Below are 229,087 nucleotides of genomic sequence, written 5' to 3'. Positions count from 1 at the left end.
CGGTCGGCCTACGGATTCTCCGGCCAGAAGTGCAGTGCCACCCGGCGTGTGGTGGTCGACCGCCCGGTGCACGACGAGCTGGTCGCCCGACTGTCGGCGCGGATCGACGAGCTCGTCGTCGGTGACCCCGCCTCCGCCGCCGTATTCGTGGGACCGCTGATCGACGAACACGCCGCGGCCAGGGTCGACGCGGCGCTCTCCACCGCACGCGCCGACGGCGGTACCGTCATCAGTACGCCGAAGCCAGAGGGGCCCGGTCACTTCGTGTCGCCGACCGTCATCACGGGTCTGCCGCGCGGTCATCGCTTGACCCGGGAGGAACTGTTCGCTCCGGTGGTCACAGTGACCGCGGTCGACGGCTTCGACGACGCCATGGCCGAGGCCAATGGCGTCGACTACGGCCTGTCGGCGGGAATCTTCAGCGCCGAACAAATCGAGACCGAACGCTTCCTCGACGAGATACAAGCCGGGGTGGTCTACGTCAATCGGCGCGAAGGCGCGACCACCGGCGCATGGCCCGGGCTGCAGTCGTTCTGCGGATGGAAGGCCAGTGGCTCGTCGGGCAAGGGAGGCCTGGGTCCCTGGTATCTACCGGGTTTCATGCGCGAGCAGAGCCGCACCATCAGCACCCGCTGATGGCTGCGGCCGATGAGATCTTCGACCGCGCGGTCGAGGTCCTGCCCGGTGGGAACACCCGATCCACCTTGTTCGTCGCGCCCCATCCGCCCTATGCCGTCGCGGGGGAGGGCCCGATGGTGGTCGACTCTGCCGGACATCGGACGATCGACTGCAACAACAACTACACCTCACTGATCCATGGGCACGCTGATCCACAGACGCTGGCTGCGGCGGCCGAAGCGGCCGCCAAGGGGACGGCGTTCGGGCTACCGACTGCTTACGAGGTCGACATGGCCGAACTGCTCCGGAGCCGGACCGGGTTGGCGCAGTGGAGGTTCTGCAACTCGGGAACCGAAGCCGTCATGATGCTGATTCGCGGCGCCCGGGCGCATACCGGTCGCAATCTGGTGGTGCGGTTCGAAGGCAGCTATCACGGGACCTATGACGGCGTGGTGGCCACCGATGCACCCGGGGTGCCCGACAGTGCCGCCGCGGCGTCGATCGTGCTGCCGCAGAACGACGTCAGTGCCCTGCAAGCAGCCATGCGCCGGCATGGCGACCAGGTCGCCGTCGTGCTGCTCGATCTGATGCCCAACCGCGCCGGCCTACGGCCCGTCTCGGGCGAGTTCGCCGCGGCCGCGCGCGAGCTGGCCACCGCGTACGGTGCCTTGCTCGCCATCGACGAGGTGATCACGTTCCGCCTCGGCCCCGGCGGATTGCACCAGGCGTATCACCTCGCGCCCGACCTCGTTTCGCTGGGCAAGATCATCGGCGGCGGGTTCCCGGTCGGCGCCGTCGGTGGCCGAGCCGACGTGCTGGCCGCCTTCAGTCCGTTGGGCGCCGGACCGGTGGCCTGGGGAGGCACCTTCAGCGCGAATCCGGTCACGATGGCCGCCGGCATCAGCACGATGCGCCGGTTCGAGGCGAATGACATCGCCGCTCTCAACGCCCAGGGCGATGGCCTACGTGAGCGGCTCGTGGAGTCCGGGGTCGAGGTCAACGGCCGCGGTTCTCTGCTGCGGTTGATCGTCGACGAGCCTGTCAGCACGTGGTGGCGGCTCTACGAGGCCGGAGTGTTGGCCGGAACGAACGGTTTGCTGGCGTTGTCGACGGCCATGACCGACGAGCACGTCGACCTGATCGCCCGCCGCGTCATCGGCGCGCTCTGCACGGGCTGACAGCAGGATGTGGCGAGACTGCGGGCGGCGGCCTGGGCAGGTTGCCCAGGTCACCAACCGCAGTCTCGGCGCCCGCCCGCTCAGACGATCCGAATGAGCTTCTTGTTGACGAACTCGTCGATGCCGAAGCGGCCCAGTTCCCGACCGAAGCCGGACCGCTTCACACCGCCGAACGGCAACTCCGCACCCTCGGCGCCGACGGCGTTGACGAACACCATGCCGGCCTCGATCCGGTCGGCGACCCGCTTGGCCTGCTCGCTGTCGGTGGTGTACACGTAGGAACCCAGACCGAACGGCGTGTCGTTGGCCACCTCGACGGCCTGCTGCTCGTCGGCGACCTTGTACACCGTGGCGACGGGGCCGAACAGTTCCTCGCGGTAGGCCGGCGAATCGGGAGTGACATCGGTCAGCACACCCGGCGGGAAGAAGGCGCCTTTGCGCTCTCCGCGGGAGGCCAGATGCGCGCCGGCGCCGACCGCGCGCTGGACCTGCTCGTCGAGCCGTTCGGCGGCGGCCACCGACGACAGCGGCGCCAGGCCGTCGGCCTTCTCGAGCACCTTCTCGGTGAATTTGTCGAGGAACTCGTCGTAGATGTCCTCCGCGACGATGATGCGCTTGGCCGCGTTGCAGGCCTGACCGGTGTTCTCGAAGCGTCCGTCGATGGCCGCCTCGACCGTGGCGTCCAGATCGTCGGTCGACAGCACGACGAACGGATCGGACCCGCCCAGTTCCAGCACCACCTTCTTGAGGTTGCGCCCGGCGATCTCGGCGACCGCCGCACCGGCCCGCTCGGATCCGGTCAGCGAGACACCCTGCACGCGGGGATCGGCGATCGCGTCGGCGATCTGCTCGTTGGTGGCATAGACGTTGACGTAGGCGCCCTCGGGATAGCCGGCGTCGCGGAAGATCTGCTCCAGCGCGGCCGCCGACTCCGGACACTGGGGGGCGTGCTTGAGCACGATCGTGTTGCCCAGCACCAGATTCGGGCCGGCGAAGCGGGCCACCTGGTAGTACGGGTAGTTCCACGGCATGATGCCCAGCAGCACACCGACCGAGCTGCGCCGGATGAGTGCGCTGCCTTCCCCTTCGAGCAGCTCGATCGGCTCGTCGGCGAGGAACCGTTCGGCGTTGTCGGCATAGTAGGTGTAGATCGCGGCGCTGAATTCGACCTCGCCGACCGACTGGTCGAGGGGTTTGCCCATCTCGCGCTGGATGATCCGGGCCAGGTCGTCCTTGCGCTCTTCATGCAGCTCGGCGACGCGGCGGATCAGCGCAGCACGGTCGGCGACCGTGGTGGAGCGGGACCACTCACGGTGGGCCTTGTCCGCCGCGGCGATGGCCTGTTCGATCTGCTCGTCGGTGGCCGTCGGATACTCCTTGACCAGCTCACCGGTCGACGGATCCACCACTGCGTACAGGGACGCACTCATCTCAGTCACTCCTTGTCGTTCCCGTCGGACGAATCCCGTCCGGCACTGTCCTGTCTACCTGTCAATCCATCCGCGGGACCACGATCACCGGCACGTCCACCCCGGCGAGGATGCGTGCGGCCGTGGATCCCAGGAAGATCCGCCGTGGCGCGGCGAACCGGCTCGAGCCCACGACCAGCAGGGCCCCGTCATCCCACTTCAGCTTCTTGAGCGCCGACTCGAGCGTCATCCCGTCGGCGACCAGCGATTCGATGCCGGGCACGTCCGGCAGAGCCCGGGCGGCGACCGCGAGGTTCTCCTCGGCCGCGACGACCTGCAGCTGTCGTACCTCCCGTGCGCTGCCCGCCTCGGCGAGGTTCTCCGCCGAGACCAGCGACAGCATGCGGATGCCCACATTCGCGGCGCTGGCCAGAGTGAGCGCGAACGGCAGCGGATTGTCGTCGCCGGGACGGGTGGGCACCGCGGCGGTCACGGTGGTCACCACGTCGTCGGGGTCCTCGGCGTAGCCGCGGGGGGCGAGTGCCACCGGGATGGGCGAGGAGTGCAGCAGCGCGCCGGTCACCGGTCCGATGGTGTGGCCGCCGAAGAATCCGTCGCGCGCTCCACCCACCACGATCAGGTCCGAGGATTTCTCCTCCGCGAAACCGACCAGCGACTCGGCGAAGGACTCGCCGACCGTGACGGTCGAATGGGCCGCCACGCCCGCGTCCGCCAGGGCCGTCACCGCCTGCTCCGCCCACCGCCGACCGCGCTCCACCAGCAATCGCTGGTACTCCGCGCGCCCCGGATGCCCGTCGGGCAGTTCCTCGCGCACGACGAGGACGACGTCGACCTGCGCGTCGAAGGTGCGGGCCAGGACGGCGGCCAGTGCGACGCCGTCGTCGCCGGTGGGGGTGGCCAGATAGCCCACAGTCAAGTGCATGGTGTGCCTTCGCTGTTAGTCGATGTCGGGAACCTTGACCTCGGTGGTGGCCGTGAGCGTCTCGCCGCGGAAGAAGCGCTTGGTGCCGAACGCGAAGCACAGCAGCATCAGCGGGATACCGAGCACCAGCATGCCCACACCGAGGACGAAGACGCCGCCGATCGGACCGTAGGCCGTGTAACCGTAATCGGGCTGGATCATGTCGACGGCGCTCTGCACGAAAGCCCACGTCATCGCCAGCGCGCCGAGTAGCGGGAACACGCCACGCATGAACAGGTTCCGCGCCGAGGTGAACAGCGTGCGCCGGAAGTACCAGACGCACGAGTAGGCGGTGATGCCGTAGTAGAAGGCGACCGCGAGCCCGAGCGAGGACACCGAATCCGCCAGTGCGTTCTCGGACAGGAAGCTGAGCACCAGATAGAAGAACAGTGCGGCCAGACCCATGACGATGGTGCCGAACGCCGGCGTCATGTAGCGCGGGTGGACGCTGGCGAAGCGCTTGGGGATGGCCTCGTACACCGCCATCGACAGGGTGCCGCGGGCGGTGGGCAGGATCGTGGTCTGCGTCGAGGACAACCCGGAGATGGAGACCGTCAACAGCAGAAGTGACGCCGCTATCGACCCCGCCACCGGCTCACCGAGGATGGTCAGCACGTCGTCGGCGTTCTCCTCGTTGGTCAGCCCGATCCCGGTGTCGCCGAAACCGGCGAACGACTGCACGGCGTAGGCGACCAGCACGTAGGTGCAGACCAGGATCAGGGTCGTGATGACCGCTGCGATGCCCGGTGTCCGCCCCGGATTCTTGGTCTCCTCGCCGACGGCCAGGCAGGCGTCCCAGCCCCAGTAGATGAAGATGCACAGGATGATCGCGGCCGCGATCGAGGAGGCGTCCAGCCCCGAGGGCCACAGCCACGACAGCGACGGATCGACCGCCTGCTCGCCGGCGGTGCCGGCGAACACGCGGACCAGCGCGATGACGCTGACGACGATCAGCACGCCGAACTGGATGGCGATCAACACGTTCTGCACGCGTTCGGACACCACGATGCCGCGCGCGCTGAGCAGGGTCATCGCCATGATGAAGAACGAGCCCAGCAGCACCTTGGCCGTGAGATTGTCGGCCAGCGCGTCCTGACCGAGGAACCGGAACAGGTAGATCGCCGCCACCTCGGCGACGTTGGCCAACACGATGATCGCCGACACGGCCAGGCCCCAGCCGCCGATCCAGCCGATCCACGGACCGAAAGCCTTTGCGCCCCAAGTGAAAGTCGTGCCGCAGTCCGGGGTGTCCTGCGACAGTTCCTTGTAGGCGAAGGCGACCAGCAGCATCGGGATGAAGGCGAGCACGAACATCGACGGCGCCTTCTCGCCGACGGCGAGCACGACGAAGCCCAGCGTCGCGGCCAGGCTGTAGGCCGGCGCGACGGCCGCGAGCCCGATGACCACGTTGCCGACGAGACCGAGGGCCCCTGCCTGCAGGCCTTTGCCGGTGGTCGCGGCGGCCGGCGGCGGTTCGGTTATTGCCATGGGCGGGAATATACGGCGGCGGGGTGGGCTGCGCGCAGGCTACGAACGATATTCGCCCGGTCCTACACTCGCGGTCATGAACGCGCAGGCGTCCGTCGGCGAGTTCGAGGCGTTGCGGCCGCATCTGATGGCCGTGGCGTACCGGTTGACGGGCACGGTGGCCGACGCCGAGGACGTGGTGCAGGATGCGTGGCTGCGGTGGCGGTCGGCGGGCGTCGTCCGTGACGAAATCGCCGATCTGCGAGCGTGGTTGACGACAGTGGTCAGCCGGTTGAGCCTGGATCTGCTCCGCTCGGCGGCGCACCGGCGGGAGACCTATGTCGGACAGTGGTTACCCGAACCGGTGGTGACGGATCTGCCCGGCGCCGATCCGCTGACCGCGGTGGTCGCGGCCGACGGTGCGCGCTTCGTCGCGATGGTGGTGCTCGAGCGGCTGACACCGGATCAGCGGGTGGCGTTCGTCCTGCACGACGGATTCGCCGTGCCCTTCTCCGAAATCGCCGAAGCGCTCGGGGTGACCGATGCGGCCGCCCGCCAACTCGCCTCACGCGCTCGACGCACCGTCTCGGCCGAACCCCCGCCCGCCCGCGATTCCGCCCACGCAGAGGTGGTCGGCAGGCTGATGGCGGCCATGGCCGCCGGCGACATGACCGCTGTCGTCGCGCTGCTGCATCCGGATGTCAGCTACACCGCGGACGCGAACCGCCGGGCGCCGACAGCCGCCCGCGTCATCCGGGGCGCGGACCAGGTGGGCCGGTTCCTCTTCGGACTGGCCCGCCGCTACGGTCCGCGGTTCGTCGAGTCGGTGCGCCCGGCTCTGGTCAACGGTGAACTCGGCCTGTACACCGCCGGGCTGGCCGCCGACGGTGACTGGCCGCAGATGGCGCCGCACATCCAGGCGATCACGGTCCGCGACGGGCAGGTGGTCGCGTTCTGGGATGTCGCCAACCCGGACAAGTTCACCGGGTCGCCGCTCCGTCAGCCCACGGCACCCGACAGCCATCCCCCGAGCTGAAGCCCTGTTCGGAGATGCCCAGTGCGGCGTTGATCCGGGCCCGCATGTTCTCCACGCCGACCTGGTAGGTCAGCTCGACGACGCCCTTGTCGCCGAATCTGCGGCGCAGGTCGTCCACCTGCTCATCGGTGACGGAGTGCGGATCGATCGTCATCGCCGCCGCGTAGGCGATCGCCGCGCGCTCGTCCTCGTCGAACAGCGGTGAGGTCGGGTACTCGTCGATCTGCTCGAGGCGCGCCAGATCCAGCCCCGCCAGGCGCATCAGCATGGCGCCGAAGTCGACGCACCACGAACATCCGATCTGGCGGGCCACCCAGTACACCGCCAGTTCCCGCACGCTGGCAGGCAGTGTCGTCGAGAAGCGCTCGAGCATGCCCTCGTGCAGGGCGGCCGCTGTCATCAGGCCACGGTGGTGGGCGTACACCGCGAACGGTTCGGGCACGACGCCGAAGCGGCGTGTGGCGTAGCGCCACATGAGCCGGGTGAACAGCGAGGCGCGGCGCGGGGGTAGGGGTTCGACGCGAGGTGTGGTCATGACAGTCAGACGAGACGGCCGAGCCGAATGTGACGGGGAATGGCACTTCGAACCGGGCCCGGGCGGGTATTGAGGAGGCGTGGACGACGAGACGCAGGCCTTACCCCAGCGCGGGACGGTGTTCGGTGCCCATCTGCGATCGACGGCGGTGGTGGCCGTGCAGTTCGTCGCGGTCGCCGCAGCGCTGTGGGTGCTGGCCTGGGTGGTCGGCAAAACGTGGACGATCATCCTGCCGGTGGTGCTCGCGCTGATCGTGTGCACCGTGCTGTGGCCGCCGGTGCGCTGGCTGCGGAACAAAGGGGTACCCCCGGCGGCGGCGGTCCTGCTGGTGCTCCTCGTCGCCGTCGCGGTGATCGCCGGCGTGGTCGCCGCGGTCGCGCCGGCAATCGTGCAGCAGTCCACCGAACTGGCCCAGCAGGCGAGTGCCGGTGTCGAGAAGGTTCGCGACTGGCTCGGCGGCCCGCCGCTCGACATCAGCGAGAACCAACTGGATTCGGCGGTGTCGGCGATCACCGACCGGCTCAACTCGAGCAGCGCGCAGATCGCATCCGGGGTGTTCACCGGCGTGGGCGCCGCGACGTCGGCGTTGGTCACCGCCTTCACCGCGATCGTCGTGACGTTCTTCTTCCTCAAGGACGGGCCGCGGTTCATTCCGTGGTTGCGCCGCAGTGTCGGCAGGCCGGCGGCACCACACATGGCGGAGATCCTCGAGCGCGTCTGGGCCGCGCTGGGCGGCTTCATCCGCACCCAGGCGCTGGTCAGCCTCGTCGACGCGGTGTTGATCGGCGCCGGGCTGGTGATCCTGGGCATCCCGCTGGCGTATGCGCTCGCCATCATCACGTTCATCGGCGGCTTCATCCCGATCGTCGGCGCGTTCGTCGCCGGCGGGCTGTCCGTGCTGGTGGCCCTGGTCTCCAACGGCCCGGTCGACGCGCTGATCGTGCTCGGCATCATCCTGGCCGTGCAGCAGCTCGAAGGCAACGTGTTGCAGCCGTGGTTGCAGTCGAAGTCGATGAAGCTGCACGCGGTGATCGTGCTGCTGGCCGTGACCCTCGGCGCGTCCACGTTCGGCGTCGTCGGGGCATTCCTCGCCGTGCCCGTCGCCGCCGCGCTCGCGGTGATCCTGCGGTACTACGACGAGCAGGTGGCCAAGCGCGCGGAGGGGGCCCCGTCGGCGGAGGAGGAGACGGAGCCGGAGGAGCCGTCCGCGACAACAGCACCCGACGGCGGGTAGGCGGCGGGTCAGCCGGCGATCGACACCGCGCCGAGCAGGGCCACGCACGCGACGATGAGGACGGTGACCGAACCGTAGATCAGCGTGGCGGCCCGACCCATCCGGTAGGAGCCCATCAGATCGCCGTCCCGGCCGATCCCGATCATCGCGAGCAGGAGTGGGATCAAGAGCACGGCGTTGAGCACCTGGGTGGCGACGAGGATCGTCACCAGCGGCGCGCCGGGGATCATCACGGCCCCGGCCCCGAGCACGGTCACCACCCCGAATGTGATGTAGAACGTCTTGGCGTCGGTCCACGAATCGTCCAGCGCGGCTTCCGAACCGGTGTAGTCGCACACCGAGTAGGCCGTCGACAGGGGGAGGACGGAGGCCGCGAGCAGGGCGGCGCCGATCAGCCCGACGGCGAACAGCGTTGCGGCCGCGTGCCCGGCGAGCGGTTGCAGGGCCACGGCCGCATCGGAGGCGTCGGTGATGGTGCGGCCGTCACGGTGCAGGGTGGCCGCGCAGGCCACGACGACGAAGAACCCGATGACACCGGTGAGGATCGCGCCGGTGAGCACGTCGACGCCCTCCAGCTTCAGATCCTCGGTGCGCAGCTTCTTGTCGACCGCATAGGACTGGATGAACGACAGACCCCAAGGTGCCAGGGTGGTGCCGAGGGTGGCGGTGACGATGGCGATGGCCTCGCGGTCGGGCGGCATCGTGGGGATCAGCAGCCCGTGCGCGGCCGCGCCCCAGTCCGGGTGGGCCAGCAGGCCAGAAGCGATGTAGGCCACGAACACCGTCGACAGCACCAGCAGGATGCGCTCGATGCGGTGGAAACTCCCGCGCAGCACGAGCAGCGACACCAGCAGCGCGGCGGCCGGAACGCTGATGGTGCGATCGACCCCGAAGAGCTCGAATCCCGCGGCGACCCCGGCGAATTCGGCGCACGTGGTCCCGACGTTGGCGACGAGCAGTGCGGCGAGAACCGCGGCACTGAGGCGAACTCCGTAGCGCTGGCGGACCAGGCCGATCAGTCCCTGACCGGTGACCACACCCATGCGCGCTGCCAGCCAGTGGAACATCACCAGCGCGACGGTCGACAACAGCAGTACCCAGAGCAGCTGATATCCGTGATCGGCGCCGAGCACCGAGTACGTCGTGATGCCGGCCGGGTCATCGTCGGACAGCCCGGCCAGCAGTCCCGGACCGAGGACCGCGAGCAGGGCGCCGAGCGTCCTCCCGCGCAGCTTCACCGGGCCCGTCCCGGATGGCGCCGACGAGGCCACACACGGAAGCGCAACAGATGCCGACCGCGCAGATAACCGGGGGTGGCCAGGGTGCGGCGCCAGTGCGCCGCCCGGGCGACGGGCATGACCGAGACGACGTCGGCGGCCCGGTCCTGCGGCAGGGCCCGCAACATCCGCTCTCCGACGGCTGGATGGCTGGCGTCGATGACGTCGGCCGCCACGGCGGGGCCGCTGGCGGTGAGCAGGTCGGCGGCCGACTCGGTGTCGAGACGGGCGACCAGGACCGCCAGATCACGCGCATCCAGCCGGCGGGCCGCCGACCGGGCAGTGGCCAATTGGGCGGTGTGCCCGCGGTCGCTGGTCAGATACAGATCCGACCAGGCGACGGCGTCATGGCGGAGCCGGGCGGCCGCTGACCGCCATCCGAGCCGCCGCAGCACCGCGCCGAAACCCACTTCGGCGGCGACGATCTCGACCCGGCCGTCGCGTCGGCGGGCGAGGATGACGTCGGCGACGCGGGCGAGGCGCTCGCCACCGATGTCCACGATCTGCGTGTCGAGGACGTCCCGCTTGAGCAGCAGCTCGTCGGCGGCGAGTGCGCTGGCGATCGAGGGGGCGGCATAGGCCGACGAGGAGTCGGATACGGCCACACCGTGTCGCCGCAGGGCCACGACCGCAGCCCAGGGCAGCAGCAGGTCCGGCTCGCGCCGTCGATGCACCAGGACGCGTTCGATCAGCGCAAGGCCGTGCGGCGCGCCTAGACGAAGGGTCAGATCAGCCAGGGAACCGATCGTCCGGCCGTCCGGGCCGCGGACGTCGCAGCCGAGGACCTCGCTCAGCAGGATCATGTCAGCAGCATGCCAACCTGATCTGCGGAACGGTCAGCGGGCGAACATGAGCGCGCGCTTGACCTCTTGGATCGCCTGGGTCACCTGGATGCCGCGCGGGCAGGACTCGGTGCAGTTGAACGTCGTACGGCACCGCCACACACCGTCCACCTCGTTGAGGATGTCGAGCCGCTCGGCCGCACCCTCGTCTCGCGAATCGAAGATGAACCGGTGCGCGTTGACGATCGCCGCCGGACCGAAGTAGGAGCCCTCGGTCCAGTACACCGGACAGCTGGTCGTGCAGCACGCACAGAGGATGCACTTGGTGGTGTCGTCGTAGCGGGCGCGGTCGACCTGGCTCTGGATCCGCTCCTTGGTCGGCGGGTTACCGCTGGTGATGAGATACGGCTTCACCGCCCGGTACGCGTCGAAGAAGGGCTCCATGTCGACCACGAGGTCCTTCTCCACGGGCAGTCCGCGGATCGGCTCGATGGTGATGGTGAGCTGCTTGCCGGCCTTCTTGGGCAGCATGTCGCGCATCAGCACCTTGCACGCCAACCGGTTGACGCCGTTGATCCGCATGGCATCGGATCCGCACACCCCGTGCGCGCACGACCGGCGGAACGTCAGCGTGCCGTCCAGATACCACTTCACGTAGTGCAGCAGGTTGAGCAGCCGATCGGTCGGCAGGCACGGCACGCGGAAGCTCTGGAAGCCCCCGGAGTCGGCGTGGGCGTCCGGATTCTCGGGGTTGAACCGGGCGATCTTGAGCGTCACCATCACGGCGCCCTCGGGCACCGGCGGCAGTTCGGGATCCTTGGTCTGGGGTTCGACAACAGCAGTCATGCTCGGACCTCGCTCTTCGCGCAAGCGCTCATCGTCAGTACTTCCGTTCCATCGGCTCGTAACGGGTCTGCACCACCGGCTTGTAGTCCAGTCGGATGTCGGAGAGCAGGTCGGAGACGGTGTTGGTCCCCCCGGTCGCTTCGCTCCCGCTCTTCGGGACCTTGTAGGCCATGGTGTGGCGCATGTAGTTGGTGTCGTCGCGGTTCGGATAGTCCTCGCGGGCGTGGCCGCCACGCGACTCCTTGCGGTTCAGCGCGCCGACGACGGTCACCTCGGCCAGTTCGAGCAGGAAGCCCAACTCGATCGCCTCGAGCAGATCGCTGTTGTAGCGCTGTCCCTTGTCGTGCACCGAGATCCGCGAATAACGCTCCTTGAGCGCGTGGATGTCGGTGAGCGCCTGCTTGAGCGTCTCCTCGGTCCGGAACACCGCGGCGTTGTTGTCCATCGACTGCTGCAGCGCGCCGCGGATGTCGGCGACCCGCTCGTTGCCGTGCTCGGAGAGGATGTCACCCACCCAGTTGACGACCATGTCGGCGGGCTGCTCGGGCAGGTCGACGAAATCGTGGCCCATGGCGTAGTTCGCGGCGGCGATGCCGGCGCGGCGGCCGAACACGTTGATGTCCAGCAGCGAGTTGGTGCCCAGCCGGTTGGAGCCGTGCACCGAGACGCACGCGCATTCGCCGGCGGCGTAGAGCCCGGGCACGATGGTGGTGTTGTCGCGCAGCACCTGGCCGTGCACGGTGGTCGGGATGCCACCCATCACGTAGTGACAGGTCGGATAGACCGGTACCAGTTCCTTGACCGGGTCGACGCCGAGGTAGGTGCGGGCGAACTCGGTGATGTCGGGCAGTTTCTGCTCCAGCACGTCCTCGCCGAGGTGGCGCACGTCGATGTAGACGTAGTCCTTGTTCGGTCCGGCGCCGCGACCCTCGAGCACCTCCAGCACCATCGAGCGCGCGACGATGTCGCGCGGGGCCAGGTCGACGATGGTGGGGGCGTAGCGCTCCATGAACCGCTCGCCCTCGCCGTTGAGCAACCGGCCGCCCTCACCGCGCACGGCTTCGGAGATCAGGATGCCCAAGCCGGCCAGACCCGTCGGATGGAACTGGTGGAACTCCATGTCCTCCAGCGGCAGACCCTTGCGGAACACGATGCCCAGCCCGTCGCCGGTGAGCGTGTGCGCATTGGAGGTGGTCTTGTACATCCGGCCCGAGCCGCCGGTGGCGAAGACGATCGCTTTGGCGTGGAAGATGTGGATGTCGCCGGTCGCCAGCTCGTAGGCGATGACCCCGGTCGCGACCGGGCCGCCCGGCGTCTCGGTCAGCGTGATGTCGAGTGCGTAGAACTCGTTGAAGAACTCGACGTCGTGCTTGACGCAGTTTTGGTACAGCGTCTGCAGGATCATGTGGCCGGTGCGGTCGGCGGCGTAGCAGGCCCGGCGGACCGGGGCCTTGCCGTGGTCGCGGGTGTGTCCGCCGAACCGGCGCTGGTCGATGCGCCCCTCCGGGGTGCGGTTGAACGGCATCCCCATCTTCTCGAGGTCGAGCACCGCGTCGATGGCCTCTTTGCACATGATCTCGACGGCATCCTGGTCGGCGAGGTAGTCGCCGCCCTTGACGGTGTCGAATGTGTGCCACTCCCAGTTGTCCTCTTCGACGTTGGCCAGCGCGGCGCACATGCCGCCCTGTGCCGCGCCGGTGTGGGAGCGGGTGGGGTAGAGCTTGGTCAGGACCGCGGTGCGCACCCGGGGGCCGGCCTCCACGGCGGCGCGCATCCCGGCGCCGCCGGCGCCGACGATGACCACGTCGTAGCGATGTTCAATCAACATGAGCTCTCCTTACGAGATGTTCGCGTCGAACGTCACCAGCACGTAGGTGCCGAGCACGAGGATGAAGATCATCGACAACGCGAGCAGGGAGTTCAGCCAGAACCGCGTCGAGTCCTTGCGGGCATAGTCGGCGATGATCGTGCGCAGACCGTTGCCGCCGTGCAGCTGGGCCAGCCACAACAGCAGCAGATCCCAGGTCTGCCAGAAGGGGGAGCTCCACCGCTGGGCGACGTAGTTGAAGTCGATGCGGTACACGCCGTTGTCCCACATCAACATCACGAACAGGTGGCCGAGCGCGAGAAATACCAGGACGAGGCCGGAGAACCGCATGAACAGCCAGGCGTATTTCTCGAAGTTCGGCATACCGCCGGCCCGTTTGGGGGCGCGCGGGTTGTCCAGGCTCGGCGGGCGGTCGTAGCTGCGCTGCATCACCGGCGCGGGGCCGCCGCGCTCGCTGAGGTGGTCGTACGGATTCTCGGCCATCACTTCAGCCCTTCTCCGGTCGCTTGGCTTCTGCTCACTTAAAGAAACCTCTCCGCCATGTGCATGCCGATGACCCCCACAGAGGCGATCAGCACCGCGATGAACACGCCGGCGACCACCCAGAGCATCCGCTTCTGGTGGCGCGGGCCGTCCTTCCAGAAGTCGATCAGGATCACCCGGATGCCGTTGAGCGCGTGGTAGAGCACGGCGGCGACGAGACCGATTTCCATCAGCCCCACGATCGGCGTCTTGTAGGTCTCGATCACGGAGTTGTAGGCCTCCGGGCTGACCCGCACCAGCGCGGTGTCCACGACGTGGACGAACAGGAAGAAGAAGATGGCCGCGCCGGAGATGCGGTGCAGCACCCACGACCACATGCCGGGATCTCCCCGGTAGAGGGTGCGTCGCTTCCTGCCGCGCGGCGACGGAACGTCGATATCCGGCTTGTTCCCAGTACCAACCGGGGTCGTAGTACTCACTGGGCCTCCAACGCCTTCGGTGGACGTCCGGGGCGACATGATCGAGAACCTCTGCTGGCCTTGACCAGTGCCCCAAAACCTCGGGGCGACTCTAATCCCCTTTGTACTGCCGAACGAACTAGCGTGTAGCCGTATGCCCCGCTCAACGGTCCCTTCTTAGGGTGTCCTATCTGCGGCGACGGGGGTGGCGACGGTCGCTTCGGAATGCATTCAGAGTCGCTGGCGAGGAGCTGAGATTTCGGTGGATATCGACTGGAAATTGTTGCGCCGCAAGGCAATAGATGCATCATCGCGGGCCTACGCGCCGTATTCGGGGTATCGCGTGGGGGCGGCCGCGCTGGTCGACGATGACCGTTTGGTGACCGGCTGCAATGTGGAGAATGTCTCATATGGCCTAGGTCTCTGTGCCGAGTGCGCTGTGGTCTGTGCCCTGTTCTCGACCGGCGGTGGACGGCTGATCGCCCTGGCCTGCGTGGGCCCCGACGGGGCGGTCCTGATGCCGTGCGGCCGGTGCCGGCAGGTGCTCTACGAACACGGCGGGCCCGACCTGCTGATCGACCATCGCAACGGTCCGCGGCCGCTGCGCGAACTGCTGCCCGACGCCTTCGGGCCCGACGATCTGCAGCGGGCCCGATGAGCGGCCAGTCGCATCTCGATGCTCCGGGCCCCCGGTCGCATCTCGATGCTCCGGGCCCCCGGTCGCATCTCGATGCTCCGGGCCCCCGCTCGCATCTCGATGCTCCGACGGTCATCCGCACCAAACGCGACGGCGGCACCCTGTCCGACGCGGCGATCGACTGGGTGATCGACGGATACACCCGAGGTGCGGTGCACGACGCTCAGATGTCGGCGCTGCTGATGGCGATCTTCCTGCGGGGGATGTCCGGGTCGGAGATCGCCCGCTGGACGGCCGCCATGATCGACTCCGGCGAGCGATTCGACTTCGGCGACCTGCGCCGGGACGGACGGCCGCTGGCGCTGGTGGACAAACACTCCACCGGCGGGGTCGGCGACAAGATCACCATCCCGCTGGTGCCGGTGGTGATGGCGTGCGGTGGCGCGGTGCCCCAGGCGGCGGGACGCGGACTCGGCCACACCGGCGGGACGCTGGACAAACTCGAAGCCATCCCCGGCTTCACCGCCGAACTGTCCAAAGCCCGAATCCGGCAACAGCTTTCCGAGATCGGCGCGGCGGTATTCGCCGCCGGCGAGCTGGCGCCCGCCGACCGGAAGATCTACGCCCTGCGCGACGTCACCGCCACCACCGAGTCGCTGCCGTTGATCGCCAGTTCGGTGATGAGCAAGAAGATCGCCGAGGGCACCAGAGCGCTGGTCCTGGACACCAAGGTGGGTTCCGGAGCGTTTCTGCCCAGCGAGGCCGAGGCCCGGGAGCTGGCCCGCACGATGGTCGACCTGGGCACCGCCCACGGGGTGACCACCCGCGCCGTGCTGACCGACATGTCCGTGCCGCTCGGGCGGGCCGTCGGCAACGCCGTCGAGGTGGCCGAATCGCTCGAGGTGCTCGCCGGCGGCGGTCCCGACGACGTCGTCGAGCTCACCCTGGCGCTGGCCGCCGAGATGCTCGACGCGGCCGGTATGGACGGCCGCGACCCGGCCGACACCCTGCGCGACGGGTCGGCCATGGACCGGTTCCGCGCCCTGGTCGCGGCGCAGGGCGGTGACCTGTCGCAACCGTTGCCGATCGGTGCGCACACCGAGACCGTCAGCGCCCCGCGCGGTGGCACGATGGGTGACATCGACGCGATGGCGGTGGGTCTGGCGGTGTGGCGGCTCGGAGCGGGCCGCTCGGCGCCCGGTGAGCAGGTGCAGTCCGGCGCCGGGATGCTCATCCACCGTCGTCCAGGCGACGCCGTCACCGCCGGTGAACCGCTGTTCACCCTGTACACCGACACCCCACAGCGCATCGGGCCGGCGGTCGCCGAGCTCGACGGCGGGTGGACGGTCGACGACACTCCTGACCGCCCAGGGCCCCACCGCCCGCTGATCATCGATCGGATCACCGCATGACACCGTTGACCCTCGACTCGATCCGGCACGCCCCCAAGGCGCTGCTACACGACCACCTCGACGGCGGCCTGCGCCCCTCGACGGTGCTGGAACTCGCCGAAGAGTTCGGCTACCAGGACCTGCCCGCCCATGATGTCGACGGTCTGGCGACCTTTTTCCGCACCGCCGCCCACAGCGGGTCGCTGGTCCGCTATCTCGAACCGTTCGCCCACACCGTCGGGGTCATGCAGACACCCGAGGCGCTGCACCGGGTGGCACGCGAGTGCGTCGAGGACCTCGCCGACGACAACGTCGTGTACGCCGAGATCCGTTTCGCTCCGGAACTGCACATCACCGGGGGGCTGTCACTGGACGACGTCGTCGATGCGGTGCTGGCCGGTTTCACCGACGGTGAGAAGTCCGCCGCCGCCGACGGGCGCGCGATCACGGTGCGCTGTCTGGTCACCGCCATGCGCCACGCCGCACGATCGCGCGAGATCGCCGAACTGGCCATCCGTTTCCGTGATCGCGGGGTGGTCGGCTTCGACATCGCCGGCGCCGAGGCAGGTTATCCGCCCACCCGTCACCTCGACGCCTTCGAGTACATGCGGGGCAACAACGCACGGTTCACCATCCACGCCGGGGAGGCGTTCGGCCTGCCGTCGATCCACGAGGCGATCGCGTTCTGCGGCGCCGACCGGCTCGGTCACGGGGTGCGCATCGTCGACGACATCGTCACCGGACCCGACGGCGCGCTTCAGTTGGGGCGGCTGGCAAGTCTGTTGCGCGACAAGCGGATTCCATTGGAGCTGTGTCCGAGTTCCAACGTGCAGACCGGGGCGGTGGCCAGTATCGCCGAGCATCCGTTCGATCTGCTGGCCCGCTCGCGCTTCCGCGTCACGGTCAACACCGACAACCGGTTGATGAGTGACACCACGATGAGCCAGGAGATGCTGCGCCTGGTCGAGGCGTTCGGCTACGGGTGGAGCGATCTCGAGCGGTTCACCATCAACGCCATGAAGTCGTCGTTCATCCCGTTCGACGAGCGGCTGGCGCTCATCGACGACGTCATCAAACCGCGCTACGCCGTGCTCGTCGGCTGATCCGCTACTCCTGGCGCAACCGCGAGTCGACGAACGCCTCGAGGGCCTCCCACTGCTCGACCGTTTCGGCGAACGGTGCCTCGGGCCGGTCGGCGTCCGGGGCCGGTTCCAGCACGTAGGCGACGAAGCCACCCAGCGCGGTACCCGGATCCAGCGTGCGTTCGACGGTGGTGTCCTCGGCGTACTGGCCGACATCGCGCAACAGCTCGACCGCCAGCGAGAGCTGATCGCGGTCGACGGCATCGGGGCCGTCGGCGATGTCGTCGGCCAGACCGCTGAGCACGTAGATGTTCTCCTCGGTGACGTCGACCTCGAGTGAGCCGTCGGTGGCTGCCGTGCGGATGTCGTCATAGGTGGCCAGATCCGACAGATCGTGATCGTGCTCGTCGGCCAGATAGCGTGCCAGCGCGCGTTCGGAGCCGAAGACGCTGATCCGGCCGTTGCGGCCGAGAAACACCGGTTCGTCGTCGAGGTAGCAGCGCAACGTGAAGAACGTGCCCGAACGGGTCATCATCTGCACCGGGTCGATACCGACCTTGACCCAGAAATCCTCGTCGCCACCCAGCACGGCACCCTCGGCGGCCGCCGCGGCGACATCGACGGGTTCGGATTCGGCATCGGCCACGGCGTCCTCGGGCTGCTCGACGCTGACGGCCGCCTCGTCGTCCTCGTCGGGTTCGGGCGCCGGTTCCTCGAGTTCAGCGGCCGCCTTCTCGGCTGCCGAGGCATCGACGTCGGGGACGGTGACGATCTCGTCGAGCGCATCGAGCACGCTGTCCCAGCTGCGTCCGATGACGGCCTCGATCTCGGCCCAGCGCTTGCGACCGCTGCGGCCGGAGAACGCGTCGATCCCGCCGCCCAGGGTGCCGAGCACGGGATTGCCGTTGAAGAATTTGGCCACCGAGGTCAGATCGCACACCGAACCGATGGACGAGACCAGGGCCAGCGTGCGGTGAAGTGCGGCGACGGAGTCGGCGGTGGGCTTCTCGGCCACCACCTCGGGGACGCCGATGATGTCGTGCCGGCGGTCCTCGGCGGGAACCAGGCGGTGGGCGTTGGTCTCGGTCAACTTCTGCCACGCCGGATGGTCGGTGAGGTCGTTGTCGGTGTTCGTCCGCACGAATGCGGCCAGGTCCGCGACCGACTCGAAGGCGTAGACGTCCTCGTCCTTGCCCAGCAGGGCCTCCCACTCGTCGCCGGCGTCGCGCCAGCGGGGTGCCCACAGTGTGTACAGGTCGCCCTTGGTCAGGGAGATCTGGACCGGCACGATGTCTGCAGCCATGCGGCACAGCCTAACGATCGAGATCTGTGAGGATGTCGCCCAGCACCGCCTCCCGCCGCGTCAGCGCCACGCGCCGGGCCACCTGTGTGGTCTCGACGACCAGCGCGCCGATCGTCGCAGCGGACAACCGGGTGACGGAGTCCGACAATGTCAGCGACACCAGTGCGCCGGTTGCGTCGACCACCGCGGTGACCGCGCCGTCTGAGGACGCCGCGCTGCCGCGGACCGCCGCGAGGGCCTCGACCGCGCCCGCGCACACCGACGCGGCGGCGTGAGCCCGCGCGACGGTGCGATCGAAGCGGTCGCGGTCAGCCGGTGGGCCGGAAGAAGCCATGGAATCCCTGTCCGGCGTTGGTGGTGCGCACCGGCGAGAGCTGGACCGGATCGCCGGCCTCGATCATCACGCCGTCGCCGACGATCATCGCGACGTGACCGCTCCACACTGCGAGGTCGCCGGGTCGTAGGTCGCCCGGCGCCACCGCGGCGCCGACGTCCTGCTCCTGGGCCAGCCGCGGGATGTCCAGCCCGGCTTCGCGGTATGCCCACTGGGTCAGACCGCTGCAGTCCAGTCCGATCCCCGGTGTGGTGCCGCCCCACTGGTAGGGCACACCGAGCTGCGTCAGCGCATGCCGAACCGCCTCGGCGGCAACCGGGTTCGGCGCAGTAGCCGTGCCCCCGCCGGGTAGGGACACCTCGGTGCCGTCACCGAACGCGGCGGCCTCCGGACGGGGTGAGCGCGATGAGGTCAGTTCGGCTGCGGTCAGATCGCCGAGCCCGCCGATGCCCCCGACGCCAGCGTGGCCGGCCGGCCCAGCCGTCGGTGCCGGTGCGCCACCGGTTCCGCCGAACCCGGACGGCATGGTCGGTGCCGGTGCAGACCCGCCACCGCCCGCGGTGACGGCGCTCGCCTGCCCGTCGAGGTCGGCGCGCAACTCCTCGACCACGGCCAGCGCCTCGCGCAAAGCTCGCTGCGCCTCGGCGAGCAGATCCTCGGCCACCCCCGGGGTGTCGAGGTGCGGTTCGAGCGCGGCGGCTCGGGACTCGAACCGGCCGACGATGTCGCGCAGCCGCCCACGCGCCTCGGCCACTGCGGCGTGCGCGGCCCGGGTGCCGGCGCCCAGCTCGCCCGCGTGTTCGGCCAGCCGGGCTATCGCCGCGGACGTGGCCGCACTGAACTCGCCCGCCGGATGGGCGGCGGCGCCGGTCCACCCGTCACCGACGTCGCGCCAGGCGGCCGCCACTTCGGCCGACACCCCGGCCAGCCGATCCTCCAGACTGCTCAGCGCGGCGCCCGGATCCGCGCTGGACCAGCCGGGTCCCACCAGTGCCTGCAGCTCGCGCAGCGGCGCGGACAGTGCGGCCGCCAACCCACCCGGCATGTCAGCCGGAGATCAGCGCAGCAGTGCGCACCTGCACGTCGTCGTAGCTCCGCGCCGAACGGGTCGTGATGGCGGCGGCGTTCGCGCCGGCGTCGGCCAGCGCTGCGGCCTGCGCGCCCGCCGCGGTGACGGCGGCGGACAGGGCGGCGACGAAGCGGTCGCCCACGGGGCCCAATCCGTGGCCAACCGACCCGACGGGGAACGCGGCCAACTCGGCCGCGGTGGCGGACAGGTCGGCGGCGTGCGCGCTGTGGGCGCGCGCGAGGCTGCGAACGGTAGCGCTGTCGACACGGACATCAGCGGTCATGCAGATTAGGACGGCCGGCGCCGCGGTTCGGTTCCGCGGCTTTGCTCGGACTGGTGCGGGGACTGGTATGCGGACGTCACCAGCGCCTGGCGGTCTCGGCCACCTCGTCGCGCAGGCGTGCGGCCTCCGCGCGCGCCGCCGCGAGATCCGGGCCTGCGGTCCGGCGTATCTCGATGTACGACTTGAGCTTGGGCTCGGTCCCGGAGGGCCGGACCACGACGCGGACCGAGGTGCTGTCGTCACCACCGGTGAAGATCAGCGCGTCGCTGCGCAGAGCGGTGTCGGCGGTGCGAAGGTCGGTCACCGACACCGGGAAACCGCACAGCCGGTCCGGCGGGGTGTCGCGCAGGCGGGCCATCGCCGCGGCGGCCTCGTCGACGTCGGTCACCCACCGGGTCACACCGACGGTGGTGTGCACCCCGTGGCGGCGGGCCAGATCGTCGAGAATGTCGAGCACCGTGCGGTTCTGGGCCCGCAGCGCCGCGACCAGATCGCACACCAGCACCGCGGCACTGATGCCGTCCTTGTCCCGCACCGCCGCCGGATCCACGCAGTGTCCGATGGCCTCTTCGTAGGCGTAGATCAGGGTGTGGCCCGGCGGGTCGATGTCGGCGCGGGCGAGCCATTTGAAGCCGGTCAGCGTCTCGATGTGGCGGGCGCCGTGGCTCGCGGCGATGGCCGCGAGCATGCGTGACGAGACCACGGTGCTGGCGACCGCACACCCCGCCATCACGTCGCCCGGCTCGATCTGGGACAGCAGATAGTCGCCCAGCAGCCACCCGGTCTCGTCGCCGGAGAGCAGGCGCCACCCGTCCGGCGTCGGCACCGCGACCGCGCACCGGTCGGCATCCGGGTCCAGGGCGATCGCGACGTCGGCTTCGACGTCGGCGGCCAATTCGAGCAGGGCGTCGGTGGCGCCGGGTTCCTCGGGATTGGGCAGTTTCACCGTGGGGAAGTCGGGGTCGGGTGCGAACTGACTCTCGACGACGTGGATGTCGGAGATCCCCGCGCGTACCAGGGCGTCGAGAAGGTACTCGCCGCCCACGCCGTGCAGTGGTGTGACCGCGACGCGCACCGGGTCGGAGGTTCGCCGCACGAGCGCCGCGCGATGGATGTAGGCCTGGATCTCCTCCATGCCGGCGGTGTCGACCGGGACACGGGCGATCTCGTCGGCCGGCGGCGCCTCGGCGATCGCGGCCTCGATCTCACGATCGGTCGGGCTGACGATCGGCAACCCCTCGTCGAAGTACACCTTGTACCCGTTGTCGGTCGGGGGGTTGTGCGACGCCGTGATCTGGATTCCCGCGGCGGCGGTCATATGCCGCACCGCGAACGCCACGACCGGCGTGGGTACCGCCGCAAGGATGAGGATCGGCCGAAAGCCCCGTCCGGCAAGCACTTCGGCGGCGGCGCGGGCGAACTCGTCGGAACGGTGTCTGGCATCGCGCCCGACCACCACCTGGGAGCCGCTGCGACCGCGGTCTTCGAGCACCTGGGCCACCGCCCAGGTGGCACGGATGACGACGGCGAGGTTCATGCCGTTGGGGCCGGCCCGCAGCGGCGCTCGCAGCCCCGCGGTGCCGAACGTCAGCGGGCGGGCGAACCGCTCGTCGAGTTCCTCCTGGCTGAGCTGGGCGATTTCCTGCGCCGAGTGCGGATCGGGATCGTGGGCGATCCACTCCTGGACGGTCGTCGCGGCTGCCGAGGACGTCATGGGCCCAGGGTGCCCGGTTTCTGATCGGTTAATGCCAGCTTGCGCAGGACGGGGGCGACGAGCATCAGCAGATCGAATTCCAGATCGGTCAGCGTGTCGGCCATGGCGCGGTGCAGCCAGGCATCACGCTCGGCCCGGTCGGCCTCGAGCAGGACCCGACCGTCGGCGGTCATCTCGACGAGCTGTCGGCGGCGGTCGCGGTCGTCGGGACGGCGGGCCAGCAGCCCCCGACCGACGAGTTCGTTGAGGCTGTCGGTCAGCGACTGTGCCCGCACATGCAGGCGCGCGCCCAATTCGGCCGGGCTGGTGACGCCGGTGCGGCTCACCTCGCCGAGCAGCTCCAGCTGGCTCAGCGTCAGGCCGTGGTCCGGTCGATGTCGGCGCAGCTGCCGGGCCACGGCCATGATGGCGTCCCGCAGTTCGGTGGCAGATGCGTCTTCGCGGGGGACCATGTGAAAAGTTATACCTTCATGTATGTGCGGAGTGAAGCTCATTGCATCGCGAATATATGAAGGACATACTTGGTAGTGAGGTCGGGAGGTTGTGGTGTTGCGGCGAATGCTGAGGTGGGGGCTGCTGGCGGCGGCGTCCGTCGGACTCAGCGTTGCGCTGACGCTGTCGGGCGTCCCCTCGGCCGCACTGTTCGCTGCGCTGAGCGTGGGCATCGTGTTCGCGCTGACCTCGCTGGCCCCGGGTGGTCTGCCGCGGCCGCTGGGCCTGGCCGCCCAGGGCGTGCTCGGGGTCTACATCGGCACGATGGTCCAGCAGGACGCCGTGGCCGCGCTCGGTGGGGACTGGCCGATCGTCCTGGGCGTCGCCGCCGCGACCCTGGTCCTCAGCGTGGTCGCTGGCGCACTTCTGGGTATGCACCGCGAGATCACGCCGCTGACGGGTTCGCTCGCGCTGACCGCGGGCGGGGCCTCCGGGCTGGTCGCCATCGCTCGTGAGCTGGGCGGGGATGACCGCGTCGTCTCGGTGGTGCAATACCTGAGGGTGGCCCTGGTGACGGCCTCCATGCCGGTGGTGGTGGCGCTGTTCTACCACCCCGATCGCGGACATCCGTCGCAAGATCTGGTTCCCGACGCGGCGCTGCCCTGGTATGCCGGCGTCGGGCTCCTGGTGGTCCTCGCGGTGTCCGGCACGGTCGCGGGGCGGCTGTTGCGGTTGCCCGGCGCCGCGCTGCTGGGGCCCATGGCGCTGACCGTCGGTCTCGAACTCACCGGAGTCTCAACCGGTTTGACGGTTCCCGTCGTGCTGGTGCAGCTCGCGTATCTGCTGATCGGCTGGCAGGCCGGGCTGGCGTTCACCACGGCGTCTCTGCGCGCCATCGCCCGCGTGCTGCCCGCGGCGCTGACGCTGATCGTCCTGCTGGGGGTGGCGACCGCGGGGTTGGGGGTCGTCCTCGCGCACTACACGGGGCTGACACCGCTGGAGGGCTATCTGGCGACCAGCCCCGGCGGCGTCTACGCCGTGTTGGCGACCGCGGTCGAAACCGGGTCCAACGTCACCTTCGTCGTCGCGGCGCAAGTGGTCCGGATTCTGCTGATGCTGTTCGCCTCACCGTTCATTGCCCGCGCGGTGGTGTGGGCGAGCCGCCGGTTGCGCCCTCAGAGTGTCGAGATGACCGACGCCAGCAGGGAGCCCATCCGCGCGGCGGACCGGCGACCGGCCTCCAGCACTTCCTCGTGCGACAGCGGCTGACCCGTCATTCCGGCCGCGAGGTTGGTGACCAGCGACAGGGCGAGGACCTCCGCGCCGGCGGCCCTGGCGGCGATCGTCTCGTGCACGGTCGACATCCCTACCAGGTCTGCTCCCAGCGTGCGCAGCATGCGGATCTCGGCCGGTGTCTCGTAGTGCGGACCCGGCAGCCCGGCATACACGCCGTCGGCCAGATCGGGGTCGACGGCGCGCGCCAGCTCCCGCAGCCGGGGGGAGTAGGCGTCGACCAGATCGACGAACTGTGCGCCGACCAGCGGTGACCGTGCGGTCAGGTTCAGATGATCGCTGATCAGTACCGGCTGACCGACGGTGAAGTCCGTCCGCAGACCGCCGGCGGCATTGGTCAGCACCACGGTGACGGCGCCGGCCGCGCAGGCGGCCCGGATCGGGTGGACGACGTGGCGCAGGTCATGGCCTTCGTAGGCATGGATGCGCCCGATCAGCACCAGAACCCGATGTCCGCCGACCACGACCGAACGCAGCCGCCCGCCGTGCCCCTCGGCCGTGGGCGGGGTGAATCCGGGCAGCTCACCCATCGGAATCTCGGCGGACGGGATGCCCAATGCGTCGGCGGCCGGTGCCCACCCGGACCCGAGCACCACGGCGACGTCGTGGGTATCGACGCCGGTGCGCTCGCCGATCGCGGCGGCGGCATCTCGCGCCTTCTCTTCCGGGCTGGCTTCCGGGCTGATCACGGTAGGCGAGCTTAGCTGTCGCAAAGCGGCTCCGGCTGTGGTGAGATACTGCGTCAATGCCTTCCGCCACCGCGTCGACAAGCGTCCAGGACGCCGTCGACCGACGCCGTGGCGACCTGGTCGAGCTGTCCCACGACATCCACGCCGAGCCGGAACTCGCATTCGCCGAACACCGCAGCAGCGCGAAGACCCAGGCGCTGGTCGCGGAGTACGGCTTCGAGATGACCCGTGCTGCCGGCGGCCTCGACACCGCGTTCCGCGCGTCATACGGCAGCGGTCCGCTGGTGGTCGGTATGTGCGCGGAATACGACGCGCTGCCCGGCATCGGCCACGCCTGCGGGCACAACATCATCGCCGCATCCGCGGTGGGCACCGCACTGGCGCTGGCCGGGGTGGCCGATGAGCTCGGGCTGACCGTCGTGTTGATCGGCACCCCCGCCGAGGAGACCGGCGGGGGCAAGGCGCTGCTGCTCGACGCGGGCGTCTTCGACGACATCGCCGTCGCGGTGATGCTGCATCCCGGTCCGGTGGACATCGCCGCAGCGCGTTCGCTGGCTCTCTCGGAGGTCGATGTCGTCTACACCGGACGGGAGTCTCACGCGGCGGTCGCGCCCCACCTGGGGCTCAACGCCGCCGACGCGGTCACCGTCACCCAGGTCGCGATCGGGCTGCTACGCCAGCAGCTCGCCCCGGGGCAGATGGTGCACGGCATCGTCACCGAAGGCGGTCAGGCCACCAACGTCATCCCGGGCCGCGCCACGCTGCGGTACACGATGCGCGCCGGCGACTCCGCATCGCTGCGCGAACTCGAGGCACGCATGGCAGGGTGCTTCACCGCAGGTGCGGTCGCCAGCGGTTGCCGACACGAGGTGACCGAGACGGCGCCGCCGTACGCCGAACTGCGCCCCGACCAGTGGCTGGCGTCGGTGTTCCGGGACGAGATGCGGCGGGTCGGCCGTGCGCCGCTGCCTGCGGATCTGGAAGCGGCGCTGCCGTTGGGCAGCACCGACATGGGCAACGTGACCCACGCGCTGCCCGGTATCCACCCGGTGGTCGGTATCGATGCCGGTGGTGCGTCGATCCACCAGCCCGAGTTCGCCGCGGCGGCAGCGGGTCCGAGCGCCGACGACGCGGTCGTCGAGGGCGCGACCATGCTGGCGCGCACGGTCGTGCGGCTGGCCGAGACGCCCGGCGAGCGCGACCGGGTACTCGAACGGCAGGAAAGGCGGGCGTCGTGAGCCTGTCCGCAGCGGCCGATACCTGGCTGGCCGCCCACTACAGCGAGCTCGTCTCGTGGCGGCGTCACATCCACGCCCACCCGGAGTTGGGGCGTCAGGAGTTCGCGACCACGCAGTTCGTCGCGGCCCGCCTCGCCGACGCCGGGCTCAACCCCAAGGTGCTGCCCGGCGGCACGGGTCTGACCTGTGACTTCGGGCCCGACCACGGCCCCCGGATCGCGCTGCGCGCCGATATGGACGCACTGCCGATGGCCGAGCGGACCGGGCTGCCGTTCACCTCGGTGGTGCCCAACGTCGCGCACGCGTGCGGTCACGACGCCCACACCTCGGTGCTGCTGGGCGCCGGGCTGGCGTTGGCGTCGGCTCCGTCGCTGCCGGTCGGGGTGCGGCTGGTGTTCCAGGCCGCCGAGGAGCTGATGCCCGGCGGTGCCATCGACGCGATCGCGGCGGGCGCCCTGTCGGGGGTGTCGCGGATCTTCGCGCTGCACTGCGATCCTCGTCTGCCGGTCGGCAAGGTGGCGGTGCGGGCCGGGCCGATCACCTCGGCTGCCGACCAGGTCGAGGTCACGCTGCAGTCGCCCGGCGGGCACACGTCGCGTCCGCACCTGACCAGCGACCTGGTCTACGGACTGGGCACGCTGATCACCGGCGTGCCCGGGGTGCTCTCGCGGCGCATCGATCCGCGCAACAGCACCGTGATGGTGTGGGGTGCGGTCAACGCGGGCGTGGCCGCCAATGCGATCCCGCAGTCCGGCACGCTCGCGGGCACCATCCGCACCGCGTCGCGCGAGACCTGGCTGACCCTCGAATCGCTGGTGCGCGAGACGGTTTCGTCGCTGCTGGCACCCCTGGGCATCGAGTACAGCGTGCAGTACCGCCAGGGGGTGCCGCCGGTGGTCAACGAGGAGCTCTCGACGCGCATCATGACCCACGCGATCGAGGCCATCGCACCCGAGGCGCTTGCCGACACCCGACAGTCCGGCGGCGGTGAGGACTTCTCCTGGTATCTCGAGGAGGTGCCGGGTGCGATGGCGCGGCTGGGGGTGTGGAGCGGTCGGGGCCCGCAGCTGGACCTGCACCAGCCGAACTTCGACCTCGACGAGCAGGCCCTCGATGTGGGGGTACGGGTGCTGGTCAATCTCGTCGAGCAGTCGGCGCTGTTGGCCTGATCCGCGAGCGTGCGGGTCTGCACACGACACGCCGTGCAATGGCGGCATTTCCGTCGCGCTCACGCTGCGCGAGTGCGACGAAGCTGCTTGTCGATGCGGGCCACGAGTTCCCAGGGGCGGTGACGGACGTCGTCGAACACGATCGGAACGACGGTCCAGCCGACGTCCATCAACGCCGCCGTCCGCCGCCGGTCGCGCCGCATGGCCTCGGTGCTGTCATGCCAATCCACGCCGTCGTACTCGGCCGCGAGCCGGTATGCGGGCCAGGCGAAGTCGAGGCGCCGTCGCTCGCGATTCCCGTCGATCAACTCATACTGCAACTCGGGCAGCGGCAGGCCACCGTCGAGCATCACCAGCCGTGCTTCGCTCTCCATCGGTGATTCGGCGCGTCTGTCGGCGACGTTGATGAGGTTGCGGACGGCGACGATGCCGCGCCGGCCGGCCTGTTCGGTCGCCGCCCGCCACAGGTCGGGTCGTCGACAGCAGCCGCTGCGCAGGGCCGCGTCCAGTGTCGCGAGCGCGCGGGGCCGCCGCAGACCACGCGCGACCTCGACGGCGGTCCAGGGACCGGCCGTCGCGAGTCGCCCGCCGACCGTGACCAGCGGCGCACCGTCGCGACGGTGCACCACCAGGCCGTCCGCCGAACGGAGTTGCCCGCCGGGCGGGTTGAGCACGTGCAGATCGGCGGGGGTCTCGGTGTCGAAGCCGTACAGGGCGGCCGCGGTGCCGAGGCAGACGGCAACGGTGCGACCGCAGGACAGGTCCAGTCCCCGCAGTCGCAGGTGATCGGTGGCAGGGCCGCGACAGTAGATGCCCTGCCAGACACGCTCGAGCTCACCGGCGGCGAGCAGGGCCTCGAATCGGCGGCGGCGCACCCGCTGCAGGATCTGGCCGCTGGCCGCCACCCCGTCCTGTGCGTCGAACAGCATGTGCAGTTCTGCTTCCATGGCCGAGATCGTGGCCACGCCGCCGGGGCGTACGGAAGAGACTCATCCGCGCCTGTGGATAACTCGGCCACGAGCGTGCGCATACTGCCCACCGCTGCCGGCGTGTCGCCGGGCAGACACGCGCGCTCGCGGAGAAGGGCGGGGAGGTGACAGGCTGGACCGATGGCTGTGCCGGAACTCCGTCTGCGCACGCCGACGGCCGATCTGCTGGCGCTGCCGTGGGACCGTCCCCTCGCCCAGTGGACGGCGCCGGAGGTGCCGCTGCGCGATGTCGCGGTCGGGCCCAGCCGTCATCTGGTTCGGTTCGTGTTCTGCGACGGCGCGTTGTGGGCGGTCAAGGAATTGCCGCCGCGCATCGCGAACAAGGAGTACGGCGTGCTCGGCGCCCTCGAAGAGCTCGGGTTGCCGTCGGTGCGCCGCGCCGGCCTGGTGTATCAGCCCGATTTCGAGACCTCGCTGCTGCTCACCCGCTTCCTCGACGGCTCCTGGCAATACCGTCGGCTGTTCCGCCGGCTGCCGCCCGACGAGCCCAAACATCGGGCCCGGCTGTTCGACGCGATGGCGTCACTGCTGGTCGAACTGCACCGCCACGGCGTCTTCTGGGGCGACTGCTCGCTGGCCAACACACTGTTCTCCCGCGACGGTCAAGTCCTGCAGGCCTGGCTGGTCGATGCCGAGACCAGCGAGGTGCACCCGCGGCTGTCCGACGGTCAGCGCGGCCACGACCTCGACATCCTGGTGGAGAACGTGGCCGCCGATCTGATGGACCTCGCGGCGTGGCTCGGCGCGTCCGAGGAGCTGGAGGACACGCTGATCGCCGAGGCGCAGGACATCCCGAACCGCTATCAGCGATTGTGGGACATCCTGCATGCCGAGCCGGTCTTCGACTTCACCGACCGTTACCGGGTCGAGGGCACGATCCGCCGGCTCAACGACCTCGGCTTCGCGGTCGAGGAGGTGACGTTGCAGCCCGTCGGCGACGCGACTCCCGACCGGCTGCGCCTCAACGTCGCCGTCGGCGACCGCCGCTACCACGCCGAGCGGCTGCGCGAGCTGACCGGACTCGACGTCGGCGAGGGCCAGGCCCGCATCCTGCTCGGCGATCTGCGCACCTTCCAGGCCCGGCTGAGTCAGGAATCCGGTCAGGACGTCGACGACGCGACGGCCGCCCAGCTGTGGGTGATGGAGGTCGCGACGCCGACGATGCACCGCGCCCACGAGGCGATCGGCGGTACCGGCACTGCCATCCAGGCGTTCTGCGACCTCCTCGAGATCCGATGGCTGCTCTCCGAACGCGCGGGCGGCGACATCGGCACCGAACGGGCACTGCTGGCATTGGCGCGCGACGTCATCCCCACGGACTCGGTGGCGAAGATGGCGGTCGCCGAGTTCCCCACCCAGCCGATGCCCGTGATCGACCTCGAGGACTAGCGCGATGCGCGCGCTCGTCGGCGGGTGAGCGTGCGCGCAATGTCACCGGAGTGCGGCGTGTCGGGTGCAGACACGCACGCTCGCGGGATCAGCCCGGGGTGCCCGGACCGATGTTGCGGGCCGGGCGGATTCGCAGATCGTGCACGTATTCGGCGGGTGCGCCGGCGATCTCGGCCGCATCGGCCATCACCCCGAGATACCGCGCCGACGGCAGGCCGCCCTCCCAGGCGTCGACCACGTAGAGCCAGGCCAGCACGGGTTCGGTGTCGGTGTCGGTGGTCAGCGGATGGACCCGGCAGCGGATCTTCTTGTGGATCCCGAGCTCTGAACCCTCCCAGCGGTCGAGGGTCTCCTCGTCCTCCTTGGTCACGTCGTAGAGCACGACGAAGACCTTGCTCAGCGGATCCTCGACGACCGTGGCGAGCGCACCCTCCCAGCCGATGTCCTCACCGCCGAAGGTCAGTCGCCAGCCGTGCAGCCAGCCGGTTCCGGCCATCGGCGAATGCGGTGCGCGCTCCATCATCTGCTCGGGATGCATGTTGGACCCGTACGCGGCGTAGAGCGGCACGGTAGGAGAGCTTAACCGGCGACCGCCCCGCCGCAGCACCGCCGGACATCATGATCGGACCGCAGCCGACTAGATTGAGGACCGTGACAACCCGGATCGTCATCATCGGCGGCGGACCCGCCGGCTACGAGGCGGCCCTGGTGGCTGCGGGTAGAGGCACCGACGGCTCCAACACTCACGTCACCGTGATCGACTCCGACGGGGTCGGCGGGGCCTGTGTCCTCTACGACTGCGTGCCCTCCAAGACATTCATCGCCTCGACCGGTGTGCGCACCGAACTGCGTCGGGCCTCGGGCCTGGGCTTCGACATCAGCATCGAGGACGCCAAGATCTCGCTGCCGCAGATCCACAACCGGGTCAAGACGCTGGCCCGCTCACAGTCCGCCGACATCGGCAGCCAATTGCTGCGCGAGGGGGTGACGGTGATCGGCGGGCGCGGCGAGCTGGTCGACGACGTACCCGGGATGGCGCATCACCGCGTCAAGGTGACCACCAACGACGGCAAGACCGGGGTCCTCAAGGCCGACGTCGTGCTCATCGCCACCGGCGCCAGCCCACGTGTGCTGTCCGGCGCCGAACCCGACGGCGAACGCATCCTGACCTGGCGACAGCTCTACGACCTGACCGAACTGCCCGAGCATCTGGTGATCGTGGGCTCCGGGGTCACCGGCGCCGAATTCTGCAACGCCTACACCGAGCTCGGCGTGACGGTCACCGTCGTCGCCAGCCGCGATCAGATCCTGCCGCACGAGGACAGCGATGCCGCCGCGGCGCTGGAGGAGGTCTTCGCCGAACGCGGGGTCACGCTGGTCAAGAACGCCCGCGCACAATCGGTCACCCGCACCGAGACCGGGGTCAAGGTGCAGATGGCCGACGGCCGGTACGTGGAGGGCAGTCACGCACTGATGACCGTCGGCTCGGTGCCCAACACCGAGAACCTCGGCCTGGACCGGGTGGGCATCGAACTCGGTCGCGGCGGCTACATCCCGGTCGACCGGGTCTCGCGCACCCCGGCGCCGGGCATCTACGCCGCCGGCGACTGCACCGGGTTGTTGCCGCTGGCCTCGGTGGCCGCCATGCAGGGCCGCATCGCGATGTACCACGCCCTCGGCGAGGGTGTCGCGCCGATCCGGCTGCGCACCGTCGCCTCGGCGACGTTCACCCGTCCCGAGATCGCCGCGGTCGGCATCCCGCAGAAAGCGATCGACGACGGCAGCGTCCCGGCCCGAACCCTGATGTTGCCGCTGAACACCAATGCCCGAGCGAAAATGTCGCTGTTGCGGCACGGCTTCGTCAAGATCTTCTGCCGTCCGGCGACCGGCGTGGTGATCGGCGGCGTGGTGGTCGCGCCGATCGCCTCGGAACTGATCCTGCCGATCGCCCTGGCGGTGCAGAACCGCATCTCGGTGACCGACCTGGCGCAGACGCTCTCGGTGTATCCGTCGCTGTCGGGTTCGATCGTGGAGGCCGCGCGCCGGTTGATGGCGCACGACGATCTGGATTGATCCGACGTAGCCTGGGGTGGAACCGTACCGACCAGTAACAGGAGTCAGTCGTGCGCGACCCCGGCGCCCTCAACCTCGAGGGGCAGACCCTGCTCGGACCCGACCAGCGTGCCGAGGCCTGGCGCCGGCTGGGCAGCGAACAGTTCGACGTCGTCGTCATCGGCGGCGGTGTCGTGGGTGCCGGCGCGGCGCTGGACGCGGCGACCCGCGGGCTGAAGGTCGCGCTGGTCGAGGCCCGCGACTTCGCATCGGGCACCTCGAGCCGCAGTTCGAAGATGTTCCACGGTGGTCTGCGGTATCTGGAACAACTCGAATTCGGTCTGGTGCGTGAGGCGCTGCATGAACGCGAGCTGTCACTGACCACCCTGGCCCCCCATCTGGTCAAACCGCTGCCGTTCCTGTTCCCGCTCACCAACCGGGTGTGGGAACGGCCCTACATCGCGGCCGGCATTTTCCTCTATGACCAGCTCGGCGGCGCGAAAAGCGTTCCGCCGCAGAAACATCTGACGAAGTCCGGCGCCCTGCGACTGGCTCCCGGGCTCAAGCGCGGCTCGCTGATCGGCGGCATCCGCTACTACGACACCGTGGTCGACGATGCGCGCCACACCATGACCGTGGCCCGCACCGCCGCGCACTACGGTGCGGTGGTGCGCACCTCGACGCAGGTGGTGAACCTGCTGCGCGAAGGTGACCGGGTGATCGGTGTGGCGGTGCGGGACAGCGAGGACGGCGCGGTCACCGAGGTCCGCGGACACGTCGTGGTCAACGCGACCGGAGTCTGGACCGACGAAATCCAGGCCCTGTCGCGTCAGCGCGGCCGCTTCCGGGTGCGGGCCTCCAAAGGGGTGCACGTCGTCGTCCCACGGGACCGGATCGTCAGCGAGGTGGCGATCATCCTGCGGACCGAGAAGTCGGTGCTGTTCGTCATCCCCTGGGGCACGCACTGGATCATCGGCACCACCGACACGGATTGGAATCTGGACCTCGCCCATCCGGCCGCCACCAAGGCCGACATCGACTACATCCTCGGCACCGTCAACTCCGTGCTGGCCACGCCGCTCACCCACGACGACATCGACGGCGTCTACGCCGGGTTGCGTCCGCTGTTGGCGGGGGAGAGTGAAGAGACCTCGAAGCTGTCCCGCGAACACGCCGTGGCCGTGCCGGCGCCCGGCCTGGTCGCCATCGCCGGCGGCAAGTACACCACCTACCGGGTGATGGCCGAGGATGCGATCGACGCGGCGGCCGAGTTCGTGCCCGCCCGGGTGGCGCCGTCCATCACCGAGAAGGTGCCGCTGATGGGGGCCGACGGCTATTTCGCGCTGGTCAACCAGACTCAGCAGGTCGGCACGCAGTACGGGCTGCACCCCTACCGGGTGCGGCATCTGCTCGACCGCTACGGCTCGCTGATCGGCGAGGTGCTGGCCCTGGCCGAGGATTCCCCCGAATTGCTCACCCCGATCACCGAGGCGCCGGTCTACCTCAAGGTCGAGGCCGCCTACGCGGTGGTCGCCGAGGGCGCGCTGCATCTGGAGGACATCCTGTCCCGGCGGATGCGGATCTCGATCGAATACCCGCACCGCGGGGTCGACTGTGCGCGGGAGGTCGCCGAGGTCGTCGCACCACTGCTGGGATGGAGCGCCGAGGACATCGACCGTGAGGTCGACACCTATTGCGCCCGGGTGGACGCCGAGGTGCGCAGTCAGCAGCAGCCCGACGACGAATCCGCCGACGCGCTGCGCGCGGCCGCCCCGGAGGCGCGCGCGGAGATCCTCGAACCGGTTCCCCTGACGTGAGGCGCGCGCCGGCCGCGCCCCTGCCGGACCGCGACGGCGTAGGCCCGACGCGCGTGCGATTACGCGGTGGGGCGGTGCTCGTCGAATTGGCTGACCGGTTCGGTGAGAGCGCAGCGCAGAAGGTGTTGCGCGGCGAGGTGGTCACCGCCGACGGCACCCCCGTCACCGCCGGCACGGTGTTGCAGCCCAACGCGGATGTCTGGCTGTACCGCGATCTGCCCGACGAGGTCGAGGTGCCCTTCGAGATCCCGGTCCTGCACCACGACGACGACCTCGTGGTGGTGGACAAACCGCACTTCCTGGCGACGATGCCGCGTGGGCGGCACGTCGCGCAGACCGCGCTGGTGCGGCTGCGCCGAGAGCTCGGTCTGCCCGAGCTCAGCCCCGCGCACCGGCTCGACCGGTTGACCGCGGGGGTGCTGGTGTTCACCACGCACCGCCGGCTGCGCGGCCGCTACCAGACGCTGTTCGCCCGCGGATTGGTCCGCAAGACCTATCTGGGACGGTCCGACCATCCGGCGGACATCGACTTTCCCGTGCTGCTGCGCAGCCGAATCATCAAGCGCCGCGGCAACTTACAGGCCGTCGAGGAGGCCGGCGAGCCGAATGCCGAGACGCTGGTGGAGCACCTCGGCGAGGGTGTGTACCGGCTGACGCCGCGCACCGGACGCACCCATCAGTTGCGGGTGCACATGGCGCGAATCGGGTTGCCGCTGCGTAACGACCCGCTCTACCCCGACGTCGTCGAGGTGGCCCCGGACGATTTCAGCGCTCCGCTGCAACTGCTGGCGCAGCGCATCGAATTCGACGATCCGGTGACCGGTGCGCCGCGGTGCTTCGTCAGCCGGCGCACGTTGTGACCATTCTTTCGAATCCGGCGAACTCCTCGCGTGCGCCGCGCGGATGACGCACCATGATCAGGTGCGAAGAATGTGGTCGTATTCCGGAGCCGGCGCGGTGGCGCTGGTATTCGCCGCGGGCCTGACCCCCGTCGTGGTCCCGACGGCACAGGCCTCGCTGTGCGCGTCGGTCGGTGGCAGATTCGTCGATGTCAGCGGCTGCTCGGATCCGCTCGGGTATCTCAACGACGTGCTACCCCCGCCGCCCCCACCGCCTCCGCCGCCGCCTCCGCCGGGGGCGCCGCCGCCACCCCCGCCGCCCGGGGTGCCGCCGCCCCCGCCGCCGCCGCCCCCACCGCCGCCACCGCCACCGGTCTACATTCCGCCCGCTCCGAACGTCGACGTCTGCGCCAGCGTCGGTCGGCGGGTCAGCGTCAGCGGCTGCATCTAGGACCGCACACCGCACGTGGTTCACTGACCGGATGGACCGCGCATCGTTCGACCGGCTCTTCGACATGTCCGGCCGCACCGTCGTAGTGACGGGCGGCACCCGGGGGATCGGACTGGCGCTCGCCGAGGGCTATGTGCTGGCGGGGGCCCGGGTCGTGGTCGCCAGCCGCAAACCCGACGCCTGCGAGCGCGCGGCCGAACATCTTCGCGCACTGGGTGGTTCGGCGATCGGTGTGCCGACCCACCTCGGCGACATCGACTCGCTCGCCGCGCTGGTGGCTCGGACGGTCGAGGAGTTCGGCGGTATCGACGTGCTGGTGAACAACGCCGCCAACGCGCTCACCCAGCCGCTCGGCGAGATGACTCCCGAAGCGTGGACGAAGTCCTACGACGTCAATCTGCGCGGGCCGGTGTTCCTGGTGCAGCACGCTCTGCCCCATCTGAAGGACAGCGCGCACGCCGCGGTCCTGAACACGGTCTCGGTCGGTGCCTTCAATTTCGCTCCGGGGGTCTCGATGTACGCAGCGGGCAAGGCCGCGCTGATGTCGTTCACCCGCTCGATGGCCGCCGCGTACGCCCCGTACGGCATCCGGGTCAACGCGCTGGCCCCCGGCCCCGTCGACACCGACATGATGCGCAACAACCCGCCGGAGGCGATCGACGCGATGGCCGGCGCCACCCTGCAGAAGCGGTTGGCGTCGCCGGACGAAATGGTCGGCGCCGCACTGTTGCTGACCTCCGATGCCGGCAGTTACCTCACCGGTCAGGCGATCATCGTGGACGGCGGCGGAACGCCTCGGTAGCCTCGCGGATCTCGCCACCTGCCGACGCCAGAATCTGGCTGCGGTTCTCCAGGTGCAGTGCCTGCTCGAGACTGCCCGCCTCCAGGTTGGCCCACAGCACCTGCTTGGTCGACTCGAGACCGAATTTGCCGTACCCGCAGAGCGTTTCGGCGACGGCGAGCGCGTCGTCGACCACATTCGCGCAGATGCGTGAGACCAGGCCCAGGCGCAGTGCCTCCTCGGCGTCGACGGCGCGTGCGGTCAGGATGAGGTCGAAGGCGTGTCCGGCGCCGATGATCCGGGGCAGCGTGTAGCTCACGCCGATGTCGGCACCGCCGATGCCCAGCTTGATGAACTGGGTACAGAACCGCGCGCTGGGCGAGGCCAGCCGGATGTCGCTCGCCGCGGCGATGGCGAATCCGCCGCCGTAGGCCGGGCCGTTGACCGCGGCGATCACCGGCTGGCGCAACCGGTGCAGGCGCACAGTGAGTTCGGCGATCCGTTCCTGCCAACGCATACCCGAGCGCGGAAACTCGGTGCCACCCCCGGCTTGCGGCGGATTCGGATCGCTCAGGTCCAGGCCCGAGCAGAAGCCACGGCCCGCGCCGGTGATCACGACGACCCGGCACTCGTTGTTCGCGGCGATGTCGCCGATCGCGGCGTGCAGCGCCTCGACCAATTCGTAGGACAGCGCGTTGAGCGTGTCGGGACGGTTGAGTGTGATCAGCGCGATGTCGGGCCGCGCGAACGTGAGGTCGAGCGTCATGGCAGACACCGTAACCGGGCACGCAGGCCAGTGGAGGTAGGTCTTGACCGGTGTCGACGGCCGTGGTCTGGTGTGGCGCATGCGTACCGTCCCCGTTCTGCTCGCCGTGCCTGCCGCCCTGCTCATCGCCGCTCCGGTGGCCGCCGCGCAACCGCCCGCCCCGTCGGCGGATCAGCTGACCGGACAGCTGCAGCGTGCGCTGGACACCTCGCTGAGCGACCAGACGCGTGCCGCCGAACTGGAGGGCGGGCTGGCTGCGGTGCCCACCGCGAACAACATCGCCGGTGTCATGGACCGTTACAGCTCGATGATGTCGTGGCGGGTGCAGAACCCGGTACTCGACGGCGACCGCGTGAATGCGCAACTCGCGGTGAGCATCCCGGTGCTGGGCACCCGGACCCATGACATCTACTGGATCGACCAGGGCGGGTCCTGGAAGCTCAGCAACGCCTCCGGCTGTGTGATCGCCCGCGACGCCGCCGGCACGGAGTGCACCGTCTAGCAGTGTTTTTCACGGCGTACTGCGCCAGCCGGTGACCCCGACGACGATCATGCGTAGCTGCTTGACCGCGGTGTGCTTGATGTCCTCCAGCGCGGCGGCATCGTTGATGTCCACGGTGTCGACGGCCTCGGCGATCGAGATCATCGCGTTGACGATGAGGCTGGCCAGAATGTTGAGATCCTCACCGCTCCAGGTGTTCAGCCCGGGGAAGCGGGCGAGGTCGATGGCCAGCTCCGAGGTGATCAGCCGGATCTCGGTGCGGATCGCATAGCGCAGCACCGTCACCCCGCTGGAGCGTTCCCGGCCGATGAACCGCCAGTGTTCGCGGCGTTGGTTGACGCCCTCGATGAGCATGTCGACCGACGACTCGATCACCCGGCTCGGGTCCAGCTTGCCGGCCCGGGCGCTGCGCAGCAGGTCGCGCAATGCCCGGAACGACTCGTCGATCAGGACCAGCCCGAGGGCTTCCATGGACTCGAAGTGCCGGTAGAAGGCCGCCGGGGCGATACCCGCTTCGCGCGTCACCTCACGCAGGCTCAGCGCGGCGAAGCTGCGTTCCTCCAGCAGTGACAGCGCGGCCGCGACGATCGCCCGGCGGGTGACCTCCTTGCGCTCCTCACGCGACGGACTGTCGCGTGAGCGGGACCGCCCCGACCTGCCCGTACGTGAACTCGGCGTACGACTGTTCACGATGTGAAAGCTACCACAATCTGCTCGGATTCCCTTGACGGGTGCGGCTGTCAGCCCGCACGGTATACACATGTTCACTCAAATGCGTACCCCGTCCCTGCGGGAGCGGGTCCTGCGCTCGCCGCTGGTGGACCTGTTGACCGGACCGCACGGCGTCGACCGGTACACCGAGCTCGTGGAGCCGACCTGGACGCTCGGCGAGGCGCGCGCCACCGTGACGGCGGTGCGCCGGACCACCCCGCGCAGCGTCACGCTCACGCTCAAACCGAATCGGGTGTTCACCGGACTGCGGGCCGGTCAGCACATCAACCTCTCGGTCGAGATCGACGGCCGACGCCGCTCCAGGAGCTACTCGCCGGCCAATGCCGAGGGAGACCGGCTCATCGAGCTGACCATCGGCCGCCATGAAGGCGGCCTGGTGTCGACCTACCTGTGCGAGCACGCCCGGCCCGGCATGGTCGTGGGTCTGGACTCGGTGGGCGGGGACTTCGTCCTGCCCGACGAGCGGCCCCGCCAGATCCTGTTCGTCTCCGGCGGCAGCGGCATCACGCCGGTGCTGTCGATGCTGCGCACGCTGCACGCCGAGGGATATTCCGGCGAGGTCGCGTTCGTGCACTATGCGCGCAGCGCCGCAGAGGCCTGCTACCGCCAGGAGTTGGCGGGTCTGTCCGGGGTGCGGGTGCTGCACGGCTACACCCGTGAGACGGCGGGAACGGATCTGAGCGGCCGCTTCGACGCCGCGCACCTGGCTGCGGCCGTGCCCGCGGTCCGACCGGATCTGGCGGTGTTCGTCTGCGGGCCGCCGGACCTGGTGGACGCCGTTCGGGCGCTGCGCCCCGACGCCCGGGCGGAGAGTTTCGTGCCGCCCACCTTCGATCTGCCGGCTGAGGCGTCGGGTGGCCGGGTGAGCTTCGCCGACAGCGGCGTGGAGATCCCCGACGACGGACGCCCGCTGCTCGAACAGGCGGAGCAGGCGGGCCTGAATCCCGAAAGCGGATGCCGCATGGGCATCTGTCACAGCTGCACGCGCCGTAAGACCCGCGGCGCGGTGAAGAACCTGATCACCGGCGCGGTGTCGAGCGCCGAAGAGGAGGACGTGCAGATCTGCGTGTCCGTTCCCGTCGGCGACGTCGACATCGCCCTATAGAGAGAGGAATCCCATGACCAGCACCTTGACCGACCCCACCCGCAGGACCCTCGAGAAGACCGTCGGCGGCCGCACCGTCCGGCTCACCCCGGAACAGACCGAGGCATTCGGTCGCGAACTGGATGCGTTGCGCGAGCGGGTGATCGCCGACCTCGGCGAACGCGACACCACCTACATCCGCAACGTCATCAAGGCCCAGCGGGCCCTCGAGGTCGGCGGCCGAGCCCTGCTGTTCGGTGGAATCGTCCCGCCGCTCTGGCTCGCCGGCACCGCCATGCTCGGGTTCGCGAAGATCATCGACAACATGGAGATCGGCCACAACGTCATGCACGGCCAGTACGACTGGACGGGTGATCCGGCGTTGTCGTCCAAGAAGTTCGAGTGGGACACCGCCTGCCCGGCCGATCAGTGGCGTCACTCGCACAACTACATGCACCACACCTACACCAACATCGTGGGGATGGACCGCGACATCGGTTACGGCATCCTGCGGATGAGCGAAGACCAGCGCTGGCGGCCCTATTTCCTGGGCAACCCGGTGTACGCCTTCCTGCTGATGGTGCTGTTCCAGTACGGGGTGGCGCTACACGAGCTGGAGACCGAACGCATCCGCGCCGGGGAGATCACCATCGCCGACAAGCGGGAGATCCTGGAAGGAATCTGGCGCAAGACCAAGCGGCAGACCCTCAAGGACTACGTGGCTTTCCCGCTGCTGGCCGGTCCGTTCGCGCCGTGGGTGTTCGCCGGGAACCTGACGGCGAATCTGATGCGCAATGTGTGGTCGTACATGATCATCTTCTGCGGGCACTTCCCGGAGGATGTGCAGGAGTTCTCGGTCGAGGAGACCAAGGCCGAGACCCGGGGGCAGTGGTATTTCCGCCAGATCCTCGGTTCGGCGAATCTCACCGGTGGAAAGCTCTTCCACCTCCTCAGCGGCAACCTGTCGTTCCAGATCGAGCACCACCTGTTTCCCGACATCCCCGCTCATCGGCATGCCGAGATCTCGGCCGAGGTGCGCGACATCTGCCGCCGCTACGGTCTGCCCTACAACACGGGTCCGCTGCCCAGGCAGTTCGCCACCGTGGTGCGCAAGATCGTGCGGCTCGCGCTGCCCGGTCAGCGCTGACAGTTCGGACACCAGAAGCTGATCCGGTCGCCGCTGTCGTCACGCCTGATCGGGGTGGCGCAGCGGCGACACGGCTTGCCCGCCCGGCCGTACACCCAGACGTCCCGGCCGGGTCGGGTATCGCCGGTGGTGGTGCGATTCCACCGGGAACGGTTCAGCCACAACATGTCCCGAGCCCGCTGCGCGACCCGAAGCGGATCGGCGATCGCGCTGACCGGTGCGGTGGGAAGGTGGCCGAATACGAAGCACAGCTCGTTGGCGTACACGTTGCCGATGCCGGCCATGATCCGCTGGTCCAGCAGCGCCTCGGAGATCGGCCGGTCCGGATCGGCCACCAGATTGGCGGCGGCGATCCGGGGTTCCCAGTCCTCGCCGAGCAGATCCGGACCGAGGTGTGCGACGGCGTCCATGTCCGCGGCGCGTTCGAGGATCTCCAGGATGCCAAGGTCTATCCCGGCGGCTTGCACCGCGTCGGCCCCCGTACCGGCCTCGAGGATGATGCGGATGCGGTGGCCCGCGCGACTGGGTCGTGACAGCGGATTCACCTTCCAGCTGCCGTCCATCTTCAGATGGGAGTGGATGCTGGCCTCGCCGGCCCGGATGAACAGGTGCTTGCCGCGGGTGAGCACCTCGTCGACGACCTCACCGGTCAGGTCCACGGCGGCGAAGCGCGGCACTCGGACGTCGCAGCGGGTCAGCGTCTTGCCGAGCAGGCCCGCACGCAGGGCGGTGGCGGTGCGGTAGACGGTGTCGCCTTCGGGCATCGCCCCATTGTCCCAGCGCCCGAGATCGACGGCCCAAGGGCCGCGCCGCTGGGGACTTTCGGTTCTGGTTCGAAGAGCGAGCCGCCAGCCACCGTGGACGGTATGCGACTCGAGGAGTGCGTCGACGAACCTCATGCGATCCTGCTGGTGGCCGGATACCGCGACCTGGAGCAAGCCCGGTCGGACTTCACGGATCTCGACGCGCGGATCAAACATCGGGGAGTGGAAGTGCGAGCCGCCGCGTTGGTCGCCCGGGACGCGGACGGGCAGCCGGTGGTTACCCATGCGGTGAATCGACACCGCCGCGCGGCCGCGGGCATGGGCGCCGGAGTCGGTGTGCTTTTCGGTGCGCTGATCCCGCCGCTGCTGCCCGCGGTGGTCGTCGGCGCGGCGTCGGCCGCGTTGATCGCCTCGTTCGCCGAACACGAACTGAAGGTCGAATTGGAACGCGAGGTCGGGCGGGCCCTTCGGACGGGAAGCGGCGTGGTCATGGTGATCGCCTCACCGGCCAATCAGTTTCACGTATCGCAGACGCTGCGTCATGCGCTCGAGGTCACGGTGCTCCCGATGGACCGGGCCACTGTTCATCAGCTCGAGCAGGCCGCGGCGGCCGTGCTGGCCGGTGCGCCCGGCGAACAGACAGGGCCGGACTCAGCGCAGCCGTAGCCCACGCGGTGTGCGGGTGAACCCCGCGGCCGTCAGCGCCTCCTGCGCGAGAGCCCGCACGCCGCCCGCACCCGGCTCGAGCACCGAGACACCGTTGATCTTCTCGACCAGCAGAGCTTGCACCCGCCCCGCGGACACCAGGTCGGCCAGCGCCGCACCCGCCGCCGAATTCGCCTCGGCATCAGAGGTGAAGCTGAGCAGTGAGCGGCCACCGCGTTCGAGGAACCACGCCAGCTCGCCGTCGACCAACGCCACCAACGCCCCGGCCTTTCGCCCCGGCCGGTGGGCGACCTCGTCATCATCGGCGGCACGCGCCGGCCAGGGCAGTGCCGCGCCGTACGGGTTGGCCGGGTCGGCGGCGGCCAGAACGACGGCGCGGTACTCGCGGCGTTCCGGGTCGACCTCGTCGAGGTAGGTCCGCAGCCGGTCCACCGTCGACGCCACCGCGAACTGTGCGCCGCCCAGGGATTCGACGAAGTACCCGCGCTGGCATCGGCCGGTGTCCTCGAAGGCGGTCAGCACCTTGTAGAGCATTGCGAAGCCGCCGGGCACCCCCTCGGCGGCGACCGCGCCCTTGGTGAGCACGCCGTAGCGGCTCAGCAGCAGTTCGGCGGTGAAGTGCGCGCGCACCGTCGAATCCGGTTCGGCGACCGGCAGCGCCGACCAGCGGCCCGCCACCGTGGGATCGGTGGTGCGGGTCTGCGCGTGGGCGACGCTGTAGCTGCTCAGCCGTGGGGCGCGTGACCGCTGCCGGTGCGCGGGTGCGCCTCGTCGCCCGGTGGACCGTCTGCTGCCCGACAGCATGGCCCGCACCGGCGCGAATGTGTCACCGGTAACCCAGCCGGCCCAGATCAATTCCCACAGTGCGCTTTTGAACTGTTCGGTGTCTCCGGTCGCGAGTTGCCGGAAGAAATACGCGCCGCCTCCCGCGAGCGCTTCGGTGATGGCGCGGTGCGTGTCGCTGAAGTCGAGTTCGGTGGGGGCGCCCAGGGTGAGCGCTGCGGAGTCGGCGTGGTGGAAGACGATCCAGCCGTCCCCGCCGCCGATCGGTCCGGCCCCCGACCAGATGATCTCGCCGCTGGCCAGCAGCTCGTCGAGCATGGCCGGTTGGTAATCGCGCACCCGCTGGGAGAGCACCAGCGGTTCGACAGCCGATGCGGGAATCGGCACCCCGGCGAGCTGGTCGATCACCGAGGCGAGTCCGTCCACGCCGGCGCTGTGCGCCGAACCGACCTGCTGCCAGGACGGCAGGAACCGGGCGTAGGCCGCCGGACTGACCGGCTCCACCTGCGCCCGCAATGCCGCCAGGGAGCGGCGGCGCAGGATCTTGAGCACGTCGGCGTCACACCACTGTTCGCCGCCGGCCGAATCGGCGGGAAGATCGGTGAACTCGCCCCGGACCACCCGGCCGTCGACCGCCAGCCGCCCGAGCACGTCGGCGGTGACCCGCAGCCCCAGCCCGAAACGCGTCGCGGCGTCGCCGGTGGTGAACGGTCCGTGGGTGCGCGCGTAGCGGCCGATCAGCTCGCCGAGCGGGTCGGCCACCGACTCGAGGAATGACAGCGGAACGCCCACCGGCACCGCGATGCCCACACCGTCGCGCAGGAGCCCGACGTCCTCGATGGGAACCCACCAGTTGCGGCCGGCATAGGACACCGTCAGTACGCGCTTGGCGGCGAGCAGACCCTCCAGCCAGCCGCCGACCTCGCGCGTGGTGCAGCGGTCGGCGACCTCCTCGACGGTCAGCGGCCCGAGCAGGCGCAACAGATCGGCAACGCCTTCGGCGTCACGGGCCTGCCGGTCCTCGCTGAGATGCTGCAGCTGACGCGAGGTGGACGCGATGACATCGGGATCGAGCAGTTCGCGCAGCTCGACGCGGCCCAGGAGCTCGGCCAGCAGCACGGTGTCCAGCGACAGTGCGGCGGCGCGCCGTTCGGCCAGCGGGCTGTCGCCCTCGTACATGAACGCCCCGACATAACCGAACAGCAGGGACGCCGCGAAGGGGGACGGGGTGGTGGTCTCCACCTCGACGAGCCGCAGCCGCCGCTGCGCCACCCGGCCCATCAGTTCCACCAGCGCGGGCACGTCGTACACGTCCTGGAGACACTCCCGCACGGCTTCGAGCACGATCGGGAAGTCGGGATATTTGCGGGCGACGTCGAGCAGCTGGGCGGCGCGCTGGCGCTGATGCCACAGCGGCGAACGCTTTCCCGGGTTACGCCGCGGCAGCAGCAGCGCCCTGGCCGCACATTCGCGGAACCGCGACGCGAACAGCGCCGACCCGCCGACCTCCGCGGTGACGATCGGCTCGATCTCATCGGCGTCGAAGACGAACAGTTCGGCACCCGGTGCCGCATCCTCGGTGTCGGGCAGCCGCACGATGATGCCGTCGTCGGAGGCGGTGGGCTTCTCGTCGATGCCGTAGCGCTCACGCAGCCGGCGTGCGACGGCCAGCGCCAGCGGACCGTGCACCCGTAGGCCGTAGGGGGAGTGCAGGATCACCCGCCAGTCACCGAGTTCGTCGCGGAACCGCTCGACGACGAATGTGCTGTCGGTGGGGACCGTGCCGGTGGCCTCGCGCTGATCGTCGAGCAGCCGCCGCAGGTTCTCGGTGGCGTAGTCGTTGAAACCCATTGTGGCGCAACGCTCGGCGAAGGTGTCGGCATTCAATCCGGCGAGTTCGCCGGTGAATCTGCCCACCGCCGCGCCGAGTTCGGCGGGCCGCCCCACGCCGTCGCCGCGCCAGAACGGCAGTCGGGCGGGTTGTCCGGGTGCGGGGATGACCAGGACCCGGTCATGGGTGATCTCGGTGATTCGCCAACTGGTGGCGCCCAGGGATATGACGTCGCCGGGCCGGGATTCGTAGACCATCTCCTCGTCGAGTTCGCCGACCCGCGAGGGGGTGTCGTTGTCGGTGGCCAGGTACACCGTGAACAGCCCACGGTCCGGGATCGCGCCGCCCGAGGTGACGGCCAGGCGCTGAGCGCCCGGGCGCCCGGCCAGGGTCCCGTTGTCGCGGTCGTAGACCAGCCGAGGCCGGAGCTCGGCGAACTCGGTGGAGGGGTACTTACCCGACAGCAGGTCGAGCGTCGCCTCGAACGCGCTGCGCGGCAGCGTGGCGAACGGAGCGCAGCGGCGGACGGCCTCGAACCAGTGGTCGGCGTCCAGGGGTTCGAGTGCGGCGGCGGCGACGGTGTGCTGGGCCAGCACGTCGAGCGGATTGGCCGGCACCGTCATGGTCTCGATCTGCCCGGCCAGCATGCGCTGCACCGTGACGGCACAGCCGATCAGGTCGGTGCGATGTTTGGGGAAAAGCACCCCCTGGGAGACCTCACCGACCTGGTGGCCGGCGCGGCCGACTCGCTGCAGGCCGCTGGCCACCGATGGCGGCGCCTCGACCTGGATCACCAGGTCGACCGCGCCCATGTCGATGCCCAGTTCCAGGCTCGACGTCGCCACCACCGCCTTGAGCCGCCCGCTCTTCAGGTCGTCCTCGACGATGGCGCGCTGTTCTTTACTGACCGAACCGTGGTGCGCCTTGGCCAGGAGCGGGGCGGCGCCGAAGGATTGTCCGCTGGCCATCAGCTGCGCCGGCGCGCCACCACCGACCTGCCCGTTGCGCCCGTCCAGTTCTACCCCAGCGCGTTCGGCGTGGATCTCGTTGAGCCGCGACGTCAGACGCTCGGCCAGCCGCCGGGAGTTCGCGAAGACGATCGAGCTGTTGTGGGCCTCGATCAGATCGACGATCTGTTCTTCGACATCGGGCCAGATCGTGTTGTTCTCCAGATCGGCCATATCGGGCACGGGAACTTGCACCGCGAGGTCGAACGTCTTGGCGGCGGGTGGCGCGACGATGGTGGTGGGGGCATGCCCGGACAGGAAACGCGCCACCTCCTCGGCGGGCCGCACGGTCGCCGACAGCCCGATGCGCTGCGCGGGCCGGTCCAACAACTGGTCGAGGCGCTCCAGCGACAGCGCGAGGTGGGCGCCGCGTTTGGTGGCCGCGACGGCGTGTACCTCGTCCACGATCACGGTCTGCACTTCGGTCAGGGTGTCGCGGGCCGCCGAGGTCAGCATCAGGAACAACGACTCCGGTGTGGTGATCAGGACATCGGGGGGACGGGTGAGCATCTCGCGGCGCTGCGCCGGTGTGGTGTCCCCGGACCGGACGCCGACGCTGATGGCCGGAGCCGTCGCGCCGTGTCGCTCGGCCACCCGGGCGATACCGGTCAGCGGGGTACGCAGATTGCGTTCGACGTCGACGGCCAGTGCCTTGAGCGGCGACACGTAGAGCACCCGGGTGCCGGCCTTGGGTGGGCGGGGTTCCGAGGACGCCAGCCGGTCGATCGCCCACAGGAATGCCGCGAGCGTCTTACCCGAACCGGTGGGGGCGATCACCAGGGTGTTGTCACCGTCGGCGATCGCCGACCAGGCCTGGGCCTGGGCGGGTGTGGGCTCGACGAACGTGCCCGTGAACCATTCACGGGTCAGCGGACTGAACCGGGACATGGAGTCAGTGGACGTCGGCGTACGGGCCATCACTCCATGATGCCCAGCGCCACCGACAAGTCCGGACGCGTCAGGCCGCGACGTCGGCCGGCAGCGGCTTCTTGGCCGAGATGAGTGGTTCGGCCCGGTCGTAGTCGTCGTCGGCGTTGTGCGTCAACACTCCCACCACCGCTCCGTCCGCCACGTACCAGACCGTGAAACCGTCGTCGTGGTTGCGCAGCAGTGCCCGGTCGTAGCCGTCGCCCCACGAGTGGTACTTGAGCGTCTCCTCGCCGATCGTGGTCCAGAAGCCGGGCACGGCCGACCAGCGCTGCGTCTGCCCGGCGGCGTTCGCCCCCGCGACGACACCCTGATCATCGGCGTCCTGCCAGTGCTCGACCGCCACCCGCCGGCCGGCCGCATCGTTGTGGGCCCACGCCACGTCACCCGCGGCGAAAACGTTCTCGGCGGAGGTACGCATCGCGCTGTCCACCAGCACCCGACCGTAGCCGGTCTCGATACCCGCCGCCTCGGCCAGTGCCGCCTGCGGGGTGACGCCGGTCGCCGCGAGCACGAGGTCACACTCGATCGTCTCGCCGGTGTCCAATCGCACCGCGCCGTCGAGGATCTCCGCGACGCCCGAGCCGCCGAGGTAGCGGGCGCCCGCGTCCCCGATCATCGCGGCGATCCGCTCTCCGGCCTCCGAACCGAGCCGCTTGGCCTGCGGGACATCGTGGTGGGCGACCAGCGTGGTGGTGATTCCGCGCATCGCCAAGGACGCCGCCGCCTCACAGCCGATGAACCCGGATCCGATCACCACCGCCGACTTCGCCTCCTGCGCGGCGTCACGCAATCGCTGGGCCTGGGCCAGGGAGCGCAACAGCAGGGCCCGCTCGGCGCCCGGCATGGCGGGTGGTGTCGGGCGTGCACCCGCGGCGATGACCAGCCACCGGTAGGGGTGGACCTCATCGCCGGCGCTCACCTGGCGGGCGTGGGTGTCGATCGCGGTGACCTCGCCGATCACGATGTCGATACCGCGGTCGGTGAACCAGGCGGCCTCCTGCAGACGGGCGTCGCCGGCCTCTGCGTCACCGCGCAGGAACTCCTTGCTCAGCGGCGGCCGCTGATAGGGCAGTGCGGGATCGTCGGTCAGGATGGTGATGGGTGCGTCGCTGTTGTGCTCGCGAAACGTCGCCGCGGCGCTCAACCCGGCCGGTCCGCTTCCGATGACGATCAGTCCAGGGGTGCTCATCCGGTCGGGCTACCCCGTGAACGCCTGCGCTACGCCGCCGCCCCGGTACGCCGCGTCCCAGGGGATGCCGCTAACCCCGCAACATCTGCTGGTACCGGCGCATGCCGGCGATCCAGCGGTCGTGATCGGTCAGCTTGCTCACGGCCATCTCCCGCACCTCGGGGTGGGGCAGCACCAGGAAGCGGCCGTCGGCGACGGCGGCCACCGTGAGATCAGCCACCTCGCGGGCAGTCAGCACCGCACCCGCGCTCACCACGGAATTGGCCGCGACCCGCGCTGTGGCGTCCGGAGACTCGCGGATCGAGGTGAGTAGCGGCGTGTCGACACCCATGGGGCACACGCAGGTCACACCGATGCCGTCGTCGCCGTAGGTCACGGCGAGCCACTCGGCGAAGCCCACGGCCGCATGCTTGGTGACCGCGTACCCCGCCGCCCCGATCTGGGTCAGCAGACCGGCCGCCGAGGCGACGCCGACGAAGTGGCCGTGGCCGCGCTGCTGCCACTGGGGCAACAAAAGCGTCGCCGCGCGGATGTGGGCGCGCAGGTTGACGTCGAGGATGCGGTCCCACTCGGCCTCGGTGCCCAGCCCGGCCCCGCCGACGATGCCGGCGTTGGCGACGAACACGTCCACCGGCCCGAAATCGCGGTCGGCGGCGGCGATCATGGCCGCCAGATCGGCCGTCGCCGCGGCGTCGACCCGCAGCGCGCGCACCTCCCCGCCGCCGGCGGCTATGCGGTCCGCAGTCTCGGTCAGGCCGGCGGAGTCGAGATCTCCGAGGACCACTTTGGCGCCCGCGGCGACGAACGCCTCGGCGAGCGACCGCCCGATACCCGAGGCCGCGCCGGTGATCGCCACGACGCTGTTGTCGATCTGCATTCCACCGATACTGCCCTAACCGAAATGAACGCCCTGGGCCAGCGGCAGCTCGGTCGAATAGTTGACGGTGTTGGTCGCCCGTCGCATGTAGGCCTGCCACGCGTCGGACCCGGATTCACGGCCCCCGCCGGTCTCCTTCTCCCCGCCGAATGCACCACCGATCTCGGCGCCCGAGGTGCCGATGTTGACGTTGGCGATGCCGCAGTCGGATCCGTCGGCGGCCAGGAAGCGCTCCGCCTCCCGGATGTCGAGGGTGAAAATAGCTGACGAAAGACCCTGCGGCACAGCATTGTTCAGCGCAATGGCGTCGTCCAGGGCGTCGTAGGTCAGGACGTAGAGGATCGGCGCGAAGGTCTCGGCGTGCACCACCGCGGTCTGCGCCGGCATCCGCACCACCGCCGGGCTGACGTAGTAGGACGTGTCGCCGCTGTCCCCGTCGTAGAGATGACGCTCGCCGCCGAAGACCTCACCACCGTCGGCGCGCGCCGCGTCGAGGGCAGCGACCATGTCGCGGTAGGCGGCCTCGTGGATAAGCGGGCCGACCAGGGTGCCGTCGGCGGCCGGGTCTCCGACGGGCAGCTGGCGGTAGGCGCCGCGGATCCGCTCGACCAGATCGTCGGCGATCGAATCGTGCACGATCAGTCGGCGCAAGGTCGTACACCGCTGACCGGCGGTGCCGGCCGCCGAGAACACGATGGCGCGGACCGCCAGATCCAGGTCGGCCGAGGGCGTGACGATGGCCGCGTTGTTGCCGCCCAGTTCCAGCAGCGCCTTCCCGAATCGCTGCGCGACCCGGGGCCCGACCTGCCGGCCCATCCGCACTGAACCCGTCGCCGACAGCAGGGCGATCCGGGGATCGTCGACCAGCGCCTCACCGACCTCACGGCCGCCCTGCACCAGTCGGCTCACGCCGCGGGGTGCGCCCACGTCGTCGGCGGCCCGTTCGATCAGCGCCTGGCAGGCCAACGCGGTGAGCGGCGTGAGTTCTGACGGCTTCCACACCACGGTGTCTCCGCACACCAGAGCGATCGCGGTGTTCCAGGACCACACCGCGACGGGGAAGTTGAAGGCGGTGATGACGCCGACGACGCCGAGTGGATGCCAGGTCTCCATCAGTCGGTGTCCGGGGCGTTCGGAGGCGATCGTCTTGCCATACAGCTGGCGTGACAGTCCGACCGCGAATTCGCAGATGTCGATCATCTCCTGCACTTCGCCGAGGGCCTCCGCGGTGATCTTGCCCGCCTCGAGGGTCACCAGGGTGGCGAGGTCGGCCTTGTGCGCGACGAGCAGCTCACCGAGCCGGGCGACCAGTGCGCCGCGTACCGGTGCCGGGGTGGTCCGCCAGACCGTGAATGCCTGGGCCGCTTCGGCGATCGCCGCGTCGGTCTGGGTGCCGTCGTTGCCGGGGACGGTGAACAGCACCTCGCCGGTGATCGGGGTGCTGGCCTGCAGTCCCGGCTCACCCGGCCGGCCGAGTTCAGTAGGGGCGCCGATCGCCTCGAGCGCCGCGCGGGCGCGGTGGCGCAGCGTATCGACGGTCGGGAGCGCGGACGTCTGGGTGGCAGGGTCGGTGGTCATGTCGGTGGTCATGTCGTTGCCTCCTCGTGAAGCGGGTGGGGATACAGTGCGGCAATGGGTGAACCCGACGAGCACCCGCACGCGCCTGCGCAGCTCGATGCCATCGACCGGATCCTGGCGCGCGAACTGGTGACCGACGGCCGTGCGACGCTGGCGCACCTGGCGGCCAGCGCGGGGCTGTCGGTGTCGGCGGTGCAGTCCCGGGTGCGCCGACTCGAGGCCCGGGGGGTGATCACCGGGTACCAGGCCCGGCTCGCCCCGGAAGCCGTGGGCCACCAGCTGTCGGCGTTCGTGGCCATCACCCCTCTCGATCCGTCGCAACCCGATGATGCTCCGGCGCGGTTGCAGCACATAGCGGCCATCGAGTCCTGCCATTCGGTGGCCGGTGACGAGAGCTACGTGCTGCTCGTGCGCGTCGGGTCGGCGAGGGCGCTGGAGGATCTGTTGCAGGAGATCCGCACCGCGGCCAACGTCCGCACGCGAAGCACCATCATCCTACAGACTTTTTACGAGTCAAGGCAGCATGTGCCGTAATATTTCCGGCTTGATCCGGGGTGGATGGGAATCAGCACCGGCGTAACGGTCATTCGCTGATGAGACTCCGGCCACGTGTCTTTCACCTCCCGTTCGCCCGCCGCGCCTAGCGTCGAGGACCATGGCGAAGCTACTTGTCGGCCTTGGTCAGGACGCGTTGCTCGGCGAAGCCGTGCGAATCCTCACCCCGCCGATCCGGGAGATCTACGCCGTTCTCGTCCGCGCCGGCGTCGTCGTCATCGTGGAGGACTGACCCCAGCCCGGTGAGCCGCGCCAGAACCGCGGGCGCAACCGCCGAGGCGGCGGTCGCTCCCGCGGCGGCGAGGAAGGCCTGCCCCCACGCCACCGGCCCGACCGGAGTGCACCCGAACAGCTGGCTGACGCCCGGGGTGCTGACGATGCCGATCATCGTCGCGAAGGTGCCGATGTTGGTGGCGACCACCAGCGGTCCGTGCGAATCGATCAGCGTCTGCAGCATCTGCGTCGACACCAGTCCGATCAGCGCCGCGGTGGCGGCCCGGCGCGGCGTTCCCGTCACGCTCGCCATGGCCCAGGCCGCCGTTGCGCCGGTGGTGGTGGCCGCACCGCGGATCGCGATCGACCGCCACATGGCCGACTCGTCGCGGTCGGCCGCACCGTTGTCGGTCTGCGGGCTGACCGCGAGCGCGGCGGCCGGCAGCGCGTCGGTGAGCATGTTGACCAGCAGCATCTGCCGCGCGTTGAGCACCGAGCGGCCGGTCAGCAGGCTGGTGATGAGAGCGAAGCACACTTCACCGGCGTTTCCGCCCAACAGCACCGACACCGCGGACTGCACCCGCCGCCACAGCTGATTGCCCTCGTCGATGGCGTCCAGCAGCGCTTCGATGTGGCCATCGAGCAGCATCACATCGGCGGCCGTGCGCGCCGGATCGCTCGCCCCGGCAGCGACGCCGATTCCGACGCTGGCCGCCCGGATCGCCGCGGCGTCGTTCGCCCCGTCACCCACCATGGCGGTGACCACACCGTTGGACTCGAGCGCCTGCACCACGTCGATCTTGTGCTCGGGAGTCATCCGGGCGAACACCAGGCATTCCGACACCGCATGTGCCCGCGCGTCGGCGGACATGTTCTCCCATTCGTCACCGGTCACCACCCGCTCCGAGGTCACCTCGAGGCCCAGATCCGCCGCGACCACCGATGCGGTCACCGGATGGTCGCCGGTGATGAGTCGCACCCCGATTCCCTTGTCGCCCAGGGCTGCCAGCAGGTCAGCCGCCGCGGGGCGCAGCGTGTCGGCGAGTCCGACAGCTCCGACCGGGCGCAGGTCGCTGCGGCACAGTCGTTCGAGCACCTGCGGGTCGCGGGCCGCCACCCGCGCCGTCGCGGCGTCGACGTCGCGTTCGGCCACCGCGAGCACCCGCAGACCACCGGCGGTCATTTCGTCGAACAGGCCCGAGAGCGCCTCGGCTCCGTCGGCCAGCGCCGCGGAGATCCGTTCCGGTGCGCCCTTGATGGTCAGCCTGGTACCGGTCAGCGCAGCGGCGAAGGGTCGGCCGGACTGGAACGGAAGCACCGCGTCGGGGGCCGCGATGTCCGTGCGCTCAGCGGCGCGCAGAATGGCGTCGTCGGTGGCGTGGTCGGTGCGCTGACCGTCCTTGACCACGATGGTGCTGAGGGCGGCCGCCAGCACCTCGGACTCGGCCCTGCCCTCGACCGGGCGTAACGCCTTGACCTGTAACCGGTTTTCGCTCAGCGTCCCGGTCTTGTCGAAACAAACCACCTGGACGCGGGCCAGCGCCTCGACAGAGTGGGGGTTGCGGATGAGTACCGATTCGCCGGACAGGCGGCGCGCAGCCGCCAGCTGCGCGAGCGTAGCCACGAGCGGCAGCCCCTCGGGCACGGCCGCGACGATGACTCCGACGGCACTGGACACCGACTCACGCAGCGGTGTAAGGCGCATCAGGCTGAGGGCGCCGACCAGGGCGCCGCCACCGACGCTCCACGGCAGCGCGCGTCCGGTGATGCGGCGCAGCTGTGCCTGCAGCCCGATCTCGCGGGATCGCGAAGGCGCCATGGCCATCGCCCGCTTCATCTCCGACCCCGATCCCACCGCGGTGACGATCCCCACGGCAGAACCCGCCACGACCGTCGACCCGGCGTAGAGCATGCAGGTGCGTTCAGCCGGCGGCGCGCCCGGACTGGGTTCGGTGTCCTTGGCGACGGGCAGCGATTCACCGGTCAGCGAGGATTCGTCGACCTCGAGGTTGGAGGTCTCGATGAGGCGCGCATCGGCCGGAACGACCTCCCCCGAGCGCACCTCGATCAGATCGCCGAGCCGCAGCCGGTTGGCGCGCAGCTCCTCGTCACCGCCACCGTCCGCACGCAACCGGCGGGCCAATGGATCCTGGACCGCCAGCAGGCGACGCAAAATGCTTTCGGCGTGCAGTTGCTGCTCGGCCGACAGCGCCGCATTGCCGATCAGCACACTGCCCACCAGGGCGGCGTCGAACGGCGATCCGAGCAGAGCGCTGGCCATGGCGCCGGTGAGCAGGATCGGGGTGAGCGGATCGGAGAGATTGGCCCGCATCTCCCCGACGAAATCCCGCGCATAGGACCAGCTGCCGAGGACCGCTCGACTCAGTGCGGGCGGTATCGGAGTGCGGTGCACCGCAACCGCTTCCACGTCGGTGCGGCGAGGGAGCAGGTGGGCCACCTCGTCGGCCGGCAAGGCATGCCAATCGTGTCCGGGTTCGGCCTCGGGGAGCGGATCGCGAAGCACCCGTCGACCCGCGGCGGCGCCGGAGACCAGACCCGCGATGGCGCTGGCCGCGACCGACACCGAACCGTTGCCGGGCACACCGGGGATGAGCATCAGCGCGCCGAGGGTCGCCCCGGACAGCGACAGCTCCATACCCTTGTCGCTCGCGGCGCGTGCCGCGGGCAAGGCGTGCAGCACCCGCCACACCCCGCTCAGATCGCTGAGCAGCAGGTCGGCGCTCCAGGGCGGCCGCTTACCGGGGCGCAGCAGCCCGACGGTGACGTCGGCGGCGTGCGGCGTCGTCATGTCGGCGGTGGTGATCAGGGCGACTGTGGCGCCGTCTGCCTTGGCGGTAGCCACCGCCTCGGCGAGCGCATCGTCGGTGGACTCACCGACGAGCTGGAGGTGGTCGAAACCCTGGGCAAGTGAACGCAACCCGTCATCGGCCACCGACACCATGCGCGGTCGGGCGCGCCGGGCCTCCGCGACCACTGCGGTGGCGAAGGGATCGCGCACGTGGCTGACGAGCACCTCACCTTGATTCGAGCCCGGCTCCGATCCGGCGGCCCCGGGGATGTCGGCGATCGGATGCCAGCCGGCCGTCAGCCGTCCCTCGGCCAGCGCCGTACGGGCGGCCTGCCAGGCGCGGCTGCGATGGGAGTTCGTCAGTCCGCGGACCCGGCTCACCATCAGCTCATCGGTGTGCAGCACCCGGGGATCGATGACCACGGTGTCGACCCGGTCCAGGGTGCGCAGGGCACGGGGGTGCAGCACCAGCGCATCGTGACGGGAGGTGAGGCCTCGGCTCATCGCGTAGGCGAAGGCCTCGCGGGTCGTGCGGACGGCCTTCGGTGCGGCGAGAGACGCTGCGGCACCGGCGGTCTCGACGTCGCCCGACAGTAGACCGAGGGCGGCACCCACCCCGACGCCGATCGCGGCGGAGCGGTTCGCCCAGTGTTCGGCGCGACCCTCGCCAGGCGCGACCCGCTGGGCGGGCGGGCGGTCGTCGTCGGCCTGTCGAGAGAGAGCAGGTTCTTTCCTGCGCCAGGCCATTCGATCGTTCCACGCCTCGGCGGCCAACATCGTGCGCTGGGCGGCCTCCGCCGCGGCGGACACCGGCGACAGGGTCAGAGCGGCGTTGGTGGCGTGCGCGACGGCGAAGACGAGATCGGTGCCGTCGGGGCCGAGCCGGTCGGCGACCAGTCGGCGCAGCGCCGGAGTGTGGTCGACCACCGTGGCCGGCGCCGACACGACACCGGGCAGGCCGCGCAGTCGTAGCGCGCTGCCGGCCAGCGACACGCCCAGACCGGCCACCGCGACCACGGCGCCCGCAGTCCGCGCGACCAGCACCGCATCATCGCCGGGCAGATTGATCGGCGCAGCGCGGCGGGCGCGCGCGTCCACCCGGCGTTCGGCAGAGTCCACCGCGCGCAGCAGGTCGGGCAGGGATGGGCCGTCGGCGTCCACGGTGATCACGATGCGCGCGACCGTGGTGTTCAACGCGACCGACCGCACCCCGTCGAGCTCTTTGACGGTGCGCACCACCTCGGCGGTGATCGCGTCGGCGCGTTCGCCCGTCAGACCGCGGACCTCCACCCAGCAGCGGTTGCCCACGGCCTGGCAGCGGCGGGCGGGCGGGCCACCCAGTGCCTCCAGCGCGACGGCGGCCGCGGTTCGGGTGACGCTTTCGGCGACGCGCAGCGGTGCAGTCATCACGGCGAGGCCGGGCACTCGGAGCATCCCTCCTGTCTACCCTGCGAAGGTTACAGCCACGCGGCGCCGATGTTAGGAACTTATCCGGCTTCAGAGGTGCTGAGCAATAAAAATTACGTTAATATCGGGACATGACCGAACTGCTCGCCCGCCCCGCCGACCGTCTGATCGAGGCGCACGATGTCCACCCGGTGTTGTCGCGCAGCATCCTCGCCGACGGGCTGGATCTGGTGCTGGATCTGGATCGGTCGTCGGGCTCGTATCTCGTCGACGCGCGCACCGGCGAGCGGTACCTCGACATGTTCACCTTCTTCGCCTCCTCGGCATTGGGCATGAACCATCCCGCACTGGCTGGCGATGCAGCGCTGCGCGACGAATTGGCGGGCGTCGCGGTTAACAAGCCGAGCAACTCCGACGTCTACTCGGTGCCGATGGCACGCTTCGTGGACACGTTCGCGCGCGTCCTCGGTGACCCCGCGTTGCCGCATCTGTTCTTCGTCGACGGGGGTGCGCTGGCCGTCGAGAATGCGCTCAAGGTGGCATTCGACTGGAAGAGTCGGCGCCACGAGGCGGCCGGTCGCAGCCCCGATCTCGGCACCCGGGTGATGCACCTGCGCGGCGCGTTCCACGGACGTAGCGGCTACACGCTGTCGCTGACCAACACCGACCCCAACAAGGTGGCCCGCTTCCCCCGGTTCGACTGGCCACGAATCGACGCACCATATCTGCGGCACGGCGCCGATATGGCCGCACTCGAGGCGGAGTCGCTGCGGCAGGCCAGGGCGGCGTTCGAGGCGTATCGGGACGACATCGCCTGTTTCATCGCCGAGCCGATCCAGGGCGAAGGTGGCGACCGGCACTTCCGGCCGGAGTTCTTCGCCGCCATGCGGAAGCTGTGCGATGAGTTCGACGCGCTGCTGATCTTCGACGAGGTGCAGACCGGGTGCGGGATGACCGGAACGCCCTGGGCGTACCAGCAACTCGGTGTCTCGCCCGATATCGTGGCGTTCGGGAAGAAGACCCAGGTGTGCGGTGTGATGGCCGGACGTCGTGTCGACGAGATCGCCGACAACGTCTTCACCGTGAGTTCGCGGATCAATTCCACGTGGGGCGGCAATCTCACCGATATGGTGCGGGCCCGCCGGATCCTCGAGGTGATCGAAGCCGACCAGCTGATGACCCGCGCGCAGGAGATGGGCGCATATCTGCTCGACCGTCTGGACGAATTGGCCGCCGAATTCCCGGCGACGGTGCTCGATGTGCGGGGGCGGGGATTGATGTGCGCCTTCAGCCTGCCCTCGGCGGCCGAGCGGGACACCGTGATTCGCCGGCTGTGGGAGCGCCACGTCATCATGCTCGCCAGCGGCGCCGAGTCGGTGCGCTTTCGTCCGGCGCTGACGGTGTCGCGCGACGAGATCGACGCGGCGGTGGCCGCGGTGCGCGATGTGCTCACGGCGATGCGCTGACCGTCAGCCGCCTGATGGTCGACCGGAGGCGGGGTAGTTCGTCGCGGCCGATCAGTTCACAGCCGTGATGCTCGGCGAGCCGGCGTGCGGCAGGGGTGAAGTCGTTGTCGGTCACCACCATGGTCTTGGCGCAGTCCTGCATCGGCGCGCCGGCCACCACCTCCTGGACGGCGCCGGCGCCGACCGGACGCGCCTGTCGCTTGCACTGCACCGCAAGACGATTGGGGCGGGTGCCGACGATGATGTCCACACCCCAGTCCCCGGTCAACGGGGTCATGATCACCGGCACACCGCAGGAGCGGGCGATGCCGGCGATGTAGTCCTCGAATTCGGTACCCGACATGTCGGCCGTGGGTGCCCTCGGCGTGGTCGCCCCGGCGATCACGCCGCGGACGAAGCGGGGAGTGGCTGCGGTCAACAGCGGTGCGGCGACGGCCGCGGCGATGCAGGTCGGTGCGGAAGCGCCCGTGAGATAGGCGGTCAGGGCGGCGGCCACGCCGACCACCAGCAGCAGTTTGATGCGCAAGCTGCTCCACGGCATGGCCGGATCGTAGGTGAGGTGTCCGACATGTTCGGTGAACCGAGGGTTGCTGCGCGCCTGACGGCGATTCGGGCGGCGAGCAGCGCGGCCGCAGCGGATCCGTTGACCGCGTCGCGGGCTCTGGACGGTTCGGTCGCCGTCCGAAACAAGTGTCAGGCACCTCTCGGCGACCGGGCCGAATCACCGTCGTGGCGCTGCAGCGCGCGCCACACTCGCGCGGGCGTCATCGGTAGCTCACCGAGTCGCGCGCCGCAGGCCCGGGCGATGGCGTTGGCCAGCGCGGGCGCCACCGGGTTGTAGGGCGCTTCGCTCATCGACTTGGCTCCGCGTGGTCCGAGCTCGTCATAGGTGTCGGCGAAGTACACCTCGGTGACGGGGACGTCGGCCAGCTGTGGGATGTGATAGTTGCGGAAGTCGTGGGTGCGGACCGCCCCGTCGTCCGCGATCAGGATCTGCTCGTAGAGCGCCGAGCCGATGCCCTGGGCCACACCGCCTTCCACCTGGCCGCGGCACTGTTCGGGATTGATCAGCACACCGGCGTCGGCGGCGTGCACCGACTGCAGGATCAGTACTCGGCCGGTCTCGGTGTCCACCGCCACCCGGAACCCCTGCACGTTGAACGCCACCGACCGCGGTGCGCCGTCATGGTGGCCGTGGCCGACCAGGCCGGTGGGCAACACCGCGAAGTCAACGAACCGATCGCCGCACTGGACGCCCTGCGGACCCAGCGAGCACGCCACCACGGGTGTGCCGGTCAGCTCCGCTGCCGCCCTCAGGATCTGCCCGCGCAGCGAGCGGCAGGCCGCCGCCACCGCCCGGCCGGCCACCACGGTGCCCGCCGACCCGTATGCGCCGGTGTCGTGACCGGCTGCGTCGGTGTCGGATTGGCGCAGGGTCACGCGCTCAGCGGTGGTGTTGAATTCGGTGGCGGCCAGTTGGATGTGCACCGTCGAGGTGCCGTTGCCGAACTCCGCGGTGCCCACGCTGATCGTGTACACCCCCGCGGCGGACACCGTCACCGATGCGTCGGCGAAATGACCGCGCGGGGGGAGCGTCGCGATCATCGACAGGGCCATGCCCTCGCCGACCCGCCACTGCGGACCTTCGGGAGCCGCCCGGCCGCCGCCCGATCGCAAGGCGTTCTGCACCAGGTCCAGGCATTGGTCGAGGCCGTAGCTGCCGAACATCAGATCGTCGTGATCGGCGTGAAAATCGATGAACGGGTCGCCGGGAGTCACCACGTTGCGCCGCCGCAGCTCGAACGGATCCAGGTCGAGGCGCAGCGCCAGTTCGTCGAGCGCCGACTCGATCGCGAACCCGACCTGTCCCAACCCGTAGCCGCGGAACGCTCCCGAGGGAATGTTGTTGGTGTACACCGCCTGCGCGTCGACTCGCTTGTTCGGCACGCGGTACACCGACACGGACTCGCTACAGCCGTGGAACATCACCCCGGCGCTGTGGTTGCCGTATGCACCCGCATCGGCGAGGACGTCGATCCCCAGGGCGGTCAACACACCGTCGGGACCCGCAGCGACGGTCACGTCCACCTCGAACGGGTGTCGGCACGGTGCCGACGTGAACTGGTCGGAGCGGCTGAACTCGTAGCGCACCGGCACGCCGAGACGAAGCACCGCCAGCGCCACCACATCCTCGGTCAGCATCTCCTGTTTGGCGCCGAAACCGCCGCCCACCCGGGCGGTCAGCACCCGCACCCGAGCCGGGTCGAGCCCGAAGATGTGGCACAGCTCGTCGCGCACCAGAAACGGCACCTGAGAACTCGTCCGGATCACCAGCCGGCCGTCGGCGTCGTGCCACCCCGTGCATCCATGGGTCTCCAGATGGGCGTGCTGCACCCGCTGGGTGCGGTACCGACGGCGCACCACCGTCCCGCCGGCAGTTGTCGCGGCCGCCACCCCGGCGTCGAGATCACCCGCGCCGCCGTGCACCTCGGCGACGAGGTTGCGCGCCGGATCGGCGATCCGGGCCTCGTCGGCGTCCTTGTCCCCGTGTAGCGCCACCGCACCCGGCGCACGCGCTGCTCGCGGATCGAGCACCGCGGGCAGCTGCTCGTACTCCACGGCGATCGCCCGGCACGCGGCTTCGGCGATCGCCACGGTGTCGGCGACCACGGCGGCCACCCGCTGTCCGACGAATCGCACCGTGCGGTCGAAGACCACGGTGTCGTCCGGATCGTCGAGCCGACTCTCGTGCCGGGCGGTGGAGTACCGCACCGACGGACTGTCGCGGTAGGTCAGGATCAGGCGCACCCCCTCGATGATCTCCGCGGCACCGGTGTCGATCGAACGGATTCGGCCATGGGGTACAGAGCTTTTCAGGACAGCCAGCTGCAGCAGGCCCGGCGGTGCTTCGTCCATGGTGTACGCCTCGGTGCCGGTCACCACCCGTACCGCGGCCGGTGCGCCGACCGAGCGGCCGATACCCGACGGTCCCGTCGGCTTGTCCACGTTCACGGTGCCCTCGAGCGCGTCGGTGATCGCGCGATATCCGGTGCAGCGGCACAGGTTGCCCTTGAGGTGCTGTGGCAGGTCGGCGAGTTGCTCGTCGGTCAGTGCCGCCGCCGTGGTGATCATTCCGGCGGTGCAGAAGCCACACTGGAACCCGGCGGCGTCGAGGAATCGGCGCTGCACGGGATGCAGATCCTCCGGGGTACCGAGGCCGGCGACGGTGGTCACGGCGCGGCCGTCGGCACGCATCGCCGGATAGACGCAGGAATGCACCGCCACCCCGTCGACCAGGACCGCGCACGCGCCGCAATCACCCGCGTCACAACCCTTTTTGACCTCGACGTGGCCGTGGTCGCGCAGATAGGTCCGCAGGCACTGTCCCGGGCGGGGCGGCCCGGGCAGCGGCGTGCCGTTGACGGTGCAACTCATGAGAGCTCCCGGCACACCTGTCCGGCGAGCAGCAGCGTCATGGCCCGCCGCCAGTCCGGGTCGCCATGGGCGTCGTCGGTCCACGCGTTGTCGGGAATCGTGTCGTGAGCGGCCCGGACGTCGTCGGCGCTCGGCGGAGCCGGGAAGCGGAACACGTAGGGCCGCACCGTGGACGCCGTCACCGATAGCACGAACCCGCCACCGTCGGCCGGCTGGTCGCGGCGCCCGATCACCACCGCCGCCGACCGGCCCAGCGCCGACGGGGCCAGCTTGCGCATCGCCACCTGCCCCCGCAGCGCGGCCGCCGGAAGCAGGAGTTCCCGAACGATGTCGGTCGGCCCCAGGGCGTTGGTGCGGTCTCCCGTGACGAAACGCTCGACCGGCGTCACGGCGTCGCGACCGTCAGCTCGCCAGATACCGAGCCGGCCGTCCAGCGCGGTCGCCATCGAGATCATCGCCCCCGCCGGCAGTGACAGGCAGATGTTCCCGCCGACGGTCGCGGTGTGCCAGATCTTCGGCGAGGCCAGCAGCGCCGCACAGCACCGATGCAGCAGCGGCGCGGCCACCCAAGCCGGACGCTCGGCGCGCAACCGCGCCGACAGCGCCGAGACCTCGGTGAGAGTGCAGGTCGCGGCGAGCCGGATGCCGTCATCGTCGATCGCCACAGCGGGCCAGTGCAATCCAGTCAGGTCGATCAGCCGCCGCAGGTGGGGCTGGGGCTCGGAGAACAACCAGGTGCCGCCGGCCAAGACCGCATCGCCGGCCCGCATCGGCCACAACTCGTCCCGGTGCGAGGGCGCCCACACGTGACCGACGGTGTGCAGATCCATCTGACGACGGTAGTCACCGGGGTGACGGCACGCATCTCGATGTCACCGCGGAGTTCGATCCCCGCGCGCCGAGGTTTATCACGGCCGGGTAACGGGAACTTCCCGCTGGTCAGAGCGGGATCTTCCGGTAGGGGCGCACCATGTATCAGCATCCGCATGATGTTCGGCCCGAGAATGTGCGGCGCGATGTCGTGCGCTCCACGCTCGCCGTCGCCGTCGCCGGCGCAGGGTTTCTCCTGTTGGCCGCCGTGTGGGTGAGCACCTGTGGCGGGTCGGTGGCCGATCCACTGGCCTGCGGCGTCCCCCAGCGCACGCTCCTGTCGCTGGGCGCCCCGGCCATCTTCCTGACCGGTGCCGCTCGGGCCTTTCTGCGCACGCTGCAGCACCGCCGTCGCAGCGACGCCTGGGTGGCCTGGCAGTCCGCGGGCTGGTTCCTGATGGCTCTGACGGTGCTGGTCGTGACCACCAGCACGCCGGCGCTCGTGGGATCTGTGGTCCTTCCCTGACGTCGCGCTGACATCGGGGCCGGCACCGTTTTGTGCCGCGGGGCGCCGGGTAGGCATAGGTGTGCCCACCAAGGAGTGCTCATGAAAAGCCCCAAAGACCCCGTCGATCACGTCCGGACCACCAGGCCGCATGCCGGCGAGACGATGAAGGACACGACGAATCTCCCGGCGCTCATCCTGCTGGGCCTGGCGCTGGCATCGTTCGTCTCCGCACTCGCCGGACACGCCACGTCACACCACACCGTCGGTATCGCGTTCGGCTGCGTGTCCGCCGTCCTGCTCCTGGCCGCCGGTGGGTGGTTCTGGGCCTCCCATCGCCGAGTGCGTGACATCGAAGAGCGGTGGCACCAGGAACATCCCGACGCCCCGCGCCAGGAACCGTCCAGCTGAGCCACCGGCGTTACGCATAGCCGCAAGGCGCGGTACGCCAAAGAGGCCCAACCGAACGGAATCGGTTGGGCCTCTTGTGAACGTGAGCTACTGCTCGTTCTTCTGGCGTTCCTCGGCTGCCTTGGCGCCCGCGCGAGCCGACTCTGCCTCGGCTTCCTTCTTCGCGGCATCCTGCTGGGCATCGGCCTTGTCCTGCTGGGCTTTACCCTCGCGGACCATGTCGTCGCGGCCGGTGACCGTGCCGACAGTCTCCTTGGCCTTGCCCTTCACATCCTCGACGACGCCCTTGATGCCTTCTTCGGGACCACTGTTCTTCTCGGTCATATCCACCTCTCGTCAGCGTGATCGTGCTGGCAACGATCCTCAACGGCGGGGTGCCCGAACGCCGGAAAAGCTAAACGATCATCCCGGAAGCGTCTCGCCACCGATGGGCGCGAGGACTTCACCGCTGTAGTACGACGACATCGGCGACGCGGCGAAGAACACGTACGACGGGGCGATCTCGTCGGGTTGGGCGGCGCGGCCCATCGGCACCTGCTCGCCGAACCCTTCGGTCTTCTCCTGCTCCATCGTCGCGGGAATCAGCGGCGTCCACACCGGCCCGGGCGCGACACAGTTGACCCGGATGTTGCGCTCGGCCAGCGACTGCGCGAGGGAGTACGTCAGCGCCAGCACCGCCCCCTTGGTGGCCGAGTAGTCGATCAGCGACTTGTTGCCGCGTAACCCGTTGATCGACGCGGTGTTGATGATGGCCCCGCCGTCGGGCAGATGTGCCAGCGCCGCCTTGGTGACGTGGAAGAAGCTGTCGATGTTGACGGCGAAGGTGCGCCGCCACTGGGCGTCGCTGATGTCGCTGAGCGACTGCTGAGGATTCTGATAGGCGACGTTGTTGACGACGATGTCGATGCCGCCCAATTCGCCGACGGTCCGCTCGACCACCGTGCGGCACTGGTCGGCTTCGGCCAGGTCACCGGGCAGCCGGATGCAGGTCCGCCCGGCCGTTTCGACCAGCCGAGCGGTGTGCTCAGCGTCGTCGTCCTCGTCGAGGTAGGCGATCGCCACGTCGGCGCCCTCCTTGGCGAACGCCACCGCCACCGCGCGGCCGATGCCCGAGTCGCCGCCGGTGATCAGGGCCCGTTTACCGAGTAGCAGGTCGCGGCCGACGTACGCACGCATCTCGTCGCGCGGCCGGTCCGCCATGTCGGCAGTGTGACCGGGGTAGGGAATGACGGCGTCCGGCGTGGGTGCGGTCTCGGAGGTGGAGTCAGCCATGACCGCCCGGGTATCCGGGCCGCGGCGACGCAAACCGCCACCTGGGAGCGGCGTTCGGTCCACTTCGCGAAGCGCAGGTCATCCCGTTCAGGAAATCTCGAACGTTCGACGTTTATCGCCCAAGAGCGGGGATACGTCCCGCGCATGGCTGTGGGTGCGCGCTCGGTACTCGTGTGGCACGTCCACGGGTCCTGGCTGCAGTCCCTGGTCGCCGGTCCGCACCGCTACCTCGTCCCGGTCAACGAGGCCAAGGACGCGGCCGGCCGCGGCCTGCTGGGACGCGACTGGCCGCGCGCCGAGGAGACGCCGCTCGAGCGGCTGCGCGACGCGGACATCGATCTGGTGGTGCTGCAGCGCCCCGAAGAGATCGAGCTGGTCGAAGAATGGACCGGCCGCCGCCCGGGTGTCGACGTGCCGGCCGTCTTCGTCGAACACAATGCACCGCGGCCGTTCGCCGTCGACAGCGTGCACCCGCTGGCCGGCCGAAGCGACATCCCCATTGTTCACGTCACCGACGTCAACCGGCTGATGTGGGACAGCGGCGCAGCACCCACGCTCGTGATCGATCACGGGATCGCCGATCCGGGGCTGCAGTTCACCGGTGAGGTGCCGGCGGCCGCGACCATGATCAACGAGCCGCTGCGTCGCTGGCGCACGGTCGGCGCCGACCTGCTACCGGAATTGGCAGCGCATGCGCCGATCGACGTCTGGGGAATGCGCACAACGGAACTCGCCGAACGTGGTTGGCCGGGCGTGCAGGGGCGGGGCGACGTGACCGGACCCGAACTGCACCGGGAGGTCGCGCGCCGCAGGGTGTATCTGCACACCGCGCGCTGGACTTCTCTGGGGCTGTCCCTGCTGGAGGCGATGTTCCTCGGTATGCCGGTGGTGGCCGTCGCGGCCACCATGGCCCCATTGGTGGTACCCGCCGAGGCGGGTGTGGTGAGCGCAGATGTCAAGACCCTGGCATCCGCGACCGAAGAGTTCGTGTCGGATCTCCCCGCGGCCCTCGCCGCGGGAAAGGCGGCGCGCGATTTCGCGATGGCACATTTCTCGCTCGACCGGTTCCTCGGTGATTGGGACCGGTTGATCGACGAAATCTGTGATTGAGCCTCGCGGGAGAGGATTGCGGTGGTGAAGATCGCCATGGTTTCCGAACACGCCAGTCCACTGGCGGCCCTGGGGGGTGTCGACGCCGGCGGGCAGAACGTCCACGTCGCCGAGCTGTCCGCGGCGCTGGCGCGGCGTGGTCACGAGGTCGATGTCTACACCCGGCGCGACGATGCTGCGCTGCCCGAACGGGTCACGACGCCACAGGGATACACCGTGGTGCACGTCCCCGCGGGGCCGCCGGAGGTGTTGCCCAAGGACGACCTCCTGACCCACATGGGTCCGTTCGCTCGCCACCTCGACGAGCGCTGGCGCGACGACCGGCCGGACGTGGCGCATGCGCACTTCTGGATGTCGGGCATCGCCACCCAGTTGGCGGCGCGCCACCTGGATCTGCCCGCGGTGCAGACGTTCCATGCGCTCGGGGTGGTCAAACGCCGCCACCAGGGTGCCGACGACACCAGCCCGCAGGAGCGCCTTCGGCTGGAAGCGATGGTGGCGCGTCAGGCCTCGTGGGTCGCTGCCACCTGCACCGACGAGGTGTTCGAGCTGATGCGGTTGGGCCGCTCGCGCAATCGCACCTCGGTGGTGCCATGCGGTGTCGACCTCGACCTGTTCACTCCCGACGGCCCCAGAGCCGAGCGCACCGACCGGCATCGCATCGTCAGTGTCGGACGGTTCGTGCCGCGCAAGGGTTTCGACGTGGTGCTGCGGGCATTACCCGCGATCCCGGACGCCGAGCTGGTGCTCGTCGGCGGTCCCGACCGGGCCGATGTGGAGTCCGATCCGCAGGCCCGCCGGCTGCGTGCGCTGGCCGAACAGCTCGGTGTCGCCGATCGTTTGGTGCTGCACGGCGCGGTGGCGCGGGCGGACATGCCCGCCCTGCTGCGCTCGGCCGACGTGGTGGCCTGCACACCGTGGTACGAGCCGTTCGGCATCGTGCCCCTCGAGGCGATGGCCTGCGGTGTCCCGGTGGTGGCGGCCGCCGTCGGCGGGATGCTGGACACGGTGGTCCACGATGTGACGGGACGACTGGTCACACCCAGGCGGCACACCGAGGTGGCCGACGCCATCAATCATCTGCTGCACGACGAGTTCCTCCGTCAGAGTCTCGGCGCCGCTGGACGAGACCGGGCCAAAGCCCGCTACTCCTGGGACCGGGTCGCGGCGGACACCGAACGCATCTACGACCGCTTGGCCGCCGAGCAGTACGAACGCCCGACGGTGTCCACAGCCGCGGCGACGACCGCCTCATCGAGATGACGGTCTCACCCGGATTCCAGCACCGCGAGCGCGTTCTCGACGCGGTCGGGAAGCCGGCGGCGCCGGCCGAGCACCTGTGGCAGTCGGATGACGGCTTCACCGGCGGCCCGGGCATGTTCGGCATCACGCGCGGTGGAACCCAGCAGGGTGGCCGCGGCGCGCAGACAGTGCCCGGCCGGCCGGCGCAGCCAGGTGGTCAGCACATCGTTGCGCAGCACCCGGGCGTCCTGGGCGGCGGTCGTGGCCCGGACCTGCGAGGGCTGATGCACGGCGACCAAGCTCGGCAGATAACACAGCTGCCAGCCGAGTGCAGCCATGTCGACGGCCAACAGCATCTCCTCGCCGCGGAAGTGCAGGAGGTCCGAGAATCCCCCCGCCGCCTGGAACGCCGCCTTGCGCACGATCGCCGCACAGGACATGAAGCCCAGGATCGATGGGCCGGGAAGGTGCGGGTGTCGACCGAGCGGACTGCCGGCCAACATCGTGGAGAACTCGTCTTCTTCGTTGCGCGGCAACACGATGGTTCGCGCGGCCAGCAGACCGACCGACGGATAGGCGTCGAAGGTGTGCTCGGCGATCCGAGGTGCATCGGGTTGCCACCACGAATCGTCGTCGCAGAAAGCGACGTACGGGGTACGGGCGGCGGCCACACCGACGTTGCGGCCGGCGGCGCCCCGGTTGGTGGTCAGCTCGATCAGCTGCACCCGATCCGCCGCGGAGTCGGCGATGCGTCGGACGGCCACGGCCGAATCGTCACGCGAGTCGTTGTCGACCACCACGACGGGACAGCCGGTGGTGTCGAGCAGCCGCTCGACCACCGAGGTCAACTCGTCGGCGCGGTTGCGACTGGCGATGACGAACGTCGTTCTCGGCGCGTCTTTCCGGCGCGTCATCCGTTGTCCCATGGTCGTCGTCCGTACCCGCGACCCCGCACCGCAAACGGCGTTTGCAAGATCAACCCGGGGGTATGTCGGCGAGGTGTGTGAGATCGACCGGGATTTCGCGAGTAACGCGGGATGCCCACTGCGACAGGAATATCCGACGACCTAGGGGAACCGATGCGCATACTCGGGATCAATGCGGTGTTCCACGATCCGGCGGCCGCCCTGGTGGTCGACGGTCAGATCGTGGCCGCCGCCGAAGAGGAACGCTTCTCCCGCCGTAAGCACGGCAAACAAGCCGTGCCGTTCTCGACCTGGGAGCTGCCGGTGCAGGCGGCGCGCTGGTGTCTGGAGCAGGCCGGGCTGACCGCGGCCGACCTGGACGCCGTCGGCTACTCCTACGACCCGCGGCTGATGGACGAAACCACCGAGGGCATGGCCGGTCTGGACCGGGACTGGGAGTACCTGCGCACGCTGTACGCCGAGCGGGCACCCCGCTTCCTGCAGTCGGCGTTGCCCGGGCTGGACCCGGACATCGTGCGGCACGTCCGCCACCACGTCGCGCACGCGGCATCCAGCGCGTTGGCCTCACCACACCCCGACTGCGCCGTACTGGTGGTGGACGGCCGCGGGGAACGCGCCTCGATGCTGGCGGGCGCCTACCACGACACCAAGCTCGATGTGCTTGCCACCCAGTCGCTTCCGCACTCGCTGGGACTGTTCTACGAGGAACTCACCGAACACCTGGGATTCGCCCGCTCCAGCGACGAGTACAAGGTGATGGCCATGGCGTCCTACGGAACCCCGCGCTTCGCCGACCGGTTCCGCGAACTGGTGTACGCGACCGGCGACGGCGAATTCCGCACCGAGGGTGTGGACTGGGAGTCGTTCACCCCCAAGCGCGACGCCGGCGCGGGCAAGGGCCACGCCCTGGACCGGCCCGATCCCGAACACGCCGATCTGGCCTGCAGCGTGCAACAGGTGGTCGAAGAGGTGCTGCTCGACCTGGTCGGCTGGTTGCGTGCCCAGACCGACGCCGACAGCCTGTGCTTGGCCGGCGGGGTGGCGCTGAACTGCGTGGCCAACTCGAAGATCTTCACCAGGGGCGGTTTCGAGCGGGTGTGGGTGCAGCCCGCCGCCGGGGATTCCGGAACCGCGCTCGGCGCCGCGCTCTCGCTGGCCGGTGAGGCCGGGGAACCGATCACCCCGATGCCGTCGGCAGCCCTCGGACGCGGCTGGTCGGACCGGGAGATCGAGGCGGTGCTGCGTGAGGCGGCCGTGCCGTTCGAGCGCCCGGACGACTTCGCGGCCGCCGTCGGTGACGCACTGGCCGACGACAAGCTGATCGGCTGGTTCCAGGGTCGTTCGGAGTTCGGCCCCCGCGCGCTGGGCAACCGGTCGCTGCTGGCCGACCCGCGCCGCATCGAGAACCTCGAACGGCTCAACACCGTCAAGGGGCGCGAGCAGTTCCGGCCGGTGGCGCCGATGGTGCTGGCCGAACGCGCGGCCGAGATCTTCTCGGGTGGGCCGATTCCGAGCCCGTACATGCTGTTCGTACACGAGGTCGCCGACGCGTGGCGCTCGCGGATCCCGGCCGTCACCCATGTCGACGGCACGGCGCGCATCCAGACCGTGCACACCGACCAGCCGCTTCTGCACGCCACGATCACGAGATTCGCCGAACGCACCGGTGTCCCGGTGGTCGTCAACACCAGCTTCAACACCGCCGGGCGGCCCATGGTGGACAGCCCCCGCGATGCGCTCGAATGCTTCGGCAGCAGCCCGATCGACATCCTGGCAATCGGTCCGTTTCTGGTGCGGAGGTCCGGGTGAGCGACGCCGCCGTGATCGAGTACACGATCGTCATCCCGACGACCGGACGTCCCTCGGTGCGCCGGTTGGTGGCCGAGATCGCCGGTCAGGCAGGTCCCAACCCGGTTGCGGTCCTGATCGTCGACGATCGAGCAGAACCCACCCCGCCGCTGCAGTTCGACGTCCCGCTGCCGGTCACCGTGTTGCGCAGTGGTGGACGCGGACCCGCCGCCGCTCGCAACGTCGGTTGGCGCGCCGCCGCCACCGAGTGGATCGCCTTCGTGGACGACGATGTTGTGCCGCAGTCGGATTGGCGCCGGCGACTACCGGCTGACCTGGCGGCGGCCGAGGCCGAGGGCGCCGCCGGATCCGAGGCGGTGATCGAGGTGCCCGCCACGCCCGGCCGGCGCGCCAGCGACGACGAGCGGCGCACCCAGCGACTCGCCGACGCTCAGTGGATCACCGCCGATATGGCCTACCGGCGTTCGGCACTGGTCGAGGTGGGCGGCTTCGACGAGCGGTTCCCACGGGCATACCGTGAGGATTCCGACATTGCGCTGCGAATCACGTCTCAGGGCAACACGATCGCGCAGGGCTCGCGGCGCTCGACGCACCCGGTCGCCGCGGCGTCGCTACTGAGCAGTGTGCGCGCCCAGATCGGCAATCGGGACAATGCCTTGCTGCGCCGCAAGTTTGGTCGCCGTTGGCGTGCGGCCATCGGGGAAGGGCCCGGCCGGCTGCCCGCCCACACGGCGACCACGACCGCTGCGGTCGTCGCGGTGTTCGCGGCAGTCGCGGGCAGACCGCGCACGGCCGGGGTGGCTGCCGGCGTGTGGGCGGCGATGACCGGCGAATTCGCGGCGCGCCGGTTCCTGTCCGGTCCCCGCACGCTGGCCGAGGCCGGGCGAATGACGCTCACCAGCGCGCTGATTCCGCCGGTCGCGCTGTATCACCGGATGCGCGGCGAATGGGCCTACCGCGGGGCGCGTCGTGATCCGCCGCTGGCGGTGCTGCTGGACCGCGACGACACGATCATCGTGGATTCGCCCTACCTCAACGATCCGGCCGGGGTGAAGCCGATGCCCGGCGCGGTCGAGGCACTGACCCGGTTGCGGGACCGGGGACTGCTGCTGGCGATCGTCAGCAACCAGTCCGGCGTGGCCAAGGGATTGATCACCGGCGACCAGCTCGCCGCCGTCAATGCGCGGGTGGATGCCGAACTCGGCCCCTTCGACTCCTGGCAGATCTGCGTCCACGATGCCGGTGACGGCTGCGGCTGTCGCAAGCCGGCGCCGGGCATGGTCCAGGCCGCGGCCGCCGAGCTCGGTGTCGCACCCCAGCGCTGCGTGATGATCGGCGACACCGGTGGTGACGTCAACGCGGCGCTGTCCGCGCGGGCGGACGCCGTCCTGGTGCCGACCGATCGCACACTCTCCCAGGAGGTCTGGGAGGCGCGTGAGCGGGCCAGGGTGGCCGCGACGCTGACGGATGCGGTGGAACTCGTGCTGCGGGATTGCCGATGAGCGCTTGCAGGAAGAAGGCCTTGGTCGCCCGGCTCGACAGTGCGGGGGACGTATTGATCACCGGGCCGGCGGTGCGTGCGGTGGCGGCGTGTCACGACCAGGTCACCTTCCTGGCCGGACCGCGGGGCCGAGCCGCCGCCGAGCTCCTGCCGGGCGTCGATGAGATCATCGAATGGCAGGCGCCCTGGGTCGATTTCGACTCACCAGAACTCACCGCCGGTCACGTCGACGACCTGATCAAGCAGCTCCGCGACATCCGCGCGGACCGGGTGTACATCTTCACCTCGTTCCACCAGTCGCCGCTGCCGCTCGCGCTGATCTGCCGGATGGCGTCGATCCCCTGGGTGGGGGCGATCTGCGAGGACTACCCGGGCACCCTGCTGGATCTGCGGCATCACGTCGAATCCGGTATCCCCGAGCCCGAACGGGCGCTGTCGCTGGCGAAGGCGGGCGGCTGCGAGCTGCCCGGCGACGATGACGGATCGCTCCGGGTGCGGTCGGCGCCGCCACTTCCCGACGACATCGCCGCGCTGATCGGGACCGAGCCGTATGTGGTGTTCCATCCCGGCGCGGCGGTGCCGGCCCGCCGCCCCAGCGCCGAACGCAGTGCGGCGATGGTGGCCGCCCTCGCGGCGGCCGGGCACCGCGTCGTCGTCACCGGGGATGTCGCCGAGACCGAGCTGACGCGGACCGTGGCCGCCGATGTGGCGACCGACCTCGGCGGGCGCACGGATCTGCCCGCACTGGCCGGACTGTACGAACACGCCCGGGCGGTGATCGTTCCCAACACCGGTCCGGCGCATCTCGCCGCCGCAGTGGGTGCCCCGGTGGTGTCGCTGTTCGCGCCCGTGGTGCCGTCGTCGCAATGGAGTCCGTACGGGCGCACCGTGATCCGGCTCGGCGATCAGAGCGCCCCGTGCCGTCTCACCCGGGCCCGCCGCTGTCCGGTACCTGGCCATCCGTGTCTGGACGGCATCACCGACATCGAACTCCTCGATGCGGTCGATCGAATCGGAGGACGGCAATGATCGAGACCCACATCGGTGCGCTGACCGAGGCGCTCGAACGCATCGGCCGCGAGACACCCCGGCTGACCGCATGGGGCAGACAGCTTGCCGAAGTCCTGACCTCGGGCGGCCGGCTGCTGGCCTGCGGTAACGGTGGTAGCGCCGCGGAAGCCCAGCATCTCACCGCCGAACTCGTCGGGCGGTTCAAGGACGAACGAAGGCCGCTCTCGGCGATCTCGCTGCACGCGGACACCTCCGCGCTGACGGCGATCGCCAACGACTACGGCGTAGCGGAGATCTTCGCGCGTGGAGTCCGCGCCCACGGCCGGCCCGGCGATGTGCTCATCGCGTTGTCCACCAGCGGTACCAGCCCGAACGTGCTGGCCGCGGTCAAGGCGGGCCACGAGATCGGTATGACGTCGTGGGCTCTGACCGGCCCGGCGCCCAACCCGCTGGCCGCGATGTGCGACGACGCGATCTGCGTCGAGGCCGCGACGACGGCCACCGTGCAGGAGATCCACCTGCTGTGCGTGCACGCGCTGTGCATCGCACTCGACGACGTGCTGGAGGTCTCCCATGGCTGAGGTCTCGGGCCGGAGCGCGGGCCGTCCGTTGGTGATCGTCGGAGATTCGATGCTCGACGTCGACATCGAGGGCAGCGCCACCCGGCTCAGCCCCGAGGCGCCGGTGCCCGTCGTCGACGCGGAACGGGTGTGGCACCGCCCCGGCGGCGCCGGTCTGGCGGCGGTACTCGCCGCACGCGTGGACCGCGACGTCGTCCTGGTGACCGCCCTGGGCGACGACAACGACGGCAGGGCGCTCGCCGCGCTGCTCACCGAGGCGGGGGTGCGCGTCGTCGCGCTGCCGCTCACCGGGGGCACGCCCTGCAAGACCAGGATCCGCGCCGGCGGCCAGTCCATGCTGCGGCTCGACCACGGTGACGGCACCGCCGCGGGCGGCGAGCTGTCGGCCGAAGTCGCCGATGCGCTCAACCGGGCCCGCGCGGTCTGCGTCGCCGACTACGGCCGCGGCGTCACCGCGCACACCGGTATGCGGGAACTGCTGGCCGAGATCGCCGAGCGGACCCCGGTGGTGTGGGACCCGCACCCGCGGGGCGCCGCCCCGGTGGCCGGCTGCTGGTTGGTGACGCCGAATCAGTCCGAGGCCGAACGCTTCTCCGAACGCGGCGACAGCGACGCGCACTCGGCCGAACGACTCCGGCAGCGCTGGCGCGCCGACGCGGTGTGCGTGACGCTCGGCGCCGGGGGCGCGGTGCTGGCCAGCCAGGCGGGCAGTGTGCATGTTCCGGTACCGGCCGCCGCCGGCGCGGGCACCGGCCGGCGCGACACCTGCGGTGCCGGCGATCGGTTCGCGGTGGCCGCGACCCAGGCCTTCGGCGCCGGCGACGACGCCACGGCCGCGGTGACCGCTGCGGTCGAGGCGGCCAGCCGCTTCGTCAACACCGGCGGAGCGGTCGGGGTCTCCCGCGCCGTCTGCGTCGAAAGCCGCACGGCGGCAACACAGTCAGCCGCTCTGACCGGTGACGTGACCGAGGTCCGTGACCGGCTGCGCAGGCGGGGTGGGACCCTGGTCGCCACCGGCGGGTGCTTCGACCTGCTGCACACCGGCCATGTGCGGCTGCTGCACCAGGCCCGCCAGCTCGGCGACGCCCTGATCGTGCTGCTGAACTCCGACGCCTCCGTGCGGGCCCTGAAGGGTCCGAGTAGACCGGTGATGGCCGCCGAGGACCGGGCCAGGGTGCTGGCGGCGCTGGCATGCGTCGACGCGGTGGTGATCTTCGGCGAGCCCTCACCGGAGCAGGCGCTGGAACGTCTCCGACCCGACATCTGGGTCAAAGGGGGCGACTACACCGAGAGCGACCTCCCGGAAGCCGGCGTGGTACGCCGGCACGGCGGCGAGGTGGTGCTGCTGCCCACCGTCGCCGGCTATTCCTCATCGAATCTGATCGCCGCCGCGCGATCCTGACGACAGGAGCAATCCATGACAACCCGACTCGGCAACGTCCTGATCACCGGTGGAGCCTCGGGACTCGGACTGGCAACAGTGAAAGCCGTTGTCGCACATGGCGGGAAACCACTCGTGCTCGACGTCAACCCGTTGCCGGCCGAGCTGGGCGACGACGTCGCCTACACCCAGTGCGACCTCGCCGACACCGGCGCAGTCGACGAGGCGGTGCGCGGCCTGGCCGAGCAGGTCGACGGCCAACTCGACGGGGTGTTCACCGCCGCGGGCACCGACGCCTGCGGAAAGCTCGACGACGTCGCGGTCAAGGACTGGGAACGCGTCATCCACGTCAACCTGCTGGGAACCGCCGCGGTGGTGCGCTCGGCGCTGCCGTATCTGAAGGTGACCGGCGGCCGGATCGTCACCTGCGCGTCCACGTTGGGCATCAAGGCCGTCAGCGACGCCACCGCGTACTGCGCATCGAAGTTCGGCGTCGTCGGTTTCAGCCGCGCGCTGGCCGCGGAACTGGCCGGTGAGGTCGGTGTGACCACGCTGATCCCGGGCGGGATGCACACCGCGTTCTTCGACAACCGTCTCGACCAGTACAAGCCGCCGCCGGACGCCAAATTGAACCAGCCGGAGAACGTCGCGGAGACGGTGGTCTTCGCGCTGTGCCAGCCGCCCGGGAGCGAGATTCGCGAATTGGTGGTGTGTGCGCCGACCGAGTCCTCGTGGCCGTGACCGATCGGGTGGTGGTGCTGCGGGCGCTGGGGCTGGGCGATCTGCTCACCGGTGTGCCGGCACTGCGGGGTCTGCGCCGGGCCCGGCCGGACGCCGAGATCGTGCTGGCCGCCCCGCAGCGCTACGCAGCGCTGGCGAAGCTCACCGGCGCGGTGGACGTCGTGGCCCCGACCCCGGGGCTGGGGCGGCTGAGCACCGACCTGAGCCGGCCGGCCCTCGCGGTGAATCTGCACGGAAGCGGGCCGGAGAGTATCGCCGATTTGCTGGCCCTGCAGCCGGATTCACTGCTGAGCCACCGGCACGAGGCGTTCGGGGATCTACCCGGACCGCCGTGGCGGGCCGACCTCCACGAGGTGGACCGGTGGTGTGCCCTGCTGGCGACGGCCGGCATGTCCTGTGACCCCACGGATCTGAGGATCTCGCCGCCGGCGGAGTCCGACCGGCCCGCTGTGGTGGTCATCCACCCCGGTGCGGCGTCGCCGGCCCGCAGGTGGCCGGCGGACCGCTTCGCCGCCGTGGCTCGAGCCATGCACGACGCCGGACACGACGTCGTCGTCACCGGTGACCGCAGCGAGGCGGACCTTGCCCTCTCGGTCGTCCGGCAGGCCGGGCTGCCCGACTCGGCCCTCCTGGCGGGGCGGCTGGACCTGCTCGAACTGGTCACCCTGATCGCCGGCGGCCACCTGCTCATCTGCGGTGACACCGGTGTCGCGCACATCGCGACGGCCACCGGGACCCCGTCGGTGCTGCTGTTCGGACCCACCCCGCCGAGCCGGTGGGGTCCGCGCACAGCCGGTCGGCACATCGTGCTGTGGGCCGGCGAGAGCGGAGATCCGCACGCGGGCGAACCGCACACCGGATTGCTGCGCATCACCACTGCTGCGGTACTCGACGCCGCGGAATCGCCGCACCGCGCACGGGTGTGACAACGCCGCGTCAGCCGGATTTCGCGACCCGGCGGATGAGGGTGGCGGTGCTCTTCTCGAGGATCGCCTGGCGCTCCTGCGGGCGGGTGGCTCTCTCGGCGCGCCGCGCACCCGCTGAGATCGTCAGGCCCGCTTCGTAACCCGCGACCACGCGAGGGTCCACATAGGACGCGCGGGCCACCGCGGGGGTGTTGCCAAGCGCCTCGGACACCTCTTTCATGACCGCCGATTCGACCCGTTTGATCACCTTCTTGTCGACCGGTGGGTCGGCGTCGACGAACGCCGCGGCCGCGAGCACCGTGCCGTGCCAGGTGCGCAGATCCTTGACCGAGTACTCGTCACCGACGATCTCCTTGAAACGCGCGTTCAAGTCGTCGGAGTGGATGTCGGTCCATTCGGTGCCCTTGCGGCAGGACAGGAATCGCCCGGTCTTGTCCGGCCGGCGCAGCAGTGCCCGTACCGACCGCACCACCTCGGGGTCGTCGATGAGCAGCGTGCGACGGACGCCGCTCTTGGCCGGGTAGTCGAACTCCACCGCTTGACGCTGCAGCGATACGTGCTCACACAACAGGGTCGAGATCCCGTAGGACTGATTCTCCTCGGCATAGATGTCGCCCCCGGCGCGGAAGTAGCCCAGATCGAGCAGATGCAGCGCGACCGCGAGGACCCGGTCGCGGTCCAGACCCCGCCTGCTCAGGTCTGCGGCGATCCGCTGACGCATCTCCGGCAGCGCCCGGGACATCTGCAGAACGCGGTCGAACTTCTCCTCGTTGCGCTCTTCCTGCCACTGCTGGTGATAGAGGTACTGGCGGCGCCCCGCGGCGTCGGTGCCCACGGCCTGGATGTGCCCGTTGGCGTAGGGGGAGATCCACACCTTCTTCCAGGCGGGCGGAATCACCAGCTCGTTGATCCGGTCGATCGTCTTCTGGTCGGTGACGGCCTCGCCGTTGTGATCGCGATAGGAGAAGCCCTTGCCACGCCGGACCCGGGTCAGCCCGGGTCCGGTGACTACGCTGCGCCGAAGTCGCATACCCGCCGGCCCGGCCGCGAGATGTGGTGTTTCGCACCAGCGCGCGCCGGGGTATGGGAGGCAGACCATGAGCAGCGGCGGCCGGCGACCTGATTCATGACCGGGTGTTACCCGGTCGAAAGTCCAGTTACACGTACTACCTGCGGCTTCCCCGTGTACCGATGGCCGGTCGTGTTCCGGGCTGGGGTAGTCTCGCTTCGATATGTCGGGAGGTCAGATGGCCGAGGTCGGTAACTCACACGACGGTCAGGTAGGTGCCGACCGGTCCGTGGAGCTCAGGGTCGCAGCGAAGCTGGAGAACCTCGCAGTGCTGCGCACCCTGGTCGCTGCGGTCGGAACGTTCGAGGATCTGGACTTCGATGCTGTCTCGGATCTGCGGCTGGCGGTCGACGAGGCCTGCACCCGGCTGATCCGTTCGGCGGTGCCGGACTCCACGCTGATGGTCGTCGTCCACCCGCGCGAGTCCGAAGTCGTCGTCGACGCCTCGACGACGTGCCAGACCTCCGACATCCTCGCACCGGGCAGCTTCAGCTGGCACGTGCTGAGCTCGCTCACCGACGAGGTCCGCACCTTCTCCAACGGCACCGGCCCCGGCGACGGCCCGGTCTTCGGTATCTCCATGACGACGAGACGAGCGAGTTCGCTGCGGTGACACCGTCGTCCTCCCAGGGTTCGTCGCCACGACAGAACTCTGAATACTCGGACGTGGCCGAGATGTTCCGGGTACTGCAGGGCCTGGAGGCGGACACTCCCAAATTCCAGCGTCAGCGTGACCGCATCGTCGAACGCTGTCTTCCGCTGGCCGATCACATCGCCCGGCGCTTCGACGGCCGCGGTGAACCCCGCGACGACCTCGTGCAGGTCGCTCGGGTGGGCCTGGTGAACGCGGTGATCCGCTTCAACGTCGACGCCGGTTCGGATTTCGTGTCGTTCGCGGTGCCGACCATCATGGGTGAGGTCCGTCGGCATTTCCGGGACAACAGCTGGTCGGTGAAGGTGCCGCGCCGCTTGAAGGAGCTGCATCTGCGGCTCGGTTCGGCGACGGCCGAACTGTCGCAGCGGCTGGGCCGGGCGCCGACGGCCTCCGAGCTGGCCGAAGAACTGGGGATGGACCGCGACGAGGTCGTCGAGGGACTGGTCGCCGGGAGTTCGTACAACACCCTGTCCATCGACAGCGGCGGCAACAGCGGAAACGAGGACGCCCCCGCGATCGCCGACACGCTCGGCGACGTGGACACCGGACTCGACCAGATCGAGAACCGCGAGGCGCTGCGCCCGCTGCTCGCCTCACTGCCGGAGCGGGAACGCACCGTACTGCTGCTGCGCTTCTTCGAGAACCTCACCCAGACGCAGATCGCCGAACGGGTGGGCATCTCCCAGATGCATGTGTCCCGGCTGCTGGCCAAATCACTGGCCAAACTCCGCGACCAGCTGCAGTAGCGGTCCCGACCCGGTCAGGGCCAACCGAGCTGAGTGTCCCACGCCGGCCCGGCCCCCGGTGCGTCGTCGAGGGTGACGGTCGCCTGGATCAGGCCGTACGGCCGGTCGTCGGCGTGGAACACCTCGTTGCGATTCTCCAGGCCGAACGGCTCCAGGTCGTAGCGGAAGTGGTGTTTGTTGGGTGCCGACAGCCGTACCTCGACGATGTCGGGATGGTGCGCGAGCACCGCTGCGCCCATCTCGAAGAGCGTCTGCTGCAACGCCAGCGAGTGGACCTCGGCGAACTGGGTGAGCAACTGCGTCTTGACGCCGGCATAGACGCCGTCCCAGTCGATGCCCTCGACCGACCGGAATCGCCACCGGGCCGTCAGCGACGTGGCCATCACCCGGTCGTGGGTCGGTTCGAGCACCGTATAGGGATCGGTGAGGAAGCCGGCGAACTCCGAGCCGGTGGACTTCAGGATGGTCAGGTCCTTGAGACCGCCGACCACCCATTCGCCGGTCGAGTCGACGGTGACGGTGGCGGTGCGGACCTCCTGGCCGCTGCGGACCCAGGTGTGATCGTGTTCGCTGCCCTCGACGACGACGCGTTGCCAGCTGTGTTCGTCGATCTCGACCCGCGCGAACTCGACAGGTTCGATGTCGCGGACGAAGTGGCGGGCCAGCGCCAGTCCGTATTCTTCGATGCCGGCCAACCCGGGATCTTTGGCGTAGGCGTAGGCCGTCTGCTTCTGGGTGTCGGTCGGCAACACAGCGGACTGGTCGCCGCGCAGGTGGGCGTTCCCGAAATCGCCTCGCAGACAGGTGGACACGGTGACGTCGCGGATCTCGTGGCGGGGGGTGTCGCGGTAGATCCGGACGATCCGGTTCTCGGCCTTGCCGTACTGGTTGGGGCCGAGGATGATCTCGGACACGGCGCATCAACTCCCGCGGTAGGTCGAGTAGGCGTACGGCGACAGCAGCAGCGGCACGTGATACCGGCCGCCGGAATCGGTGATGTCGAAGGCGACGACCACCTCGGGATAGAACGCGGCGACACCGTGAGACGCGAAATACGCCGCGGTGTCGAAGCGCAGCCGGTGCACGCCGGTGGCCGCGCCGGTGAACAGGTCACCGATTCGGCCGTCGTCGTCGGTGCGGCCCTCGGCCAGGATCGTCCCCGCCGCGTCGGTCAGTACGACGGGGACGTGCGCGGCGGGCCGCCCGGTGACCGCGTCGAGGACATGGGTGCTCAGGTGTGTCATGAGATCTCCGGTTCACTCAGCAGCCGCCACAGCCGAAGCCGGTTGATCTTGCCCAACTCCGTGCGCAGCACCCGGCGTTCGGTCGCCGCGTCGTTGCCCAGCCGCTCATGGAGCACGGTGAGGAGTTCCTCGGCCGAGCGGCCGTTCGCGGCCACGAGATACACGTGGCCGAAGCGCGCTTCGTACCGGCGGTTCGCCGCGGCCAGTCGCCCTCTCAGCTCGGTGTCCGCATCGGCGACCGCGGACTGTTCGCGGGCCGAGGATGGATTGTCGGGGCGGGCGCCGATCCGTGGGTGGCCGTCGAGCGCCACGAGCAGTTCGTCGTCGGGCAGGGCGTCGAGCACCTGGTCGGCCCGGGTCAGCAACGCCTCGGCATCGTCGAACGGTGCACCCGCCAGCATGTCGCGCACCCAGCGGGGCGAAGCGCACACCGCCGACAGCAGTGCGGCGCGATCGGCGTCGCTGCACCCGCTCAGGCGGGCATTGAAGCCGACGATATCCGGCGTCCGGTCCGGGGACGTCACCGCTCCAGGATCCGGCAGGTTCACACTGTTCGCATGTCGATTCGCGTGACGGCGGCCGGCGTGCTGCTCGCGGCCGGAGCAGGCACCCGCTTCGGGATGCCGAAAGTACTTGCCGCCGAGGGGGAGTGGCTGCGCATCGCGGTCCGCGCGCTGGACCGCGGGGGCTGCGGCGACGTCATCGTGGTGTTGGGTGCCGCGATCGTCGAGGTGCCCGAACCCGCACGTGCGGTGGTGGCCGGCAACTGGGCCGACGGACTGAGCGCGTCGGTGCGCGCCGGACTCCTGTCCGCCGGTGATGCCGACGTCGCGGTGCTGCACACCGTCGACACCCCCGATATCGGCGCCGCGGCGGTGCGCCGGGTGCTGGCGGCCAACCGCGGCGGCATCTCGCGGGCGGTGTACGGCGGCAGGCCGGGTCACCCCGTCGCGGTGGCCAAGCGGCATTGGCCGGCCCTGCTCGAAACGCTCACCGGCGACGAGGGGGCGCGGCCGTTCCTGCGGGGGCGCTCCGACGTCACCCGCGTCGAATGCGGCGATCTGGCCTCCGGAGCGGATGTCGACCAGATCGGGACCTGATCGTCAGCCCCAGCAGTCGGTGTTGGGACGCCGCAGTCCGAGGGAGACCCTGCTCTTGAGCGTCAGGTCGGACCCGGCCACGGGGCGCTGGTAGCAGACGTACCAGTTGGTGGGATTCGCGATCTCCTGGCGGGGACCCGTGGTGTTCCACACGCTGAGCGTGATCGGCGCGCTGTCGGTCGTCGAGGCCACCGTGTCCACGGCGCCCTGCAGAGTCATGCCGATGAAATCGGGCATCTCCCAGGTCTGGGCATCCTGGGCCGCGGCCGCGCCGGCCATACTCACCGCCATGGCCGGCGCCATCAGCATGGCTCCGATCGTCGCACCTAGCCGCTTACGCATCAATACTCATTCCCCTCGAGTCGGTCCCCGGCCCGCCGAACTTACTACGCCCGTGCCCAGAAGTCGGGCATAGGCACCGAATCGTCACCGAAACGGGGTCAGTGGGCCGGCAGCGTCATTCCGAGCGCGCCGCCGGCGAATCGGCGGACGGCATCGGCGGCGATGCTAGCCGCATCGTCGTGGCCCGGACGCGCTCGGGTGGCCAGCCGGGCGGTGCCGGTATCGAGGGTGATCTCGGCCAGGAGTTCACCGGTGGTGGGCTCGCACACCGCCCATGAATAGCGGACGTCGGACAGCCACTGGGCGCTGCACCGCGTCACATAGTCGTCATCGGTTTCGCCGAGGTCGGCCAGCGCCGGCCGGTCGTCGATCAACTCATCGGCCCGCAGCGCCCGCAGGTACCAGGCGCCGGCGTTGATCTCGACCGGTTGCATGCCGGGATGGTACCGAGCGCACCTGGCGTTGGCCCGTACGCACGGCGTCCGACGCGACGGCGATGCACCATTGATCATCACCTCGACGACAGGAGAGCCATGCCCACGATCCAGACCAGCGACGGTGTCGAGATCTTCTACAAGGACTGGGGTTCCGGACAGCCGATCGTGTTCAGTCACGGCTGGCCGTTGTCCGCCGACGACTGGGACGCCCAGTTGCTGTACTTCCTGGATCAGGGTTACCGCGTCGTCGCCCACGACCGCCGCGGTCACGGTCGCTCGACGCAGGTCGCGGACGGTCACGACATGGACCACTACGCCGACGACCTCGCCGCCGTCGTCGAACACCTCGACCTGCGCGACGCGATCCATGTCGGCCACTCGACCGGCGGCGGCGAGGTGGTGCGCTACCTCGCCCGGCACGGCCAACAGCGGGCCGCCAAAGCCGCGCTGCTGTGCGCCGTGCCGCCGCTGATGGTCAAGACCGACGCCAACCCCGAGGGGTTGCCCAAAGACGTCTTCGACGACCTCCAGGCCCAGTTGGCCGCGAACCGTTCGGAGTTCTACCGCGCACTTCCGTCGGGGCCCTTCTACGGCTTCAACCGCCCGGGGGCCGAACCATCGGAGGCGATCATCGCGAATTGGTGGCGGCAGGGCATGATGGGCGGCGCCAAGGCGCATTACGACGGGATCGTCGCGTTCTCCCAGACCGACTTCACCGAAGACCTCGGGAAGATCACCCTTCCGGTGCTGGTGATCCACAGCGAGGACGATCAGATCGTGCCCTATGTGGCTTCGGGTCCCAAGACCGCCGATCTCCTGGTCAACGGAACGCTCAAGAGTTACCAGGATCTCCCGCACGGACTGCCGACGACCCATGCCGACGTGATCAACCCGGAACTGCTGGCGTTCTTCCGATCCTGACGTCTCAGCGGTCGGTGAGCAGCGCCTCGAACGCCACCCGGTCACCGCGGTAGAGCGCCCGGACGACCTCGATGGGGTCGTCCGCGGCGTCCACCGTGCGCCGGTTGAGCATCAGGACCGGCATGGCGGTGGTGGTGCCCAGCAGCGCCGCCTCGCGCGGTGACGGCAGCGCCGTCTCCACCCGCTCCAGGGCCGCGTGGAACCGGACACCGGATCCGCGGATCGCCGCGTAGAGCGACGTGGCCGGGTCGAAGGTGTCGCGCAGCCATCCGAACCGCTGCCCGGGCAGGTAGGTGCTCTCCAGGCCGATGCGCTCACCGTCGGCCAGCAGTATCCGTTCCAGGTGCATCACCGTCGAACCCGGTGCGACGCCGAGCGCGGCGGCCAGGTCGGCGTCGGCGTCGATGTCCTCCCACGAGACCAGCACGCGGCCCGGGGTCCGGCCCATCCGCTCGGCGCCCTCGGTGTAGGAACGCAGTGACAGCGGTTGGACCAGCTTCGGTCGCGACACCACGGTGCCGCGACCGCGACGTTCGATGCGGCCCTCGACCAGCAGTTCGTGCAGCGCCTGGCGCACGGTCTCGCGCGCAACGCCGAAGCGGGCCGCCAGTTCTCGCTCGGCGGGCACGGCGTCACCGATCTGCAGTTCGGCGAGCAACAGATCGAGTTCGGTGCGGATCAGGTGCGCCTTGCGGTGCGCCTTGCGGTGCGGCGGCGGGGCGCCGACCACGCCGGTCACCGGGTCCGCCGCGCGGCCACCCGGGCGGCGAGCGCAACGACCGCCTCGAGATCGGCACCTTGGGCCGACGGATCCTTGGCCGCGTCGTCGTAACGGCGCAGTCGCAAGGCGTCCGGCCACCACGGATCGGCCGCGAAGACGGGGTCCGCGGCGGCGCCACCTTGGGCCCGCAGCGACGCCACCGACACCGGCGACAGTCCGGCCGCGTAACCCGGGTCGGTGGCCGCCAGAAATCTCTTCGCCGCGACATGGGCCCCCGCCAGCCAGCCGACCCGCTCGCCGAAGCGCGGGGTCAGCCAATCCCGGGCGACGCGGTCGTGCGCCGCCGAAGTCCCCGCCAGCAACGGGCTGTGGCCCACGTCGTGCAGCGCCGCGGCGAGGACCAGTTCGTCGTCCGCGCCGTCGGCGATGGCCCGCGCGGCCGACTGCAATGCATGGTCGAGTTCGTCGACCGCCTCCTCGTCCCAGACGCCGCGCAGTGAGGCGAGCAGCTGAGCTGTCTCCTGTCGAATCGACATGCCCGCAGCCTAGCAAGAATTGGTCTATACCAATCGTTCACCTTCCGTTCCCCGTGCGACCACCCACCCGACGGCGCACCGTCGCCCGACGGCGGCAGGGTCGCCGCCCATGCGCGTCATCGTCATCGGAGGCGGAATCCTGGGAACCACCCATGCCCTCGAAGCGGTGCGCCGCGGACATGAGGTCCTGCAGCTGGAACGTGAGACCGAGGCCCGCGGCGCCACGGTGCGCAACTTCGGGCTGGTGTGGGTGTCCGGCCGGAGCGCCGGTGAACTGGCCACGGCACTGCGCGCGCGCGAGCTGTGGGAGCGGCTCGGCGCGCTCGTCACGGGCGTCCAGTTCCGGGCAGCCGGATCGCTCACGCTGTTGCGCACCTCGGATGAGGTGGCCGTGGCCGAAGAGGCCGCCGGCCGCACCGACGCCGCCGCACGGGGTTTCACCCTCCTCGACGCCGAGGCGGCCCGGCGCATCAATCCGGCCTTACGCGGGAAGTTCGTTGCGGCCCTGCACTGTTCGACCGACGCCGTGGTGGAGTCCCGGCAAGCACTCCCGGCGATCCGCGAGTACCTGGCGGCCAGCGGGCGCTACACGTTCCGCGCGGGCGTCGAGGCGCGCGCCGTGGCGGGGTGCACCGTCCGCGACGACCAGGGCGGCCGTCACGACGGCGACCTCGTCGTCGTCTGCGCCGGTGCCGCGCACGGCGGCCTGGTCCGTGAGATCGCCGGTGCGCTGCCGGTGCGCCGGGTCCGACTGCAGATGATGCAGACCGCCCCCCTGGGCGAGGCGTTGACCACCGCGATCGCCGACGGTGACAGCATGCGGTACTACCCGGGCTTCGCCGGGCCGGCGCTGAACGACCTCCACAAGCGACAGCCGCAGGATCCGACCGCGGGCGCGCACCACATGCAATTGCTGTGCGTGCAGCGGTCACACGGCGGCCTCACCATCGGCGACACCCACGAATACGCCGAACCGTTCGCCTTCGACGTCTCCGAGGGCCCGTACTCGTATCTGAGCGGCGTGGTGGAGGAACTCCTCGGCCGCACTCTGCCGCCCGTCGTGCGGCGATGGGCCGGCGTGTACAGCCAGTGCGTCGACCCGGGTGAACTGGTATGCCGCACCACGCCCGCCGAGGGACTGGTCGTGGTGACCGGACCGGGCGGCCGCGGAATGACCCTCGCGCCGGCGATCGCCGAGCGCACCGCCGACCTCGCCGGACTATGACCATCGATTGGTACAGACCAATCTGTACCGCAGCTGTTCACCCGGAGTTCCGTCCGCCGGAACCCTTTGGTCTGGACCACCTCGGAAGGTAGGCGCATGCACATCGAACTGGCCGTTCTGGACATGGCGGGCACCACCGTCAAGGACGACGGGCTGGTCATCCGGGCGTTCGACGAGGCGGCGACCGCGGTCGGGTTGGCCGAGGACGGCGCTGACCGGGACGCCGCCCGGCGATACGTGCTCGACACCATGGGGCAGTCGAAGATCGATGTGTTCCGGGCACTGTTCGGCACCGAGGACCGCGCCGCTGAGGCCAATCGCGCATTCGAGCAGGCCTATGCCCAGTTCGTCGACGGCACAGTGAAACCGATAGACGGTGCGGCAGAAGCCATCTCGGCGTTGCGCCGCGGCGGTGTCAAGGTCGCGCTCACTACCGGCTTCAGCCCGTCGACCCAGCGACGCATCATCGAGGCACTCGGCTGGTCGGACGTCGCCGATCTCGTGCTGGCGCCCGGCAACGGTGTGCGGGGCCGACCCTATCCGGACCTCGTTCTCAGTGCGCTCATGCGGTCCGGTGTCGACGACGTCCGCAAGGTCGCCGTCGTCGGCGACACCGTCAGCGACATCCTCTCCGGTGTGCGCGCCGGGGCCGCGGTGGCCGCCGGCGTCCTCACCGGCGCCCACGACCGGACCGCGCTCGAGTCCGCCGACGCCACACACGTACTCGGCTCGATCGCCGAGCTCCCCGACATCGTGCTCGCCGAATGACCATCGCCAACTCTGAAAAGGACTGTCTGCCATGACCTTCCGTACCACTGCCACCGCGCGCCTGGCCGTCGTCGCCGCGAGTGGGGCGCTCGTACTCGCCGGCTGCTCCAGCTCCGGATCCGGGTCCGAGGAAACCAACGACAACGGTTTCCCGCGTACCATCACGCTGGCCGCGGTGCCGGCCGAGAACTCGGCCGACATGCGTGCCAGCTACGACCCGCTGATCAAGTTGCTGGAGAAGGAGACCGGCTCGACCGTCGAGTTCGTCCAGGCCTCCGACTACGCCGGCGTCGTCGAAGGCATGATCGCCGACAACGTCGACCTGGCCTTCTTCGGGCCGTTCGCCTACGTGGTCGCCGGCCTGAACGGAGCGAAGATCACCCCGCTGGGCGCGGTGATCGAGGAGGAGGGTGCCCAGCCCGGATACCAGTCCTACGGTCTGGCCCGGTCCGACAACGCCGCGATCAACGGCCTGCCCGACTTCGCCGGCAAGAAGGTCTGTTTCGTCGATCCGGGCTCGACATCGGGGTTCCTCTACCCGTCGGCCGGACTGATCGAGGCCGGGGTGATCAAGTCGGGCTCCGAGGCCGACATCTCGGCGGCCATGACGCCGATCTACGCCGGCGCACACGACGCCTCGGCGCTGTCGATCAAGAACGGTGACTGTGACGCCGGTTTCGCCTACGACAGCATGGTCGACGAGACGATGATCCAGAAGGGCGATCTGGCGCCGGGCGATCTGAAGACGGTGTGGAAATCCGAGATGATCGCCGGCTCGGTCTTCGCCGCCAACGATTCACTGGGTGCCGATGCCATCGGCAAGCTCGAGACCATCTTCACCGAGAAGGCCAACGCCAAGGTGATGGAGGCCGACGGCTTCTGCCAGGGCGACGCGTGTCTGATCACCGATGAGCGGGCCTGGGGCGTGGTACCGGTCGACGACTCCGCCTACGACGGCGTGCGCCGGGTGTGCGATGTCACCGGTTCCGAGAAGTGCAAGAGCTGATCGATGCCCGACCACACGGTGGCCGGTGACGATGTCGTGGTCGCCTGCCGCAACGTCACCAAGAGGTTCGGCGACACGCTGGCGCTCGATGACGTGTCCCTCGACGTTCACCGCAGCGAATTGCTGGTCCTGCTGGGACTTTCGGGCTCCGGAAAGTCGACGTTGCTGCGCTGCCTCAACGGCCTGCACCCGGTGAGCACCGGCCAGATCAACGTCGGTGGCGTCCGGGTGGACAGTGCGACGGCGGGGCAGCTGCGGACGCTGCGCCGCCGCGTCGGCTTCGTGTTCCAGCAGTTCAACCTCGTCGGCCGGCTCAGCTGTTTGGAGAACGTGCTGATCGGTGGACTCGGCCGGCTCACGGTGCCGCGTTACGGCGCACTGACCTACCCGAAAGCCATGCGAGAGGAAGCTTTCGGCCACCTCGAGCGCGTCGGCCTCGGTGACTTCGCGCTGCGGCGGGCCGACACGCTCTCCGGTGGGCAGCAGCAGCGGGTGGCGATCGCGCGCACGCTGATGCAGCGCCCGGCGTTGTTGCTCGCCGACGAACCCGTCGCCTCGTTGGACCCCGAGAACGCCGGCGTCGTGATGGATCTGCTGTTCCGGGTGTGCATCGAGGAGAAACTGACCGTGGTGTGCACGCTGCACCAGGTCGACCTCGCCCTCGGTTGGGCCCACCGGCTCATCGGTCTGCGCAACGGGCGCAAGGTCCTCGACCGCCCCGCGGTCGGCATCAACCGCGACGACGTGCTGAGCATCTATCAGCGCGTCGATCCCACCCTGACCGGCCCGGCCGGCCCGAACCGCCGACGGTGAACGCGTCGTCACGCACGCAGCTGCCCGACCGGCCGGCGGCCGGTCGCGGGCGGCCGGGCCCGCCCCGCCCGGGTCTGCTGCACCTGGTTTCGGTCGTCGCGCTGGTGGTGGTGCTGATCGCGGCCTGGTACATCGACTTCGCGCCCGCCGCGCTGCTCGACGGTGCCGACGAGGTGGCCCGGCTGGTGTCCCGGATGCTGCCGCCGCGTCTGGACGATCCGGGCCGCATCTCGATGCTGGCGTTCGAAACGCTGCTGATGGCGGTGCTCGGGACCGTGCTGGCCGCGATCGCCTCGGTGCCACTGGCGTTCCTGGCGGCCCGCAACACCACACCCCATCCCGCGGTGTACGCGCTGGCACGGGCCGTCATCACGTTCTGCCGGGCCATGCCCGATCTGCTGTTCGCGGTGCTGTTCGTGCGCGCGCTGGGCATCGGCGTGCTGCCCGGGATCCTGGCGCTGGCCCTGCACTCCATCGGCATGCTGGGCAAGCTCTTCGCCGATGCGATCGAGCAGACCGACCCCGGGCCGCGCGAAGCCGTTCGGAGCACGGGCGTCGGATACCTGCGCGAGATGCTCAACGCCGTGGTGCCGCAGATCGTCCCGGCATGGATCGGGATCTTCGTCTACCGGGTCGACATCAACCTGCGGATGTCGGTGGTGCTCGGCTTCGTCGGCGCGGGCGGCATCGGTTTCGCGCTGCAGGACGCGCTGCGTGGCCTCATCTACCCGCGGGCATTGGGCATCGTCCTGGTGATCCTGGCCGTCATCGCGGCCATGGAGTTGACGGCGATCGGTATCCGCCGCGTGTTGCTCACCCCCTCGGTGTCCGATCCGCGTCGCGACCGGACCGCGCGGTTCCTGTTCTCGGGTCTGCTCGTGGGATCCGTCCTCGCGGCGTTCGTGGTGCTGCGCATCGACCCGTTCACGTTGTTCACCTGGGTCGGTCCGTCGCTCGAGGTGTTCACCCGGATGGTCCCGCCCGACTTCGGTGCCCTCGGCCATGAGCTGTTCGATGCGGCCCTGCAGACCGTCGCGATCGGCGTGGTGTCGACCGCGATCGGCGTGGTGCTGTCGGTCCCGGTGGGCGTTCTGGCGGCCCGCAACGTCTCGCCGAATGCGACCTGTTACTGGCTGGCGCGCGGCTGGATCCTGCTGGTACGAGCGGTGCCCGAGCTGATCCTGGCCGTGGTGTTCGTGGCCGCGCTCGGTCTCGGTCCGATCGCGGGCACGTGTGCGCTGGCGATCGGATCGGTGGGCTTCCTGGCCAAACTCGTCGCCGATGCGGTCGAGGAGATCGACCCCGGACCGATGGAGGCGGTGCGGTCGGTGGGCGGCGGGTGGTGGGCGACGTTGTTCTCGGCGGTGCTCCCGCAGGCGATCCCCGCCATGGTGGGGTCGAGTCTGTACCTGTTCGACGTCAACGTGCGCACATCGACGGTGCTCGGCATCGTCGGAGCCGGCGGCATCGGCTACCTGCTGTTCGAATCGATCCGCACGTTGGATTTCCAGGTCGCCGGCGCGATCGTGCTGATCATCTTCGCCATCGTGTACGCCATCGAGAGGCTGTCCGGGTGGATCCGGTCACGTCTGGTGTGACTCGGGCGGCGGTGTGGACCGGGGACGGCGTCGACGTGCGGACGGTGGACCTGCCGCAACCGGGCGGCCCGGATGCACTGGTGCGGGTGCGGCTGGCCACGGTCTGCGCCAGCGACCGTCACACGGCCGCCGGCCACCGCGCGGCGCCGTGTCCGTCGGTGCTCGGCCATGAAGCGGTCGGCGAAGTCGTCTGGCCCGGGGCGCACCGAAGGCTCGCCGTGGGGGACCGGGTGGTGTGGTCGGTGACCTCGGCCTGCGGGCACTGCCGGCGATGCCAGGACGGCCGCACCGCCAAGTGCAACGTGGTGCGCAAGGTCGGGCACGAGCCCTTCGAAGGGGAGTGGCCGTTGTCGGGCGGCTACGCCGAGCACATCGTGCTCCCGGTCGGCGTGACGGTGGAGCGGGTCCCGGACGGCCTGATCGATGCCGTGGCGGCCCCGGCGGCGTGTGCGACGGCGACGGTCATGGCCTCCCTGGAGGCGGCGGGCGCGGTAGCGGGCCGCCGCGTACTGCTGTCCGGGGCGGGGATGTTGGGCGTGACCGCGGCCGCGGCGTTCTCCGAGGCCGGTGCGCAGGTCTGGATCACCGACATCGACCCGTTGCGGGTGCAGACCGCCGAGCGGTTCGGCGCGGTGGCCGATCCGGGCGGACCGATCGATGTGGCCGTCGACTTCACCGGGGCGACCGCCGCGGTGGGGGCCGCGCTGGGACGTCTCGACATCGGCGGGGTGCTGGTGCTGGCAGGGTCGGTGTCGCCCGGTCCGACGGTGCCGGTGGATCCCGAGACCGTGGTGCGACGGTGGCTGACCATCACCGGTGTGCACAACTACGAGCCGCGTCACCTGCGGCAGGGGGTGGCCTTCCTCAACCGAACCCGCGCCGTTCACCCCTGGCCGGACCTCGTGGCCGATCCCGTGCCGCTCGACGAGCTGGATGCGGTGTTGCGGGCGGTTCCCGGGGCGACGCTGCGCGCGGCGATCGCGCCCCGTTTGGCGTCGAGCGGGTCCCGAACGCACTGAGCCCGCCGATAGCGGAGAAACAACGGAGAAATGAGGTGGCCCCGCCCCTCCGGCTGCGCCGGCGGAGCGGGGCCGCTCCCCCCCAAGGCGAGGCGATTGTCCCTTACCCGCCTGCAGCCTTTTCGAACTGTGCAGCAAACTGTACATGAGAAGAAGCTGAGGAACAACTGATGGACGCAGAGGAATCTTCTTGTCCGTCAACGTGCGCAAAGACGAAATGACAGGCGGCTCTCGGGTGTTCGCTGGGTCGCCGACGGGGGTCCGACGCGCCAGTTCTGGCAAAGATCTTGATAGGCCGCCGATGCGGCGCGGCGGTCGACGGCCGTATCGCGTCGGCGCGCCTGGAGCTGCTGCGAGCTGCGGTATGGGGCGGCCGGACAGCCGCGACGGCCGTCGGCCGCGGCACCCGCTCGACCGGCGGTGGTGACCGGCTGTCGACCATGGCAACAGTTGACAGGTGTCTGGTCGATATCGGGCGAATTCGCGTCCGTCGTCTTCGCTGCGGGCCGCGCGCATCCGCGCCGGATCAACCTGAGAAGCGCAGCAAAAGCGGTCCGGCGCAGCCCGCGACACCTGGTCGCCGGGCCGCGCCGGATCGGAGAGGAAACCGAGCGGAGGTCAGTCCTTGATCTCGGCCAGCACGGTGCCCTGGGTGATGGCCGCGCCGGCCTCGACCGCCAGACCGGTGACGGTGCCGGCCTTGTGGGCGGTCACCGGGTTCTCCATCTTCATGGCCTCGAGGACGACGACCAGATCGCCGGCGGCCACCTGCTGGCCTTCCTCGACCGCGACCTTGACGACGGTGCCCTGCATCGGAGCGGTCACCGCGTCACCGGAGGCCGCCGCGCCACCCTGAGCGCCCCGTTTGCGCGGCTTCGGCTTCTTGCGCACCACTCCGGCCGGGGCGGCACCACCGCCGCCACCGAGCATCAGATCGCCCGGTAGCGACACCTCCAGTCGGCGGCCGCCGACCTCGACCACGACCGTCTGCCGCGGGATGGTGTCCTCTTCGTCGATGGGATCGCCACCGGTGAAGGGTTCGACGGTGTTGTCCCACTCGGTTTCGATCCACCGGGTGTGCACGGTGAAGCCGTTGTCGTCGCCGATGAAGGCGGGGTCGGACACCACGGCGCGATGGAACGGGATGACGGTGGCCAGCCCCTCGACGGTGAACTCGTCGAGGGCACGGCGTGAGCGCTCCAGCGCCTCTTCGCGCGTGGCGCCGGTGACGATGAGCTTGGCCAGCATCGAGTCGAACTGCCCGCCGATCACCGAACCGGTCTCCACGCCCGAATCCAGACGGATGCCGGGGCCCTGCGGCGCCTCGAACTTGGTCACCGGACCGGGCGCCGGCAGGAAGCCGCGACCGGCGTCCTCACCGTTGATGCGGAACTCGATGGAGTGGCCGCGCGGCGTCGGATCTTCGGTGATGTCCAGCGGTTCGCCGTTGGCGATCTTGAACTGCTGGCGCACCAGGTCGAGCCCCGAGGTCTCCTCGGTGACCGGATGCTCCACCTGCAGGCGGGTGTTCACCTCGAGGAACGAGATCAGGCCGTCCTGGCCCACCAGGTACTCGACGGTGCCCGCGCCGTAGTAGCCGGCCTCCTTGCAGATGCGCTTGGCCGACTCGTGGATCTCCTTGCGCTGCGCGTCGGTGAGAAAGGGTGCCGGGGCTTCTTCGACCAGCTTCTGGAAGCGGCGCTGCAGCGAGCAGTCACGGGTGCCTGCGACGACGACGTTGCCGTGCTGATCGGCGATCACCTGGGCCTCGACGTGGCGGGGCTTGTCCAGGTAACGCTCGACGAAGCACTCGCCACGGCCGAAGGCGGCGACGGCCTCACGGGTGGCCGAATCGAACAGCTCCGGGATCTCTTCGATGCTGCGGGCGACCTTCATACCGCGGCCACCACCGCCGAAGGCGGCCTTGATCGCGACCGGGACGCCGTACTCCGTGGCGAACGCGACGACCTCGTCGGCGTCCTTGACCGGGTCCGGGGTGCCGGGGACCAGCGGTGCCTGGGCGCGGGCGGCGATATGGCGTGCGGTCACCTTGTCGCCGAGATCGCGGATCGACTGGGGGCTGGGGCCGATCCAGATCAGACCCGCGTCGAGGACGGCCTGGGCGAAGTCGGCGTTCTCGGAAAGGAAGCCGTAGCCGGGGTGCACCGCGTTGGCGCCGGACTTGGCGGCGGCGTCGAGCAGTTTCTCAAACACCAGGTAGGACTCGGCCGAGGTCTGACCGCCGAGGGCGAACGCCTCGTCGGCGAGCCGGACATGCGGTGCATCGGCGTCGGGCTCGGCGTACACCGCCACGCTCTGCAGCCCGGCGTCCCTGGCCGCTCGGATGACTCTCACCGCGATCTCCCCGCGGTTGGCGACAAGCACCTTCGAGATCTTCGAGCTGGCGTGACTGGCCACTTCGCCTCCTGCTGATATGCCGTCTCGGGCATTCTCTTAAGAACGTCTTGAGAAACTTATCGGGGAGTTTAGGCGGCGCGTATCAGGGCCCGGCCAGCCGGTGTCGGTTACTGACGAGTAGGTTCGTTTACCCCTGCTCGAGGTGCCGCTTGATCCGCGTCAGCATCGCTGACATGCCGCGCAGACGCAGCGGGCTGATGAGCGCGGCGAGCCCGAGTTCGGTGTAGAAGTCGTCGGGCACGGCCAAGATGTCGGTCGCCGACTGCTCGTCCAGACCGGTCGCCAGGATGGCGGCGAACCCACGGGTGGTCGGGGCCTCCGCGGGTGCGCTGAAGTACAGCCGCACACGATCCCGGTCGCTGTCGTCGACACGCAGGAACAGCGGTGACTGGCATTCCGGCACCGGTTCCATCGCCGCCTCCTCGAGGTCGGCGGGCAGCTGGGGCAATTCGTCGGCGAATTCCAGGAGCAGCCGCAGCTTGTCCTGTCCCTCGACCTCCTGGAACTCCGAGACCACCTCGGCCAGGGCGCCCGGCATGCTCATCGGGTGGCGGGGGCTTCCCCCGGATCCGGGCCGACGGCGACCGGTACGCGGACCGCGTTACCCCATTCCGTCCAGGAGCCGTCGTAGTTGCGCACGCCGGGCAGACCGAGCAGATGGGTCAGGACGAACCAGGTGTGACTGGACCGCTCGCCGATACGGCAGTAGACGACGGTGTGATCGTCGGGGGACAGGAAGCCGTAGAGCTCCTCGAGTTCGGCGCGGGTACGGAACTGGCCGTTGTCGCGGGCGGCCGTACCCCACGGGATGGAGCGGGCGGTCGGGATGTGGCCACCGCGTAACGCCCCCTCCTCGGGGTAGTCGGGCATGTGGGTCCGCTCACCGGTGTATTCCGCCGGCGACCGGACGTCGATCAGCGGCTGGTTGCCGAGGATCTCCAGAACGTCCTCGCGGTAGGCGCGGATCGGCGCGTCGTCGCGCTCGACCACCGGATATCCGGAGGACTGTCTGGTCGGCACGTCCAGCGTGGTGTCGCGGCCGTCGGAGATCCACAGATCACGCCCGCCGTCGAGCAAGCGCACGTCGGGGTGGCCGAACAGGGTGAACACCCATAGCGCGTACGCGGCCCACCAGTTGCTCTTGTCGCCGTAGATCACCACGGTGTCGTCGCGGGCGATGCCCTTACGGTTCATCAGCTCGGCGAACTGCTCACCGTCGATGTAGTCGCGCACATTGGGGTCGTTGAGGTCGACGTGCCAGTCAATCTTCACCGCACCGGGAATGTGGCCGGTGTCGTAGAGCAGGACGTCCTCGTCGGATTCGACGATGGCCAGGCCCGGGCGGCCCAGGTTGCTGGCCAGCCAGTCGGAGGTCACCAGCCGTTCCGGGTGGGCGTAGTCCTGCAGTTTCGGGTTGGGATCTGGTGGCAGCGGCACAGTGCCGAGCCTACCGCCCGCACCACACGCTCAGGTGGGAGCCGGCGATGACCACAGGCGCGGCACCGCCACGCCGAGCCGTGCCAGCATCCGGCGGACCAGCGGCAGGCTCAGGCCGATGACGTTGGACGGGTCACCGTCGATACCGTCGATGAACCAGCCGCCGAGACCGTCGAGGGTGAACGCACCCGCCACACCGAGTGGCTCGCCGCTGTCCACATAGTCGGTCAGATCGTCGGCCGACGGCTCGCCGAAGCGCACCCGGGTGCCGGCCGCCTCGATCTCGCGTCCCACGGCGATCCCGTCGCGGACCCGGACGACCGCGTGGCCGGTGTAGAGCTCGCCGGTGCGGCCCGCCATCAGCTGCCATTGCGCCCGCACGGCGGCCGGGGTGCCCGGCTTGCCGCTCAGCCGGCCGTCGAACCAGAGCATGGAATCACAGCCGACGACCACGCAGTCAGCCCCGACATCGGCAGGCAGACGGTCGACCACGTCGGCGGCCTTGGCTGCTGCCAGCGCGGTCACCACCTCGTCCGGCGCCGCAGCGGCACCGAGCGCGGCGATGATCGCGTCCTCGTCGACGCCCGAGACGATGACGAGCGGGTCGACGCCCGCCTGGCGCAGCACCCGGAGCCGGCCCGACGACGCCGAGCCCAGAACCAGTCGCGTCATCTCCTCATATGGGTGCGCTCCAGCAGCGTCACCCGCTGCCAGCTCGAGACGTCGTAGCGCAGCTTGTCGACCGGATGCCCCCAGGGATTGAACTCCTGCGGTCCGGGTTCGCCGTGACCGCCGCCGGCGCCGGCCAGCACGGCCGCCAGCGCGGCGACCTCCTCGTCGCTCGGGGAGCCCTTGACGACATGGATGTGCGGATCGGGCGGCGCCGGCAGGTCGATGGTCAGCTGACGATGGTCACTGACCTCGGTGATGTCGGTGTCCTGCGACATGAGTCTCCTCGAGGCTCAGAGGGGGATGTTGCCGTGCTTCTTCGGCGGAGTCTGGGTGATCTTGCGCTCCAGCAGCCGCAGCGCGGTGCCGATGTAACCGCGGGTGTGCGACGGCGGGATCACCGCGTCGACATAGCCACGCTCGGCCGCGATATACGGGTTGACCAGCGTGTCCTCATACTCCTGCTGCAGTTGCAGACGAAGGGCGTCGACATCCTGGCCGTCCTTCGCGGCTTCCTTGAGCTGCTGGCGGTAGACGAAGCCGACGGCGCCGGAGGCGCCCATGACCGCGATCTGGGCCGACGGCCACGCCACGTTGACGTCGCAGCCCATGTCCTTGGAGCCCATCACGCAGTACGCGCCGCCGTAGGCCTTGCGGGTGATGACCGTGATCTTGGCGACGGTGGCCTCGCCGTACGCGTACAGCAGTTTGGCGCCGCGCCGGATGATGCCGTTGTACTCCTGCTCGGTGCCCGGCAGGAAGCCCGGCACGTCGACGAGCATGACGATCGGGATGTTGAAGCAATCGCAGGTGCGCACGAAGCGCGCCGCCTTCTCCGAGGCGTTGATGTCCAGGCAACCGGCGAACTGGGTCGGCTGGTTGGCGACGATGCCGACCGGGCGGCCGTCGATCCGGCCGAAGCCCACGATGATGTTCGTGGCGTAGCCCTGCTGGATCTCGAGGAACTCGTCGTCGTCGAGGATCCGGGTGATGACCTCGTGCATGTCGTACGGCTGATTCGGCGAATCCGGGATCAGCGTGTCCAGCTCGAGGTCCTCCTCGGTGAGGGTCTCCTCGATCGGGCCGGCGGGTGACGGCGACGGGTAGCGCGGCGGATCGGCGTAGTTGTTGGGCGGCAGATAGCTCAGCAGATCGCGCACGTAGTCGAATGCGTCCTGCTCACCGGAGGCCACATAGTGCGCCAGACCCGATTTGGCCATATGGGTGTGACCGCCGCCGAGCTCCTCCATCGTCACCTCTTCACCGGTGACCGTCTTGATGACATCCGGGCCGGTGATGAACATCTGGCTGGTCTGGTCGACCATGATGACGAAGTCGGTCAGCGCGGGGGAGTACACGTGTCCACCGGCGGCCGCGCCCATGATCAGCGAGATCTGCGGGATCACGCCGGAGGCCTTGATGTTGTTGTGGAAGATCCGGCTGTAGAGGCCGAGCGAGACGACGCCCTCCTGGATGCGCGCACCGGCGCCGTCGTTGATCCCGATCAGCGGCCGGCCGGTCTTGATGGCCAGCTCCTGCACCTTGACGATCTTCTCGCCGTAGACCTCGCCGAGGCTGCCGCCGAAGACGGTGGCGTCCTGGCTGAAGACGCACACCTCGCGGCCGTCGACGGTGCCGTAGCCGGTGACGACACCGTCACCGGGCGGCCGGTTGGCCTGCAGCCCGAAATTGGTGCTGCGGTGCCGGGCCAGGGCATCGAGTTCGACGAACGAATCCTCGTCCAGCAGGGCCAGGATGCGTTCGCGCGCGGTCAGTTTGCCCTTGGCGTGCACCTTTTCGACGGCCGCCTCACCGACCGGGTGCTTGGCCTCCTCGGTCCGCTTCTTCAGGTCGGCCAGCTTCCCGGCGGTGGTGTGGATGTCCACCTCGTGGGCTTCTGATGGCTCCGTGACGCTCGTCATGGCTGTCGATGCTATCGACTGCCACTCGGGGACAGGCGAACAGCCCTGGGACATCCGGCGCGTACCGACCGAGATCACCACCGCCGACATCTCTGCTCAGTACAGTGCCTCCGTGGGATATCCAGAGAACGTGCTGGCCAGAGGCGAGCAGGTGGTGCTGCACAAGCATCCGCACTGGGGGCGACTGACCGGTCCGATCCTCGTGCTGCTGCTGGCCAGTGCGGCCGCCGCGTTCGTGGCCGGTTACGTCAACACCCTCGACTGGGACACCGGCGCCCGCAACGTCGTGTTCCTCGTCGTCTCAGTGATCTGGCTGGTGCTGGTCGGTTGGCTGTGCGTGTGGCCGTTCCTGAACTGGTGGACCACCCACTTCGTGCTCACCGACCGGCGGGTGATGTACCGGCACGGTCTGGTGACCCGCTCGGGCATCGACATTCCGCTGGCCCGCATCAACAGCGTCGAGTTCCGGCACGGCCTGCTGGACCGGGTGCTGCGCACCGGAACGCTGATCATCGAGTCCGCAGCCCAGGATCCGCTGGAGTTCCACGACATTCCGCAGGTGGAACGCGTGCACTCACTGCTGTATCACGAAGTCTTCGACACCCTGGGTGCGGAGGAATCGCCGAGCTGAGCGCCGTCGCCGCGGCCTGGTCGGTGCAGCGGGGTGACCGTGCCCGTCCGGTGCTCATCGGTGTGCAGTTCGACGTGGTCCTCCATCGCCTCGGCGAAACCGCCGCTGGTGAGGGTGGACTCGAGCGCCTTGTCGGGATTGCGGGCGAACTCGTCGGGGAAGACCCAGCGCCGGAACGCCCAGAATCGGAACGCCATCTGCAGCAGGTTGCCGAAGACATAGGCCGAGATGAAGTCGGCGATGTTCTCCACCGTCAGCGACACCTCGGGCACGCGCAGGCCGAGGACATAGCTGGAGAACCACAGCGGGGCCATGCTCAGCAGCACACCTACACCGCTGAAGACGAAGAACAACAACGCTTCGTGGTGGCGTTCCCGGCCGCCGCGATCGCGGAAGCTCCACTCGCGATTGAGGATGTAGGACGCGATCACCGCGACGATCCCGGCGATGATCTTCGCCGTCACCGGCTTGGGCTCGAGAATCGTCAACTTCAGCGTGAAGAAAATCGCGGAATCGATGATGAACGTCGTCGCCCCGACGATGGCGAATTTGATCAATTCGTGGTGCTGCTCGGCGTACGGCCGGATCGGCCGCGGCAGCCTCTTGATCGTCGCATCGGCAAAGGACACAGAGAGGCAGTCTACGCAAGCGGCGGGGGCCGATGCCCCATCGCGGCGTCGGCGCAGGTCAGCGGGTTGCCGCCGGCATGACACCATAGGCGGCGTGTCGAGAACCCCACCAACGCCTCCCGTCGTCGCCATGGTCGGCGGCGGCCAGCTCGCCCGGATGACCCACCAGGCGGCGATCGCCCTCGGCCAGACGCTGCGGGTGCTGGCCACCGGCGCCGACGAACCCGCCGCCCGGGTCAGCCCCGACGTCGTGATCGGATCGCACACCGACATCGATGCGCTGCGGCGCGCAGCTTCTGGCGCGTCGGTCCTGACCTTCGATCACGAACATGTGCCGGGCGAGCTGCTCGAGACGCTGGTGGCCGAGGGTGTCAACGTCGCCCCGCCGCCGGAGGCGCTGCTGCACGCGCAGGACAAGCTGACGATGCGCAGGCGGCTGCAGGCCATGGGGGCGCCGGTGCCGCGGTACACCGAGATCGACTCGGCCGACGACGTGGTGGCGTTCTCCGATCTCGTCGGCGGGCCGGTGGTGGTCAAGACGGTGCGCGGCGGATACGACGGCCGCGGTGTGGTGATGGCCGCGGACCGCGACGAGGCGCGCGAGGTGGTCACCCGCTATCTGGACCAGGGCGTCGCCGTGATGGCCGAGGAGCGGGTGGCCATGCGGCGTGAGCTCGCCGCGCTGGTGGCCCGGTCGCCGTTCGGTCAGGGCGCGGCGTGGCCGGTGGTGGAGACGGTTCAACGCGACGGCATCTGCGTGGTGGTGGTGGCCCCGGCGCAGGACTTGGCCGACGGGCTCGGCGCCGCCGCACAGGAACTCGCGCTGCGCCTGGCCGACGAACTGGGCGTGGTGGGCCTGCTCGCGGTGGAGCTCTTCGAGACCGCCGACGGTGCCCTGATGGTCAACGAACTGGCGATGCGGCCGCACAACTCCGGGCACTGGAGCATGGACGGGTCGGTGACCGGTCAGTTCGAGCAGCATCTGCGTGCGGTCCTGGACTATCCGCTCGGAGACACCGCGCTGCTGGCGCCGGTCACCGTGATGGCCAATGTGCTGGGTGCTGCGCACACCCCGCAGATGTCGATGGACGAGCGGGTGCACCACCTGTTCGGGCGGATTCCGGACGCCAAGGTGCACCTCTACGGCAAGTCCGAACGGCCCGGCCGCAAGATCGGTCACGTCAACATCACCGGCGACGACCCGGCGGTGGTGCGGGAGCGGGCCGAGCGGGCGGCACACTGGTTGTCCCACGCGCAGTGGACCGACGGATGGGAAGGGCACTGATGAGCACGAGCACACCGCGGGTCGGCGTCATCATGGGCAGCGACAGCGACTGGTCGGTGATGAGCGACGCCGCCGAGGCGCTCGCCGAGTTCGAGGTGCCGTTCGAGGTCGGGGTCGTCTCGGCCCACCGCACGCCCGGGCGCATGCTCGACTACGCGCGTACCGCCGCCGACCGCGGTATCGAGGTGGTCATCGCCGGCGCCGGCGGCGCGGCGCACCTGCCCGGCATGGTGGCCTCGGCGACGCCGCTGCCGGTGATCGGGGTGCCGGTCCCACTGGCGCGCCTCGACGGCCTGGACTCGCTGTTGTCGATCGTCCAGATGCCGGCCGGGGTGCCGGTGGCCACGGTGTCGATCGGCGGCGCGCGTAACGCCGGTCTGCTGGCTGTCCGCATCCTCGGCGCGGCTGATCCGGCGTTGCGGGACAGGATGAGCCGGTACCAGGCCGACCTCGAGCAGATGGTCCTGGACAAGGACGCCGCGCTGCGGGACCGGTTACTGGGCGACGGCTGAGGACGGGTAAAGTTACCGACGAGTAGCTAGGAGGGCATCATGGCCGGCTGGGCAGGCAATCCGTCGTTCGACATCTTCACACTGCCGGAGGAACACCAGGAGCTGCGCTCCGCGATCCGGGCGCTCGCCGAGAAGGAGATCGCCCCGCACGCCGCGGACGTCGACGAGCAGTCGCGTTTCCCCGAGGAGGCCTTGCAGGCGCTGAACGCCTCCGGTTTCAACGCCGTGCACGTCCCTGAGGAGTTCGGTGGACAGGGCGCCGATTCGGTGGCTGCCTGCATCGTGATCGAAGAGGTCGCCCGGGTCGACGCGTCGGCGTCATTGATCCCGGCGGTCAACAAGCTCGGCACCATGGGCCTGATCCTGCGCGGATCCGACGACCTCAAGAAGAAGGTGCTGCCCGACCTGGTGGACGGCAAGCTGGCCTCCTATGCGCTGTCCGAGCGCGAGGCGGGCAGCGACGCGGCCTCGATGCGCACCCGCGCCAAGGCCGACGGCGACGACTGGATCCTCAACGGCACCAAGGCGTGGATCACCAACGGTGGCAAGTCCACCTGGTACACCGTGATGGCCGTGACCGATCCCGACAAGGGCGCCAACGGGATCTCGGCGTTCATGGTTCACCTCGACGACGAGGGTTTCAGTATCGGGCCCAAGGAGCGCAAACTCGGCATCAAGGGCTCGCCGACCACCGAACTCTATTTCGAGAACTGCCGGATCCCGGGAGACCGGATGATCGGCGACCCCGGTACAGGGTTCAAGACCGCGCTGGCCACTCTCGATCACACCCGCCCGACGATCGGTGCGCAGGCCGTCGGTATCGCCCAGGGCGCGGTCGACGCCGCGCTGGCATACACCAAGGAGCGCAAGCAGTTCGGCAAGTCCATCAGCGACTTCCAGGGTGTGCAGTTCATGCTCGCCGACATGGCGATGAAGGTCGAGGCGGCGCGGTTGATGGTGTACTCGGCCGCCGCCCGCGCCGAGCGTGGCGAGGGCGATCTGGGCTTCATCTCCGCGGCGTCGAAGTGCTTTGCCTCCGACGTGGCGATGGAGGTCACCACCGACGCGGTGCAGTTGTTCGGAGGAGCCGGCTACACCGTCGACTTCCCGGTCGAGCGGATGATGCGCGACGCCAAGATCACCCAGATCTACGAGGGCACCAACCAGATCCAGCGCATGGTGATGTCACGCGCCCTGCTGCGCGGATGAGCACCGCAGCTCTGCGCGGGGAACTCGACGGCGACGCACTGCGCCGCCGCACCGATGGCCCCGGGCCGTGGCGTCGGATCGACGTGGTCGACGAAACCGGTTCCACCAATGCAGATCTGATCGATCGTGCCCGTCGCGGACAGTCCGTCGACGGGGCGGTCCTGGTCGCCGATCTGCAGACCCGGGGTCGCGGCCGCCACGGCCGGACCTGGTCGGCGCCGGCACGCGCGCAGCTGTCGGTGTCGGTGGGGGTCGACGCCTCTGCGGTTCCGGTCGAAGGATGGGGCTGGCTACCGCTGCTCTGCGGCGTCGCCGTGGTCGACGTATTGCACGACCTCACCGGTATCGACGCAAAACTCAAGTGGCCCAACGATGTTCTCGTCGACGGCCGAAAGCTGGCCGGACTTCTGGCCGAGGTGGCGCCGTCGACGGCGACGGTGATCGTCGGCGTCGGACTCAACGTCACCCTCACCGAAGACGAACTGCCCGTCCCGACCGCGACGTCGCTGCTCCTGCTGGACTCCCCGGTGCTCGATCGCACCGTGCTGCTGTCGAGTCTGCTGCAGGCCTTGGCCACCAGGATCGGCGGATGGCAGGCCGGCCACGGGGCGGACGCGACCCTGGTCGCTGACTACCGGCGGTGCAGCGCCACCCTGGGGCAGCGAGTCCGTGTCGACCTCCCTGGCGGAGACGACATGATCGGCCGGGCAATCGATCTCGACGAGTGTGGTCGGCTGGTCGTCGACGTCGGCGATCGCTGTCTGCCGCTGGCCGCCGGCGACGTCACCCATCTGCGTCCCGTCGAGGACTGACTCGGTCCCTGCCGAGTACACCTAGCCGCGGGTGATCTTCTCGGTCGCGCGACGCCGGTCGAGCGCCGCGGGATCGGGATGAGTCACCTGCACCAGCGAGCCGCCGACTGCGAACACGGCCAGCAGATGGTCGATCACATCGTCGGCGCAGACCCATCCGGCGCTCGACATCACCCGCTCGCCGGCGGCCAGTCCGGCCGCCGCGGCCGCGCGTCGCGCCGCGTCGAGCACCTCGTCGACGGAGCGGCCGTCGAGCGCGGCGCCGGGGACGCGTTCGGGCACGATCTGATCACCATGCACCCGGATCGAGGTGGCGTAGTCGGTGACCCCGAACGGTACGTCGGCGGCGGGCCGGCCGAATGCATCGAGCGACAGGACGGCGACCTCGTCGGCGACGGCGTCGGCCGCTTCGAGGCTGTCGCGGGTGCACAACGCGATGTCGGCACCGGTGGCGTCGCCGATCAGCACCTCCGCACCGATCCACCAGATGCCGAACAGCACCGCGGCGGTCTGCCAGTGCGCCGGGAGCAGCACCGCCACCCGGCTGCCGGATCCGGCGCCCATCTCGTCGCGCAGCAGATTCGCGGTTTTGGCCGCCCAATTGGCCAGCGTCACCGCGGAGAGCTCGATGCGCTCCCCGGTGGCGTCGTCGTAGTAGGTGATGCGCGGGCCGACCGGATCGGAGTCGAGCAGCGGGCCCAGCAGTGCACCGGTGACGGTCAGTTCACACACTCCGGGTCGTCGGAGCCGGCGGTGATGATCTGCGGCGGCGGAAGTGTCGCGGCCGCATCGACGGTGCCCCCGGACTCGCCGGCGCCCGCGTTCAGCATGGACGGGTCGGTGCCGTCCAGGCCCGAACCCGGGCCGGTGTAATCGGCCGTCAGCACGACCCGCACCGTGTTCTCCGCCACCGAGGAGTCCTCCACGACCGGCAGTCCGCCGAGGTCGGTGGCCACCGCCTGGGCGCCGAGGTCGTCCTTGTTCGGCGCGAGCACCTGGCTGCCGCTGATCTGGCCGGTGCCCTCGTGATTGCCGGTGGAACCGGCGGTGAAGCCCTTGGCGACCAGCGCCGCCGACACCGCCGCCGCCAGTCCGTTGACGTCGCTGGCGTTGACCACGTCGACGGTCGTCTTGTCCGGTGAGTAGGCCAGCTCCTCGGTCTTGCCCTCATCCTGTTCGTTGAGCAGGCTGGTCACCCACTCCTGGACGGCGGTCGGGTCGACGCGCACCACACTCTGCATACCGTCGTCGCTCCAGCCGTCCTCGCGCAGCACCGGGATGGTGGCGAAGGCGATGTTGCCGCCGGCCAGCTTCTGCAGCTGGTCGACGAATTCCATGATGTCCCAACCGTCGGAGAGCACCACCGAACGCTGCACCGCCGCCTCGAGCCGGCTGAGCGTGGCGGGGCTCGACAGCGTCTTGCCCGAGACCACCTCGTGGGCCAGCGAGGCCATCACCGCCTGCTGGCGGGTGACCCGGTCGAGGTCGCCGCGCGGCAGGTCGTGGCGCTGGCGGACGAAGCTGAGCGCCTGCGGTCCGTTCAGTCGCTGCCACCCGGCCGGGAAGTCGGCACCCGAGAGCGGTTCGTAGACCGGTTCTTTCAGGCACACGTCGACGCCGCCGAGCGCATCGGTGATGAGGGCGAATCCGAGCAGGCCGATCTCGGCGTAGTGGTCGACGGTGACGCCGGTCAGTTTGGCGACCGTCTTGATGAGCGCCTCCCGCCCATCCTCGGTCGCCTCCTTCTGCGCGACCGCCGGATCGACGCCCTGCTCCTCGACCAGTTCCTTCATCTTCTCCAGATGAACCGATCCGTAGACGCCGTTGATCTTCATCTTCCCGATGCCGGGCGCCTCGACGTAGGAGTCACGCGGGATCGAGATCGCCGTCGCCGACTTCCCGTTGTTGGGGATGCGCACCAGGATGATCGTGTCGGTGTTGGTCGAGACGTCGTCACCGGCGCGCAGGGTGGCCAGCTCCTCGGCCGACAGCGGGTTGCCGTGGGCGTCGGTGCGGCTGTCGGAGCCGACGAGCAGGATGTCGATCGCGCCGTCCTCGCCGCCATCGCCCAGGGCCGGTGAGCTGATGTGGTTGATGCCGGACTCGAACGAGCGGATGCGGCTCCACGCCACCCCCGTTCCGAGCACGACGGCGAGCGCCACCATCACGGCGATGGCGCGTAGGGCTCGAGCGGGCATCAGCCCAGGCTACTTGCGAGTCGGCCGGAGGCCGGGTAGCGATCCCCGGCCTGTCGAGCCCGAGTGATCGGCTCGTGTCACACTCGCAGCCGTGTCGCGGCGAATCGTCATCACCGGTGCGGGGGGACTGGTCGGGCGGGTCCTGGCCGCCCGCGCGCGCGGTGAACAGCGCGCAGTCACGACGCTGTCCTCGGCCGACTGCGATATCACCGACCCCGAAGCGGTGGCCGGTCTGCCCGGTGCCGGTGACGTGGTGGTCAACTGTGCCGCCGTCACATCCGTCGACGCGGCCGAGGCCGACCCGCGGCGCGCGCAGGCGGTGAACGCCGAGGGCCCGGGCCACCTCGCGCGCGCCTGCGCCGACGCCGGAGCCACCCTGATCCATCTCTCGACCGACTATGTGTTCAGCGGTGACTTCGGATCCGCCGCCCCGCGTCCGTACGAGACCGACGATCCGCCCGGGCCGCTCAGTGTCTACGGCCGTACCAAGCTGGCGGGTGAGCAGGCGGCGCTGATCAGCGGTGCCGACGCCTACGTCGTGCGCACCGCATGGGTGTACGAGGGCCGCGACGGCGCCGACTTCGTGGCGACGATGCGACGCCGGGCGGCCGCGGCGGCGGTCGACGACCCGATCGAGGTGGTGGCCGACCAGATCGGTTCCCCCACCTATGCCGACGATCTGGCGGGCGCGCTTCTCGAGATCGCCGACGGCCGGGTCGGCGGCCGGTTGCTGCACGCCGCCAACACCGGCCCGGCCAGCCGGTTCGACCTGGCGCAGGCGGTATTCGAGCTGATCGGGGCCGATCCTGCGCGGCTGCGGCCGATCACCGGTGACCGGCATCCGCGCCCGGCGCCACGACCGGCCTACTCCGCGCTGGGGTCGCGCCGCTCGGCCGCGGCCGGGCTCACCCCGCTGCGGCCCTGGCGGGAGGCGCTGGCGTCGGCCCTCCACCGGGCCTCGACCGGCCCGTGAAGGCGTCCGCTCAACGGCGGCTACCCTCTACGCCGTGAGTGACGAACTGGTCGTGGTGACGGTGACCTACTCACCGGGTGGACACCTCGACCGGTTCCTGGCTTCGCTGGCCCACGCGACCGACCGTCCCGTCACCGTCGTGATGGCCGACAACGGTTCCACCGACGGTGCGCCGGAGGAAGCGCTGGAGCGCTACCCGAACACCCGGCTGCTGCGCACCGGCGGCAACGTGGGGTACGGGACCGCCGTGAACCGCGCCGTGGCCTCGATCGAGCGGGATCTCGGGGACCCCGAGTTCGTGATCGTCGCCAATCCGGATGTGCAGTGGGGTCCGAACTCGATCGACGAACTCCTCGATGCCGCTCGCCGCTGGCCCCGGGCGGCCGCGCTGGGCCCGCTGATCCGGGATCCCGACGGCTCGGTCTACCCGTCGGCGCGGCACCTGCCCAGCCTGGTGCGCGGCGGTATGCACGCCGTCGTCGGGCCGTTCTGGAAGTCCAATCCGTGGACCACCGCCTACCGGCAGGACCGGCAGGAGCCCAGCGAGCGGCCGGTGGGGTGGCTGTCGGGCAGCTGTCTGCTGCTGCGCCGGGCGGCATTCGACGCGATCGGCGGATTCGACGAGCGCTACTTCATGTACATGGAGGACGTCGACCTCGGGGATCGGTTGGGCGCGGCGGGGTGGTTGAACGTCTACGTCCCGACGGCGGAGATCCTGCATCACAAGGGCCATTCCACCGGCCGCGATCCGGCGCGCAACCTCGCGGCCCACCATGTGAGCACCTACACCTTCCTCTCCGACCGCTATCCACGCGCCTGGCAGGCCCCGCTGCGGGGCACGATGAAATTCGCGCTGGCGGTGCGGGCGCGAGCGGTGATCTGGAAAGCTGGCCGAAACCGACGCGCAGGGGGTTGAACGTGGTGAATCCAGCCGAAGTCGACGCGGTCGTGCTGGTCGGTGGTCAGGGCACCCGGCTGCGCCCGCTGACCCTCTCGGCGCCCAAGCCGATGCTGCCGACGGCCGGGCTGGCCTTCCTGACCCATCTGCTCTCACGGATCGCCGCGGCGGGCGTGAAACACGTGGTGCTGGGCACCTCTTACAAGGCCGAAGTGTTCGAGGCCTCGTTCGGGGACGGCTCGAAACTCGGTCTGGAGATGGAGTACGTCTTCGAACCCCAGGCGATGGGCACCGGTGGCGGTATCGCCAACGTGACGGAGAAGCTGCGCCACGACACCGTGATGGTCTTCAACGGCGATGTGCTGTCCGGCTGCGATCTGGGGGCGCTGCTGGACACCCACCAGAGTCACCGAGCCGACGTGACCCTGCATCTGGTCCGGGTCGGCGATCCGCGGGCCTTCGGCTGTGTGCCCACCGACGCCGACGGTGTGGTGACCGCGTTCCTGGAGAAGACGCAGGACCCGCCGACCGACCAGATCAACGCCGGGTGCTACGTGTTCAGGCGCGAGGTGATCGATCGCATCCCGCGGGACCGGCCGGTGTCGGTCGAACGTGAGGTGTTCCCGAATCTGCTGTCGGACGGACTGCGGGTGTGCGGGTACGTCGATGCCACCTACTGGCGCGACATGGGCACCCCCGAGGACTTCGTCCGCGGTTCGGCCGACCTGGTCCGGGGTATCGCCCCGTCGCCGGCGCTGCACGGCCACCGCGGCGAATCGCTGGTCCACGACGGGGCGGGGGTGGCGCCCGGGGCGCTGCTCATCGGTGGAACGGTGGTCGGCCGCGGTGCCGAGATCGGCGCCGGCGCCCGGCTCGACGGCGCGGTCATCTTCGACGGGGTGACGGTCGCCGCCGGTGCGGTGATCGAGCGGTCCATCATCGGCTTCGGGGCCCGTATCGGGCCGCGGGCCCTGATCCGGGACGCGGTGATCGGTGACGGCGCGGACATCGGCGCCCGGTGCGAGCTGCTGCGCGGCGCGCGGGTGTGGCCGGGGGTGCAGATCCCCGACGGCGGGATCCGCTACTCCACCGACATCTGACGACGCCGCGCGGCTCAGATCCGACCGCGGCGGCGCGCCGCGGTCACCAGTTGCCGTAGCCCGGCGTCGGTCTCGCGCGGAAGCGCCTCGAGCGGCCACCAGCGCAGGTCGAGCGATTCCGCGGAGCGACGGAGCTGCGCACCCGCCGGGGCGTGGACCAGGAACTGCAGGTCCAGGTGGCGGGTGGGCACGCCCAGCGAACAGGTGATCGGGTGGACGTGCGCGGCGGCGAGCGCGGGATCGACCACCAGACCGGCGATGCCGGATTCCTCGGCGGCCTCGCGCAGCGCCGCTGAGCAGATGTCGGCGTCGTCGGGTTCGCAATGCCCACCCAGTTGCAGCCAGCGCCCGACCCGGGGATGCAGGGTCAGCACCGCGCGGCTGCCGGTGTGGTCGAGCACCAGCGCCGAGGCGGTGATGTGGCCCGGCGCGCAGCTGCGCAGACAGGCGTCGGGCCGGGCGTCCAGGAACGCGAGCATGGCGTGGCGCAGCGAATCCTGCGCCGGATCGGGGGCCGCCCACTCGCGCAGCGTCGTGACGGCCGACGCGTGCAAACTCACCGGCGGACCAGCAGCCCGTCGGTCGGTCCGGGTTCGCGCGGGGTGACCGGCTCGACGGGATGGCCGATCGCGACGGCGCCGAGCGGTTCCCAGTCGGCGGGCAGGTCGAGTTCCTCGCGCACCACGTCGGCGGCGAAGATCGTCGACCCCACCCAGCAGCTGCCGAGGCCGCGAACGGCGAGCGCCACCAGCAGGGCCTGCACCGCGGCACCGCCGGCCACGGTGAACATGGTGTGTTCGGCCGCGGTGCGTGTGGGGTCGGGATAGTCGTGCGCGCCGTCGGGGACCAGAAACGGGATGACGAGTTCGGGTGCGTCGTAAAGGATCTGGCCGCGCGCGGTGCGGCGGTCGATCGAATCGGCCGTCCTGCCGTCACCGGCCAGATCGGCGCTCCAGCGGTCCTTCATCCGATCGAGCGTGCGCCGGCGCACCGCCCGGTCCTGGACCCAGACGAAGCGCACGGGTCGGGTGTGGTGCGGTGCCGGCGCGGTGAGCGCCTCGGCGACCGCATCTTCGACCAGCTCGGCGGCAACGGATTCGGTGGCGAATCGACGCACCGACCGGCGTAGCAGCAGGGCCTCGCGTCTGCCCCGGGCGATGGATTCCTCGGTGCCCAGCCAGAACAGATCATCCGCACCGGAGCGGAGCAGGTCACCTGCTCTGGAGCCGTTGTCGGGCAACCGAAGTCCGCGCACGACAGCAACGGGGACGCCGGTGAGCTTGCCTTTGACCAGATCGGCGGCCGCGGCGATCTCGTCGGCGACGGCCACCTCGGTCACCACCAGTTCATTGCCGTGCGCGTCGTGGGCGCCGGTGTATCCGTACAGCACCGGCAGCCCCGCCGAACCGATCGCCGCGTCGATCTGTCCGTTGCGCCAGGCGCGGCCCATGGTGTCGGTGATGACGACGCCGACCGTCACGTCCAGCAGTTCGGAAAGCGCGGCGCGCAGGGCCGCCGCGCTGCCGTCGGGGTCCACCGGCAGCAGGGCCAGTTCGTCGGTGTCGACGTTGGACCCGTCGACACCGGCGGCGGCCTGGATCAGCCCGATCGCGTTCTCGGTGATGAGGGTGCGCCCCTTGCGCGCCAGCACCCGGACCGCCTCTTCGTCGATCAACTTGCGGCGCAACGTGTCCCGTTCCTCGGGATCGGCAGGCGCGGCGACGATGCGGCCCTCGCACTTGGACACCACCTTGCTGGTGACCACGACGACGTCGCCGTCGCGCAGCCACGGTGCGGCGCCGGCCAGGGCGGCAGCCAGGTCGTCACCCGGGCGGAATTCCGGCAGACCCGGTACCGGCAGCAGTTCGATCGTCGCGGCGGCACCGTGCTCGATGTGGCTGGTGCCGTGCTCGATGTGGCTGGTGCCGTGCTCGATGTGGCTGGTGCCGTGTTCGATCGGCCCGGTCACGGCCACACCCCGGCCAGTTCGAGACCGGCCTGCACCATCGTCGCGGTGGTGGCCGGATCTGTCATCAGCAGCGGTACCGCGCGCACCTGCACCCCGTCGATCGTCGCGTCGTCACCGGTGTGCACCAGCCAGCCGTCGAGGATGCCCGTGCTCGACCTGGCGCCGTAGTGACCGCCGACGGCCTCGGAGGTGGTGGGTACGCCGATCACCGACAGGCACTCGTCGGCCATGCCGCGCAACGGCTTTCCCGACACGATGGGGGAGTAGCCGATGACCCGCGCCCCGGTGGTCCGCAACGCGGCGCGGATGCCGGGCACCGTCAGGATGGCGCCGATGCTGACGACGGGATTGGACGGGGCGATCAATACGGCGTCCGCCCCGGCGATCGCGTCGACCACGCCGGGGCCCGCCGTGGCCTTGTCGGCTCCGACGAACGCGAAGCTGTGCGTCGGCACCTTGGCGCGATAGCGCACCCACCATTCCTGGAAGTGGATGGCGCCCCGGTCGCCGGTCTGCGGGTCGGTGATGACGACGTGGGTCTCGCTGCGGTCGTCGCTGGCGGGCAGGAGCCGGGCCCCGGGTGACCACCGGTCGCACAGCGCCTGGGTGACCTGGGACAGCGGATAGCCCGCGCGCAGCATCTGGCTGCGCACCAGGTGGGTCGCCAGATCGCGGTCGCCCAGTCCGAACCAGTCGGGCTGTACGCCGTAGGCGGCGAGTTCCTCCTTGGCGTGCCAGGTTTCGTCGCGATGGCCCCAGCCGCGTTCGGGGTCGATACCGCCGCCGAGGGTGTACATGCAGGTGTCCAGATCAGGGCAGATGCGCACACCGAACATCCAGGCGTCGTCGCCGACGTTGACGACCGCGGTGAGCTCGTGCTCGGGCGGTTGCGCAGCAGGCGTCTGCGCGAACTGACCGAGCCCGAGCAGATGCTGCACGCCGAGCAGGAAGCGGGCACCGCCCACACCGCCGACCAAGACCGTGACCTTCACACCGACCGAGATTAGGCGGTGCGATACGGCGCGGCAGCACCCGTCCTGGGGTGGCGGTGGTCACGGAGTGGACACGCCGAGATTTCCGACGCGCCGCATCTTTGTCACGGGGTGGTATGAATTCCTGTTCAAGCGCTTGACCCGGGCAGCTAACGCGTGTGTAATCACACCAGTGTCATTCCCGGTACGCCTCCCGAAGCTGGTGTTGCAGACCGAGATTCGATCACTTGTTCGAATTGAATCGGTCCCTTGGGCACGGTACGGGGCCACCAGCGGAACAACGACACACAACCAGGAGGGCGGGGAAATGTCTTTTGAGTCAAGGGATTTCGATCAAGTGGTGCGATTCGACAACCGGATGCTCGGCTCGTACGGCAGCGCGCCGTACACCGGCGGTCAGCCGGCGCCGGTGAGCCCGATGGGCCGGCCGCAGCTCAGCGTCGTCCCGGACCGGGTCGAGTTCGAGCCGGCAATCACCGAGGACGCCGACGCCGACCTGTGGCAGGAGCGGGCGCTGTGCGCCCAGACCGACCCCGAGGCGTTCTTCCCCGAGAAGGGCGGATCGACCCGCGAGGCCAAGCGGATCTGCATGGGCTGCGAGGTTCGTGACGAATGCCTCGACTATGCACTGGCCCATGACGAGCGCTTCGGCATCTGGGGTGGACTCTCCGAGCGCGAGCGCCGCCGGCTCAAGCGCGGCATCATCTGAGGCCGCACCGGCGCGGATCCACCGAATAATGCGGATCCCCAGCATCAGACCCAACAGGTAGTACCCGCGGGCGTGGCCCGCACCTCACTCGTCGTCGATCGTCGGGTCGACGACGGAGGGCTCGACGCCCAGATAGGTGGCCACCTGCGCCACCAACACCTCATGCAACAGGTCCGCGAGTTCGTCGGAGTCCTTCGCCCGCCGCTCGATCGGTCTTCTGAACAACACGATTCGTGCCCGCGTGGCGTTTCCGCGGACATCCACCCCGGCCGGAATGAGCCGGGCCAGCGCGATCGGCCCGTCGGCGACGACTTCGGGTGGCCACTGCACGCTCTCCGGATCCTTCGGCGCCATCCGGGGAATCTCGTCGACCGCGACGTCGAGGGTCGCGACCCGGTCTTGCCAGCGCCGCTCGATCGGCTCGTACGCTTCGAGCACCGCCATGTCGAATCGCTCGGCGCGGCTGCGCCAACCCGGCACCGTCGGCGGGAGCAGCGGACCGCGCATCCCGCGCCCGCGGCGCGAGGTCGATCGGTTGCGCTCGGGCACGAAGTGGATCGTAACGGTTGGCTATCGGCCGCTCCGCCGCTGCGCGTGTCCGGCACCGCCCGGAGTTTGTCCCGCGATAGCCTTCCGTTCGTGAATGTTCCCCGTCGCTGCTGCCGGCCCGGGTGCCCCCACTATGCGGTGGCGACGCTGACGTTCGTCTACTCCGATTCCACCGCAGTCGTCGGCCCGCTGGCCATCGTCTCGGAGCCGCACTCGTGGGACCTGTGCGTGGGCCACGCCAGCCGCATCACCGCACCGCGAGGCTGGGAGCTGGTCCGCCACGCCGGCCCGCTGCCCACGCATCCGGACGACGACGACCTGGTCGCGCTCGCCGACGCGGTCCGCGAGGGCCGCCAGCCCGCCGCGCCGGCCAACGGGGTGGTGGCCGGCTTCTCCGATCCGGGTGGCGTCGGGGCCGGCGGGAGTGCGCTGGTCGCAACACCGGTGCGGCGTCCGGAGAACAATGGACGGCGGCGCGGTCACCTGCGGGTACTGCCGGACCCCGGTGAGTGACCAGTTCGGGTGAGTCCAGCGGCCGTCCCGGCGACGGCCCCTGAGATGGCCACTGGCCCCTCACCTCCCTGCGGCTAGGCTGGCGGCGAGCTTCTCCTCGACGCTTCCTCGACCCTAGGAGTCGTATGTCCCGCCCGGCCGCAACCGTGGATCGCGTCATCAAGGCCTATGACGTGCGTGGTCTGGTCGGCGAGGAACTCGACGAAGGGTTCGTCGCCGAGGTCGGCGGTGCCTTCGCCCGCCTGGTCCGGGCCGACGCAGCACAGGTGGTCATCGGTCACGACATGCGGGCGAGCTCGCCGGCCCTGTCGGAGGCCTTCGCCGACGGGGTGACGGCCCAAGGCCTGGACGTGGTCCGGATCGGATTGGCGTCGACCGATCAGCTCTATTTCGCCTCCGGGTCGATGGACTGCCCCGGTGCGATGTTCACCGCGAGCCACAATCCCGCGGCGTACAACGGCATCAAGTTGTGCCGGGCCGGCGCCAAACCCGTGGGTCGCGACACCGGGCTGGCCCAGATCGCCGCAGAGGTGAGCGCCGGTGTGCCGGCCTACGACGGGCCGCGAGGCACCGTTTCCGAACGCGACGTGCTGGCCGACTACGGCGCGTTCCTGCGCTCGCTGGTGCACCTCGACGGGCTGCGGCCGCTCCGGGTGGCCGTCGACGCCGGCAACGGGATGGCCGGGCACACCGCCCCCGCAGTATTCGGACCGATCGATGCGGTGACGGTGCTGCCGTTGTTCTTCGAACTCGACGGCACGTTCCCCAACCACGAGGCCAATCCGCTGGATCCGGCCAATCTGGTCGATCTCCAGTCCTTCGTGCTCGAGACCGGGGCCGAGATCGGGTTGGCCTTCGACGGCGACGCCGATCGCTGTTTCGTCGTCGACGAACAGGGCAGGCCGGTGTCGCCGTCGGCGGTGACCGCGCTGGTGGCGGCCCGCGAATTGCAGCACGAGATCGGCGGCACGATCATCCACAACCTGATCACCTCCCGGGCGGTTCCCGAGCTCGTGGTCGAACGCGGAGGTACGCCGGTGCGTTCGCGGGTCGGCCACAGCTACATCAAGGGTCTGATGGCCGAGACCGGGGCGATCTTCGGCGGGGAGCACTCCGCGCACTACTACTTCCGCGACTTCTGGGGCGCCGACTCCGGGATGCTGGCCGCTCTGCACGTGCTGGCCGCACTCGGCGAACAGGATCGGCCCCTGTCGGAACTGATGGCCGACTACCACCGCTACGAGGCCTCCGGCGAGCTCAACTTCACGGTGACCGACGCGGCCGACTGCGTCGACGCCGTGCTGGTGTCCTACGGCCACCGCATCAACTCCATCGACCATCTCGACGGGGTCACCGTGGATCTGGGCGACGGGTGCTGGTTCAACTTGCGCACCTCCAACACCGAACCGCTGCTGCGCCTCAACGTCGAGGCCCGGACCACCGAGGAGGTCGGCGAGGTCGTCGACCACGTGGCCGGGCTGATCACCGCCCGCAACGGAACGTCGCCGTGATGAGCAGCGCGTCCTCGGCCGCCGTGATCGACCTCGACGACGCCGACGGTTTGGTCGCCGCCGATCGCGACGGCCTGTTGCGGGCGGCGGCGATGGCCGGTGCGCAGGTGCGCGCCACCGCGGCGGCGCTGGACGAGGGAACGCTCGAAGAGCTGCGAGCCCCGCAGCCGCCTCGCACCGTCATCTGGGTGGCCGGTCGTGGGACTGCACAGACGGCGGGCGCCCTGCTCGCAGCGGCGTTCGGCGCCTCGCTGGCCGCACCCGTCGCGGTGGCCACCGAGGCACCGCCGTGGGTCGGAGCGCTCGACGTGATGATCGTCGCGGGCGACGATCCGGCCGAACCCCTGTTGGTGAGCTCCGCGGCCATGGCGGCACGCCGCGGTGCGCGCGTCGTCGCGGTGGCGCCGTTCGAGGGGCCGCTGCGCGATGCGACGGCCGGGCGGGCGGTCTGGCTCCCGCCGCGGCTGTGGGTACCCGACGACTTCGGGCTGGTGCGTTATCTGGCGGCCGGCCTGGCGGTACTGCAGGTTGTCGATGCCGGTTTCCGGGTCGACCTCGGCGAACTCGCCGACGAACTGGACGCCGAAGCGCTGCGCAACAGTCCCGCCCGCGAACTGTTCACCAATCCGGCCAAGGCGTTGGCCGACCGGATCACCGGGCGCGACGTGGTGCTCGCCGGAGACGAGGCCACGACGCTGACGCTGGCCCGCCACGGTGCGGCAGTGCTGCTACGGGTCGCGCAGGAGACCGTGGCCGCGGTCGGGTTGACCGATGTGCTGGTCGCGCTGCGGGCCGGTTTCGGACGGTCCGCGGGGGGAGCCCAGCCGTCGATCTTCCACGACGAGGAGCTCGACGGGCCACTGCCGCAACGGGTGCGCACCCTGGTCCTCACCACCGGACGCGACCGGGCCGCCGTGGCGGCGCGGGTGAGCGGCTACGACGATCTGGAGGTGGTCGACGCGGACGACGTCCCGGATGCGCCGAACGTCGGATCGCCGGCCCCCGGAGCCGGGCGGTTGGAACACCAGCTGGCCAAGCTGGCCGTGCGGTTGGAGATGACCGCGGTCTACCTGCGACTGGTTCGAGGATGAGCGAGTGCATCTGCTGAGGGGGGCGGTGCGGACCTACGCGTGGGGTTCGCGGACCGCGATTGCGGAGTTCACCGGAAGGCCAAGTCCGACAGCGCATCCCGAGGCGGAGCTGTGGTTCGGCGCGCATCCGGGTGACCCGGCGTATCTGCAGGACGGGGACCGCGAAATCTCGCTGCTCGAGGCCGTGCGGGCCGATCCGGACGGCCAGCTCGGTGCGCCGACGGTGCGGCGCTTCGGCGACGCGCTGCCGTTCCTGGTCAAGGTGCTCGCCGCCGACGAGCCGCTCTCGCTGCAGGCCCATCCCAGTGCCGTACAGGCCGCCGAAGGCTATGCCCGCGAAGAACAGTTGGGCATTCCGGTGACGGCGCCCATGCGCAATTACCGCGACCGCAGCCACAAGCCGGAGCTGCTGGTGGCACTCGACCGCTTCGAGGCGCTCGCCGGTTTCCGGCCGGTCGCCGCGACCGTCGAACTGTTGCACGCCCTGCAGGTCCCGCAGCTCGCCCCGTCGATCAACCTGCTGTCCGGACAGTCCGAGCCCGACGGACTGCGCGCGCTGTTCACCACCTGGATCACCGCGCCGCAGCCGCATCTCGACGAGCTGGTTCCGGCCGTCCTCGACGGGGCGATCAACTATGTCCGCGAGGGGCACACCACGTTCGCCGCGGAGGCCAGGACGGTGCTCGAACTCGGCGAGCGCTATCCCAATGACGCCGGTGTGCTCGCGGCGCTGCTACTCAACCGCATCACCCTGCGGCCGGGTGAGGGCATCTATCTTCCGGCCGGCAACCTGCACGCCTATCTGCATGGTGTCGGCTTCGAGGTGATGGCCAACTCCGACAACGTGTTGCGCGGCGGGCTGACGCCCAAACACGTCGATGTGCCGGAGCTGCTGCGCGTTCTCGACTTCACCCCGACGCCTGATCTGGTGTTGCGTCCCGAATCCGGCCGCGCCCCGATGGAATTGGTGTACCGCACACCGGCGCCGGAATTCGAGGTCTCGGTGGTCGAACTCGGTGGGGACGATCTGGGCCACGAGATCGACGCCCCGGCCGGCCAGGACGGCCCGCAGGTGCTGCTGTGCACCGACGGTTCGGCCACCCTGCACGCCAAGGGCACGACGCTGACCATGCAGCGGGGTTCGGCGGCCTGGGTCGCCGCGGACGACGGACCGATCCGCCTGCTTGCCCAGGTGCCCGCGAAGCTGTTCCGCGTCACCGTCGGGTCGTGACGAGCGTCCTCGTGCGGCCTCGCCGGGCTGACCGTTTCTGCGCCAGCCACAATCCCATGTTGTGCCGCACGGTGCGGCCCACCAGTCGCGCCGACGGCACCATGTAGAGGCTGTCGAGCAGGCTGAACCGCCGCAGAAACCATTCGGCGAGAACAGGATCGGTTTCGGCGGCGCCGAGGAACTGGTCGAAGAGCCCCCCGACAGGCGCGTACCACCAGGGCACCGGCCCATCCGTGGTGGCGCGGTGCAGGGTCAGATCGCCGATCGCATTCATCTGCCACACCGGGTACGTCGTCTTCGCCGTCGCCCGGTTGAGTTCCGCGGCCACGCGGTCGTCGGGGTACTGCAGGGCGCGGCAAAGATGGCCGGCCTGCAGCGAGGTCATGGTCATGCCCTGCCCGAAGGTGGGATTGAAGCTCACCACCGCGTCGCCGAACGGCACGATGCCCAGCGGGAACCGGTCGAGTTTGTCGTAGCGGCGCCACCGGCTCGTCGGGTACTTGTGAAAGGCCATATCGCCCAACGGGGTTCCGGCGCGCAGCGCCGAAGCGACGTGCGCGGGCAGGATCGTGTCGGCCAGATCGCAGATCTGCCCGAAGTCCTGCGGCGGCTGCACCTTCCCCACACCGAACGTGGTCACGTTCCAGTTGCCGTCCTCGTAGAACAGCATGCCCAGCCCCAGTGGCTGCTCGGCCGATGCGCCCGCCACCACCACCTTCTCGGCCAGCGCCGACTCCGGGATGTGCACCTGCTGGGTGGCGTAGGCGATGCCGACGTCCACGGTGTCCTCGCGGGGCCGCTCGTACCCCCACTGGGCCAGCCACACCGGCAACCGGGTGCCGCGCCCGGTGGCGTCGACGACCAGGTCGGCGGCCACCGCCTCGGTGCCGTCGCCGGTATCGAGCACCACCCCGGTGACCCGACCCGCCGCCGCGTCGAAGATCGGTTCGTTGACCGAGCGGCGTTCGATCGTCACGTTCGGGATCTGGGCCGTGCGCCGCCGGATCTGCCATTCCAGCTGCGGCCGGCTCGGCACATAGGCGGTGAACTCGTCGCGCAGGGTGTGGTTCGTGCCGAGCACATGGCCGGCGGCGCCGAAGTGGATGCAGTCCGGCCGGTTCTCCAGGATCGGCACGCCCGCCTCCACCATGCCGGCGAGCAGACCGGGATAGAGGCGCTCGAATTCCTGCGCGCCGCGGGCCATCAGCAGATGGACGTGCCGCCCCTGCGGGACCGCGGCCCGGTTGGCCGGCCCGTCGGGCAGCGCATCGCGCTCGTACACCGTCACCTGGCCGTAGACCTCGGAGAGCACCCGCGCGGCGCACATGCCCGCGATGCTGCCGCCGATCACCACGGCGTGTTTAGTAGTCCGCCCCATCGGTGCACAGTACTCGGTACATTGCCCAGACTCGATGGATCAACAACCGCCCGGAAGGAAATGTGATGGCCGGTAGATGGCGTACGAAATCCGTCGAGCAGTCGATCGCCGACACCGACGAACCGGGCACCCGGCTGCGCAAGGATCTGAGCTGGTGGGATCTGACTGTTTTCGGTGTCTCGGTGGTCATCGGCGCGGGCATCTTCACCATCACGGCGTCCACGGCGGGCAACCTGACCGGCCCGGCCATCTCGATCTCGTTCATTCTCGCGGCGATCTCCTGCGGCCTCGCGGCGCTGTGCTACGCGGAGTTCGCCTCGACGGTTCCGGTGGCCGGCAGCGCCTACACGTTCTCCTACGCCACCTTCGGCGAGTTCGTCGCCTGGATCATCGGCTGGGACCTGATCCTCGAATTCGCCGTCGCGGCCGCCGTGGTCGCCAAGGGGTGGTCGAGCTACCTCGGCACCGTCTTCGATTTCGGGGGCGGGACCGTGCAGGTCGCGGGGCTCACCATCGACTGGGGGGCGCTGCTGATCGTCGCCATCGTCACCGCGCTGTTGGCACGCGGGACGAAACTCTCGGCGGGGGTCAGCCTGGTCATCACCATCATCAAGGTGGCCGTGGTGCTGCTCGTGGTGATCGTCGGCGCGTTCTTCATCAAGACCGCCAACTACACGCCGTTCATCCCGCCCGCCGAGCCCGGCGCGGGTGGTTCCGGTGCGGAGCAGTCGCTGTTCTCGTTGATCACCGGGGCCGAGGGCAGCTCCTACGGCTGGTACGGCCTGCTGGCCGGTGCGTCGATCGTGTTCTTCGCGTTCATCGGCTTCGACATCGTCGCCACCACCGCCGAGGAGACCAAGAACCCGCAGCGCGACGTGCCCCGCGGCATCCTGGCCTCCCTGGCGATCGTCACCGTGCTCTACGTGGCGGTGTCGGTCGTGCTGTCGGGCATGGTGTCCTACACCGAGTTGCGCGCGGCCGGGGGTGAGGCGAACCTGGCGACCGCGTTCGAGGCGAACGGGGTCAACTGGGCGGCCACCGCCATCTCGATCGGCGCCCTGGCGGGTCTGACCACCGTGGTGATCGTGTTGATGCTCGGCCAGACCAGGGTGCTGTTCGCGATGTCCCGCGACGGTCTGGTGCCTCGTCAGCTGGCCAAGACCGGTGAACACGGGACCCCGGTGCGCATCACCCTGATCGTCGGGGCGGTCGTCGCGCTCACCGCCGCGGTGTTCCCGATCGGCAAGCTCGAAGAGATGGTCAACATCGGCACCCTCTTCGCGTTCGTGCTGGTGTCGGCCGGGGTGATCGTGCTGCGCCGCACGCGTCCCGATCTCAAGCGCGGCTTCAAGGCGCCGCTGGTGCCGATCCTGCCGATCGCCGCGATCATCGCGTGCGTCTGGCTGATGCTGAACCTGACCGGCCTGACCTGGATTCGCTTCCTGATCTGGATGGCGATCGGCGTGGTCGTCTACTTCCTCTACGGCCGTCGGCATTCGGTGCTGGGCACCCGGGAGCGAGCCACCCTGTAGGCCGTTTACAAAATGCGGTCCAATGTCTAGACAAGAGACAAATGCCGCAATATAGTCAACCGCATGGAAGCGACGGTTGATGTTCAGCAGTGGCGGGACCGCAAACGCCATCTGTGGTTGATGGGTCTGATCGTTCCGACGGCGTTGTTCGTGATGCTGCCGATGACCTGGGGTCTGAACCAGGCGGGTTGGCATGCCGCGGCGCAGGCGCCGTTCTGGATCGGCCCGATCCTGCTGTATCTGGTGCTGCCGGCCCTGGATCTACGGTTCGGTGCCGACGGCCAGAATCCGCCGGAGGAGGTGATGGATCGGCTGGAGAACGACCGGTACTACCGGTACTGCACCTATCTGTTCATCCCCTTCCAGTACGCGAGCATGGTGCTGGGGGCCTATCTGTTCACCGCGCCGGATCTGACCTGGCTGGGGTTCGACGCCGGGCTGGGCTGGCCCGCCAAGATCGGCCTGGCGTTGTCGGTGGGCATGCTCGGCGGGGTCGGCATCAACACCGCGCACGAACTCGGCCACAAGAAGGGCGCGCTGGAGCGATGGCTGAGCAAGATCACCCTCGCGCAGACCTGGTACGGCCACTTCTACGTCGAGCACAACCGGGGCCACCACGTGCGGGTGGCCACCCCTGAGGATCCCGCGTCGGCACGGTTCGGGGAGACGTTCTGGGAGTTCTTGCCGCGCAGCATCTGGGGGAGTCTGCGGTCGTCCTGGGAGCTGGAGTCCGCGCGGCTCCGCCGCCGGAACCGCACGGTGTGGCATCCGTCCAACGACGTGCTCAACGCCTGGGCGATGTCGGTGGTGCTGTGGGGCGTGTTGATCGCGGTGTTCGGGTGGACCGTCCTGCCGTTCCTGCTGATCCAGGCGGTGTTCGGGTTCACGCTGCTCGAGACCGTCAACTATCTCGAGCACTACGGCCTGCTGCGCCAGCGCACGGCGAGCGGCCGCTACGAACGCTGCACCCCCGAGCACAGCTGGAACTCCGATCACCTGGTGACCAATCTGTTCCTGTACCACCTGCAGCGCCATAGTGACCACCACGCGAACCCGACGCGTCGCTATCAGACGCTGCGCAGCATGGACGGCGCGCCGAACCTGCCCAGCGGCTACGCCACGATGATCGCCCTGACCTACCTGCCGCCGGTGTGGCGCCGGGTGATGGACCACCGCGTCCTGGACCACTACGACGGCGACCTCACCCGGGTGAACATCCACCCGCGGGTACGCGAACGGGTGCTGGCCCGTTACTCGGAATCGACAGAGAGGATCTGACCATGGACGACTACAAGCTGTTCGTCTGCGTGCAGTGCGGCTTCGAGTACGACGAGGCCAAGGGTTGGCCCGAGGACGGCATCGCCCCGGGAACCCGGTGGGCCGACATTCCCGAGGACTGGAGCTGCCCGGACTGCGGCGCGGCCAAGAGCGACTTCGAGATGGTCGAGGTCGCCAGGCCGTGACAGTGGGCCTGGCGGGCGGGGATATCGTCGCGCATGTGAACAGCCCGCGCCGGACCGCGCCGCGCATCCCCTACGCCGAGGCGTCGAGGGTGCTGCTGCACGACTCCATCCTCGACGGCATGCGCGAACTGCTGAGCAGCCGCGACTGGGCGGCGATCACCCTGTCCGACGTCGCCAAGGCGGCCGGGGTGAGCCGGCAGACCATCTACAACGAGTTCGGCTCCCGGCACGGTCTGGCGCAGGGATACGCACTGCGACTGGCCGATCGCCTGGTCGACGCCGTCGATCAGGCGATCGAGGCCAACGTCGGCGACGTGCACGCAGCGTTCCTGGAGGGCTTCCGGGCGTTCTTCAGCGAGTCAGCCGCCGACCCGCTGGTGATCTCGCTGCTGTCCGGTGACACCAAACCCGACCTGCTACAGATCATCACCACCGGCAGCGGACCGATCATCGCCCGGTGCTCAGAGCGGTTAACGTCGACTTTTCAGGACAGCTGGGTCAAGGCCAGCGACGAGGACGCCGGCATCCTGGCCCGCGCGATCGTGCGCCTGGCGATGAGCTACGTCTCGATGCCGCCGGAGGCCAACCATGACGTGGCCGGTGACCTGGCCAGATTGATGACGCCCTTCGCCGAACGCTACGGTGTCATTGATAACCCTTAGCCGGCAGAGCGCCCCCGCTGTCCCCACCGCACGAGCGCCTGTCCCGCGAGCCCGCAGGCCGAGGGTGTCCGCGGCGCAGCTGTGCGCTCATCTGCCATCGACGATCGACAAAGGGGCTCTACACACATGACCACGACTGAACAGCGGCTCTCGGCCGACGTGCTCAACGGCATCGACTTCAAGGTCGCCGATCTGTCTCTGGCCGAGTTCGGCCGCAAGGAGATCCGCCTCGCCGAGCACGAGATGCCCGGTTTGATGGCACTGCGCCGCGAATACGCCGACGTGCAACCGCTCAAAGGTGCCCGGATCTCCGGTTCGCTGCACATGACCGTCCAGACCGCCGTCCTGATCGAGACACTGACGTCCCTCGGTGCGGAGGTCCGCTGGGCGAGCTGCAACATCTTCTCGACCCAGGACCACGCCGCGGCGGCCGTCGTCGTCGGGCCGCACGGCACCCCCGAGGAGCCCAAGGGTGTCCCCGTCTTCGCGTGGAAGGGTGAAACCCTCGAGGAGTACTGGTGGGCCGCCGAGCAGATGCTGACCTGGCCGGGCGAACCCGCCAACATGATCCTCGACGACGGCGGTGACGCCACCATGCTGGTGCTGCGCGGAGCCGAGTTCGAGAAGGCCGGCGTCGTGCCCCCCACCGAGGACGACGACCCGGCCGAGTGGAAGGTCTTCCTGGCGCTGGTGCGTGCAGGGTTCACGCCCGCCTCGGAAGGTGAAGGCAAGTGGACCAAGATCGCCGCATCGGTCAAGGGCGTCACCGAGGAGACCACGACGGGCGTGCTGCGCCTGACCCAGTTCGCCGCCGCCGGCACCCTGGCCTTCCCGGCCATCAACGTCAACGACTCGGTGACCAAGAGCAAGTTCGACAACAAGTACGGCACCCGGCACTCGCTGATCGACGGCATCAACCGCGGCACCGACGCCCTCATCGGCGGCAAGAAGGTGCTGATCTGTGGTTACGGCGACGTGGGCAAGGGCTGCGCCGAGTCGATGGCCGGCCAGGGTGCGCGCGTCCAGGTCACCGAGATCGATCCGATCAACGCGCTGCAGGCGCTGATGGACGGCTACGACGTGGTCACCGTCGAGCAGGCGATCGGCGACGCCGACATCGTCATCACCTCGACCGGCAACAAGGACATCATCACCCTCGAGCACATGAAGGCGATGAAGGATCACTCCATCCTGGGCAACATCGGCCACTTCGACAACGAGATCGACATCGCGGCTCTCGAGCGGTCCGGTGCCACCCGGATCAACATCAAGCCGCAGGTCGACGAGTGGACCTTCGGGGACACCGGTAAGGCCATCATCCTGCTGTCGGAGGGCCGTCTGCTCAACCTGGGCAACGCGACCGGCCACCCGTCGTTCGTGATGAGCAACAGTTTCTCCAACCAGGTCATCGCGCAGATCGAGCTGTGGACCAAGAACGACGAGTACGACAACGAGGTCTACCGGCTGGCCAAGCATCTCGACGAGAAGGTCGCCAAGATCCACGTCGAGGCGCTCGGTGGCACGCTGACCAAGCTCACCAAGGAGCAGGCGGAGTACATCAACGTCGACGTCGAGGGCCCCTACAAGCCGGAGCACTACCGCTACTGATCTCCCGCTCTACCGCGAGCAGACACAGAATCGCCCTTTTCCTCCGAGAATTGGGCGATTTTGTGTCTGCTCGGCTTAGTGTTCGGCCATGGTTCGGGGGGTCCGGGGTCTGCTGGCGCTCGTCTTGGCAGTCGTCGCCGTCCTCGCGGGCGGCCCCGTCGCCCGGGCCGACGACCCGACCAACGACGCGTACGACCCGTACTACAACGAGGACGAGTGCCAGGCGTTCTACCAACCACCGGACCCGCTGCCACCGGGGGCGCCCGGTGACGTGATCCGCACCGAACCGTCGCGGCTGGTGCTCGAGCCGTCCGGTCAGCTCGGCATGATCGTGGCCGACGGTACGCGAATCATGTACCGCACCAACGACGCCAGGGGTAACCCGATCGCCGTCACCGGCACGTACTTCGAACCGCACAATTCGTGGCCGCATCCGGGGCCGCGCCCACTCATCGTGTACGGGCCGGGCACCCAGGGCCAGGGTGACCAATGCGCGCCGTCGAGGCAGTTCAATCAGGGCATCCACTGGCGGCCGTATCTGGACGTCGCGGTCAACTACGAGGAGATGTTCGTCGCGACCATGGTCGCGCGCGGCTTCGCGATCGTGATGACCGATTACGAGGGCCTCGGCACCCCGGGCCTGCACACCTACGCCAACCGGGCGTCGCAGGGCCACGCCATGCTCGACGCGGGCCGCGCGGCGTTGCGATTGCCGGACACCTCGCTCGAACCCGATGGGCCGGTGGCATTCTGGGGCTATTCGCAGGGCGGTGGGGCGGCGGCGTCGGCGGCCGAGATGGCGCAGGAGTACGCACCGGAGCTCGACATCGTCGGCAGCTACGCCGGCGCGCCGCCCGCCGACCTCAAGGCGCTGTTCCCGTTCATCGACGGCAGCGCGCTGGTCGGCGCCGTGGGCTACGCCCTCAACGGCATCATCGCCGCCTACCCCGAGCACGAAGCCGCGATCCGGGCCACGCTCACCCCACGCGGCGCCGACCTGCTCGAGAAGGTCAAGGACCAGTGCGTCGCCGAGACCCTGTCGAAATTCATGTTCCGGCACCTGCAGCCCTACTTCAACGAGGACATCTTCGCCGTCGTCGAGCGGGAGCCGTTCGCGTCGCTGTTCGACGAGCAGAAATTGGGGCGCGCGAAACCGAACGCCCCGGTGCTGATCAACGCGAACCGTTTCGACCCGCTCGTCCCGTGGGCCGCCGCGATGCAGATGGGCCGCGACTGGTGCGCCCAGGGGGCCGACGTCGAGGCGCGCACCAACGAAGCGCCGCCCTTCCTGAACAAGGCGATGATCAATCACGGCCTGCCCATGCTCGTCGACGGCGAGCCGGCGATGCAGTGGATCGCCGACCGGTTCCTCGGGATGCCGACCGCACCGAACTGCGGGCGGTTCTGACCCGGTGATTGCTGACGCACTTCTGACGCCACGCCGTGCCGCGTTTGCCCTATCGGGCCCTGGGTATTGAGAGCTCACACTCCCGATCGAAGGGCATGCGATGAGCGAATTCCGGGCCGGCGACGACCATGACCTCGATTCGGCGACAGCATGGGTGGCCAAGGTCAACCTGATCTCCCACGCCAGCGTCCGGGCGGCGGTCACGCGGCTCCAGCAGACGCACGCAGACATCAACGCCGACAACGCATTCGACGCGCTGTACCGGGTATCCCGCCGCTCCGGTGTGAAACTGCGGCACCTGTGCGCAGCGGTGGTCAACGGTGCCACTGCGCCGGCCGGCAAGACCCCGGCTGCCCCGGCCCTGTCGTTCTCGCTGCGCGGACGCGGTACGGCACCCCGCCCCGCAGACGTGCTGGCCGACCTCACCACCACGGCGGTCGAGCTGACCGGGGCGCGCGGCGGTGCGGTGCAACTGCGCGATGCGCTGCACGGGGGGCTGTGCATCGAGAGCCACACCGGACTCGGCGACCAGTTCCGCTACCACTTCAGCTACCTCGACGACGGTGCCACGGCAGCCGGCCGGGCCACTGCGCGTTGCGCGGTCGTGCGGGTGGACGACGTCCGGGTCTCCCCGCTCTACGGCTTCGCCGATCATGAGGTGCTGGCCGCCGACGGCATTCGCGCCGAACTCGCGGTGCCGATGTGCGACGAGGACGGCCACAACCGCGGCGCGGTCACCGTCGTCTTCGACGCCCACTACCCGCACATCGACCCGTTCGCGGTGGAGATGCTGCACGGTCACGCCGACTCCTGTGCGCAGTGGCTGCGGTGGTATGACACCGCGGTCCTCCCGGCGCTCGTGGCCGCGGTGCACGAGGCCGCAGCGGCGCCGGTCACCGAGGCGACCCCCGACGGCGCGGTGTCGGCCTAGCCTGGCCCGAGCGGCGCGGCAGTCGGCCGACCCCGCTACGCTCGCCGCGTGCTCATCGCGATCGAGGGCGTCGACGGAGCGGGTAAACGGACGCTGACCAACGGGCTGCGGGCGGCCTTCGAGGGGTCCGGCCGTTCGGTGGCGAGCTTGGCCTTCCCGCGGTACCACCGCTCGATCACCGCCGACCTCGCGGCCGAGGCGCTGCACGGCGCGCACGGGGACCTGGCCGAATCGGTGTACGCGATGGCTGTGCTGTTCGCACTGGACCGGGCCGGCGCGCGCGAGGAGATCGACCACCTGGCCGCCGCCTACGACGTGGTGATCCTCGACCGCTACGTGTCCTCCAACGCCGCCTACAGCGCCGCGCGCTTGCACCAGGACGCCGACGGGGAGGCGGTCGAGTGGGTGCGCACCCTGGAGTTCGACCGGCTGCGGCTGCCCGCGGCCGATTGGCAGATCCTGCTCGACGTGCCCACCGAGCTGGCCGCCGAGCGCGCCGAACGGCGCGCCGAACAGGAGGCCGACCGGGCCAGGGACTCCTACGAACGCGACGGCGGTCTGCAACGACGCACCGGCGCGGTGTACGCCGGGCTCGCGGCCGCCGAGTGGTCGGGCCGGTGGAAGATCGCCGGACCCGACGTCGACCCGGCCGCGCTGGCCGGTGAATTGACCGGGAGCTAACCGCCGCGCGGACCCGAGGGCGAAACGCCCTGCGTGGTAGCCGGGTTTTATCGCGATCTGGTGACACCATGGACTCCATGAGGCAAAGGATCCTGGTCGTCGACGACGACCCGTCGCTGGCCGAGATGCTCACCATCGTCCTGCGCGGCGAGGGTTTCGACACCGCCGTCGTCGGTGACGGCACCCAGGCGCTGACCGCGGTGCGTGAACTACGCCCCGATCTGGTGCTGCTGGACCTCATGCTGCCCGGCATGAACGGCATCGACGTGTGCCGGGTGCTGCGCGCCGACTCCGGCGTGCCCATCGTGATGCTGACCGCCAAGACCGACACCGTCGACGTCGTGCTGGGGCTGGAGTCCGGCGCCGACGACTACGTGATGAAGCCGTTCAAACCCAAGGAGCTGGTGGCCCGGGTCCGGGCACGGCTGCGGCGTAACGAGGACGAGCCCGCCGAGATGCTCTCGATCGGTGACGTCGAGATCGATGTCCCCGCGCACAAGGTGACCCGACTGGGCGAACAGATCTCGTTGACTCCGCTGGAGTTCGACCTGCTGGTGGCGCTGGCACGCAAACCACGCCAGGTGTTTACTCGAGACGTGCTGCTCGAACAGGTGTGGGGCTATCGGCATCCCGCCGACACCCGTTTGGTGAACGTGCACGTCCAGCGGCTCCGAGCCAAAGTGGAGAAAGACCCGGAGAATCCGCAGGTGGTGTTGACCGTTCGAGGAGTGGGATACAAGGCCGGACCCCCGTGAGTCTGCTCGGCTCCGACGTGGTCGTGATGTCGACCGCCCGACGGTGCCCCTGATGTGGGGCTCGCGGCGGCGCATCCACCGGCGGTCGGCGCCGCTCCTGCGCGGACTGGGAGCACTCGGCCGGGCGCTGAGCCTGGCGTGGCGTCGCTCGCTGCAGCTACGCGTGGTCAGCCTGACCCTCGGGTTGTCACTGGCGGTCATCCTGGTCCTCGGCTTCGTGCTGACCAGCCAGATCACCGACCGGATCCTCGAGGTCAAGGTCAAAGCCGCGACCGAGGAGATCGAGCAGGCGCGAAACACCGTCGGCGGCATCGTGGGCGGCGAGGAGTCCCGCTCGCTGGACAGCAGCCTGCAGCTGGCCCGCAACACCCTCATCGACCGTAAGGCCGATGCCGGAGCCGGCCTCGCCGGCGCCTACGACGCGGTGCTGGTGGTGCCCGGCGACGGCCCGCGCGCGGCCACCGCCGCCGGTCCGGTCGGTCAGGTGCCCGAGTCGCTCCGCGAGTTCGTCAAGGCCGGACAGGTCAGCTACCAGTACGCCACCGTCACCACCGACGGCTTCTCCGGGCCCGCCCTGATCGTCGGCAGCCCGACGTCCTCGGCGGTCACCAATCTCGAGCTGTACCTGATCTTCCCGCTCAACAACGAGGAATCGACGATCGCGCTGGTGCGCGGCACCATGGCCACCGGAGGCGTCGTCCTGCTCGGCCTGCTGGCCGCCATAGCCCTGCTGGTGGCCCGTCAGATCGTGTTGCCGGTCCGGTCGGCCTCGCGGATCGCCGAACGGTTCGCCGAAGGCCACCTGAGTGAACGCATGCCGGTGCGCGGCGAGGACGATATGGCGCGGCTGGCGGTGTCCTTCAACGACATGGCCGAGAGTCTGCAGCGGCAGATCACCCAGCTCGAGGAATTCGGCAACCTGCAGCGGCGCTTCACCTCGGACGTCAGCCATGAACTGCGGACCCCGCTGACAACCGTGCGGATGGCCGCCGACCTCATCTACGACCACAGCGACGATCTCGACCCGGCGCTGCGGCGGTCCACCGAGTTGATGGTCAACGAACTCGACCGGTTCGAGACGCTGCTGACCGATCTGCTCGAGATCTCCCGCCATGACGCGGGGGTGGCCGAGCTGTCGGTCGAATCGGTGGATCTGCGCTCCACGGTGGGCAGCGCGCTGGACAACGTCGGGCACCTGGCCCGCGACGCCTGTGTCGAGCTGATCGTCGACCAGCCGGCCGACGAGGTGATCGCCGAGGTCGATTCCCGCCGCGTCGAACGAATCCTGCGCAACCTGATCGCCAACGCCATCGACCACGCGGAGCACAAACCGGTCCGCATCCGGATGGCCGCCGACGTCGACACCGTCGCGGTCACGGTTCGCGACTACGGCGTCGGCCTGCGGCCGGGGGAGGAGAAGCTGGTGTTCAGCCGGTTCTGGCGATCCGATCCGTCACGGGTGCGCCGCTCCGGCGGCACCGGCCTGGGTCTGGCCATCAGCATCGAGGATGCCCGCCTGCACCAGGGCCGGCTCGAGGCCTGGGGTGAACCGGGCAAGGGGGCCTGCTTCCGACTCACCCTGCCGCTGGTGCGCGGCCACAAGGTCACCACCAGCCCGCTGCCGCTCAAGCCGACCGCGCCCGAACCCGCGCCGCGGCCCAGCGTCCGCGACCGCCAGCCGGCCGAGGAGACGGTGTGAGACGGGTTGCCGCGGTGGCACTGGTGCTCACGGCCGTGCTCACCGTCGCCGGATGCGCCGGCGTGCCCAGTTCGTCGGCGCCGCAGGCGATCGGCACGGTCGAGCGGCCGGCCCCGCCGAGCCTGCCCAAACCGACGCCCGGGATGGATCCCGACGTCCTGCTGCGCGAGTTCCTCAAGGCCACCGCCGATCCGGCGAACCGGCACCTGGCGGCCCGCCAATTCCTCACCGAGTCCGCGTCCAGGGAGTGGGACGACGCCGGCAGCGCGTTGTTGATCGACCGGGTCGTATTCGTCGAAACCCGTGGGCCGGAACGTGTTTCGGTCCAGATGCGGGCCGATATCCTCGGCTCGCTCTCCGATATGGGGGTATTCGAGACCGGCGAGGGTGCGCTGCCGGACCCGGGACCGATCGAACTGGTCAAGACCTCCGACGGTTGGCGCATCGACCGACTGCCCAACGGCGTGTTCCTCGATTGGCAGCAGTTCCAGTCCACCTACAAGCGCAACACCCTCTATTTCGTGGATCCGACCGGAACCACCGTCGTGCCCGACCCGCGTTACGTCGCGGTCTCCGACCCCGACCAGCTGGCGACCGAGCTGGTCTCCAAGCTGTGCGCCGGGCCGCGGCCGGAGATGCTCAACACGGTGCGCAACCTGCTCGGCGCACCGCTGCGCCTACGCGGTCCGGTGACCCGCGCGGACGGCGGTAAGACCGGCGTCGGTCGCGGATACGGAGGTGCGCGCGTCGATCTGGAGAACTTGTCGACCACCGACCCGCACAGCAGACAGCTGTTGGCTGCGCAGATCATCTGGACGCTCAACCGGGCCGGGGTCAACGGGCCGTATGTGCTCAACGCCGACGGCGCCCCGCTCGACGACCGGTTCGCCGACGGATGGGAGACCTCGGAGGTGGCGGCCACCGATCCCGGCGCATTTCCCGGCGCCGCAGCGGGTCTGCACGCCCTGTTGGGGGGTTCGCTGGTCTCCCTCGACGGCCAGCGGGCGCCGCGGGTGCCCGGATCGTTCGGCGAGGCGCCCAATCAGGTTTCGGCTGCCGTCTCGCGCAGCGGCCAGGATGCCGCCTCGGTGGTCGTGGCCCGCCCCGGTGCTCCCGACATGTCCTCGACGCTGTGGATCGGTCCGCTTGGCGGCCCGGCGGCCCAGGCGCTGGAGGCCCGCAATCTGTCGCGTCCGAGCTGGTCGCTCGAAGACGCGGTGTGGGTGGTGGTCGACGGCAACAACGTCGTCCGCGTGATCCAGGACGCGTCCGGTCAGCCGGCGCGCATCCCGGTCGACACCGCCCCGGTCGCCACCAAGTTCCCCGGACCGATCACCGAGTTGCAGCTCTCCCGCGACGGCACCCGCGCGGCGATGGTGATCGGCGGTCACATCATCCTCGCCTCGGTCGAACAGATGCCCGGCGGACAGTACGCGCTGACCTATCCGCGGCGGCTGGGATTCGGGCTGGGCGACACCGTGGTCTCGTTGTCGTGGCGGACCGGTGATGACGTGGTGGTCAGCCGCAACGATCCGCAGAACCCGGTGTCCTACGTCAACCTCGACGGGGTCAACTCCGACGGGCCCAGCCGCAACCTGGCGATGCCGGTGACCACCGTGGCGGCCAATCCGTCGACCGTCTACGTCGCCGACGCCCGCGGCGTCGTGCAGCTCTCGGTGTCGACCGCCGAGGGGGTGCCGGCGTGGACCGAGGTGCGCCCGCTGATGATCCCGGGCACGCTGCCGGTGCTGCCCGGCTGAGCGGCCGGCCTCAGCGCGTGTGCTTCTCGCCGGCCTTGACGGCCAGCGGGTCCCGCGGTGCGAACCGGCGCCGCAGCACCAGATAGGTCACCGCGGCGACCGCGCCCGAGACGAAGTAGCTCAGATCCGCTCCGGCGAGCCGGTCACCGATCGGGCCGGTGAAGAAGTCGTTGGCCATGAACGGGATCGACACGATCAGACCCACCAGCAGCGCCATCAGACCCGCAGTGTTGAAGCGCCCGAACACGCCCGTCGGGGTGTAGTAGTTCTCGAACGCCGGGATGTCGCGCCCCGCCTTGCGTACGACGAAGTAGTCGATCAGCAGCACGGCGACCCAGGGGGTGATGTAGTACGACAGCACGTGCAGGAACAGCAGGAAGGTGGCCTGGAAGTTGTCGCCACCGAAGATGAGCGCGATCACCATGCCGATGAGTCCGGCGCCGGTCACCGTCACCCACTGCGGCAGCTTCACCCCACACGTCAGCATGTTCATCGCGCCGCTGTAGAGATTGACCGAGTTGTGCGGTATCGCCGACAGGCCCAGGGTGAGCAGGACGACGTAGCGTAGCCAGTCCGGCAGCGCGATGCCGAAGGTGTCGAGGACGTCGCCGTCGGGCAGCAGCGTGATCAGTCCCGCCCCGAGGCACATCATCCAGGTCGTCGACGCGAACAACCCTGCGGTGGCGGCGGTGAAGATCGATGACGGCTTGGCGTCGGCAGGCAGATACCGGGAGTAGTCGGAGGCGTACGGCGCCCAGCTGGCGGTGTAGCCGAACACCGCGGTGAACAGCACCGACCACGCCAGCCAGTATTCGGCACCGGTCGCGGTCGCGGCGGTGCCGGGGCCGCCGCCGCGGACCATCAGGACGATGGACACCACGGTGAGCACCACGATGCTCACCACCGTGATGGCCTTGCCCATCGCGTGCAGGATCTTGTAGCCGAAGACCCCGATGAGAATGCTGATGGCCGCGACCACGACGACGGTCGGCGCGTACGGGGCATGCACCAGATCGGCGAGCGACTTCGCGCCGAGCACCGTGCCCACGCTGTAGTAGCCGATGCACATCAACAGGGTGAGGAAGGCGGGGAGCACGTTGCCCACATAGCCGAAAGCGGCTCTGCCCATGGGCAATTGCGGCATCCCGAGCCGAGGGCCCATCACCGCGCACAAACCCGTCACGATCGAGCCGAGGATGTTGGCCAGCACGATGGCGGTGATGCTGCCGGTGAAGCCCAGCCCCAGCGGACCTCCACTCGCGCCGAGGTAGATGCCGGCCAGGTAGATCACCGGTGCGAAGCGCACCGTGAACTGATTGCGAGGTCGGCCGTGGCGCTGGTCCGGCGGCACATAGTCGATGCCGCGTCGCTCGATCGCCAAGGTGGAATCCGCTGGATCCGCGGACCGAGACGGTTTGACGGTGCTGAAGGTGGACGCACTGCTGTCGTTCATCGAACATCTCCGTTGCGTGTGGAGGCAGTTGCAAGCTCACTCACGGTAAGTTCACCCGCCGTACCGAGACACGTCATCGACAGCCAAGCTCGGCACCGGGGGTTTGGCACGTGGTGCCAACCGTGGTCGACGTCGGTTACGGCCGTGAAAACCACGGTTACGTCGCCGTAACAGTTGCCCGATTCCGCCTGCCCCGCTCGCGAAAACCGTTCTGCCACAGAAGGCTTGGTAGCCCACCGTGAACGGTCGGAGAAATCGTGCGCAAGCCTCGGGCGACACCGCGTGATCCGGTTGACGGTCGGGGCGCATGGTCGTAGCGTATCGATTATCGATAATCAATCGGAGGAGATCGGAAAACATGGTCAACGTCAGAAATGTCCGCGGAGGAACCGGTCTCGACCCCATCAGTGCTGAGGTCGACGAAATCCTCGATGCGATCTTCAACAAGTCCCGGCAGACCAGCGAGGCGTTTTTCGAATCGTTCGCCGCCGATCCCCAGCCGATCATCCTCGCCGAATGGCTGGCCACCCGCGCATGGCGCGAGATCGACTACGTGTTCCTGCTCAACGAAGAGATCCGCCGCTACGGATTGGGCTTCGAACGCAAACACATCACGCTGCTGGCCAAACAGGCCTTCCAGGAAGCCGAGCACTACGAAGCGGTCAGCCACGCCGTCGAATCCCTCGGTGGTACCGCTCCGACGTCGGTCCCGCCGGACTCGCGGGTGTGGAGCGAGTTCCTCTGGGACTGCCTCGACCGCCACCCGCTGGCCGCCGTCGCCGCGTGGAACGCCTCGGAGACCTCGGCGACCGGCAGTCTCGAGCCGACGTTCCTGGCCGGTGAGCGGCACGGGTTCGACGAGGTGGTCCGCGTCCACCGCAAGATCGAGATCGACGAGAAGTTCCACGTCGGTCTCGGCCGGCAGATCCTGTCGCGCTATGCCCAGACCGACGATGACCGCAACGAGATCCTGCGGGCGATGCGCGGAATGCGCGACATCGCGGCGAACATGTTCTCGCCCGAGTCCGCCACCCGCTTGCTGTCAACGTGAACGGCGACGCCGCCCGGCTACGGATGCGCGTCGACGCGGTCGACCGGCAGGCCGACGATGTCGTCACCGTGGATCTGGGCTCGATCGACGGGTCACCGCTGCCCGGCTGGGAACCCGGTTCGCACATCGAGATCGAACTCGCCGACGGACTCGTCCGGCACTACTCGCTGTGCGGCCGTCCCGAGGACGACCGCATGTGGCGGATCGCGGTGCTCAGAGAGCAAGCGGGGCGAGGTGGGTCGCGGTTCGTCCATGAACAGATCCGGCCGGGCGATGTGTTCTCGGTCAGTCGGCCCCGCAACAACTTCGGTGTGGTGCCGGCCGATCGGTATCTGTTCATCGCCGGCGGGATCGGGATCACCCCCATCCTTCCGATGGTCCGGATGGTCGCCGCTCGCGGACAGGCGTGGTCGTTGCTCTACGGCGGCCGAACCCGGGCATCGATGGCATTCGTCTCCGAGGTGACCGGCATCGCCGGTGGCGAGGTGCGCGTCGTACCCCAGGACACCGAGGGCCTGTTGGACCTGACAGATTTTCTCGGTTCGCCGTCGGCCGGTACGGCCATCTACTGCTGCGGGCCGCCCCCGCTGCTGGAAGCCGTTGAACAGCAGTGCCTGTCCTGGCCGCCGCAGACACTGCACATCGAGCGCTTCGTACCGCGGGACAGAGTGCAGGCCCCGGCGGCGGGCTCGGGGTCGGTGCCGGCGGACGGTGCGTTCGACGTCGCGCTCGCCCGAACGGGTGGATCTGTCCACGTCCCCGCCGACCGGACGCTGTTGGAGGTCCTCGAGGACGCCGGGTTCGAGATCGACAACTCGTGCCGGGCCGGCATCTGCGGAACCTGCGAGTTGCGGGTCACCGCCGGCCAGCCCGACCACAACGACGACGTGCTCAGCGACGCCGAACGCGACTCCAACACCGTCATCCTGCCGTGCGTCTCCCGGTCGCGTACCCCCGTGCTCGCCGTCGATCTGTAGTGCTGCACTCCGCTGCCGGATCCGGGGTCGGCGCCGGCGCCCAAACCGTGCCGCAGGGCCGGGAACCGGCCCGCCTTCCGTATGTTTTGACCATGTCCCCACCCGAGTCCCCACCCGAGCAGCCGGTCCTGCGCCAGACGCTCAGCCAGCAGATCCGGGACACGTTGGTGCGCCAGATCGTCTCCGGTGAGTTGGCGCCGGGTGAGCGGCTGGTCGAAACCCGCGTCGCAGCCACGTTCGGAACCAGCCAGGCCCCGGTCCGCGAGGCGCTGCGGGAGTTGGAGACCTTCGGCCTGGTGGAGATCAGGCCACGGCGGGGCACGTTCGTGCGCTCCTTCGTGCGAGAGACGTTGCGCGAAAGCTACGTCCTGCGGGCCGCTCTGGAAGAGGCGGCCACGCGGCTCGTCCTGATGACCGGCAATGTGCCCGTCGATGCGCTCCGCGACGACGTCGACCGGATGCGGCGTGCGGCGCGGATCGCCGACGTCGAATCCGTCGGATTGCAGACCGTGCAGTTCCACCGGCACATCGTCGAGGCGGCCGGCAACGATCTGATCAAGCGCTGCTGGGACAATCTGCACATCGAGGCGCGCACGTCGGTGACCATGATGGCGGCCACCCCGGATCTGTTCGAGATCGCCGATGACCACCAGAGACTGCTCGACTCGCTCGACGACACCGCCATCGACGCGGCGTGCACGCTGGCCCGCGAGCACCAGTGGAACTATGCGCAGATGCCCGAACACATGACCGCGGACTGACGTTCAGCGCGTGCGCACGCCGCTCCAACGTGACGAATGTCGCGTGCGCAGAAGTTGAGTCGGTGATGGGCCGTGCGGGACCATCGAAACATGCCTGTAACACGCGACCGCCGAACGGTGCTGTTGTCGTGCAGCGCGTGACCCGTCGATGGTGGCTGCTCTGCGCGCTGCGCCGCCGGGCCATGACGCGGCGGGTCGACCGCGTCCAAGCGTGGGCCATGGTGCTGGTGACACTCATGGTGGTGTGCGCCGTGCCCGCCGCGGTCGCGGTCGGCCGAGTGGTGGAATCCGCGGAGTCGTCGGCCATCGCGCGGGAATCCGCCACCAAGCGCGCCGTCGAGGTGCCGCCACCCAGCACCGGAGACCGCGTCGAAGGCGACGGTGCGCCTCGGCAGATGTTCATGCCGCTACGCGGTGCCCCCGCCGCCCAGGACGCCAGCATGGGGGCGTCCGAGGGGACGCGTGTCGCGCAGCAGCCGCGGGTCTGGGTCGACGCGACCGGTAAGCGCACCTCGCCGCCCCGCACCCAGGTGGATGCGCGAACCAGCGGGATCGCAGCCGGGCTGATGCTCTGGTTGTCGCTCGCGACGACGGCCGGGGTGGGGTTGGCGACGCTCGGGGGCTTCCTGGATCGCCGGCGGTACCGCCGGTGGGACCGCGATCTCGAGGTGCTGGTCAGCGAGGGCGGCGGCTCGACCGCGAGCAACCCGTGGGCCTGACCCCGTCCGGTCCCGCGAACTGAGATCCGCTCGCAGCGGCGCGATCTCACGACCACGACCGGCTCCGCTGGGGAGTCGGCGCGGGTCGATCGGCGTTAGGTTGGGCGGGTGGATACGCCATCGTCTCCGACGCGGCACGGTGAGACGCTCACGCTGGGCGAGTTGCTCGGCGACGAGGTGCTCGCCGGTGCCCAGTTGATCGCCGGGCGCTCCGGGCTGGAGCGGACGATCAGCGCGGTCAACGTGATGACGGTGCCCGAGATCGGCAAGTGGGTCCGGCGGGATGAATTCCTGCTGGCCACAGGCTATCCGCTCCCTCGCGACGACGCCGGTCAGAGCAGATTGCTCACCGACCTGCACGCGCTCGGGCTGGCGGGGATCGGCATCAAGCTCGATCGCTACGTACCCGAGTTGGGAGCCGGCATGATCGGTGTGGCCGAACGCCTCGGTCTGCCGCTGGTGGTCATCCCGGAGAACATCCGATTCGACGACATCCTGAGCCGGGCGTTCGCCATCATCGTCAACCGGCAGGCCTCCACACTGGCCAAGGCCCAGGAGATCCACCACTCCTTCCTGTCGATCACCCTCGCCGGTGGCGGACTGTCCGAATTGGCCTGCCGCCTGTCCGAACTCCTCGGCGACGCCAGTGTGGTGATCGCCGATCCGCAGGGCAGCGTGCTCGCCGTCGCGGGGGACCAGGAGCCGCTGGCGGCCATGAACTTTCTCAAGACCGAGTCGGCCGATCAGCTGCGCCTGGGTTTGACCGGCCTGCACACCGACCGGACGACCGGGCGGCGGTGGGCGTCCCGGCAGATCCGTGCGGGGCGGCTGCACCACGGCTTCGTCGCTGCCGTCGAGGCCGAACGACCGTTCGGCGATTTCAGCCTGGTGGCCGTCGGGCAGGCCGCCATCGTGGCCGCACTGGAGATCACCCGCGATCTCGCAGTCGGTGCGGTGGAACGACGGTTCTCGTCGAATGCGCTGTTCGAGTTGATCTCGGGCAGCGAGACCGACACCGACACCGCTGCTCTGGGATCCGGCTTCGGCTGGGATCTCGACCGCCAGATCGCCGTTCTCGTCGGCCGGAGAGAGGGGCCGGAAACGGAAGCGCGAGCATCGAGCCGGCGGTCACGCCTGGCCGACGACCGCGCCATCGAATTCTGGACCTCGGCGGTGCGCAGCCGAGACCGTCGCGCGGCCGCATCCGGTCTGGGCTCAGAGCTGGTCGCCGTCATCGGCGCCGATCAAGACGTGCTCGCCGTGGCGCGCGCGGTGCAGTCAGAAGTCGGGCAATTCACCAACGCGCAGTACGCAATCGGGGTCAGCCGCAGCTATGCCGGGCCGGCCGGGGTGGCCATCGGCTACCGGGAGGCGCGCACGGCGTTGCGGCTCGGTCCCCGGGTGTCGGGTGCCGGTGCGGTGACCGCCTACGGTGATCTCGGCCTGTTCCGGTTGCTCGCCCAGGTCGGCGACGACGATCTGCGGGCGTTCGCCGACGACGTCCTCGGGCCGGTGCTGCGGATGGCCGAGCCCGAGCGCGACGAGATGTTGCAGACCCTGCAGACCCTGATCGAACACAACATGAACATGGCCGAGGCCGCGCGCCATCTCTGCTTTCACTACAACACGCTGAGGTACCGCCTGGCCAAGTTGGAGCGGTTGCTCGGCCCCTTCAGCACCAGCACACCGGTGGCCATGCAGGTCGGCGTCGCCCTGCAGATCCACAAGATGCATCGGATCCCCGGCTGATCCCCCTGAGTTCACCTTTCTAGACCCAGGAATAGCGCCGGGCTGCCCCGCCTTGTCCCTGGCATGGACCGCATCGAGACACCCTTCGCCGGCTTACGGCTCACCTACCGCAGCGCCAAGGACTTCGACGACCTGCACGCAGCCCTGCTCGCCGACGTGGGGGACCGACCGGTGCCGATCGGTGACATCGCCGCCGCGACCAAGACCTGGGACGACTACGAGGACCGGGTCGCACCGCACGCCGGGCCGAGTGGCTTCATGTTGTTCGCCGAGCTCGATCACGGCGGCTGGCTCGTGAAGGCCGGTATCGACCGGCGGGTGCTGCGGGCGGTGATCGGCAATCCGCTCATCGCGATCACGATGATGCGCCACGACGTGACCGCCGGCCTGTTCGCCCCGGTCGAGCTGCTGCTGACCGCCGAACCCGACGGGGGAAGCGCACTGACCTACGTTCAGCCGTCCTCGCTCATGGTCACCGCACCGAACCCGGCGCTGCTCGCCGCGGCGCAGGACCTCGACGGCAAGCTCGCGGCGCTCGCCCGCTCGATCATCTGAGCGGCCACCTGTCGGAGCCGTGCGCGACACTGCCCCCATGCTCGACCTGGTGTTGCCCCGGCAATGCGGCGGCTGCGGTGCGCCGGGCCGCACCTGGTGCGATCGCTGCGCCGGGGAGTTGACCGTGCGGCCCGACCAGCCGCACATCGTCGTCCCCCGGGTCGACCCGGGGGTGCCGGTGTTCTCCCTCGGCCGCTATGCCGGCGCGCGGCGCCGGGCCATCGTCGAACTCAAAGAGCACGGCCGCGCCGACCTGGTCGGTGTCTTCGCCGCTGCGCTGCGGGACGGGCTGGGCCAGCTGGCCGGCTGGGGGATCGTCGACGATGCGATCCCGCTGGTCCCAGCGCCGACCCGGTTCCTGGCCGCGCGCCGCCGCGGCGGCGATCCGGTGACCCGCATCGCCAGGGCCGGCGGGCGCGACGTGGTCAGCGCCCTGCGGTCGCGTCCGTTCACCCGCGACTCCGTCGGCCTGTCGGTCACCGACCGCCAGCGCAATGTGGCCGGCCGGATCCGGCTCCTTCGCCTACCCGGGCGGGTGGCGTTGCTCGTCGACGATGTGATCACCACCGGGGCGACGGCGGCCGAATCGGTGCGCGTGCTGCAAACCGCCGGTGTGGCGGTGCCCGCGGTGCTCACCCTCGCCCATGCGTGAGGCGGGCGGCGATCACCGCCGGGTCAAACCGCCGTGAAGAACTGGAAACAGGTCGGGGGAATCACTGGCCGACCGGGTGAACAACGACTACCGTCGGCCTTAACCACCCGTGAATTCCACGGCCGGCGCTCAGACCGAGGCGCCACTTCGCCGCTCAACGGTAGGAGGTGAGTACTCGACACCTTGCGCCGGTGGGCTGCGGCCCCCATCTCTGCCCCCGCAATTCGTCGGCGCGTCTCGTGACAGGTCCGGCACGCCGTCCGGCGTGCGATGCGCAAGAGAAATGAGTTGCACCGTATGTCAATCCATTCCATCGAATCCGACAGCACAATGGTGTCCGACAGCACGACCGCGATCGACGAGGAGAACTCCGCTTCGGGTCGTAAGGCCGACGTCGTCGTCACGGGCCGCAACGTAGAGATCCCCGACCACTTCCGCACCCACGTCGCCGAGAAGCTCGCGCGCCTCGAACGGTTCGACCGCAGCATCTACCTGTTCGACGTCGAACTCGATCACGAGAACAACCGCCGCCAACGCAAGAACTGTCAGCACGTCGAGATCACCGCCCGCGGGCGCGGCCCCGTCGTACGCGGCGAAGCCTGCGCCGAGAGCTTCTACGGGGCGTTCGAATCAGCGGTCAGCAAACTCGAGAACCGGCTCCGGCGCAGCAAGGACCGCCGCAAGATCCACTACGGGGACAAGCGGCCCGTCTCGGTGGCCGAGGCGACCGCCTTCGCCGCGACGATCGACGCGCCGCCGCCCGCCACCGACGACGAACCCCGCGTCGACGGAATCGCCGTCGACGATCACGAACCCGGTCGCATCGTGCGCGTCAAGGAGCACCCCGCCACGCCGATGACCGTCGACGACGCGCTGTCCCAGATGGAACTGGTGGGGCACGACTTCTTCCTGTTCCACGACAAGGAATCCGATCGGGCCTGCGTCGTGTACCGCCGCCACGCCTACGACTACGGACTCATCCGGCTGGCCGCGACACCGGAGCCCTGAGCCCGGCCGTCCGGGCCGGCGGCCCCGACTGCCGGAGCAGAGGAACCCCGCGATCGGGCGATCGCGGGGTTCTTCGCGTCGCACACGGGCCGGTGGAATGGGTGTTGCCAGGTACGGGCTCTACCATGGACCTCGTTCCTTACCTCAACCAACAGGGGAAAAAGCGTGCTCGATAAGTTGCTCCGTCTCGGTGAAGGCCGCATGGTCAAGCGCCTCAAGAAGGTCGCCGACTATGTCAACACCTTGTCCGACGACGTCGAGAAGCTGTCTGACGCCGAGCTGCGCGCCAAGACCGACGAGTTTAAGAAGCAGTTGGCCGACCAGAACGACCCGGTGGACCTCGACGATCTGCTCCCCGAGGCGTTCGCGGTGGCCCGCGAGGCGGCCTGGCGGGTGCTGGGGCAGCGGCACTTCGACGTCCAGGTCATGGGCGGCGCCGCTCTGCACTTCGGCAACGTCGCGGAGATGAAAACCGGTGAGGGCAAGACGCTGACCTGTGTGTTGCCGGCGTACCTCAACGCGCTGTCCGGCGACGGGGTGCACGTCGTCACGGTGAACGACTATCTGGCCAAACGTGACAGCGAGTGGATGGGTCGCGTGCACCGGTTCCTCGGCCTCGACGTCGGTGTCATCCTCTCCGGCCTGACGCCGGATCAGCGCCGGACCGCCTACGCCGCGGACATCACCTACGGCACCAACAACGAGTTCGGCTTCGACTACCTGCGCGACAACATGGCCCACCGGCTCGAGGACCTGGTGCAGCGCGGCCACAACTTCGCCGTCGTCGACGAGGTCGACTCGATCCTCATCGACGAGGCCCGTACCCCGTTGATCATCTCCGGCCCCGCCGACAGTGCCTCGAACTGGTACCCCGAGTTCGCCCGGCTGGCACCGCTGATGGAGAAGGACGTCCATTACGAGGTCGACCTGCGCAAGCGCACGATCGGCGTACACGAACTGGGCGTCGAATTCGTCGAGGATCAACTCGGCATCGAGAACCTCTACGAGGCGGCCAACTCACCACTGGTCAGCTATCTGAACAACGCCCTGAAGGCCAAGGAGCTGTTTCAGCGCGATAAGGACTACATCGTCCGCAACGGCGAGGTCATCATCGTCGACGAGTTCACCGGCCGCACGCTGGTGGGCCGCCGCTACAACGAAGGCATGCACCAGGCCATCGAGGCCAAGGAGCGCGTCGAGATCAAGGCCGAGAACCAGACGCTCGCCACGATCACGCTGCAGAACTACTTCCGGCTGTACAACAAGCTCTCCGGGATGACCGGTACGGCCCAGACAGAGGCCTCCGAGCTCTACGAGATCTACAAACTCGGCGTGGTGCCGATCCCGACCAACCGGCCGATGGTGCGCAGCGATCAGACCGACCTGATCTACAAGACCGAAGAGGCCAAGTACCTCGCGGTGGTCGACGACGTGGTCGAGCGCTACGAGAAGGGGCAGCCGGTGCTGATCGGCACCACCAGCGTCGAACGCTCGGAGTATCTGTCGAAGCAGTTCACCAAGCGCAAGGTGCCGCACAGTGTGCTCAACGCCAAGTACCACGAGCAGGAGGCGAACATCATCGCCGAGGCCGGTCGGCTGGGCGCGATCACCGTGGCCACCAACATGGCCGGCCGCGGAACCGACATCGTGCTCGGTGGCAACGTCGACTTCCTGGCCGACAAGCGGCTGCGCGAGCAGGGTCTCGACCCGGTCGAGACCCCCGAGGAGTATGAGGCGGCCTGGGACAAGACCGTCACCGCGATCAAGGACGAGGTGACCGCGGAGGCCGAAGATGTCCGCGAGGCCGGCGGCCTGTACGTGCTGGGCACCGAGCGGCACGAGTCACGACGCATCGACAACCAGCTGCGTGGCCGTTCCGGCCGGCAGGGCGATCCCGGTGAGTCGCGGTTCTACCTCTCCCTGGGTGACGAACTCATGCGGCGCTTCAACGGTGCCACCCTCGAGGCGCTGCTGACCCGGCTCAACCTGCCCGACGATGTGCCGATCGAGGCCAAGATGGTCACCCGCGCCATCAAGAGCGCCCAGACCCAGGTCGAGCAGCAGAACTTCGAGGTGCGCAAGAACGTCCTCAAATACGACGAGGTGATGAACCAGCAGCGCAAGGTCATCTACAAGGAGCGCCGCCTCATTCTGGAGGGCGAGAACCTGCAGGACCAGGCGCATCAGATGCTCGTCGACGTCATCACCGCCTACGTCGACGGCGCCACCGCCGAGGGCTACTCCGAAGACTGGGACCTGGAGAAACTGTGGGAGGCCCTGCGGTCGCTCTATCCCGTCGGTGTCGACCACCACGACCTGATCGATTCCGACGCGGTCGGCGAGGCCGGTGAACTCACCCGCGAGGAGCTGCTCGACGTCCTGATCAAGGATGCCGAGCGCGCCTATGCGGAACGGGAGCGCCAGCTCGAGGAGCTCGGGGGCGAGGGCGCCATGCGTCAGCTCGAGCGCAATGTGCTGCTCAACGTGATCGACCGCAAGTGGCGCGAACACCTCTACGAGATGGACTACCTCAAGGAGGGCATCGGACTGCGCGCCATGGCTCAGCGCGATCCGCTGGTCGAATACCAACGCGAGGGTTACGACATGTTCATCGGCATGCTCGACGCGCTCAAGGAGGAGTCGGTCGGGTTCCTGTTCAACGTGTCCGTGGAGGCCAATCCGGCGCCCACCGTCGCGCCTGTCGCGCCGCCCAAGGGCCTGGCCGATCTGGCCGGTGGCAAGGGCAATGCCCAGGCCGAGGCCCGCCAGGGCGGGGTGGCTACCAAGGAGCGCGAGGAGCCGGCGCCGACCCTGCGGGCCAAGGGCATCGAGAACGAGGCACCGCCGCTGACCTACGTGGGACCCGGTGAGGACGGATCCGCGGAGGTGCAGCGCAGCAACGGTGGCACGCGCACCGCGGCGGCCACCGGCGGCAGCCGCCGCGAGCGTCGTGAGGCCGCGCGCCGCCAGGCCAAGACCGACGCCCCCGCCGATCACCGCAAGCTCCGCCGCAGGGGCTGACCGGACTCCGGCGAGGTCAGCCGATCTGGAGCGCGACCACCCGCCAGCGGCCGTCGCCGAGCAGTTCGATCCTGGCGGCGATGGCCCGCACCCGGTCACCGCGGGTGTAGGTCGCCGACACCTCGGCGGCGTCAGCACCCTTGGGGTGCAATCGCATTCGCCGCAATGCGGCGCAGGTGTGGTGTGGTCCGCCGTGGTGCAGTCGGCTGAGCGCCGCGATGGTGTCGAGCTGCGGCGGTGCGAGCACCGCCTTGAGATGCGACACCGGGCGTCGGTGATCGAGTACCTCCAGGACCCGGCGCAGCGCCATATCGGCGAAGACGGCCGCCGCGCGTGGCGGCGCTGCCTCGGACGGCTCCAAGGATCCGGAGCGCCTGGGCCGCAACGGGCGCGGTGAATGCCGCCGCAGTGCGGCGGCCGACGGCGCAGAGCAGGCGTCGCCGGCCGATCCCACCGGCGCGGGTTCGTAGTCGACGACCGGTGAGGTCAACGACCTACGGGGGGTGGGCGGAACGGGTGGGGGCACAGCGACTCTCCGGCGGAACGCGGTGGGACATGGGGCGGCCGTCAGGGGAGAGGAACGGACGCCCTCATCGTCGCACGGCGGGCGGGGGGTCCGGTGCACCCGCTGATGCGCGCCCACAGCAAGGACGGTTACCGTGACCTTGATCGCGGATTCGCCGGCGCGGGTCGGCGGGCCAGGGGGGAGTGACGCCGCATGGTGACCAGGCTGTCGGCGTCGGACGCGGCGTTCTACCACCTGGAGAACTCCGCGACGCCGATGTACGTCGGGAGTCTGTCGATCCTGCGCAAACCCCGCAACGGCTTGAGCTACGAGACGTTGCTGGCCACCGTCGAGCAGCGGCTGCCCCAGATACCGCGGTACCGGCAGAAGGTCCGCGAGGTCACCATGAACCTCGCCCGCCCGGTCTGGATCGACGACCGTGACTTCGACATCACCTATCACATCCGGCGCTCGGCGCTGCCGTCGCCGGGTAGCGACGCCCAACTGCACGATCTGATCGCCCGGCTGAGTTCCCGGCCGCTGGACCGGTCCCGCCCGCTGTGGGAGATGTACCTGGTCGAGGGCTTGGCCAAGAACCGGGTGGCGATCTACACCAAGTCTCACCAGGCGCTGGTCAACGGGATGACCGCCCTCGAGATCGGTCATGTGATCGCCGACCGCAACCAGAAGCCGCCGACGTTCGGGGAGGACATCTGGATCCCTGCCCGCGAGCCCGGTGACGGTGCGCTGCTGCTCGGGGCGATCGGGGAGTGGATCACCCGGCCCGCCGAACAGCTGGGTTCGCTCAGGTCGACGGTGGCCGAGGTCTCGACCAACGCCGAACAGCTGCTGGCGGTCGGACGGCGCTTCGCCGACGTGGCCCGGCTGGTGGCCCGCGGCACGGCGCCGTCGAGCCCGCTGAACACCACCGTCTCGCGTAACCGGCGATTCACCGTGGCCGGTCATCCGCTCGAGGACTACCGCGCGGTGCGGGCGCGCTACGACTGCGACGTCAACGACGTGGTGCTCGCGGTGGTGGCGGGCGCGCTGCGCAACTGGCTGCTCTCGCGCGGTGAGCCGGTGAACCCGACCGCCACCGTGCGCGCCATGGCGCCGATGTCGGTGTACCCCGAAGCCGAACTGGACGGCTCCGGGCCTGGTCAGGCCATCAGTGAGGTGGCGCCGTTCCTGGTCGACCTGCCGGTCGGCGAGGGTAACGCCGTCGTCCGGCTGTCCCAGATCGCCCATGCCACCGAGTCACATCCGACCGCGTCCAGCCTGGTCGACGCACGCACCATCGTCACCCTCTCGGGTTTCGCCCCGCCGACGTTGCACGCCATGGGAACCCGGGTGGCGACCAGTTTCTCCGCGCGCCTGTTCAATCTGCTGATCACCAACGTGCCGGGTGCCCAGAAGCAGATGTATGTGGCCGGAACCAAGCTGCTGGAGACCTATGCCGTGCCGCCGCTGCTGCACAACCAGGGCCTGGCGATCGGCGTGACGTCCTACAACGGTCAGCTGTACTACGGGATCAATGCCGATCGGGACGCCATGAGTGACGTCGACATGCTGCCGGGTCTCCTCCAGGAGTCGCTCGATGAACTCTCCGAGGCGGCCCGGTAACCCAGTTGTGACGACCCGGGAGTTGACGTGACCGGCCGTCGGGGGTCTCATGGTCAGACCATGACGGTCACTCCACGACAGCAGCAAACCGACCATCCGGGCGACAAAGCGCGGCGAGCACTGCGTTCGCCGACCGGTGGCGCCATTCCGCACCCCGTCCTCGACATTGAGGTGGACGAGGAGGCTCAGCAGCGCCGCCGCGGCGTGGACTGGGTGGTCTTCGGCGTCACCGCGGCCCTGGCCGTCGCATTCCTGATCTGGGGCGGAGTCAGCACCGCCTCGCTGGCGTCGGCGTCCAGTACGGCGCTGGGCTGGGTGATGGACAACATCGGCTGGCTGTTCGTGACGACCGCCTCGGGCTTCGTGGTGTTCGTGCTGTGGCTGGCGCTCAGCCGGTTCGGCAACATCCCGCTCGGTCGCGACGACGAGGAACCGGAGTTCCGGACGATCTCGTGGATCGCGATGATGTTCAGCGCCGGGATGGGTATCGGCCTGATGTTCTACGGTGTGGCCGAACCCCTCACCCACTTCGTCACCCCGCCGCCCGGCACCGGCCCGGAGGGCAACGACCACGCGGCCCAGACCGCCATGGCCACCACGCTGTTCCATTGGACGCTGCATCCCTGGGCCATCTACGCGGTGGTCGGCCTGGCCATCGCCTACGGGGTGTATCGCAAGGGCCGTCTGCAACTGGTCAGCGCCGCCTTCGAACCGCTGCTCGGCGACCGGGTTCGAGGTGGCTGGGGCAAGGTCATCGACATGCTGGCGATCTTCGCCACCCTGTTCGGCTCGGCCGCGTCGCTGGGGCTCGGTGCCCTGCAGATCAGCAGCGGTCTGCAGATCGTCGCGGGCATCGGCGAGACCGGCAACGCCGTGTTGATCGGCATCATCACGGTGCTGACCATCGCCTTCGTGCTGTCGGCCGTGTCGGGTGTGGCCAAGGGCATCCAGTGGTTGTCCAACATCAACATGGTGTTGGCGGTCGTGCTGGCGCTGTTCGTGTTCGTGGTCGGGCCGACGGTGTTCATCCTCAACCTGATCCCGACGTCGCTGGGCAGTTACTTCCAGGAGCTGGCGATGATGTCCGCGCGCACCGGCGCCGAGGGCGGCGACGTCAATTCCTGGTTGCAGAGCTGGACCGTCTTCTACTGGGCGTGGTGGCTGTCCTGGACGCCGTTCGTCGGCATGTTCATCGCCCGGATCTCGCGGGGACGCACCATCCGTCAGTTCGTCGCCGGCGTGCTGCTGGTGCCCAGCGTGGTGTCGCTGATCTGGTTCTGCGTCTTCGGCGGCGCCGCGATCCGCGAACAGCAGTCCGGTGTCGATGTGGTCGGCGACGGCAGCAGCGAGGGTCAGCTGTTCGGGTTGCTGGGCCAGTATCCGCTGGCGACGGCGGCCAGCGTGCTGGTGATGGTGCTGGTCGCGATCTTCTTCGTATCCGGCGCCGACGCGGCCTCGATCGTCATGGGATCGCTGTCCGAGCGCGGCAACATCGAGCCGTCGCGGCGGGTCGTGGTGTTCTGGGGGGTCGCCACCGGTGCGGTCGCCGCGGTCATGTTGATCCTCGGTGGCTCCGATGCGCTCAACGGGCTGCAGACCGTCACCATCCTGGCGGCGGTGCCGTTCGTGGTGGTCATGATCGGGCTGTGCGTGTCGTTGGTGAAGGATCTCCGCCGCGATCCGCTCATGGTGCGCAAGCAGTACGCCTCCGAGGCGGTGAACGCCGCGGTGGTCGAGGGTGTGCAGCGCCACGGCGACGACTTCGTCATCGCGGTCGAGCGGGATCCCAAGGCCGACTGATCCGCCGACCGGGCCGCGTCGTCGCTAGTCTCGCGGGGTGCGCGTCTACATCCCGGTGACCCTGGCCATGCTGAGCAAGCTCGTCGCCGACGGGACGCTGCATGCGGTCAGCGGCACCGCGTTCGCCGTCACCCCCACCCTGCGCGAGGCCTACGCCGAAGGCGACGAGGAGGAACTCGCGGAGGTGGCGATGCGCGACGCCGCCCTGGCCTCGCTGCGGCTGCTGGCCGGCGGTCACGACACGGCCGACGGGGGTGCGGACCTGCCCCCGCGGCGTGCGGTTCTGGTGGCCGATTCGGCGGCGACGGTTCGGCCCGATCTCGACGACGCGGTGGTACGGCTCGCGGGTCCGGTCGCCTCGACTGAGGTCGTGGCCGTCTATGTCGACAACGCCGAAGCCGAGCCGGCCGTTCGGCGGGCCGTCGAGGCGGTCGACCTGGCCGATCTGGGCGACGAGGACGCCGAGTTGACCGTGGGGGACGCCCAGGACCACGATTTGGCGTGGTATGCGCCACAGGAGCTGCCGTTCCTGCTGGAACTGCTCTGATCACCTCTGGTGACGGTACCGTAAGTTACGGTACCGTAGGTTGCATGGCCAAGAACTCGATCAAGGTCTCGGCCAATGTCGCCGAGACCGTCCGCCCGAAGGTCGTCGCCGGACATCCCGCCCTGGCCGCGCTGCGTTCGCTGGCGGTCCGGGTGACGACGCCGCTGCTGCCGGACGACTATCTGCAGCTGGCGAATCCGCTGTGGTCGGCCCGCGAGCTCCGCGGCCGGGTGCTGGACGTGCGCCGCGAGACCGAGGACTCCGCCACGCTCGTCATCAAACCGGGTTGGGGGTTCTCCTTCGACTACCGGCCGGGTCAGTACATCGGCATCGGCCTGCTCATCGACGGCCGCTGGCGCTGGCGGTCGTATTCGCTGACGTCGAGCCCGGTGACCGGTGGGCGGACCATCACCATCACGGTCAAGGCCATGCCCGAGGGGTTCCTGTCGACGCACCTGGTCGGCGGCGTGAAACCGGGCACCATCGTGCGACTGGCCGCGCCGCAGGGCAACTTCGTGATGCCCGACCCCGCTCCGGCCACCATGCTCTTCCTCACCGGTGGCTCGGGCATCACCCCGGTGATGTCGATGTTGCGCACCCTGTCCCGCCGCGACCAGATCGGCGACATCGTGCACATCCACTCCGTGCCGACGCAGGCCGACGTGATGTTCGGTGCCGAGCTGGCCGAACTCGCGCGTACCCACCCCGGTTATCGGTTGCGGATGAGGACCACCCGCACCGAGGGTCGGCTCGACCTGGCGCGCCTGGCGGACGAGGTGCCCGATTGGCGTGACCGGCAGGTGTGGGCCTGCGGTCCGGAGGGCATGCTCGCCGACGCCGAGAAGAAGTGGGCCGAGGCGGGGATCCCCGACCATCTGCATCTGGAGCGGTTCGCGGCGGTGCGCACCGCCGTGCACGGGGCCGGCGGCACGGTTGAGTTCGCCCGTAGCGGCAAGACTGTGGAGGTGGACGCCGCGACGTCACTGATGGACGCCGGTGAGGGCGCCGGTATCCGGATGCCGTTCGGCTGTCGGATGGGTATCTGTCAGTCCTGCGTGGTGAGCCTGATCGATGGTCACGTCCGCGATCTGCGAACCGGGGTCGAACACGAGCCGGGTAACCGGATCCAGACCTGCGTCTCGGCCGCGTCGGGCGACTGCACGCTGGACGCCTGAGGTTTACTGGCTGGTAACCTACGGGTACGTAGGTTACGGTAGCGTAGGAAGCGAAGGGAGGCTGAAACCATGGCAGTCACAGACGTACCGGCATTCACCCATCTGACGAAAGCCGACATCGACGCGTTGGGCGCTGAGCTCGACGCGATTCGCCAGGACATCGAGGACTCCCGCGGCGAGCGCGATGCTCGCTACATCCGCCGTGCCATCGCCGCACAGCGGGCGATGGAGCTGGCCGGCCGGGTGATGCTGGCCGCGAGCTCGCGCCGCTCCGCGTGGTGGGCCGGCACCGCGACCCTGGGCGTGGCCAAGATCATCGAGAACATGGAGATCGGCCACAACGTTATGCACGGCCAGTGGGACTGGATGAACGATCCGGAGATCCACTCGTCGACCTGGGAGTGGGATAACGCGGGTGCGTCCAAGCACTGGCGCTTCACCCACAACTTCATGCATCACAAGTACACCAACATCCTCGGCATGGACGACGACGTGGGCTACGGGCTCATCCGCGTCACCCGGGACGCCAAGTGGAAGCCGTTCAACCTCGGCAATCTGCTGTACAACACCATCCTCATGCTCGGGTTCGAGTGGGGGATCGGCCTGCAGCACGTCGAACTCGGCAAGATCTTCAAAGGCCGGGACAACCGGGACGACTCCAAGATCCGGGCCCAGGAGTTCGCCAAGAAGGCGGGTACCCAGATCGCCAAGGACTACGTGGCGTGGCCGGCCCTGACGGCGCTGTCACCCGGTGCGACGTACCGGTCGACGCTGACGGCCAATGCGGTCGCCAACGTCATCCGCAACGTGTGGTCGAACGCGGTGATCTTCTGCGGTCACTTCCCCGACGGTGCCGAGAAGTTCACCAAGACCGACATGATCGGCGAGTCCAGGGGACAGTGGTATCTGCGCCAGATGCTCGGCAGCGCGAACTTCGAGGGCGGCTGGGTGCTGCGGTTCATGAGCGGCAACCTGTGCCATCAGATCGAACACCACCTGTATCCCGATCTGCCGAGCAACCGGCTGCACGAGATCTCGTTCCGGGTCAGGGAGGTCTGCGACAAATACGACCTGCCCTACACCACGGGTTCCTTCCTGCTGCAGTACGGCAAGGCCTGGCGCACCATCGCCAAGCTGTCGCTGCCGGACAAGTATCTGCGCGATACGGCCGACAACGCTCCGGAGACCCGCAGTGAGCGGATGTACGCCGAGCTGGAGCCGACCTTCGGTGTCGAGGATCCGATGACGGGACGCCGCCGCGGACTGCGCACGGCGATCGCCGAGGCGCGGGCGCGTCGGCGAGACAAGAAGGCCGCCAGGCAGCTGGTCCTCGATCAGGCCGCCTGAGCGGCCGGGAGCTGGACGAAACGGGCCTGCGGTGATCACCGCAGGCCCGTTTCGTGTTCGGTATCAGTCCGGGATGTAGTCGAACGTGTCCGGATTCGGTCCGGTTCGGCCGTCCTCACCCTTGTCGAGTGCGGTCAGCGCATCGGTGTCCGCGGTGCTCAGCTCGAAGTCGAACAGCGCGAAATTCTCTTCGATCCGCTTGGGCGTCACCGACTTCGGGAAGACGATGTCGCCGCGCTGGATGTGCCAGCGCAGCACCACCTGGGCCGGCGTCTTGCCGGTGGCCTCGGCGATGCGGGTGACCTCGGGATCGTCGAGGACCTTGCCCTGCGCGATCGGGGACCACGCCTCGGTCGCGATTCCGTGCTCGCTGCCGTAGGCACGCACGTCCTCGTTGACGAAATACGGGTGCACCTCGATCTGATTGACCGCGGGCACCGTTCCGGTCTCGCGGGCCAGCCGCTCCAGGTGCTCGACCTGGAAGTTGGAGACGCCGATGCTGCGGGCCCGGCCGTCCTTCGTGAACTCCTCGAGGGTCTTCCAGGTCGAGACGTAGTCGCCGTCGTAGAGCGTCGGCAGCGGCCAGTGGATGAGGAAGAGGTCGACGTAATCGAAGCCCAGCGCCTCCAGCGTGCCGTCGAAGGCGCGACGGGCATCGTCGGGTTTGTGGAACCCGTTGTTGAGTTTGCTGGTGATGAACACCTCCCCGCGGTCCAGCCCGCTGTTGCGGATGCCTTCGCCGACGCCGCGCTCGTTCTGGTACATCTCGGCGGTGTCGATATGCCGGTAGCCCAGGTCCAGTGCGGTCTTCACCGCGTCGGCGGTTTCGTTCGGGTCGATCTGATAGACGCCGAACCCCAGCTGCGGGATCTTCGCGCCGTCGTTCAGGGTGATGGTGGGAACCCTGCTGTCGCTGCTCAAAGTCGAGCCTCCTTCTCGTTCATGCCCCCCGGCGACGGAGTGCCCGCTGCCGGGGCGGTGCACACCCCGAGCGCCCCGCGCGTTAGGGCGGTGTCAGACCTTGCGCACGACCAGAAACGCCTGCGGTATCGCCTCGACGTCTTCCGGTCCGGCGGGGTCGGGTTCGCGCTGCAGCCGGGCCACCTCGGCGAAGCCGCCGGCGCGCAGCAGCTGCAGCACGTCGTCGGGCTCGCGGCGGTGATAGGTGAGCTCGACGCGGTGCCCCCACGCCTGCCGCAACTGGCGTGGGCGCCGCCCCACCTGGAACGCCAGCAGCAGGTGACCATGCGGCCGCAGCACCCGGTGAAACTCGGCGAACACCCGCGCCAGCATGTCGTCGGGGAGGTGGATCACCGAATACCACGCGCACAGTCCGTCGAATGCCGCCGAAGCATCGTCGAGTGCGGTCATGGAACCGGTGCGGAAGCGCAGGTGCAGATTGAGCCTGCGGGCCTGACCGATCATGCCCTCCGAGAGGTCGACACCGGTGACATCGCAGCCGTGCCCGGCCAGGATCGCGGTCGTGGGGCCGGTGCCGCAGCCCACGTCGAGGACCTGCCCACCGCCCACCAGGGCCGCGAACGCGCCGAGCATGGCCCGTTCGAACGGTTTGTCGTCGAGATAGTGGTGGAAGTGCCGGGCGTACTCGGCGGCCGCCACGTCGTAGCCGTGGCGGGTGCGCTCGAGGTGGTCGTCGCTCATGCCTCGTTGAGTGCCGCGAGCAGATGGCGGGCCGCCGCCACTCGGTTCGCCGCGGGGCCCGTCAGTTCGTCCAGGGCGCATTCCGGGTCCGCGGGCGGCCCCAGGTGCCCGCATCCGCGGGGACAGTCGGCGATGGCCTCGGCCAGGTCGGAGAACGCCAACAGCACATCGTCGGGTGCGATGTGGGCCAGCCCGAACGAGCGGATTCCCGGGGTGTCGATCACCCAGCCCGAGCCGGCCAACGGCAGGGCCACCGACTGGGTGGAGGTGTGCCGCCCCTTGCCCACGCCGCTCACCGTGCCGATGGCCCGGTCAGCCTGTGGCACAAGACGGTTCACCAGAGTCGACTTGCCGACACCGGAGTGGCCCAGCAGCACGGTCACTTTTCCGGCCAGGCGCGGACGCACATCGTCGAGCGGATCCTCGCGTCCGGCGGTGATCACGGTCAATTCCAGGCCGGCGAACTGGGCGACGAACGGATCGGCGGGCGCCAGATCGGATTTGGTCAGGCACAGCAGCGGTTCCAGGCCGCCGGCGTATGCCGCGATCAGCGCGCGCTCGACGAAGCCGGTGCGCGGCGGCGGGTCGGCCAGCGCGACGACGATCAGCAGCTGATCGGCATTGGCCACCACCACGCGTTCGGTCGGATCGGTGTCATCGGCGGTGCGGCGCAACACCGTTCGGCGTTCCCCGCGGCGCACGATGCGGGCCAGGGTGTCGGGACGCCCGGTGAGGTCACCCACCACGTCGACGTCATCGCCGACGACGATGGGGGTTCGACCGAGTTCGCGGGCGCGCATCGCGGTCACCACGTTGTCGTGGTCGCCGTCGAGCGCACAGCCCCACCGGCCCCGGTCCACGGTGACCACCATCGCGGCGCGGGCATCCGCGTGGTCGGGGCGGGTCTTGGTTCGCGGTCGGGAGCCCCGGCCCGGGCGTACCCGGACGTCGGACTCGTCGTACTCGCGAGGGCTCAAGCGCCGTCTCCGGGGACGGGGATGGTCTGTCCGGCGAGCATGTCGGCCCACAGCTGCGGGAAATCGGGCAGCGTCTTGGCCGTGGTTCCGATGTCCTCGACCTCCACGCCGGGCACCCGTAGCCCGACGATCGCGCCGGCCATGGCCATCCGGTGGTCGGCATAGGAGTGCCAGACCCCGCCGTGCAGCCCGGTGGCGGTGATCAGCAGACCGTCGTCGGTCTCCTCGCAGTTCCCGCCCAGGCCGTTGATCTCGGCCCGCAGGGCGGCCAGCCGGTCGGTCTCGTGGCCGCGCAGATGCGCGATGCCCGACAACCGCGACACCGAACCGGGGGTCGCCAGCGCTGCCAGCGCCGCTACCGCCGGGGTCAGCTCGCCGACGTCGTGCAGGTCGGTCTGGAAGCCGTCGTAGCGGCGGGTGCCCTGCACCTCGAGGTAGGTCTCGGAGCGGCGTACCACCGATTCGAGTTGTTCGAAGATCGCCAGGATCGCCCCGGCCGGCTGGGTGCTGACCGCGGGCCATCCGGTCACCCGCACCGCACCCCCGCTGACCACCGCCGCGGCCAGGAACGGCACGGCGTTGGACAGGTCGGGTTCGATGGTCCAGTGCCGCGCCGCGATCGCGCCGGGTTGCACGGTCCAGCGGTCGGCCGCACTGTCGTCGACCTGGACACCCGCGTCACGCAGCATCGCCACCGTCATCGCGACGTGCGGAGCCGACGGCACCGAGGTGCCGGTGTGCACGATCGTCAACCCCTCGGTGAAGGCGGCGCCCGAGAGCAGCAGGCCGGAGACGAACTGCGAGGACGCCGAGGCGTCGATCTGCACCGTCCCGCCGGTCACCGAACCGGTACCACGCACCCGGAACGGCAGCCTGTCGCCGTCGACGCTCACGCCCAGGCCCCGCAGTCCGTCCAACAGCGGGGCGATCGGCCGGGCCCGGGCCTGTTCATCGCCGTCGAACTCGACGGTCTCGGTGCTCAGCGCCGCGACGGGCGGCAGGAACCGCAGCACGGTGCCGGCCAGGCCGCAGTCGATGCGCACCTGCGGCGGCGGTGCCAACCGGCCGCTCACCCGCAGCTCGCTGTCCAGCGCGTCGACGCACTCCACCTCGATGCCCAGCGCACGCAGGGCGCCGATCATCAGGTCGGTGTCGCGGCTGCGCAGCGCCCCGGTGATCGTCGAGGGGCCTTGCGCGGTGGCCAGCGCGGCCAGCACGAGGGCCCGGTTGGTCTGAGACTTGGAGCCCGGGACGGTGACGGTCGCATGCACCGGGGTCGGCGTGGACGGGGCCGGCCAATTGGTCACGGACCCATCCTGCCTCACGCCCGGGTCGCGTCCGTGCGTGCCACTATCGACGGTATGTGCGGACGTTTCGCGGTCACCACCGATCCGGCCCTGCTGGCCGAGAAGATCCAAGCCATCGATGAGACCAATGCCGCCGCGGACGACCGCGGTCCCAACTACAACGTCGCCCCCACCACGACCATCACCACCCTCGTCACGAGGCACAGCGACCCCGACGACGAGGCCACCCGCCGGTTGCGATCGATGCGCTGGGGCCTGATCCCGCCGTGGACCAAGAGCGGCGCCGACGGCGCACCGGACAACAAGGGGCCGCTGCTGATCAATGCGCGCGCCGAGAAGGTGGCGTCCTCGCCGGCCTTCCGCGCCTCGGCCAAGAACAAGCGTTGTCTGGTGCCGATGGACGGCTGGTACGAGTGGCGTGCGAACCCAACTGACGGGGCGAAGAAAAAGCCCGCCAAGACGCCGTTCTTCATGTACGGCGCGGACGGCGAACCGCTGTTCATGGCCGGGCTGTGGTCGACGTGGCGGCCGAAAGATGCTCCGAAGGACGCACCGCCGCTGGTGAGCTGCACAATCATCACCACCGACGCCGCGGGCCCGCTCGCCGAGATCCACGACCGGATGCCGTTGACCATCAGCCGCGGCGACTGGGACCGCTGGCTGAATCCGGATGCGCCGGTCGACGAGGGTCTGCTGCGCGGGCACGGCGACCTCGACCGCATCGATGTCCGCGAGGTGTCGCGGTTGGTCAACAGTGTCCGCAACAACGGGCCCGAATTGATCGAACCGGCGCAGCCGGAGCCCGAGCAGGCCACCCTGCTGTGACCGGGCCTTTGCATTCCGGCGCGGTCGTCGACGCGCTGGGTACCGACCTGCGGTCGGCCGGATACACCACCGACGGCGTGGTGGCGCTGCTCGGAGCCGATGCGGACGCCGCGTTCAGCCGCGGCCTGTGGTGGGCGGCGCTGCGCGCGACCGACCGCGCGGCCCCGGAACAGCTCCGGCTGACGGTGCTGGTGCGGCTCTTCCTACTCGGCGCCGCGGAGACCCGCGACCGGGTCGCGGCGGCGCTGCCCGGTGTGCCGGTCGATGCGCTGATCGCCAACGAGGTCCTTCAGCCCGGCCCCGGAGGTGCCCTGAAGGCCGCCCTCGACATCCGCCCCCACAGCGACGGCGTACGCGATTTCCTCGTCGTCTCCGATCAGGACGCCGCGTTGAGCGCCGGGCCGCTTCGCCACGACCACGTCTTGGGGGTGGGTGGAGCGTCGGTGTCGCTGGCGCATGCGGTGATCCGCGCGCCGGTGCGGCGGGCGCTGGATCTCGGTACCGGGGGCGGCATCCAGGCGCTGCATCTCGACGGGCACTGTGCCGAGGTGGTCGGCACCGACGTCAACGAACGCGCGCTGGCGCTGGCGGCGGCGACGGCCCGGCTCAACGGGATGACCTGGGATCTGCGCCGCGGCAGCCTGTTCGAACCGGTCGCCGGGGAACGGTTCGACCTGATCGTGTCCAATCCGCCGTTCGTGGTCGGTACCGGCGCCCGCGACTACCTGTACCGGGATTCGGGCATGGCCGGCGACTCGGTGTGCCGCCGGCTCGTCGAGGAGGTGGGCGAGCACCTCGAGCCGGGCGGCACCGCCCAGATCATGGCGAACTGGATCGTGCGGCGTGACACCGACTGGCGCGAGCGGGTGCGGGGCTGGCTGGCCGACGGCGGGCTGCACGCCTGGGTGGTCCAGCGCGAGTTCGCCGACCCGGTCAACTACGTCTCGCTGTGGACCGCCGACGCGGGGGAGTCCGCCGAGCAGACCGCCGTGCGCGGTTCGCAGTGGCTGGACTGGTTCGACGATGAGCACATCGCCGGGATCGGCATGGGGATGATCAACCTGCGTGCGCCGGGCCGGGGTGAGCACCGGGCGCCCGAGCAGATCTTCGAGGAGATCACCGGGGCCGACGAGGCGCTGACCGGCCCGGAGATCGAGGCGTTCTTCACCCGCCGCGAATATCTCCACCGGATGACCGACGGCCGGCTGCTGGCCGCCCGACTGTCCACCGCCCCGGTGTTCCTGGAGGAGCATTCGTTGCCGGGACCCGACGGCTGGCAGACCGTCGGAGCCGCGGTGCGCCGCCCGGGAGGTCCGGCCGCGGTACTCGGTGTCGACGAGGTATCCCGTGCTCTGCTGGCCGGTTGCCGGGGCGAAGTCCCGCTGGGCACCCTGATCGACCTGCTGGCCGCCCACCACGGTGTCGAGGCCGATGCGCTCGCCGCTGCGGCGCTGCCCGTGGTGCGGGAGGCGATCGGCCGCGGAATCCTCTACGAAGCCGAGTGACCGGACCCTAATCCGACCCGGGGGCGGCTGGGCCCGAACCGAGCCCATGCTCGAGGAGGTCGAAGATGGCGTGCAGCGCCTTGCGCGGATCGGATTCGTCGCCGACGAACTGCGGGATCTCCAGGACATAGCGGGCCACCGCGCGAGCGGTGATGTCGCCGGGCGGCCGACCCAGTTCCGCCGCGATGGCCTCGGCCAGCGGGGCCTCGCAGCGGATCCAGAGCTTTCGTGAGTACTCCCGCAGAGCCGGGGTGGACATGATCAGTTCGGTCCGCCGGACGAACGCGCGCGTGGGCTTCTCCTCGAACGGTCCACGGCCGGCCATGAACTCTCGTAACGCGGTGAGCACCGATGTCTGCGGCGGCCGTCCATACACCGCGGCCAGCAGGCTCTCTCGCCGTTCCACGCCGTCGTCGAACATCACGGCCGGCTTCCCGTCGGGCACATGTTTGAACAACGTGGGAACTGAGACGTCGACCTCGTCGGCAATGTCCTTGACCGCCACGGCGTCATAACCGCGGGCCAGAAAGAGGCGCTCGGCCGCTTCGGCCAACGCCCGGCGCGTCTGCGCATTCTTGCGGGCGCGGCGGCCCGGCGCCTCAGTCACCGCCCCATCCTAACGAGCTGGCTCGAGTTGCTAAATGCACTTACTCGATCTAATAATTTAGTCACTAAACATTTGAGTCAGGAGTCTCCATGCCCGTCGGATCGACCGAACACCGCACCGTCCTCGTCGTGGGAGGCAGCCTCGTCGGCCTCTCGGCCGCGGTTTTCCTTGCCTCGCAGGGCGTCCCGACGACGCTCGTCGAGCGACATCGCGGCAGCGCGGCACACCCCCGTGCCATCGGCTACACCACTCGAACCATCGAGTTGTTCCGCGGCGTCGGAATCGAGCTACCGGCGAGCACGCAGAACGGACCACCGCGTCGCGCTCGCGTCGAAAGTCTTGCCGGACCATGGTTCGAGGAGTACCCGTGGTCACCCCCGGCGGCCACCGCGATGGCGACGGCCGACCACTCGCCGGTGCGTGCCAGTGCCATCGCCCAGGACGCGCTGGAGCCCATCCTGCGCGAACGTGCCCGCGCGCTCGGGGCCGATCTGCGGATGGGTTGCGAGCTGGTGTCTTTCGACGACTCCGGCGACGGCGTCGCGGCCGTCGTCCGCAGACGGCATGACGGCAGCGAATATCGCATCGATGCCGATTATCTGATCGCCGCCGACGGAGCCGACAGCGGGATCCGGCAAACGCTGGGCATCGGCCGCGCAGGACGGGGCCTGCTGTCCGTGCAGCGCAGCATCCTGTTCCGAGCGCCGGAGTTGGACAGCTATCTACGCCACGGCATCGTGCAATTCGAGATCGAACAACCCGGATTCGAGGCCTTTCTCACCACCTACTCCGACGGACGCTGGGTGCTGATGCTCAAAGACGACATCGACCGCACCGACGACGAGCAATGCGCCATCATCCGGCGCGCCACCGGAATCGACGATCTCGCAATCGAGTTGATCACCACGGGGCGTTGGGAGCTCTCGGCGCTCATCGCCGACCACTTCAGCTGCGGGAGAGTCTTTCTCGTCGGCGACGCCGCGCATCAGCTCCCGCCCAATCGCGGCGGCTACGGTGCCAACACCGGAATCGCCGATGCCCACAACCTCGCCTGGAAGATCGGCGCAGTGCACACCGGCCGCAGTGCGGCGGCGCTTTTGGACACCTACGACGTCGAGCGGCGGCCCGTCGCCTGGCTGCGTCACCAGCAGATCTTCGCCCGCGCTGACTACAAGGCCTACATCGACACCCCCACATCGGATGTCGAGATCATCGACGATGTCGCGATGGAACTCGGCCAGCTCTACCGCTGCCTCGCTCCGGCCGATCTGGCCGCGCACCTGCCCGACGCCCGCCGACCCGAAGAGTGGGCCGGCCAGCCGGGCACCCGGGCGCCACACGTGTGGATCGCCCCCGGCTGCTCGACGCTCGACCATTTCGGCCGAGGCTGGACTCTGGTCACCGGCTCCGACGCGTGGCGCAACGTCGTGCAGTCCGTTGCCGACCGGCTCGCAGTGCCCATCGAAACGCTCTGCTTCGCAGGCGAATCCACGCAGCACGACACCATCGTCACGGCCTATGATTTGGGTCCGGGCGGAGCCGTCCTGGTGCGGCCCGACGGTTACATCGCATGGCGCGCCGTGACGGCACCGGCCGACCGCGTGGCGGCGCTGACCGCCGCGATCAGCACCGCCGCGGCACTCCTACCGCGTCCCTCGACGAGCGACGATCGGGTGGCCATCGAAGCTCTCACCGCCCGGTACGCCGACGCGATCAACCGTGGCTGGGCCGGAAAGACGGTTCAGCCGAAGAGCATCCCGGAGATCTTCACACCGGACGGCGTCTTCCAGCACCCCGGCGCGGCTCCGACTGTCGGTGCCGCCGCGATCGCGGCAGCCCTACCGGCGGCCACGGCCTCGGTGCCCTTCGCCATGCACGCGTTCCTGAACCCCGTCCTCATCATCGACGACGACCATGCCCGCGGCCAGTGGCTGATGTGGGTCGCGGCCGACGACGGCGAGGATCCGCGGGCGGCATACCTCGGCGCCGAAATCGAGTACACCCGCACCCCGCTCGGCTGGCGGATCCGGTCGATCGTCATCGCACCCGGGATGCGATCGCCGGCTCGATGAGCGCGGATCGCGCAGGGGGCTGCGCTACGGCGCCGAATACCCCGGGGGATTGGCCGATTCCACCCAGAAGTCCACGCCGAGATCCGACCCCGGAATGCAGTCGTAGATCGATAGATCGGTGACGCCGGACTCCAGCAGCACGTCCTCGCACAGCAGAGTGTTGCCGGTATAGCTCGACGGTTTGGTCAGCACCGCGTACGCGGCGTCGGAGTAGACCTCGGGTTTACGGGAACGCGCCATCGACTCGTCTCCGCCGAGCAGATTCTGCACCGCGGCGGTGGCGACCATCGTGCGCGGCCACAGCGTGTTCGACGCGATACCCGCCTCCCGCATCTCCTCGGCCACGCCGAGCGCGCACAGGGTCATCCCGTACTTGGCCATCATGTACGGGGTGGGCTTGAGCCACTTGGACTCGAGGAGCAGCGGCGGCGAGAGCGTCAGAACGTGCGGATTGTCCCGGCCCTTCATGTGCGGGATGCACGCCTGGGTCACCGCATAGGTGCCGCGAACCTGGATCCCGTTCATGAGGTCGAAGCGTTTGAGCGGCACGTCCTCGATGGATCCGAGGTTGATCGCCGAAGCGTTGTTGACGCACATGTCGATGCCGCCGAACTGTTCGACGGCCTTGGCGACCGCGGCGGTCACCGAGTCGCCGTCGCGGATGTCGCCGACGATCGGCAGCGCCTGGCCGCCGGCCTCCTCGATCTCCTGGGCGGCGGTATAGATGGTGCCGGGCAGCTTGGGATGCGGTTCAGCCGTTTTGGCCACCAGCGCCACGTTGGCGCCGTCGGCGGCCACGCGTTTCGCGATAGCCAGCCCGATGCCCCGGCTGGCGCCGGAGATGAACATGGTTTTTCCGCTCAGGGACGTCTGTGCCATGACGTCACCCTAGGTGGCGCGGATGTCGGCGGTCACCGCCTCGGTCAACCGCACCAGGTCATCCGGCGCGACGGCGATCTCGAGGCCACGCCGGCCCGCGCTGCACAGCACCCGGTCCCAGGCCAGCGCCGACGCGTCGACCACGGTGGGCAGTCGCCTGCGCTGCCCGAGCGGCGAGATCCCGCCCAGCACGTACCCGGTGGACCGCTCGGCCGCGGTGCGCTCGGCCATGGCGGCCTTGGCGACACCGAGGGCCGCGGCTGCCGCCTTGAGCGACAGTTTGTCCGGCACCGGCAGCACCGCCACGGCCAGCCCCGTGGGCACCGCGATCACCAATGTCTTGAAGACCTGGGCGGCGACCACGCCGGCGCTGACCGACAGCTCGCCGACGGCTTCGTCACCGTAGGAGGCCACCCGGGGGTCGTGGTCGTACTGCAGGACCTCGTGCGGTACGCCCGCGGACACCAGGGCGGCGATGGCGGGGGTTGCTGCGCGGGCCACCGGCTCAGCGTAGGGGCGGGAACAAGTGGGCGCGTCGGCGCTGTTGTTGGACGTGTCCGGCGCTCGGCTGACGTGCGGCCGGGGAAGATGTCGGATCGACCTTTAGGATCGTGGGAGGGATTCGGGTGCCAACCGCCTGCCTGGAACGTCCGGTGGACATACCGGGTCTGCTCGGGGGCGCCTCGAAGGACGCCCCGACAGAAGGGACGGTATCGACCACGATGCCCGACATCAGGCCCGACAATCTGCCCGATACCGACGGATCGGCGGCTGCACCGGCAGAGACCGACGCCGAACTGACCGCACGCTTCGAGCGCGACGCGATTCCGCTGCTCGATCAGCTCTACGGCGGCGCGCTGCGGATGACGCGTAATCCCGCCGACGCCGAAGACCTGCTGCAAGAGACGATGGTGAAGGCCTACGCCGGCTTCCGGTCGTTCCGCGAGGGGACGAACCTCAAGGCCTGGCTGTACCGCATCCTGACCAACACCTACATCAACAGCTACCGCAAGAAGCAGCGGCAGCCGTCGGAGTATCCGACCGAGGAGATCACCGACTGGCAGCTCGCCGCCAACGCCGAGCATTCCTCGACGGGTCTGCGCTCGGCGGAGGTGGAGGCGCTCGAATCGCTACCGGACACCGAGATCAAGGCCGCCCTGCAGGCGTTGCCCGAGGAATTCCGGATGGCGGTGTACTACGCCGACGTCGAAGGGTTCCCGTACAAGGAGATCGCCGAGATCATGGACACGCCGATCGGCACCGTGATGTCGCGCCTGCACCGGGGGCGCAAGCAGCTTCGTGAACTGTTGGCCGATGTGGCCAGGGACCGCGGGTTCATCCGCGGCGCACAAGCCCCCGAGGAGGTTCCGTCATGAGCGACGAACGTTGGACGCCGCCGGTCGGTCCGGTCGATCCCGAACATCCCGAGTGCGCCTCGGTGATCGCCGAGGTGTGGACCCTGCTCGACGGGGAATGCACGCCCGAGACGCGTGACAAGCTCAAGCATCATCTCGAGGAGTGCCCGGCCTGCCTGCGCCATTACGGCGTCGAGGAGCGTGTCAAGCGCCTCATCGCGGCCAAGTGCAGTGGGGAGCGGGCTCCGGACAGGCTGCGTGAGCGGCTGCGCATCGAGATCAGCCGCACCACGATCATCCGGGGCGGCTGAGCGCCCCCTTGCAGCAAGACGCCCGCCTGATCCCCTCGGGGACGGCGGGCGAATTGTGTGCCTCGGTGGGCGGCGGTCAGCGCACTGACTTCGAACCGGCGTTGGGTCGCTTGCCGTGGTTCGCCTTCGAGTGCTTACGGTCGCGCTTCTTGCGGCCACGCTTGGCCATGACAGTTCCTCCGTACGGTCTTGGGTGTCTCCAGTCCGCATCCGGTGCAGACGGGTCCCCAGCATTGTCTCATGACGCGGCGAATGCTCCGGCCACGCGGGGTGTGGTTCGATAGAGACGCCGAACAGCAGAGAGTGGGGTGAAGATGGCCGAGGACGTTCGCGCCGAGATCGTGGCCAGTGTGCTCGAGGTCGTCGTCGCCGAGGGCGACCAGATCGGCGAGGGCGACACCCTGGTGCTGCTGGAGTCGATGAAGATGGAGATCCCGGTGCTGGCCGAGGTCGCCGGGACGGTGACCAAGGTCAACGTCTCCGAAGGCGACGTCATCCAGGCCGGCGACCTCATCGCAGTCATCTCCTAGCTCGGTCCACGGTTCACTCGCAGCCGGTGACATTCGATGTCCACCCTCGGTGACCTGCTCGCCGAGCACACCGTGCTGCCCGGCAACGCCGTCGACCACCTGCACGCGGTGGTCGGGGAGTGGCAGCTGATCGCCGATCTCTCGTTCGCCGACTATCTGATGTGGGTGCGCCGCGACGATGGCGTCCTGGTCTGCGTGGCGCAGGTGCGGCCGAACACCGCGCACACGGTCCTGCTCGCCGACTCCGTCGGCACGACGGCGATCGCCGAAACGATGCCGTTGGTCACCGCCGCCTTCGCCTCGGGCACCATCGGCCGCGAGGGACCCGCGCCGAACCCCGAGGCGCCCGGCCTCAACGTCGAGGCGGTCCCGGTCCGCTATCGCGACGCCGTCGTGGCGGTGCTGACCCACCAGACCGCGCTGGCCAGCAGGCGCACCGCCAGCCCGCTGGAGCACGCCTATCTGGACTGTGCCGGCGACCTGCTGCTGATGCTGTCCGAGGGCACGTTCCCCAACGTCGGGGATCTGGCCATGTCCCGGTCCAGCCCTCGGGTCGGCGACGGGTTCATCCGGCTCGACGGATCCGGCGACGTGGTCTTCGCCAGCCCGAACGCCATCTCGGCCTACCACCGGATGGGGCTCGCGGCGGAACTCGAGGGCCACAACCTCGTGTCGGTGACGCGGCCGCTGATGTCCGATCCGTTCGAGGCGCAGGAATTGGCCAACCACATCCGCGATTCGCTCGCCGGCGGATCGAGTATGCGCATGGAGGTCGACGCGGGGGGAGCGGCGGTGCTGCTGCGCACCCTGCCGCTGGTGGTGCACGGCAAGGCGGTCGGCGCCGCCGTGCTGATCCGCGATGTCACCGAGGTCAAACGTCGCGACCGCGCGCTGCTCAGCAAGGACGCGACCATCCGGGAGATCCATCACCGCGTCAAGAACAATCTGCAGACGGTCGCCGCGTTGCTGCGGCTTCAGGCGCGGCGCACCAACAACGCCGAGGGCCGCGAGGCGCTGATGGAGTCGGTGCGCCGGGTGTCCTCGATCGCTCAGGTGCACGACGCGCTGTCGATGTCGGTCGACGAGGAGGTCAATCTCGACGAGGTGGTGGACCGCATCCTGCCGATCATGAACGACGTCGCCAGTGTGGGCCCGCCGATCCGGATCAAGCGCGAAGGCGATCTGGGGGTGCTGGACGCCGATCGTGCCACCGCGCTGGTGATGGTGATCACCGAACTGGTCCAGAACGCGATCGAGCACGCCTTCGACGCCACCACCGCCCAGGGCGCGGTCACCATCCGCGCCGAGCGGTCGGCCCGCTGGCTCGACGTGGTCGTCCACGACGACGGCCGCGGGGTCCCGGCGGGGTTCAGTCTGGAGAAATCCGACCGGCTGGGACTGCAGATCGTCCGGACCCTGGTGTCGGCTGAACTCGACGGTTCACTGGGGTTGCACGAGGGCCCGACGGGCGGGACCGATGTGGTGCTGCGGGTCCCGATCGGCCGCAGCCGGTCCGGCCGGGTCGCGCAATGACCGATCATCCCCCCGACCGATCGAGCCCCGACGAGAAGACGGCCCCGGCGTTCGCCGGGGCCGTCTTCTGCGCACTGTCCTCAGACGATCAGACTCCGCTGCGCGCCTTGGTCCGCGCATTGCGCCGCTTGAGCGCGCGACGCTCGTCTTCGCTCATTCCGCCCCACACGCCGGCATCCTGACCGGACTCCAGCGCCCAGCTGAGGCACTCGGTGGTAACCGGGCATCGGTTGCAGACCAGCTTCGCGTCAGCGATCTGCGCGAGGGCCGGCCCGCTGTTTCCGACGGGGAAGAACAGCTCCGGATCCTCGTCGCGACAGACGGCCTTATGGCGCCAATCCATTTGATGTAACTCCTCTACTTTGTGCGCAGCGAAGCGCACGAGCTTTTGTTCGGCTGTTAACGCGTGCACCCGAAATGTTTCTGCACTGTTGCATCCGATGTTTTCACAGGCTCGACGGATGTCAAGGGAACCGCGTTAACACGTGTGCAACGTCACTTCGAACGGCGTTATCCGGGCCATTACCCCGATGTACTACACTCAAACCCACTTACGCCCTTATCCGGGCCGCCGGACGGAATCCGCCGAGCTCACAGGGTTTTCGAAGGTGGCGCGACCACCGCGAGGGCATCGGGTACCGAAGTGAACGTCATCGTTTCGCGCAGCCCGACGTAGTCCCCGTCGATCTGGCAGGCCACCGGCACCGCCGAGGTCACCCGCACCCACGCGAGGTCGTCGTCGCGCACCAGATGGCGGGCCACGGGGTTGGGTTTGCGAGCGAACATCTGCCGGGTCAGACGCAGGTTCGCCCAGGCGTTCATGCTCGTCGTCGCGAATAGCCCGAGACCGGATTCGAAGGTGGTTCCCGGATTCGTCCAGATCGGCCGCGAATTGGCGTATGTCCAGGGGCTCGAATTCGACACGAACGCGAAATGGACGCCACTGACGGGGTCGCGCTCAGGCAGGTGCAGGGTCAGGGTCGGCTCTTTGCGCACGCTGGCCAGCACCTCCCGCACCGCAACGCGGATGTAGCGCGACGCGGTCACCGTGCGGCCCTTGGCCCGTTGCGCCTCGACGGCGGCCACCACGTCCCCGTCAACCCCCAGACCGGCCGTGAACACCGCCCACCGCTCGCCGCAGTCCATCAGGCCGATACGCCGCCAGGACCCGCCCCGCCGGTAGGCACCGAGCAGGTCGACGAGCTGATTGGTCGCCTCCATCGGGTCGGGGCTGATGCCCAGGGCGCGGGCGAAGACGTTGGCCGAACCGCCCGGAACGACACCGACGGCGGGCGCGGCGCCGTCGCGTCCGCGTTCGGTGAGCACACCGTTGACGACCTCGTTCACCGTGCCGTCGCCACCGTGGACGATGAGTACGTCGACGTCGTCGGCGGCCGACTCCCGGGCGATCTCGATGGCGTGACCGCGGTGATCGGTGTGCACGACGCGCAGGTCCACCCGGCTCTCCAGCGCGTGCGCCAGTAGGTCGCGCCCGGCCGCGGTGGTCGACGTGGCGTTCGGATTCACGATCAGCACGGCCCGCACGAGGCAAGAGCCTAACGGCGGGCATCTAGTCTCGACAGCGTGACCGCTCCCACCCCTCCCGCCCGGTGACCGTCCCCGCGCCGACCGTTGTCCGCCAGGCCGCCGTGCTCGTCCTTCTGGAAGGGGCTGCCGGCCTGGTGGCCGCCGTCGTGCTGGTGGTGCGCGGGCTGGCCGGCGCCGACCAGCACATCGTCAGCGGCTTCGGCACGGCGGTCTGGTTCACGCTGATCGGCGGCGGGGTCTTCGCCGCCGGCTGGGCGTTGTGGACCGGCCGGCGCTGGGGGCGCGGGATCGCGGTCTTCGCGCAGCTGCTGCTGTTACCCGTGACCTGGTATGTGGCGGTCGGTTCGCACCAGTGGTTCTACGGCATCCCGGTCGCGGTGGTGGCTCTGGTCGCGTTGTTGTTGCTGTTCAGTCCGGCGACGCTGCAATGGCTGGCGGCCGACGGCGCTCAGGACTCGGCCAGCGCCGACAATTCCGGGCCGGACACCCGGTAGGTGATCCAGTCGGTCTGCGGCTTACCGCCGACGCCGTCGTAGAGGCCGATGGCGTTGACGTTCCAGTCCAGCACCGCCCAGCTGAGTCGGCTGTAGCCGTTCTCGACGCACTCGCGGGCCAGCGTCGCCAGCAGGCGCCGCGCGAGACCGCGACGACGGAACTGCGGGCGGACGAACAGATCCTCCAGATAGATCCCGGCCACACCGTCCCACGTCGAGAAGGTGTAGAACCACAGCGCCCCAGCGGCCACCTGGCCGTCGACCTCGACGATGTGCCCGTACACCGTGGGCCCGTCGCCGAACAACGCCTCGCGCAACTGATCCGCGGTCAGCGTGCATTCTTCGGCGGCGCGTTCGAACTCGGCGAGTTCGTGCACCATCGCGGTCAGCTCGCCTTCGTCGCCGGGGCCGGCCCGGCGGATCTCGACGGTCGTCTCGTCGGTCATGGCGTCACCCCCAGGGCGGACAGGATCGTGGTGAATTTGGTTGTGGTCTCGGCGACTTCGTCGTCCGGGTCGGATTCGGCGACGATGCCGCCGCCGGAGTGCACGTCGGCGTGCCGCCGATCGGCCGACAGCTGGGCGCAGCGGATCGAAACCACCCACCGGCCGTCGCCGGCGGAATCGCACCAGCCGACCGCGCCCGCGTAGAAGCCGCGATCACCCTCCAGCCGGTCGATCAGCGCGGTGGCCGCATCCACCGGCACCCCGCCCACCGCCGGTGTCGGATGCAGGGCGATGGCGAGATCCAGTGCGCTGGTTGAACTCTCGCGGACACGCGCGGTGATCGGGGTGCTCAGGTGCCAGACGGCGCCGGTGCGGCTGAGCTGTGGCTGGGCGGGGATCTGCAGGTCGACGCACAGTGGATCGAGCGCGGCGCGGATCTGGTCGATCACCACGGCGTGCTCGTGCCGGTTCTTGGCGGAATCGGCCAACGCGGCGCCGCTCGCGCGGTCGGCGTCGGGGTCGGCGAAGCGCGGCGCGGAGCCCGCGAACGGCCGGCAGGTCACCACCTCACCGCGACGCGCCACCAGCAGTTCCGGGCTGGCGCCCAGGAGTCCGGCGCCGGCGTAGCGGCCGCCCGCCGCGGAGAGGTCGGCGAAGTAGACGTTGGCGTGCGGATCGGCGGCGGCCAGCCGCCCCAGCACGGTGGGCACATCGATCGCGCCGTCGGCGGCCAGCCGTAGTGCCCTCGCCAGCACCACCTTCTGCAGCTCCCCGGCCGGGTCGTTGAGGGTGCGCACCGCGCTCGCCACGCGGGACCGGTGCACGTCCGGGGCGGGCAGCGTCCCGACGACGGCGACCGCCGGCAACGGGACGGCCGGCCAGTCCGGTAGCGCGTCGAGGGTGCGCACCGACTGCGGACGCCACAGCGCGGCGGGGCGGATCTTGTCGAACGGCAGGGCGCCGACGATGATCGGGGCGACGCCGTCGGCCAGCGCGGCGCGGGCACCCGCGATGTCCGGGTAGGCGGTGTGCGTCCCCTCGCCGATCAGCACCCCGTCGGCGCCGGTGAGGACGAACGACGGCTCGGCGCTCACCTGGGCTTACACGAATCGCCGTGGCCGGTCAGGCCCTGCGCGATCACCTGGCGGACCGCATGTTCGAAACCGAGGACCGCGATCGACGCGGGCGCCATTGCGAAGCGGATGCCGTTGGGCACCGGCTGCTCGACCCACCGCGCGATGACCGAGCGTGAGAAGTGCGCATGCCCGACGAACACCACGTCGCGCTCCTGCATGTGATGCAGCGCCAGCGCGACGGCGCCATCGGCCCGTTCGGTGACCGCGGCGACGCTCTCCCCGCCGGCGGCGCCGTGCGTCCAGATCAACCAGTCGGGCACGGTCTGACGGATCTGTGGGGTCGTCAGGCCCTCGTAGCGTCCGTAATCCCACTCCTGCAGCAACGGGGTCACTTCGTCGACGGTCAGGCCGGCCAGTTCGGCCGTGCGGAGCGCCCGCCGCATCGGGCTGCTGAGCACGAACGGGTTGTCCAACTCCAGTTCGCCGAGTGCCTGGGCGGCGAGCTGGGCCCGCTCCTCTCCGGTTCGGGTCAGCTCGAGGTCGGTGCGGCCGGTGTGCTGCCCGCTCTTCGACCACTCCGTTTCGCCATGCCGCAACAGCACCAGTCGATGCTTCAGGACGCTCACGCCCACCGATTGTGCCGCACGTCCGCGTGCTCGGCCGGTGCGCGTGTCAGGATGGCACGGTGACGCGGGTACTTGCGGTCGCCAATCAAAAGGGTGGGGTCGCCAAAACGACGACGGTGGCGTCGTTGGGTGCGGCGATGGCTGAACAGGGCAAACGGGTGCTGCTGGTCGACCTGGATCCCCAGGGTTCGCTGACGTTCTCGCTCGGGCACGATCCGGACAAGCTGCCGGTGTCGGTGCACGAGGTGCTGCTGGGCGATGTGGAGCCGGATACGGCGCTGGTGGAGACGCCGGAGGGCATGACGCTGCTGCCGGCGAACATCGATCTGGCCGGCGCCGAGGCGATGCTGCTGATGCGGGCGGGGCGGGAGCACGCACTCAAACGGGCGCTGGCCAAGCTGGCCGATCGGTTCGACGTCGTGATCATCGACTGTCCGCCGTCGCTGGGGGTGCTGACGCTCAACGGTCTCACCGCCGCCGACGAGGTGATCGTGCCGCTGCAGTGCGAGACGCTGGCGCACCGCGGTGTCGGCCAGTTCCTGCGGACGGTCTCCGACGTCCAGGCGATCACCAACCCGGACCTGACGATGCTCGGCGCCCTGCCGACGCTGTACGACTCGCGGACCACCCACAGCCGCGACGTGCTCTTCGACGTCGTGGACCGGTACGCGCTGCCGGTGCTGGCACCGCCGATCCCGCGGACCGTGCGGTTCGCCGAGGCCAGCGCGTCCGGGTCTTCGGTGCTGGCCGGTCGCAAGAACAAGGGTGCGGTGGCCTATCGGGAGCTGGCCGTGGCGCTGCTCAAGCACTGGAAGAGCGGTAAGGCGATGGCCACCTTCACCCCCGAGGTCGACTAGGCGACATCACGGCTGGCCGAGTGCCACCAGCTCGCCGCCGCGCTGCTCGATGAGCTGCTCACCGGCCACCGCGGGGATCACCGGCTCCGGGGACGGGGGCCGCGAGAGCGCCAGGTGGCGTTCCCCGGCCCCGGTGTCGGGGTCGAAGACGTCATAACCGCCGGTCACCGGGACCAGTAGCCGGCCGGCCATCTCGGTCGCCGGACCCACCGGCAGATCTCCGCCGGACGGGGTGACGGTGTAGCGGTAGCGCAGACCGTCTGCGGCGAACACCATCACCTCCCGGCCGGTCCACCAGGTGAGCAGGTCACCGGCGCGGGCCGCGGTGGCCAGCGGTGACGCCGGCTGCCCGACGAGGGTGCTGGCGACGGTGGTACCGGTCTCGTCGATGACGTTGACCGTGGGTTTGGGCGTGGGCAGGTAGACCGCGGTGGTGGTGTCCGACACGGCGATCACCCGGGCGTCGGAATCCGCGGCGACCCCCGGCAGTTCGACGTACTTGATGTCGGGGGTGTCCTCCTCGTCGGACGGACGCAGCAGGGTGAGGCGGAGATCGGGTTCGTCGGGGCAGGCCTCGAGCACCGACACCGCCGACGAACTCGCCGCCGCTGAGATCAGTCGGCACAGCGGCATGATGGGGATGTCCGGCTTGATCCGCGCGTCGAGGGCGCCGTAGCTGATCATCCGCACCATGTCCGAGCGCCACAGCTCCAGTCGGCTGTCGCCGGCGGAGAGCACCGTGGTGCCGTCGGAGGACAGCGTCACCTCGGGGTCGGCGTATCCGGTGCGCGCGGAACCGCGTTTACCGGTCCGCCCGTTGATGGTGCTGACCTGTCCGCAGCCCCGGGTGTCGGGATAGACGGCGACGGCGTAGTGGTAGACCGACGTCACGCCGCACAGTTCGAGGTCCCGGGAGTAGCTCCACAGCGGTTGTCCGGTGTGCGGGTCGCGGCCCTCGACGAGTCCGCCGTCGCCGGTGACCACCGACCCGCCGACGACGATCGGCCGCCGGGTTTTCGGGCTCGGCGCGCTCCACAGCTGTGTCAGCGCAGTGGGGACGGCTTCGGCGGTCGGCAGGTCCTCGAGCGTCTCGGCGGCGGGCCGGCTGATGGTGGCCCTGGCGTCGCTGGTCCACCACACCAGACCGGCGATCACCGCGATCACGGCGACGATCGCCGCGGCGGCCACCAGGTCGCCGCGGGTGCGGCGTTCGGGTCGAACCACGGATGGGCGGCTGACGTGGGTCAGCTGCCGGTGGTGGTCGCCGCCTTACGCGGCCGACGGCGGCGACGGCGGCGGGCCGGGGCAGCCGAATCGCCGTCCGAGTCGCCCGCCGGCTCGCCGGCGTGGTCGGTGGTGTCGGCGGGTTGGTCCCCGGACGGTTCGACGTGACCGGTGACGGGTTCCCCGCCGCGGGTGCGGCGGCGGTTGCGGGACCGGTTGCGGGTCGGCTTCTCCCGCGGCTCCCGCTCGGAGCGCTCGGTGCGCTCGGACCGCTTGGCGCCGGACCGGGGCCGTGCCGCGCCGACCGAGCCGCCGGCATCGGTCGGGATGTTCAGCTCCTCGTAGAGGTGCGGGGAACTCGAGTAGGTCTCGACCGGCTCGGGGGTGTCGAGTCCGAGCGCCTTGTCGATCATCGCCCAGCGGGGCAGCTCGTCCCAGTCGACCAGGGTCACCGCGATGCCGGTCTTACCCGCGCGGCCGGTGCGGCCGATGCGGTGTACGTAGGCCTGCTCGTCCTCGGGGATCTGGAAGTTGATGACGTGGGTGATGTCGTCGATGTCGATGCCCCGGGCCGCGACATCCGTCGCCACCAGAACGTCGATCTCGCCGGTACGGAACGATTTGAGCGCCTTCTCGCGGGCGCCCTGGCCCAGGTCACCGTGGACGGCGCCGACCTGGAAGCCGCGCTCGGCGAGCTCGTCGGCCACCTTCTGGGCGGTGCGCTTGGTGCGGGTGAAGATCATCGTCGCCCCGCGGCCCTCGGCCTGCAGGATGCGGCTGACCATCTCGACCTTGTCCAGCGCGTGCGCCCGGTAGGCGAACTGCTCGGTGGTGTCGTGGGTGGCCGCGGAGTGCGGTGCCTCGGCCCGGATGTGCGTGGGCTGGGTCATGAAGGTCCGGGCCAGGGTGATGATCGGATCCGGCATGGTGGCCGAGAACAGCATCGCCTGGCGGACTTCGGGGATCTGGCGCAGGATGCGCTCGATGTCGGGCAGGAAGCCCAGGTCGAGCATCTCGTCGGCCTCGTCGAGGACCAGCATGCTCAGACCGCCCAGCTGCAGATGGCCCTGCTGGGCGAGGTCGAGCAGCCGGCCGGGGGTGCCGATCACGACATCGACGCCCTTCTGCAGGGACTCGATCTGCGCCTCGTAGGGACGGCCGCCGTAGATGGACGTCACCGACAGCTTGCGGTCCCCGGCTCGCAGATATGTGGCGGCGCGGGCGATGTCTTCGTACACCTGCAGGCACAGCTCACGGGTCGGGACGACGACGAGGGCCCGCGGGATGCCGCTGAGTTCGCGCTCGGGGTCGGTGGTGATCCGCTGCAGCAGCGGCACACCGAAGGCCAGGGTCTTGCCCATTCCGGTGCGGGCCTGGCCGATCAGGTCGTCGCCGGCCAGGGCCATCGGCATGGTCAGTTCCTGGATGGCGAAGGGGTGTTCTTTGCCGTCTTCGGCCAGCGCACGGACGATCTCCTCACGAACGCCCAGGTCGGCGAAGGAGATCTTGGCGGGTTCGGCCTCGACGGTCTCGGTGATCTCGGTGATCTCGGTGGTGATTTCGGTGGTGTTCTCGGTGGTTTCGGTCATGCGTGAGGACAGTGCCTTTCGGGTCGATCGTCGTGCTGATCGCGGTTGGTCACGCGCGCACGAGTTTCGACGAAGGAGCACCGGGGCCCGGGCCTCATAGGTAAGGCAGGCCGACTGCGTGCACGCACATTATCTATGGTCACAGCTGTAGAACAGGTGACCCGTCAGCCATCGTACCTGGTCGGGTCGGTGCGCTGTCGCCGGCGGGGCCGCCGTCTAGAGTTGCCGCATGACTCCGACCCAGCCCGCAGCCTCTTCTGGGCAGGCCGCCGACCAGGACGCCTCGGGCGTGTCGGCCGACCATCCCGGTGTCGTGGAACTGTTCGCGTTGCTGGCCTACGGCGAGGTGGCGGCGTTCTACCGGCTCACCGAGGAGGCGCGGATGGCGCCGAACCTGCGGGGTCGCATCAACATGGCGAGTATGGCGGCGGCCGAGATGAGTCACTACGAGTTGCTCCGCGACGCCCTGGAGCGCCGCGGTGTCGACATCGTGCCGGCGATGACGCGCTACGCCTCGGCGCTGGAGAACTATCACCGGCTGACCACCCCGAGCACATGGCTGGAAGCGCTGGTCAAGACCTATATCGGCGACGCGCTGGCGGCGGACTTCTATCTCGAGATCGCCGATGCGCTGCCGTCGGAGATCGCTGACGTGGTGCGGGGCGTACTGGCCGAGACCGGGCATTCGCAGTTCGTGGTCGCCGAGGTACGCGCGGCCGTGACGGCCAGCGACCGGCAGCGCCACCGGCTGGCGCTGTGGTCGCGACGGCTGCTCGGCGAGGCCATCACCCAGGCGCAGTACGTGCTGGCCGACCACGACGAGCTGGTCGATCTGGTGATGGCCGGCGGCGAGGGCCTGACGCAGATCGCCGAGTTCTTCGAGCGGCTCCAGCAGACCCATCAGTCCCGGATGCAGGAGCTGGGGTTGGCCTGACGGGGCTACGCCGTACTCACTGCGTGCAGGTGGCCAGCATCGACGGGTTGGTCTGCGCCACCAGGGTTGTTCCGGCGGTGTCGGTGATCGCGCAGGTGAGCTGACCGCCGACGCTGGTGGCCGTTACGGATTTGAGCTGTACACCCGGATCCAGCGTGACGGTTTTGGACCAGGGCAGCGCCACGTTGAGTTCGGTCTGCAACGCGCCCTGCTGGTCGGTGTAGATGACCGTGACGAGGTCGATGAGCTGTTTGTTGCCGGCGACGGTGTAGGTGATCGTGCGCGGATCGGCCAGCGGGACCGGTGCCGCTGCAGCCGTGGGCAACGGTTCGGGTGCGAGGGTGGCGCTCGGTGCGGGTGTGCGGGGGGTGGGGGTCACGGTGGTCACCGTCTCGGGCGAGAGCCGGGCCGGGGGCGCCGGGCGGGCCGAGGTGTCCGGGTCCGCCGCGGGCGCCGCTGGCGTCATCTGGGCGGGCGAGGCGCCCGCGCCCTGCACCGTCGCCGATACCGATCCGCTGTCGCCGCCGCCGAGGATCACCGTCGTGCAGACCACCGCGACCAGCAGGATGGCGCCCGCCATACCGGCGATCCACAGCCAGCGACGGTCGACGTCGGTATAGGACCCGCCGACGTAGGCGTCGTAATCCTCGTAGTCGCCGTCCTCGTAGTCGTCGTCCTGGTACTCGTCGCGGTGGCCGTACGGATCGCGGTCGCCGGGATCGGCATACCCCGGGTGGTCGCGGTGGCCGCGCGTGCGCGTCCGGACCGAGTAGTCCTGGTAACTCGAGCCGTGGTCTCGTCCGGAACGCCGGTAGGAGTCGTAGGTGCGGTAATCGCCGAAGGCGCCGTAGGGCGAACTGCCCGATTCCCGGCGTTCGAGGCGCTCGGTTCTGGTGGGCAGCTCCGGGTGAGGCGGATAAGGCCTGCTCATAACCACTTCCGGTAGACGGGTGCAATGCGCTGCTCCGAGACTAACGAGGCGAAAGTGACAGATGAGACTGCTAGGCGACGTGTTGATCACGGTCCGGATTCGGTTCGGTCGCTGCCCGCGGCGCACCTCGCCGGCCGGGCTTCGCTCAGCGCGTAGCGACCGCGGCGCCCTGAGCCCGGCGCCGTCCACTAGCCTTTCGACAGGACACGGCACCCGACGGGCGCCGGCGACGGATTCAAACGGAAGGGTGCAGCGTGGAGGTCAAGATCGGTGTCACGGACAGCCCGCGCGAGCTGGTCTTCAACAGCGCGCAGACCCCGACCGAGGTGGAGAAGCTGGTCACCGATGCGCTGACCGAGGGGGTCGGCGTGGTCGGGCTGACCGACGAGAAGGGTCGGCGGTTCCTGGTGCAGACGTCGCGGATCGCGTACGTCGAGATCGGTGCCGCCGACGTGCGCCGGGTCGGCTTCGGGGTGGTCGGCGCGGAGGCCGTCAAGAACGGGTGAGTGGCACGTGGGACAGTCCGCCCCAGGCGAACTGGACCGTGCCGTCGACCGCGTCGTCCTTGGAGATCGGCCGGTCGGCGTCCAGCCAGTAGCGGGCGCAGTCGACGCTGATGCCCACCAGGCCCACCGCGATCATCCGGGCGCGGTGGGCCTCCAGGCCTGAATCGCGGCTGATCAGGTCGAACACCGCGTCGGTGCAGGCCTCGGTGGCGACCTTCACCGCGGCAGCGACCGATGGCTCGGTGACGTAGTCGTTCTCGAAGATGAGCCGGTAGCCCTGGCTGTCGTGTTCGATGAAATCGAAGAATGCCTGTACGGCCGCACGTAGCCGCTGACGGTTGTCGGTGGTGGTGCGCAGCGCCTGCCGGACCCCGGAGACCATATTGTCGACGTGCCGTTGCAGCACCGCCAGGTACAACTCGAGCTTCGACGAGAAGTGTTGGTAAAGAACAGGTTTGCTGACACCGGCGCGTTCGGCGATCTCGTCCATACCGGCGGCGTGATAGCCGCGGTCGACGAACACCTCACTGGCGGCGATGAGCAACTGCCCGCGGCGTTCATCGCGGGGCAGTCGGTTGCCGCGTCGGTTGCCGCCGGAGGAACTGCTGGCACCGTTGGCCGGCTTGTCGCCTCTCCGCGCAGCGGTGTTGGCGAGATCGCTCATCAAGTCCTCAATCTGATTTCGGCCGGCGCGCCGGATGGTGTCCGGTCGGCGCGCTCGTCGCATCGACACTACTACCGATGAGCTGACCCATGCGTGATGACACCTGCCGGTGCCCGCGGTGGCGCGCCGGGACCGCAAGTGCTGATGGCTGTGCCATCCTGTTGCGGTGACCTACGACCCGGGACGTCACGGGGGCGGTCATGTGCCGGCGCTTCGCGACGAGTGGGACGGGCCGGGGCGTGCCCTGCGCGAACCCCTGCGCGCGCAACGCGATCCGCTGGCCTTCGACGCCGGCCGCGCGCGGTCCAACCGCGACGACCGTCAGCAGTGGCGCAAACAGTCCTGGCTGGGTCGCTTCGTGTCCACCTACGGCTGGCGGGCCTATGCGCTGCCGATCCTGGCCGTGCTCACCGTGATCGTGCTGTACCAGACCGTCACCGGAACCACCGCGCCGCAACCGTCCGCCGACGATGAGGGCCCGGTGCAGGGGCCACCGACCATCGGGATGGCGAGCACGGCCATCGTCGGCGCACCGCCCAAGGGGTTGACCCAGTTCGACGCGAATCTGCCGACCGGGATCCTGCCGGCGGGCGGACCGTTCACCGAGGCCGGTGCCAAGACCTGGCACATCGTTCCCGGCACCGCGCCGCAGGTCGGGCAGGGGACCGCCAAGGTGTTCACCTACACCGTCGAAGTCGAGGACGGGCTGGACACCGCCGGCTTCGGCGGTGACGAGGGTTTCGCGCGGATGGTCACCGAAACGCTGGCCAATCCGAAGAGCTGGACACACAACCCCCAGTTCGCGTTCGTCCGCGTCGATTCCGGGGACCCCGACTTCCGGGTGTCGCTGACCTCGCCGATGACCATCCGGGAGGGGTGCGGCTACGACATCCCCCTGGAGGCGTCCTGCTACAACCCGGCCTATCTGGGTGACCAGTCCCGGGTGTTCATCAACGAGGCGCGCTGGGTGCGCGGCGCGGTCCCCTTCCAGGGGGATGTCGGTTCCTACCGGCAGTACGTCATCAACCACGAGGTCGGCCACGCCATCGGCTACCCGCGCCACGAGCAGTGCCCGGAGAACGGTGCGCTGGCGCCGATCATGATGCAGCAGACCTTCTCGACCAGCAACGACGACGCGGCCCGATTCGATCCGGAGACCGTGCACGCCGACGGGCTCAGTTGCCGGTTCAACCCCTGGCCGTATCCGATCGCCTGACCACGCCCGCAGCGCACATCGCCGGGGCCGGGAAGCAATGCGGCCCGTTCGCCGTTGTGCCTGACGCCTATCCTGGAAACGTGCACGTCTGCGTTCACGCGGACCGTCGAACTGAGGAGATATTCGGGTGTCGTCACCGTTGCCGCCGCTGGTGGAGCCCGCGGCCGAACTGACCCGCGAAGAGGTTGCGCGCTACAGCCGCCACCTGATCATCCCCGATCTCGGCGTCGACGGACAGAAGCGGCTCAAGAACGCCAAAGTGCTGGTCATCGGTGCCGGCGGGCTGGGATCGCCGACGCTGCTCTACCTGGCCGCGGCCGGAGTGGGCACCATCGGAATCGTCGAGTTCGACGTCGTCGACGAATCCAATCTGCAACGCCAGATCATCCACGGCCAATCCGACGTCGGCCGGTCCAAGGCCGAGAGCGCGCGCGACTCGGTGCTCGAGATCAACCCGCTGGTCGAGGTGCGGCTGCACGAGTTCCGCCTCGAGCCCGACAACGCCGTGCAGCTGTTCGAGCAGTACGACCTGATCCTCGACGGCACCGACAACTTCGCCACCCGCTACCTGGTCAACGACGCCGCGGTGCTGGCTCACAAGCCGTACGTCTGGGGGTCGATCTACCGCTTCGAGGGCCAGGTGTCGGTGTTCTGGGAGGATGCGCCGGCCGACGAGGGCGGCAATGAACGGGGCCTGAACTACCGCGACCTCTATCCGGAGCCGCCGCCACCGGGGATGGTGCCGTCGTGCGCGGAGGGCGGGGTGCTCGGCATCCTGTGCGCCTCCATCGCGTCGGTCATGGGCACCGAGGCGATCAAGCTCCTCACCGGCATCGGGGAACCGCTGCTGGGCCGGCTCATGGTCTACGACGCCCTCGACATGACCTATCGCACCATCAAGATCCGCAAAGATCCCGCCACGCCCAAGATCACCGAGCTCATCGACTACGAGGAGTTCTGCGGTGTGGTGTCCGACGCCGCCGCGGAGGCCGCGGCGGATTCGACGGTCACCCCGCGCGAACTCAAGGAGCTGCTGGACTCGGGCAAACCGCTGGCGTTGATCGACGTCCGCGAACCGGTGGAGTGGGACATCAACCACATCTCGGGCGCCCAGCTGATCCCCAAGGGTTCGTTCGAGAACGGGGAGGCGCTGGCCAAGCTCCAGGTGGACCGGACGCCGGTGTTCTACTGCAAGACCGGGGTGCGCTCGGCCGAGGTGCTGGCCATCGCGAAGAAGGCCGGTTTCTCCGACGCCATGCACGTCCAGGGCGGCATCGTGGCCTGGGGTAAGCAGCTCGAACCCGACATGGTGATGTACTGAGTCGTTGCCCATACGTGACCTGACACGACCGCCATCGGGTCTGGACCTGCACCTTTAGCCAGTAACCTGTCCTGGTGAATTCCGAGCGACCGCCCGACCATGTCCTCGCGGCGTTCGGGCTGGTCGGCGTGCGGCCGGTGCCTCTGGGGTCCAGCTGGGAGGGTGGCTGGCGCTGCGGTGAGGTGGTGCTGTCGATGATCGCCGACCACGCCCGTGCCGCGTGGTCGGCCAAGGCGCGCGAGACGCTGTTCGTCGACGGAGTGCGCCTGGCGCGCCCGGTGCGGTCCACCGACGGCCGTTACGTCGTCTCCGGCTGGCGGGCCGACACCTTCGTCGCCGGAACGCCGGAACCGCGGCACGACGAGGTGGTCTCGGCCGCGGTCCGTCTGCACGAGGCGACGGCGACGCTGGAACGCCCCCGCTTCCTCACCCAGCCGCCGGTCGCACCGTGGGCCGACGTCGATGTGTTCATCGCCGCCGACCGGGCCGCGTGGGAGGAGCGCCCGCTGCACTCGCTGCCGCCGGGCGCCCGGGTGTCGCCGGGTTCGGCCGACGGGCAGAAGTCCGTCGAGCTGATCAACCAGCTGGCCACGCTGCGTCGCCCCACCAAGAGCCCGAGCCAGTTGGTACACGGAGATCTCTACGGCACGGTGCTCTTCGCCGGCGCGGCCGCGCCGGGCATCACCGACATCACGCCCTACTGGCGGCCGGCGTCGTGGGCCGCCGGTGTCGTGGTGGTCGATGCACTGTCCTGGGGCGAAGCCGACGACGGCTTGATCGAGCGGTGGGCATCGCTGCCGGAGTGGCCGCAGATGTTGTTGCGCGCGTTGATGTTCCGCCTTGCCGTACATGCCCTGCACCCGCGGGCCACGGCGGCGGCGTTCCCGGGGCTCGCGCGCACCGCCGCGCTGGTACGGCTGGTCCTCTAGAACGCGTGACGCAGGTCGCGCAGCGCGACCCTGCCGTCGGTGCTGAGCACCCCTTCAGCGCGCAACAACTCCAGCGCCCGGTCGGCCAGGTGCGCCGCGGGCCGCCCGGACGCCGTGATCACGCGATGCCACGGCAGGTCGGAGGAGTCGGTGCGCATGATCCAGCCGACGATGCGTGGACTGGACAGCCCGGCGGCCTCGGCGATGTCGCCGTAGGTGCTGACGCGGCCGGGCGGGATGGCCGCGACGAGCGCACGCACGGCCTCCACCTGGGCGTCGGTGATCGCCGCCACGCCTAGCCCCGGTCGAGGTACGTGCGGATCACCGCGGCGGTCTGCTCGGGTCGCGCCTGCGGCACCATGTGGTCGCAGTCCCACTCCTGCACGGTCAGGTCGGAGCCGAGCGCGGCGTCGAGGGTGGCCAGCAGTTCGTCGGTGACGTACGGCGGCTGCGTGCGGGTGGCGCGCACGACGGTCATCGGCATGCCGTCGCGGGGGACGGCCACCGGGCGGGCGAGCTCACTCCAGTAGGCCATCATCGCGGGCACGCTGATCCGCCACCCGCAGCGGCCGTTGGGGAGTTCGACCAGGTGTTCGTCGAGTTCGAGATCGAGTTCGGCCGCGTCCACCTCACCCCACGACCCCGACACCTTCTCCTGGCGGGCCTCGGCCCGGTCGGTGTAGTCGGGCGAGGCGAACATGTCGTCGGCGATCTCGCGCATCCACTCACCGTCGAGACCGACGGCGGGGTCCAGCAGCACCAGAGCCGACACCAGATCCGGCCGTAGCGCCGCCAGGGCGAGCGCGACTGCGCCGCCGAAGGAATGCCCGGCCACCACCACCGGGCCGTCGGCCTCGGCGTCCAGCAGATCGGCCAGCGCCGCGGTGTTGGCATCGATCGTCCACGGCGCCGCCCACGACGAACGCCCGTGTCCGATCAGGTCGGGTGCGGCGACGGTGAACTCGGGGAGATGACGGGCGGACAGGGTCTCCCATCGCCGGCCGTGTCCGGTGAGCCCGTGCACCGCGAGCAGGTGCGGGGCTCCGGCGGGTCCGTAGCGGTGAACGTGCAGAGTCACCCGTCCGATGGTGCCAGCTCCGGCGGCGGGGCGACTTGTCGGACCCCCGTGGTGTCATGCCTTCATGACCGCATCAGACCTCGACACGGCCACTGCCGGCGCCGAACTCATCGCACCGGGTCGACGCGGCGTGGTCCGGCTGGTCGGGGGTCCGGGCACCGGGAAGTCGACGGCTCTCACCGCGGCGGCCGCAGCGCACATCGCCGCCGGCGTCGACCCCGAATCGGTTCTGTTGCTGACGGGTTCGGCCCAGCTGGGGGCGCAGGCGCGCGCCGCGATCACCCGCGAACTGCTGCGCGACGGCGTCCGGCCGGTGGTGCGCCGGCCCCTGGTGCGCACCGTACATTCCTACGCATTCGCGGTGCTCCGGTTGGCCGCCCAGCGCGCCGGCAGCGCACCGCCGCGGCTGATCACCGGCGCCGAGCAGGACGGCATCATCCGCGAGCTGCTCGCCGGTGACCTCGAGGACGGGGACCGCTCACCGGTGGCCTGGCCGAGTGCCCTGCGGCCGGCGCTCTCGACGGCCGGTTTCGCGGGTGAACTGCGCGATCTGATGGCGCGCTGCACTGAGCGCGGCGTGGATCCCGCTGCGCTGCAACGGCTCGGCCGGCTCTCCGGCCGGCCCGACTGGTCGGCGGCCGGTCGCTTCGCGCAGGTCTACGAGCAGGTCATGCTGCTGCGTTCGGCGGTCGGTATGGCTGCCCCGCAGGCCACCGTGCCCGCGCTGGGCGCCGCCGAACTCGTCGGCGCCGCGCTCGAGGCGTTCGCCACCGACCCGGAACTGTTGGCCGCCGAACGCGGCCGGGTGGGGCTGCTCCTGGTCGACGATGCCCAGCACCTCGACCCCCAGGCGGCCCGCCTCGTGCGGGCCTTGCTCCCGGGTGCCGACCTCGCCGTCATCGCCGGCGACCCCGACCAGACGGTGTTCGGCTACCGCGGTGCCGAACCCGCACTGTTGGTCGAACCGGCCGAGGGCCCGGTGGTCACGCTGACCGAATCACACCGTTGCGCAGCGGTTGTCGCCGAGGCGATCACCGGGGTCGCCCAGCGGCTGCCCGGCGGCGCGGGCCGCCGGCTCACCGGTTCGGCCGACCGGCGCGGCTCGGTCACGGTGCGGGTCGCCGCGAATACCCATGCAGAATCGGCTCTCGTGGCCGACGCGCTGCGGCGGGCCCATCTGGTCGACGGCGTGCCGTGGTCGCAGATGGCCGTCGTCGTGCGGTCGATGTCGCGGGTCGGCGCGCCGCTGGCCCGGGCGCTCACCGCCGCCGGAGTGCCGGTGGATCTGCCCGCCGCCACTGCGGCGCTCGCGGAACACCCTGCGGTGGCCGCGTTGCTCACCGTGCTCGAGGCGGCCTCGGCCGGGTTGACCGGCGCGCAGGCGGAGTCGCTGCTCGCCGGTCCGATCGGACGGGTCGACCCGGTGTCGTTACGCCAGCTGCGCCGGGCGCTGCGCCGCGCCGACGGCAGCCGCCCGCCCCGTGACTTCGCCGATCTGCTCGTCGCGGCGCTCACCGGTGAACCACCCGCGCTGCCGCCATCGCTGGCACGCCCACTGCGCCGGGTGCAGACGGTGTTGTCGGCTGCGCAGCGCAGCGTCGCCGAAGGGCTCGATCCGCGACACACCCTGTGGCAGGTCTGGCATCGCAGCGGTCTGCAGCGGCGCTGGCTCGCCGCCGGCGAACGCGGAGGGTCGGTCGGTGTGCAGGCCGACCGTGACCTCGACGCGGTCACCGAACTGTTCGATCTGGCAGAGCAATTCGTGGCCCGCTCGCCGGGCGGCTCGTTGCGCGCCTTCATCGACCACGTCGCGGCGCTCGGCCTGCCACCGCGGATATCGGCCGAGCGGTCGGCGTCGGACGCCGTGACGGTGCAGAGCGTGCACCGCGCACTGTCGGGGGAGTGGGAGTTCGTGGTGATCGCCGGTCTGCAAGAGGGGCTCTGGCCGAACACCGCCCCCCGCGGCGGCGTTCTGGGCACGCAGCGGCTGGTCGATGTCATCGACGGCGTCACCACCGCCGACGATCGCGCAGTGTCGACCCGGGCGCCCCTGCTGGCCGAGGAGCGCCGCCTGCTGATCGCCGCCCTCGGGCGGGCGCGTACCCACGTCCTGGTGACCGCGGTGGACAGCGACACCGGGGAGCAGGCAATGCTGCCGTCGCCGTTCTGCGCCGAACTGAGCGCGCTGTCCTGTGAACGGGCCGACCTCGACCAGGTCGTACCCGTCCGAGCGCCACGGGTGCTGGTGCCGGCCGCCCTGGTCGGCCGGCTGCGCTCGGTGGTGTGCGCGCCGGACGGCGCGGTCGACGACGAAGCCCGCGATTGCGCCGCAGTGCAATTGGCCCGGCTGGCCGCCGCCGGTGTGCCCGGCGCGGATCCGCGCGAGTGGCAGGTGCTCACACCGCTGTCGACGGAGGAGGCACTGTGGTCCGACGGGCAGGAGAGCGTGACGCTCTCGCCGTCCACGCTGCAGACGCTGACCGATTGTCCGCTGCGCTGGCTGCTCGAACGCCACGGCGGTGCAGACGGCCGGGATGTGCGCTCGGCGGTGGGTTCGCTGGTCCATGCCCTGCTCGCCGAGACCGGTCTGACCGAGAGCAGACGCCTCAACGATCTGCGGCGGATCTGGTCGCAGCTGCCCTACGAGGCGGCCTGGCACGCCGACAACGAGCTCGACCGCCACGAGGCGATGCTCAGCGCATTCGCGCAATGGCGCGAGCAGACCCGCGGGGCGCTCACCGAGGTCGGCACCGAGGTCGATGTGGAGGGCGTCATCAGCGACGGCACCGACGAGCTGCCCGCGGTGCGGGTCCGGGGCCGACTCGACCGCCTGGAACGCGACGCCGAAGCTCGCCTGGTGGTCGTCGATCTCAAGACCGGTAAGACGCCGGTCACCAAGGACGACGCCCAGCGGCATGCGCAGCTGGCGATGTATCAGCTGGCGGTCGCGGCCGGTCTGCTGGCCGACGGTGACGTTCCCGGCGGGGGCAGGCTGGTGTATCTGGGCCGCAACAACGCCGGCGGACCGGCCGAGCGGGAGCAGGATCCGATGGGTGACGAGGCGCTGGCCGACTGGCGCGAACAGGTGCGCCGGGCCGCGGCGGCCACCTGCGGCCCCCAGTTCCCCGCGCGGGTGAACGACGGCTGCGCCCATTGTCCGGTGCGCAGCAGCTGCCCCGCCCAGGCAGCGGGGGAGCGGTCGTGAACGCCCGCTACAGCCCGACCGAATTGGCCTCCGCTCTCGGTCTTTTCGCGCCGACCGATGAGCAGGCGGCGGTCATCGCGGCACCTCCCGGGCCGCTGGTCGTGATCGCAGGGGCAGGTGCCGGCAAGACCGAGACCATGGCCGCGCGGGTGGTGTGGCTGGTGGCCAACGGCTACGCGAACCCCGGTGAGGTGCTCGGGTTGACCTTCACCAGAAAGGCCGCTGGGCAGCTGCTGCGGCGCGTTCGCACCCGGCTTGCCCGTTTGGCCGGCACGGGACTGGTTCCCGCCACGGGTCCCAACTCGCTTGCCGACGTGGCGGCTCTGCCCACGGTGAGCACCTACCACGCTTTCGCCGGCACCCTGCTGCGCGATCACGGCCCGCTACTCGGCCTGGAGCCGGACATCCGGCTCATCGGGGAGACCGAGCTCTGGCAGCTGGCGCACCGGGTGGTGTGCGCCCATCCCGGCCCGCTGGACACCGACAAGGCGCCGGCGGCGGTGACCCGGATGGTGCTGCGGCTGGCCGGCCAGCTGGCCGAGCACCTCGTCGACACCGGCGAACTCCGCGACACCCATGTCGAACTCGAACGGCTGGTGCACACCCTGCCCGCGGGTCCGTACCAGCGCGACCGCGGCCCCAGCCAGTGGCTGCTGCGCATGCTCGCCACCCAGTCCGAGCGCACCGAACTGGTGCCGCTCATCGACGCGCTCCATGAGCGCATGCGGACCGACAACGTGATGGATTTCGGAATGCAGATGGCGGCCGCGGCGCGGCTCGCCGCGGAATTCCCTCAGGTCGGTGCCCAGCTACGGAATCGCTACCGGGTCGTGCTCCTCGACGAATACCAGGACACCGGACACGCGCAACGCGTCGCGCTGTCGGCGCTGTTCGGCGGAGGCGTCGACGACGACCTCGCGCTGACCGCCGTCGGCGACCCGATCCAGTCGATCTACGGCTGGCGCGGTGCCTCGGCGACCAACCTGCCGCGATTCGCCACCGATTTCCCCCGCTCGGACGGCACCGCCGCGCCGACCCTCGAGCTGTGCACCAGCTGGCGGAACCCGCCCAGCACGCTGCATCTGGCCAATGCGGTGTCCGCTGCGGCACGCGCTCGCTCGGTGGCCGTGCGGGCACTGCGGGCCAGACCCGGCGCCCACCCCGGGACCAATCGACTCGCCCTGCTGAGCGACGTTGCGGCTGAACGGGACTGGCTGGCCGACGAGGTGGCCCGGCGGTACCACGCCGCCCGCGACAACGGTGATGCGCCACCGACGGCGGCGGTGCTGTTGCGCCGCAACGCCGATGCCGCACCGATTGCCGAGGCGCTGGCGGCGCGCGGTGTTCCCGTCGAGGTCGTCGGCCTGGCCGGGTTGCTGGGGATCGCGGAGGTGGCCGACGTCGTCGCGATGCTGCGTCTGGTTGCCGATCCCACTGCCGGCGGCGCGGCGATGCGGGTGCTCACCGGACCGCGCTGGCGCCTGGGCGGCCGGGACATCGCCGCGCTGTGGCGGCGGGCCCGCGAACTCGACGACGACGCCGTCGGTGGTGGGGAGGCCACGGCCGAGGAGATCGTCGCGCGGGTCGCACCGGACGCCGACACCGCCTGTCTCGCCGACGCCGTCTGCGATCCGGGGCCGGCCGAGCGGTATTCCGCCGAGGGGTTTCGCAGGATCGCCGCGCTCGGTGACGAATTGACCTCACTGCGTGCGCATCTGAGCTTCCCGCTGCCGGATCTGGTCAGCGAGGTTCGTCGGGTGCTGGGTATCGATACGGAGGCCAGGGCCGCCCGGCCGGTCTCCTCGGGCTGGTCGGGTACCGAGCACCTCGATGCTTTCGCCGACGTGGTCAGCGACTACGCCGGCCGCCCGGGTGCATCGGTGAACGGGCTGCTGGCCTTTCTCGACACGGCGATGGAGGTCGAGAACGGGCTGGCACCGGCCGAACTGACGGTGTCGACCGACCGCGTCCAGCTCCTCACGGTGCATGCCGCCAAGGGGCTGGAGTGGCAGGTCGTGGCGGTTCCGCATCTATCGGGGCGGGTGTTCCCCTCGACCGGGCAACTGCGCACCTGGCTGACCGATCCGGCCGATCTGCCGCCACTGCTGCGCGGGGACCGGGCCACCACCACCGATCACGGCGTTCCCGTCCTGGACACCTCCGATGTCAACGACCGCAAGATGCTGGCCGACCGGATCCACGACCACAAGAGTCGCCTCGAGCGGCGCCGCGCCGACGAGGAGCGCAGGCTGCTCTATGTGGCGCTCACCCGCGCCGAGGACACCCTGTTGCTGTCGGGGCATCACTGGGGTGGCACGGAGGCCAAACCCCGCGGTCCGTCCACCTTCCTCTGTGAACTCAAGGAGATCATCGACCGCTCCGCCGAGGCCGGCACCCCGTGCGGAGTGGTCGATCGGTGGGCGCCCGACCCGGCACCCGGTGAGGTCAACCCGTTGCGCGGGGACGTCACCGAGGTGCTGTGGCCGGCCGTGCCCGCGGCCGAGCGTCGCGTTCACATCGAGGCGGGCGCCGCGCGGGTGGCTCGGGCCATGTCCGGCGACGGCCAGGCCGGCATCGACCCGGGCGCGGACGTCGACGGCTGGGCGGCCGACGTGGATGCGCTGCTGGCCGAACGCGATCGGCTCCCGCAGGCCGATCCGCCCGAGGTGCCGGTGCAGGTGTCGGTGAGCACGCTGGTCGAACTGAGCGGTGACCGCGACGGTGTCCTGAAGCGGCTGCGTCGCAGGCTGCCCGCGCCGCCGGCGCCACATGCCTTGCTGGGCAACATGTTCCACGACTGGGTGCAGCGGTTCTATGGGGCCGACCGGCTGTTCGACCTCGACGACCTGCCCGGTGCGGTGGACGGCGGTGAACGCCTCGCCGCCGAACAGCAACTCGACGAATTGCAGGCGGCGTTCATGGTGTCGCCGTGGGCTGCCCGCACACCGGTCGACATCGAGGTGCCCTTCGAGATGGTGCTCGGCGACACCATGGTGCGCGGACGCATCGATGCGGTGTTCGCCGACGACGACGGCGGCTTCACCGTCGTGGACTGGAAGACCGGGTCAGCTCCGGACACCGCGCAGGCCCAGCGGCAGGCGGCAATTCAGCTCGCCGTGTACCGCGCTGCGTGGGCCGCGCTCTGCGGATGTCCGGCCGAGCGGGTGCGCACGGTCTTCCATTACGTTCGGTCGGGCCGAACGGTCCGTCCCAGCGCCATGCCGGACTCCGCCGAACTGGCGGCGCTGCTGCGGACGGAGGTGGCCTGACGGTCAGGAGTTGCGGTAGATCTTCAGCGCCTGGGTGATCATCGGGACCTGCAGCGGCAGCCGCGCGATGGCGATCGCCCGCATCGGCCACGGCTTGTCCCACCACAGCCGGACCATGTTCACGTTGCCCGGGAACACGCCGAGATACAGCAGGATCGCGGCCAGCGCCCCGGCCTTGCGGGTGCGCGGTGCAGCGAGGGCGGCGGCGACACCGAGCTCGGCCACCCCGGAGGCGTAGGTGTAGAACCTCGGCGATCCGGGCAGCTCGACCGGGACGATGCCGTCGAACGGCTTCGGCGCGACGAAGTGCAGGGTGCCGATACCGGCGAGCATGGCGGCCATGCGGACTGCGCGTGTCGAGTTGGCTTTCGGCTGCAGTTCGGCAGAGGAAGGGGTCATGATTACATTGTGCTGGTGCGCCGAGCCCTTCCGATGACGGACCCTCGTGGCTAGAGGCCGACTCCGGCGGCGACTCGGCAGGATCAACCAGCCTCTCGCTGAACGACCGGTTCACTCGCTGGTCGACCGCGTCACCATCCCGCAGGAGATGCCCAGCCCCTGGTTGCGGATCACCAAGCGGATCGTGATCGCCTTCGCGGTGCTGTGCGCGGTGGTGCTCATCGTCTATGTCGACCGCGACGGGTACCGGGACACCCAGACCGACGGATTGTCGCTGCTGGACTGCTTCTACTACGCCACGGTGTCGCTGTCGACGACAGGTTATGGCGACATCACGCCGGTCACCGAAGGCGCCCGGTTCGTCAACATCGTGGTGATCACCCCGCTGCGCGTCGCCTTCCTGATCGTGCTCATCGGCACCACGGTCGAGACGTTGACCACCGAGTCCCGGCAGGCTTTCAGAATCCAGCAGTGGAGGAGCAAAGTGCGTAACCACACCGTGGTCATCGGGTACGGCACCAAGGGCCGAACGGCGGTGGCGGCGATGGTGGGTGACGAGGTGTCGCCCGCCGACATCGTGATCGTCGACGAGAATCCGGCCGCCCTGGAGCGCGCCAAGAGCGCCGGACTGGTCACCGTCCGCGGTAGTGCCACCGACTCGGAGGTGCTTCGCCTGGCCAGTGCCCAGCACGCCAAGGCCATCATCGTGGCGGCGAACCGGGACGACACGGCGGTGTTGGTCACCTTGACGGCTCGTGAGCTGGCCCCGAAGGCGAAGATCATCGCCGCGGTCCGCGAGGCCGAGAATCAGCACCTGCTGCAGCAGTCGGGAGCCGATTCCACCGTCGTCACCTCGGAGACCGCGGGCCGGCTGCTGGGCATCGCGGTGCAGACGCCGAGCGTGGTGGAGATGATGGAGGACCTGCTCACCCCGGATGCGGGTTTCGCCATCTCCGAACGGGAAGTCACGCCCAAGGAAGCCGGGGGTTCGCCGCGACATCTGCATGACATCGTGCTCGGCGTCGTGCGCAACGGGACCCTGCTCCGTGTCGATGCGCCCGAGGTCGATGCGCTCGAAGCCGGCGACCGGCTGCTCTACATCCGCAGCGCCGACGCCGAACGGTGATGAGCGCTTGCGCCAAGAACGGACTGCGATGAGCGCCTCGGGCGGGTTCGCGCTACGCAACATCCCGGTGCTGTCGCGAGTCGGCGCGGACCGGGCCGACACGCTGCGCACCGACATCGACGCGGCCGTCGCCGCCTGGCCGGATGCGCTGCTGCTGCGGGTCGACCGGCGTAACCAGGTGCTGATCAGCGGCGGACGCGTCGTGCTCAACCGCGCCGCCGAGATCGGACCGACGCCGCCGGAGCACGCCGTGTTCCTCGGGCGCCTCGCCGACGGTCGCCATGTCTGGGGCGTGCGGGCGACGCTGCAGCCGCCGGAGGACGGGTCGCAGGCCGAGGTCCTCGACCTGCGCCGGGCCGGGCAGATCTTCGACGACGCCAGCGCCCAGCTCGTCGCCACCGCGACCGCGCTGCTCAACTGGCACGACCACGCCCGGTTCAGTCCGGTCGACGGGGCGCCGACCAAGCCGGTCAAGGCCGGCTGGTCGAGGGTCAACCCGGTCGACGGGCGCGAGGAGTTCCCGCGAATCGACCCGGCGGTGATCTGCCTGGTGCACGACGGGCACGATCGCGCAGTGCTCGCCCGTCAGACGGTGTGGCCGCCGCGGTTGTTCTCGATCCTCGCCGGATTCGTCGAGGCCGGGGAATCCTTCGAATCGTGCGTGGTGCGCGAGATCGCCGAGGAGATCGGGCTCACCGTCACCGATGTGCGCTATCTGGGCAGCCAGCCCTGGCCGTTCCCGCGCTCGCTGATGGTCGGGTTCCATGCGATCGGCGATCCGGAGCAGCCGTTCGCCTTCAACGACGGCGAGATCGCCGAGGCGGCCTGGTTCACCCGCGAGGAGATCCGCACCGCGCTGGCCGACGGCGACTGGAACAGCACCGCGCCGTCGCGTCTGTTGCTGCCCGGCTCGATCTCGATCGCCCGGGAGATCATCGAATCGTGGGTCGCGGCCAAGGACTGAGCGTCAGCGTCCGAGTTTCGCCTTGACGTCCTTGATGCTGGGATTGGTCAGCGCCGACCCGTCCGCGAACTTCACCGTCGGCACCGTCTGATTCCCACCGTTGACGGATTCGACGAACTTCGCGGCCTGCGGGTCCTGTTCGATGTTCACCTCGGTCCACGCGATGCCCTCGGCCTTCATGGCCTTCTTCAGCCGCACGCAGTAGCCGCACCACGAGGTGGTGTACATGGTCAGTTCACCGCTGTCAGCGCTCATAAGCATCCCAACGTAATCGATTGCGCAGACATGCCCGCACGGGCCGGGCGGTTGTCGGTGGCGCCTGTCAAGATGGAGCGCATGTCGGTCGAGGTCCCCGCCTCGTCGCGGGAACGGCTTCTCACCGATCTCGACGACGAGCAGAGTGAGGCGGTGCTGGCCCCTCGCGGCCCCGTCTGCGTGCTCGCCGGCGCCGGCACCGGCAAGACCCGCACCATCACCCGCCGTATCGCCCATCTCGTGGCGGCCGGCCACGTCGCCCCCGGCCAGGTGCTCGCGGTGACGTTCACGTCGCGCGCCGCCGGGGAGATGCGGGCCCGGCTGCGGGCGCTGGACCAGCAGGCCGGCGGCGTCGGCACCGGCGCCGTGCAGGCGATGACGTTCCACGCCGCGGCGCGCAGGCAGCTGCGGTACTTCTGGCCGCGGGTCGTCGGCGATACCGGCTGGGAACTCATGGACAGCAAGTTCGCCGTCGTCGCGCAGGCCGCCAACCGCGCGGGCGTCCCCACCGGCACCGACAACGTCCGCGACCTCGCCGGCGAGATCGAGTGGGCCAAGGCGTCGCTGATCAGCCCGGAGGCATATCCGGCCGCCGTCGCAAAGGTCAACCGCGACATCCCGTTCGACGCCGCCAAGGTCGCCGCCGTCTACGCGGGCTATGAATCGCTCAAGGCCCGCACCGACGGCACCGCGTTGCTGGACTTCGACGATCTGTTGCTGCACACCGCGGCGGCCATCGAGAACGACGCGGCGGTCGCCACCGAGTTCCGGGACCGCTACCGCTGCTTCGTCGTCGACGAGTACCAGGACGTCACACCGCTGCAGCAGCGGGTCCTCGACGCCTGGCTCGGCCCGCGCGACGACCTCACCGTGGTGGGCGACGCCAACCAGACCATCTATTCGTTCACCGGCGCCACCCCGCGCTATCTGCTCGACTTCTCCCGCCGGTTCCCCGACGCTGCGGTGGTCCGGCTGGAGCGCGACTACCGCTCGACACCGCAGGTGGTGTCGCTGGCCAACCGGGTGATCGCCGCGGCCCGCGGTCGCATGGCCGGCAGCAAGCTGCACCTGATCGGTCAGCGCTCGCCGGGGCCTGAGCCCACGTTCGCCGAGCACCCCGACGAGGTCGCCGAGGCCGCCGCGGTCGCCAAGGAGATCAAGCGGCTGCTGGACGCAGGCATCCCGGCCGCCGAGATCGCGGTGCTCTACCGCATCAACGCCCAATCCGAGGTGTACGAGGAAGCGCTGACCGCCGCGGGCATCGCCTACCAGGTACGCGGGGGAGAGGGCTTCTTCAGCCGGCAGGAGATCCGGCAGTCGCTGGTCGCGCTGCAGCGGGCCGCCGAGCGCGACGTCGAGGGCGCCCTGCCCGAGGTGGTGCGGGCCCTGCTCGAACCGCTGGGCCTCACCGGCGAACCGCCCGCCGGTACCCGCGCCCGCGAACGCTGGGAGGCGCTGAGCGCGCTCGCCGAACTCGTCGACGAGGAGGTGGCCGTCCGGCCGGAGCTGGACCTGCGCGCCCTGGTGGCCGAACTGCGCCAGCGCGCTGACGCCCGCCATCCTCCGGTCGTTCAGGGCGTCACGCTGGCATCTCTGCATGCAGCCAAAGGCCTGGAGTGGGATGCCGTGTTCCTGGTCGGACTGGCCGACGGCACCCTGCCGATCTCGCATGCGCTGTCGCACGGCCCCGAGAGTGAGCCGGTGGAGGAGGAGCGGCGCCTGCTCTACGTCGGCATCACCAGGGCCCGTGTACATCTCGCGCTGAGTTGGGCGTTGGCCCGGGCTCCGGGCGGCCGTCAGAGCCGCCGCCCGTCGAGGTTCCTCAACGGGGTGGCACCGCAGTCGGCCACCGACACCGGTCCCAGCAAGCCGCGCCGCCCGCGCGGAGCCACCCCGCGCTGCCGGGTCTGCAACGGTGCGCTGACCACCCCGCCGTCGATCATGTTGCGGCGCTGCGAAACCTGCCCGTCCGACATCGACGAGGAATTGCTCGCCGAACTCAAGGATTGGCGGCTGCAGACCGCCAAGGAGCAGAAGGTACCGGCGTACGTGGTGTTCACCGACAACACCCTGATCGCCATCGCCGAGACCATGCCGACCGACGACGCCGCGCTGGTCGCCATCCCCGGCATCGGGGCCCGCAAGCTCGAGCAGTACGGCCAAGATGTGCTGGGCATGGTCCGAGCGCGGTCGTGAGAACCGCCAAAGATCGCAAAGATCGCGCCAAAACCGCTGGTAGAAATTCAGTTGTGTGCCTCAGCTGTTAGGCTCTAGCCTCAAGATCACAGGTTGGGCGAGTTTCGGAAGGAGGGTGCGGACGATATGAACAGCAACATCATCGCGTTCACCGGCGCAGGCATTGCCGGTACGCCGCGCACCCATCGCGCCGCCGCTCCGACCACCGTCGTAGCGGCGCGTATCGCGTACGCGGCCCCGGCTGTCGCTCCCATGGAGCGTAAGCGCCGCGCCGCTACCGCCGCCGCGACAGGCGCGTCCGTGAAGCGGGGCACCACCTAGGTAAGCCCCTTTCCGCCGAATGGCCACGGACCCGAAGTCGCCGGATCCGTGGCCATCATTGTCGGAGCACCCGACACCTGGTCGCAGATCCTCGAAACAAGTGCCCGAGGAAGAAACGAACAGGAAGCAGAGTGCGCTCATGAGTCTCGAGACGACCCTCGAGGAGTTGCTGCCAGCGCTACCGTGCCATGTCGGAGATCCCGACCTGTGGTTCGCCGAGAGCCCCGTGGACCTCGAACGCGCCAAAGCGCTGTGCGTGGACTGCCCGATTCGCCGCGAGTGCCTGGACGCGGCGCTCGCGCGGCAGGAGCCGTGGGGCGTCTGGGGTGGCGAGATCCTCGACCGGGGGTCCGTGGTCGCCCGCAAGCGGCCGCGGGGGCGTCCGCGTAAGGACACCCGGCAGGGCCCGGCGGCGGCTTAGTTGCCGGGCGCTCCGGTTCTCAGGCGGCGTCCTCGGCGAATCCCGGAATGAGCTCGGTGGCAAGGGCTTTCGTGGGGATGTACGCGTCGAGCTGACAGGAGATGGCGACGTTCGACGCGATCACCCGCATCGGGATCGCGAGCTTGGCCGGCACATCCATCTGCCGCACGGTCTTGATCTGCTGCACCGAGCGGTCCATGTTCACCGCCGCCATCTTCTGCAGCCACTTGCGCGTGTAGTGGAACACCTCGACCTCGAGGGGTTCGACGTATTGGCGCAGCATGTCGTCGATGTCCTGGGCGGAGACCTGCTCACCGCGCTGGATGAAGCCGATCTTCTCCAGCGTCGGCAGCAGCCTGTCGTAATCCTTGGCCAGCGCGTAGCGCACCGACAGGCCCAGTTCGACGGGGATGCCGCCGGGCAACGGTGCCACCGCACCGAAGTCGATGACGCCCATCTTGCCGCCCGACATGAGCATGAAGTTCCCCGGATGCGCGTCGCCGTGCATCATCTCCAGCCGCCGGGGTGCGTCGTAGGTCAGCTCGAACAGGCGGGTGCCCATCAGGTCTCGCTGTTCGCGGGTGCCGTCGCGGATGATGTGCGACATCGGGATGCCGTCGATCCATTCGGCGATGACGACTTTCGGGGCGCTGGCGACCACGGCGGGCACCACGAAATGCGGGTGGTCGCGATAGGCCTTGGCGAAGGCCCGCTGATTCTCGGCCTCCAGCCGGTAGTCCAGTTCCATCTCGGTGCGCTCGATCAGTTCGTCGACCACGCCCTGGACATCGGCGCCCGGGGACAGTTGCCGCAGCACCCCGACCATGCGCTGCATCGTCTTGAGGTCGGCGCGCAGCGCTTCGTCGGCGCCGGGATATTGGATCTTGACCGCGACCTCGCGGCCGTCGGCCCATACCGCCTTGTGCACCTGGCCGATGCTGGCCGAGGCGATCGGCTGGTCGTCGAACGAGGTGAACCGCTGGCGCCACTTCGTGCCGAGTTGCGCGTCGAGTACCCGGTGCACCTTCGCGGCCGGCAGCGGCGGGGCGTCCTTCTGCAGTTTGGTCAACGCCTCCCGATAGGGCTTGCCGTACTGCTCGGGGATCGCGGCCTCCATCACCGACAGCGCCTGCCCGACCTTCATCGCCCCGCCTTTGAGCTCACCGAGCACGGTGAACAGCTGCTGCGCGGCCTTGTCCATGAGTTCGGCGTTGACCTCGTCTCTGGACTTGCCGGTCAGCCGTTTGCCGAAGCCGAGTGCAGCCCGGCCCGCCATGCCGACCGGCAGACTCGCCAGCTTCGCATTGCGGGCTGCGCGCCCACGTTTGATGTCAGCCACCCGTCCATCATCCACGACGTCGGTAACGGCGCAGGTAACACGGGGCGCCCGGAGGGTTCGGCGTCGTCGTCAGCATCCGCACGCCGGATGGCGGGTCCAGCGGCGCACCGTCGTCGCCCGCGTCGCGACGTCGAACTCATAGGTGGTGTCGACCGCGGGCAGTGGTGCCTCGGCCTCACCGAGGGGGCCGGTGTCGCGCAGGCTGCGCAGCAGGGTCTCGACCTGATCGAGGGCCAGCGCCGCGGTCGCCAGCACGGTCGCTCGGTCGGCGGTGCCGACGGTTCCGCGCAGCTGCGCCGCGACGGCGGGCCAGGCGGCGTCGCGATCACTGCGGTGCAGATCGGCGCACGCCAGGCAGCTGGTGCGGCCGGGCAGCACCAGGGGGCCGATCAGTGCGCTGCCGTCGCGGGTGCGCACGGCGAGATGCGGAATCCGGGCGATGTGCAGATCGCGCAACAGCCTCGGCTCGGCGGCCAGATAGTCGGCGAGGATCACCAGGTCGGTGTCCTGCGGCGGGGCGGACGCTTTCGGGGCGCGGGTGTGCCCGACCCGTGCACCGGAGCAGCGCAGCCCCGCGACCAGCAGATCCGACAGCGGTCCGCGGCCGTGGATCCGGATTGCGGGGGTGCGCTGCATCCGGGTCCGGTCGGCGGTGACCACCCCCGCCGCGATGAGACTGCCCAGCAGGTCGGCCAGCGCGGCGGAGTCGGTGACGCCGGTCAGTTCGTCGACCGTGGTGCCGGACTGCATGCGGCGCAGCAGGTCGGCCAGCGTCGCGGCGGTCAGGCCGGTGGGTGGTTCGACCAGGACGGCCCGTCGGGGATTCCAGCCGACCTGCACGGCTCCGTCGGGCCGCAGCAGCACCGGCAGGGTGGGGTTGAGCAGATAGCCCGGCATGCGACGACTCTGGCACGCCGGGACGCTCCGGCCCGGAAGTTATCCACAGGGCGGGCGATCAGGCCTGCTTGTCGCCGCCCTCGTCGCCCTCGCCGCCGTCGTTGTCGCCGTCGCGCAACTCGTTCTCCAGACCGGCGATCGCCTCCTCGATGGCGCTGTCGATGCCGCTGGTGTCGCCGCCGACCACGCGGTCGATGAAGGCCGCCGGTTCGTCGAGGTCCTCGGTGGAGGGCAGCAGATCGGGGTGCTGCCACACCGCGTCGCGGGCGTCGGAGCCGACCGCGTCGGTGAGCCGCTCCCACAGCACCGCGGCTTCACGCAGCTTGCGGGGGCGCAGCTCCAGTCCGACCAGCGTGGCGAAGGTCTGCTCGGCGGGACCACCGGTGGCCCGGCGGCGGCGCAGCGTCTCCGACAGTGCTCCGGTTCCGGGAATCCGGTCGCCGAGCGCGGCGGTGACGACGGTCTGCACCCAGCCCTCGATCAGGGCGAGCAGCGTTTCGAGCCGTTCGAGCGCGGCGACCTGTTCGGGGGTGGCCTTGGGTTCGAAGATCCCCTGGTTGAGCAGTTGCTCCATCTGGCTGGGATCGGTCAGCGCCGCGGGATTGATGCCCTGGGCGAGGTCCTCGATGCCGGACATGTCGATCTTCATGCCGCGGGCGAAGGCCTCCACCGCCGAGAGCAGCTGGCTCGACAGCCACGGCACGTGGGTGAACAGCCGGTGGTGTGCGGCTTCGCGGGCGGCCAGGAACGTCAGGATCTCGCTGCGCGGCTGTTCGAGGCCCTCCGAGAGCGACTCGATCGCCTCGGGCAGCAAGGCCGCGACACCTTTGGGGCCCAGCGGCAGGCCGATGTCGGTGGAGGTCAGCACCTCACGTGAGAGCGTGCCCAGTGCCTGACCGAGCTGGGAGCCGAACGCCATCCCGCCCATCTGCGACATCATCGCCATCAGCGGCCCCGCCATCGCGCGCGCCTCCTCCGGCAGCGCGGACGCCCACACCGTCGAGATCTGCTCGGCCACCGGATCGCACAGCCGCTTCCAGGTCTGCAGCGTGTTGTCGATCCAGTCCGACGGCGTCCACGCCACGGCGCGACTGGTGCCCGCCGGAAGCGGGGTCACGCCGTCCAGCCAGGTCTCGGCCAGATGCACGGCGTCGGTGATCGCCGAGGCGGTCGCTTCGGGCACCGGCGCCACGAACCCGATGGCGCTGGAGGCCAGTTGACGGGCCAGGTCGTAGTTGACCGGACCGGCCTGATTCCCGCCCGCGGCCATATTGCCTGCGCCACTGAACATCTCACCGAGCTTGGTGAAGATCTGGCCCAGATCCGACATGTCGAAGCCGGCCCCGCCGAGTCCGAAGGGATCCGACGGCGAGCCGCCGTCGGGGTCCTTCTTGCGTTTGTCGCGCTCCGGGTCGTCACCTGAAGAGAAGCCGAAGGGCAGGTCAGACATGTCGTCAACGGTACTCACCGGGGACGCCGCGTGCGGGGGGCCCGGTCACGCTGTCAGTGAACGGCCGAGCGGTACCTCTACTGTGGGCGGCGTGAACAGGCGGATTTCGACGCTGCTGGTCGCGCTGGTGCCAGTGGTCGTGCTCTTCGTGCTGCTGTCCGCCGTGACGGTGCCGTTCGTCTCACTGGGACCCGGTCCGACGTTCAACACCCTCGGGGAGGTCGACGGAAAAGAGGTCGTCGACATCGAGGGCACCGAGGTCAAGCCCACCTCCGGACACCTCAACATGACGACGGTCTCGCAGCGCGACGGCCTGACGCTCGGTCAGGCGATGGCGTTGTGGATGTCGGGCCGCGAACAGCTCGTGCCGCGCGAACTGGTCTACCCGCCCGACAAGAGCAAGGACGAGATCGACGAGGAGAACACCACCGACTTCCGGCGTTCGGAGGACAACGCCGAGTACGCGGCGCTGTCGTATCTGAAGTATCCGAAGGCGGTGACGGTGGACTCGGTCACCGATCCCGGTCCGTCGGCCGGCAAGCTGGAAGACGGTGACGCGATCGATGCCGTCAACGGCAAGCCGGTGTCCAGCGTGGAGGAATTCCAGACCATCCTCAAGAACACCAAGCCGGGCGACGACATCGTCCTCGACTACCGCCGCCGCGACCAGGCCGATCCGATCGGAACGGCGACGGTGACGCTGGGCACCAACGCGGACCGCGACTACGGGTTCCTGGGGATCGGCGTGGTCGACGCCCCCTGGGCGCCGTTCAGCGTCGAGTTCAACCTCGCCAACATCGGCGGGCCGTCAGCCGGGCTGATGTTCAGCCTGGCGCTGATCGACAAACTCACCACCGGGGATCTCAACGACGGCAAATTCGTCGCCGGGACCGGCACGATCGACGCCGCCGGTGAGGTCGGCCCGATCGGCGGCATCACCCACAAGATGCTCGCCGCGCACGAGGCCGGCGCCACGGTCTTCCTCGTGCCGGCGGACAACTGCGCGGAGGCCAAAACCAACCCGCAGGACGGTCTGGAGATGGTCAAGGTCGGCACGCTCACCGAAGCCGTCGACGCGCTGAACACGATTTCCGCTGGTGGCGAACCGCCACGCTGTTGATCGGCCGGGCGACGCCCGATGCGTAGAGTTGGTCCCACATCAGATGAGGCGTCACCTGTGACGTCCCCTTTCCCGTAATCGAGACTGGAGACACCAAGTGGGTATGCGGCCCGCGGCGAGGATGCCGAAGCTGACGCGACGAAGCCGGATTCTGATCGGGATCGCCCTGGCAGTGGTGGTGCTGCTCCTGATCGGGCCGCGCCTGATCGACACCTACGTCAACTGGCTGTGGTTCGGGGAACTCGGCTACCGCTCGGTCTTCACCACCGTGCTGTTCACCCGGCTCGTGGTGTTCCTCGTGGTCACCGCGGTGATCGGCGCCATCGTGTTCGCCGGGTTGGCGCTGGCCTATCGCACCCGTCCGGTGTTCGTGCCCACCAACGGCCCCAACGATCCGGTCGCGCGGTACCGGACCACGGTGATGACCCGGCTGCGGCTGTTCGGTATCGGCATCCCGGCACTGATCGGGCTGCTGTCCGGCATCGTCGCGCAGACCTATTGGGTGCGAATCCAGCTCTTCCTGCACGGCGGCGAGTTCGGGATCACCGACCCGCAGTTCAACCTCGATCTCGGCTTCTACGCCTTCGAGCTGCCGTTCTACCGCCTGGTGCTGAGCTTCCTGTTCGTCGCGACGTTCCTGGCGTTCGTGGCCAATCTGCTGGGCCACTACCTGTTCGGGGGCATCCGGCTGTCCGGGCGTACCGGGGCGCTGAGCCGGGCCGCGCGCATCCAGCTGGTCAGCCTGGTCGGTGTCCTGATCCTGCTCAAGGCCGCCGCATACTGGCTCGACCGCTACGAACTGCTCAGCCACACCCGGGGCGGTAAGCCGTTCACCGGAGCCGGCTACACCGACATCAACGCCGTGCTGCCCGCCAAGCTCATCCTGTTGGCCATCGCCCTGATCTGCGCGGCCGCGGTGTTCTCGGCGATCGTGCTGCGCGATCTGCGCATCCCGGCGATCGGTGTCGTGCTCCTGCTGCTGTCCTCGCTGGTGGTCGGCGCCGGCTGGCCGCTGGTCGTCGAGCAGTTCAGCGTCAAACCCAATGCGGCGCAGAAGGAGAGCGAGTACATCGCCCGCAGCATCACCGCCACGCGGCAGGCCTACGGCCTGACCGACCAGACGGTGACCTATCGCGACTACCCGGGCAACTCACCGGCCACCGCACAGCAGGTCGCGGCCGACCGGGCGACCACGTCGAACATCCGCGTGCTGGATCCGAACATCGTCAGCCCCGCGTTCACCCAGTTCCAGCAGGGCAAGAACTTCTACTTCTTCCCCGATCAGCTCGCCATGGACCGCTACCGCGATGCGTCGGGCAATCTGCGTGACTATGTGGTGGCCGCGCGTGAGCTCAACCCGGACCGGTTGATCGACAACCAGCGGGACTGGATCAACCGGCACTCCGTCTTCACCCACGGCAACGGCTTCATCGCCTCGCCGGCCAACACGGTCCGCGGCGTGGCCAACGATCCGAACCAGAACGGCGGCTATCCGGAGTTCCTGGCCAGTGTGGTCGGCCCCAACGGCCAGGTGGTGTCCCCGGGTCCGGCGCCGCTGGACCAGCCGCGCATCTACTACGGGCCGGTGATCGCCAACACCGCGGCGGACTACGCGATCGTCGGCGAGAACGGCGCTCCGCGCGAATACGACTACGAGACCAACACCGATACCCGCAACTACACCTACACCGGTTCCGGTGGCGTGCCGATCGGGAACTGGTTGGCGCGCAGCGTTTTCGCCGCCAAGTTCGCCGAACGCAATTTCCTGTTCTCCAATGTGATCGGCGAGAACAGCAAGATCCTGTTCAACCGCGATCCGGCGGCCCGCGTCGAGGCCGTCGCCCCGTGGCTGACCACCGATACGACGGTGTACCCGTCGATCGTCAACAAGCGAGTCGTGTGGATCGTCGACGGTTACACCACGCTGGACAACTACCCGTATTCGGAGTTGACCTCGCTGTCGTCGGCGACGGCGGACTCCAATGAGGTCGCGGTGAACCGCCTGCAGCTCAACAAGCAGGTGTCCTACATCCGCAACTCGGTCAAGGCCACGGTCGACGCCTACGACGGCACCGTGACGCTGTACGCCCAGGACGAGGACGATCCGGTGCTGCAGGCGTGGATGAAGGTGTTCCCCGACACGGTGAAGCCGAAGAGCGACATCAGTGCCGAGCTGCAGCAGCATCTGCGCTACCCCGAGGACCTGTTCAAGGTGCAGCGGGCGCTGCTGGCCAAGTACCACGTCGACGATCCGGTGACGTTCTTCTCCACGTCGGACTTCTGGGATGTCCCACTGGATCCGAACCCGACCGCGAGCAGCTTCCAGCCGCCGTATTACATCGTCGCCAAGGATCTGGCGCAGAACAACAGTTCGGCGTCGTTCCAGCTGACCAGTGCCATGAACCGCTTCCGGCGCGACTTCCTGGCCGCGTACATGAGCGCGAGCTCCGATCCGGAGAGCTACGGCAGGATCACGGTGCTGACCATTCCGGGGCAGGTCAACGGCCCCAAGCTGGCGTTCAACGCGATCAGCACCGACACCACGGTCAGCCAGGACCTCGGTGTCATCGGCCGCGACAACCAGAACCGCATCCGCTGGGGCAATCTGCTGACGCTGCCGGTGGGACCGGGCGGTCTGCTCTACGTCGCGCCGGTGTACGCCTCGCCGGGCACCAGCGATGCGGCGTCGACCTATCCCCGTCTGATCCGCGTGGCGATGTTCTACAACGATCAGGTCGGCTACGGGCCGACGGTGCGTGACGCGCTGACCGAGCTGTTCGGCCCGGGCGCTGACGCCACCGCGACCGGACCTGCCCCGACCGCCGCCGACGGTCAGGCGCCGAGTGCGACGCCGCCGGCGGCCGGGACGCCACCGGAGGGTCAGCCGCCGGCCAACCAGGCCGGTAGCGCGCCCGCGGCGCCCGCTCCGGAGGGGGCGGTGCCCGGACCGGCCGGACCTCAGCAGCTATCGGCGGCGAAAGCCGCCGCGCTGCAGGAGGTTCAGGAGGCGATGTCGGGTTTGCAGAGCGCCCAGCGTGACGGAGACTTCGCCCAGTACGGTGAGGCGCTGCAGCGGCTCGACGATGCGATGAACCGCTACCGCGAGGTGCGCTGACCCGAGCGGATGCCCTTAAGCTCGTCCGGTGCACTACGGCGTACTCGGGCCGCTGCAGGTGGTCGACGGTGACCGCCCCGTCGACATCGGCCCACCCAAACAGCGCGCGGTGCTGGCGGTGCTGTTGCTCGCCGCCGGTCGGGTGGTGTCGGTCGACCGGCTGATCGACGCGGTGTGGGGTGACGAGGCGCCGACACAGGCGACGGCCAGCCTGCAGGCCTACATCTCCAATTTGCGCCGGGCGCTGCGGGACGGCACGCACGGGCAGGTGGCGTCTCCGATCGTGCGCCGGCCGCCCGGCTACTTCCTCGGCCTGGACGCCGGCCAGCTGGATTTCGTCGAGTTCACCGCGGGCCTGGGCAGGGCCGCGGCGGCGCTGGAGGCCGGCGAATGGTCGGCTGCGCTGAGCGCGGCGGACGCGGCGCTGGCACTGTGGCGTGGGCCGTTTTTGGCCGACTTCGCCGATGAGCCCTGGGTGGGGGAGGAGGCGGCACGCGCCGAGCAGCAGCGCCTCGAATGCCTCGATGTCCGCGTGTCGGCGTTGCTGGCGCTGAGCCGGGTGCCCCAGGCGCTCACCGCCGCGGCCGATCTGCGCAGCGCGGATTCGCTGGCCGAGCGTGGCTGCTGGCTGCAGATGCTGGCGCTGTACCGGGCCGGCCGAACCTCCGACGCCCTCGACACCTACGCCCGGCATGCGCAGCAACTCGACGAGGAACTGGGGCTCGAACCTGGTGCAGCGCTGCGGGAGCTGCAGACCGCGATCCTGCGTCAGGCACCCGAGCTGGCCGCCTGGCCGCGTTCGCCGGAGTGGACCGGCGCCGAGGAGGTGGCCGCGCCGGCCGCCCCGCCGGTGGAGGCGCGCGCGGTGGACCACGGATCCGCCCGGGTTGCGCTCATCGGGCGCGAGCGCGAGCTGGCGGTGGCCGGTGGGGTGCTCGCCGATGTGGCCGCCGGCGCGGCGCGGTGGCTGGTGTTCTCCGGACCGCCGGGCATCGGCAAGACCCGGCTGGCCGAAGAGCTCGTCGAACGGGTGAGCGCAGGCGGCGGACGGGCGATCTGGGTGGGGTGTCCGGACGAGCGGGCCACGCCGCCGTGGTGGCCGATGCGCCAGTTGGTGCGCGCCCTGGGCGCGGACGCCGACGAGGTGCTGCAGGTGCCGCCCCACGCGGATCCCGACACGGCGCGGTTCGTCGTCTACGAGCGAATCCAGGCGCTGCTCGAATCGACCCCGACGACGCTGGCCGTCGTCGTCGACGACGTGCAGTGGGCGGATTCCACCTCGGCCAGCGCGCTGGCCTACATCGCCGGCGCGCTGCGTGATCACCCGGTCGCGATGATCCTCACCCTCCGCGAGGGTGAGCACTCCGCGGAGGTCGCGCGGCTGCTGGCCACCATCGCCCGCGGCGACCGCAACCGCCATGTCACCGTGTCTGCCCTGTCCTCGGAAAATGTTGCGGCGCTGGCCAACAACGTCGCCGACGATCCCGTGTCGGACGCCGAGGCCGCCACGCTGGCCGACCGCACCGGCGGCAACCCGTTCTTCGTCTCCGAATATGCGCGGTTGCCGCGGGCCGAACGGCGTGGCAGCGATATCCCGGTCGCCGTCAAATCGGTGCTCGACCGGCGGCTGGCCGGGCTGGATCCCGATGTCACCCAGCTGCTGCGCACTGCGGCGGTGATCGGGGACGAGCTGGACTCCGAGGCGATGTGGCTGCTGGCCGCGGTGATGGGTGCGGACATCGACGTGCTGGTGGACTCGCTCGACGTGGCGGCCGACGAGCGGATCATCGTGGCGTCGAATGCGGGGGACGGGTACGCCTTCGCGCACGGGTTGCTGCGCGAACACCTCGCGGCGGGGATGCCGGCGCTGCGCCGGCAGCGGCTGCACGCCAGGATCGCCGAGTTGCTCACCGACAGCACCGTGCAGGATGCGTTGACCCGTCGCGCCCAGCATCTGCTGGCTGCCCAGCCGCTCGTCGCGCCCGATGTCGTGGTGCACGCCTGTCGGCTGGCCGCCGAGGACGCTACCGCGCGGTGGAGTTCGGATATCGCGGCGCGGTGGTGGCAAGCCGCGCTCGACGCCTACGACCGCTTGCCGGCTGCCGCGCGGGACGACAACGAGCGTGACGCGCTGACGGTGTCGATGCTGGAGGCGCATTCGCGCGCCGGACGCGGCCAGGTGGTGCTCGACACCGTCGAACGTCATCTGGTCGAGGCGCTGCGCGGGCGCCGTGCCGACACGGCAGGCCGGGTCTCCAGCGCCCTGCTGCGCGCCTCCGGCTGCTGGCCGTGGCTGGCCCCGGGCCACGATCCGGGTGTCCTGATCAACCTGCTCGGCCGTTCGGCCGAGCTGGCCGAGGACAACCCGGCGGCGGGTGCACGGGTGCTCGCCGCGCTCGCCGTGGGGCAGTGCTACAACCCCGATGCGCGTGTCGCAGCGGATCTCCTCGCCCGGGCCGAGGCGCTGTCGACCGCCACCGGTGACCCGGATATCGTCGCCGACGTCCTGATGGGTCGGCTGATCACCTACTCGGGTGTCGCGACGACGAGCGAACAGACGTTGACGTGGGTGGAACAGCTCATTGCGATGCGCCACAGCCGATTTCGCGAAGACAGCGTCATCGCGCATGCGGTGGCGACGATGGCGGCGGTCAACCTCGCCGACATCGACCTGGCCCGCCGTCACCTCGAGGCGGGTATCGCGGGCAGCGAGGAGTTGCAGCTGCCGGTGCTGCGCGCCCAGCTGCGCTGGACCGAGGCCACTCTGGCGGTCTGGCGCGGCGACTTCGCCGAAGCCGACCGGCACCGCAACATCGCCGCCCATGTACACGAGCAGACCGAACTGTACGGAGCGGGAAGCGGTCTGGTGTCGGAGGTGTCGCTGCTCCGCGAGCGGGGCGGGCCGATCGACGAGAGCTGGCCGGGTCTGCAGGCCAGCCCCGAAACGGGGGGACAGGGCATGGTCGGCCTCATGCACACCGCCCTGCTCACGGTCGCCGGTGCCCCGGGCGGGCGCACGGCAGCTGACGGCCGGTTACGCGAGTGGCTGGCCGGCCGGGACCGGGCGCACGTCTGGACGACGTTGGGACACGAGACGTTGCTCGCGCATGTCGCCGCCGACCACGGATTGAGCGAGTACGCCGAGCCGCTGCTGGCCGCGCTGTGCCCGTTCGCCGACCGCATCGCGGTGATCGGTCAGGTCGGGGTCGCCGGTCCGGTGGCGCTGGCCATCGCCCGCCTGCACGCGCTGCGCGCAGACGTGGCGGCCGCCCTGGCCGCGGTGACCCGCGCCGAGGACATCGCCGCGCGCAGCGGGGCCGCGCCCACGCTGTTGCGCTGCCGGCTGTTGCGCTGTGAGCTGGCGCCGGCCGACGAGGACCGCCGGGTCGCCGCGCGGGCCCTCGCCGAGGACGCCCGGATGCTCGGAATGCACGGGGTGGCCGCGGCTGCCCAAGCGCTCGCCTGAGACTTGGATTTTCCTTGGCGACACGGCTCCAAGTGGATGCCAAGTGCGGCGATCTTCACTGGGCACCGAACTGCCCGAGGTGAAAGGACCCAAGATGACCATGACCGACGCCGACGCCGCCCGCGAGGATCTCGCCGACAGCCTGGCCGGCCTGCGTGACCACGTGGCCGCGCCGGTGGCGTTGCCCGGCGAGGCCGGCTACGAGCGCTGCACGCCGTGGAATCTGGCCGCCGGTGTCCGCCCCGGAGCGGTCGTCCTGGCGACGTCGGCCGCCGATGTGGCCGAGACGGTGCGTTTCGCCGCGGCCCGCGGGGTGCAGGTGAGCGTCCAGTCCACCGGCCACGGGGCGATCGGGATCAGGCCGGACACCGTCCTGGTCGTCCCCTCGGGCATGACCTCGTGCACGGTCGACGCGCACAACCGCATCGCGCGGGTGGGCGCGGGGGTGCGCTGGCAGCAGGTGCTCGACGCGGCCTGCCCGTTCGGTCTGGCGCCGGTGCTGGGCTCGGCGCCCGGTGTGGGGGTCGTCGGCTTCCTCACCGGTGGTGGTATCGGCCCGCTGGTGCGGACGGTGGGCGCATCGTCGGATCACGTGCGCAGCTTCGAATTGGTCACCGGCACAGGTGATGTACTGCGGGTCACGCCCGAGTCGCATCCCGATCTGTTCTGGGGTCTGCGAGGCGGGAAGGCGACGCTGGGGATCGTGACCGCGGTCGAAATCGACCTGCTGCCGATTCCCGAGTTCTACGGCGGCGCACTGTTCTTCGACGGTGCCGACGCGGCAGCGGTGCTGCACGCCTGGGCGGCGTGGTGCCCGTCGCTGCCCGAGACGGTGAACACCTCGATTGCGCTGCAACAGCTTCCGCCGTTGCCGGGCGTGCCGGAGCCGCTGGCCGGGCGACTGACCGTGGCGGTGCGTTACACCGCCGTGGGCGATCTGGTCGAGGGTCGGCGGCTGCTCGAACCGATGCGGTCGGTGGCCCCGACGATCCTCGACGGCACCGGGGTGTTGCCGTACGCGGCGATCGGGATGGTGCACGCCGACCCCGCCGATCCGATGCCGGTCTCGGAGAACCACACGCTGCTGCGCGAAGTCGACGCCGCCGCGGTGGACGCACTGCTGGCTGTCGCCGGTCCGGGATCGGGGTCGGTGCAGGCCATCGTCGAGCTGCGGATGCTCGGCGGCGCGTTCGCCCGCGAACCGCGCCACCGCAGCGCGCTGTGCCACCGCGACGCGGGGTTCGCGCTGACGACGATCGGTGCGCTGGTCCCGCCGGTGGCCGACGTGGTGCCCCAGCAGGCGGTCGCGGTGCTTCAGGCGATGGCGCCCTGGTCGACGGGTGGACAGCTGCCGAACTTCGCCCCGGCCACTGATCCGCAGCGCATCGCGCGGGTGTACACCGAGGACGCCCGGCACTGGCTGGCCGCCCTGGCCGAACACTACGACCCGGCCGGCGTCTTCCGCACCGGCCAGGTGGTCCGCGCCTGACCCTGTCCTCTCCGCCAGCGTGCGTGTCTGCCCGGCAACACACCGGCGCGGGCCGGCAGTTCGCGCACGCTCGCGGCGGGGTGAGCAGCGTCATAGCGCCGAGAGACCTGGCGATTTGGAGGAGCACCGCGGTGCCCGGTAACCTCGTGTTCACCCAACGCGGGGTGGAGCAGCTCGGTAGCTCGCTGGGCTCATAACCCAGAGGTCGCAGGTTCGAATCCTGTCCCCGCTACTAGGTAGAACGGCCCTCGGAGATCACTCCGGGGGCCGTTCTCGTTGGGTTTGTGAACGTGTTTGTGAACAATAGCTAACCTAACTAGGTCGCACCCGTCGAGCCTACTCCGACCAATCGTCGGCGAGCGAACCGCTGCACATTCGGCTGCCGCGACAGGCCCAATAGTCGTGGGTGAGCTGAACGTAGCGACGAGTGGTGGCCGATGCTGCACGAGAAGGCGCGGCGCGCCCTGGTGAACGGCATCTGATGCCGGTGCCGGCATTTGCCCGTGGTGAGATCGAACGGCTGGGTGGAGCAGGCGCTGATGGCGGCGACTAACGCTGCGCAACCTGTTGGAGGTCACCAACGGTCTTGTGATCGACGCGGGTGGACACTTAAGGCGATTGGCCGACGCCGCCTGATCCGTGCGGAGTTGTCGGTGGAGGGCCGTAGCATCGGCGACTGACTGAGAAAACGGGGGACCATGAACCGGACGGTGCAGTTTTGGCGGCTGATCCAGCCCGATGGCAAACCGCTTGCCGGGCGATTCCCGTCCGCGCAAGTGCTGAACCGGTTGGCCGATGCTGAGAAGCGAGAGATGAATCGGCACCGCCACTGCAGGGATGGAATGGTACTCATCGCGCACGGTACTGCGGAGAAGGACAAACGCATCCTGATCCTGGACAAGGTGCGGCGCGAGAATCTCCCAAGTGTTGGAAACCGGACCGGAACCCGACGAGCCATCGGTTTAGCGGTCGGTGAGGGTCTGCTGGAGCCCACGTACTGCGTTTTCGCGAAGCGCAACATCGTTGCGATGCTGACCAGTGGCGACGGACCGCGGCCACGTCGATTGGTCGATTATCTGCAAAGCAAGCTAAGTATCGAGGTCGGCATCGAACCAGTTCTGACGCAGAATCTCGACGACGTGCTCAACGAGATGCGCGTCTCGGGCATTGACGTCGCTATCCCCGTCAGCCGCATCAATCGCGAGCTGGTGGGTGGCGATTGGGTGGAGGCGCTCGATGGCGCTCGGGTGCTCGCGCAAGATGGTGTGGTCAGGATCGGCATGTCAGTTGGCCGTCGCGGGAACAAGGCGCATCGAGAGGGAATTCGTCGTCGACTGGTGCAGCAGATTCAGAATCTGCGTGGGTCCGGCGCGCTGTCCGAGTTCGATAGTGCACGCGTCAAGGGAACAATCTCGGGCACCCCGCGCTCAGTTGACCTCATGGAGGACCGGTTTGTCGAGAAGACCGAGGTTGATGCCGACCGCTTGAACGATCCTGTCCGCTCGACTGCATACGCACGGGAACTCCTCATGGCGTCACTAGCGCGCAATCGTAAGTACCTGGACTCAGCCGTGGCCGATGTTCCGAATGAACGAGTTTCGTTCCCAGACACCTTCATAGAAGTGCCAGACGACGAGCGACAATGACCGAGCCTGTCATTCAATTCACGATCCGTGAGCGATTGCAGCACTTGTGGATTCGGTATCGGCGGTTGGACTTTGGAGTAGGGGCACTGCTTGTCGTTGTCTGGTTCATCGCGGGCCGGTACTGCTGGTTATCAGAAGAGTTCTGTCGGATGCCCCAGGCGCTGACTGCGGTACCTCCGGAGTCTCGCCGCGCTGTGTATCAAATTGTGGCAGCCGCTGCGGCGACGATGGGCGGCTTCACCCTCACTAGCGTCTCGATCTTGGTGAACCTTCTGAGAACACCCTTATCGACAATCGATCGGCTGTTGCCGGCGGAGGACAAGTCGCGAGTGGGTTCGGCCTTTCTCGGCGTCCTGCCATGGCTGCTAGCCCTGTTTCTTGCGGCAATGGTCTGTCTTCTTGTTGATATGAATGTGCCGCAAGGGTATTGGTGGTTACAGCTCGCCGTCGGTGGCCTTTCGGTTTCGACGTTACTTGCAATCGCTCGCGTTGTTTGGATCCTTCGCCGCCTCTTGAGCGTGTCTGCTGAGTAACCCTTTCTGCCGAATACTTGGAGGTAGGAGATGCACGGCGGCGTGTCCGGGCCGGGGCGCCTGAGTCCGCACCAACGCGGCGCGGACTCATGCAGCCACACAGCACCCAATCAGTCACGTCACCTAACCCGACGAAGCGGGGATTTACGCGACGTTTCTGATGGACCCGAGGAGCGAGATGAAGGCAGCCGCCTCACTCGTCAGCCACGCGTCGAATCCCTTGCGCCGCCGTTTCGCCGCGTGATGAATAGTCCCTCGTCGCACATCGAGCAGCGCAACCTGATGCCCGCTATCGGCGTGGGTCATCTCGATAAGCCGGATGGCAGACTGGATGCCGTCGCGGGTCAGCTCAGCCTCCTTGAAGTAGGGCCATACGAGATAGGTGTCGCCCTTCTTCCTCCACACGAACTGCGGTGAGACTCTGACATCGAGCCCATCGCAGTGCCATTCGCGTGGTTGAGAGAAGATCTCGAGGTCGTTGCCCCTACGCCAGCGAATCCACCCGCTCGCCAAGGCTTCATAGTGCTTCCGGCGCTTGGGAGTGCACTGTTCCACCGCCTGGCGCACGCGGATCTCGTCGTTGCGGTTCGCGATTCCTTCCGCGACTGCGATCCGGAACTGACGGTAGAAGTCGTGACTGGGGTCGTAGTCACCAGACTCGTTCGCAATGACGTTCTGCACAGCGGTAATTCGGCCGCTCGACATCGCCGAGGCAAACTCGACGAAACCGCCAAGGGTAATGCTCGGAATCCGCAATCCTGCCACCGCTCAGCCCTTCGGTGGATACGGGTCATTGCCCGGTGCGATGGTATTGGAATCGCGAATCTGGCCGTCGCGACCGTGGATCTGGACTTCGCCGCCGCCACTATTGCGGACGATCTCGGTAGCCCGCTGTGTGGCCTCTCGCTGGGTGTCAGTGTGGGCGCTGGCGCGGTTTGCGCGAGGCTTCTTCACGTCCCACCCGCCACCGGGACTGGGTACGACATGCCGACTGTTCGGCCCTTGACTCTTCGCCACTGGTGCTCCTTAAGCACTGTTAGACATGGTTGTACGCCGTGCATGGCGAAGTCCACGGCCGGGCAAGCGGCGGGTGGCCGCTGCTCCCGACAAGTGCCGGTGTTACCGTCAAGGCCTGCCTGCCAGAGCAGCCAAGAGGTTCCAGGCCGGGGACTTCTCATCCAGAACGACCATCGGTCTGGACCTTCTTGGATTTTAAAGCCCCCACCAGACGAGATGCGGTATGTCGGAACGACAACGATCTAGCTTCGATGGGGATAACTCCGAAATCACTCACAGGATGCTATGGAGTGACTGCAAAACGCCCAGGTCAGAGGCCTGCGCCGCAAGTTACAACAGTGTAGTTACTTGTGGACAAAGTTTGCCGAATTTGCAGCCGCTCGGCGTGTCGGGCTGAGATCTGTTGGCTTGTAGAGAAGGAACTCGCTGCCGCGACCTCCGCGAGTTTCGCCGTCGGCAGCCCCGGTCGTTCAACGAGATGTCGACGCCCCATCGTGGTCGAATACGAATGTGGCCCTGAATGCTTCACTGAATAGTCGACAGCTGGACGTGCTGCAGTGGATCAGCGATGGGTGTCCCGATGGTCGGTGGTCGGACTTCACCTTCAAAACGACGGCCATTGCTCTGGCGTCCCGCCGGCTGGTATCGGTGTCGAAGCAGGGCGGGAACTGGGGCGCGGCGATCCTGCCAGCGGGTCAGCATTATCTGGAAAAGAGTGAGTATCCCTCCGGCCACTGGTCGAAGAAGCGCAGCCGGCCGGTGGACGTCGATACTTCCCTGGAGCGTATGGCAGTCGCAAGGCTCCCAGTCGCCGGATCTCTGAACCAATCAGCGCGCTGCGGCCAGGATTCGCCGCTCGGCGGTGAGGATGTCGCGGCTGGTGTAGGTCGCGGTTCCGTGGCGGCTATAGACGCTGGAACCGTTGCTGCGACGCAATGCGACAGGCTCGCCCAACTCGGCGTCCGCGGTGCGGGCGTGCGGCACCGAGAACGCCTCCGAAAGTGCGGTGTCGGTGAGCCGTTCGACAAGCTGCGACACGCGTGCGACACCCTCGTTACGCACGACGCGGAGGGCTTCGGCGTGCACGTGATGACGCTGCCAGGTCGCGCGCGATTCGGACACTGTGGCAATCAGTGCGCCAGCCTGCGCCGCCACCCATTCGTCGGTGATCTCCGGTGTCGTGTGGCCGCGTTCTGGGGTCAGAACGTTGGCTAGCATGCGGTCTACTCCGTCGTGGCCCAGGACCTCGACGGCTTGGTGGCGCCAGGTGTCGCGCTGTTCGGCCAGCGAGCGCGGTTCGTGCTTGGCTTCGCGCAATTCCAACGTCGCTTGTTGGGCCAACGCGAGGGACTCGATGGTGGTCGGTTCGCGGCCGTGATCGTGCTGAAACGCCTTGGCCAACTCGGCGGTGCGGGCCTTGATCGCCGTGCGCCGGCTCGACCAGCGCGTCATCAATTCCGTAGACATGCCGACGATCTCGCGCACGGTTCGTTTCCCGCGTCCCCGGGAGGTCTCGGCGAAGTCCACACCGAGGCGGTCGATGGTGTGGGCTTCCATGCGGGTGTTGTACATCTCCGAGGCCGCCACGATGACCCGGTGCAGGGGTTGGCCATCCAAAGCGAGCCAGCGGCGCACCCCATTGTGATCGAGGTAAGACACCTTGTTGGAGATCGCGACATGGGTGTGCAGATCGGGGTCCCCGGCACGCGAATCGCGATGGGTGAACACCGCGGCAATGAGCCCTTCGGTGTCGACCTGGGCGACACCGTTGGTGCCAGTTCGGGTGAAGGCGGCGTTGTCTTGCAGCCACTCCAACACGTCGGCCACCGCGGCCTCGTGCGCAGCTTCGATTTGTTCGGAAACCTCGGGCGGGGCGATCGCCCATAATGCCGAAATCGACTTCACCGGAGAGAACGTCAAGTCGTAGCCGGCCACCACTGTGGTGCGGGCCCGGGTGGCGCGTGCGATGAACCCGGACAGCTCCCGCGCATCGGCTGGTGCGCGGTCGAATTGCTCGGCGAACATCTCCCGGGCGATACGGGTGCGGATGCCTGCCCGCACGTCATCATCAATAGTCGCCGTGCCCGGTAGCCCGGCGGCGATGTTGTGCGCGCGGAACGCTTTCCGGACACGACGGGTGAACTCCGAGGACTCGTCACGCACCGCGTACTTGCGGCCCAACTGGGTGGCCGCGATGGAGGGGCGAACATTCAATCGCGGGGACAGATGGTCAGAAATCTTGTCGGCGTTGGGGTGCAAACCCAGCCCAAACAGGGCCTTCATTTGCTCCTCAGTGACCACCGATCCGCCTTCGACAGCCCACACCTGTTGGCGCACGTCGTAGCTGACCTCACGGGCTCCGGTGTCGGCCAACGCGGCCAGGCCGCGACCGGTCCAACGGCCCGGTGATTCGCCCTTGGCCGAGTAGTAGTCAGCCAAGGGGGAGCGACCGCGTTCGGTGCTGTCGGCGGCCGCGACTTGCCGCACCAGGTACAGATAACCGTCCCCGGCGGTCAGCTTGTGCAGCGTCATCACCATGACGCGCACACCACCGCCCTCCGCATGCGCCCGACCGTCTCAGAATTCGCGGTGTCGAATCCACCACCAAACCAGGGACCGTTACCAAACCGTGACCTTCATGCAAGAGGTGTGTCGTGTTTCGGTCTCTGGAAACAAGGGCTGGGTGAGAGAGGAGCTGGAACGCGGCGGCGGGGGTGCGGGACGATGGAGCTGAGAGGCGTTGAGCGGTAAGCGGATTGGTCAATGGGATGACAGAGGAAGTGCCAGTGCTGAGGTGTTGTCAGTGGTGGTTGGGGCGACGGTGCTGGCGCTGCGCTCGGCGCACGGCGGCTGCGTTGAGAGTGGCGTGAACTCCGGGGCGACCCCGGGAGCCGATGAAGAGCACGTTATCGCGGCGGGTGTGCGGACCCCATCCTTCGCTGATGGTGACCGCGACCACCGACCCCGAGTTACCTGGGTCCGCCAGGACCAGGTATCTCGTACCGTTGACCTGCTGTCGCCATAGATCGAGACCTGTGCCCTGCACCCGTCGGGTTGCCGTTTGTAGACCCACTGCTGCACCGTGCCAACATCACTGCTGTCCTGCCGCTTAATGATGAGGCTCATGAACAGTGTGGGCGGTTGCGTGCGTTGAACAGCCAGCACGACAACGGAAATGGTCACGGCCGGCGCCGCCAGAACGAGCGGATCAACAGCTCACAGGTGATCGTCCGATTGGCGCGCATAAAGGTCGCGGGCCGTGCGTCTGTCGGCGTTGGCGGCTGCATGGTTGAACGTTGTTGCCAGCTGCGCGTATGCGGTGTCGAGATCATGCTCGCTCAGCGCGTCGGGCTGGGACACCGATCGGGGCTCGCCGGGGGTGGACGTCGACATCGTTCAACGATAAGCCGTGGTGGTGCCGCTGGACCCGTTTGCGGGTCAGGCGAGGGCGTGCGGTTCGGTTGGCCGCTGCGGGCAAATAGCGGCTTGCGTTGTCGCCCCGCCGTGCGACGCTATCGCCCGTGCCTCACACCTCCGAGCAGATGCGAGCCTCCTCTCCGCCTGCGAACAGTTCCGCGGCGCTGAGGCGCCGGGCGGTTACCGCAACGGTCTCGCCCTCTGCGTGATCGACTCGGTGCAGTCCACCGGCGTCAACTACACCAGCGTAGGGAAGGTGCTCGACCGCTACCGGACCTACCGCCGCGCGCAGGGCGCGGACCCGGCCGCCGACGGTGCCGCGGAGCTGTTGGCCACCTTCGACGAGTTGGCCGGCACGGAGGCGTGGGCCAGCCGGATCGGCACCCGCAATCGGACGTCCACCCGGGGTGGGATCTTGAAAGCGGAGGCGATCCGGAACGCGGCTCGTGTACTCACCGCCGACGGAATCGACACCACCGCGGCGTTGCGTGAAGCAGCCGACGATGAGGCGCGGCTCAAGCAGGTGCGGAAGGCGTGGTGCGCGGTGAAGGGCCAGCGCTCCGGGATCACCTGGCGCTACGTGCTGATGCTCGCGGGCGTCCCTGGGGTGAAGCCCGATCGGATGATCATCAGGTTCGTGGCCGACGCGCTGGAGGTACCGCGTCGCAGCGTCGGGTCAGAGTTCGCCGCCGAGATCGTGACCGCTGCGGCGCCGGAGCTCAACATGTCGGCTACGGCTCTCGATCACGCGATCTGGCGGTTCCAGCGGGGGCGGAAGTAGGCGTCCCGGCTACTCCGACGGGAGGATGCCCAGCACGTCCCACCGGTCCTTCCACGCGGAGATTCGTGAAACGGGGATGGCGTGGTGGGTACTGGCGTCGTTCTTGACGCGGTGCCCGCCGGACTTTGCGAGGTAGCTGCTATGTGCCTCGTGAATATCGTTCTCCATCCACCACTTTGGGACTACGTAGAACTCCGGATATTCCTTGCCGAGGTCCACGAGCACCCAGAACTTCGTCACGAGTTCGGGAGCCACCCCTTTCACCGCTCTCCTGGTGGTTGTCTGCCACGTGCCGGCCGTCTTCGTCTTCACTTGGATGCTGATCACGCGGTTGTGTGCGGCGTCGCTGGCCAGCAGGTCGATGTCGTGCATGTTCCCCGAGAATGTCACGGCGTAGCCACCGCGCCGGTGGATCTCGGCGGCGACGAAGTGCTCGCCGGCAGCGCCGACCTGCTGTGTGGTCAATTTCGGGCGCTTGAAGGGGCTGTCACGGCGTGACCGTATCGCCCGGCGGCGAGGATTCGTTCATTCCGCCGAAGCAGGCCCGCTCGACTACGGCACACTGAGCCCGCACCTCCGGCACCGTCGGGGACAGTTGATAGGCGTGTTGGTGACAGAATCCGGTTAGCTGGTGCCACGCGTCGATGAGCGCCGGGCCCACCGGTGTCTTGTCGAGGGACTTCAGCACGGCCAGTTTCGCCTTCGAGGTTCCGACAACTACCGGGACACCCGTCAGCTCTGCGCAGCGGGTGTCGATCAGGTATTCGACGGCCTGCCGCGCTAGGAATGCCGCCAAGCGGGCGGAGTTGCCTAACGCGGTGCGGTCCGGCGAGTCGAGGAGTTTGTCGGCCCGTGCGAGCAGTACTTCGGCGTCGCTAGTCACCGGCCCTCCACGATGTCACGAACCGTGTCACGAAGGTCCCGGATGGTGCCGCGGTCCAGCGTGGCGCCGCGGTGGGTACCCGAAGCGGAAATCTTGACGGTCGAGAATCGGTGCGTCCGATACGACTTCCAGCCGGACACGTCTCCGTCCGCGGTCCCGGTAAGGGCGAGCGCTACCCTCCGCTGGGTGGTCTTCGCGTCCTCCCACGCGGTGTCGGTCTCGTGGTACGCCGCGCCGGCCTTCGAGCGTTCACCGAAGTACCGCTGGTGGGCGGCGGCTTCGATCGCCATCCGGAATAGGCCTGGTGCGGCTTTCCGCTTGATCAGGTGGTCGATGTCGTCGTCGAGGATGAGGGCCTCGGCGTCGGCGACGTACCGGTCTGCGGGTAGATCGTTCGCCTTCACCACGACCAGCGACCCCTGCTCCCGAGTGACGTCGAGCAGCTGAGCCGGCACCGATCGTGCGCGGATCGCGGCCGGCAACCGGTCGTCGTGCGAGAACACGATCACCTGCCGCGTCTTACCGAGCTCGACGAGCACGTCGAGGAACCCCGCGATCTTGGCGGGGTCCATGGCTTGGATCGGGTCGTCGAGCACCAGAAAACGGAACGGGCTCGCGGGCGTGGTGGCCCGCGGGATGAACATGGCGAGCGCCAACGCGTGCAGCTCGCCCTGGCTCATCACCGTCAGCGCGCCGGTCGACACCCCGTCCACCGCGCCATCGACGACGACGTGGCGGCGGTTAGCCACTCCCTCAAGGGCGATGTTGCCGATATCGACATTGCTCTCATGGCGCATCCGCTCCCAGAACTCACCAGTCTGCTCCACTATCGGCGCGAGGCGCCGCTCTCGCAGCGTGCCGGCTGTTTCGCGCAAGCACTTCAACGCACGCTTAACCTGATCGACGCTGGCGTCGTCCTTGCGCGCCGCGGTCTCCAGCTCGACCCACGCGACGGTCGCACTGGCGACGGGCGCCCACGCGTCCTCCAGACTGTCCGCGCGCTCCGCGGCTTCCTTGCGCAGCGCGACCGCGGCCTCGTCGAGCTGCATGGCGGCCAGCTCGACGTGACCGGGCCGGTCGGCCAGGGTATCCGGAGCGGTGCGCGCGCTCTTAAGCGCCGCGGCGAACGGTGCCAGCGCGGCCAGGTCGACTCCCTCGACCGCAGCGACATCGGCGACCTTTCCGAAGAAGTTGTCGACTGTCGATCGGGCTTGCTTCAGTCGCTGTGCCAGAGCCTGGTGCTTGGCTGTGCTCGCTTCGGCGGCCCTCAAGCGTTCCTCGGCCGCGTTGCGCCAGGCGGTGTCGAGAGTTCCCGTCTCGCAAACCGGGCAGGCCCCGTCGCCGGTCTCGGCGTGTAGATGCAGAGCATCGCGCAGCAGCGCCGCCCGTGAGGTTAGCGCTTTCACCGCGGAGTCGGCCCCGGCGGCGTGGGCGTCGATGGCCGCGCGCAGCTCATCGGCGGCCTCGGTGGCCTTGGCCGGCGGCGGGACTTCAAGCGCCGCGATCCACCGCAGCTTCGCGATGGTGGCTGCCTGGTCGGTCGCCGTGCCTAAGGTTGTTGCCTTGATCGCCTCGAGGTCGTACGGAACGCGGGCGGTGAGCTTCTTTACCTGTTCGGCGCGAGTGTCGGCGGTCTCGCTCAGGGAGTTGCGCAGGCGGGTGCGGGCTTCGTTGGCCGTCTTCCGCGCCCCACCGAGCCGCCTCTCAGCTTCTTTCAGGCGCCCCTCGGCCGCGGCGACGTCGTTGAGCCCGAGCAGCGTGTCGAGCGCGTCGTACAACGCGGCGTGCCCTTCCTCGAAGACCCCGCCGAGCTCGTCGTACGACATCAACGGCCGGTGAGTTTTGAGTGCCTGGTCCCAGCCGAGCGCGGAAACCGTCTCCTTCTTCTGGCCCTTGATCTGCGACCAGCGTTCGGCCGCGTTCAGCTCGCAGGCTGGCGGCCAGTCCACACCGACGGTGGCGACGGTCCCGGTGCGGTCGTCGTCGGGTTCCATCGCGAAGTCAACTTTGATGGATGCTGGTTCGCCGGCGTGCAGGTTCCGCCATGACGCCTGCCAGTGCTGACCCTTCTTGGCGTCCCACCGGTAGCTGGTGCCGGTGAGCGCGTACTCGAGCGCTTCGGCGAAGCTGGACTTCCCGGATCCGTTGCGCCCGCTAATTACTGTGATCCCGCGGTAGGGGTTCACGTCCAAGGTCGCGCGCCCGCCGATGCCGCGGAACCCGGACACCGTGATGGAGCGGAGGAAGGCGCGCAAGGGCGGCGGAACGTCAGCCGTCTCGATCGTCGGCTGCTCCGGTGGCGGGGTGCCTCCGCCGAGTTGATCGGCGAACTCGTTGTCCCCCCGCATCGCCGCCGCAACGAGGTAAACGGTCTCATCGGCAACCGCCTCGTTGTCGGCCAGTAGCTCCCAGACCTCCGCCTCGACCGAACCGCCGAGCCCTGCACCGTCCACTAGCACGTCCCCCTCAGAACCGGATGTGCAGGCAGCTTCGCACATGGCTCCGACGGGTCAGGCGGAAACTGTCGGCTGTGTGAAGTGAATCGGTCAGCGTTCGGATCTCATACCGGGAGCAGCCCATCGCCCGACACACGGCAGAATCCCCCAGGTGGCAGTGTTCGGGGTGCATAACGATGCGCTAAGCACAGAGCTCATCGACGGCGGCTTCATCAGCATCGGCTGGGACCCCATCGGTGACCTACGCCAAGTCGGGCTGGCACGAGAGCAGCTGAAGGCAGCGCTCGCCGCGGCCTTCCCCGACGACAAACCAAGGGCGATCGCCGGGTGGGCGGGCATACTGCTGCGATTCGCCAGCGACATCAGCGAAGGCGACGTCATCGTGGCCCCGTACCGACCCGACAGCACGATCAACATCGGCATCGTGACCGGACCCTATGAATTTCATGCCGAGGCTCCGACCCACCGGCACCGGCGTCCGGTCCGGTGGGAGAAGCTCGGGATTTCTCGAACGGAGTTCTCCCAAGCGGCCCTGTACGAAATCGGGTCGCTGTTAACCGTATTCCGGGTCCGTAAACATGCCGACGAATTCCTTGCGCAGCTCGGTATTCGCGAGCCGGCCCAGCCCGCCAGCGGTCCCTCGACCGGTGAACCCGAGACCGAAGTGGAACTTGCGGCTGCCGATGAGCCGAGGGCCGGTCGGATCGAGCGGCACACCCGTGACTTCGTCTTGGAGCGTCTGGAATCTGCGCTGTCACATCAGGAGTTCGAAGAGTTCACCGCCGACCTGCTGCGTGCGATGGGATACGAGGCGAGAGTCACCGCGTACTCCCAGGACGGCGGTGTCGACGTGCTCGCACACCGCGACCCACTTGGTGTCGAGCCGCCGCTGATCAAAGTTCAGTGCAAACACATGACCAGCACCATTGGCGCACCCGAGGTTCAGCAGCTGATCGGCACGCAGTCGCAGAACGAGCTCAGCTTGTTCGTCACACTCGGCTCGTACTCCCGAGAGGCGGTTGCCATCGAACGGAACCGCCAGGGACTGCGCCTGATCAATGGCGAAGCACTGGTCGACCTCGTGTTACGGAACTACGACCGGCTGCCGCCCCGGTGGCGTTCGATCGTGCCCCTGCGCCAGGTGCTGGTCGTCGACGACTCCGCTGGGATCTAGGTCAGCGGTGGCCCCCATAGGAAGCCGAGGAGACCAAGCCACTCCCAACAGTCCGGTCACAGTGCGTGAAAACCGCACCCGGACGCCCCGCCGAGCGTCTGACGCTGGAACTGACGCTGTGCGCGCGGATGAACGTGACCGGGGTGGGTTAGCGGAGTTCGCCCGCTCCTCACCAACCCTGCCGCGCCTTGACCGATCCGTTTCCGCCCCGGGTAGACCGGGCGCGCGAACACCGTGATGTGCCACCCCCGCTGCATACCGTTACCTCATGAGCATCCCGAACATCGGTGGGTTGACCGCCGACCAAGCCGAGGCCTTCTTCAACCTGGCGAACAACGGCGTCCTGATTCGCATCGACGAGCGCGGGCAACGCGCCGGCGAGCTGTTCGAGTGGGGACTGCACCCGCACACCGCCGAGCTGGGAAGTGCACTCGCCGCCGACGACGCTGCCTTCGCCGAGGCGTATCCGCTCACCCTGGCCGGACCTCAGGCTGTCACCGAGCACGCCCTCTTTCCGGCGATGAGCGCCGCGGAGAGTCTGCACACTGCCGGGATTCTGGTCGCCCGCCGCAAGTCGCACCGGCAGCCGCACATCACGGAGATCCTCCAGCTGTGCCGCGTCGCTATGGAGTGCGCCGCGCTCACCATCTGGCTGCTGGGCGACCCGGACCGCACCGTGCGCCGAGACCACTGTCTCGACGAGGAGATGGAGCAGCTTGAGCAGCGCCGCCGGTACCTGGTGATTGGGGAGCAGGACGAGACCGCCCGCCCCTCCCGTTACCCGCCGCAGATGCTGGTCGAGACCGCCGAGCACCGCCGCAAGTACAACGCGATGTTCGACGCGGCGAAGGAGGCGTACACGTTCGCAGCGACGCCCTCGTTCACCAAGATGATCAGGTCCTCGGCGCAGTGGGTCGATACGCACGTGCCGGCGCACGACACCGGGGAGATCGCCAACAACGGCCTGGAGAGCAGCGCCCGGCAGTTCTACTCGTACGGGTCCAGCTTCATCCACGGCTACAAGTGGATGACGGACTACTCCCGCGGCGGGACGGTATTCCCGATGATCGCCGATGCCCTCGCCGTGACCCTGAACATGACGGAGTGCGCGGCGTGTCTGTTCGAGGCCGCGTCGAGGGCGCCAGACGGGGCGCGGCCCGAGGAGTCCCACCTTCCGGAGCGGTTCGAGCCGACGGTCGCGGCGTGGTCGGCGGAGCTGTTCAGCTCATAGCGCCAGCTACTTCCGGCGTAGTTCACCTCAGGCGGCGGGCTACCTTGTAGCGATGCGGTGGTATGAGCGCCCCGAGAATGCGGCTGCACAGCTGGCAGTCGCGCCTCAACTCGACTCCTGGGACGGCGCCGGCAACCAGAGCCAGGTGCGGCTGAGTGCCTTTCTCGCCGATGCGGAAGCAGCCACCGCCGCCTCACGAATCAGCGGCCCGTGGACGCTGCGGCTCGATGTGGGATTGGAGCCGCATCTGAACTTGCTGAACAAGCGCGACCTGGACAACTACGCTAAGCCACTCGCTTCTCGCCTTTCCGATGGACAGTTGGTGTCGGTCTGGTGCACCAAGCGCACCGGTGCGCAGTCCTACGTGCGGATCGAAGCTGCTCGCGAGGTGCTCGCTCCGCCCACCGAGGTTCTGCAGGTGACCACCACTGCATCGTGGGACGGTCCCGGAGCGAAAGAGCAGATCCGCACCGCGCTCGCTGCCGTCAAAGAGCTACCAGACGGGCCCGTCAAACTCGAACTTGCCTTCACCGTGGGGCCGAGCAGGAACTGGATCAATCTCTGGAAGCCCACCATCGATTCTTTGGGCGCCCTTCTCGGGCACGAACATCCGTTTCGCGAATGGAACCCCCGCGATGGCCGAATCACCGAACTTGGGCTGCACCTGCACGTCGACTCGATTCTCAGCTACGAGGTCATAATCGGCATCGCAGCCGAATCCACCACGACGACGGCACCGGCGTTCGCGTAGTCATCCGGGCTAACGACCTCGTTACCAGATGCACGCTCGCCCTGCACTCAGACCTCAAGTTGATGCAATAGTGCTGTGGCCCCGAATACTCCACTCAACCATCGCCAAGTCGAGGTACTGCGCTGGATCAGCGAGGGTTGTCCGGACGGGCGCTGGACAGACTTCACATATAAGACGACCGCGAACCCTGCAGTCGCGTCGACTCGTCGAAGTATCGAAGGGCGGTGGGCGGTGGATGGCGGCGGTGTTGCCCGCTGGCAGCCACTACCTCGCCACCGGCCTTTATCCGCCGGGCCACCGGAACAAGCGTCGCGGCGCACCGGTCGATCTGGATGTGGGTCAAGCAAATGTTCAGCGCTGGGAACCGCCAGCGCCCCGACCACCGACGCCGCCTCCACCACCCGACGGCCTGACGCCAACACGATAGCTTCAGGCAATCATCAACGCTGGCGGTGTGCTCGAACTCGACACTCGCAATGTCACCACTAACTACCAAAGCCTGGTTGGCATGATCAACCGGCAAAAGATGGCTCCCGACCGACAAGAGCTGATCATGATGATCGGCCGGAGTTATGCTGCCGTCGCAGCGAGCTCTGCACACTCCAACAGCGGAGGAACTCAGGCGCCGCCGCGAGTACGAGTGGAGCTACATACCCAGCTACGACACCGAACCGTTCGCCGGCCTGGCCATCACGCTGGACACCAGTAGCCGGTGGTCGTCCAAGGTCATCTGGAGCGAGAAGAAAGGCTCGAAGTTGCAAGCCCGCCTCCCTGATGTGCTCACGACGTTCGAGCGCTGGGCCGTGGTTCACGTTGAACGCAATGATGCGGAGCAGCGTACGGCGATCGCAAAGCGCGAACCGGAGCAACGCGAAGACCAATTGGCACGAGAATCGTTCGTGCAGCACAAGCTGGGTGAACGGTTCGTAGCGGACATGCAGGCGTGGGTATTGACGGACCGACTGCGGTCGTATCTCGCCGTGCAGCAGGAGCGGGCCGCGGCACTAGACGATGCAGAGTGCGCGGCAGCACAGGAGTGGCTGGGATGGTGTGAACGCTATGTGGCGCAGCATGATCCAACAGCGAAGCCAATAAGGATGCCAACGGTGAAGCCGCCCAACTGCAGCGATGTTGCCGAATTCCGAAAGCGACTCGGCTTCAGATCTTTTGGATTCTGATCAGCCGCGACCATAGTTCACGCTTCAAGAAGGCATACACGTCGAGCATTCGGCGGCCGCATGGGGCAGCACGTATAACCGTGAGGAGCCGCCGACGCGAGATCGTCCGGGGAGCGTGTGCGCTGCAGGCGCGCGAGTACGACTCGACGTCAAGTGCGCGGAGGTGTCGAAGCGACGGTGGGTCTCGAATCGTCGTCCCTTCATAGATTGTCGAGCATCGACGATGGTGCCGAGCGCACTTTCCAGTGCTACGTCGCAGCTGTCTCGAGCTCGGGCATATCGGTCCGAACTGACTGAACCCACTGTGGCTTCAGCACGGCCAGTATCTCGGCGACCCACTCGGCCGGGGTATCAGTGCGCTTCAACGTGATGTTCAGCCCACGGTAGTGCTCGGAGCCAATCAGGTTGCCGCAGGCTCGGTCAAGCGCTTCCGCGCATTCCGTGCGGGCGTGGTCGTACAACTCCGGCGGCACGGCAAGTTCTGCTTCATACTGACCACCGTCCCAATTGTCGACGAAGACAGCCTCGTAGCTCGATACGGCGACGATGGCGGTAGCGAGCTGCTCGCCTCGCGACTGCAACAGTTTCGCCATTGCATACCGGCCCTGCTCGTCGTCTCGATCGGACTCAGGCGTGGCGTCCCACATAGTTGTCCTCCATCTGGTGAAAGCTCGCGGGCAGCTAAGCACAGGACACCGACAAGTCCGCGGACTTCCAGTCGGAAGGATGTTAGACGTGTAGGTCGCGGGCCACACGCAGTCGACGCCTGGGCAGAAGCTGCAGCCCGGACTCTTTGATCAATCGACTTCTCAATGGCATGCCGATCCGTGACGTCCAGCGCGCTACGGGCGGCGCTGGTGGTGAGACGTCAGCGACTCAACTCGACATGGGCGATGATTGCCGATGATCGTCGGAGTGAGCCGATACTGTCGCATCCATGACCGACCGCATAGCCCTCATTGACAGGCTCGTTGCCAAAACCGAGGGCGTGAGGTCTGAAGCGACGATCCAGTCTGACGTTCGCATGCTCCTCCTCGACCATGAACTGGGGTTGAGCGAGGTTCAACTTGAAGCCCAGGTTGGTGACAAACACCGGCGTATTGACGTCGAGGTCGGATGCACCGTCATTGAAGTCAAAAAATCGCTCGACAATCTCTCGGCGATCACCACGGCAACCGACCAGCTCGCTGATTACGTACGCACCCGTCAGCTGGAGGTGGGCCAGCGATACGTCGGCATCCTGACTGATGGCGCGCTGTGGATCGCGTTCCACGAAATCGATGGGCTCTTGGCCGAAGCTACGCGTCATCGTGCGAAGCTAGGTGACGCGGGAGCCGCGGCATTGTTGAACTGGCTCGAAGGTGTCCTAGCCACGAAGCAGACGATCGCGCCCACTCCCGATGAGATCCGGGACAGACTTGGAGCCTCCTCGTCATCCCACGCGCTTGACTACGCCACGTTGAAAGCAATTTACAACGACCACCGCAACGAGCCAACCGTCGTGCTGAAACGCGAGCTGTGGGCGAAACTGCTCACATCCGCCCTCGGTACGCAATTTTCTAACACCGACGAGCTATTTCTAGAGCACACATTGCTGGTGAACTCGGCCGAGATCATCGCCCACCTCGTACTTGACCTTAAGGTCGTCGAGATTGCGCCCGAGACGCTACTGTCCGGCGACCTATTCATTGCTGCCGGAATATCCGGCGTGGTCGACCGAGATTTCTTCGACTGGATCATCGAAGTACCCGGTGGAAGCGGTTTCATCTCATCGCTCGCCCGACGCCTGGCTCGATTCGACTGGTCCGACGTCGAGCACGATGTACTCAAAGTTCTGTATGAGTCAGTGATCAGTCCGGAAGTCCGCAAGTCGCTGGGCGAGTACTACACCCCGGACTGGTTGGCGAACCGGGTTGTGAGCGAAGTGGTCACCGACCCGGTCAACCAGCGCGTACTCGACCCTTCGTGCGGATCTGGCACATTCGTCTTTTATGCGGTCCGACGGTTCCTAAACGCCGCTGAGCGGTCAGGCCTTCCGCTCAAAGAAGCGATGGCATTGGTTAGTTCAAGAGTAATTGGCATCGACCTGCACCCCGTTGCCGTGGCGTTAGCTCGAGTCACCTACTTGCTTGCACTAGGCAGACACCGACTTGCGAAAGAGAACCGCGGCACCCTCGCGGTTCCGATTTACCTCGGTGACTCGCTAGGCTGGAATCAGCAGCAGGAGCTCCTCACGCTTGACAACCTCACAGTCCCGACCAACGTTGGAGACCAACTCTTTTCAGCACCGCTGCTTTTTCCGAACCACCTTCTGGCAGACTCCGCCCGCTTCGATCAGATCGTGACCGATCTTGTTGAGGAGAGTGGTCGCGCGAAGGGCACCAACAAGACGCAACTCAGCGATGGCACAATCCGCCGCCTCGGACTCAAGGCCGCCGACCTGCCAGTTCTCAACGAGAACTTTATGCGATTAAAGCAACTCCATGAGGCCGAAAAAAATCACATTTGGTCCTATTATGTGCGAAATATTTCACGCCCAGCATGGCTCGCTCGCGAGGAGAACAGGGTCGACTGCTTGGTGGGGAATCCTCCATGGCTGAGTTATCGCTACATGACCAAGGAGATGCAAACCGAGTTCAAGGCCCTGTCGAAGGCGCGTCGCTTCTGGCACAAAGCATCAACAGCGACCCATCAGGATTTGGCGGGAGTATTCGTCGCGTGTGCTGTCGAGCGGTATCTTAAGACCGGCGGCCGACTCGGTTTCGTCGTGCCTAACTCGGTCATCGACCGCGATTTTTGGGCGGGCTTTCGTAGCGGTGTGTTCGACGGTGCGGGAGTACGATTCGACACCCCGTGGGATCTGAGGCGCATTAGGCCCCACATGTTCCCACGCGGCTCAGCGGTGATCTTCGGGACCCGCACACCCGACTACAGAACGATGCCGGAGCAGGCGGTTGTGTGGCGCGGTCGCGCGCCCATGCGTCACGTGGCCTCTGAGGATGCAATCGGCCTCGCCCAAGCCCTAGAGCCTCTGACGATCGCCGGCGCTGACGACGATTTGTCTCCTTACCATTTCCGATTCTCAACGGGCGCAACGCTCTTCCCTCGCACGTTCGTCAGAGTTCAGGAAGTGCAGGCGCCCCTCGGCGTACCCAGTGGCTCAGCATCTATTCGCTCACGGCGTTCATCAAACGAGAAGACACCGTGGAAAGATTTACCGGACTACTCCGGCACCGTTGAGCGCCAATTCCTTCATCCTGTGTACATGGGTGAGCATGTAGTGCCGTTCAGGACGCTCGCACCGGACACATTCGTACTCCCGCTCACGCCACGGGGCGAAGTACTCGATCTGAGCGAATCCAAGATCGATGCGTATCAAGGCCTTGCTAAATGGATGCGCAACGTCGATGACGTCTGGCGTCAAAAGAGCTCCGGGAACATGAGTTTCACCGAGCGTCTCGACTACATGGGTGATCTTACCAATCAACTGCCGGCAGGACCGATTAGGGTCGCCTACCCCTCAGCCGGTATGCACGTCCACGCTGCGATCATCAATGATCCCCGCATCGTCATCGACTACAAGCTCTACTGGTGCGCAGTGGCAACAGAATCAGAAGCGCATTACCTCACCGGTATCCTGAACGCGCCAATACTCACGGCTCTGGTGCGGCCTCTCATGTCATATGGCAAGGACGAACGCGACGTATGCAAGCAGATCTGGAAACTTCCGATTCCGGATTTCGATCCGAGTGATCACCTGCATATGGATATCAGCCAACTCTCGCAAGACCTCACAGAGCTGTTCAGTCAGCGCGAGCTAGTCTCAGACAACTACGTCCAGATTCGCCAGGACTTCCGATCTGTCGTCAAGGAATCTGAGCAAGGACGGAGGCTCGACAAGCTCGTCCGGCAGTTGCTTGGGGAACCCGACGAATCCGAAGAAGTCACGGTGCCCCAGGCAGGCCTGATCAGGTTGACAACGGGTAAGCTCGACCTTGCTGCCGACGTTGAAATCGACATCGATCTCGAACACGATAGTGACGGCCGTCCCTACCTTTGGGGATACCTCGTCACCGTCAATGGTGAATCGACCTACACCTCCATAGGGTCCGCCGATGCCGACTTCACTGATCGCGATCTCGCCGGGCAGTTCGTCGTGGCTGTAACGACCATCGCGCGCAAGGCAGTTGACGACGGCCTGACTTGCCGGATCTTTCACTATGGATCCACTGAGACAAGACTCCTCAATAAGGTGTTGAGCGGACGGCACGCAGGTCTACTTGACATCACCACCGACCTTCTGTCCGTAATTCGCCAGCACTATTTCTCCGGCATCGGGTACAGCCTCAAGCGCCTCGCACCAGAAGCTGGATTCACCTGGCGCACGCCGAGTTTGACCGGAGCCGGAACACTCGAACTTATTGAGCAAGCACGTGCTGGCGACAAGGGAGCATGGGGACAGATTGTCGAGTACAACGAGGATGACACCAGAGCACTTCACGCATTGCGCGCGCACCTCCGCTAGGCAACGGCTGCAATATCTCGCGTACGTCGTAACGTCATCGCCCACCTGCCACGTGGCCAGCGCCGAGGCGGCGCGGGTGACACTCACGGTTGGTGTCGCCGACGACCGACCAAGCAGCTCAATGGGCAGCGTGAGCGATGTGAACGGATTTGTGAACGAAACCGTGCGCAACGGAGCCGACTGCTTCGACACGGTGTGACATCCGAGACGCGGAATCGCGGCCGACCTGCACGTTAGCGACGTAGGTAGAAGGTCAGGACCGCAACCGGCCGGCTCATAACCCAGAGGTCGCAGGTTCGAATCCTGTCCCCGCTACCAGGTAAAACGGCCCCCGGAGACCACTCCGGGGGCCGTTCTCATGCGCTTCCAGACCCCGGTTGTCGACGCCTCCACGCCGACGATAGATCCCGGACCAGGGGGACCGACGGCCGCGAATGAGTGCGTCGTCGAGTGAACGACATCGGGTCTGGCTGATGACCAGGGATGAGCTCAGAGCGTCGGGAGAAGACTCCGACAGACCGCTGCGCCAGATCGGGTCGCTCGAGCCGGACATGGCACCATCTGGGGATCGCGATGGTGACGATCGCCGGTCCAGGGGCGGTACAGACGCGATCGAACAGCGACGCCCACCGACGGAGGAATGTCAATGACGGGCCAGGCGCCGCGCCTCGGGTGCGTATACCTTCCCCAAACCCCGCCCGAGCGCTTGGCGGCGATCGCGCGCATCGCTGACCAAGCCGGTCTGGCGGAGCTGTGGCTCTGGGAGGACTGCTTTCTGGCCGGCGGGATTTCCTCTGCGGCGATCGCACTGTCGAACAGCAGCAGCTTGACCGTCGGGCTGGGTGTGGCGCCGGTGCCGATGCGCAACCCGGCATTGACGGCGATGGAGATCGCCACACTGGTGCGGGCGTTTCCCGGTCGCGTCCGAGTCGGCCTCGGCCACGGCGTTCAGGACTGGATGGCGCAGATCGGTGCGAGGGTCGCCTCGCCGATGACTCTGCTGCGCGAACACCTCATCTGCATCGGGGCGCTGCTGCGGGGGGAAGCCGTCACGTTCAACGGCCGATATGTGCGGCTGCACGACGTCGCACTGGACTGGCCGCCGACTGAGGCCGCCGAACTACTGCTGGCTGCGATCGGCCCGAAAACGTTGCGCCTCAGCGGTGAACTGGCGACCGGCACCATCCTCACCCAGGGAACGTCGCCGGCGGATCTGCGAGCGGCCGTCGCGCAGGTACGGGAGGGAAACGCCGCGGGCGGACGAGGGCCGACGTCTATCGTCACCTACCTGCTCTGCACGACGGGGCCGGACGCTGCATCGCAGATGACCGCCGAGTATCGGCGGTGGGGCTTGCAGGACGATGCAGACGTGGGCGTTGTCGGCACCGCACATGACATCGCGGACGGGCTGGCGCGGTGGACCGAGGCGGGAGCGGACACCGTCGTGTTGCAGCCACCGGTCGACGCCGACATCGAGCAGTTCGTCACCTTCGTCGGCAACGAACTGACACCGCTGGTGAATCGCCGGTGGGCTGAATCGGTCAACGAAACCGGCGACAGCTGAGAGCTGGTCTGTTGACCCGGCGGCGGACAGGGCTACCGTCATGGGGTGGCCGCCGTCGTCGATGCGTTGCGCGCACATCTGCCCGCCGACCGGATCCTGGTGGATCCAGATCGCACGGCGAGCTACGCCCACGACGAAGCCGAGTGGGCGCCGCACGCGATTCCGTCGGCCGTGGTGCGGGCGACCTGCGCTGAGGATGTGCAGGCGGTGGTGCGCGCATGCATCGAGCATCGCACCCCGGTGGTGGCGCGCGGTGCGGGCACCGGCCTGTCGGGCGGAGCCAACGCCGTCGACGGCTGTGTGATGGTGGCGCTCGAAGCCATGGCCGAGATCGCGATCATCGACCCCCTCGAGCGCTACGCGGTGGTCCAGCCCGGAGTCGTCAACGACGACCTGCGGGCGGCGTGCGCGCCGTACGGTCTGTGGTATCCCCCCGATCCGGCAAGCTCGCCGTGGTCGACGATCGGGGGCAACGTCGCCACCAACGCCGGTGGTCTGTGCTGTGTGAAGTACGGCGTGACAGGCGATTACGTCATGGGCATGCAGGTGGTGACGGGAACCGCCGACATCGTGCGCCTGGGTCGGACCACCGCCAAGGGGGTGGCCGGCTACGACCTGACATCGCTGATGGTGGGGTCGGAGGGAACCCTCGGGATCATCACCGAGGTGACGGTGAAGCTGCGGCCTCTGCAGGCAGCCCAACGCACCGTCGCGGGCTACTTCGACTCGCTGGTCGACGCCGGACGCGCGGTGAGCGCTGTCGCCGAAGCCGGCCTGACCCCCTCGGCACTGGAACTGGTGGATCGGCAATGCCTGCTTGCAGTGGACGCCTGGAAGAAAATGGGCTTGTCGGTCGAGGCCAATGTGGTTCTGCTGGGCCGGATCGACACACCCGATCCGGCCGGAAAGCAGGAGGCGCAGACGATGCGGTCGTGCTTCGACGCGGCGGGTGCCACCTGGTCTGCGGTGTCCACCGACCGGGAGGAGTCCGACGCGCTCTTCGCGGCCCGCCGCCTGGCCTATCCGGCCATGGAGCGGCTCGGTCCGGTACTGACCGAAGATGTGTGCGTACCCAAACGCCATGTCCCCGAGATGCTCTCGCGTATCGAACAGATCGGCGTCCGGAACGGAACCACTATCGCCAACGTCGCGCACGCCGGCGACGGCAACCTGCACCCATTGCTGATCACCCCACACGGCGACGACGATGCACGACGCAAAGCGCAGGCAGCCTTCGCCGAGATCATCGACGCGGCGCTCGATCTCGGTGGCACCGTGACCGGTGAGCACGGCGTCGGGCTGCTCAAGAGGGACGGTCTGGTCAAAGAACTCGACCCGACGGTGCTGGCGATGCACCGCTCGGTCAAGGCCGCGCTCGATCCGCACGGGATCCTCAATCCCGGCAAGGTGTTCGACCAGGTCGAGACACCGTGACAGTGCGACCATGAGGGACGTGCCGCACACCGTCGATACCCACGACACACCGACTGCCGAAGTGCTCATCAAGAAGTCCCGCTTCATCGCTCGGCTCCGGCACGTGGACGACGACACGCAGTTCACCGACCTCCTGACATACGCGCGCAATGCCGACCGCCACGCGAACCATCACTGCTTCGCCTACGTTCTCGGCATCGAATCCTCCGCACGTGTCGAACGATTCAGTGACGACGGCGAACCGGGCGGCACCGCCGGAGCGCCCATCCTGCGCACCCTCAAGGCTCACGATCTGTGCAACGTCGGCGTCGTGGTGTCCCGCTATTTCGGCGGCATCAAGCTGGGTGCCGGCGGATTGACCCGAGCGTATGCGCGCGCCGCCGGCGCGGCGATCGAACAGTCGACGCTTCGCCCGCTGCAGCGCAAGGCGGTGTTCGAGCTGTCCGCCGGCCACGCCGACGCGGGTAGGGTCGAGGCCGAGTTACGCGGCCGGGGGTTCGACGTCACGAACGTGCAGTACGGTGAAGCCGTGCACATGACCGTTCTCAGCGTCGACGGTGGTGCTCTGAAAGTGGCACTCAACGACATCTCCTCCGGGAAGGCCGATCTCGTACAGTACGGCCACGTGTGGATCTAGCGTCGCAGCACCAGTCTGGACGCCTCACACCCGCACCGCCGGATGCAGCTCCACCTCCTGGGTCTTGACGACGAAGTACACCTGCTGACCGGGCTGCAGATCGAGATCGGCGACCGCCGCGGCGGTGATGTCGGCGGCCAGTCCGGCGCCGCCGTCGGGTTGCTCGGCACCGCGAATGCGTACCGTCGTGCCGTGCATGTCGAGCTCGGCGATCTGCACCGCGATGATGTTGCGCGGGCTGGCGTGGGGCGGTTCGAGGTGCACCGCCACCGCTGCGGGCCGGAACAGGGCGACGGCATCGGCGCCGGGTTCGACCTCGCCGACACCGGACATCCTCGCCCCGCGGCCGGTCGTCAGGACACCGGGTTCGGTCACGACGCCGGCGATCAGGTTGATACCCGCGATGCGCGCGGCGAACTCGCTGCGCGGAGCGGTGAGAACCGCGCGGACCGTTCCGCTTTCCACGACCCGCCCACCCTCCACGACGATGATTCGATCGGCGATCGCCAGCGCGTCGAGCAGATCGTGGGTGACGATGATCGCGGTGCGATCGGCCGCCCGCAGAATGTCCCGCAGCAGTCGGCGCAGCGCCGGGGCGGCGGTCACATCGAGGGCGGCCATCGGCTCGTCGAGCAGCAGCAGAGCCGGCTCGGCGGCCAGGGCGCGGGCCACGGCCACCCGCTGGGCCTGTCCCCCCGAGAGCTGAGCCGGTTTGCGTCCGGCCAGTGGCCCTGCGCCCACCGCGTCGAGCCATCGCTGTGCCGCTTTGCTCGCCGCCGAGCGGGACCGGCCGTTGCGCCTCGGGCCGTATGCCACATTCGCGGCCACGCTCAGGTGGGGAAACAACATGGCCTGCTGATTCAACATGGCGACGCCACGGGCGTGGGGTGCCACGAAGGTGTTCGTCGCGGTGTCGGTGACGACTTTGCCGCCGAGTTCCACGCGGCCTTGATCGGGTCGCAGCAGTCCGGCGATCACCGACAGCAACGTCGACTTGCCCGCCCCGTTGGGGCCCAGCACCGCCAACACCTGGCCTTGGTCGAGCGAGACGTCGATGTCGATTCCCCGGTGTTCCATCCGGGCCTGCACCCGCACCGCACTCACAGCGGACCCGCAAGACGCCGGCTCGCCGAGGCGATCACGATCACCGCGGCGACGACGATCAGCAGCAGCGAAAGTGCCACCGCCGCATCGGCATCGGTTTCGCGCTGCAGATAGATCTCCAGCGGCAGGGTGCGCGTCACGCCCTGCAGGGATCCCGCGAACGTCAGCGTCGCGCCGAACTCACCCAGGGAGCGGGCGAACGCCAGCACCGCCCCGGAGATCAGCCCGGGAAGCACGAGCGGCAGCGTCACCGTGCGCAGCACCGTGGTCGGTGCGGCGCCTAGCGTCGCGGCGATGTGTTCGTAACCCGCCCCTGCCGAGCGCAGCGCGCCTTCCAAACTGACCACCAGGAAGGGCAACGATACGAAGGACTGCGCCAGCACCACCGCCGTCGTCGAGAACGCCACCCGGATGCCCAGTAGTTCGAGCTGATGGCCCAGCAACCCCTGCCGTCCGAACGTGTACAACAGCGCAATGCCGCCCACCACCGGCGGCAGCACCAGGGGGAGCAGGACCAGCGCCCGCAGGAAGGACAGCCCGCGGATGCGACCGCGAGCCAGGACCACGGCCATGGGTGTGCCGAGCAGTACGCATACTGCGGTACTGGCCGCTGCGGTCTTGAGGCTCAACACCAATGCCGCTCTGGATGACTCGGAGGTGACCAGTGGGATGAAGTGCGGCCAGTCGATGTCGAGCAGGATCGCGACGAGGGGCACGACCACGAACAGCGCTCCGGCGGTGGCCGGGAGGTAGATCCAGACCGGAACGCCGACCTCGACGGTGCGGTCGGTGCGTGCCGCGGCGCTCACGGTGCGGCGAAACCGGTGGACGCCAGCACTTCTCGTCCCGCCGGGCCCGTCACCAGGTCGACGAACTGCTGCGCCAGCGCCTGTTGCGTCGATTCGTCGAGCACCGCGATCGGATAGGTGTTGACCGCGTCGGCCGACTCGGGGAACGGGACGCTGGTGACCTTGTCCGCGGCGCTTCGGGCATCGGTCACGTACACCAGCCCGGCGTCGGCCTGACCGGAGGTGATCTTGCCCAGCACGTCGGTGACGGAGGACTCCTCGCTGACCGGCGTGAGCGCCACTCCGGTGGCGTCCTCGATCGTGCGGGTCGCCGCACCACACGGCACCTGGGGTGCGCATACGACGACCTGAGTGCCCGGCCGGGCCAGATCGGCGAAGGAGGTGACCGCCTTCGGATTGCCCGGCGGGGTGACGATCGTGAGGGTGTTGGTGGCGAAGTCCACCGGGTCGCCGGACACCAGCCCGGCGTCGACGGCCTTGGTCATGTTCTGCTCGTCGGCGGAGGCGAAGACGTCCGCGGGTGCCCCCTGGCCGAGCTGCGTCGCCAGATCGGAGGAGCCGGCGAAGTTGAACGCGACTTTCGTGCCCGGGTGGTCCTTCTCGAAGCGTTCGCCGAGTTCGGTGAACGTCGACTTCAGCGACGCGGCGGCGAAGACCACGACCTCGGCCGCCGGCGGGGATTCCGCGTCCGGCGAGGAGCACCCCGCCAGCAGTGCCGTGGCGCTCATGGCCACTCCGAACCTGCGCAGCGGTCTCACGAGGCACCGCCGGCCGGCGTCTCGATGATGACGTTGGTCGCCTTGATCACGGCCACCGCAAGCGCCCCCGGTTCGAGTCCGAGCTGCCGGGCGGATTCGGTGCTCATCAGGGAGACGACGGTGAACGGCCCGCATTGCATCTGCACTTCGCTCATCACCTGGTCGGCGGTCACCTTGGTGACCAACCCGACGAACCGGTTCCGGGCTGAACTGCCCACTCCGAGCGGATCACGCGGGGGTGCGGCGTGTTCCCGCGCGAAGTCGGCCAGGACGTCGCCGGCGATCACCTTGCGGCCCGATTCGTCTTTCGAGCACGTGAGCGCACCGGTGTCGACCCATCGACGAACCGTGTCGTCACTGACTCCGAGGATCGCCGCGGCGTCTTTGATCCGCAGTGTCGCCATCCAAATCCTCCCGTCGAGTGTGCCGCATGTGCGGACATTTGAGCTTATCTAATCCGTAAATGCGGCGATGGGTGGTCGGCACCTTCGCCGGTGCCGGGCGTGATCGTCGGGCGCGGTCTAACTTGGGCCCATGAGTCGTCCGTTGAACATCGCGCTGGCGCAGTACGAGCCCCTGGCCGGGCCGGATCCGGTGGCGGCCCTGGGGGAGCAGGCCGCCGAGATCCACTCCGGCGCAGGTGATCTTGATCTGATCGTCTTCCCCGAGATCCATCTGCTGGGGGAGTGCGACACCGCCGACGACACCAACGCCTGGCTCAAGGCGGCCGCCGAACCGCTCGACGGGCCGCGGATGCGCGCGCTGTCCGAGGTGGCCGGTGCCCTGGGCGTCTGGCTGATCCCCGGTTCGATCGCCGAGCTCGGCGACGACGGCCGCGTCTACAACACCCAGGTGGTGTTCGATCCGCAGGGCGCTCTGGTGGCGAGTTACCGCAAGGTGTTCCCCTGGCGGCCCTACGAGGCATGGTCCTCCGGACACGAATTCGTCGTATTCGACATGCCCGGCGCCGGCCGAGGCGGCCTGTCGATCTGCTACGACGCCTGGTTCCCGGAGTCGACCCGCAGTGTGGCGTGGATGGGGGCACAGTTCGTCGTGAACGTGGTGAAGACGATCGGCACCGACCGCCGCCAGGAGCGGCTCCTGGCCCAGGCCAACGCCATCGTCAACCAGGTCTTCATGCTCAGCGTCAATGCCGCGGGACCGGTCGGGACGGGGGGATCGATCGTCAGCGATCCCGAGGGCAACATCATCGCCGACCTGCCCACCGCCGAACCGGGATTGATCACCGTCACCATCGACCTCGACGAGGTCGCCCGGGTGCGGGAGAAGGGCACCGAGGGATACAACCGCATGTGGTCACAGATGGCGCCCGACGACCCCCTCATCGATCTGCCGATCTACGGGGGACGGATCGATCCGACCCGGTGGGAGCCCAGGGTCTGACGGTTCAACCGCGACCGTCGGGCTGGTCGTTGTTCTTCTGCGCGCCCCATCCGTGCACCCGATCGACCTCGATCAGTGCACTCACCCGGGGCCGATCCCGGTCCGGATACGGCGTGCCCTGATAGTGCTGGGACAGCGCGTCGATGTCGGCGAGGCCCTCGTCGTCGTAGATGTCGCTGACGTGGCCGATGACGGTGACGTGGGTGTACCAGTCGTCCCCGTCGATGACGGTGAGGGAGACCCGCGGATCCCGGCGAAGGTGCGCCAGGCGCTTGCGACCGATGTCCATGTTCACCAGCAGGCGGTCTCCCCGCAGGAGATACCACGTCGCCGCGGACACCGGCTGCCCGTCGCTCCGGACGGTGCAGATGACCGCGGGGTTCGGCCGCGACAGCATCTGTTTGGCGTCTTCGGTCAGAGATGACATGGGTTCTCCCAGACTTAGGGGGTGTGCGACCCATCCCGGGTACCCCCTGAATCGCGGATTACCGTTCCGTGCGCCGTGGCCAATAAAATCGCTGGTGACATGACGACCGAAACCGCCGCCGGCGCGCCGACAGCCACCGGACCGCACGCAGACCGCATCTCCGCCGAAGCGCAACGTCGCAGGACGTTCGCTGTGATCAGCCATCCTGACGCCGGCAAGTCCACGCTCACCGAGGCGCTCGTGCTGCATGCGAAGGCCATCACCGAGGCCGGGGCCATTCACGGCAAGGCGGGCCGGCGTGCCACCGTGTCGGACTGGATGGAGATGGAGAAGGCCCGCGGCATCTCCATCACCTCGACGGCGTTGCAGTTCCCGTATCACACCCAGGGCGGCGACACCTGCATCGTCAACCTGCTCGACACCCCCGGCCACGCCGATTTCTCCGAGGACACCTACCGGGTGTTGACCGCCGTCGACTGTGCCGTGATGCTCATCGACGCCGCGAAAGGTCTGGAACCCCAGACGCTCAAGCTCTTCCAGGTGTGCCGCCACCGCGGTATCCCGATCATCACGGTGGTCAACAAGTGGGACCGGCCGGGTCGCCACGCGCTGGAGTTGATGGACGAGATCCACGAGCGCATCCAGCTGCAGACCACCCCGCTGACCTGGCCCGTCGGTATCGCCGGTGACTTCAAGGGGGTGCTCGACCGGCGCACCGGCGAGTACATCAAGTACACCCGCACCGCCGGTGGCGCGACCGCCGCACCCGAGGAGCACATCGATGCCGCGCACGCCCACGAGGTCGCGGGCGACGACTGGGACACCGCGGTCGAGGAGTCGGAGCTGCTGAGTGCCGACGGTGCCGACTTCGACAACGAGTCGTTCCTCAAGTGCACGTCCACGCCGGTGCTGTTCACCTCGGCGATCCTCAACTTCGGGGTCAACCAGTTGCTCGACGTGTTGGCCCAGCTCGCGCCGCCCCCGCGCGGGCAGCTCGACATCGACGGCAACCGGCGCGATCCGGCCGCGCCGTTCAGCGCGTTCGTTTTCAAGGTGCAGGCGGGGATGGACTCCGCGCACCGGGACCGCATCGCCTACGCGCGGGTGTGCTCGGGCACCTTCGAGCGCGGTGAGGTCCTCACCCACGGCGCCACCGGCAAGCCGTTCGTGACCAAATACGCGCAGTCGGTGTTCGGTCAGCAGCGCTCGACGCTGGACACCGCCTGGCCGGGTGACGTGATCGGACTGGCCAACGCGAACGCACTGCGCCCCGGTGACACGCTCTACCGCGACGTGCCGGTCGAGTACCCGCCGATCCCGAGCTTCTCGCCCGAGCATTTCGCGGTGGCGCGCGGCAAAGACCCCAGCAAGCACAAGCAGTTCCGCAAGGGCATCGAGCAGCTGGACCAGGAGGGCGTCATTCAGGTGCTGCGCTCGGACCGGCGCGGTGATCAGGCGCCGGTGTTCGCCGCGGTCGGACCGATGCAGTTCGAGGTGGCCAGCCACCGCATGGCGAACGAGTTCAGCGCGCCGATCGCGCTGGAGCCGCTGCCGTACACGGTGGCCCGCGCCGCCGATCCCGCCGATGCGGAGATTCTGGCCAAACAGGCGTCGGTCGAGGTGTTCACCCGCACCGACGGGGTGGTGTTGGCGGTGTTCTCCACCAGGTGGCGGCTGGAGAACATCCAGCGAGACCTGCCCGAGGTGCGTCTGAGCTCACTGGTCGCCGCAGGGGACTGATCCCAGGTCGCGGCGCGCGTACGTGACTGCACCCGCGTGGCCCCAGTCAGCAGCGTGTCGGCCAGGCGGGCCGTCGCCGCTGTCATCCGGCCGGCCGGTCCCGCGGCCAGGTACACCTGCTCACCGAGGCGCGCCGCGGACGTCCACGACGTAGACGGTCTGCGGTCCGGGCACGCCCTTGAGATCCACCTCGCGGGGATCTCCGAAGGCGATATCGGCGACGTCGCCGACCTCCTCGCGCACGGCGTGGCTCA

General features: G+C 69.0%; 214 protein-coding genes and 1 tRNA gene (2 of these 215 cut by a window edge). 120 read left to right on the top strand and 95 right to left on the bottom strand.

Going from position 1 to position 229,087, the window contains the following annotated elements:
- Both ACN27E_RS11635 and ACN27E_RS11630 read left to right on the top strand, forming a co-directional pair.
- On the top strand, positions 1-636 hold the end of the coding sequence (locus ACN27E_RS11635) for an aldehyde dehydrogenase family protein (RefSeq protein ID WP_422749210.1). The gene continues 900 nt to the left of window position 1, outside the view; 636 of the gene's 1,536 nt are visible here — the last part of the coding sequence; its start codon lies beyond the left edge, outside the window; the stop codon is at positions 634-636.
- Complete coding sequence (locus ACN27E_RS11630) at positions 636-1,796, top strand: aspartate aminotransferase family protein (protein WP_422749208.1); 1,161 nt, start codon at positions 636-638, stop codon at positions 1,794-1,796. The genes ACN27E_RS11635 and ACN27E_RS11630 overlap by 1 nt, the downstream gene beginning before the upstream one ends.
- Before the next feature lie 80 nt (positions 1,797-1,876).
- Here ACN27E_RS11630 and ACN27E_RS11625 read toward each other — a convergent pair whose 3' ends face one another.
- The 3 genes from ACN27E_RS11625 to ACN27E_RS11615 form a co-directional block, all read right to left on the bottom strand.
- Entirely contained in the window at positions 1,877-3,226 is a 1,350-nt protein-coding gene (locus ACN27E_RS11625; protein WP_422749206.1) for an NAD-dependent succinate-semialdehyde dehydrogenase, read from the bottom strand.
- A 61-nt stretch (positions 3,227-3,287) separates the two neighbouring features.
- Positions 3,288-4,148, bottom strand: coding sequence for a universal stress protein (locus tag ACN27E_RS11620; protein WP_422749204.1), 861 nt, complete (start codon positions 4,146-4,148; stop codon positions 3,288-3,290).
- A gap of 15 nt (positions 4,149-4,163) precedes the next feature.
- Positions 4,164-5,675: an APC family permease gene (locus tag ACN27E_RS11615; RefSeq protein WP_422749202.1), complete on the bottom strand. Its 1,512-nt coding sequence runs from the start codon at positions 5,673-5,675 to the stop codon at positions 4,164-4,166.
- A 76-nt stretch (positions 5,676-5,751) separates the two neighbouring features.
- Here ACN27E_RS11615 and ACN27E_RS11610 point away from each other — a divergent pair, with 76 nt between their 5' ends.
- Positions 5,752-6,690: a sigma-70 family RNA polymerase sigma factor gene (locus tag ACN27E_RS11610; protein ID WP_422749201.1), complete on the top strand. Its 939-nt coding sequence runs from the start codon at positions 5,752-5,754 to the stop codon at positions 6,688-6,690.
- On the opposite strand, the gene ACN27E_RS11605 is transcribed toward ACN27E_RS11610, so the two are convergent.
- On the bottom strand, positions 6,635-7,225 hold the full coding sequence (locus ACN27E_RS11605; protein ID WP_422749199.1) for a carboxymuconolactone decarboxylase family protein: 591 nt from the start codon (positions 7,223-7,225) through the stop codon (positions 6,635-6,637). The genes ACN27E_RS11610 and ACN27E_RS11605 overlap by 56 nt on opposite strands.
- A gap of 79 nt (positions 7,226-7,304) precedes the next feature.
- Here ACN27E_RS11605 and ACN27E_RS11600 point away from each other — a divergent pair, with 79 nt between their 5' ends.
- Positions 7,305-8,459, top strand: a complete 1,155-nt coding sequence (locus ACN27E_RS11600; RefSeq protein ID WP_422749197.1) for an AI-2E family transporter — start codon at positions 7,305-7,307, stop codon at positions 8,457-8,459.
- An 8-nt stretch (positions 8,460-8,467) separates the two neighbouring features.
- On the opposite strand, the gene ACN27E_RS11595 is transcribed toward ACN27E_RS11600, so the two are convergent.
- The 6 genes from ACN27E_RS11595 to sdhC are packed head-to-tail and all read right to left on the bottom strand — an operon-like array spanning position 8,468 to position 14,112.
- Positions 8,468-9,697 (bottom strand): NRAMP family divalent metal transporter, encoded by a 1,230-nt coding sequence (locus ACN27E_RS11595; protein ID WP_422749195.1) that lies wholly within the window; start codon positions 9,695-9,697, stop codon positions 8,468-8,470.
- The gene (locus ACN27E_RS11590; protein WP_422749193.1) at positions 9,694-10,539 is read right to left on the bottom strand and encodes a magnesium transporter MgtE N-terminal domain-containing protein; all 846 of its coding nucleotides are present in this window, start codon (positions 10,537-10,539) and stop codon (positions 9,694-9,696) included. Before ACN27E_RS11590 ends, ACN27E_RS11595 begins: the two co-directional genes overlap by 4 nt.
- Positions 10,540-10,572: 33 nt before the next feature.
- On the bottom strand, positions 10,573-11,364 hold the full coding sequence (locus ACN27E_RS11585) for a succinate dehydrogenase iron-sulfur subunit (protein ID WP_422749191.1): 792 nt from the start codon (positions 11,362-11,364) through the stop codon (positions 10,573-10,575).
- Positions 11,365-11,398: 34 nt separating this feature from the next.
- Entirely contained in the window at positions 11,399-13,192 is a 1,794-nt protein-coding gene (sdhA, locus tag ACN27E_RS11580) for a succinate dehydrogenase flavoprotein subunit (protein ID WP_422749189.1), read from the bottom strand.
- Between the two features lie 9 nt (positions 13,193-13,201).
- Entirely contained in the window at positions 13,202-13,675 is a 474-nt protein-coding gene (locus tag ACN27E_RS11575; protein ID WP_422749187.1) for a succinate dehydrogenase hydrophobic membrane anchor subunit, read from the bottom strand.
- 38 nt (positions 13,676-13,713) lie between these two features.
- Positions 13,714-14,112 carry a succinate dehydrogenase, cytochrome b556 subunit gene (gene sdhC, locus ACN27E_RS11570; RefSeq protein ID WP_422749819.1) on the bottom strand — a complete coding sequence of 133 codons (399 nt, stop codon included), beginning with the start codon at positions 14,110-14,112 and terminating at the stop codon, positions 13,714-13,716.
- A 277-nt stretch (positions 14,113-14,389) separates the two neighbouring features.
- Here sdhC and ACN27E_RS11565 point away from each other — a divergent pair, with 277 nt between their 5' ends.
- The 3 genes from ACN27E_RS11565 to ACN27E_RS11555 are packed head-to-tail and all read left to right on the top strand — an operon-like array spanning position 14,390 to position 17,264.
- Positions 14,390-14,791, top strand: coding sequence for a cytidine deaminase (locus ACN27E_RS11565; RefSeq protein WP_422749817.1), 402 nt, complete (start codon positions 14,390-14,392; stop codon positions 14,789-14,791).
- Positions 14,788-16,182 (top strand): thymidine phosphorylase, encoded by a 1,395-nt coding sequence (locus tag ACN27E_RS11560; RefSeq protein WP_422749186.1) that lies wholly within the window; start codon positions 14,788-14,790, stop codon positions 16,180-16,182. Before ACN27E_RS11565 ends, ACN27E_RS11560 begins: the two co-directional genes overlap by 4 nt.
- The gene (locus ACN27E_RS11555) at positions 16,179-17,264 is read left to right on the top strand and encodes an adenosine deaminase (RefSeq protein WP_422749184.1); all 1,086 of its coding nucleotides are present in this window, start codon (positions 16,179-16,181) and stop codon (positions 17,262-17,264) included. The genes ACN27E_RS11560 and ACN27E_RS11555 overlap by 4 nt, the downstream gene beginning before the upstream one ends.
- A gap of 4 nt (positions 17,265-17,268) precedes the next feature.
- Here the strand turns inward: ACN27E_RS11555 and ACN27E_RS11550 are convergent, their stop codons facing one another.
- The 6 genes from ACN27E_RS11550 to ACN27E_RS11525 form a co-directional block, all read right to left on the bottom strand.
- A complete protein-coding gene (locus ACN27E_RS11550) occupies positions 17,269-18,546 on the bottom strand; it encodes a primosomal protein (protein WP_422749183.1) in 1,278 nt (425 codons plus the stop codon).
- Positions 18,547-18,556: 10 nt separating this feature from the next.
- Positions 18,557-18,880, bottom strand: a complete 324-nt coding sequence (locus ACN27E_RS11545; RefSeq protein WP_422749181.1) for a YbaB/EbfC family nucleoid-associated protein — start codon at positions 18,878-18,880, stop codon at positions 18,557-18,559.
- On the bottom strand, positions 18,855-19,925 hold the full coding sequence (locus ACN27E_RS11540; RefSeq protein WP_422749179.1) for an NlpC/P60 family protein: 1,071 nt from the start codon (positions 19,923-19,925) through the stop codon (positions 18,855-18,857). Before ACN27E_RS11540 ends, ACN27E_RS11545 begins: the two co-directional genes overlap by 26 nt.
- A gap of 1 nt (position 19,926) precedes the next feature.
- Positions 19,927-20,232, bottom strand: a complete 306-nt coding sequence (locus tag ACN27E_RS11535) for a hypothetical protein (RefSeq protein WP_422749177.1) — start codon at positions 20,230-20,232, stop codon at positions 19,927-19,929.
- A 76-nt stretch (positions 20,233-20,308) separates the two neighbouring features.
- Positions 20,309-21,946, bottom strand: coding sequence for a phospho-sugar mutase (locus ACN27E_RS11530; protein ID WP_422749174.1), 1,638 nt, complete (start codon positions 21,944-21,946; stop codon positions 20,309-20,311).
- The gene (locus ACN27E_RS11525; RefSeq protein WP_422749172.1) at positions 21,943-22,398 is read right to left on the bottom strand and encodes a MarR family winged helix-turn-helix transcriptional regulator; all 456 of its coding nucleotides are present in this window, start codon (positions 22,396-22,398) and stop codon (positions 21,943-21,945) included. Before ACN27E_RS11525 ends, ACN27E_RS11530 begins: the two co-directional genes overlap by 4 nt.
- Positions 22,399-22,504: 106 nt before the next feature.
- On the opposite strand from ACN27E_RS11525, the gene ACN27E_RS11520 reads away from it, so the two are divergent.
- Positions 22,505-23,647 carry an AbrB family transcriptional regulator gene (locus ACN27E_RS11520; RefSeq protein ID WP_422749171.1) on the top strand — a complete coding sequence of 381 codons (1,143 nt, stop codon included), beginning with the start codon at positions 22,505-22,507 and terminating at the stop codon, positions 23,645-23,647.
- On the opposite strand, the gene ACN27E_RS11515 is transcribed toward ACN27E_RS11520, so the two are convergent.
- Positions 23,554-24,360: a purine-nucleoside phosphorylase gene (locus ACN27E_RS11515; protein WP_422749169.1), complete on the bottom strand. Its 807-nt coding sequence runs from the start codon at positions 24,358-24,360 to the stop codon at positions 23,554-23,556. The two genes, ACN27E_RS11520 and ACN27E_RS11515, sit on opposite strands and share 94 nt — an antisense overlap.
- A gap of 56 nt (positions 24,361-24,416) precedes the next feature.
- Between ACN27E_RS11515 and ACN27E_RS11510 the strand changes: the two genes are divergently transcribed.
- Positions 24,417-25,598, top strand: coding sequence for a M20 family metallopeptidase (locus ACN27E_RS11510; protein WP_422749167.1), 1,182 nt, complete (start codon positions 24,417-24,419; stop codon positions 25,596-25,598).
- Positions 25,595-26,767: an amidohydrolase gene (locus ACN27E_RS11505; protein ID WP_422749166.1), complete on the top strand. Its 1,173-nt coding sequence runs from the start codon at positions 25,595-25,597 to the stop codon at positions 26,765-26,767. Before ACN27E_RS11510 ends, ACN27E_RS11505 begins: the two co-directional genes overlap by 4 nt.
- Before the next feature lie 59 nt (positions 26,768-26,826).
- Here ACN27E_RS11505 and ACN27E_RS11500 read toward each other — a convergent pair whose 3' ends face one another.
- Complete coding sequence (locus ACN27E_RS11500) at positions 26,827-27,714, bottom strand: hypothetical protein (protein ID WP_422749164.1); 888 nt, start codon at positions 27,712-27,714, stop codon at positions 26,827-26,829.
- A 162-nt stretch (positions 27,715-27,876) separates the two neighbouring features.
- On the opposite strand from ACN27E_RS11500, the gene ACN27E_RS11495 reads away from it, so the two are divergent.
- Entirely contained in the window at positions 27,877-29,145 is a 1,269-nt protein-coding gene (locus tag ACN27E_RS11495; RefSeq protein WP_422749162.1) for a DUF4032 domain-containing protein, read from the top strand.
- A gap of 88 nt (positions 29,146-29,233) precedes the next feature.
- On the opposite strand, the gene ACN27E_RS11490 is transcribed toward ACN27E_RS11495, so the two are convergent.
- Complete coding sequence (locus ACN27E_RS11490; protein WP_422749160.1) at positions 29,234-29,713, bottom strand: gamma-glutamylcyclotransferase; 480 nt, start codon at positions 29,711-29,713, stop codon at positions 29,234-29,236.
- 83 nt (positions 29,714-29,796) lie between these two features.
- Between ACN27E_RS11490 and ACN27E_RS11485 the strand changes: the two genes are divergently transcribed.
- The 5 genes from ACN27E_RS11485 to ACN27E_RS11465 all read left to right on the top strand — a co-directional run bounded on the left by ACN27E_RS11485 (position 29,797) and on the right by ACN27E_RS11465 (position 35,106).
- Positions 29,797-31,218: an NAD(P)H-quinone dehydrogenase gene (locus ACN27E_RS11485; RefSeq protein WP_422749158.1), complete on the top strand. Its 1,422-nt coding sequence runs from the start codon at positions 29,797-29,799 to the stop codon at positions 31,216-31,218.
- A gap of 50 nt (positions 31,219-31,268) precedes the next feature.
- Positions 31,269-33,014 carry a glycerol-3-phosphate dehydrogenase/oxidase gene (locus ACN27E_RS11480; RefSeq protein WP_422749156.1) on the top strand — a complete coding sequence of 582 codons (1,746 nt, stop codon included), beginning with the start codon at positions 31,269-31,271 and terminating at the stop codon, positions 33,012-33,014.
- A 53-nt stretch (positions 33,015-33,067) separates the two neighbouring features.
- On the top strand, positions 33,068-33,874 hold the full coding sequence (locus ACN27E_RS11475) for a pseudouridine synthase (RefSeq protein WP_422749154.1): 807 nt from the start codon (positions 33,068-33,070) through the stop codon (positions 33,872-33,874).
- 70 nt (positions 33,875-33,944) lie between these two features.
- A complete protein-coding gene (locus ACN27E_RS11470; RefSeq protein ID WP_422749815.1) occupies positions 33,945-34,304 on the top strand; it encodes an RNA-binding protein in 360 nt (119 codons plus the stop codon).
- A gap of 31 nt (positions 34,305-34,335) precedes the next feature.
- Positions 34,336-35,106 (top strand): SDR family NAD(P)-dependent oxidoreductase, encoded by a 771-nt coding sequence (locus tag ACN27E_RS11465; RefSeq protein ID WP_422749152.1) that lies wholly within the window; start codon positions 34,336-34,338, stop codon positions 35,104-35,106.
- Here the strand turns inward: ACN27E_RS11465 and ACN27E_RS11460 are convergent.
- Entirely contained in the window at positions 35,075-35,851 is a 777-nt protein-coding gene (locus ACN27E_RS11460; protein ID WP_422749150.1) for an enoyl-CoA hydratase/isomerase family protein, read from the bottom strand. The genes ACN27E_RS11465 and ACN27E_RS11460 overlap by 32 nt on opposite strands.
- A gap of 43 nt (positions 35,852-35,894) precedes the next feature.
- On the opposite strand from ACN27E_RS11460, the gene ACN27E_RS11455 reads away from it, so the two are divergent.
- Entirely contained in the window at positions 35,895-36,353 is a 459-nt protein-coding gene (locus ACN27E_RS11455; protein ID WP_422749148.1) for a hypothetical protein, read from the top strand.
- 9 nt (positions 36,354-36,362) lie between these two features.
- Here the strand turns inward: ACN27E_RS11455 and ACN27E_RS11450 are convergent, their stop codons facing one another.
- Entirely contained in the window at positions 36,363-37,043 is a 681-nt protein-coding gene (locus tag ACN27E_RS11450) for a TetR family transcriptional regulator (RefSeq protein ID WP_422749146.1), read from the bottom strand.
- A 70-nt stretch (positions 37,044-37,113) separates the two neighbouring features.
- On the opposite strand from ACN27E_RS11450, the gene ACN27E_RS11445 reads away from it, so the two are divergent.
- Positions 37,114-38,190, top strand: a complete 1,077-nt coding sequence (locus tag ACN27E_RS11445) for a ferredoxin reductase (RefSeq protein WP_422749144.1) — start codon at positions 37,114-37,116, stop codon at positions 38,188-38,190.
- Positions 38,191-38,203: 13 nt separating this feature from the next.
- Positions 38,204-39,316 carry a fatty acid desaturase family protein gene (locus ACN27E_RS11440; protein WP_422749143.1) on the top strand — a complete coding sequence of 371 codons (1,113 nt, stop codon included), beginning with the start codon at positions 38,204-38,206 and terminating at the stop codon, positions 39,314-39,316.
- Here the strand turns inward: ACN27E_RS11440 and nei2 are convergent.
- Positions 39,307-40,080 (bottom strand): endonuclease VIII Nei2, encoded by a 774-nt coding sequence (gene nei2 / locus ACN27E_RS11435; RefSeq protein WP_422749141.1) that lies wholly within the window; start codon positions 40,078-40,080, stop codon positions 39,307-39,309. The genes ACN27E_RS11440 and nei2 overlap by 10 nt on opposite strands.
- A 102-nt stretch (positions 40,081-40,182) precedes the next feature.
- Between nei2 and ACN27E_RS11430 the strand changes: the two genes are divergently transcribed.
- Positions 40,183-40,746, top strand: a complete 564-nt coding sequence (locus tag ACN27E_RS11430; protein ID WP_422749140.1) for a DUF1269 domain-containing protein — start codon at positions 40,183-40,185, stop codon at positions 40,744-40,746.
- Here the strand turns inward: ACN27E_RS11430 and ACN27E_RS11425 are convergent.
- The 4 genes from ACN27E_RS11425 to ACN27E_RS11410 all read right to left on the bottom strand — a co-directional run bounded on the left by ACN27E_RS11425 (position 40,732) and on the right by ACN27E_RS11410 (position 48,953).
- Positions 40,732-45,285: an ATP-dependent helicase gene (locus ACN27E_RS11425; protein ID WP_422749138.1), complete on the bottom strand. Its 4,554-nt coding sequence runs from the start codon at positions 45,283-45,285 to the stop codon at positions 40,732-40,734. The genes ACN27E_RS11430 and ACN27E_RS11425 overlap by 15 nt on opposite strands.
- A gap of 40 nt (positions 45,286-45,325) precedes the next feature.
- The gene (locus ACN27E_RS11420) at positions 45,326-46,486 is read right to left on the bottom strand and encodes an NAD(P)/FAD-dependent oxidoreductase (RefSeq protein ID WP_422749136.1); all 1,161 of its coding nucleotides are present in this window, start codon (positions 46,484-46,486) and stop codon (positions 45,326-45,328) included.
- 70 nt (positions 46,487-46,556) lie between these two features.
- Positions 46,557-47,363, bottom strand: a complete 807-nt coding sequence (locus tag ACN27E_RS11415) for an SDR family oxidoreductase (RefSeq protein ID WP_422749135.1) — start codon at positions 47,361-47,363, stop codon at positions 46,557-46,559.
- Positions 47,364-47,378: 15 nt separating this feature from the next.
- Positions 47,379-48,953, bottom strand: a complete 1,575-nt coding sequence (locus tag ACN27E_RS11410) for an aldehyde dehydrogenase family protein (RefSeq protein WP_422749133.1) — start codon at positions 48,951-48,953, stop codon at positions 47,379-47,381.
- Positions 48,954-48,995: 42 nt separating this feature from the next.
- On the opposite strand from ACN27E_RS11410, the gene ACN27E_RS11405 reads away from it, so the two are divergent.
- Positions 48,996-49,475 (top strand): Lrp/AsnC family transcriptional regulator, encoded by a 480-nt coding sequence (locus tag ACN27E_RS11405; protein ID WP_422749132.1) that lies wholly within the window; start codon positions 48,996-48,998, stop codon positions 49,473-49,475.
- A gap of 130 nt (positions 49,476-49,605) precedes the next feature.
- Here ACN27E_RS11405 and ACN27E_RS11400 read toward each other — a convergent pair whose 3' ends face one another.
- Positions 49,606-53,952, bottom strand: coding sequence for an HAD-IC family P-type ATPase (locus ACN27E_RS11400; protein ID WP_422749130.1), 4,347 nt, complete (start codon positions 53,950-53,952; stop codon positions 49,606-49,608).
- Between the two features lie 104 nt (positions 53,953-54,056).
- On the opposite strand from ACN27E_RS11400, the gene lat reads away from it, so the two are divergent.
- Positions 54,057-55,391, top strand: a complete 1,335-nt coding sequence (lat, locus tag ACN27E_RS11395; protein ID WP_422749128.1) for an L-lysine 6-transaminase — start codon at positions 54,057-54,059, stop codon at positions 55,389-55,391.
- On the opposite strand, the gene ACN27E_RS11390 is transcribed toward lat, so the two are convergent.
- From ACN27E_RS11390 to ACN27E_RS11380, 3 genes are all read right to left on the bottom strand, one after another.
- Positions 55,375-55,932, bottom strand: coding sequence for a restriction endonuclease (locus ACN27E_RS11390; protein ID WP_422749127.1), 558 nt, complete (start codon positions 55,930-55,932; stop codon positions 55,375-55,377). The two genes, lat and ACN27E_RS11390, sit on opposite strands and share 17 nt — an antisense overlap.
- 152 nt (positions 55,933-56,084) lie before the next feature.
- Positions 56,085-58,826 (bottom strand): molybdopterin-dependent oxidoreductase, encoded by a 2,742-nt coding sequence (locus tag ACN27E_RS11385; RefSeq protein WP_422749126.1) that lies wholly within the window; start codon positions 58,824-58,826, stop codon positions 56,085-56,087.
- Positions 58,823-59,656: an FAD binding domain-containing protein gene (locus tag ACN27E_RS11380; protein ID WP_422749124.1), complete on the bottom strand. Its 834-nt coding sequence runs from the start codon at positions 59,654-59,656 to the stop codon at positions 58,823-58,825. Before ACN27E_RS11380 ends, ACN27E_RS11385 begins: the two co-directional genes overlap by 4 nt.
- 140 nt (positions 59,657-59,796) lie before the next feature.
- On the opposite strand from ACN27E_RS11380, the gene ACN27E_RS11375 reads away from it, so the two are divergent.
- Together ACN27E_RS11375 and usfY are read left to right on the top strand one after the other, a co-directional pair.
- Positions 59,797-60,162, top strand: coding sequence for a hypothetical protein (locus tag ACN27E_RS11375; protein ID WP_422749122.1), 366 nt, complete (start codon positions 59,797-59,799; stop codon positions 60,160-60,162).
- An 81-nt stretch (positions 60,163-60,243) separates the two neighbouring features.
- Positions 60,244-60,552, top strand: a complete 309-nt coding sequence (gene usfY / locus ACN27E_RS11370) for a protein UsfY (protein ID WP_422749120.1) — start codon at positions 60,244-60,246, stop codon at positions 60,550-60,552.
- Positions 60,553-60,639: 87 nt separating this feature from the next.
- On the opposite strand, the gene ACN27E_RS11365 is transcribed toward usfY, so the two are convergent.
- Together ACN27E_RS11365 and ACN27E_RS11360 are read right to left on the bottom strand one after the other, a co-directional pair.
- Positions 60,640-60,876, bottom strand: a complete 237-nt coding sequence (locus ACN27E_RS11365) for a CsbD family protein (RefSeq protein ID WP_422749119.1) — start codon at positions 60,874-60,876, stop codon at positions 60,640-60,642.
- Positions 60,877-60,954: 78 nt separating this feature from the next.
- Positions 60,955-61,824 (bottom strand): SDR family oxidoreductase, encoded by an 870-nt coding sequence (locus ACN27E_RS11360; protein WP_422749118.1) that lies wholly within the window; start codon positions 61,822-61,824, stop codon positions 60,955-60,957.
- Between the two features lie 144 nt (positions 61,825-61,968).
- On the opposite strand from ACN27E_RS11360, the gene ACN27E_RS11355 reads away from it, so the two are divergent.
- Positions 61,969-62,934: a glycosyltransferase gene (locus ACN27E_RS11355; RefSeq protein WP_422749116.1), complete on the top strand. Its 966-nt coding sequence runs from the start codon at positions 61,969-61,971 to the stop codon at positions 62,932-62,934.
- Positions 62,935-62,958: 24 nt separating this feature from the next.
- Positions 62,959-64,197, top strand: a complete 1,239-nt coding sequence (locus ACN27E_RS11350) for a glycosyltransferase (RefSeq protein WP_422749114.1) — start codon at positions 62,959-62,961, stop codon at positions 64,195-64,197.
- A gap of 5 nt (positions 64,198-64,202) precedes the next feature.
- Here the strand turns inward: ACN27E_RS11350 and ACN27E_RS11345 are convergent, their stop codons facing one another.
- A complete protein-coding gene (locus ACN27E_RS11345) occupies positions 64,203-65,090 on the bottom strand; it encodes a glycosyltransferase family 2 protein (protein WP_422749112.1) in 888 nt (295 codons plus the stop codon).
- 165 nt (positions 65,091-65,255) lie between these two features.
- Here ACN27E_RS11345 and ACN27E_RS11340 point away from each other — a divergent pair, with 165 nt between their 5' ends.
- From ACN27E_RS11340 to ACN27E_RS11310, 7 genes are read left to right on the top strand one after another with little or no spacing between them, the layout of a single operon-like run.
- Positions 65,256-66,911, top strand: coding sequence for a carbamoyltransferase (locus ACN27E_RS11340; RefSeq protein ID WP_422749111.1), 1,656 nt, complete (start codon positions 65,256-65,258; stop codon positions 66,909-66,911).
- Positions 66,908-68,413 carry an HAD-IIIA family hydrolase gene (locus tag ACN27E_RS11335; RefSeq protein WP_422749109.1) on the top strand — a complete coding sequence of 502 codons (1,506 nt, stop codon included), beginning with the start codon at positions 66,908-66,910 and terminating at the stop codon, positions 68,411-68,413. Before ACN27E_RS11340 ends, ACN27E_RS11335 begins: the two co-directional genes overlap by 4 nt.
- Entirely contained in the window at positions 68,410-69,441 is a 1,032-nt protein-coding gene (locus ACN27E_RS11330) for a glycosyltransferase family 9 protein (protein WP_422749107.1), read from the top strand. The genes ACN27E_RS11335 and ACN27E_RS11330 overlap by 4 nt, the downstream gene beginning before the upstream one ends.
- Entirely contained in the window at positions 69,438-70,004 is a 567-nt protein-coding gene (locus ACN27E_RS11325; RefSeq protein ID WP_422749105.1) for a D-sedoheptulose-7-phosphate isomerase, read from the top strand. Before ACN27E_RS11330 ends, ACN27E_RS11325 begins: the two co-directional genes overlap by 4 nt.
- Positions 69,997-71,406: a PfkB family carbohydrate kinase gene (locus ACN27E_RS11320; RefSeq protein ID WP_422749103.1), complete on the top strand. Its 1,410-nt coding sequence runs from the start codon at positions 69,997-69,999 to the stop codon at positions 71,404-71,406. The genes ACN27E_RS11325 and ACN27E_RS11320 overlap by 8 nt, the downstream gene beginning before the upstream one ends.
- Positions 71,407-71,421: 15 nt before the next feature.
- Positions 71,422-72,126 (top strand): SDR family oxidoreductase, encoded by a 705-nt coding sequence (locus ACN27E_RS11315; RefSeq protein ID WP_422749101.1) that lies wholly within the window; start codon positions 71,422-71,424, stop codon positions 72,124-72,126.
- Positions 72,117-73,052, top strand: a complete 936-nt coding sequence (locus tag ACN27E_RS11310; protein ID WP_422749099.1) for a glycosyltransferase family 9 protein — start codon at positions 72,117-72,119, stop codon at positions 73,050-73,052. Before ACN27E_RS11315 ends, ACN27E_RS11310 begins: the two co-directional genes overlap by 10 nt.
- Before the next feature lie 10 nt (positions 73,053-73,062).
- Here ACN27E_RS11310 and ACN27E_RS11305 read toward each other — a convergent pair whose 3' ends face one another.
- Entirely contained in the window at positions 73,063-74,082 is a 1,020-nt protein-coding gene (locus tag ACN27E_RS11305) for a DNA topoisomerase IB (protein ID WP_422749097.1), read from the bottom strand.
- A gap of 217 nt (positions 74,083-74,299) precedes the next feature.
- Here ACN27E_RS11305 and ACN27E_RS11300 point away from each other — a divergent pair, with 217 nt between their 5' ends.
- Together ACN27E_RS11300 and ACN27E_RS11295 are read left to right on the top strand one after the other, a co-directional pair.
- On the top strand, positions 74,300-74,734 hold the full coding sequence (locus ACN27E_RS11300) for an ATP-binding protein (protein ID WP_422749095.1): 435 nt from the start codon (positions 74,300-74,302) through the stop codon (positions 74,732-74,734).
- Positions 74,731-75,522 carry an RNA polymerase sigma factor SigF gene (locus ACN27E_RS11295; protein WP_422749093.1) on the top strand — a complete coding sequence of 264 codons (792 nt, stop codon included), beginning with the start codon at positions 74,731-74,733 and terminating at the stop codon, positions 75,520-75,522. Before ACN27E_RS11300 ends, ACN27E_RS11295 begins: the two co-directional genes overlap by 4 nt.
- A 14-nt stretch (positions 75,523-75,536) precedes the next feature.
- Here ACN27E_RS11295 and pucL read toward each other — a convergent pair whose 3' ends face one another.
- The 3 genes from pucL to uraD are packed head-to-tail and all read right to left on the bottom strand — an operon-like array spanning position 75,537 to position 77,290.
- Positions 75,537-76,436: a factor-independent urate hydroxylase gene (pucL, locus tag ACN27E_RS11290; RefSeq protein WP_422749092.1), complete on the bottom strand. Its 900-nt coding sequence runs from the start codon at positions 76,434-76,436 to the stop codon at positions 75,537-75,539.
- A 6-nt stretch (positions 76,437-76,442) separates the two neighbouring features.
- The gene (uraH, locus tag ACN27E_RS11285) at positions 76,443-76,766 is read right to left on the bottom strand and encodes a hydroxyisourate hydrolase (RefSeq protein ID WP_422749090.1); all 324 of its coding nucleotides are present in this window, start codon (positions 76,764-76,766) and stop codon (positions 76,443-76,445) included.
- Positions 76,763-77,290 (bottom strand): 2-oxo-4-hydroxy-4-carboxy-5-ureidoimidazoline decarboxylase, encoded by a 528-nt coding sequence (gene uraD / locus ACN27E_RS11280; RefSeq protein ID WP_422749088.1) that lies wholly within the window; start codon positions 77,288-77,290, stop codon positions 76,763-76,765. Before uraD ends, uraH begins: the two co-directional genes overlap by 4 nt.
- A 33-nt stretch (positions 77,291-77,323) precedes the next feature.
- On the opposite strand from uraD, the gene ACN27E_RS11275 reads away from it, so the two are divergent.
- Entirely contained in the window at positions 77,324-77,866 is a 543-nt protein-coding gene (locus ACN27E_RS11275; RefSeq protein WP_422749086.1) for a nucleotidyltransferase family protein, read from the top strand.
- A 3-nt stretch (positions 77,867-77,869) separates the two neighbouring features.
- Here the strand turns inward: ACN27E_RS11275 and ACN27E_RS11270 are convergent, their stop codons facing one another.
- Both ACN27E_RS11270 and ACN27E_RS11265 read right to left on the bottom strand, forming a co-directional pair.
- Positions 77,870-78,208 carry a hypothetical protein gene (locus tag ACN27E_RS11270; protein ID WP_422749084.1) on the bottom strand — a complete coding sequence of 113 codons (339 nt, stop codon included), beginning with the start codon at positions 78,206-78,208 and terminating at the stop codon, positions 77,870-77,872.
- Positions 78,209-78,306: 98 nt separating this feature from the next.
- Positions 78,307-78,642: a hypothetical protein gene (locus ACN27E_RS11265; protein ID WP_422749083.1), complete on the bottom strand. Its 336-nt coding sequence runs from the start codon at positions 78,640-78,642 to the stop codon at positions 78,307-78,309.
- Between the two features lie 99 nt (positions 78,643-78,741).
- Between ACN27E_RS11265 and ACN27E_RS11260 the strand changes: the two genes are divergently transcribed.
- A complete protein-coding gene (locus tag ACN27E_RS11260; RefSeq protein WP_422749081.1) occupies positions 78,742-79,566 on the top strand; it encodes an alpha/beta fold hydrolase in 825 nt (274 codons plus the stop codon).
- A gap of 4 nt (positions 79,567-79,570) precedes the next feature.
- Here ACN27E_RS11260 and ACN27E_RS11255 read toward each other — a convergent pair whose 3' ends face one another.
- The gene (locus ACN27E_RS11255) at positions 79,571-80,296 is read right to left on the bottom strand and encodes a GntR family transcriptional regulator (RefSeq protein ID WP_422749813.1); all 726 of its coding nucleotides are present in this window, start codon (positions 80,294-80,296) and stop codon (positions 79,571-79,573) included.
- Between the two features lie 5 nt (positions 80,297-80,301).
- On the bottom strand, positions 80,302-80,823 hold the full coding sequence (locus ACN27E_RS11250; RefSeq protein WP_422749079.1) for an HD domain-containing protein: 522 nt from the start codon (positions 80,821-80,823) through the stop codon (positions 80,302-80,304).
- 109 nt (positions 80,824-80,932) lie between these two features.
- Between ACN27E_RS11250 and ACN27E_RS11245 the strand changes: the two genes are divergently transcribed.
- From ACN27E_RS11245 to ACN27E_RS11220, 6 genes are all read left to right on the top strand, one after another.
- Positions 80,933-82,048, top strand: coding sequence for a TIGR03364 family FAD-dependent oxidoreductase (locus ACN27E_RS11245; protein WP_422749077.1), 1,116 nt, complete (start codon positions 80,933-80,935; stop codon positions 82,046-82,048).
- A gap of 96 nt (positions 82,049-82,144) precedes the next feature.
- Positions 82,145-82,816, top strand: a complete 672-nt coding sequence (locus tag ACN27E_RS11240; protein WP_422749076.1) for a phosphonatase-like hydrolase — start codon at positions 82,145-82,147, stop codon at positions 82,814-82,816.
- Between the two features lie 31 nt (positions 82,817-82,847).
- Complete coding sequence (locus ACN27E_RS11235; RefSeq protein WP_422749074.1) at positions 82,848-83,822, top strand: phosphate/phosphite/phosphonate ABC transporter substrate-binding protein; 975 nt, start codon at positions 82,848-82,850, stop codon at positions 83,820-83,822.
- Positions 83,823-83,825: 3 nt separating this feature from the next.
- The gene (gene phnC / locus ACN27E_RS11230; RefSeq protein ID WP_422749073.1) at positions 83,826-84,635 is read left to right on the top strand and encodes a phosphonate ABC transporter ATP-binding protein; all 810 of its coding nucleotides are present in this window, start codon (positions 83,826-83,828) and stop codon (positions 84,633-84,635) included.
- Between the two features lie 20 nt (positions 84,636-84,655).
- Positions 84,656-86,233: a phosphonate ABC transporter, permease protein PhnE gene (phnE, locus tag ACN27E_RS11225; RefSeq protein WP_422749811.1), complete on the top strand. Its 1,578-nt coding sequence runs from the start codon at positions 84,656-84,658 to the stop codon at positions 86,231-86,233.
- Positions 86,209-87,252: an alcohol dehydrogenase catalytic domain-containing protein gene (locus ACN27E_RS11220; RefSeq protein ID WP_422749071.1), complete on the top strand. Its 1,044-nt coding sequence runs from the start codon at positions 86,209-86,211 to the stop codon at positions 87,250-87,252. The genes phnE and ACN27E_RS11220 overlap by 25 nt, the downstream gene beginning before the upstream one ends.
- Before the next feature lie 618 nt (positions 87,253-87,870).
- Here ACN27E_RS11220 and ACN27E_RS11215 read toward each other — a convergent pair.
- The 6 genes from ACN27E_RS11215 to ACN27E_RS11190 all read right to left on the bottom strand — a co-directional run bounded on the left by ACN27E_RS11215 (position 87,871) and on the right by ACN27E_RS11190 (position 93,698).
- Positions 87,871-89,670: a biotin carboxylase N-terminal domain-containing protein gene (locus tag ACN27E_RS11215; protein ID WP_422749069.1), complete on the bottom strand. Its 1,800-nt coding sequence runs from the start codon at positions 89,668-89,670 to the stop codon at positions 87,871-87,873.
- 127 nt (positions 89,671-89,797) lie between these two features.
- Positions 89,798-90,214, bottom strand: coding sequence for a SufE family protein (locus tag ACN27E_RS11210; protein WP_422749068.1), 417 nt, complete (start codon positions 90,212-90,214; stop codon positions 89,798-89,800).
- Positions 90,211-91,107 carry a sulfurtransferase gene (locus ACN27E_RS11205; RefSeq protein WP_422749066.1) on the bottom strand — a complete coding sequence of 299 codons (897 nt, stop codon included), beginning with the start codon at positions 91,105-91,107 and terminating at the stop codon, positions 90,211-90,213. The genes ACN27E_RS11210 and ACN27E_RS11205 overlap by 4 nt, the downstream gene beginning before the upstream one ends.
- Positions 91,108-91,137: 30 nt before the next feature.
- Positions 91,138-91,779 carry a Maf family protein gene (locus tag ACN27E_RS11200; RefSeq protein WP_422749064.1) on the bottom strand — a complete coding sequence of 214 codons (642 nt, stop codon included), beginning with the start codon at positions 91,777-91,779 and terminating at the stop codon, positions 91,138-91,140.
- Positions 91,776-92,054 carry an acyl-CoA carboxylase epsilon subunit gene (locus tag ACN27E_RS11195; protein ID WP_422749062.1) on the bottom strand — a complete coding sequence of 93 codons (279 nt, stop codon included), beginning with the start codon at positions 92,052-92,054 and terminating at the stop codon, positions 91,776-91,778. The genes ACN27E_RS11200 and ACN27E_RS11195 overlap by 4 nt, the downstream gene beginning before the upstream one ends.
- A gap of 15 nt (positions 92,055-92,069) precedes the next feature.
- Positions 92,070-93,698, bottom strand: coding sequence for an acyl-CoA carboxylase subunit beta (locus ACN27E_RS11190; protein WP_422749060.1), 1,629 nt, complete (start codon positions 93,696-93,698; stop codon positions 92,070-92,072).
- A 112-nt stretch (positions 93,699-93,810) separates the two neighbouring features.
- On the opposite strand from ACN27E_RS11190, the gene ACN27E_RS11185 reads away from it, so the two are divergent.
- Complete coding sequence (locus ACN27E_RS11185; RefSeq protein ID WP_422749058.1) at positions 93,811-94,329, top strand: PH domain-containing protein; 519 nt, start codon at positions 93,811-93,813, stop codon at positions 94,327-94,329.
- Here ACN27E_RS11185 and ACN27E_RS11180 read toward each other — a convergent pair.
- On the bottom strand, positions 94,284-94,958 hold the full coding sequence (locus tag ACN27E_RS11180; protein ID WP_422749056.1) for a GtrA family protein: 675 nt from the start codon (positions 94,956-94,958) through the stop codon (positions 94,284-94,286). The genes ACN27E_RS11185 and ACN27E_RS11180 overlap by 46 nt on opposite strands.
- Positions 94,959-95,088: 130 nt before the next feature.
- On the opposite strand from ACN27E_RS11180, the gene ACN27E_RS11175 reads away from it, so the two are divergent.
- The 4 genes from ACN27E_RS11175 to ACN27E_RS11160 are packed head-to-tail and all read left to right on the top strand — an operon-like array spanning position 95,089 to position 98,776.
- Complete coding sequence (locus ACN27E_RS11175; protein ID WP_422749810.1) at positions 95,089-96,243, top strand: 5-(carboxyamino)imidazole ribonucleotide synthase; 1,155 nt, start codon at positions 95,089-95,091, stop codon at positions 96,241-96,243.
- Complete coding sequence (gene purE / locus ACN27E_RS11170; protein ID WP_422749055.1) at positions 96,243-96,755, top strand: 5-(carboxyamino)imidazole ribonucleotide mutase; 513 nt, start codon at positions 96,243-96,245, stop codon at positions 96,753-96,755. Before ACN27E_RS11175 ends, purE begins: the two co-directional genes overlap by 1 nt.
- Positions 96,756-96,794: 39 nt before the next feature.
- On the top strand, positions 96,795-97,964 hold the full coding sequence (locus tag ACN27E_RS11165; RefSeq protein ID WP_422749053.1) for an acyl-CoA dehydrogenase: 1,170 nt from the start codon (positions 96,795-96,797) through the stop codon (positions 97,962-97,964).
- Positions 97,961-98,776 (top strand): biotin--[acetyl-CoA-carboxylase] ligase, encoded by an 816-nt coding sequence (locus tag ACN27E_RS11160; protein WP_422749051.1) that lies wholly within the window; start codon positions 97,961-97,963, stop codon positions 98,774-98,776. Before ACN27E_RS11165 ends, ACN27E_RS11160 begins: the two co-directional genes overlap by 4 nt.
- A 21-nt stretch (positions 98,777-98,797) precedes the next feature.
- On the opposite strand, the gene ACN27E_RS11155 is transcribed toward ACN27E_RS11160, so the two are convergent.
- Together ACN27E_RS11155 and ACN27E_RS11150 are read right to left on the bottom strand one after the other, a co-directional pair.
- Positions 98,798-99,508 carry a TIGR03089 family protein gene (locus ACN27E_RS11155; protein WP_422749049.1) on the bottom strand — a complete coding sequence of 237 codons (711 nt, stop codon included), beginning with the start codon at positions 99,506-99,508 and terminating at the stop codon, positions 98,798-98,800.
- Positions 99,496-100,974 carry an LCP family protein gene (locus tag ACN27E_RS11150; RefSeq protein ID WP_422749047.1) on the bottom strand — a complete coding sequence of 493 codons (1,479 nt, stop codon included), beginning with the start codon at positions 100,972-100,974 and terminating at the stop codon, positions 99,496-99,498. The genes ACN27E_RS11155 and ACN27E_RS11150 overlap by 13 nt, the downstream gene beginning before the upstream one ends.
- 91 nt (positions 100,975-101,065) lie before the next feature.
- Between ACN27E_RS11150 and rfbD the strand changes: the two genes are divergently transcribed.
- Genes rfbD through ACN27E_RS11135 form a run of 3 tightly spaced genes read left to right on the top strand, consistent with a single transcriptional unit; the run spans position 101,066 to position 103,945 of the window.
- Positions 101,066-101,947 carry a dTDP-4-dehydrorhamnose reductase gene (rfbD, locus tag ACN27E_RS11145; protein WP_422749045.1) on the top strand — a complete coding sequence of 294 codons (882 nt, stop codon included), beginning with the start codon at positions 101,066-101,068 and terminating at the stop codon, positions 101,945-101,947.
- A 34-nt stretch (positions 101,948-101,981) separates the two neighbouring features.
- The gene (locus ACN27E_RS11140) at positions 101,982-102,863 is read left to right on the top strand and encodes a glycosyltransferase family 2 protein (protein WP_422749043.1); all 882 of its coding nucleotides are present in this window, start codon (positions 101,982-101,984) and stop codon (positions 102,861-102,863) included.
- Positions 102,864-102,865: 2 nt separating this feature from the next.
- The gene (locus tag ACN27E_RS11135) at positions 102,866-103,945 is read left to right on the top strand and encodes a sugar phosphate nucleotidyltransferase (RefSeq protein WP_422749041.1); all 1,080 of its coding nucleotides are present in this window, start codon (positions 102,866-102,868) and stop codon (positions 103,943-103,945) included.
- A gap of 14 nt (positions 103,946-103,959) precedes the next feature.
- Here the strand turns inward: ACN27E_RS11135 and ACN27E_RS11130 are convergent, their stop codons facing one another.
- From ACN27E_RS11130 to cofD, 3 genes are all read right to left on the bottom strand, one after another.
- The gene (locus ACN27E_RS11130; protein ID WP_422749040.1) at positions 103,960-104,505 is read right to left on the bottom strand and encodes an NUDIX hydrolase; all 546 of its coding nucleotides are present in this window, start codon (positions 104,503-104,505) and stop codon (positions 103,960-103,962) included.
- A complete protein-coding gene (locus ACN27E_RS11125; RefSeq protein ID WP_422749808.1) occupies positions 104,502-105,839 on the bottom strand; it encodes a coenzyme F420-0:L-glutamate ligase in 1,338 nt (445 codons plus the stop codon). Before ACN27E_RS11125 ends, ACN27E_RS11130 begins: the two co-directional genes overlap by 4 nt.
- 71 nt (positions 105,840-105,910) lie before the next feature.
- On the bottom strand, positions 105,911-106,906 hold the full coding sequence (gene cofD / locus ACN27E_RS11120; RefSeq protein WP_422749039.1) for a 2-phospho-L-lactate transferase: 996 nt from the start codon (positions 106,904-106,906) through the stop codon (positions 105,911-105,913).
- A gap of 472 nt (positions 106,907-107,378) precedes the next feature.
- Between cofD and ACN27E_RS11115 the strand changes: the two genes are divergently transcribed.
- Positions 107,379-107,615, top strand: a complete 237-nt coding sequence (locus tag ACN27E_RS11115) for a WhiB family transcriptional regulator (RefSeq protein ID WP_422749806.1) — start codon at positions 107,379-107,381, stop codon at positions 107,613-107,615.
- A gap of 84 nt (positions 107,616-107,699) precedes the next feature.
- Here the strand turns inward: ACN27E_RS11115 and ACN27E_RS11110 are convergent, their stop codons facing one another.
- Positions 107,700-108,122, bottom strand: coding sequence for a metallopeptidase family protein (locus ACN27E_RS11110; protein ID WP_422749804.1), 423 nt, complete (start codon positions 108,120-108,122; stop codon positions 107,700-107,702).
- A 132-nt stretch (positions 108,123-108,254) separates the two neighbouring features.
- Between ACN27E_RS11110 and ACN27E_RS11105 the strand changes: the two genes are divergently transcribed.
- The 4 genes from ACN27E_RS11105 to manA all read left to right on the top strand — a co-directional run bounded on the left by ACN27E_RS11105 (position 108,255) and on the right by manA (position 112,510).
- Positions 108,255-108,677 (top strand): DUF3499 domain-containing protein, encoded by a 423-nt coding sequence (locus ACN27E_RS11105; protein ID WP_422749036.1) that lies wholly within the window; start codon positions 108,255-108,257, stop codon positions 108,675-108,677.
- Positions 108,678-108,802: 125 nt separating this feature from the next.
- Complete coding sequence (locus ACN27E_RS11100) at positions 108,803-110,188, top strand: phosphomannomutase/phosphoglucomutase (protein ID WP_422749035.1); 1,386 nt, start codon at positions 108,803-108,805, stop codon at positions 110,186-110,188.
- A complete protein-coding gene (locus ACN27E_RS11095) occupies positions 110,188-111,279 on the top strand; it encodes a TobH protein (RefSeq protein ID WP_422749034.1) in 1,092 nt (363 codons plus the stop codon). The genes ACN27E_RS11100 and ACN27E_RS11095 overlap by 1 nt, the downstream gene beginning before the upstream one ends.
- 4 nt (positions 111,280-111,283) lie before the next feature.
- Positions 111,284-112,510, top strand: coding sequence for a mannose-6-phosphate isomerase, class I (gene manA, locus ACN27E_RS11090; protein ID WP_422749033.1), 1,227 nt, complete (start codon positions 111,284-111,286; stop codon positions 112,508-112,510).
- Here the strand turns inward: manA and ACN27E_RS11085 are convergent.
- Positions 112,494-113,888 (bottom strand): FAD-dependent oxidoreductase, encoded by a 1,395-nt coding sequence (locus ACN27E_RS11085; RefSeq protein WP_422749031.1) that lies wholly within the window; start codon positions 113,886-113,888, stop codon positions 112,494-112,496. The two genes, manA and ACN27E_RS11085, sit on opposite strands and share 17 nt — an antisense overlap.
- Before the next feature lie 65 nt (positions 113,889-113,953).
- Between ACN27E_RS11085 and ACN27E_RS11080 the strand changes: the two genes are divergently transcribed.
- The 11 genes from ACN27E_RS11080 (at position 113,954) to lpqB (ending at position 126,387) form a co-directional block, all read left to right on the top strand.
- Positions 113,954-115,420 (top strand): amino acid permease, encoded by a 1,467-nt coding sequence (locus tag ACN27E_RS11080; protein ID WP_422749029.1) that lies wholly within the window; start codon positions 113,954-113,956, stop codon positions 115,418-115,420.
- Positions 115,421-115,483: 63 nt separating this feature from the next.
- A complete protein-coding gene (locus tag ACN27E_RS11075; protein ID WP_422749027.1) occupies positions 115,484-116,698 on the top strand; it encodes an alkane 1-monooxygenase in 1,215 nt (404 codons plus the stop codon).
- Between the two features lie 2 nt (positions 116,699-116,700).
- Entirely contained in the window at positions 116,701-116,883 is a 183-nt protein-coding gene (locus tag ACN27E_RS11070; protein WP_422749026.1) for a rubredoxin, read from the top strand.
- A gap of 35 nt (positions 116,884-116,918) precedes the next feature.
- Positions 116,919-117,545, top strand: a complete 627-nt coding sequence (locus tag ACN27E_RS11065) for a TetR family transcriptional regulator (protein ID WP_422749025.1) — start codon at positions 116,919-116,921, stop codon at positions 117,543-117,545.
- A 126-nt stretch (positions 117,546-117,671) separates the two neighbouring features.
- Positions 117,672-119,153 carry an adenosylhomocysteinase gene (gene ahcY / locus ACN27E_RS11060; RefSeq protein ID WP_422749024.1) on the top strand — a complete coding sequence of 494 codons (1,482 nt, stop codon included), beginning with the start codon at positions 117,672-117,674 and terminating at the stop codon, positions 119,151-119,153.
- Positions 119,154-119,241: 88 nt separating this feature from the next.
- On the top strand, positions 119,242-120,561 hold the full coding sequence (locus ACN27E_RS11055; RefSeq protein ID WP_422749022.1) for a lipase family protein: 1,320 nt from the start codon (positions 119,242-119,244) through the stop codon (positions 120,559-120,561).
- Between the two features lie 100 nt (positions 120,562-120,661).
- On the top strand, positions 120,662-121,492 hold the full coding sequence (locus ACN27E_RS11050) for an ANTAR domain-containing protein (protein WP_422749020.1): 831 nt from the start codon (positions 120,662-120,664) through the stop codon (positions 121,490-121,492).
- A 48-nt stretch (positions 121,493-121,540) separates the two neighbouring features.
- A complete protein-coding gene (locus tag ACN27E_RS11045; RefSeq protein ID WP_422749018.1) occupies positions 121,541-122,173 on the top strand; it encodes a dTMP kinase in 633 nt (210 codons plus the stop codon).
- A 68-nt stretch (positions 122,174-122,241) separates the two neighbouring features.
- Positions 122,242-122,928, top strand: coding sequence for a two-component system response regulator MtrA (mtrA, locus tag ACN27E_RS11040; protein ID WP_422749017.1), 687 nt, complete (start codon positions 122,242-122,244; stop codon positions 122,926-122,928).
- Positions 122,929-122,977: 49 nt separating this feature from the next.
- Positions 122,978-124,627 carry an MtrAB system histidine kinase MtrB gene (mtrB, locus tag ACN27E_RS11035; RefSeq protein WP_422749802.1) on the top strand — a complete coding sequence of 550 codons (1,650 nt, stop codon included), beginning with the start codon at positions 122,978-122,980 and terminating at the stop codon, positions 124,625-124,627.
- Positions 124,624-126,387, top strand: a complete 1,764-nt coding sequence (gene lpqB / locus ACN27E_RS11030; RefSeq protein ID WP_422749015.1) for an MtrAB system accessory lipoprotein LpqB — start codon at positions 124,624-124,626, stop codon at positions 126,385-126,387. The genes mtrB and lpqB overlap by 4 nt, the downstream gene beginning before the upstream one ends.
- Positions 126,388-126,397: 10 nt before the next feature.
- Here lpqB and ACN27E_RS11025 read toward each other — a convergent pair whose 3' ends face one another.
- On the bottom strand, positions 126,398-127,840 hold the full coding sequence (locus ACN27E_RS11025; RefSeq protein WP_422749014.1) for a purine-cytosine permease family protein: 1,443 nt from the start codon (positions 127,838-127,840) through the stop codon (positions 126,398-126,400).
- 358 nt (positions 127,841-128,198) lie between these two features.
- Here ACN27E_RS11025 and ACN27E_RS11020 point away from each other — a divergent pair, with 358 nt between their 5' ends.
- From ACN27E_RS11020 to secA, 9 genes are all read left to right on the top strand, one after another.
- Positions 128,199-128,891 carry a hypothetical protein gene (locus tag ACN27E_RS11020; RefSeq protein WP_422749012.1) on the top strand — a complete coding sequence of 231 codons (693 nt, stop codon included), beginning with the start codon at positions 128,199-128,201 and terminating at the stop codon, positions 128,889-128,891.
- Positions 128,888-129,868 (top strand): PDR/VanB family oxidoreductase, encoded by a 981-nt coding sequence (locus ACN27E_RS11015; protein WP_422749010.1) that lies wholly within the window; start codon positions 128,888-128,890, stop codon positions 129,866-129,868. The genes ACN27E_RS11020 and ACN27E_RS11015 overlap by 4 nt, the downstream gene beginning before the upstream one ends.
- A gap of 92 nt (positions 129,869-129,960) precedes the next feature.
- Entirely contained in the window at positions 129,961-130,629 is a 669-nt protein-coding gene (locus ACN27E_RS11010) for a GntR family transcriptional regulator (RefSeq protein ID WP_422749009.1), read from the top strand.
- 137 nt (positions 130,630-130,766) lie between these two features.
- Positions 130,767-131,348, top strand: coding sequence for a hypothetical protein (locus tag ACN27E_RS11005; protein WP_422749007.1), 582 nt, complete (start codon positions 130,767-130,769; stop codon positions 131,346-131,348).
- 108 nt (positions 131,349-131,456) lie between these two features.
- Positions 131,457-133,097, top strand: a complete 1,641-nt coding sequence (locus ACN27E_RS11000; protein WP_422749005.1) for a PucR family transcriptional regulator — start codon at positions 131,457-131,459, stop codon at positions 133,095-133,097.
- Between the two features lie 63 nt (positions 133,098-133,160).
- Complete coding sequence (locus tag ACN27E_RS10995) at positions 133,161-133,652, top strand: DUF302 domain-containing protein (RefSeq protein ID WP_422749003.1); 492 nt, start codon at positions 133,161-133,163, stop codon at positions 133,650-133,652.
- Between the two features lie 37 nt (positions 133,653-133,689).
- Positions 133,690-134,304: a ComF family protein gene (locus ACN27E_RS10990; RefSeq protein WP_422749001.1), complete on the top strand. Its 615-nt coding sequence runs from the start codon at positions 133,690-133,692 to the stop codon at positions 134,302-134,304.
- A 330-nt stretch (positions 134,305-134,634) separates the two neighbouring features.
- Positions 134,635-135,312 (top strand): ribosome hibernation-promoting factor, HPF/YfiA family, encoded by a 678-nt coding sequence (gene hpf / locus ACN27E_RS10985; protein WP_422749800.1) that lies wholly within the window; start codon positions 134,635-134,637, stop codon positions 135,310-135,312.
- A gap of 165 nt (positions 135,313-135,477) precedes the next feature.
- On the top strand, positions 135,478-138,333 hold the full coding sequence (gene secA, locus ACN27E_RS10980) for a preprotein translocase subunit SecA (RefSeq protein ID WP_422749000.1): 2,856 nt from the start codon (positions 135,478-135,480) through the stop codon (positions 138,331-138,333).
- Between the two features lie 16 nt (positions 138,334-138,349).
- Here the strand turns inward: secA and ACN27E_RS10975 are convergent, their stop codons facing one another.
- A complete protein-coding gene (locus tag ACN27E_RS10975; protein ID WP_422748998.1) occupies positions 138,350-138,823 on the bottom strand; it encodes an Rv3235 family protein in 474 nt (157 codons plus the stop codon).
- Positions 138,824-139,051: 228 nt separating this feature from the next.
- Between ACN27E_RS10975 and ACN27E_RS10970 the strand changes: the two genes are divergently transcribed.
- From ACN27E_RS10970 to ACN27E_RS10950, 5 genes are all read left to right on the top strand, one after another.
- Positions 139,052-140,461 carry a WS/DGAT/MGAT family O-acyltransferase gene (locus ACN27E_RS10970; RefSeq protein WP_422748996.1) on the top strand — a complete coding sequence of 470 codons (1,410 nt, stop codon included), beginning with the start codon at positions 139,052-139,054 and terminating at the stop codon, positions 140,459-140,461.
- Between the two features lie 60 nt (positions 140,462-140,521).
- On the top strand, positions 140,522-142,261 hold the full coding sequence (locus ACN27E_RS10965; RefSeq protein ID WP_422748994.1) for a BCCT family transporter: 1,740 nt from the start codon (positions 140,522-140,524) through the stop codon (positions 142,259-142,261).
- A 37-nt stretch (positions 142,262-142,298) separates the two neighbouring features.
- A complete protein-coding gene (locus tag ACN27E_RS10960) occupies positions 142,299-142,808 on the top strand; it encodes a DUF6912 family protein (protein ID WP_422748992.1) in 510 nt (169 codons plus the stop codon).
- Between the two features lie 44 nt (positions 142,809-142,852).
- Complete coding sequence (locus ACN27E_RS10955) at positions 142,853-143,983, top strand: ferredoxin reductase (RefSeq protein ID WP_422748991.1); 1,131 nt, start codon at positions 142,853-142,855, stop codon at positions 143,981-143,983.
- Between the two features lie 69 nt (positions 143,984-144,052).
- Positions 144,053-145,330, top strand: coding sequence for a fatty acid desaturase family protein (locus tag ACN27E_RS10950; RefSeq protein ID WP_422748990.1), 1,278 nt, complete (start codon positions 144,053-144,055; stop codon positions 145,328-145,330).
- A gap of 63 nt (positions 145,331-145,393) precedes the next feature.
- Here the strand turns inward: ACN27E_RS10950 and ACN27E_RS10945 are convergent, their stop codons facing one another.
- The 4 genes from ACN27E_RS10945 to aroA all read right to left on the bottom strand — a co-directional run bounded on the left by ACN27E_RS10945 (position 145,394) and on the right by aroA (position 149,276).
- Positions 145,394-146,251, bottom strand: coding sequence for an aldo/keto reductase (locus tag ACN27E_RS10945; protein WP_422748988.1), 858 nt, complete (start codon positions 146,249-146,251; stop codon positions 145,394-145,396).
- Between the two features lie 93 nt (positions 146,252-146,344).
- Positions 146,345-146,992, bottom strand: coding sequence for a class I SAM-dependent methyltransferase (locus ACN27E_RS10940; protein WP_422748986.1), 648 nt, complete (start codon positions 146,990-146,992; stop codon positions 146,345-146,347).
- Complete coding sequence (rsgA, locus tag ACN27E_RS10935) at positions 146,989-147,969, bottom strand: ribosome small subunit-dependent GTPase A (protein ID WP_422748985.1); 981 nt, start codon at positions 147,967-147,969, stop codon at positions 146,989-146,991. The genes ACN27E_RS10940 and rsgA overlap by 4 nt, the downstream gene beginning before the upstream one ends.
- Positions 147,966-149,276: a 3-phosphoshikimate 1-carboxyvinyltransferase gene (gene aroA / locus ACN27E_RS10930; RefSeq protein WP_422748983.1), complete on the bottom strand. Its 1,311-nt coding sequence runs from the start codon at positions 149,274-149,276 to the stop codon at positions 147,966-147,968. Before aroA ends, rsgA begins: the two co-directional genes overlap by 4 nt.
- Positions 149,277-149,330: 54 nt before the next feature.
- Here aroA and ACN27E_RS10925 point away from each other — a divergent pair, with 54 nt between their 5' ends.
- Positions 149,331-150,101, top strand: coding sequence for an SOS response-associated peptidase (locus tag ACN27E_RS10925; protein WP_422748981.1), 771 nt, complete (start codon positions 149,331-149,333; stop codon positions 150,099-150,101).
- Complete coding sequence (locus ACN27E_RS10920) at positions 150,098-151,606, top strand: DUF7059 domain-containing protein (RefSeq protein WP_422748979.1); 1,509 nt, start codon at positions 150,098-150,100, stop codon at positions 151,604-151,606. The genes ACN27E_RS10925 and ACN27E_RS10920 overlap by 4 nt, the downstream gene beginning before the upstream one ends.
- 7 nt (positions 151,607-151,613) lie before the next feature.
- Here the strand turns inward: ACN27E_RS10920 and ACN27E_RS10915 are convergent, their stop codons facing one another.
- A complete protein-coding gene (locus tag ACN27E_RS10915) occupies positions 151,614-152,213 on the bottom strand; it encodes a TetR/AcrR family transcriptional regulator (protein ID WP_422748977.1) in 600 nt (199 codons plus the stop codon).
- A gap of 89 nt (positions 152,214-152,302) precedes the next feature.
- Here ACN27E_RS10915 and ACN27E_RS10910 point away from each other — a divergent pair, with 89 nt between their 5' ends.
- Positions 152,303-154,285, top strand: a complete 1,983-nt coding sequence (locus ACN27E_RS10910; RefSeq protein ID WP_422748975.1) for an FAD-dependent monooxygenase — start codon at positions 152,303-152,305, stop codon at positions 154,283-154,285.
- 24 nt (positions 154,286-154,309) lie between these two features.
- On the opposite strand, the gene ACN27E_RS10905 is transcribed toward ACN27E_RS10910, so the two are convergent.
- Both ACN27E_RS10905 and ACN27E_RS10900 read right to left on the bottom strand, forming a co-directional pair.
- Positions 154,310-155,164, bottom strand: coding sequence for an SDR family oxidoreductase (locus ACN27E_RS10905; RefSeq protein WP_422748973.1), 855 nt, complete (start codon positions 155,162-155,164; stop codon positions 154,310-154,312).
- 9 nt (positions 155,165-155,173) lie between these two features.
- Complete coding sequence (locus tag ACN27E_RS10900; RefSeq protein ID WP_422748972.1) at positions 155,174-155,665, bottom strand: YbaK/EbsC family protein; 492 nt, start codon at positions 155,663-155,665, stop codon at positions 155,174-155,176.
- 221 nt (positions 155,666-155,886) lie between these two features.
- Here ACN27E_RS10900 and ACN27E_RS10895 point away from each other — a divergent pair, with 221 nt between their 5' ends.
- Both ACN27E_RS10895 and rsrA read left to right on the top strand, forming a co-directional pair.
- Positions 155,887-156,540 carry a sigma-70 family RNA polymerase sigma factor gene (locus ACN27E_RS10895; RefSeq protein WP_422748970.1) on the top strand — a complete coding sequence of 218 codons (654 nt, stop codon included), beginning with the start codon at positions 155,887-155,889 and terminating at the stop codon, positions 156,538-156,540.
- On the top strand, positions 156,537-156,830 hold the full coding sequence (gene rsrA, locus ACN27E_RS10890; protein ID WP_422748968.1) for a mycothiol system anti-sigma-R factor: 294 nt from the start codon (positions 156,537-156,539) through the stop codon (positions 156,828-156,830). The genes ACN27E_RS10895 and rsrA overlap by 4 nt, the downstream gene beginning before the upstream one ends.
- 76 nt (positions 156,831-156,906) lie before the next feature.
- Here the strand turns inward: rsrA and ACN27E_RS10885 are convergent, their stop codons facing one another.
- On the bottom strand, positions 156,907-156,999 hold the full coding sequence (locus ACN27E_RS10885) for a 50S ribosomal protein bL37 (protein ID WP_003882799.1): 93 nt from the start codon (positions 156,997-156,999) through the stop codon (positions 156,907-156,909).
- A gap of 145 nt (positions 157,000-157,144) precedes the next feature.
- On the opposite strand from ACN27E_RS10885, the gene ACN27E_RS10880 reads away from it, so the two are divergent.
- On the top strand, positions 157,145-157,360 hold the full coding sequence (locus ACN27E_RS10880; protein ID WP_422748965.1) for a biotin/lipoyl-binding carrier protein: 216 nt from the start codon (positions 157,145-157,147) through the stop codon (positions 157,358-157,360).
- Between the two features lie 36 nt (positions 157,361-157,396).
- Positions 157,397-158,893, top strand: a complete 1,497-nt coding sequence (locus tag ACN27E_RS10875; protein WP_422748963.1) for a sensor histidine kinase — start codon at positions 157,397-157,399, stop codon at positions 158,891-158,893.
- Positions 158,894-158,981: 88 nt separating this feature from the next.
- Here the strand turns inward: ACN27E_RS10875 and whiB1 are convergent, their stop codons facing one another.
- Positions 158,982-159,236 (bottom strand): transcriptional regulator WhiB1, encoded by a 255-nt coding sequence (gene whiB1 / locus ACN27E_RS10870; RefSeq protein ID WP_011558794.1) that lies wholly within the window; start codon positions 159,234-159,236, stop codon positions 158,982-158,984.
- Positions 159,237-159,484: 248 nt separating this feature from the next.
- Entirely contained in the window at positions 159,485-160,438 is a 954-nt protein-coding gene (locus ACN27E_RS10865) for a diacylglycerol/lipid kinase family protein (RefSeq protein ID WP_422748960.1), read from the bottom strand.
- Between the two features lie 65 nt (positions 160,439-160,503).
- Between ACN27E_RS10865 and ACN27E_RS10860 the strand changes: the two genes are divergently transcribed.
- Positions 160,504-160,935 carry a hypothetical protein gene (locus ACN27E_RS10860; protein WP_422748958.1) on the top strand — a complete coding sequence of 144 codons (432 nt, stop codon included), beginning with the start codon at positions 160,504-160,506 and terminating at the stop codon, positions 160,933-160,935.
- On the opposite strand, the gene ACN27E_RS10855 is transcribed toward ACN27E_RS10860, so the two are convergent.
- The 3 genes from ACN27E_RS10855 to ACN27E_RS10845 are packed head-to-tail and all read right to left on the bottom strand — an operon-like array spanning position 160,890 to position 163,083.
- A complete protein-coding gene (locus ACN27E_RS10855; protein WP_422748956.1) occupies positions 160,890-161,381 on the bottom strand; it encodes a GNAT family N-acetyltransferase in 492 nt (163 codons plus the stop codon). The two genes, ACN27E_RS10860 and ACN27E_RS10855, sit on opposite strands and share 46 nt — an antisense overlap.
- A complete protein-coding gene (locus ACN27E_RS10850) occupies positions 161,378-162,475 on the bottom strand; it encodes an isochorismate synthase (RefSeq protein WP_422748954.1) in 1,098 nt (365 codons plus the stop codon). The genes ACN27E_RS10855 and ACN27E_RS10850 overlap by 4 nt, the downstream gene beginning before the upstream one ends.
- Positions 162,472-163,083, bottom strand: a complete 612-nt coding sequence (locus tag ACN27E_RS10845; protein WP_422748952.1) for an acid phosphatase — start codon at positions 163,081-163,083, stop codon at positions 162,472-162,474. Before ACN27E_RS10845 ends, ACN27E_RS10850 begins: the two co-directional genes overlap by 4 nt.
- A gap of 26 nt (positions 163,084-163,109) precedes the next feature.
- Here ACN27E_RS10845 and ACN27E_RS10840 point away from each other — a divergent pair, with 26 nt between their 5' ends.
- Entirely contained in the window at positions 163,110-163,940 is an 831-nt protein-coding gene (locus tag ACN27E_RS10840) for a ParA family protein (RefSeq protein WP_422749797.1), read from the top strand.
- Positions 163,941-163,946: 6 nt separating this feature from the next.
- On the opposite strand, the gene ACN27E_RS10835 is transcribed toward ACN27E_RS10840, so the two are convergent.
- Both ACN27E_RS10835 and ACN27E_RS10830 read right to left on the bottom strand, forming a co-directional pair.
- A complete protein-coding gene (locus ACN27E_RS10835; protein ID WP_422748950.1) occupies positions 163,947-165,164 on the bottom strand; it encodes a hypothetical protein in 1,218 nt (405 codons plus the stop codon).
- Positions 165,165-165,184: 20 nt separating this feature from the next.
- A complete protein-coding gene (locus ACN27E_RS10830) occupies positions 165,185-166,753 on the bottom strand; it encodes a DEAD/DEAH box helicase (protein WP_422748949.1) in 1,569 nt (522 codons plus the stop codon).
- A gap of 229 nt (positions 166,754-166,982) precedes the next feature.
- Between ACN27E_RS10830 and ACN27E_RS10825 the strand changes: the two genes are divergently transcribed.
- Positions 166,983-167,687 carry a ferritin-like fold-containing protein gene (locus ACN27E_RS10825; RefSeq protein WP_422748948.1) on the top strand — a complete coding sequence of 235 codons (705 nt, stop codon included), beginning with the start codon at positions 166,983-166,985 and terminating at the stop codon, positions 167,685-167,687.
- Positions 167,688-167,703: 16 nt separating this feature from the next.
- Here the strand turns inward: ACN27E_RS10825 and ACN27E_RS10820 are convergent, their stop codons facing one another.
- Positions 167,704-168,618, bottom strand: a complete 915-nt coding sequence (locus tag ACN27E_RS10820; protein WP_422748946.1) for an MmpS family transport accessory protein — start codon at positions 168,616-168,618, stop codon at positions 167,704-167,706.
- A gap of 254 nt (positions 168,619-168,872) precedes the next feature.
- Here ACN27E_RS10820 and ACN27E_RS10815 point away from each other — a divergent pair, with 254 nt between their 5' ends.
- The gene (locus ACN27E_RS10815) at positions 168,873-169,124 is read left to right on the top strand and encodes a DUF3107 domain-containing protein (protein ID WP_422748945.1); all 252 of its coding nucleotides are present in this window, start codon (positions 168,873-168,875) and stop codon (positions 169,122-169,124) included.
- Here ACN27E_RS10815 and ACN27E_RS10810 read toward each other — a convergent pair.
- Positions 169,111-169,788: a TetR/AcrR family transcriptional regulator gene (locus ACN27E_RS10810; RefSeq protein WP_422748943.1), complete on the bottom strand. Its 678-nt coding sequence runs from the start codon at positions 169,786-169,788 to the stop codon at positions 169,111-169,113. The two genes, ACN27E_RS10815 and ACN27E_RS10810, sit on opposite strands and share 14 nt — an antisense overlap.
- Positions 169,789-169,954: 166 nt before the next feature.
- Here ACN27E_RS10810 and ACN27E_RS10805 point away from each other — a divergent pair, with 166 nt between their 5' ends.
- The 3 genes from ACN27E_RS10805 (at position 169,955) to ACN27E_RS10795 (ending at position 173,254) form a co-directional block, all read left to right on the top strand.
- A complete protein-coding gene (locus tag ACN27E_RS10805; RefSeq protein ID WP_422748941.1) occupies positions 169,955-171,004 on the top strand; it encodes a DUF3152 domain-containing protein in 1,050 nt (349 codons plus the stop codon).
- Between the two features lie 127 nt (positions 171,005-171,131).
- Positions 171,132-172,325 carry an adenylyltransferase/sulfurtransferase MoeZ gene (gene moeZ, locus ACN27E_RS10800; RefSeq protein WP_422748939.1) on the top strand — a complete coding sequence of 398 codons (1,194 nt, stop codon included), beginning with the start codon at positions 171,132-171,134 and terminating at the stop codon, positions 172,323-172,325.
- Positions 172,326-172,399: 74 nt separating this feature from the next.
- Positions 172,400-173,254, top strand: a complete 855-nt coding sequence (locus ACN27E_RS10795) for a TIGR02569 family protein (protein WP_422748937.1) — start codon at positions 172,400-172,402, stop codon at positions 173,252-173,254.
- Here ACN27E_RS10795 and ACN27E_RS10790 read toward each other — a convergent pair.
- Together ACN27E_RS10790 and ACN27E_RS10785 are read right to left on the bottom strand one after the other, a co-directional pair.
- On the bottom strand, positions 173,251-173,547 hold the full coding sequence (locus ACN27E_RS10790; protein WP_422748935.1) for an MGMT family protein: 297 nt from the start codon (positions 173,545-173,547) through the stop codon (positions 173,251-173,253). The two genes, ACN27E_RS10795 and ACN27E_RS10790, sit on opposite strands and share 4 nt — an antisense overlap.
- Before the next feature lie 2 nt (positions 173,548-173,549).
- A complete protein-coding gene (locus ACN27E_RS10785; protein ID WP_422748933.1) occupies positions 173,550-174,332 on the bottom strand; it encodes an alpha/beta fold hydrolase in 783 nt (260 codons plus the stop codon).
- 64 nt (positions 174,333-174,396) lie between these two features.
- On the opposite strand from ACN27E_RS10785, the gene ACN27E_RS10780 reads away from it, so the two are divergent.
- Together ACN27E_RS10780 and ACN27E_RS10775 are read left to right on the top strand one after the other, a co-directional pair.
- Positions 174,397-177,537, top strand: coding sequence for an ATP-dependent helicase (locus tag ACN27E_RS10780; RefSeq protein WP_422748931.1), 3,141 nt, complete (start codon positions 174,397-174,399; stop codon positions 177,535-177,537).
- On the top strand, positions 177,534-180,806 hold the full coding sequence (locus ACN27E_RS10775; RefSeq protein ID WP_422748929.1) for a UvrD-helicase domain-containing protein: 3,273 nt from the start codon (positions 177,534-177,536) through the stop codon (positions 180,804-180,806). Before ACN27E_RS10780 ends, ACN27E_RS10775 begins: the two co-directional genes overlap by 4 nt.
- Before the next feature lie 3 nt (positions 180,807-180,809).
- On the opposite strand, the gene ACN27E_RS10770 is transcribed toward ACN27E_RS10775, so the two are convergent.
- Positions 180,810-181,205, bottom strand: coding sequence for a DoxX family protein (locus ACN27E_RS10770; RefSeq protein WP_422748927.1), 396 nt, complete (start codon positions 181,203-181,205; stop codon positions 180,810-180,812).
- A 46-nt stretch (positions 181,206-181,251) separates the two neighbouring features.
- On the opposite strand from ACN27E_RS10770, the gene ACN27E_RS10765 reads away from it, so the two are divergent.
- Together ACN27E_RS10765 and nudC are read left to right on the top strand one after the other, a co-directional pair.
- Positions 181,252-182,331, top strand: coding sequence for a potassium channel family protein (locus ACN27E_RS10765; protein WP_422748925.1), 1,080 nt, complete (start codon positions 181,252-181,254; stop codon positions 182,329-182,331).
- Between the two features lie 28 nt (positions 182,332-182,359).
- Positions 182,360-183,295: an NAD(+) diphosphatase gene (gene nudC, locus ACN27E_RS10760; protein WP_422748923.1), complete on the top strand. Its 936-nt coding sequence runs from the start codon at positions 182,360-182,362 to the stop codon at positions 183,293-183,295.
- A 3-nt stretch (positions 183,296-183,298) separates the two neighbouring features.
- Here the strand turns inward: nudC and ACN27E_RS10755 are convergent, their stop codons facing one another.
- Complete coding sequence (locus ACN27E_RS10755; protein WP_422748921.1) at positions 183,299-183,550, bottom strand: mycoredoxin; 252 nt, start codon at positions 183,548-183,550, stop codon at positions 183,299-183,301.
- A gap of 81 nt (positions 183,551-183,631) precedes the next feature.
- Here ACN27E_RS10755 and ACN27E_RS10750 point away from each other — a divergent pair, with 81 nt between their 5' ends.
- From ACN27E_RS10750 to ACN27E_RS10740, 3 genes are all read left to right on the top strand, one after another.
- Positions 183,632-185,746 (top strand): ATP-dependent DNA helicase UvrD2, encoded by a 2,115-nt coding sequence (locus ACN27E_RS10750; protein WP_422748920.1) that lies wholly within the window; start codon positions 183,632-183,634, stop codon positions 185,744-185,746.
- A gap of 126 nt (positions 185,747-185,872) precedes the next feature.
- Positions 185,873-186,067, top strand: coding sequence for a hypothetical protein (locus ACN27E_RS10745; protein WP_422748918.1), 195 nt, complete (start codon positions 185,873-185,875; stop codon positions 186,065-186,067).
- Between the two features lie 139 nt (positions 186,068-186,206).
- Positions 186,207-186,488, top strand: coding sequence for a WhiB family transcriptional regulator (locus ACN27E_RS10740; protein WP_422748916.1), 282 nt, complete (start codon positions 186,207-186,209; stop codon positions 186,486-186,488).
- Between the two features lie 19 nt (positions 186,489-186,507).
- On the opposite strand, the gene ACN27E_RS10735 is transcribed toward ACN27E_RS10740, so the two are convergent.
- Genes ACN27E_RS10735 through ACN27E_RS10725 form a run of 3 tightly spaced genes read right to left on the bottom strand, consistent with a single transcriptional unit; the run spans position 186,508 to position 190,192 of the window.
- On the bottom strand, positions 186,508-187,842 hold the full coding sequence (locus ACN27E_RS10735) for an ABC1 kinase family protein (RefSeq protein ID WP_422748914.1): 1,335 nt from the start codon (positions 187,840-187,842) through the stop codon (positions 186,508-186,510).
- Positions 187,843-187,896: 54 nt separating this feature from the next.
- On the bottom strand, positions 187,897-188,724 hold the full coding sequence (locus ACN27E_RS10730) for a cyclodehydratase (RefSeq protein ID WP_422748912.1): 828 nt from the start codon (positions 188,722-188,724) through the stop codon (positions 187,897-187,899).
- A gap of 58 nt (positions 188,725-188,782) precedes the next feature.
- The gene (locus ACN27E_RS10725; protein WP_422748911.1) at positions 188,783-190,192 is read right to left on the bottom strand and encodes a zinc-dependent metalloprotease; all 1,410 of its coding nucleotides are present in this window, start codon (positions 190,190-190,192) and stop codon (positions 188,783-188,785) included.
- A gap of 73 nt (positions 190,193-190,265) precedes the next feature.
- On the opposite strand from ACN27E_RS10725, the gene ACN27E_RS10720 reads away from it, so the two are divergent.
- From ACN27E_RS10720 to ACN27E_RS10690, 7 genes are all read left to right on the top strand, one after another.
- Complete coding sequence (locus ACN27E_RS10720; RefSeq protein WP_422748909.1) at positions 190,266-191,294, top strand: YlbL family protein; 1,029 nt, start codon at positions 190,266-190,268, stop codon at positions 191,292-191,294.
- A gap of 97 nt (positions 191,295-191,391) precedes the next feature.
- Positions 191,392-194,409, top strand: a complete 3,018-nt coding sequence (locus ACN27E_RS10715) for a UPF0182 family protein (RefSeq protein WP_422748907.1) — start codon at positions 191,392-191,394, stop codon at positions 194,407-194,409.
- A gap of 28 nt (positions 194,410-194,437) precedes the next feature.
- Positions 194,438-197,875, top strand: a complete 3,438-nt coding sequence (locus ACN27E_RS10710; protein ID WP_422748905.1) for a BTAD domain-containing putative transcriptional regulator — start codon at positions 194,438-194,440, stop codon at positions 197,873-197,875.
- Positions 197,876-197,975: 100 nt separating this feature from the next.
- Complete coding sequence (locus ACN27E_RS10705) at positions 197,976-199,364, top strand: FAD-binding oxidoreductase (RefSeq protein ID WP_422749795.1); 1,389 nt, start codon at positions 197,976-197,978, stop codon at positions 199,362-199,364.
- A 158-nt stretch (positions 199,365-199,522) separates the two neighbouring features.
- Positions 199,523-199,596: transfer RNA gene (locus ACN27E_RS10700), tRNA-Met, on the top strand.
- 466 nt (positions 199,597-200,062) lie between these two features.
- Positions 200,063-201,010 carry an oxidoreductase gene (locus tag ACN27E_RS10695; protein WP_422748903.1) on the top strand — a complete coding sequence of 316 codons (948 nt, stop codon included), beginning with the start codon at positions 200,063-200,065 and terminating at the stop codon, positions 201,008-201,010.
- Positions 201,007-201,543, top strand: coding sequence for a hypothetical protein (locus tag ACN27E_RS10690; protein ID WP_422748901.1), 537 nt, complete (start codon positions 201,007-201,009; stop codon positions 201,541-201,543). The genes ACN27E_RS10695 and ACN27E_RS10690 overlap by 4 nt, the downstream gene beginning before the upstream one ends.
- 144 nt (positions 201,544-201,687) lie before the next feature.
- Here ACN27E_RS10690 and ACN27E_RS10685 read toward each other — a convergent pair whose 3' ends face one another.
- The 4 genes from ACN27E_RS10685 to ACN27E_RS10670 all read right to left on the bottom strand — a co-directional run bounded on the left by ACN27E_RS10685 (position 201,688) and on the right by ACN27E_RS10670 (position 205,953).
- On the bottom strand, positions 201,688-202,308 hold the full coding sequence (locus tag ACN27E_RS10685) for a hypothetical protein (RefSeq protein ID WP_422748899.1): 621 nt from the start codon (positions 202,306-202,308) through the stop codon (positions 201,688-201,690).
- 3 nt (positions 202,309-202,311) lie between these two features.
- Positions 202,312-202,560 carry a DUF2188 domain-containing protein gene (locus ACN27E_RS10680; protein WP_422748897.1) on the bottom strand — a complete coding sequence of 83 codons (249 nt, stop codon included), beginning with the start codon at positions 202,558-202,560 and terminating at the stop codon, positions 202,312-202,314.
- An 828-nt stretch (positions 202,561-203,388) separates the two neighbouring features.
- Complete coding sequence (mobF, locus tag ACN27E_RS10675) at positions 203,389-205,098, bottom strand: MobF family relaxase (RefSeq protein WP_422748896.1); 1,710 nt, start codon at positions 205,096-205,098, stop codon at positions 203,389-203,391.
- Between the two features lie 678 nt (positions 205,099-205,776).
- Positions 205,777-205,953 (bottom strand): hypothetical protein, encoded by a 177-nt coding sequence (locus ACN27E_RS10670; protein WP_422748894.1) that lies wholly within the window; start codon positions 205,951-205,953, stop codon positions 205,777-205,779.
- A 229-nt stretch (positions 205,954-206,182) separates the two neighbouring features.
- Between ACN27E_RS10670 and ACN27E_RS10665 the strand changes: the two genes are divergently transcribed.
- Complete coding sequence (locus tag ACN27E_RS10665) at positions 206,183-206,758, top strand: hypothetical protein (RefSeq protein WP_422748892.1); 576 nt, start codon at positions 206,183-206,185, stop codon at positions 206,756-206,758.
- Positions 206,759-206,767: 9 nt separating this feature from the next.
- Here the strand turns inward: ACN27E_RS10665 and ACN27E_RS10660 are convergent, their stop codons facing one another.
- From ACN27E_RS10660 to ACN27E_RS10650, 3 genes are read right to left on the bottom strand one after another with little or no spacing between them, the layout of a single operon-like run.
- Positions 206,768-207,223, bottom strand: a complete 456-nt coding sequence (locus ACN27E_RS10660) for a hypothetical protein (RefSeq protein ID WP_422748890.1) — start codon at positions 207,221-207,223, stop codon at positions 206,768-206,770.
- A gap of 22 nt (positions 207,224-207,245) precedes the next feature.
- On the bottom strand, positions 207,246-207,641 hold the full coding sequence (locus ACN27E_RS10655; RefSeq protein WP_422748889.1) for a hypothetical protein: 396 nt from the start codon (positions 207,639-207,641) through the stop codon (positions 207,246-207,248).
- Positions 207,638-210,094: an AAA family ATPase gene (locus ACN27E_RS10650; protein ID WP_422748887.1), complete on the bottom strand. Its 2,457-nt coding sequence runs from the start codon at positions 210,092-210,094 to the stop codon at positions 207,638-207,640. Before ACN27E_RS10650 ends, ACN27E_RS10655 begins: the two co-directional genes overlap by 4 nt.
- Before the next feature lie 154 nt (positions 210,095-210,248).
- Here ACN27E_RS10650 and ACN27E_RS10645 point away from each other — a divergent pair, with 154 nt between their 5' ends.
- From ACN27E_RS10645 to ACN27E_RS10630, 4 genes are all read left to right on the top strand, one after another.
- On the top strand, positions 210,249-211,271 hold the full coding sequence (locus ACN27E_RS10645; protein ID WP_422748885.1) for a restriction endonuclease: 1,023 nt from the start codon (positions 210,249-210,251) through the stop codon (positions 211,269-211,271).
- Positions 211,272-211,539: 268 nt separating this feature from the next.
- The gene (locus ACN27E_RS10640) at positions 211,540-212,502 is read left to right on the top strand and encodes a hypothetical protein (protein ID WP_422748883.1); all 963 of its coding nucleotides are present in this window, start codon (positions 211,540-211,542) and stop codon (positions 212,500-212,502) included.
- Between the two features lie 52 nt (positions 212,503-212,554).
- On the top strand, positions 212,555-213,253 hold the full coding sequence (locus ACN27E_RS10635; protein ID WP_422748882.1) for a hypothetical protein: 699 nt from the start codon (positions 212,555-212,557) through the stop codon (positions 213,251-213,253).
- Positions 213,254-213,825: 572 nt separating this feature from the next.
- Positions 213,826-214,431, top strand: a complete 606-nt coding sequence (locus ACN27E_RS10630; protein WP_422748880.1) for a hypothetical protein — start codon at positions 213,826-213,828, stop codon at positions 214,429-214,431.
- A gap of 248 nt (positions 214,432-214,679) precedes the next feature.
- On the opposite strand, the gene ACN27E_RS10625 is transcribed toward ACN27E_RS10630, so the two are convergent.
- A complete protein-coding gene (locus ACN27E_RS10625) occupies positions 214,680-215,078 on the bottom strand; it encodes a hypothetical protein (protein WP_422748878.1) in 399 nt (132 codons plus the stop codon).
- A 290-nt stretch (positions 215,079-215,368) separates the two neighbouring features.
- On the opposite strand from ACN27E_RS10625, the gene ACN27E_RS10620 reads away from it, so the two are divergent.
- The 4 genes from ACN27E_RS10620 to ACN27E_RS10605 all read left to right on the top strand — a co-directional run bounded on the left by ACN27E_RS10620 (position 215,369) and on the right by ACN27E_RS10605 (position 222,591).
- Complete coding sequence (locus ACN27E_RS10620) at positions 215,369-218,956, top strand: N-6 DNA methylase (RefSeq protein ID WP_422748876.1); 3,588 nt, start codon at positions 215,369-215,371, stop codon at positions 218,954-218,956.
- A 646-nt stretch (positions 218,957-219,602) separates the two neighbouring features.
- Positions 219,603-220,520 (top strand): LLM class flavin-dependent oxidoreductase, encoded by a 918-nt coding sequence (locus tag ACN27E_RS10615; protein WP_422748874.1) that lies wholly within the window; start codon positions 219,603-219,605, stop codon positions 220,518-220,520.
- 45 nt (positions 220,521-220,565) lie between these two features.
- A complete protein-coding gene (locus tag ACN27E_RS10610) occupies positions 220,566-221,954 on the top strand; it encodes an FAD-binding oxidoreductase (RefSeq protein ID WP_422748872.1) in 1,389 nt (462 codons plus the stop codon).
- Positions 221,955-221,964: 10 nt separating this feature from the next.
- Complete coding sequence (locus tag ACN27E_RS10605) at positions 221,965-222,591, top strand: IMPACT family protein (RefSeq protein WP_422748870.1); 627 nt, start codon at positions 221,965-221,967, stop codon at positions 222,589-222,591.
- A gap of 24 nt (positions 222,592-222,615) precedes the next feature.
- Here ACN27E_RS10605 and ACN27E_RS10600 read toward each other — a convergent pair whose 3' ends face one another.
- From ACN27E_RS10600 to ACN27E_RS10585, 4 genes are read right to left on the bottom strand one after another with little or no spacing between them, the layout of a single operon-like run.
- Complete coding sequence (locus tag ACN27E_RS10600; RefSeq protein ID WP_422748868.1) at positions 222,616-223,695, bottom strand: sulfate/molybdate ABC transporter ATP-binding protein; 1,080 nt, start codon at positions 223,693-223,695, stop codon at positions 222,616-222,618.
- Positions 223,692-224,504: an ABC transporter permease gene (locus tag ACN27E_RS10595; RefSeq protein WP_422748866.1), complete on the bottom strand. Its 813-nt coding sequence runs from the start codon at positions 224,502-224,504 to the stop codon at positions 223,692-223,694. The genes ACN27E_RS10600 and ACN27E_RS10595 overlap by 4 nt, the downstream gene beginning before the upstream one ends.
- Positions 224,501-225,232: a molybdate ABC transporter substrate-binding protein gene (gene modA, locus ACN27E_RS10590; RefSeq protein ID WP_422748864.1), complete on the bottom strand. Its 732-nt coding sequence runs from the start codon at positions 225,230-225,232 to the stop codon at positions 224,501-224,503. Before modA ends, ACN27E_RS10595 begins: the two co-directional genes overlap by 4 nt.
- A 26-nt stretch (positions 225,233-225,258) precedes the next feature.
- Entirely contained in the window at positions 225,259-225,666 is a 408-nt protein-coding gene (locus ACN27E_RS10585) for a TOBE domain-containing protein (protein WP_422748863.1), read from the bottom strand.
- Positions 225,667-225,796: 130 nt separating this feature from the next.
- On the opposite strand from ACN27E_RS10585, the gene ACN27E_RS10580 reads away from it, so the two are divergent.
- Positions 225,797-226,666, top strand: coding sequence for a carbon-nitrogen hydrolase family protein (locus tag ACN27E_RS10580; RefSeq protein WP_422748861.1), 870 nt, complete (start codon positions 225,797-225,799; stop codon positions 226,664-226,666).
- Positions 226,667-226,670: 4 nt separating this feature from the next.
- Here ACN27E_RS10580 and ACN27E_RS10575 read toward each other — a convergent pair whose 3' ends face one another.
- Positions 226,671-227,093, bottom strand: coding sequence for a PPOX class F420-dependent oxidoreductase (locus ACN27E_RS10575; RefSeq protein ID WP_422748859.1), 423 nt, complete (start codon positions 227,091-227,093; stop codon positions 226,671-226,673).
- 99 nt (positions 227,094-227,192) lie between these two features.
- Between ACN27E_RS10575 and ACN27E_RS10570 the strand changes: the two genes are divergently transcribed.
- A complete protein-coding gene (locus tag ACN27E_RS10570; RefSeq protein WP_422748858.1) occupies positions 227,193-228,833 on the top strand; it encodes a peptide chain release factor 3 in 1,641 nt (546 codons plus the stop codon).
- Between the two features lie 120 nt (positions 228,834-228,953).
- On the opposite strand, the gene ACN27E_RS10565 is transcribed toward ACN27E_RS10570, so the two are convergent.
- On the bottom strand, positions 228,954-229,087 hold the final stretch of the coding sequence (locus ACN27E_RS10565; RefSeq protein ID WP_422748856.1) for an adenylate/guanylate cyclase domain-containing protein. It continues 694 nt past the right edge of the window; only the last 134 of its 828 coding nucleotides appear in the window; the start codon falls outside the window, past its right edge — the gene reads right to left on this strand; it ends in the stop codon at positions 228,954-228,956.

Origin of the sequence: Mycobacterium sp. WMMD1722 (genome assembly GCF_049315205.1) — a bacterium.
GTDB lineage: Bacteria > Actinomycetota > Actinomycetes > Mycobacteriales > Mycobacteriaceae > Mycobacterium.
Note: the sequence above shows the minus strand (reverse complement) of the source record. Positions and strands in the feature narration are given on the sequence as shown.

Coding starts and splice junctions, on each gene's coding strand:
- ACN27E_RS11630 (WP_422749208.1), top strand. CDS start 636: ATGGCTGCGGCCGATGAGATCTTCGACCGCGCGGTCGAGGTCCTGCCC.
- ACN27E_RS11625 (WP_422749206.1), bottom strand. CDS start 3,226: ATGAGTGCGTCCCTGTACGCAGTGGTGGATCCGTCGACCGGTGAGCTG.
- ACN27E_RS11620 (WP_422749204.1), bottom strand. CDS start 4,148: ATGCACTTGACTGTGGGCTATCTGGCCACCCCCACCGGCGACGACGGC.
- ACN27E_RS11615 (WP_422749202.1), bottom strand. CDS start 5,675: ATGGCAATAACCGAACCGCCGCCGGCCGCCGCGACCACCGGCAAAGGC.
- ACN27E_RS11610 (WP_422749201.1), top strand. CDS start 5,752: ATGAACGCGCAGGCGTCCGTCGGCGAGTTCGAGGCGTTGCGGCCGCAT.
- ACN27E_RS11605 (WP_422749199.1), bottom strand. CDS start 7,225: ATGACCACACCTCGCGTCGAACCCCTACCCCCGCGCCGCGCCTCGCTG.
- ACN27E_RS11590 (WP_422749193.1), bottom strand. CDS start 10,539: ATGATCCTGCTGAGCGAGGTCCTCGGCTGCGACGTCCGCGGCCCGGAC.
- ACN27E_RS11585 (WP_422749191.1), bottom strand. CDS start 11,364: ATGACTGCTGTTGTCGAACCCCAGACCAAGGATCCCGAACTGCCGCCG.
- sdhA (WP_422749189.1), bottom strand. CDS start 13,192: ATGTTGATTGAACATCGCTACGACGTGGTCATCGTCGGCGCCGGCGGC.
- ACN27E_RS11575 (WP_422749187.1), bottom strand. CDS start 13,675: ATGGCCGAGAATCCGTACGACCACCTCAGCGAGCGCGGCGGCCCCGCG.
- ACN27E_RS11560 (WP_422749186.1), top strand. CDS start 14,788: ATGAGCGGCCAGTCGCATCTCGATGCTCCGGGCCCCCGGTCGCATCTC.
- ACN27E_RS11555 (WP_422749184.1), top strand. CDS start 16,179: ATGACACCGTTGACCCTCGACTCGATCCGGCACGCCCCCAAGGCGCTG.
- ACN27E_RS11550 (WP_422749183.1), bottom strand. CDS start 18,546: ATGGCTGCAGACATCGTGCCGGTCCAGATCTCCCTGACCAAGGGCGAC.
- ACN27E_RS11545 (WP_422749181.1), bottom strand. CDS start 18,880: ATGGCTTCTTCCGGCCCACCGGCTGACCGCGACCGCTTCGATCGCACC.
- ACN27E_RS11540 (WP_422749179.1), bottom strand. CDS start 19,925: ATGCCGGGTGGGTTGGCGGCCGCACTGTCCGCGCCGCTGCGCGAGCTG.
- ACN27E_RS11535 (WP_422749177.1), bottom strand. CDS start 20,232: ATGACCGCTGATGTCCGTGTCGACAGCGCTACCGTTCGCAGCCTCGCG.
- ACN27E_RS11530 (WP_422749174.1), bottom strand. CDS start 21,946: ATGACGTCCTCGGCAGCCGCGACGACCGTCCAGGAGTGGATCGCCCAC.
- ACN27E_RS11525 (WP_422749172.1), bottom strand. CDS start 22,398: ATGGTCCCCCGCGAAGACGCATCTGCCACCGAACTGCGGGACGCCATC.
- ACN27E_RS11520 (WP_422749171.1), top strand. CDS start 22,505: ATGCTGAGGTGGGGGCTGCTGGCGGCGGCGTCCGTCGGACTCAGCGTT.
- ACN27E_RS11510 (WP_422749167.1), top strand. CDS start 24,417: ATGCCTTCCGCCACCGCGTCGACAAGCGTCCAGGACGCCGTCGACCGA.
- ACN27E_RS11500 (WP_422749164.1), bottom strand. CDS start 27,714: ATGGAAGCAGAACTGCACATGCTGTTCGACGCACAGGACGGGGTGGCG.
- ACN27E_RS11495 (WP_422749162.1), top strand. CDS start 27,877: ATGGCTGTGCCGGAACTCCGTCTGCGCACGCCGACGGCCGATCTGCTG.
- ACN27E_RS11470 (WP_422749815.1), top strand. CDS start 33,945: ATGTGGTCGTATTCCGGAGCCGGCGCGGTGGCGCTGGTATTCGCCGCG.
- ACN27E_RS11465 (WP_422749152.1), top strand. CDS start 34,336: ATGGACCGCGCATCGTTCGACCGGCTCTTCGACATGTCCGGCCGCACC.
- ACN27E_RS11460 (WP_422749150.1), bottom strand. CDS start 35,851: ATGACGCTCGACCTCACGTTCGCGCGGCCCGACATCGCGCTGATCACA.
- ACN27E_RS11445 (WP_422749144.1), top strand. CDS start 37,114: ATGTTCACTCAAATGCGTACCCCGTCCCTGCGGGAGCGGGTCCTGCGC.
- ACN27E_RS11440 (WP_422749143.1), top strand. CDS start 38,204: ATGACCAGCACCTTGACCGACCCCACCCGCAGGACCCTCGAGAAGACC.
- nei2 (WP_422749141.1), bottom strand. CDS start 40,080: ATGCCCGAAGGCGACACCGTCTACCGCACCGCCACCGCCCTGCGTGCG.
- ACN27E_RS11430 (WP_422749140.1), top strand. CDS start 40,183: ATGCGACTCGAGGAGTGCGTCGACGAACCTCATGCGATCCTGCTGGTG.
- ACN27E_RS11425 (WP_422749138.1), bottom strand. CDS start 45,285: ATGGCCCGTACGCCGACGTCCACTGACTCCATGTCCCGGTTCAGTCCG.
- ACN27E_RS11420 (WP_422749136.1), bottom strand. CDS start 46,486: ATGAGCACCCCTGGACTGATCGTCATCGGAAGCGGACCGGCCGGGTTG.
- ACN27E_RS11415 (WP_422749135.1), bottom strand. CDS start 47,363: ATGCAGATCGACAACAGCGTCGTGGCGATCACCGGCGCGGCCTCGGGT.
- ACN27E_RS11410 (WP_422749133.1), bottom strand. CDS start 48,953: ATGACCACCGACATGACCACCGACCCTGCCACCCAGACGTCCGCGCTC.
- ACN27E_RS11405 (WP_422749132.1), top strand. CDS start 48,996: ATGGGTGAACCCGACGAGCACCCGCACGCGCCTGCGCAGCTCGATGCC.
- ACN27E_RS11400 (WP_422749130.1), bottom strand. CDS start 53,952: ATGCTCCGAGTGCCCGGCCTCGCCGTGATGACTGCACCGCTGCGCGTC.
- lat (WP_422749128.1), top strand. CDS start 54,057: ATGACCGAACTGCTCGCCCGCCCCGCCGACCGTCTGATCGAGGCGCAC.
- ACN27E_RS11390 (WP_422749127.1), bottom strand. CDS start 55,932: ATGCCGTGGAGCAGCTTGCGCATCAAACTGCTGCTGGTGGTCGGCGTG.
- ACN27E_RS11385 (WP_422749126.1), bottom strand. CDS start 58,826: ATGAGTTGCACCGTCAACGGCACGCCGCTGCCCGGGCCGCCCCGCCCG.
- ACN27E_RS11380 (WP_422749124.1), bottom strand. CDS start 59,656: ATGGATCTGCACACCGTCGGTCACGTGTGGGCGCCCTCGCACCGGGAC.
- ACN27E_RS11375 (WP_422749122.1), top strand. CDS start 59,797: ATGTATCAGCATCCGCATGATGTTCGGCCCGAGAATGTGCGGCGCGAT.
- usfY (WP_422749120.1), top strand. CDS start 60,244: ATGAAAAGCCCCAAAGACCCCGTCGATCACGTCCGGACCACCAGGCCG.
- ACN27E_RS11365 (WP_422749119.1), bottom strand. CDS start 60,876: ATGACCGAGAAGAACAGTGGTCCCGAAGAAGGCATCAAGGGCGTCGTC.
- ACN27E_RS11360 (WP_422749118.1), bottom strand. CDS start 61,824: ATGGCTGACTCCACCTCCGAGACCGCACCCACGCCGGACGCCGTCATT.
- ACN27E_RS11355 (WP_422749116.1), top strand. CDS start 61,969: ATGGCTGTGGGTGCGCGCTCGGTACTCGTGTGGCACGTCCACGGGTCC.
- ACN27E_RS11345 (WP_422749112.1), bottom strand. CDS start 65,090: ATGACGCGCCGGAAAGACGCGCCGAGAACGACGTTCGTCATCGCCAGT.
- ACN27E_RS11340 (WP_422749111.1), top strand. CDS start 65,256: ATGCGCATACTCGGGATCAATGCGGTGTTCCACGATCCGGCGGCCGCC.
- ACN27E_RS11330 (WP_422749107.1), top strand. CDS start 68,410: ATGAGCGCTTGCAGGAAGAAGGCCTTGGTCGCCCGGCTCGACAGTGCG.
- ACN27E_RS11325 (WP_422749105.1), top strand. CDS start 69,438: ATGATCGAGACCCACATCGGTGCGCTGACCGAGGCGCTCGAACGCATC.
- ACN27E_RS11320 (WP_422749103.1), top strand. CDS start 69,997: ATGGCTGAGGTCTCGGGCCGGAGCGCGGGCCGTCCGTTGGTGATCGTC.
- ACN27E_RS11315 (WP_422749101.1), top strand. CDS start 71,422: ATGACAACCCGACTCGGCAACGTCCTGATCACCGGTGGAGCCTCGGGA.
- ACN27E_RS11305 (WP_422749097.1), bottom strand. CDS start 74,082: ATGCGACTTCGGCGCAGCGTAGTCACCGGACCCGGGCTGACCCGGGTC.
- ACN27E_RS11300 (WP_422749095.1), top strand. CDS start 74,300: ATGGCCGAGGTCGGTAACTCACACGACGGTCAGGTAGGTGCCGACCGG.
- uraH (WP_422749090.1), bottom strand. CDS start 76,766: ATGACACACCTGAGCACCCATGTCCTCGACGCGGTCACCGGGCGGCCC.
- ACN27E_RS11275 (WP_422749086.1), top strand. CDS start 77,324: ATGTCGATTCGCGTGACGGCGGCCGGCGTGCTGCTCGCGGCCGGAGCA.
- ACN27E_RS11270 (WP_422749084.1), bottom strand. CDS start 78,208: ATGCGTAAGCGGCTAGGTGCGACGATCGGAGCCATGCTGATGGCGCCG.
- ACN27E_RS11265 (WP_422749083.1), bottom strand. CDS start 78,642: ATGCAACCGGTCGAGATCAACGCCGGCGCCTGGTACCTGCGGGCGCTG.
- ACN27E_RS11260 (WP_422749081.1), top strand. CDS start 78,742: ATGCCCACGATCCAGACCAGCGACGGTGTCGAGATCTTCTACAAGGAC.
- ACN27E_RS11250 (WP_422749079.1), bottom strand. CDS start 80,823: ATGTCGATTCGACAGGAGACAGCTCAGCTGCTCGCCTCACTGCGCGGC.
- ACN27E_RS11245 (WP_422749077.1), top strand. CDS start 80,933: ATGCGCGTCATCGTCATCGGAGGCGGAATCCTGGGAACCACCCATGCC.
- ACN27E_RS11240 (WP_422749076.1), top strand. CDS start 82,145: ATGCACATCGAACTGGCCGTTCTGGACATGGCGGGCACCACCGTCAAG.
- ACN27E_RS11235 (WP_422749074.1), top strand. CDS start 82,848: ATGACCTTCCGTACCACTGCCACCGCGCGCCTGGCCGTCGTCGCCGCG.
- phnC (WP_422749073.1), top strand. CDS start 83,826: ATGCCCGACCACACGGTGGCCGGTGACGATGTCGTGGTCGCCTGCCGC.
- ACN27E_RS11210 (WP_422749068.1), bottom strand. CDS start 90,214: ATGAGCATGCCGGGCGCCCTGGCCGAGGTGGTCTCGGAGTTCCAGGAG.
- ACN27E_RS11200 (WP_422749064.1), bottom strand. CDS start 91,779: ATGACGCGACTGGTTCTGGGCTCGGCGTCGTCGGGCCGGCTCCGGGTG.
- ACN27E_RS11195 (WP_422749062.1), bottom strand. CDS start 92,054: ATGTCGCAGGACACCGACATCACCGAGGTCAGTGACCATCGTCAGCTG.
- ACN27E_RS11190 (WP_422749060.1), bottom strand. CDS start 93,698: ATGACGAGCGTCACGGAGCCATCAGAAGCCCACGAGGTGGACATCCAC.
- ACN27E_RS11175 (WP_422749810.1), top strand. CDS start 95,089: ATGGTCGGCGGCGGCCAGCTCGCCCGGATGACCCACCAGGCGGCGATC.
- purE (WP_422749055.1), top strand. CDS start 96,243: ATGAGCACGAGCACACCGCGGGTCGGCGTCATCATGGGCAGCGACAGC.
- ACN27E_RS11165 (WP_422749053.1), top strand. CDS start 96,795: ATGGCCGGCTGGGCAGGCAATCCGTCGTTCGACATCTTCACACTGCCG.
- ACN27E_RS11160 (WP_422749051.1), top strand. CDS start 97,961: ATGAGCACCGCAGCTCTGCGCGGGGAACTCGACGGCGACGCACTGCGC.
- ACN27E_RS11150 (WP_422749047.1), bottom strand. CDS start 100,974: ATGCCCGCTCGAGCCCTACGCGCCATCGCCGTGATGGTGGCGCTCGCC.
- ACN27E_RS11110 (WP_422749804.1), bottom strand. CDS start 108,122: ATGCGCGGTCCGCTGCTCCCGCCGACGGTGCCGGGTTGGCGCAGCCGC.
- ACN27E_RS11100 (WP_422749035.1), top strand. CDS start 108,803: ATGTCCCGCCCGGCCGCAACCGTGGATCGCGTCATCAAGGCCTATGAC.
- ACN27E_RS11095 (WP_422749034.1), top strand. CDS start 110,188: ATGAGCAGCGCGTCCTCGGCCGCCGTGATCGACCTCGACGACGCCGAC.
- ACN27E_RS11085 (WP_422749031.1), bottom strand. CDS start 113,888: ATGGGGCGGACTACTAAACACGCCGTGGTGATCGGCGGCAGCATCGCG.
- ACN27E_RS11080 (WP_422749029.1), top strand. CDS start 113,954: ATGGCCGGTAGATGGCGTACGAAATCCGTCGAGCAGTCGATCGCCGAC.
- ACN27E_RS11075 (WP_422749027.1), top strand. CDS start 115,484: ATGGAAGCGACGGTTGATGTTCAGCAGTGGCGGGACCGCAAACGCCAT.
- ACN27E_RS11070 (WP_422749026.1), top strand. CDS start 116,701: ATGGACGACTACAAGCTGTTCGTCTGCGTGCAGTGCGGCTTCGAGTAC.
- ahcY (WP_422749024.1), top strand. CDS start 117,672: ATGACCACGACTGAACAGCGGCTCTCGGCCGACGTGCTCAACGGCATC.
- ACN27E_RS11055 (WP_422749022.1), top strand. CDS start 119,242: ATGGTTCGGGGGGTCCGGGGTCTGCTGGCGCTCGTCTTGGCAGTCGTC.
- ACN27E_RS11050 (WP_422749020.1), top strand. CDS start 120,662: ATGAGCGAATTCCGGGCCGGCGACGACCATGACCTCGATTCGGCGACA.
- mtrA (WP_422749017.1), top strand. CDS start 122,242: ATGGACTCCATGAGGCAAAGGATCCTGGTCGTCGACGACGACCCGTCG.
- ACN27E_RS11025 (WP_422749014.1), bottom strand. CDS start 127,840: ATGAACGACAGCAGTGCGTCCACCTTCAGCACCGTCAAACCGTCTCGG.
- ACN27E_RS11020 (WP_422749012.1), top strand. CDS start 128,199: ATGGTCAACGTCAGAAATGTCCGCGGAGGAACCGGTCTCGACCCCATC.
- ACN27E_RS11010 (WP_422749009.1), top strand. CDS start 129,961: ATGTCCCCACCCGAGTCCCCACCCGAGCAGCCGGTCCTGCGCCAGACG.
- ACN27E_RS10995 (WP_422749003.1), top strand. CDS start 133,161: ATGGACCGCATCGAGACACCCTTCGCCGGCTTACGGCTCACCTACCGC.
- ACN27E_RS10990 (WP_422749001.1), top strand. CDS start 133,690: ATGCTCGACCTGGTGTTGCCCCGGCAATGCGGCGGCTGCGGTGCGCCG.
- hpf (WP_422749800.1), top strand. CDS start 134,635: ATGGTGTCCGACAGCACGACCGCGATCGACGAGGAGAACTCCGCTTCG.
- ACN27E_RS10970 (WP_422748996.1), top strand. CDS start 139,052: ATGGTGACCAGGCTGTCGGCGTCGGACGCGGCGTTCTACCACCTGGAG.
- ACN27E_RS10965 (WP_422748994.1), top strand. CDS start 140,522: ATGACGGTCACTCCACGACAGCAGCAAACCGACCATCCGGGCGACAAA.
- ACN27E_RS10955 (WP_422748991.1), top strand. CDS start 142,853: ATGGCCAAGAACTCGATCAAGGTCTCGGCCAATGTCGCCGAGACCGTC.
- ACN27E_RS10950 (WP_422748990.1), top strand. CDS start 144,053: ATGGCAGTCACAGACGTACCGGCATTCACCCATCTGACGAAAGCCGAC.
- ACN27E_RS10940 (WP_422748986.1), bottom strand. CDS start 146,992: ATGAGCGACGACCACCTCGAGCGCACCCGCCACGGCTACGACGTGGCG.
- ACN27E_RS10925 (WP_422748981.1), top strand. CDS start 149,331: ATGTGCGGACGTTTCGCGGTCACCACCGATCCGGCCCTGCTGGCCGAG.
- ACN27E_RS10910 (WP_422748975.1), top strand. CDS start 152,303: ATGCCCGTCGGATCGACCGAACACCGCACCGTCCTCGTCGTGGGAGGC.
- ACN27E_RS10905 (WP_422748973.1), bottom strand. CDS start 155,164: ATGGCACAGACGTCCCTGAGCGGAAAAACCATGTTCATCTCCGGCGCC.
- ACN27E_RS10895 (WP_422748970.1), top strand. CDS start 155,887: ATGCCCGACATCAGGCCCGACAATCTGCCCGATACCGACGGATCGGCG.
- rsrA (WP_422748968.1), top strand. CDS start 156,537: ATGAGCGACGAACGTTGGACGCCGCCGGTCGGTCCGGTCGATCCCGAA.
- ACN27E_RS10885 (WP_003882799.1), bottom strand. CDS start 156,999: ATGGCCAAGCGTGGCCGCAAGAAGCGCGACCGTAAGCACTCGAAGGCG.
- ACN27E_RS10880 (WP_422748965.1), top strand. CDS start 157,145: ATGGCCGAGGACGTTCGCGCCGAGATCGTGGCCAGTGTGCTCGAGGTC.
- ACN27E_RS10875 (WP_422748963.1), top strand. CDS start 157,397: ATGTCCACCCTCGGTGACCTGCTCGCCGAGCACACCGTGCTGCCCGGC.
- whiB1 (WP_011558794.1), bottom strand. CDS start 159,236: ATGGATTGGCGCCATAAGGCCGTCTGTCGCGACGAGGATCCGGAGCTG.
- ACN27E_RS10855 (WP_422748956.1), bottom strand. CDS start 161,381: ATGACCGACGAGACGACCGTCGAGATCCGCCGGGCCGGCCCCGGCGAC.
- ACN27E_RS10830 (WP_422748949.1), bottom strand. CDS start 166,753: ATGACCGAAACCACCGAGAACACCACCGAAATCACCACCGAGATCACC.
- ACN27E_RS10825 (WP_422748948.1), top strand. CDS start 166,983: ATGACTCCGACCCAGCCCGCAGCCTCTTCTGGGCAGGCCGCCGACCAG.
- ACN27E_RS10820 (WP_422748946.1), bottom strand. CDS start 168,618: ATGAGCAGGCCTTATCCGCCTCACCCGGAGCTGCCCACCAGAACCGAG.
- ACN27E_RS10810 (WP_422748943.1), bottom strand. CDS start 169,788: ATGAGCGATCTCGCCAACACCGCTGCGCGGAGAGGCGACAAGCCGGCC.
- ACN27E_RS10780 (WP_422748931.1), top strand. CDS start 174,397: ATGACCGCATCAGACCTCGACACGGCCACTGCCGGCGCCGAACTCATC.
- ACN27E_RS10770 (WP_422748927.1), bottom strand. CDS start 181,205: ATGACCCCTTCCTCTGCCGAACTGCAGCCGAAAGCCAACTCGACACGC.
- nudC (WP_422748923.1), top strand. CDS start 182,360: ATGAGCGCCTCGGGCGGGTTCGCGCTACGCAACATCCCGGTGCTGTCG.
- ACN27E_RS10755 (WP_422748921.1), bottom strand. CDS start 183,550: ATGAGCGCTGACAGCGGTGAACTGACCATGTACACCACCTCGTGGTGC.
- ACN27E_RS10750 (WP_422748920.1), top strand. CDS start 183,632: ATGTCGGTCGAGGTCCCCGCCTCGTCGCGGGAACGGCTTCTCACCGAT.
- ACN27E_RS10745 (WP_422748918.1), top strand. CDS start 185,873: ATGAACAGCAACATCATCGCGTTCACCGGCGCAGGCATTGCCGGTACG.
- ACN27E_RS10740 (WP_422748916.1), top strand. CDS start 186,207: ATGAGTCTCGAGACGACCCTCGAGGAGTTGCTGCCAGCGCTACCGTGC.
- ACN27E_RS10730 (WP_422748912.1), bottom strand. CDS start 188,724: ATGCCGGGCTATCTGCTCAACCCCACCCTGCCGGTGCTGCTGCGGCCC.
- ACN27E_RS10705 (WP_422749795.1), top strand. CDS start 197,976: ATGACCGACGCCGACGCCGCCCGCGAGGATCTCGCCGACAGCCTGGCC.
- ACN27E_RS10695 (WP_422748903.1), top strand. CDS start 200,063: ATGAACCGGACGGTGCAGTTTTGGCGGCTGATCCAGCCCGATGGCAAA.
- ACN27E_RS10690 (WP_422748901.1), top strand. CDS start 201,007: ATGACCGAGCCTGTCATTCAATTCACGATCCGTGAGCGATTGCAGCAC.
- mobF (WP_422748896.1), bottom strand. CDS start 205,098: ATGGTGATGACGCTGCACAAGCTGACCGCCGGGGACGGTTATCTGTAC.
- ACN27E_RS10670 (WP_422748894.1), bottom strand. CDS start 205,953: ATGTCGACGTCCACCCCCGGCGAGCCCCGATCGGTGTCCCAGCCCGAC.
- ACN27E_RS10640 (WP_422748883.1), top strand. CDS start 211,540: ATGAGCATCCCGAACATCGGTGGGTTGACCGCCGACCAAGCCGAGGCC.
- ACN27E_RS10635 (WP_422748882.1), top strand. CDS start 212,555: ATGCGGTGGTATGAGCGCCCCGAGAATGCGGCTGCACAGCTGGCAGTC.
- ACN27E_RS10630 (WP_422748880.1), top strand. CDS start 213,826: ATGCTGCCGTCGCAGCGAGCTCTGCACACTCCAACAGCGGAGGAACTC.
- ACN27E_RS10625 (WP_422748878.1), bottom strand. CDS start 215,078: ATGTGGGACGCCACGCCTGAGTCCGATCGAGACGACGAGCAGGGCCGG.
- ACN27E_RS10620 (WP_422748876.1), top strand. CDS start 215,369: ATGACCGACCGCATAGCCCTCATTGACAGGCTCGTTGCCAAAACCGAG.
- ACN27E_RS10615 (WP_422748874.1), top strand. CDS start 219,603: ATGACGGGCCAGGCGCCGCGCCTCGGGTGCGTATACCTTCCCCAAACC.
- ACN27E_RS10605 (WP_422748870.1), top strand. CDS start 221,965: ATGAGGGACGTGCCGCACACCGTCGATACCCACGACACACCGACTGCC.
- modA (WP_422748864.1), bottom strand. CDS start 225,232: ATGAGCGCCACGGCACTGCTGGCGGGGTGCTCCTCGCCGGACGCGGAA.
- ACN27E_RS10585 (WP_422748863.1), bottom strand. CDS start 225,666: ATGGCGACACTGCGGATCAAAGACGCCGCGGCGATCCTCGGAGTCAGT.
- ACN27E_RS10580 (WP_422748861.1), top strand. CDS start 225,797: ATGAGTCGTCCGTTGAACATCGCGCTGGCGCAGTACGAGCCCCTGGCC.
- ACN27E_RS10575 (WP_422748859.1), bottom strand. CDS start 227,093: ATGTCATCTCTGACCGAAGACGCCAAACAGATGCTGTCGCGGCCGAAC.
- ACN27E_RS10570 (WP_422748858.1), top strand. CDS start 227,193: ATGACGACCGAAACCGCCGCCGGCGCGCCGACAGCCACCGGACCGCAC.